This window comes from Sulfitobacter sp. SBS6, assembly GCF_048285585.1.
GTDB lineage: Bacteria > Pseudomonadota > Alphaproteobacteria > Rhodobacterales > Rhodobacteraceae > Sulfitobacter > Sulfitobacter pontiacus.
Genome location: NZ_JBLWBA010000006.1, coordinates 635836 through 800827 on the forward strand (window position 1 = coordinate 635836; position 164992 = coordinate 800827).

At 59.6% G+C, this 164992-nt stretch carries 163 protein-coding genes, 2 tRNA genes, 1 other RNA gene, 1 pseudogene and 2 riboswitches; of the genes and pseudogenes, 76 read left to right on the plus strand and 91 right to left on the minus strand.

Annotated elements, in window-relative coordinates:
* From ACNQ62_RS12100 to rpsL, 4 genes are all read right to left on the minus strand, one after another.
* The coding region (locus tag ACNQ62_RS12100; RefSeq protein WP_418094947.1) for a GTP-binding protein at positions 1-525 on the minus strand (525 nt) is incomplete at its 3' end.
* A gap of 104 nt (positions 526-629) precedes the next feature.
* Complete coding sequence (fusA, locus tag ACNQ62_RS12105) at positions 630-2756, minus strand: elongation factor G (protein ID WP_037941636.1); 2127 nt, start codon at positions 2754-2756, stop codon at positions 630-632.
* Positions 2757-2839: 83 nt separating this feature from the next.
* The gene (gene rpsG / locus ACNQ62_RS12110) at positions 2840-3310 is read right to left on the minus strand and encodes a 30S ribosomal protein S7 (protein WP_005849857.1); all 471 of its coding nucleotides are present in this window, start codon (positions 3308-3310) and stop codon (positions 2840-2842) included.
* Positions 3311-3486: 176 nt separating this feature from the next.
* A complete protein-coding gene (rpsL, locus tag ACNQ62_RS12115) occupies positions 3487-3858 on the minus strand; it encodes a 30S ribosomal protein S12 (RefSeq protein WP_005849863.1) in 372 nt (123 codons plus the stop codon).
* A 404-nt stretch (positions 3859-4262) separates the two neighbouring features.
* On the opposite strand from rpsL, the gene ACNQ62_RS12120 reads away from it, so the two are divergent.
* Positions 4263-5069, plus strand: a complete 807-nt coding sequence (locus ACNQ62_RS12120; RefSeq protein ID WP_418094948.1) for a putative rhamnosyl transferase — start codon at positions 4263-4265, stop codon at positions 5067-5069.
* Here the strand turns inward: ACNQ62_RS12120 and ACNQ62_RS12125 are convergent.
* The 12 genes from ACNQ62_RS12125 to ACNQ62_RS12180 all read right to left on the minus strand — a co-directional run bounded on the left by ACNQ62_RS12125 (position 5066) and on the right by ACNQ62_RS12180 (position 20732).
* Positions 5066-5944: a DMT family transporter gene (locus tag ACNQ62_RS12125; protein WP_064216395.1), complete on the minus strand. Its 879-nt coding sequence runs from the start codon at positions 5942-5944 to the stop codon at positions 5066-5068. The genes ACNQ62_RS12120 and ACNQ62_RS12125 overlap by 4 nt on opposite strands.
* Positions 5945-6111: 167 nt before the next feature.
* Positions 6112-10359, minus strand: a complete 4248-nt coding sequence (gene rpoC / locus ACNQ62_RS12130) for a DNA-directed RNA polymerase subunit beta' (RefSeq protein WP_005849869.1) — start codon at positions 10357-10359, stop codon at positions 6112-6114.
* A gap of 94 nt (positions 10360-10453) precedes the next feature.
* Positions 10454-14590 carry a DNA-directed RNA polymerase subunit beta gene (gene rpoB / locus ACNQ62_RS12135; RefSeq protein ID WP_005849870.1) on the minus strand — a complete coding sequence of 1379 codons (4137 nt, stop codon included), beginning with the start codon at positions 14588-14590 and terminating at the stop codon, positions 10454-10456.
* 284 nt (positions 14591-14874) lie between these two features.
* The gene (rplL, locus tag ACNQ62_RS12140; protein ID WP_005849872.1) at positions 14875-15246 is read right to left on the minus strand and encodes a 50S ribosomal protein L7/L12; all 372 of its coding nucleotides are present in this window, start codon (positions 15244-15246) and stop codon (positions 14875-14877) included.
* A 75-nt stretch (positions 15247-15321) separates the two neighbouring features.
* A complete protein-coding gene (gene rplJ, locus ACNQ62_RS12145) occupies positions 15322-15837 on the minus strand; it encodes a 50S ribosomal protein L10 (protein ID WP_037941629.1) in 516 nt (171 codons plus the stop codon).
* Positions 15838-16235: 398 nt separating this feature from the next.
* On the minus strand, positions 16236-16934 hold the full coding sequence (gene rplA, locus ACNQ62_RS12150) for a 50S ribosomal protein L1 (RefSeq protein ID WP_005849875.1): 699 nt from the start codon (positions 16932-16934) through the stop codon (positions 16236-16238).
* Position 16935: 1 nt separating this feature from the next.
* A complete protein-coding gene (rplK, locus tag ACNQ62_RS12155) occupies positions 16936-17361 on the minus strand; it encodes a 50S ribosomal protein L11 (protein ID WP_005849876.1) in 426 nt (141 codons plus the stop codon).
* Between the two features lie 159 nt (positions 17362-17520).
* The gene (gene nusG, locus ACNQ62_RS12160; protein WP_005849878.1) at positions 17521-18054 is read right to left on the minus strand and encodes a transcription termination/antitermination protein NusG; all 534 of its coding nucleotides are present in this window, start codon (positions 18052-18054) and stop codon (positions 17521-17523) included.
* A 205-nt stretch (positions 18055-18259) separates the two neighbouring features.
* Positions 18260-18457, minus strand: coding sequence for a preprotein translocase subunit SecE (secE, locus tag ACNQ62_RS12165; protein WP_005849880.1), 198 nt, complete (start codon positions 18455-18457; stop codon positions 18260-18262).
* A 130-nt stretch (positions 18458-18587) separates the two neighbouring features.
* Positions 18588-18663, minus strand: a tRNA-Trp gene (locus ACNQ62_RS12170).
* Between the two features lie 161 nt (positions 18664-18824).
* Positions 18825-20000, minus strand: coding sequence for an elongation factor Tu (gene tuf, locus ACNQ62_RS12175; RefSeq protein ID WP_005849852.1), 1176 nt, complete (start codon positions 19998-20000; stop codon positions 18825-18827).
* Positions 20001-20132: 132 nt separating this feature from the next.
* Positions 20133-20732, minus strand: coding sequence for a hypothetical protein (locus ACNQ62_RS12180; protein ID WP_235208576.1), 600 nt, complete (start codon positions 20730-20732; stop codon positions 20133-20135).
* A gap of 127 nt (positions 20733-20859) precedes the next feature.
* On the opposite strand from ACNQ62_RS12180, the gene ACNQ62_RS12185 reads away from it, so the two are divergent.
* A complete protein-coding gene (locus ACNQ62_RS12185; RefSeq protein WP_418094949.1) occupies positions 20860-22209 on the plus strand; it encodes a cytochrome P450 in 1350 nt (449 codons plus the stop codon).
* Here the strand turns inward: ACNQ62_RS12185 and ACNQ62_RS12190 are convergent.
* Genes ACNQ62_RS12190 through ACNQ62_RS12200 form a run of 3 tightly spaced genes read right to left on the minus strand, consistent with a single transcriptional unit; the run spans position 22206 to position 26940 of the window.
* Complete coding sequence (locus ACNQ62_RS12190; RefSeq protein ID WP_418094950.1) at positions 22206-23300, minus strand: M48 family metallopeptidase; 1095 nt, start codon at positions 23298-23300, stop codon at positions 22206-22208. The genes ACNQ62_RS12185 and ACNQ62_RS12190 overlap by 4 nt on opposite strands.
* A complete protein-coding gene (locus tag ACNQ62_RS12195) occupies positions 23297-24556 on the minus strand; it encodes a DUF898 family protein (protein WP_418094951.1) in 1260 nt (419 codons plus the stop codon). Before ACNQ62_RS12195 ends, ACNQ62_RS12190 begins: the two co-directional genes overlap by 4 nt.
* 56 nt (positions 24557-24612) lie before the next feature.
* Entirely contained in the window at positions 24613-26940 is a 2328-nt protein-coding gene (locus tag ACNQ62_RS12200) for a DNA topoisomerase IV subunit A (RefSeq protein WP_348655843.1), read from the minus strand.
* Positions 26941-27141: 201 nt separating this feature from the next.
* On the opposite strand from ACNQ62_RS12200, the gene ACNQ62_RS12205 reads away from it, so the two are divergent.
* The 6 genes from ACNQ62_RS12205 to ACNQ62_RS12230 all read left to right on the plus strand — a co-directional run bounded on the left by ACNQ62_RS12205 (position 27142) and on the right by ACNQ62_RS12230 (position 31321).
* Positions 27142-27795: an SH3 domain-containing protein gene (locus ACNQ62_RS12205; protein WP_289082767.1), complete on the plus strand. Its 654-nt coding sequence runs from the start codon at positions 27142-27144 to the stop codon at positions 27793-27795.
* A 30-nt stretch (positions 27796-27825) separates the two neighbouring features.
* On the plus strand, positions 27826-28653 hold the full coding sequence (locus ACNQ62_RS12210; protein ID WP_418094952.1) for an SDR family oxidoreductase: 828 nt from the start codon (positions 27826-27828) through the stop codon (positions 28651-28653).
* A gap of 58 nt (positions 28654-28711) precedes the next feature.
* Complete coding sequence (locus ACNQ62_RS12215; protein WP_037953908.1) at positions 28712-28918, plus strand: twin transmembrane helix small protein; 207 nt, start codon at positions 28712-28714, stop codon at positions 28916-28918.
* Positions 28918-29490 carry a cob(I)yrinic acid a,c-diamide adenosyltransferase gene (locus ACNQ62_RS12220; RefSeq protein ID WP_418094953.1) on the plus strand — a complete coding sequence of 191 codons (573 nt, stop codon included), beginning with the start codon at positions 28918-28920 and terminating at the stop codon, positions 29488-29490. Before ACNQ62_RS12215 ends, ACNQ62_RS12220 begins: the two co-directional genes overlap by 1 nt.
* A 146-nt stretch (positions 29491-29636) precedes the next feature.
* Complete coding sequence (locus tag ACNQ62_RS12225; RefSeq protein ID WP_005849900.1) at positions 29637-30395, plus strand: electron transfer flavoprotein subunit beta/FixA family protein; 759 nt, start codon at positions 29637-29639, stop codon at positions 30393-30395.
* Positions 30395-31321: an electron transfer flavoprotein subunit alpha/FixB family protein gene (locus ACNQ62_RS12230; RefSeq protein ID WP_005849902.1), complete on the plus strand. Its 927-nt coding sequence runs from the start codon at positions 30395-30397 to the stop codon at positions 31319-31321. Before ACNQ62_RS12225 ends, ACNQ62_RS12230 begins: the two co-directional genes overlap by 1 nt.
* A gap of 50 nt (positions 31322-31371) precedes the next feature.
* Here ACNQ62_RS12230 and ACNQ62_RS12235 read toward each other — a convergent pair whose 3' ends face one another.
* Complete coding sequence (locus tag ACNQ62_RS12235) at positions 31372-32196, minus strand: DUF6473 family protein (RefSeq protein ID WP_418094954.1); 825 nt, start codon at positions 32194-32196, stop codon at positions 31372-31374.
* 158 nt (positions 32197-32354) lie between these two features.
* Here ACNQ62_RS12235 and ACNQ62_RS12240 point away from each other — a divergent pair, with 158 nt between their 5' ends.
* Positions 32355-33230, plus strand: coding sequence for a 3-hydroxybutyryl-CoA dehydrogenase (locus ACNQ62_RS12240; RefSeq protein WP_005849905.1), 876 nt, complete (start codon positions 32355-32357; stop codon positions 33228-33230).
* 65 nt (positions 33231-33295) lie between these two features.
* Here ACNQ62_RS12240 and ACNQ62_RS12245 read toward each other — a convergent pair whose 3' ends face one another.
* The 7 genes from ACNQ62_RS12245 to ACNQ62_RS12275 are packed head-to-tail and all read right to left on the minus strand — an operon-like array spanning position 33296 to position 38660.
* A complete protein-coding gene (locus ACNQ62_RS12245) occupies positions 33296-34186 on the minus strand; it encodes a lysophospholipid acyltransferase family protein (RefSeq protein ID WP_005849907.1) in 891 nt (296 codons plus the stop codon).
* Between the two features lie 55 nt (positions 34187-34241).
* The gene (locus tag ACNQ62_RS12250) at positions 34242-34511 is read right to left on the minus strand and encodes an HPr family phosphocarrier protein (RefSeq protein ID WP_005849908.1); all 270 of its coding nucleotides are present in this window, start codon (positions 34509-34511) and stop codon (positions 34242-34244) included.
* A gap of 15 nt (positions 34512-34526) precedes the next feature.
* Positions 34527-34919 (minus strand): PTS sugar transporter subunit IIA, encoded by a 393-nt coding sequence (locus ACNQ62_RS12255; protein WP_005849910.1) that lies wholly within the window; start codon positions 34917-34919, stop codon positions 34527-34529.
* Entirely contained in the window at positions 34916-35809 is an 894-nt protein-coding gene (gene rapZ, locus ACNQ62_RS12260) for an RNase adapter RapZ (protein WP_289079796.1), read from the minus strand. The genes ACNQ62_RS12255 and rapZ overlap by 4 nt, the downstream gene beginning before the upstream one ends.
* Entirely contained in the window at positions 35802-36230 is a 429-nt protein-coding gene (locus tag ACNQ62_RS12265; protein WP_289079795.1) for an HPr kinase/phosphorylase, read from the minus strand. The genes rapZ and ACNQ62_RS12265 overlap by 8 nt, the downstream gene beginning before the upstream one ends.
* Positions 36231-36237: 7 nt before the next feature.
* Positions 36238-37917 carry a sensor N-terminal transmembrane domain-containing protein gene (locus ACNQ62_RS12270; RefSeq protein ID WP_418094955.1) on the minus strand — a complete coding sequence of 560 codons (1680 nt, stop codon included), beginning with the start codon at positions 37915-37917 and terminating at the stop codon, positions 36238-36240.
* A 41-nt stretch (positions 37918-37958) separates the two neighbouring features.
* Positions 37959-38660, minus strand: a complete 702-nt coding sequence (locus tag ACNQ62_RS12275) for a response regulator transcription factor (protein ID WP_005849917.1) — start codon at positions 38658-38660, stop codon at positions 37959-37961.
* Positions 38661-39024: 364 nt separating this feature from the next.
* Here ACNQ62_RS12275 and ACNQ62_RS12280 point away from each other — a divergent pair, with 364 nt between their 5' ends.
* A complete protein-coding gene (locus ACNQ62_RS12280; protein ID WP_418094956.1) occupies positions 39025-40623 on the plus strand; it encodes a phosphoenolpyruvate carboxykinase in 1599 nt (532 codons plus the stop codon).
* A 47-nt stretch (positions 40624-40670) separates the two neighbouring features.
* On the opposite strand, the gene ACNQ62_RS12285 is transcribed toward ACNQ62_RS12280, so the two are convergent.
* Both ACNQ62_RS12285 and ACNQ62_RS12290 read right to left on the minus strand, forming a co-directional pair.
* The gene (locus ACNQ62_RS12285; protein WP_418094957.1) at positions 40671-41387 is read right to left on the minus strand and encodes a hypothetical protein; all 717 of its coding nucleotides are present in this window, start codon (positions 41385-41387) and stop codon (positions 40671-40673) included.
* A gap of 78 nt (positions 41388-41465) precedes the next feature.
* Complete coding sequence (locus ACNQ62_RS12290) at positions 41466-42296, minus strand: helix-turn-helix domain-containing protein (protein ID WP_009825327.1); 831 nt, start codon at positions 42294-42296, stop codon at positions 41466-41468.
* Positions 42297-42516: 220 nt separating this feature from the next.
* Between ACNQ62_RS12290 and ACNQ62_RS12295 the strand changes: the two genes are divergently transcribed.
* Positions 42517-42876 carry a helix-turn-helix domain-containing protein gene (locus tag ACNQ62_RS12295; RefSeq protein ID WP_005849925.1) on the plus strand — a complete coding sequence of 120 codons (360 nt, stop codon included), beginning with the start codon at positions 42517-42519 and terminating at the stop codon, positions 42874-42876.
* Positions 42877-42879: 3 nt separating this feature from the next.
* Here ACNQ62_RS12295 and ACNQ62_RS12300 read toward each other — a convergent pair whose 3' ends face one another.
* Positions 42880-43647 (minus strand): sulfite exporter TauE/SafE family protein, encoded by a 768-nt coding sequence (locus ACNQ62_RS12300; RefSeq protein ID WP_037941329.1) that lies wholly within the window; start codon positions 43645-43647, stop codon positions 42880-42882.
* 146 nt (positions 43648-43793) lie between these two features.
* Here ACNQ62_RS12300 and ACNQ62_RS12305 point away from each other — a divergent pair, with 146 nt between their 5' ends.
* Both ACNQ62_RS12305 and ACNQ62_RS12310 read left to right on the plus strand, forming a co-directional pair.
* On the plus strand, positions 43794-45479 hold the full coding sequence (locus ACNQ62_RS12305; protein WP_418095015.1) for an acyl-CoA dehydrogenase family protein: 1686 nt from the start codon (positions 43794-43796) through the stop codon (positions 45477-45479).
* A 50-nt stretch (positions 45480-45529) separates the two neighbouring features.
* Complete coding sequence (locus ACNQ62_RS12310) at positions 45530-45925, plus strand: META domain-containing protein (RefSeq protein ID WP_418094958.1); 396 nt, start codon at positions 45530-45532, stop codon at positions 45923-45925.
* Here ACNQ62_RS12310 and recO read toward each other — a convergent pair.
* The 11 genes from recO to folK all read right to left on the minus strand — a co-directional run bounded on the left by recO (position 45897) and on the right by folK (position 54656).
* Entirely contained in the window at positions 45897-46634 is a 738-nt protein-coding gene (recO, locus tag ACNQ62_RS12315) for a DNA repair protein RecO (RefSeq protein WP_304950506.1), read from the minus strand. The two genes, ACNQ62_RS12310 and recO, sit on opposite strands and share 29 nt — an antisense overlap.
* On the minus strand, positions 46634-46963 hold the full coding sequence (locus ACNQ62_RS12320) for a DUF1491 family protein (protein ID WP_418094959.1): 330 nt from the start codon (positions 46961-46963) through the stop codon (positions 46634-46636). Before ACNQ62_RS12320 ends, recO begins: the two co-directional genes overlap by 1 nt.
* A gap of 60 nt (positions 46964-47023) precedes the next feature.
* Entirely contained in the window at positions 47024-47932 is a 909-nt protein-coding gene (era, locus tag ACNQ62_RS12325; protein ID WP_037966775.1) for a GTPase Era, read from the minus strand.
* Positions 47929-48615: a ribonuclease III gene (gene rnc / locus ACNQ62_RS12330; protein ID WP_418094960.1), complete on the minus strand. Its 687-nt coding sequence runs from the start codon at positions 48613-48615 to the stop codon at positions 47929-47931. Before rnc ends, era begins: the two co-directional genes overlap by 4 nt.
* Positions 48612-49448, minus strand: coding sequence for a signal peptidase I (lepB, locus tag ACNQ62_RS12335; RefSeq protein ID WP_005849934.1), 837 nt, complete (start codon positions 49446-49448; stop codon positions 48612-48614). Before lepB ends, rnc begins: the two co-directional genes overlap by 4 nt.
* A gap of 105 nt (positions 49449-49553) precedes the next feature.
* Positions 49554-49967: a holo-ACP synthase gene (acpS, locus tag ACNQ62_RS12340; RefSeq protein WP_005849935.1), complete on the minus strand. Its 414-nt coding sequence runs from the start codon at positions 49965-49967 to the stop codon at positions 49554-49556.
* A gap of 9 nt (positions 49968-49976) precedes the next feature.
* Positions 49977-50729, minus strand: coding sequence for a pyridoxine 5'-phosphate synthase (locus ACNQ62_RS12345; protein WP_037941285.1), 753 nt, complete (start codon positions 50727-50729; stop codon positions 49977-49979).
* On the minus strand, positions 50713-51408 hold the full coding sequence (locus ACNQ62_RS12350) for a DUF2062 domain-containing protein (protein WP_005849937.1): 696 nt from the start codon (positions 51406-51408) through the stop codon (positions 50713-50715). The genes ACNQ62_RS12345 and ACNQ62_RS12350 overlap by 17 nt, the downstream gene beginning before the upstream one ends.
* 34 nt (positions 51409-51442) lie before the next feature.
* A complete protein-coding gene (locus ACNQ62_RS12355) occupies positions 51443-53593 on the minus strand; it encodes a RelA/SpoT family protein (protein ID WP_009825337.1) in 2151 nt (716 codons plus the stop codon).
* A gap of 36 nt (positions 53594-53629) precedes the next feature.
* The gene (gene rpoZ, locus ACNQ62_RS12360; RefSeq protein ID WP_005849941.1) at positions 53630-53983 is read right to left on the minus strand and encodes a DNA-directed RNA polymerase subunit omega; all 354 of its coding nucleotides are present in this window, start codon (positions 53981-53983) and stop codon (positions 53630-53632) included.
* A gap of 70 nt (positions 53984-54053) precedes the next feature.
* Complete coding sequence (folK, locus tag ACNQ62_RS12365; RefSeq protein WP_418094961.1) at positions 54054-54656, minus strand: 2-amino-4-hydroxy-6-hydroxymethyldihydropteridine diphosphokinase; 603 nt, start codon at positions 54654-54656, stop codon at positions 54054-54056.
* Positions 54657-54784: 128 nt separating this feature from the next.
* On the opposite strand from folK, the gene ACNQ62_RS12370 reads away from it, so the two are divergent.
* The 5 genes from ACNQ62_RS12370 to ACNQ62_RS12390 all read left to right on the plus strand — a co-directional run bounded on the left by ACNQ62_RS12370 (position 54785) and on the right by ACNQ62_RS12390 (position 58019).
* Positions 54785-55330: an NYN domain-containing protein gene (locus tag ACNQ62_RS12370; RefSeq protein ID WP_005849944.1), complete on the plus strand. Its 546-nt coding sequence runs from the start codon at positions 54785-54787 to the stop codon at positions 55328-55330.
* A 144-nt stretch (positions 55331-55474) separates the two neighbouring features.
* The gene (ispH, locus tag ACNQ62_RS12375; RefSeq protein ID WP_005849946.1) at positions 55475-56425 is read left to right on the plus strand and encodes a 4-hydroxy-3-methylbut-2-enyl diphosphate reductase; all 951 of its coding nucleotides are present in this window, start codon (positions 55475-55477) and stop codon (positions 56423-56425) included.
* Positions 56422-56874: a DUF3429 domain-containing protein gene (locus ACNQ62_RS12380; protein ID WP_418094962.1), complete on the plus strand. Its 453-nt coding sequence runs from the start codon at positions 56422-56424 to the stop codon at positions 56872-56874. The genes ispH and ACNQ62_RS12380 overlap by 4 nt, the downstream gene beginning before the upstream one ends.
* A gap of 69 nt (positions 56875-56943) precedes the next feature.
* Entirely contained in the window at positions 56944-57399 is a 456-nt protein-coding gene (rnhA, locus tag ACNQ62_RS12385; protein WP_005849948.1) for a ribonuclease HI, read from the plus strand.
* Positions 57396-58019 carry a trimeric intracellular cation channel family protein gene (locus tag ACNQ62_RS12390; RefSeq protein WP_278375858.1) on the plus strand — a complete coding sequence of 208 codons (624 nt, stop codon included), beginning with the start codon at positions 57396-57398 and terminating at the stop codon, positions 58017-58019. The genes rnhA and ACNQ62_RS12390 overlap by 4 nt, the downstream gene beginning before the upstream one ends.
* A 2-nt stretch (positions 58020-58021) precedes the next feature.
* Here ACNQ62_RS12390 and ACNQ62_RS12395 read toward each other — a convergent pair whose 3' ends face one another.
* From ACNQ62_RS12395 to def (ACNQ62_RS12415), 5 genes are read right to left on the minus strand one after another with little or no spacing between them, the layout of a single operon-like run.
* On the minus strand, positions 58022-58261 hold the full coding sequence (locus tag ACNQ62_RS12395; RefSeq protein ID WP_005849950.1) for a hypothetical protein: 240 nt from the start codon (positions 58259-58261) through the stop codon (positions 58022-58024).
* A gap of 3 nt (positions 58262-58264) precedes the next feature.
* Positions 58265-59179 carry a methionyl-tRNA formyltransferase gene (gene fmt, locus ACNQ62_RS12400; RefSeq protein ID WP_418094963.1) on the minus strand — a complete coding sequence of 305 codons (915 nt, stop codon included), beginning with the start codon at positions 59177-59179 and terminating at the stop codon, positions 58265-58267.
* A gap of 30 nt (positions 59180-59209) precedes the next feature.
* Complete coding sequence (gene def / locus ACNQ62_RS12405; RefSeq protein ID WP_037941272.1) at positions 59210-59707, minus strand: peptide deformylase; 498 nt, start codon at positions 59705-59707, stop codon at positions 59210-59212.
* Complete coding sequence (gene def, locus ACNQ62_RS12410; protein WP_418094964.1) at positions 59704-60171, minus strand: peptide deformylase; 468 nt, start codon at positions 60169-60171, stop codon at positions 59704-59706. Before def (ACNQ62_RS12410) ends, def (ACNQ62_RS12405) begins: the two co-directional genes overlap by 4 nt.
* Positions 60168-60686, minus strand: coding sequence for a peptide deformylase (gene def / locus ACNQ62_RS12415; RefSeq protein ID WP_278375850.1), 519 nt, complete (start codon positions 60684-60686; stop codon positions 60168-60170). Before def (ACNQ62_RS12415) ends, def (ACNQ62_RS12410) begins: the two co-directional genes overlap by 4 nt.
* A gap of 99 nt (positions 60687-60785) precedes the next feature.
* On the opposite strand from def (ACNQ62_RS12415), the gene ACNQ62_RS12420 reads away from it, so the two are divergent.
* A complete protein-coding gene (locus ACNQ62_RS12420) occupies positions 60786-61955 on the plus strand; it encodes a MalY/PatB family protein (protein WP_418094965.1) in 1170 nt (389 codons plus the stop codon).
* Positions 61956-61957: 2 nt separating this feature from the next.
* Here the strand turns inward: ACNQ62_RS12420 and ACNQ62_RS12425 are convergent, their stop codons facing one another.
* Entirely contained in the window at positions 61958-62317 is a 360-nt protein-coding gene (locus ACNQ62_RS12425; protein ID WP_005849957.1) for a hypothetical protein, read from the minus strand.
* 174 nt (positions 62318-62491) lie between these two features.
* Here ACNQ62_RS12425 and ACNQ62_RS12430 point away from each other — a divergent pair, with 174 nt between their 5' ends.
* Positions 62492-63466, plus strand: a complete 975-nt coding sequence (locus tag ACNQ62_RS12430) for a glutathione S-transferase family protein (RefSeq protein ID WP_418094966.1) — start codon at positions 62492-62494, stop codon at positions 63464-63466.
* An 11-nt stretch (positions 63467-63477) separates the two neighbouring features.
* Here ACNQ62_RS12430 and smc read toward each other — a convergent pair whose 3' ends face one another.
* Both smc and ACNQ62_RS12440 read right to left on the minus strand, forming a co-directional pair.
* A complete protein-coding gene (gene smc / locus ACNQ62_RS12435; protein ID WP_418094967.1) occupies positions 63478-66933 on the minus strand; it encodes a chromosome segregation protein SMC in 3456 nt (1151 codons plus the stop codon).
* Positions 66934-67106: 173 nt separating this feature from the next.
* On the minus strand, positions 67107-67415 hold the full coding sequence (locus ACNQ62_RS12440) for a hypothetical protein (protein ID WP_418094968.1): 309 nt from the start codon (positions 67413-67415) through the stop codon (positions 67107-67109).
* A 125-nt stretch (positions 67416-67540) separates the two neighbouring features.
* On the opposite strand from ACNQ62_RS12440, the gene ACNQ62_RS12445 reads away from it, so the two are divergent.
* On the plus strand, positions 67541-68308 hold the full coding sequence (locus ACNQ62_RS12445; protein ID WP_064215896.1) for an FCD domain-containing protein: 768 nt from the start codon (positions 67541-67543) through the stop codon (positions 68306-68308).
* Positions 68309-68366: 58 nt separating this feature from the next.
* Here ACNQ62_RS12445 and ACNQ62_RS12450 read toward each other — a convergent pair whose 3' ends face one another.
* The 5 genes from ACNQ62_RS12450 to ACNQ62_RS12470 form a co-directional block, all read right to left on the minus strand.
* On the minus strand, positions 68367-68927 hold the full coding sequence (locus ACNQ62_RS12450; RefSeq protein WP_037941252.1) for a F0F1 ATP synthase subunit B: 561 nt from the start codon (positions 68925-68927) through the stop codon (positions 68367-68369).
* Positions 68928-68930: 3 nt separating this feature from the next.
* Positions 68931-69482: a F0F1 ATP synthase subunit B' gene (locus tag ACNQ62_RS12455; protein ID WP_005849969.1), complete on the minus strand. Its 552-nt coding sequence runs from the start codon at positions 69480-69482 to the stop codon at positions 68931-68933.
* 86 nt (positions 69483-69568) lie between these two features.
* Positions 69569-69805 (minus strand): F0F1 ATP synthase subunit C, encoded by a 237-nt coding sequence (locus ACNQ62_RS12460; protein ID WP_005849971.1) that lies wholly within the window; start codon positions 69803-69805, stop codon positions 69569-69571.
* A 61-nt stretch (positions 69806-69866) separates the two neighbouring features.
* Positions 69867-70625 (minus strand): F0F1 ATP synthase subunit A, encoded by a 759-nt coding sequence (locus ACNQ62_RS12465; RefSeq protein WP_237277710.1) that lies wholly within the window; start codon positions 70623-70625, stop codon positions 69867-69869.
* Between the two features lies 1 nt (position 70626).
* Positions 70627-70956, minus strand: a complete 330-nt coding sequence (locus tag ACNQ62_RS12470; protein WP_005849975.1) for an AtpZ/AtpI family protein — start codon at positions 70954-70956, stop codon at positions 70627-70629.
* A 251-nt stretch (positions 70957-71207) separates the two neighbouring features.
* Between ACNQ62_RS12470 and ACNQ62_RS12475 the strand changes: the two genes are divergently transcribed.
* Positions 71208-71588, plus strand: coding sequence for an ArsR/SmtB family transcription factor (locus ACNQ62_RS12475; protein WP_074637233.1), 381 nt, complete (start codon positions 71208-71210; stop codon positions 71586-71588).
* Between the two features lie 206 nt (positions 71589-71794).
* On the opposite strand, the gene ACNQ62_RS12480 is transcribed toward ACNQ62_RS12475, so the two are convergent.
* Both ACNQ62_RS12480 and ACNQ62_RS12485 read right to left on the minus strand, forming a co-directional pair.
* Positions 71795-72685, minus strand: coding sequence for a DMT family transporter (locus ACNQ62_RS12480; protein ID WP_074637235.1), 891 nt, complete (start codon positions 72683-72685; stop codon positions 71795-71797).
* Entirely contained in the window at positions 72685-73560 is an 876-nt protein-coding gene (locus ACNQ62_RS12485) for a LysR family transcriptional regulator (protein ID WP_005849981.1), read from the minus strand. Before ACNQ62_RS12485 ends, ACNQ62_RS12480 begins: the two co-directional genes overlap by 1 nt.
* 123 nt (positions 73561-73683) lie before the next feature.
* On the opposite strand from ACNQ62_RS12485, the gene ACNQ62_RS12490 reads away from it, so the two are divergent.
* From ACNQ62_RS12490 to ACNQ62_RS12545, 12 genes are all read left to right on the plus strand, one after another.
* Positions 73684-74265 (plus strand): FMN-dependent NADH-azoreductase, encoded by a 582-nt coding sequence (locus ACNQ62_RS12490; RefSeq protein WP_005849982.1) that lies wholly within the window; start codon positions 73684-73686, stop codon positions 74263-74265.
* Between the two features lie 202 nt (positions 74266-74467).
* Entirely contained in the window at positions 74468-75976 is a 1509-nt protein-coding gene (gene ffh, locus ACNQ62_RS12495) for a signal recognition particle protein (RefSeq protein WP_386175766.1), read from the plus strand.
* Between the two features lie 88 nt (positions 75977-76064).
* Entirely contained in the window at positions 76065-76361 is a 297-nt protein-coding gene (locus ACNQ62_RS12500; RefSeq protein ID WP_005849985.1) for a chorismate mutase, read from the plus strand.
* A gap of 46 nt (positions 76362-76407) precedes the next feature.
* Positions 76408-76794 (plus strand): 30S ribosomal protein S16, encoded by a 387-nt coding sequence (gene rpsP, locus ACNQ62_RS12505; protein WP_005849986.1) that lies wholly within the window; start codon positions 76408-76410, stop codon positions 76792-76794.
* A 181-nt stretch (positions 76795-76975) separates the two neighbouring features.
* Positions 76976-77125 (plus strand): hypothetical protein, encoded by a 150-nt coding sequence (locus ACNQ62_RS12510; RefSeq protein WP_005849987.1) that lies wholly within the window; start codon positions 76976-76978, stop codon positions 77123-77125.
* Positions 77122-77643: a ribosome maturation factor RimM gene (gene rimM, locus ACNQ62_RS12515; RefSeq protein ID WP_005849988.1), complete on the plus strand. Its 522-nt coding sequence runs from the start codon at positions 77122-77124 to the stop codon at positions 77641-77643. The genes ACNQ62_RS12510 and rimM overlap by 4 nt, the downstream gene beginning before the upstream one ends.
* Before the next feature lie 39 nt (positions 77644-77682).
* Positions 77683-78474: a tRNA (guanosine(37)-N1)-methyltransferase TrmD gene (gene trmD / locus ACNQ62_RS12520; RefSeq protein ID WP_037941238.1), complete on the plus strand. Its 792-nt coding sequence runs from the start codon at positions 77683-77685 to the stop codon at positions 78472-78474.
* Positions 78475-78493: 19 nt separating this feature from the next.
* Positions 78494-79453, plus strand: a complete 960-nt coding sequence (locus ACNQ62_RS12525) for a phosphoribosylaminoimidazolesuccinocarboxamide synthase (RefSeq protein WP_418094969.1) — start codon at positions 78494-78496, stop codon at positions 79451-79453.
* Positions 79454-79688: 235 nt separating this feature from the next.
* The gene (gene rplS / locus ACNQ62_RS12530; protein ID WP_005849991.1) at positions 79689-80072 is read left to right on the plus strand and encodes a 50S ribosomal protein L19; all 384 of its coding nucleotides are present in this window, start codon (positions 79689-79691) and stop codon (positions 80070-80072) included.
* 11 nt (positions 80073-80083) lie between these two features.
* Positions 80084-80305: a 50S ribosomal protein L31 gene (rpmE, locus tag ACNQ62_RS12535; RefSeq protein WP_005849993.1), complete on the plus strand. Its 222-nt coding sequence runs from the start codon at positions 80084-80086 to the stop codon at positions 80303-80305.
* Positions 80306-80510: 205 nt separating this feature from the next.
* On the plus strand, positions 80511-80828 hold the full coding sequence (locus ACNQ62_RS12540) for a hypothetical protein (RefSeq protein ID WP_418094970.1): 318 nt from the start codon (positions 80511-80513) through the stop codon (positions 80826-80828).
* Between the two features lie 155 nt (positions 80829-80983).
* Positions 80984-81793: a division plane positioning ATPase MipZ gene (locus ACNQ62_RS12545; RefSeq protein WP_005849997.1), complete on the plus strand. Its 810-nt coding sequence runs from the start codon at positions 80984-80986 to the stop codon at positions 81791-81793.
* Positions 81794-81840: 47 nt separating this feature from the next.
* Here the strand turns inward: ACNQ62_RS12545 and ACNQ62_RS12550 are convergent, their stop codons facing one another.
* Complete coding sequence (locus ACNQ62_RS12550; RefSeq protein ID WP_064215891.1) at positions 81841-82287, minus strand: MarR family winged helix-turn-helix transcriptional regulator; 447 nt, start codon at positions 82285-82287, stop codon at positions 81841-81843.
* Positions 82288-82386: 99 nt separating this feature from the next.
* On the opposite strand from ACNQ62_RS12550, the gene fahA reads away from it, so the two are divergent.
* Positions 82387-83640, plus strand: a complete 1254-nt coding sequence (fahA, locus tag ACNQ62_RS12555) for a fumarylacetoacetase (RefSeq protein WP_278424423.1) — start codon at positions 82387-82389, stop codon at positions 83638-83640.
* Positions 83641-83941: 301 nt separating this feature from the next.
* Complete coding sequence (locus ACNQ62_RS12560) at positions 83942-85609, plus strand: ABC transporter substrate-binding protein (RefSeq protein ID WP_418094971.1); 1668 nt, start codon at positions 83942-83944, stop codon at positions 85607-85609.
* A 77-nt stretch (positions 85610-85686) separates the two neighbouring features.
* Here the strand turns inward: ACNQ62_RS12560 and ACNQ62_RS12565 are convergent, their stop codons facing one another.
* The 5 genes from ACNQ62_RS12565 to hemE form a co-directional block, all read right to left on the minus strand.
* Positions 85687-87003, minus strand: a complete 1317-nt coding sequence (locus ACNQ62_RS12565) for a TRAP transporter large permease (protein WP_005850006.1) — start codon at positions 87001-87003, stop codon at positions 85687-85689.
* Position 87004: 1 nt separating this feature from the next.
* A complete protein-coding gene (locus tag ACNQ62_RS12570; protein ID WP_005850008.1) occupies positions 87005-87586 on the minus strand; it encodes a TRAP transporter small permease in 582 nt (193 codons plus the stop codon).
* A 95-nt stretch (positions 87587-87681) separates the two neighbouring features.
* A complete protein-coding gene (locus ACNQ62_RS12575; protein ID WP_037941222.1) occupies positions 87682-88716 on the minus strand; it encodes a TRAP transporter substrate-binding protein in 1035 nt (344 codons plus the stop codon).
* A gap of 214 nt (positions 88717-88930) precedes the next feature.
* Positions 88931-89007: transfer RNA gene (locus ACNQ62_RS12580), tRNA-Met, on the minus strand.
* A 62-nt stretch (positions 89008-89069) separates the two neighbouring features.
* Positions 89070-90119 carry a uroporphyrinogen decarboxylase gene (gene hemE / locus ACNQ62_RS12585; protein ID WP_005850013.1) on the minus strand — a complete coding sequence of 350 codons (1050 nt, stop codon included), beginning with the start codon at positions 90117-90119 and terminating at the stop codon, positions 89070-89072.
* A gap of 109 nt (positions 90120-90228) precedes the next feature.
* Here hemE and hemC point away from each other — a divergent pair, with 109 nt between their 5' ends.
* Complete coding sequence (hemC, locus tag ACNQ62_RS12590; protein ID WP_418094972.1) at positions 90229-91182, plus strand: hydroxymethylbilane synthase; 954 nt, start codon at positions 90229-90231, stop codon at positions 91180-91182.
* Positions 91183-91284: 102 nt separating this feature from the next.
* Positions 91285-91851: a fasciclin domain-containing protein gene (locus tag ACNQ62_RS12595; protein WP_037941218.1), complete on the plus strand. Its 567-nt coding sequence runs from the start codon at positions 91285-91287 to the stop codon at positions 91849-91851.
* Positions 91852-91958: 107 nt separating this feature from the next.
* Here the strand turns inward: ACNQ62_RS12595 and hemF are convergent, their stop codons facing one another.
* The 4 genes from hemF to clpS are packed head-to-tail and all read right to left on the minus strand — an operon-like array spanning position 91959 to position 95047.
* A complete protein-coding gene (gene hemF / locus ACNQ62_RS12600) occupies positions 91959-92852 on the minus strand; it encodes an oxygen-dependent coproporphyrinogen oxidase (RefSeq protein WP_184581405.1) in 894 nt (297 codons plus the stop codon).
* A 27-nt stretch (positions 92853-92879) separates the two neighbouring features.
* Positions 92880-93680: an SDR family NAD(P)-dependent oxidoreductase gene (locus ACNQ62_RS12605; RefSeq protein WP_005850022.1), complete on the minus strand. Its 801-nt coding sequence runs from the start codon at positions 93678-93680 to the stop codon at positions 92880-92882.
* 29 nt (positions 93681-93709) lie between these two features.
* Positions 93710-94702, minus strand: coding sequence for a class I SAM-dependent methyltransferase (locus ACNQ62_RS12610; RefSeq protein ID WP_005850024.1), 993 nt, complete (start codon positions 94700-94702; stop codon positions 93710-93712).
* A gap of 3 nt (positions 94703-94705) precedes the next feature.
* Positions 94706-95047 (minus strand): ATP-dependent Clp protease adapter ClpS, encoded by a 342-nt coding sequence (gene clpS / locus ACNQ62_RS12615; RefSeq protein ID WP_005850026.1) that lies wholly within the window; start codon positions 95045-95047, stop codon positions 94706-94708.
* Between the two features lie 90 nt (positions 95048-95137).
* On the opposite strand from clpS, the gene ACNQ62_RS12620 reads away from it, so the two are divergent.
* The gene (locus tag ACNQ62_RS12620) at positions 95138-95830 is read left to right on the plus strand and encodes an HAD family hydrolase (protein ID WP_132998173.1); all 693 of its coding nucleotides are present in this window, start codon (positions 95138-95140) and stop codon (positions 95828-95830) included.
* Between the two features lie 245 nt (positions 95831-96075).
* The gene (locus ACNQ62_RS12625) at positions 96076-97584 is read left to right on the plus strand and encodes a D-alanyl-D-alanine carboxypeptidase family protein (RefSeq protein WP_037941210.1); all 1509 of its coding nucleotides are present in this window, start codon (positions 96076-96078) and stop codon (positions 97582-97584) included.
* 11 nt (positions 97585-97595) lie between these two features.
* Here the strand turns inward: ACNQ62_RS12625 and ACNQ62_RS12630 are convergent, their stop codons facing one another.
* The 5 genes from ACNQ62_RS12630 to ACNQ62_RS12650 form a co-directional block, all read right to left on the minus strand.
* On the minus strand, positions 97596-99194 hold the full coding sequence (locus tag ACNQ62_RS12630) for an ABC transporter ATP-binding protein (RefSeq protein ID WP_418094973.1): 1599 nt from the start codon (positions 99192-99194) through the stop codon (positions 97596-97598).
* A complete protein-coding gene (locus tag ACNQ62_RS12635; protein WP_064215881.1) occupies positions 99191-100297 on the minus strand; it encodes an ABC transporter permease in 1107 nt (368 codons plus the stop codon). The genes ACNQ62_RS12630 and ACNQ62_RS12635 overlap by 4 nt, the downstream gene beginning before the upstream one ends.
* 5 nt (positions 100298-100302) lie before the next feature.
* Positions 100303-101391: a microcin C ABC transporter permease YejB gene (locus ACNQ62_RS12640; RefSeq protein ID WP_418094974.1), complete on the minus strand. Its 1089-nt coding sequence runs from the start codon at positions 101389-101391 to the stop codon at positions 100303-100305.
* 9 nt (positions 101392-101400) lie between these two features.
* The gene (locus ACNQ62_RS12645) at positions 101401-103350 is read right to left on the minus strand and encodes an extracellular solute-binding protein (RefSeq protein WP_418094975.1); all 1950 of its coding nucleotides are present in this window, start codon (positions 103348-103350) and stop codon (positions 101401-101403) included.
* 187 nt (positions 103351-103537) lie between these two features.
* Entirely contained in the window at positions 103538-104047 is a 510-nt protein-coding gene (locus tag ACNQ62_RS12650) for a c-type cytochrome (protein WP_005850037.1), read from the minus strand.
* Between the two features lie 132 nt (positions 104048-104179).
* Between ACNQ62_RS12650 and ACNQ62_RS12655 the strand changes: the two genes are divergently transcribed.
* On the plus strand, positions 104180-105028 hold the full coding sequence (locus ACNQ62_RS12655) for a prephenate dehydratase (protein ID WP_037941199.1): 849 nt from the start codon (positions 104180-104182) through the stop codon (positions 105026-105028).
* 23 nt (positions 105029-105051) lie between these two features.
* Here ACNQ62_RS12655 and ACNQ62_RS12660 read toward each other — a convergent pair whose 3' ends face one another.
* Together ACNQ62_RS12660 and nudC are read right to left on the minus strand one after the other, a co-directional pair.
* Entirely contained in the window at positions 105052-105519 is a 468-nt protein-coding gene (locus ACNQ62_RS12660) for an SRPBCC family protein (protein WP_005850040.1), read from the minus strand.
* Between the two features lie 36 nt (positions 105520-105555).
* Complete coding sequence (gene nudC, locus ACNQ62_RS12665; RefSeq protein ID WP_418094976.1) at positions 105556-106524, minus strand: NAD(+) diphosphatase; 969 nt, start codon at positions 106522-106524, stop codon at positions 105556-105558.
* Positions 106525-106672: 148 nt separating this feature from the next.
* Here nudC and ffs point away from each other — a divergent pair.
* An RNA gene (ffs, locus tag ACNQ62_RS12670) (signal recognition particle sRNA small type) lies at positions 106673-106770 on the plus strand.
* Between the two features lie 234 nt (positions 106771-107004).
* Here ffs and ACNQ62_RS12675 read toward each other — a convergent pair.
* Positions 107005-107850, minus strand: a complete 846-nt coding sequence (locus tag ACNQ62_RS12675; RefSeq protein WP_418094977.1) for a neutral zinc metallopeptidase — start codon at positions 107848-107850, stop codon at positions 107005-107007.
* A gap of 63 nt (positions 107851-107913) precedes the next feature.
* Here ACNQ62_RS12675 and ACNQ62_RS12680 point away from each other — a divergent pair, with 63 nt between their 5' ends.
* The 4 genes from ACNQ62_RS12680 (at position 107914) to recR (ending at position 111181) form a co-directional block, all read left to right on the plus strand.
* Entirely contained in the window at positions 107914-108276 is a 363-nt protein-coding gene (locus tag ACNQ62_RS12680; RefSeq protein ID WP_005850045.1) for a DUF202 domain-containing protein, read from the plus strand.
* A gap of 34 nt (positions 108277-108310) precedes the next feature.
* Positions 108311-110059, plus strand: a complete 1749-nt coding sequence (locus ACNQ62_RS12685) for a DNA polymerase III subunit gamma/tau (RefSeq protein WP_418094978.1) — start codon at positions 108311-108313, stop codon at positions 110057-110059.
* Positions 110060-110169: 110 nt separating this feature from the next.
* On the plus strand, positions 110170-110514 hold the full coding sequence (locus ACNQ62_RS12690; protein WP_005850050.1) for a YbaB/EbfC family nucleoid-associated protein: 345 nt from the start codon (positions 110170-110172) through the stop codon (positions 110512-110514).
* A gap of 73 nt (positions 110515-110587) precedes the next feature.
* Positions 110588-111181, plus strand: coding sequence for a recombination mediator RecR (gene recR / locus ACNQ62_RS12695; protein ID WP_418094979.1), 594 nt, complete (start codon positions 110588-110590; stop codon positions 111179-111181).
* Between the two features lie 12 nt (positions 111182-111193).
* On the opposite strand, the gene ACNQ62_RS12700 is transcribed toward recR, so the two are convergent.
* Genes ACNQ62_RS12700 through ACNQ62_RS12710 form a run of 3 tightly spaced genes read right to left on the minus strand, consistent with a single transcriptional unit; the run spans position 111194 to position 113414 of the window.
* Positions 111194-112141 carry a 3-hydroxyacyl-CoA dehydrogenase NAD-binding domain-containing protein gene (locus ACNQ62_RS12700; protein ID WP_418094980.1) on the minus strand — a complete coding sequence of 316 codons (948 nt, stop codon included), beginning with the start codon at positions 112139-112141 and terminating at the stop codon, positions 111194-111196.
* Positions 112134-112712: a histidine phosphatase family protein gene (locus ACNQ62_RS12705; protein WP_418094981.1), complete on the minus strand. Its 579-nt coding sequence runs from the start codon at positions 112710-112712 to the stop codon at positions 112134-112136. The genes ACNQ62_RS12700 and ACNQ62_RS12705 overlap by 8 nt, the downstream gene beginning before the upstream one ends.
* A gap of 30 nt (positions 112713-112742) precedes the next feature.
* Positions 112743-113414: a TetR/AcrR family transcriptional regulator gene (locus ACNQ62_RS12710; protein WP_005850058.1), complete on the minus strand. Its 672-nt coding sequence runs from the start codon at positions 113412-113414 to the stop codon at positions 112743-112745.
* A gap of 519 nt (positions 113415-113933) precedes the next feature.
* Here ACNQ62_RS12710 and ACNQ62_RS12715 point away from each other — a divergent pair.
* The 5 genes from ACNQ62_RS12715 (at position 113934) to ACNQ62_RS12735 (ending at position 121513) form a co-directional block, all read left to right on the plus strand.
* Positions 113934-116147 carry an NADP-dependent isocitrate dehydrogenase gene (locus tag ACNQ62_RS12715; RefSeq protein WP_418094982.1) on the plus strand — a complete coding sequence of 738 codons (2214 nt, stop codon included), beginning with the start codon at positions 113934-113936 and terminating at the stop codon, positions 116145-116147.
* Between the two features lie 216 nt (positions 116148-116363).
* Positions 116364-117848 carry a phosphomannomutase/phosphoglucomutase gene (locus ACNQ62_RS12720; RefSeq protein ID WP_418094983.1) on the plus strand — a complete coding sequence of 495 codons (1485 nt, stop codon included), beginning with the start codon at positions 116364-116366 and terminating at the stop codon, positions 117846-117848.
* Positions 117849-117939: 91 nt separating this feature from the next.
* Complete coding sequence (gene gmd, locus ACNQ62_RS12725; RefSeq protein ID WP_418094984.1) at positions 117940-119064, plus strand: GDP-mannose 4,6-dehydratase; 1125 nt, start codon at positions 117940-117942, stop codon at positions 119062-119064.
* A 4-nt stretch (positions 119065-119068) separates the two neighbouring features.
* Positions 119069-120037, plus strand: coding sequence for a GDP-L-fucose synthase (gene fcl, locus ACNQ62_RS12730; protein ID WP_418094985.1), 969 nt, complete (start codon positions 119069-119071; stop codon positions 120035-120037).
* A gap of 54 nt (positions 120038-120091) precedes the next feature.
* Positions 120092-121513 (plus strand): mannose-1-phosphate guanylyltransferase/mannose-6-phosphate isomerase, encoded by a 1422-nt coding sequence (locus ACNQ62_RS12735; protein ID WP_418094986.1) that lies wholly within the window; start codon positions 120092-120094, stop codon positions 121511-121513.
* Positions 121514-121588: 75 nt separating this feature from the next.
* Here the strand turns inward: ACNQ62_RS12735 and ACNQ62_RS12740 are convergent, their stop codons facing one another.
* Together ACNQ62_RS12740 and ACNQ62_RS12745 are read right to left on the minus strand one after the other, a co-directional pair.
* The gene (locus tag ACNQ62_RS12740; protein WP_009825393.1) at positions 121589-122134 is read right to left on the minus strand and encodes a biotin transporter BioY; all 546 of its coding nucleotides are present in this window, start codon (positions 122132-122134) and stop codon (positions 121589-121591) included.
* Positions 122135-122229: 95 nt separating this feature from the next.
* Positions 122230-123690, minus strand: a complete 1461-nt coding sequence (locus ACNQ62_RS12745) for a cobyric acid synthase (RefSeq protein WP_418094987.1) — start codon at positions 123688-123690, stop codon at positions 122230-122232.
* Between the two features lie 167 nt (positions 123691-123857).
* Positions 123858-124076, plus strand: a riboswitch (cobalamin riboswitch).
* A gap of 93 nt (positions 124077-124169) precedes the next feature.
* Between ACNQ62_RS12745 and ACNQ62_RS12750 the strand changes: the two genes are divergently transcribed.
* The 7 genes from ACNQ62_RS12750 to cobJ are packed head-to-tail and all read left to right on the plus strand — an operon-like array spanning position 124170 to position 132070.
* Positions 124170-124550: a DUF1636 family protein gene (locus ACNQ62_RS12750; protein WP_418094988.1), complete on the plus strand. Its 381-nt coding sequence runs from the start codon at positions 124170-124172 to the stop codon at positions 124548-124550.
* A complete protein-coding gene (gene cobW / locus ACNQ62_RS12755) occupies positions 124547-125581 on the plus strand; it encodes a cobalamin biosynthesis protein CobW (protein ID WP_009825395.1) in 1035 nt (344 codons plus the stop codon). The genes ACNQ62_RS12750 and cobW overlap by 4 nt, the downstream gene beginning before the upstream one ends.
* Before the next feature lie 6 nt (positions 125582-125587).
* The gene (cobN, locus tag ACNQ62_RS12760) at positions 125588-128848 is read left to right on the plus strand and encodes a cobaltochelatase subunit CobN (RefSeq protein WP_418094989.1); all 3261 of its coding nucleotides are present in this window, start codon (positions 125588-125590) and stop codon (positions 128846-128848) included.
* Entirely contained in the window at positions 128845-129987 is a 1143-nt protein-coding gene (gene cobG, locus ACNQ62_RS12765; RefSeq protein ID WP_418094990.1) for a precorrin-3B synthase, read from the plus strand. Before cobN ends, cobG begins: the two co-directional genes overlap by 4 nt.
* A complete protein-coding gene (locus ACNQ62_RS12770) occupies positions 129988-130617 on the plus strand; it encodes a precorrin-8X methylmutase (RefSeq protein ID WP_418094991.1) in 630 nt (209 codons plus the stop codon).
* A 2-nt stretch (positions 130618-130619) separates the two neighbouring features.
* Positions 130620-131336 (plus strand): precorrin-2 C(20)-methyltransferase, encoded by a 717-nt coding sequence (locus ACNQ62_RS12775; protein WP_005850083.1) that lies wholly within the window; start codon positions 130620-130622, stop codon positions 131334-131336.
* Positions 131333-132070: a precorrin-3B C(17)-methyltransferase gene (gene cobJ, locus ACNQ62_RS12780; RefSeq protein WP_340263480.1), complete on the plus strand. Its 738-nt coding sequence runs from the start codon at positions 131333-131335 to the stop codon at positions 132068-132070. Before ACNQ62_RS12775 ends, cobJ begins: the two co-directional genes overlap by 4 nt.
* On the opposite strand, the gene ACNQ62_RS12785 is transcribed toward cobJ, so the two are convergent.
* On the minus strand, positions 132046-132795 hold the full coding sequence (locus ACNQ62_RS12785; protein ID WP_418094992.1) for a cobalt-precorrin-6A reductase: 750 nt from the start codon (positions 132793-132795) through the stop codon (positions 132046-132048). The two genes, cobJ and ACNQ62_RS12785, sit on opposite strands and share 25 nt — an antisense overlap.
* Between ACNQ62_RS12785 and cbiE the strand changes: the two genes are divergently transcribed.
* From cbiE to cobF, 7 genes are all read left to right on the plus strand, one after another.
* The gene (gene cbiE, locus ACNQ62_RS12790) at positions 132794-133990 is read left to right on the plus strand and encodes a precorrin-6y C5,15-methyltransferase (decarboxylating) subunit CbiE (RefSeq protein WP_418094993.1); all 1197 of its coding nucleotides are present in this window, start codon (positions 132794-132796) and stop codon (positions 133988-133990) included. The genes ACNQ62_RS12785 and cbiE overlap by 2 nt on opposite strands.
* A complete protein-coding gene (locus ACNQ62_RS12795; protein WP_418094994.1) occupies positions 133987-134346 on the plus strand; it encodes a cobalamin biosynthesis protein in 360 nt (119 codons plus the stop codon). The genes cbiE and ACNQ62_RS12795 overlap by 4 nt, the downstream gene beginning before the upstream one ends.
* A complete protein-coding gene (gene cobM / locus ACNQ62_RS12800; RefSeq protein WP_418094995.1) occupies positions 134343-135128 on the plus strand; it encodes a precorrin-4 C(11)-methyltransferase in 786 nt (261 codons plus the stop codon). Before ACNQ62_RS12795 ends, cobM begins: the two co-directional genes overlap by 4 nt.
* Positions 135125-136450, plus strand: coding sequence for a cobyrinate a,c-diamide synthase (locus ACNQ62_RS12805; RefSeq protein WP_418094996.1), 1326 nt, complete (start codon positions 135125-135127; stop codon positions 136448-136450). Before cobM ends, ACNQ62_RS12805 begins: the two co-directional genes overlap by 4 nt.
* Positions 136447-137163, plus strand: a complete 717-nt coding sequence (gene cobA, locus ACNQ62_RS12810; protein ID WP_009825406.1) for a uroporphyrinogen-III C-methyltransferase — start codon at positions 136447-136449, stop codon at positions 137161-137163. The genes ACNQ62_RS12805 and cobA overlap by 4 nt, the downstream gene beginning before the upstream one ends.
* 26 nt (positions 137164-137189) lie before the next feature.
* Positions 137190-137406, plus strand: a riboswitch (cobalamin riboswitch).
* A 71-nt stretch (positions 137407-137477) separates the two neighbouring features.
* A complete protein-coding gene (locus ACNQ62_RS12815) occupies positions 137478-138161 on the plus strand; it encodes an energy-coupling factor ABC transporter permease (protein WP_009825407.1) in 684 nt (227 codons plus the stop codon).
* 61 nt (positions 138162-138222) lie between these two features.
* Positions 138223-138975, plus strand: coding sequence for a precorrin-6A synthase (deacetylating) (cobF, locus tag ACNQ62_RS12820; protein ID WP_278425170.1), 753 nt, complete (start codon positions 138223-138225; stop codon positions 138973-138975).
* Positions 138976-138984: 9 nt separating this feature from the next.
* Here the strand turns inward: cobF and cueR are convergent, their stop codons facing one another.
* Both cueR and ACNQ62_RS12830 read right to left on the minus strand, forming a co-directional pair.
* The gene (gene cueR / locus ACNQ62_RS12825; RefSeq protein ID WP_005850098.1) at positions 138985-139371 is read right to left on the minus strand and encodes a Cu(I)-responsive transcriptional regulator; all 387 of its coding nucleotides are present in this window, start codon (positions 139369-139371) and stop codon (positions 138985-138987) included.
* Positions 139372-139391: 20 nt separating this feature from the next.
* Entirely contained in the window at positions 139392-141848 is a 2457-nt protein-coding gene (locus tag ACNQ62_RS12830) for a heavy metal translocating P-type ATPase (protein ID WP_418094997.1), read from the minus strand.
* Positions 141849-142053: 205 nt separating this feature from the next.
* Between ACNQ62_RS12830 and ACNQ62_RS12835 the strand changes: the two genes are divergently transcribed.
* A complete protein-coding gene (locus tag ACNQ62_RS12835) occupies positions 142054-143007 on the plus strand; it encodes a NodZ family protein (RefSeq protein ID WP_418094998.1) in 954 nt (317 codons plus the stop codon).
* On the opposite strand, the gene ACNQ62_RS12840 is transcribed toward ACNQ62_RS12835, so the two are convergent.
* From ACNQ62_RS12840 to ACNQ62_RS12850, 3 genes are all read right to left on the minus strand, one after another.
* On the minus strand, positions 142998-143966 hold the full coding sequence (locus ACNQ62_RS12840; protein WP_418094999.1) for a glycosyltransferase family 2 protein: 969 nt from the start codon (positions 143964-143966) through the stop codon (positions 142998-143000). The genes ACNQ62_RS12835 and ACNQ62_RS12840 overlap by 10 nt on opposite strands.
* Positions 143960-144640, minus strand: coding sequence for a sugar transferase (locus tag ACNQ62_RS12845; protein ID WP_418095000.1), 681 nt, complete (start codon positions 144638-144640; stop codon positions 143960-143962). The genes ACNQ62_RS12840 and ACNQ62_RS12845 overlap by 7 nt, the downstream gene beginning before the upstream one ends.
* Positions 144641-144851: 211 nt before the next feature.
* Positions 144852-146114: a glycosyltransferase family 4 protein gene (locus tag ACNQ62_RS12850; RefSeq protein WP_418095001.1), complete on the minus strand. Its 1263-nt coding sequence runs from the start codon at positions 146112-146114 to the stop codon at positions 144852-144854.
* A gap of 191 nt (positions 146115-146305) precedes the next feature.
* Between ACNQ62_RS12850 and ACNQ62_RS12855 the strand changes: the two genes are divergently transcribed.
* Together ACNQ62_RS12855 and serA are read left to right on the plus strand one after the other, a co-directional pair.
* The gene (locus ACNQ62_RS12855; RefSeq protein ID WP_064215851.1) at positions 146306-147445 is read left to right on the plus strand and encodes a phosphoserine transaminase; all 1140 of its coding nucleotides are present in this window, start codon (positions 146306-146308) and stop codon (positions 147443-147445) included.
* A gap of 81 nt (positions 147446-147526) precedes the next feature.
* Complete coding sequence (gene serA / locus ACNQ62_RS12860) at positions 147527-149122, plus strand: phosphoglycerate dehydrogenase (protein ID WP_009825417.1); 1596 nt, start codon at positions 147527-147529, stop codon at positions 149120-149122.
* Between the two features lie 153 nt (positions 149123-149275).
* On the opposite strand, the gene tdh is transcribed toward serA, so the two are convergent.
* The 5 genes from tdh to ubiE all read right to left on the minus strand — a co-directional run bounded on the left by tdh (position 149276) and on the right by ubiE (position 154522).
* Positions 149276-150319 (minus strand): L-threonine 3-dehydrogenase, encoded by a 1044-nt coding sequence (gene tdh / locus ACNQ62_RS12865; protein WP_005850114.1) that lies wholly within the window; start codon positions 150317-150319, stop codon positions 149276-149278.
* Complete coding sequence (locus ACNQ62_RS12870; protein ID WP_418095002.1) at positions 150316-151503, minus strand: glycine C-acetyltransferase; 1188 nt, start codon at positions 151501-151503, stop codon at positions 150316-150318. The genes tdh and ACNQ62_RS12870 overlap by 4 nt, the downstream gene beginning before the upstream one ends.
* Positions 151504-151621: 118 nt before the next feature.
* Positions 151622-152188, minus strand: coding sequence for a helix-turn-helix domain-containing protein (locus tag ACNQ62_RS12875; RefSeq protein ID WP_009825419.1), 567 nt, complete (start codon positions 152186-152188; stop codon positions 151622-151624).
* Between the two features lie 45 nt (positions 152189-152233).
* Positions 152234-153766 (minus strand): 2-polyprenylphenol 6-hydroxylase, encoded by a 1533-nt coding sequence (gene ubiB, locus ACNQ62_RS12880; RefSeq protein ID WP_005850119.1) that lies wholly within the window; start codon positions 153764-153766, stop codon positions 152234-152236.
* A gap of 3 nt (positions 153767-153769) precedes the next feature.
* Entirely contained in the window at positions 153770-154522 is a 753-nt protein-coding gene (gene ubiE / locus ACNQ62_RS12885; protein WP_005850121.1) for a bifunctional demethylmenaquinone methyltransferase/2-methoxy-6-polyprenyl-1,4-benzoquinol methylase UbiE, read from the minus strand.
* Positions 154523-154611: 89 nt separating this feature from the next.
* On the opposite strand from ubiE, the gene mutM reads away from it, so the two are divergent.
* The 8 genes from mutM (at position 154612) to gyrB (ending at position 164128) form a co-directional block, all read left to right on the plus strand.
* On the plus strand, positions 154612-155463 hold the full coding sequence (gene mutM, locus ACNQ62_RS12890; RefSeq protein ID WP_132998343.1) for a bifunctional DNA-formamidopyrimidine glycosylase/DNA-(apurinic or apyrimidinic site) lyase: 852 nt from the start codon (positions 154612-154614) through the stop codon (positions 155461-155463).
* A gap of 64 nt (positions 155464-155527) precedes the next feature.
* Positions 155528-156304, plus strand: coding sequence for an enoyl-CoA hydratase (locus ACNQ62_RS12895; protein WP_005850125.1), 777 nt, complete (start codon positions 155528-155530; stop codon positions 156302-156304).
* A gap of 168 nt (positions 156305-156472) precedes the next feature.
* Positions 156473-156736 (plus strand): 30S ribosomal protein S20, encoded by a 264-nt coding sequence (gene rpsT / locus ACNQ62_RS12900; RefSeq protein ID WP_418095003.1) that lies wholly within the window; start codon positions 156473-156475, stop codon positions 156734-156736.
* A gap of 525 nt (positions 156737-157261) precedes the next feature.
* On the plus strand, positions 157262-158620 hold the full coding sequence (gene dnaA / locus ACNQ62_RS12905) for a chromosomal replication initiator protein DnaA (protein ID WP_005850129.1): 1359 nt from the start codon (positions 157262-157264) through the stop codon (positions 158618-158620).
* A gap of 135 nt (positions 158621-158755) precedes the next feature.
* On the plus strand, positions 158756-159874 hold the full coding sequence (gene dnaN / locus ACNQ62_RS12910) for a DNA polymerase III subunit beta (protein WP_418095004.1): 1119 nt from the start codon (positions 158756-158758) through the stop codon (positions 159872-159874).
* A 46-nt stretch (positions 159875-159920) separates the two neighbouring features.
* The gene (gene recF, locus ACNQ62_RS12915; protein WP_418095005.1) at positions 159921-161018 is read left to right on the plus strand and encodes a DNA replication/repair protein RecF; all 1098 of its coding nucleotides are present in this window, start codon (positions 159921-159923) and stop codon (positions 161016-161018) included.
* Positions 161015-161635 carry a LysE family translocator gene (locus ACNQ62_RS12920; protein ID WP_418095006.1) on the plus strand — a complete coding sequence of 207 codons (621 nt, stop codon included), beginning with the start codon at positions 161015-161017 and terminating at the stop codon, positions 161633-161635. Before recF ends, ACNQ62_RS12920 begins: the two co-directional genes overlap by 4 nt.
* A gap of 78 nt (positions 161636-161713) precedes the next feature.
* Positions 161714-164128, plus strand: a complete 2415-nt coding sequence (gene gyrB, locus ACNQ62_RS12925; protein ID WP_005850135.1) for a DNA topoisomerase (ATP-hydrolyzing) subunit B — start codon at positions 161714-161716, stop codon at positions 164126-164128.
* Positions 164129-164798: 670 nt separating this feature from the next.
* Here the strand turns inward: gyrB and ACNQ62_RS12930 are convergent.
* A pseudogene (locus ACNQ62_RS12930) lies at positions 164799-164912 on the minus strand (ATP-binding protein); the annotation flags it as partial.
* Positions 164913-164992 lie beyond the last annotated feature (80 nt).

A 164992-nucleotide genomic window follows, 5' to 3' on the forward strand; every position in this document is an offset into this window, starting at 1 on the left:
TTCCATCGCCGCCAGAGCGGAGCCTGGGATCACAGGGATGTCGTCGCCTGGGTAGTCGTAGGAAGACAGCAGTTCGCGGATTTCCATTTCAACCAGTTCCAGCAGTTCTTCATCGTCCACCTGGTCTACTTTGTTCATGTAGACAACCATGGCGGGGATGCCGACCTGACGGCCCAGCAGGATGTGCTCGCGGGTCTGTGGCATGGGGCCATCAGCAGCGTTCACAACCAGGATCGCGCCGTCCATCTGCGCCGCACCGGTGATCATGTTTTTCACATAGTCAGCGTGGCCTGGGCAGTCGACGTGGGCGTAGTGACGGCCTTCGGTCTCATACTCGACGTGTGCGGTCGAGATGGTGATGCCGCGTGCTTTTTCTTCGGGCGCGCCGTCAATCTGGTCATAGGCGCGGAAGTCGCCGAAGTACTTGGTGATCGCCGCGGTCAACGTGGTTTTGCCGTGGTCAACGTGACCAATGGTACCGATGTTAACGTGTGGTTTATTACGTTCAAACTTTGCCTTAGCCATGGTGGCCTCCTTGGTTTTCAAATTGGGCGGTGGGTTGAACACCCACCCTACGGTTTGGGTAGGGCGGGGTTATCCCCGCCGTCCCAGTTATTGCAACGCGCCAGTTACGCGAATTTCGCTTGGATCTCGTCAGAGATGTTCTGCGGAACAGGTTCGTAGTGCGAGAACTGCATGGTGAAGTTCGCACGACCCGACGACATCGAACGCAGCGTGTTGATGTAGCCGAACATGTTGGCCAGCGGCACCTGTGCGTCGATCGCGATTGCGTTCCCGCGTGTGTCCTGACCCTGAACCTGACCGCGACGCGATGTCAGATCGCCGATGATCCCGCCTGTGTAGTCCTCAGGGGTGATAACTTCGACTTTCATGATCGGTTCGAGCAGTTTCGCACCAGCTTTACGCATGCCTTCGCGCATACCCATACGGGCCGCGATTTCAAACGCAAGAACGCTGGAGTCAACGTCGTGGAATTTACCGTCGATCAGAGCAACCTTGAAGTCGATGACCGGGAAGCCCGCCAAAGGACCGGAGTCCATGACCGAGTTGATCCCTTTTTCGACGCCCGGGATGTATTCTTTCGGAACGGCACCACCAACAATGCGGCTTTCGAAGGAATAGCCTTCGCCTGGCTCGGTTGGCATCAGGATCATCTTCACCTCGGCGAACTGACCGGAACCACCGGACTGTTTCTTGTGGGTGTAGGTGATTTCTGCTTCGCGCGAGATGGTCTCGCGGTAGGCAACCTGAGGCGCACCGATGTTCGCTTCAACTTTGAATTCACGACGCAGACGGTCCACCAGAATGTCGAGGTGAAGTTCGCCCATGCCCTTCATGATGGTCTGACCGGATTCCAGATCCGTTTCAACGCGGAAGGAGGGGTCTTCTGCAGCCAGACGCGCCAGACCGGTGGACATCTTCTCTTGGTCAGCCTTGGTTTTAGGCTCAACCGCGATTTCGATAACCGGATCGGGGAAGGTCATTGTTTCAAGAACAACAGGGTCGTTGACGGCGCAAAGCGTGTCACCGGTTGTTGTGTCTTTCAGACCTGCCAGCGCGATGATGTCGCCCGCGAACGCTTCTTGAATTTCTTCACGATCGTTGGAGTGCATCATCATCATACGACCGACGCGCTCTTTCTTACCTTTGGTGGAGTTCAAGAGCGTGTCGCCCTTGTTCAGCACACCGGAGTAGATGCGGGTAAAGGTCAGCGAGCCAACAAAGGGGTCGTTCATGATTTTGAACGCCAGACCGGAGAAGGCCATGTCGTCATCCGCACGGCGTGGGATGTTACGTGTCTCTGTCTCGTCGCCTGGTTTGAAGCCCATGTAGTCAACAACGTCCATCGGGGATGGCAGATAGTCGATAACAGCGTTCAACAGAGGCTGAACACCTTTGTTTTTGAACGCGGAGCCGCAGAGTACGGGGATGAACTTGATCGCCAGTGTCCCTTTACGGATCAGACCGCGCAGGGTGTCGACGTCAGGCTCTGCGCCGTCCATCAGGTAGTTTTCCATGGCTTCGTCATCCATCTCGACCGCAGTCTCGATCAGATGCGCGCGCCATTCGTCGGCCAGGTCTTTCAACTCGGCACGGATTTCGCGTTGTTCCCAGCTCGCGCCAAGATCTTCACCGGCCCATACCCATTCTTTCATGGTAACCAGATCGATCATGCCTTCCAGCTCGGTTTCGGCACCGATCGGGATTTGGATCGGCGCAGGTGTCGCACCGGTACGGTCTTTGATCATCTTCACGCAGTTGAAGAAGTCAGCGCCGATTTTGTCCATTTTGTTGACGAAAACGATGCGTGGAACCTTGTAGCGGTCCGCTTGGCGCCAAACGGTTTCGGTCTGGGGCTCAACACCGGCGTTGGCGTCAAGAACAGCAACCGCGCCGTCAAGAACGGCCAGCGAGCGTTCAACTTCGATGGTGAAGTCAACGTGGCCAGGGGTGTCGATGATGTTCATCCGGTACTTGGTGTCGGATGTCGCGTCGGCTGTTGGCTCTTCCTGGCGCTGCCAGAAAGTGGTCGTCGCAGCGGAGGTAATTGTAATACCGCGTTCCTGCTCCTGCTCCATCCAGTCCATCGTGGCGGCACCGTCGTGCACTTCGCCGATGTTGTGGGACTTACCAGTGTAAAACAGGATCCGTTCGGAGCAGGTTGTTTTGCCTGCGTCGATGTGGGCCATGATGCCGAAATTGCGGTAGCGTGAGAGCGGATAGTCGCGTGCCATTGAGCTGCTTCCTCGAATATATCTGAAACGGATAAATCGCGCCCCGGGGTGGGACGCGACGGGAACGGCTTATGCCGCCCGAATTACCAGCGGTAGTGGCTGAACGCTTTGTTCGCGTCGGCCATCTTGTGGGTGTCTTCGCGCTTCTTAACAGCAGTACCGCGCGATTGAACAGCGTCCAGAAGCTCACCTGCAAGGCGCTCTTCCATGGTGTTCTCGTTGCGGGCGCGGGACGCTTTGATCAACCAGCGGATCGCCAGTGCTTCGCGACGCTCGGGGCGCACTTCGACAGGAACCTGATAGGTGGCACCACCAACGCGGCGCGAACGCACTTCGACGGACGGCTTGATGTTGTCCAGCGCTTCGTGGAAGACTTCGATGGGCGCGCGTTTGATTTTGTCTTCAACACGGTTCATCGCGTTGTAAACGATACGCTCCGCAACCGACTTTTTGCCGTCGATCATCAGGTTGTTCATGAATTTGGTGAGAACCAGATCACCGTACTTGGCGTCTGGCAGTACTTCGCGTTTTTCAGCGGCGTGACGACGTGACATTTAAAGCTCCTAATTGTCAGTTGCCGAGGCAGGTTTGGTCCAGTGCGTCTGGTGCATATTGCACCCCGATCGTCCGGCGCTCAGTCTTACTCGGCTCACTCCCTTACGGGAAAACATGGCGGGCGGCGGGATCCGGCATCGTGTATCTGCGATGCGCGATCCCATACCGACCCAAATTACTTTGGCTTCTTTGCACCATATTTGGAGCGACGCTGCTTACGGTCTTTAACGCCTTGCGTATCGAGAACACCGCGCAGGATGTGGTAGCGCACACCGGGAAGGTCTTTTACACGGCCGCCGCGGATCAGAACAACGGAGTGTTCTTGCAGGTTGTGCGATTCACCCGGGATGTAGCTGATGACTTCGAAACCGTTGGTCAGGCGTACTTTGGCAACCTTACGCATGGCCGAGTTCGGCTTCTTAGGTGTGGTGGTGTAAACACGTGTACAAACGCCGCGCTTTTGCGGGCATTCTTGCAGGTGCATGGATTTCGAACGTTTGATTTTAGGCTGGCGCGGTTTGCGGATCAGCTGTTGGATCGTTGGCATTCCGGTTTTATCCCCGTTTAGCTCACATAAGTGGTGCAGCGGGGCGGACCCCAGTGCGGTTTCAAATTCGGTCACTTCGCACGTCCACGAAGCCTATCTTTCGCCCTACACCACTGGCGCAAAGCAAAATCACCGCAGCGTTCCCGTACCGAGGAAAACGAAGCGGTGGGGTAACAGAGGATCGAGTCAGCAGTAGACCGGATCGTGACCACAGTAGATATGATGTCGGCAAAGCAGGGCGACCCCCGCATCCGAGATAAGGGGCGTATAGGCAGAGTCGTCCACGCTGTCAACAGCCCCCGCCCCCAAGCCGCCCACGGCACGCCAAACGGGTATTCCACCTTGCAAGACACCCCGGCTACCGCGCATATTTATGCCACATTACTCGGACAGGGCGGATCACGATGCAGGTACTTGGGCTATGCCGCTTTTCCTATCCGGCGCTTGGCGGGTTTCAGGTCGGGCATGACTCCACCGCTGATCGTATCGCCTACCTTTATGATCCCGCGCGGCTTGAGGAAAGGTTCCGCCTGTTCGAAACCGTCGCCCTGCCCTGCCTGAGGGCGCAAACAGACCCCGATTTCGAAATGATCGTGCTGGTCGGCGATCGCTTTCCCCCAGTCCATCTGGAACGGCTAAAGGCCTTGCTCGCCCCCCTACCCCAAGCGCGGATTGTGGTAGAGCCGCCACGCCCGCACCGCGAGGTGATGAAAGAGATTCTGAACAAGGCCCGTCACGCGCGCTCTGAACCCTGTGTGCAATTCCGCTTTGATGACGATGACGCGATTGCGGTCGATTTCGTGGCCAAGTTGCGTAAAGCTGTTGATGACGCCGCCCCGCTACTGGTCCAGCACAAATCCGTCGCGCTTGACTGGAACAAGGGCTACGTGGCCGAGTTCGGCGCGGATGATATCACGGCGACCCCGTCGTTCCGGCCGTTCTACACCGCGGCGTTGGCAATGTTCGTGAACGCGGGGTGTCCACTTACGATCATGAACTTTGCCCATGACAAGCTGCCCCGCTTCATGCCTGCGCTGAGCTTTCCCGACCCTGCAATGTATGTCCGCGGCCACAATGGATTTAACGATTCACGCCAAAAGAATGCACGGGCGGTCGACCTATCCCCACTCAGCCCCGAGGAAGAGATCCTGTTCAAGGACCGCTTTGCCATCGACATCGACACTGTGCGCCGCGTCTTTGCCAAAGGTTAAAGCGGCGGCAGCGGGCGGGTGGTGATGCGCTCACGGTAGAGCGTGAACAGCCCCGTCGCAGCGACGATAGATGCCCCAGCGAGCGTTGACGGCACCGGCCAGTCGCCGAACACCAACCACCCGAGAATAAGCGCCCAGATCAGCCCCGTATAGCGGAACGGCGCGATGAACGATACGTCGCCCACCCGCATCGTCTGCACGCTGAAATAATACCCCATCAGCACAAAGACCGCGGCCGCCGTAATGGCGACCCAATGCGCGGAAGAGACCGGAGCCCACGGCGTGGTGAACTGCGCGAAGGTCGAAAACCCCGTCACGGCCAGCACAGCGGCGAAGGTCACGGTCATCGACGGGACCTCTTTCGACAGACGGCGGGTGCTGAGGTCGCGCACGGTGACAAAGAACACCGCGATCAGCGCGTAGATCGACCAGATATTGAACCCGTCGGTGCCCGGTTTGACGATCAGCATCACGCCGAAGAACCCCACAAGGATCGCAGAGAAGCGCCGCCAGCCGACCTTTTCGCGATAGACCAGCGCCGCGCCCAAAGTCACCGTCAGCGGCAGGGATTGCAGAATGGCGCTGAGGTTCGCCAAGGGCATATTGAACAACGCGGTCACGAAGAAAAAGCTTGCCCCGACTTCGGCACCAGACCGGATTGCGACCAGTTTCCAATCGCGCCGGCTAAGACGCAGGTGCATCGGGCCGAGCCGCCCCCATAGCATCACGATCAACGAGATAGAGATCACACCGCGCAAGAACAGCAGCTGGAACAGAGGCACGGCCCCGCCCGTGGTTTTGGTCATCGTGTCGTTCAACACAAAGGCCGCCATAGAGCCCATCATGAAAAGTGCTCCGGCAAGGTTTGGCGACATCGGGTGGCTTTCAGTTTGTTAGGTTGGCTTATCATTGGCGCAAGCCGCGGTGGAAAACCAGCCCACCTGCGCAAAATTTCGACGCTATTTCATCCCCCTGCCCCACAACGAAAAACCCCCGCCGATCTCTCGGCGGGGGCTCTGTTAGCTAGCTATCAAGCCTAGGCTTAGCTGCGGCTTTCGTCGTCGCTGGGAACGTTGTCGAAGACATCGCCACCAACAACATCGTCGGCTGTAGGCTCTGGCGCGGCCAGACGTGCTGCGGCTTCGGCTTCTTCGCGACGGGCCTCGATGACCACGTTGTCACGATCTGTCGCAACCTTGCGCATCTGCTGCGTCGCACCACCGGTACCGGCTGGGATCAGACGGCCCACGATGACGTTCTCTTTCAGGCCAACCAGCTTGTCGCGCTTACCCTGAACCGATGCTTCGGTCAGAACGCGTGTGGTTTCCTGGAAGGACGCCGCCGAGATGAAGCTGCGGGTTTGCAGCGACGCCTTGGTGATCCCCAGCAGGATCGGTTCGCCCTGCGCAGGGCGCCCGCCTTTGGACAGCGCTTTGGCACAGGCCTGGTCGAATTCTTGCTTGTCGACGTGTTCGCCTTTCAACAGGGTGGTATCACCGCTGTCCTGGACTTCCCACTTCTGCAACATCTGACGCACGATCACTTCGATATGCTTATCGTTGATCTTAACGCCCTGCAGACGATAAACATCCTGCACTTCGTCGATCATGTAGTCAGCCAGCGCTTCGACACCCATAATCGCGAGGATGTCATGCGGCGCGGGGTTGCCGTCCATGATGTAGTCGCCCTTCTGGACAAAGTCACCTTCCGCAACGGGAATGTGCTTACCCTTAGGCACCATGTATTCGACCTTGTGATCCGGATCCTCGGACGACTCGATCGAGATACGACGCTTGTTTTTGTAGTCCTTACCGTAGCGGACGTACCCGTCGATCTCGGCGATGATCGCGTGGTCTTTGGGGCGACGTGCCTCAAAGAGTTCCGCAACACGTGGCAGACCACCGGTAATATCCTTGGTCTTGGCACCTTCACGCGGGATACGCGCAACGATGTCACCGGCCTTGATTTCAGTCTGGTCCTCAACGGACAGAATGGCATCAACGGACATGGGGTAGGTCACCGGGTTGCCCGCATCGTTGCGGACCGGCTCGCCATCGGCATCCACCAGAATGATTTCAGGCTTCAGCTCATTGCCTTTGGGTGCTGCACGCCAGTCGATCACGATCTTCTGTGTCATACCGGTTGCATCATCGGTTTCATCCTTGACCGCGATCCCCGACGTCAGGTCGACGAACTTGGTCATACCGGATTTCTCCGCGATGATCGGCAGCGTATAGGGGTCCCATTCGAACAGCTTGTCGCCGCGCAGGATCGACTGACCCTCCTTGACGAACAGCTTGGTCCCGTAGCCAACCTTGTGGCTGGCACGCTCGTCGCCGTTATCATCGACGATGGCAAGCTTCATGTTCCGGCCCATTACCATGATCTCGCCTGCGGCGTTCTCAAGGGTTTGAGCGTTCTCGAACACAACTTTACCGGACTGCGATGCCTCGAGGAAGGACTGCTGGCCACCCTGCGCAACACCACCAATGTGGAATGTACGCATGGTCAGCTGCGTGCCGGGTTCACCGATCGACTGAGCAGCGATAATGCCGACAGCTTCACCTTGGTTCACCAGCGTACCGCGTGCAAGGTCACGACCATAGCACATGGCGCAGACGCCCTCTTCGGCCTCACAGGTCAGCGGGCTGCGGATCCGTGCGGATTGAACAGCCGCTTCATCGATGATGTCAGCCAGACGTTCGTCGATCACAGTCTGCGCAGGTACCAACACTTCGTCGGTCCCGGGGCGCAGGATGTCATCGGCCGCAACGCGACCCAGCAGACGTTCCGCCAGCGAAGAGACAACCTCACCATCGTTCACAGCCGCTTCGGCCGTGATCGCGGTTTCGGTGCCACAGTCATGCATACGAACGATACAATCCTGTGCCACGTCCACCAGACGACGGGTCAGGTAACCCGAGTTCGCTGTTTTCAAAGCGGTATCCGACAGACCCTTACGGGCACCGTGGGTGGAGTTAAAGTACTCCAGAACGGTCAGACCTTCTTTAAAGTTCGAGATAATCGGAGTCTCGATGATGTCGCCGTTCGGCTTCGCCATCAGACCGCGCATCCCGCCCAGCTGTTTCATCTGTGTGACCGAGCCACGCGCACCGGAGTGCGCCATCATGTAGACCGAGTTCGGCTCCATCACCGCGCCGTCATCGTTGCGACGTTCGGCCGAAATGGCCCCCATCATCGCGTCGGTGACCTTGTCGTTACACTTGGACCAGGCATCGACGACTTTGTTGTACTTTTCACCCTGAGTGATCAGGCCGTCCATGTACTGCTGTTCAAAGTCTTTAACCTGCTCGCGCGTTTCGTCCACCAAGGTCCACTTGGTTTCGGGGATCAGCATGTCGTCCTTACCGAAGGAAATGCCGGCACGGAAAGCTTCACGGAAGCCCATAGTCATGATCTGGTCACAGAAGATAACGGATTCTTTCTGACCACAGTAGCGGTAGACCGTATCGATGACCTGCTGCACTTCTTTCTTACGCAGCAGACGGTTCACCAGATCGAACGGCGCTTTGGCGTTCAGCGGCAGCAACGCGCCAAGGCGGATACGGCCCGGCGTGGTATCGTAACGCTTCATCACTTCGTTGCCTTCGGCATCGATCTGTTTGATCCGCGCCTTGATCTTGGAGTGCAGGTGGATCGCACCGGCACCAAGCGCGTGCTCGACTTCCTCGACAGAGCCGAACACCATGCCTTCGCCCGGCATGCCTTCGCGTTCCAGGGTCGTGTAGTACAGACCCAAGATCATATCCTGCGACGGAACAATGATCGGCGCGCCGTTTGCAGGCGACAGAACGTTGTTCGTCGACATCATCAGGACGCGTGCTTCCAGCTGTGCTTCCAGCGAAAGTGGCACGTGCACAGCCATTTGGTCGCCGTCAAAGTCAGCGTTAAAGGCGGAACAGACCAGCGGGTGAAGCTGGATCGCTTTACCTTCGATCAGTACCGGTTCGAACGCCTGAATGCCCAAACGGTGCAAGGTAGGCGCACGGTTCAGCATGACGGGGTGTTCGCGGATCACTTCGTCGAGGATGTCCCACACTTCGGGACGCTCTTTTTCCACCAACTTCTTGGCTTGCTTCACAGTGGAAGACAGACCTTTGGCTTCAAGACGCGAGTAGATAAACGGCTTGAACAGCTCGAGCGCCATCTTCTTGGGCAGACCGCATTGGTGCAACTTCAGCTCGGGGCCGGTCACAATGACCGAACGACCGGAGAAGTCGACGCGCTTACCCAAAAGGTTCTGACGGAAGCGACCTTGCTTACCTTTCAGCATGTCGGACAGCGACTTCAGCGGGCGCTTGTTGGCACCAGTGATGACGCGGCCGCGACGGCCGTTGTCGAACAAGGCATCGACGGATTCCTGCAACATCCGCTTTTCGTTGCGGACGATGATGTCAGGTGCGCGCAGTTCGATCAGACGCTTCAAGCGGTTGTTCCGGTTGATCACGCGGCGATACAGGTCGTTCAGATCCGACGTCGCGAAACGGCCACCGTCCAGCGGCACCAGCGGGCGCAGCTCTGGCGGGATCACCGGAATGACGGTCATGATCATCCACTCGGGCCGGTTGCCGGACTCGAGGAAGGATTCAACGACTTTCAGACGCTTGATGATCTTCTTGGGCTTCAGTTCGCCGGTCGCCTCTTTCAGATCGGCACGCAGCTGGTCTGCTTCGGCTTCCAGATCGATGGCGGCCAGCATTTCGCGGATCGCTTCGGCACCGATATTGGCGGTGAACGCGTCCATGCCATAGGCATCCTGCGCGTCCATATACTCTTCCTCGGTCATCATCTGACCATAGGTGAGGTCCGTCAGACCGGGTTCGATCACAACGTAGTTTTCAAAGTAAAGAACACGTTCCAGATCGCGCAGGGTCATGTCCAGCATCAGGCCGATGCGCGATGGCAGCGACTTGAGGAACCAGATGTGCGCAACAGGCGACGCCAGCTCGATGTGGCCCATACGCTCGCGACGGACCTTTTGCAGCGTGACTTCAACACCACATTTCTCGCAGACAACGCCGCGATACTTCATGCGCTTATATTTACCGCACAGGCATTCGTAGTCTTTGATCGGGCCAAAGATACGCGCGCAGAACAGGCCGTCACGCTCTGGTTTGAACGTCCGGTAGTTGATGGTTTCTGGTTTCTTGATTTCACCGAACGACCACGACAGGATCCGCTCTGGCGATGCCAGAGAGACCTTGATTTCGTCGAACGTCTTCATCGGCGCGACGGGGTTGAACGGGTTGTTTGTCAGTTCCTGGTTCATCTTAAATCCTTAGATAAGTCTCGAAAGCGGAGGGAGAGAGGTGTTTCCTGCTTCAGGAAACGGTCCGGGGTTTATGAAAACCCCGGCGCGTGCCTCACTCGTCTTCCTCCGCATCCAGGAGTTCCATGTTCAGGCCAAGACCGCGTACCTCTTTCACAAGTACGTTGAACGATTCCGGAATACCGGCTTCGAAGTTGTCTTCGCCTTTGACGATGCTTTCATAGACCTTGGTCCGTCCGGCCACGTCATCCGATTTCACAGTCAGCATCTCCTGCAGGGTGTATGCAGCGCCGTAAGCTTCCAGAGCCCAGACCTCCATCTCACCGAAGCGCTGACCACCGAACTGCGCTTTACCGCCCAATGGCTGCTGGGTGACCAGCGAGTATGGACCAGTTGAACGCGCGTGGATTTTATCGTCCACAAGGTGGTGCAGTTTCAGCAGGTATTTCACGCCGACGGTCACCGGACGCGCAAACTGTTCGCCCGTGCGGCCGTCAAACAGAACCGACTGACCGGAGCTGTCGAAACCGGCCCGTGTCAGGCTGTCGTTCACATCCGCTTCCTTGGCACCATCGAAAACCGGCGTGGCGATTGGGACACCGCGCGCGACATTCTTGGCTGCGTCCAGCAATGTTTCCTCGTCCATACCCGAGATGCCTTCTTCGTAGACATCGTCGCCATAGGCGTGGTGCATCGCTTCGCGTACAGGTGTCAGATCGCCGGAACGTTTGTATTCCTGCAGCGCCTCGTCGATGTTGATGCCCAGGCCACGTGCGGCCCAACCCATGTGGGTTTCAAGGATCTGACCGACGTTCATACGCGACGGAACACCCAGCGGGTTCAAACAGAAGTCGACCGGCGTACCATCCGCGAGGAACGGCATGTCTTCCATCGGTACAACCTTGGAAATAACACCTTTGTTGCCGTGACGACCGGCCATCTTGTCGCCCGGTTGCAGCTTGCGCTTCACCGCGACGAAAACCTTGACCATCTTCATCACGCCCGGGGGCAGATCGTCACCACGACGGACTTTTTCGACTTTGTCCTCGAAACGTGCATCCAAGGTCCGTTTCTGGATCTCGTACTGCTCGTTCAGGGCCTCGACGATCTTGGCATCATCTTCGTCGGCCAAAGCCAACTGCCACCACTGACCGCGCGACAAGGATGCCAGCAGGTCTTCGGTGATTTCAGAGTTTGCCTTGACGCCTTTCGGGCCTTTGACAGCCGTCTTGCCGATGATCATCGACTGCAGACGCGCGTAGATGTTGCGGTCAAGAATGCCAAGTTCGTCGTCCCGGTCACGGGCCAGACGTTCGACTTCTTCACGTTCGATCTGCAGCGCACGTTCGTCTTTTTCAACGCCGTGACGGTTGAACACGCGGACTTCAACAACGGTACCGAAATCACCGGGCTTCACACGCAGCGACGTATCGCGCACGTCCGAGGCTTTCTCACCGAAGATGGCGCGCAGCAGTTTTTCCTCTGGCGTCATCGGGCTTTCGCCCTTGGGTGTGATCTTGCCGACGAGAATGTCACCGGGTTCAACATCCGCGCCGATGTACACGATGCCCGCCTCGTCGAGGTTGCGCAGCGCTTCTTCACCGACGTTCGGAATATCGCGTGTGATTTCCTCTGGCCCCAGCTTTGTATCACGGGCGGCGACTTCGAATTCCTCGATGTGGATCGAGGTAAACACGTCGTCACGCGATACACGTTCAGAGATCAGGATGGAGTCTTCGTAGTTGTAGCCGTTCCAGGGCATGAACGCGACGACCACGTTCTTACCAAGTGCCAGTTCACCCATATCGGTCGATGGACCGTCCGCGATAACCTGACCCTTTTGAACCGTCTCGCCCACTTTCACCAGCGGACGCTGGTTGATGCAGGTGTTCTGGTTCGAACGCTGGAACTTGCGCATGCGGTAGATGTCTACGCCCGCGTCGCCCAGTTCAAGGTCTTCGGTGGCGCGGATAACGATACGGCTGGCGTCGACTTGGTCGATGATACCACCGCGTTTCGCCATATAGGCAGCACCGGAATCCCGTGCGACGACTTCTTCGATACCTGTGCCGACCAGTGGTGCTTCGGCTTGAAGCAAAGGCACCGCCTGACGTTGCATGTTCGAGCCCATCAAGGCCCTGTTCGCATCGTCGTTTTCAAGGAACGGGATCAAGGACGCAGCGACCGAGACCAACTGTTTCGGCGAAACGTCGATCAGATCGACATTCTCGGAAGGCGACAGCGTGTAGTCACCGGATTTCCGCGTCGACACCAGATCGTTGACGAACTTCATGTTTTCATCAAGGTTCGCGTTCGCCTGCGCCACGGTGTGACGCATTTCTTCGGTCGCGGACATGTACTGCACGTCATCGGAAACAACACCGTTCGTTACTTTACGGTAGGGTGTTTCGATAAAGCCGTATTTGTTGACGCGGGCGAATGTTGCCAAAGAGTTGATCAGACCAATGTTCGGACCTTCGGGCGTTTCAATCGGACACATACGACCGTAGTGGGTTGCGTGAACGTCACGCACCTCAAAGCCGGCACGTTCGCGTGTCAGACCACCTGGCCCAAGCGCGGACAGACGACGCTTGTGCGTCACCTCGGACAGCGGGTTGGTTTGGTCCATGAACTGCGACAGCTGGCTGGAGCCGAAGAATTCACGTACCGCAGCAGCCGCTGGCTTCGCGTTGATCAGGTCTTGTGGCATGACAGTGTCGATCTCGACCGAGGACATACGTTCCTTGATCGCGCGCTCCATACGAAGCAGGCCGACGCGGTACTGGTTTTCCATCAGCTCACCAACGGAGCGTACACGACGGTTCCCAAGGTGGTCGATGTCGTCGATGTCGCCACGGCCGTCACGCAGATCAACCAGCGCCTTGATACAGGCAACGATGTCGTCACGGTCCAACGTGCGCTGCGTGTCTTCTTTGTCGAGCGCAAGACGCATGTTCATCTTCACGCGGCCAACTGCGGAAAGGTCATAGCGGTCCGCATCAAAGAACAGCGTGTCGAACAGGTTCGACGCGGCTTCGACTGTGGGCGGCTCGCCCGGGCGCATCACACGGTAGATGTCCATGAGCGCGGTGTCGCGGTTCATGTTCTTATCCGCCGCCATGGTGTTACGCATGTAGGGGCCGACGTTGATGTTGTCGATGTCGAGAAGTGGGATCTCGGTGATGCCCGCGTCGATCAGCTCTTTCGCTGTACCGCCGATGAGCGTGCCGTCTTTATCGTGCTCGAGCGTCAGCTCGTCGCCCGCTTCGACATAGATCGCGCCGGTTTCTTCGTTGATGATGTCACGCGCGGCGAATTTGCCAGCGATGTGACCGAAGGGCAGCAGCAGTTCTGTCACTTTGCCTTCGTCGATCAACTGCTTAACGGCACGAGGTGTAACCTTCTTGCCCTTCTCGAACAGGATCTCGCCTGTTGCGGCGTCAACCAGATCATACGATGGACGTGTGCCCCGCACACGGTCAGGGAAGAAAGGTGCAACCCAGCCTTCGCCGTCTTTCAGCGTATAGTTCACGGTGTTGTAATACGCGTTCATGATCGCTTCTTGGTCAAGGCCAAGCGCGTAGAGCAGCGTTGTTACAGGCAGCTTACGACGACGGTCGATGCGCGCGAACACGATGTCTTTGGCGTCGAATTCAAAGTCGAGCCACGACCCGCGGTATGGGATGATGCGGCAAGCAAACAGCAGCTTACCCGAAGAGTGGGTTTTGCCTTTGTCGTGGTCAAAGAAAACGCCGGGCGAACGGTGCATCTGGGATACGATAACACGCTCTGTACCGTTGACAACAAAGGTACCGTTTGGCGTCATTAGGGGCATGTCGCCCATGAACACGTCTTGTTCTTTGATGTCTTTTACCGATTTCGCACCGGTGTCTTCATCCACATCAAATACGATGAGGCGCAGCGTCACCTTCAAAGGCGCGCTGTAGGTCATGTCGCGTTGCTGACATTCCTCGACATCGTATTTGGGTTTTTCGAGCTCGTACTTGACGTATTCAAGCACCGACGTCTCGTTGAAGTCCTTGATCGGGAAAACCGACTGGAACACGCCTTGGATGCCGTCACCGTCTGTCGGTGTTTCCGCATCGCCGGAGCGCAGGAACAAATCATAAGAGGATTTTTGAACCTCGATCAGGTTCGGCATCTCCAGCACTTCGCGGATTTTGCCATAGTATTTACGTAGACGTTTCTGGCCAAGGAAGGTTTGCGCCATGTGTCTGTCACCTTTCGTATCTCTTGCCGAGCTCGCCATCACCGGGGCCGTGATGCGCGCCCATAAGAGCGGTAAATCCTGATCAATTCTTGAGGCACGTCCCACCGTACCTCTTCCGACCACTAGGACCTATCCAGAGAAGTATTTCGCTCGAAATACTTTTCAAAACAGATCAGGCTGGACAGGGAATTCCCCGTCCAGCCTTAATTTTTATGGGCTTGCCCAAAGCTTTACAAACTTCGGTCTGCTTTCATCAAGCAAAAACAGCACCCAGATCTAATGGCTTAGGCCAGTTCGATCTCTGCGCCAGCTGCTTCCAGCTTGGCTTTGATGTCTTCGGCTTCGGCTTTGTCGATGCCTTCTTTGATCTTGCCGCCAGCTTCAACCAGATCTTTGGCTTCTTTCAGGCCCAGACCGGTGATGCCGCGAACTTCTTTGATCACGTTGATTTTGGATGCGCCGGCGTTCTTCAGAACGACGTCGAATTCAGTTTTCTCTTCAGCAGCCGCGCCTGCATCGGCAGGGCCAGCCATCATCACTGCGCCGCCAGCTGCGGGCTCGATGCCATACTCGTCTTTGAGGATGGTTTTCAGTTCTTGTGCTTCCAGCAGTGTCAGACCAACGATGTCTTCTGCCAGTTTTTTCAGATCAGCCATGTTTAGCTCTTTCCGTTAACGATATGTGTGTTCCAACGCGAGTGTTCAACCCTGCGCCAGCTTGACGATATTGCTTTACGCAGCCGCCTTGTCCTCGATGGTGGACAAGATGGAAGCGATGTTGCTTGCAGGTGCGCCAATGGCCCCGGCGATGTTGGAAGCAGGTGCGCCCAGCATACCCGCGATGGTGGAGATAAGCTCCTCCCGCGAAGGCATCTTGGACACGGCTTCAACACCGGCGACATCCAGTGCGTTCTCACCCATTGCGCCGCCGAGAATGACAAACTTTTGATTCTCTTTAGCGAATTCCTGAGCGACCTTGGCAGCTGCCACGGGGTCTTCGGAATAGGTCAGAACGGTCATACCCGTCAGGAGATCTGCAATGCTTTCGCATGGCTTTCCGTCTAGGGCAATTTTGGCGAGCCTGTTTTTGGCAACACGCACGGCCCCGCCCGCAGCGCGAGCGCGCGCACGAAGGTCCTGCATATCAGCAACTGTCAGGCCGACGTAGTGGCTTACCACAACGACGCCAGAGCTTTCGAAGATTTGGCCGAGCTCTTCGACCAACTGTTCTTTCTGGGCTCTATCCACAGTTTCACTCCAAATCTGGGGGTTACCCCCCGGCTCAATTAAGTCCGCTTACGCGAACAGTCTTGGTCCATTTTACGGGAATAAGCCAAAATAGCCCCACGCTTACGCGAACGGTAATTCTTGCATCTCCCATCTCAGAAAGGAATTAAGGCTTGCGCCACCCTTCGTCTCGGACAGAAGACTCACCATGCGATGCATAGTGAATCGAGGGCTTCTTAGGGAATGCAGCGCGGAATGCCAAGGGGAAACTCGACTTTCTTGTGCCGAGTTTAGGCTAATCTGCTTCAAACGCCGTCAGACCGGGTTTCTCTGGCCGGTTTCCGCATAAAAAATCCCCGCATCGGATGACCAATGCGGGGATCTGATAGCAGGCGCAGGACTGCGCCTATCGCTGGACCTTACTCGGTTACAGCGTTGTCGACTTCTACAGTCACACCTGGGCCCATTGTGGAGCTCAGCGCGATCTTTTTCATGTAGGCACCCTTGGAGCCGGTAGGCTTGGCTTTGGACACAGCGCCAACAAAGGCACGTACGTTTTCAACCAGCTTGGCTTCGTCAAAGGACAGTTTACCGATGCCAGCATGCACAACGCCGCCTTTTTCAGCTTTGAACTGAACCTGACCGCCTTTAGCAGCTTCAACAGCTTCTTTGATGTCCATTGTAACTGTGCCGACTTTTGGGTTTGGCATCAGGTTACGTGGGCCGAGAACCTTACCAAGACGACCAACGATGGGCATCATGTCAGGTGTCGCGATGCAGCGATCAAAGTCGATCTTGCCGCCTTGGACAGCTTCCATCAGGTCTTCGGCGCCAACGATGTCGGCACCTGCTGCTTGTGCTTCGTCAGCCTTGGGGCCACGGGCGAATACAGCAACGCGAACGGATTTGCCGGTGCCGTTTGGCAGGCCGACAACACCACGAACCATTTGGTCGGCGTGACGCGGGTCAACACCAAGGTTCATCGCGATTTCGATGGTTTCGTCAAATTTCGCGGTTGCGTTGGCTTTGATCAGGGCGACTGCTTCTTCAACGGTCAGATCTTCTTTGCCTACGAATGCTTCGCGTGCGGCGCGGGTGCGTTTTCCGAGTTTTGCCATCTTACTTAACCTCGATGCCCATGGAGCGGGCAGAGCCCAGAATGATTTTCATCGCGGATTCGACATCCACAGCGCTCAGGTCGGCCATTTTGGCTTCTGCGATTTCGCGCAGTTGCTTGGTGGTCACGGTGCCGACGGTCTCGCGGCTTGGTGTTTTCGCGCCGGAGTTAACCTTGGCAGCTTTCTTCAGGTAGTAGGACGCAGGAGGCGTCTTGATGTCCATGGTGAAGGACTTGTCCTGATAGTAGCTGATCACGGTCGGGCAAGGGGCACCTGGCTCCATGTCCGCTGTCTTGGCGTTGAACGCCTTACAGAATTCCATGATGTTGATTCCGCGCTGACCCAATGCGGGGCCGACGGGTGGGGATGGGTTCGCTTGACCCGCTTTAACTTGCAACTTCATCGTACCGACGAGTTTCTTGGCCATTGGCCTTCTCCTTTTAATGTCGGTGAACTTTCGTTCACCCTATACAACCACATCGCGATGTGGCCGCTTGCTAGCGTGGTTCGGTTGGGCGGCGCGCCGCTGTCCCCTCCCACAAACGAACGGTGTTGCCACCGTATAGCGGGTCGCCCCGCCGATCGCTCAGACCTGTTTGTTGACCTGAGTGAATTCCAATTCGACCGGAGTTTCCCGGCCAAAGATCGACACAGACACCTTGAGGCGCTGGTTCTCGTCGTCGACCTCTTCGATCATACCGTCGAAGTCTTCGAACGGGCCGTCCGCCACTTTGACCTTCTCACCCACTTCGAAGTGGATCAGCGTGCGTGGTGCTTCTTCGCCCTCTTGGACGCGGCCTAGGATCGCGGTGACTTCGGCGTCACGCATCGGCATCGGACGGCCCTGTGGACCCAGGAAACCGGTGACGCGGTTGATCGAGTTGATCAGGTGATACCCGCGATCGGACATCTCCATATGAACCAGCACATAGCCGGGCATAAAGCGACGCTCTGTCGTGACTTTCTTGCCGCGCCGGACCTCGATCACCTCTTCGGTGGGGACCAGCACTTCGTCGATTTGGTCCTCAAGCTCTTGCTCGGCGACCGTGGTGCGGATTTGCTCGGCAATCTTCTTTTCGAAGTTCGACAAAACACTGACCGAATACCATCTTTTCGCCATCTGAACTTGGTCCCTGTCTTGTGATGCAGCAACGGCCACATCTAATTCTCGTAAAAACCAGCCTGTCGCAGCATGCCGGCGGTGAACAAAAAATCGGCGCGCAACACGAATCGCCGCACGCCCCTCTTGATCAGGTCTGCGGGATAGCCCGCAATCGCACATGTTTCAAGAGGGCCACGGCGTTTTAAGGTGCCGCGCCCCTGGATCAGCCGAAGGCGGCCAGGATGTACTGCAACCCGCCACGGATGAGGATATCGACAATCGCAAAGAACACCGCTGTCAACGCGGCAAGAATGAACACCATAACCGTGGTGAGCATGACCTCGCGACGGGTGGGCCAGACGACCTTGGATACTTCGGAACGCACTTGCTGGATGAACTGAAGCGGGTTGACTGTGGCCATGTCGGTTTTCCTGTATACGAACGATTGTGGGGATGTATCTGTCAAAAGCGCTGAATTCAAGGCTTCATATCAAGCTCGCCTACTGGCGAAGCTGGTACACCAAAGTGCGCGTTCTCACATGTGTTGAGATTGGCAGGGGCTGAGGGACTCGAACCCACGACCCTCGGTTTTGGAGACCGATGCTCTACCAACTGAGCTAAACCCCTATGCCGAGTGGTGAGGTAGTCGATATTCGCTGGGGGATCAAGGGCAGATAGACGCATTGCGCAGGAATAATGCCGCCCGCCCCCAAACCACGAAAAAGGCCGCCCCGATTGGGAGCGGCCTTCGTCTTGTTGCCGGTGCGCGGGGTAACCCGCGGGTTGGCTTACTCGGTTATTTTGGAAACCACGCCCGCGCCAACGGTACGACCGCCTTCGCGGATCGCGAAGCGCAGACCGTCTTCCATCGCGATGGGGGCGATCAGCTCCACGTCGAACTGCAGGTTGTCGCCAGGCATAACCATTTCAGTGCCTTCTGGCAGCTGAACGGTACCGGTGACGTCTGTGGTCCGGAAGTAGAACTGTGGACGGTAGTTCGCGAAGAACGGCGTGTGACGGCCACCCTCTTCCTTGGTGAGGATATAGGCTTCGGCGGTGAACTTGGTGTGCGGCTTAACCGAACCTGGCTTACACAGAACCTGACCACGCTCAACGCCTTCACGGTCGATACCGCGCAGCAGGGCGCCGATGTTGTCGCCAGCTTCCCCACGGTCCAGCAGTTTGCGGAACATTTCAACGCCGGTACATGTGGTTTTCTTGGTGTCGCGGATGCCAACGATTTCGATTTCGTCGCCAACGTTGATCACGCCACGCTCAACACGGCCGGTCACAACTGTACCACGACCGGAGATCGAGAAGACGTCTTCCACAGGCATCAGGAACGGCTGGTCAACAGCGCGCTCTGGTGTCGGGATGTAGTTGTCGACTTCTTCCATCAGCTTGCGGATGGAGTTCTCGCCGATGTTCTCGTCACGGCCTTCCATCGCCGCCAGAGCGGAACCGGGGATCACAGGGATGTCGTCGCCTGGGTAGTCGTAGGAAGACAGCAGTTCGCGGATTTCCATTTCAACCAGTTCCAGCAGCTCTTCATCGTCCACCTGGTCTACTTTGTTCATGTAGACAACCATGGCGGGAATGCCGACCTGACGGCCCAGCAGGATGTGCTCGCGGGTCTGTGGCATGGGGCCATCAGCTGCGTTCACAACCAGGATCGCGCCGTCCATCTGCGCCGCACCGGTGATCATGTTTTTCACATAGTCAGCGTGGCCTGGGCAGTCGACGTGGGCGTAGTGACGGCCTTCGGTCTCATACTCAACGTGTGCGGTCGAGATGGTGATGCCGCGTGCTTTTTCTTCGGGCGCGCCGTCAATCTGGTCATAGGCGCGGAAGTCGCCGAAGTACTTGGTGATCGCCGCGGTCAACGTGGTTTTGCCGTGGTCAACGTGACCAATGGTACCGATGTTAACGTGTGGTTTATTACGTTCAAACTTTGCCTTAGCCATGGAGCAGCCCTTTATATTAATGAGGGCCTGAACCCAGACCCAAACCTATCTGGCGGGCGATGTATTGGGTCTGGCGCATAAAATCAAGCACCTGTTCGCCTCACACCGCCGCAGAATTCATGTAAATGCGCACTAGTTCGCTGTTACCGCCGGCGCAGAGGGGATTTCAGCGCGCTCGATGACCGCGTCCGCCGGGCGTTCGAACCAGCCTTCGGCCTTATTTTGCTTGACCAAATAGGTCTCGATCGACTTTGCCGCATTCTGGCTGAGGTTCTTAAGCTGTTCTTCAGCAGTCTTGGTGTAGCCAGACCCCACGATAGGCCCCTGATCAAGGGATTCGAAAACGGTGATCTGGTGCGGTTCGTCCGTAAGCTTCTTACCCGCGGCATCGTCCCAAACGGTAAGGTTCAGGATCATGATCGACTTGGGCGCAAGCACAAGCGGAATACCAGGAGGCGCAAGAACATAGCCTTCGACACTGACGCCAAAGTGGTAATTGCGCGCGCCTTCATAGCGGTCAAAACGTTCGGCAATGGCGTCTTTTACAGCCGTCGTCAGCACCTCTTCACTGACTTCGCGGCTGATCGGCAGTTTCTGTACCTTCGGCGCGACAACGATGTTGTGGTATAGATTAAAGTCACCCAAAGGCACCGCCGGCTTGTCGAGGTCGGATGCCCCGTTACACGCAGAAAGGACCACGATACTGATCAAAGCTGATAAAATTCGAACCATTTCATGCCTCCTCGGCGCATTTGTGCCCTTTGCGATACCCTAAGGCTGAATAGGGTGCAACGTTTGCTAGAGTGGCACGCACGGGGTGGCGTGCTACCCTATATCCGTCTGATGAAGGATAATTGCCATGGATCGCCCCCTGCCCGCCCGCGTGGCCTTGGTTAACCAACCCCTAGGCCTGTTTCGCAGCCTCGCTATGGCGCGCCGTAATGTGCTTAGCATTATTCCTGAAATAGCTGTCAAACAGCCGATGGTCTCTGGCAAAATGGGCAAGCGTTGGCACATGGTTATGGACCCGACTGCCATCCGCGAGATGCTGTTGGATCGGGTTGACGACTACCCCAAATCCTTGGTGACAAAAAACCTTTTGCGCCCCGCGATCGGAGACTCCCTTTTCATTGCGGAGGGTGCGCATTGGCGCTGGCAACGCCGCGCGGTGGCACCGGCCTTTTCACACCGCAATATGCTGAACCTGTCGCCCATCATGACCGCAGCAGCGCAAAGGTCAGCCGACCGGATCGCCGCCGCTGGCCCGCGGGCCATCAATATGCTGAACGAGATGGTCACGTCGACATTCGACGTCATCTCGGATGTCACATTCTCGGGCGGCGATGGATTTGACCGCGACGCCGTGCACCGCGCCATTGACGACTATATTGCAGAAGCCGGGAAACTGAGCCTTTTCGATATTCTTGGCCTGCCAGACTGGCTTCCGCGCCCAGGACGGGCGATGTCGGGCCGTGCCCTTAAAGACATGAAACGCATTGCCGACGGCGCGATAGATGCGCGGGCCGAACGGGGGCCCAGCGATACGCCGGACCTGCTGGATCTTCTCCTTGACGGCACCGACCCCAAGACCAAACGTCAGATGAATACGGCCGAGCTACGGGACAATCTGTTAACCTTCATCGTCGCAGGGCATGAGACGACGGCCCTTACCCTGTCTTGGGCGCTCTATCTGATGGGCTTTGATCAGGCCGTGCAGCAAAAGGCCCGCGCCGAGGCGCAAACCGTGTTGCAGGGGCGCGCGGCGACGGGTGCAGACGTCGAAAACCTACCATACATCCGCCAAATTATCGACGAAACCCTGCGCCTGTACCCGCCAGCGGGGGTGATTTCACGCACGGCGCAAAGACGCGACACCTTATGCGGCAGGGAAATTCGGCCCGGCGATACTGTCATGGTGCCGATTTACGCGCTTGGCCGCCATCAGCAGCTTTGGGACCAGCCCGACGTTTTCGACCCCGACCGTTTCAAAGATCGCAAAGCGATCGACCGATACGCCTACCTGCCCTTTGGCGATGGCCCGCGTATCTGCATCGGCGCGTCCTTTGCGCAGCAAGAGGCGGTGATCATCCTTGCGACCTTGCTTTCGCGGTTTCGTTTCACACCGGTCGCCGGGAAAAGCCCTGAACCGGTTATGATCCTGACCCTTCGCCCCGAAGGCGGAGTATGGTTAACCGCAACACCTGCCTAGTCGCAAATCCGCCGCAGGTCGCCCCAGGCGTTCGCGTCGACAATAGCTGAGTATTCAGACTGCGCGCGCGCCGCATTTTGCGCTGCGGCGATGCGGTCATCGAATGATGGATGGCTCAGGAAATGGGCCATCAACGGATTCGCTTCGCCTTGGGTCTGGCGCATGCGCTCGAACATGGCCCCCATCGCTTTCGGAGACACGCCCGCAGTCGCCAGAAGTTTATGCCCGAACGCGTCTGCCTCTGTTTCAGCCTGCTGGGTATAGTTCGCGCTGATCAAACGCTCTGCCAGAAACAACACCACGGCACCGCCTGCGAAGTCACCGAACAAAAGCCCCAAAACGCCAATCGATCCGGCGGACCGCAACGCATGGCGTGTCGGGTCACGACTGACAACATGACCAATTTCATGCGCCAGCACAGCGGCGACCTCATCCGGGGACTGGGCTTGCTGGATCAGCCCGTCGAACAGCACGACAATCCCGCCGGGCAGCGCAAAAGCGTTAACCATCGGGTGGTCCAGCACCAGGACATTCAAATCCTGCACTGCCCCCTCGCCCGCGTTAAGCGCGGTGATCATGCTGGTGAGCGCCGCTTCGCCCGCCGAGGCGTCGCAAATGGCGAGGGGCTGCATGCCGGTTTCGTCCAAGACCCTGCGAATCTGGCCCAATGTCGCCTCACCCAAGGCGGCCTCTCCTGCTGGCGGGATGAAATTCGCCAAGCGGTCCGCCAAAAATGGCACCAGCACTGTAATCTGAAGCGCAACAGCCGCGACAGCTGCCATCGCCCAAGCGAACAACCTGCGTCGCCCTCGGGCCCGCGCAGGACGCCGGGCTGCAGGAAGATGTTGTAGCAGCGTCTTATCCGCAACGATAAGCCGCGCCACCGGATCTGTAACTGAGCGCAGGGTATAGTCTTTCCCACGCGACTGATCGGGCACCAACCGAATATCGCCAAGCCGCCAGAAGATAATATCTTCGCTATCCAGTCCAATCTGCAGATTATCGTTCGCAATATGCAGGCTTACATCTTCGGCGACCGGACAATCACCATCAAAATAGGCCGCCCCCATGCCGTTAAACCCGACGCTCATATCGCGGCTCCCAGGTCCAACGCCTCTGCAAACCCTTCGGCTTCGGCGAAGTCATCCCGCCCCGACTGGCTGATGCTTTGCAAACCGTCATACCGCGGAAGCGCACAGGTTTTGGCCATGTGACGCATTAACGGAAAGGTGACGAATGTGTTGTAGCAAACGTTCCACATCAAAAAGACCGAGAGGTAAAAAACCGCCAACACCACGATCGCCAAAGCCCGAGGGATCGGAAGCGTTTCAATGTCGATCCCCAAATCAAACCCCATAAAGGCGCTTGGTCCAATCACGACAAATGCCCCTAACACTAGCAAAATCACCCCCAGAACGAGGACCGAATATGCGATAAAGCTGCCGAAAACGTAGATGAACGCGATACGCGGTGCGCTTAGCCTCGACGTTATGGCGATACCATTCGCTGTCTTGTGGTTTGCCATTATTCTTTTCGAAACAAAGCGATAGTGCACTGCACCGTAGACCATGCCTAACAGGCTCACGGGGAAAAGGAGCAACCACCAAGCGCCTTGCATAGAAAATGCTGCGCCCTGCCCGTCAGCCAGCGTTTCGAGCATCTGCGAGGCGAAGCCCGACGTGTCGAAAGTCTGGGACGCGGCAGATATGTACGCGTAAGCCACACTACCAAGAAGCAGCAAGGTGAACAAAGCAAACGGAATCGCGGCACGATAGAGCATGCCCCAACGCCCCCCTTGATGCAGCTGTGCCGATCCGAAATAGGTGCGGTCCGTCGTGTATTTCTCAAGGTAGAAGGTCATACGTGGCCAAAGCAGCCCTAGCGAGAAAATGGTGACCAACCAATGCAGCATAGCGCGCCAGACATACCCCCATGCGCCTTTATCAAGGCCAAACCGCACCCCGCGCCATCGCGTCCGTCCCAAGACGTACCGTCGCGCACGATATCGGGCATAGAACCACAAAGGAACAACCCCGAATCCCGCTGCGAAGTACCCTAAGGTCGCGCTCGAAAACACCGAGAAGCTGACGAACATCAGAATCAGATTAATGATTCCGATGTAGAAGGTGAGGATCACAACGGCGATGAAGAAGCCCAATAGCTTTTCAATCGGATCGCCGACGTATTCCATCGGATGCCCGCCCGGCCGGATTGCGGACCAATACCATCGCCGCAAACGGGTCTTCATCCAGAACCGGTAGAACCCAAGCGTCATAATCGTGAGAAAACCGGTTTTGAACGCCAACCAAAAGAGCGCGCCGCGCCCCCCGACGAATTGAACCGACATCGCGGGTGCCGAACCACTGGGGTATGACAGCTCGGCGTCACTCACGTCGTTTGCGATCAACCGAAGCGGTTATCACGCGGGAACCCACGCGGTGCCATGCGCCCCGCTGTTGCGCGCTTGCCAGTCCATTCGGTCAGGTCAGCTTCGGTACGTGTCCGTCCCGCGGGATCCTGCCAGCTTAGCCCGTTCTCGCGGCTAAACGTGATCGCATCAGACATGCCCCCGTCTTTGTACTTTTGCAGCCGCACACCCTTGCCGCGTCCCATTTCGGGAAGCTCGTCCAAGCCGAACACCAAGACTTTGCGATTCTCACCCACAACGGCAACGGCATCCGCATCGCCGGTCACCGGCGCGCAAATCATTGCTTTCGCGTCGCCGCGCACGTTCAGCACCTGTTTACCGCTGCGTGTCTGCGCCAGAACATCATCCTCCGGCACGATAAATCCATCCCCGGCCGAGGAAGCCACCAATAGCTTGCGCCCCGCCTTGTGGATCAAAATATCGACAATTTGAACTTCGTTGGGCAGATCCACCATCAACCGCAATGGCTCCCCCATGCCGCGCCCGCCGGGCAAGGTCGATGCAGACACCGTGTAAAAGCGCCCGTTCGACCCGAAGACCAGCAGCCTGTCTGTTGTCTCTGCATGGAAAATAAAGCGGGGTCCGTCCCCATCTTTGAACTTCAACTCGCGGTTCAGATCGATATGTCCCGTCATCGCACGGATCCAGCCCATCTGCGAACAGACAACCGTAATCGGTTCGCGGTCGATCATCGCCTCCAGCGGGACTTCCTCGATCACGCCAGCTTCGGAGAAGCTCGTTCTACGACGACCGATGTTCTTACCGTCCAGCGACCAGTCCTTGCCGAACTGCTTTTTCGTCTCGCGCAGCTGGTCGATGATCGTATCCCATTGGGTACCTTCATTTTCCAGCAGATCTTCGAGGCCCGAGCGCTCCTCCATCAAGGCGGATTGCTCGCGCAGCAATTCGATTTCTTCCAAGCGGCGCAACGACCGTAGGCGCATGTTCAAAATCGCGTCGGCTTGAACTTCGGATAGCGAGTTTTCTGTGGAGGGCGCTGGCGGTACATAGCTCGCCTCGTCCATCGCGCGCACGTGATCCTTGCCCCAATCCTCGGCCATCAACGCCGATTTCGGGTCCTCGTCATAGCGAATGATATCAATCACGCGATCGAGGTTAAGAAACGCGACGATAAAACCTTCCAAGACCTCTAGGCGGTGGTCGATCTTCTCCATCCGGTGGGTCGAGCGCCGCTGAAGCACCTCGCGCCGGTGATCAAGAAATGCGCGCAGCACTTCCTTCATCGAACATACTTTAGGCGTCACCCCGTCGATCAAGACGTTCATGTTCAACGAGAATCGCACCTCAAGATCAGAGCTGCGATACAGCATCCCCATCAGGACCTCGGGATCAACGTTCTTGGAACGCGGCTCGATGATCAGGCGAATATCGTCGGCCGATTCGTCGCGTACATCGCCCAGAATCGGAATCTTCTTGGTCTGAATAAGCTCTGCGATCTTTTCGATCAGCTTGGATTTCTGCACCTGATAGGGAATTTCAGTGATGACAATTTGCCAAGCACCGCGCCCCAGATCCTCTGTTTCCCACCGACAGCGCAGACGGAAACCGCCCTTACCCGTACGATAGGCATTCGCAATGTTTTCAGGGGGTTCAACGATAATACCGCCGGTCGGAAAATCGGGACCGGGAACGTATTTAAGCAAGGTATCATCGCGGGCATCGGGCGTTTTGATCAGGTGGATACAGGCGTCCACCAGTTCCGAGATATTATGCGGCGGGATGTTGGTGGCCATGCCAACAGCAATACCCGACGACCCGTTTGCCAGAAGGTTCGGGAACTGCGCGGGCAGAACGGCAGGCTCGGTCAGTGTGCCGTCGTAATTCTCTCTAAAATCGACAGCATTTTCATTCAGGCCTTCCAGCATGGCCTCGGCCACGGCGGTCATGCGCGCTTCGGTATATCGGCTCGCAGCGGGGTTATCCCCATCGATGTTGCCAAAGTTCCCCTGCCCGTCAACCAACGGATAACGCACGTTAAAATCTTGCGCGAGACGCGCCATCGCATCGTAGATCGCAGCGTCGCCGTGCGGGTGATAGTTCCCCATCACGTCGCCAGAAATTTTCGCAGACTTCCGGAATCCCCCGGTGCTGTTAAGCCTCAGTTCACGCATCGCGAATAGAATCCGACGGTGAACGGGCTTTAACCCGTCGCGCGCATCGGGCAGCGCGCGGTGCATAATAGTAGACAGCGCATAGGTCAGATACCGATCGCCCAATGCACGGCGCAAAGGCTCTGACGAATTGCGAGAATCTGGATCGGCGGGGGTGGTTACATCTGACATCTTCATTGTTTAGCCAAGGCCGCGAGACGCGGCAAGCGACTGTTTGGGGCGCAGCGCCCCAGCACGGCGTGCGGTGTCTCTGTCATGCAACTTTGCAAACATATTGGAACGATTAGGCAGCATTTTATATTATACTTGATATTACAGCCTTGGGGAGACCTGCTGCGGGTCTAGGCTGTCTGCTATTTCGAGGAATGTGTGATGAAGCGGTTTATTTTGTTAACCTTCGGGTTTCTTGGTTGGGCATTCTACGAGATGAGCGGCGGGGCCGATTTTCAACCCGCGAGCGCTCGGATGGCTGCGAATGCAGACCAAATGCCAGCACAGGAGAACGAAATCACCGCTGAAACCTCAAACGAACCAGTCGAGACGGCAAAGGTCATCCCGGCGGTCGCGACGGCTCCGGTTGATACGACCCCGCCGGGTTTTGAAAGCACCGCGCAAGCTGATGATCCCGAACGCGTTTCTGTCACCCTCACCACCGCATTGAATACCGCGGACACCGGTGCTGCGACTGACGTATCGTATGTGCCTGTTGCCCAGAACATCGCGGCGAACGGGGCGGACACGCCCGCAATTATTCCCAGCCTGATCGTTCCGAACGACAGCGGTGCCGCGATCGTAGAAGCCCGTGCTGAAACGAACCTGAGCAGCGAAGCGGATATTCGTTCTGTATCCGGCAACCGTGTGAATGTCCGTGGTGGCCCGGGCACCGAGTTTCAGGTCGTGAGCAAGCTAGGTCGCGGCGATTCGGTCGAGATTATTCAGGATAACGGCGATGGATGGGTAAAGATGCGTCCCGTAGACGGCGGGCCAGAGGGCTGGATGGCCGATTTCCTGTTGTCGAACGGGTAAACTACTCAACAACTCCCGAGACAACTGTTCATGCAACAACGTACAATTTTAATTACCGGCTGCTCCTCCGGGATCGGCTACGCCGCTGCGCATGCATTGCGCGAACGCGGCTGGAGGGTTTTCGCCTCATGCCGCCAATCACGCGATTGCGAGAGGCTAGCCGCCGAAGGATTTGATGCGCCCCAGCTCGACTATACGGATGCCAGCAGCATTGCCGCTGCGGTGGATCATGTACTTGAGCAAACCGGTGGCACGCTCGATGCCCTTTATAATAACGGTGCCCATGCGACACCCGGTGCCGTCGAAGACCTTCCCACCGACGCGCTGCGCGAGATATTCGAAAGCAATTTCTTCGGCTGGCACGAGCTTACGCGCAAGATCATCCCTGTGATGCGGGCACAGGGTCACGGGCGCATTATTCAATGTTCGTCCGTCTTGGGATTTGTCACAATGCCGTGGCGTGGCGCTTACAATTCTACAAAATTCGCGCTGGAAGGCTTAACAGACACGCTTCGTATTGAGCTGCGCGACACCCCCATCCACGTGACCCTGATCGAGCCCGGGCCCATTACATCCAACATCCGCGCGAACTCTATCCCGCACTTCGAGCGTTGGATCGATTGGAAAAGCTCTGCCCGAAAGGCGCAATACGAAAGCGCGTTGTTAGACAGGCTATACACTGCGAGAGGACCCGACAGGTTCGAGCTTCCGCCACAAGCAGTCGTTGACAAGCTTGTCCATGCGCTGGAGGCCGACCGCCCACGGCCGCGGTATTATGTCACGACGCCGACGCGTATCTCGGGCATTTTAAAGCGTATTTTACCAACACGTGCCCTAGACTGGGTGCTCTCTCGATAAATTCGGGTTGCGCTACTGCATGACCCCGCTACATCTTTCAGCAACACAAAGGATGCTTATGTTCGCTGATCCGTTATATATCCTGACCGTCGTTGCCGTGATTGCGGTGGTTATCGTATTGATTTTTGGGCTTGGGGGCTTCGCTGGTGGCGGAGAATTCAATAAGCGCAATTCAAATAAACTTATGCGCATGCGCATCATCGCACAGTTCATCGCTGTCGTTCTCATCGTCATATATGTATACTTGCGAAAGGACGCTGGCTGATGGTTGTTCTTAATAAAATTTACACCCGTACCGGCGACAAAGGCGAAACCGCGTTGGGGAACGGGGACCGTGTGGCCAAACACGACCTCCGGGTCGAGGCATATGGCACATCCGACGAATTGAACTGTTTTGTTGGTGTCGCGCGGCTTGAAGCGAAAGGCGAAACCGACGCCTCGCTGTCGCGTATCCAGAACGACCTGTTCGACCTGGGCGCTGACCTGTGCCGCCCCGATATGGAAGCGGATGCAGACGCCGAATACCCGCCTCTGCGCCTCGCGGCGGAGCAGGTCGACAGGCTTGAACGTGAGATCGACGTGATGAACGCTGATCTGTCTCCGCTGAGAAGCTTTATTCTACCCGGCGGCACCGCACTTGCCGCGCATTTGCACGTGTGCCGGACAGTTGCTCGCCGCGCCGAACGGCTTGCGGTGCATTTGGCTGACAGGGATTCTATTAATCCGGCCGCCGTCAAATATCTGAACCGACTAAGCGATTGGTTTTTCGTCGCGGCGAGGGCTTCAAATAACGGCGGTAAGGACGATGTATTATGGGTGCCCGGGGCAAATCGCTAAGGCCGTCAGTCAGAAACGCCGCGTCGAAAGACAATAAATTACTATTTTTGACTGTTTTGCATTCGATTGCTTCGTTACACCGACGAAGAGTTCACATGATCGGGGCCGAACCGGCCCGGATCGTCAACTGAGGAGAGAGAACGCTCATGAAGGTACTGGTACCTGTAAAGCGCGTGATCGACTACAACGTGAAAGTACGCGTCAAAGCGGACGGCACGGGTGTTGATCTTGCCAACGTAAAGATGTCGATGAACCCGTTTGACGAGATTTCCGTCGAACAAGCGATCCGCATGAAAGAGGCCGGCCAGGTCGAAGAAGTTGTGGTCGTCTCTATCGGCGTAAAACAGGCGCAGGAAACACTGCGCACAGCGCTGGCAATGGGCGCGGACCGCGCGATTCTGATCGTGGCCGCCGACGATGTGCACAACGATATCGAGCCTTTGACCGTCGCCAAAATTCTGAAAGGCGTCGTCGAAGAAGAGAAGCCCGACCTTGTTCTTTGCGGCAAGCAGGCGATCGACAACGACATGAACGCCACTGGTCAGATGCTGTCCGCTCTGCTGGGGTGGTCGCAAGCGACCTTCGCCTCCAAAGTCGACATCGATGGCGACAGCGCTGTTGTGACACGTGAAGTCGACGGTGGTTTGCAGACTATTAAGGTTTCCATGCCTACAGTCGTGACTGTGGATCTTCGCCTGAACGAACCACGCTATGCGTCGTTACCGAACATCATGAAGGCAAAGAAAAAGCCTTTGGATGAGAAGACACCTGCCGATTATGGCGTCGAGGTTTCCAACCGGTTGGAAATCATCAAGACGGCTGAGCCAGCAGAACGTGCTGCGGGCATCAAGGTCGAGTCGGTCGATGAACTGGTTGCGAAACTTAAAGAAGCGGGGGCTGTGTAATGGCTGTTCTACTCCTTGCAGAAGTAACTGATGGCGAACTGGCACTTGACGCGACATCCAAAGCCGTTGCTGCGGCCAAGATGCTCGGCGATGTTACTGTTCTCTGCGCTGGTGGTTCCGCCGCTGCGGCGGGCGAAGCGGCTGCGAAAATCAACGGTGTTTCCAAAGTTCTGGTCGCCGAGGATGAGACCCTTGGCCACCGCCTCGCGGAATCCACGGCGGCGTTGATCGTATCGCTCGCCGGTGATTACGACCACATCACCGCGCCAGCGACCACAGACGCTAAAAACGTGATGCCACGTGTTGCTGCGTTGCTTGACGTCATGTTGCTGTCCGATGTGTCCGGTGTTGTCGACGCCGACACGTTCGAACGTCCCATCTATGCGGGCAACGCGATCCAGACGGTAAAATCCTCGGATGCGAAAAAGGTCATCACCTTCCGCACCACGACGTTTGACGCCGCGGGCGACGGTGGCTCTGCCTCTGTAGAGACGGTATCCGCTGCGGCCGATCCCGGCCTGTCTTCCTGGGTAGAAGACCACGTTGCAGAAAGCGATCGCCCCGAGCTGACATCGGCTGGCGTGGTTGTTTCCGGCGGCCGTGGCGTTGGCTCCGAAGAAGACTTCGCCTTGATCGAAAAGCTGGCTGACAAGCTGGGTGCCGCTGTTGGCGCTTCGCGCGCTGCCGTTGATTCGGGCTATGCTCCGAACGACTGGCAAGTTGGTCAGACCGGTAAGGTTGTCGCGCCCGAGCTTTATGTGGCGGTTGGCATCTCCGGTGCGATCCAGCACTTGGCCGGCATGAAAGACAGCAAGATCATCGTCGCCATCAACAAAGACGAGGAAGCGCCGATCTTCCAGGTCGCCGACTATGGTCTGGTGGCAGATCTGTTCGAAGCCGTTCCCGAGCTGATCGAGAAACTGTAAGCCTTTAAGGTTTTAGTGGATAAGGCCCGCAGTCACCTGCGGGCCTTTTTCTATTTCAGGTGTTCAATCGTCTGCGCGACCGCCTTCGCAATCTCTTGATGTGCCCGAACGCCGGGGAGCTGTAACGCCCGCTCTTTCTCTACTGCAGGGAACACCATCCCCGCCGTCCCCTCGGACATGGCCGCGTGTGACGGTGTCAGATATACCATCCCGGCCGCCAGCCGACTCACCTGAGAAACCATAGCTTTGGTCACGAACAGAGGCCCCGCGCGAGCCTGCGCCCCCATGTCCCGCGTGGGCTTCTCGGGACCAAGGTGAAGCAGCACGCATGGTCCCGCCATCCGGCCAAGCAGCAGGGTCATCCGTGCGATCCAAGCCTGTTGAAGCTCATGCACCACCATCGCGAACCGAGTGGGCGAGACTTGCTTGAGCGCTTCCAATAGGTGGCGTGTGAAATGAAACTCCGCAAAATCAACCTCGGGGTAGATGGAGCAAAGCAGTTTCGACGGTGCGATAAATCTGTCGTTTCGACGCGGGTGCACTGAGTAGTAACGATTCGACATGTTGTGTGCGCCCAACACTTGCACCACGGTCACATGCCCCCCGGCGGCAATTTTCATGACTTCGGCATCATGTAGAAACACATCCAGACCCGCATTTTGTAACCCGAAATTGATGCAAGGCACCCCGCTCGACAGTTCTACCAACGTAGGGAACGGAGTTTTGACGTAGCGGCCAAACGTCTGGGAGCCGCCAACAAAAACCACATAGGGCGCGGAAGTTCTCCGAAGAGGTCCGCGAAACAGTAGTTTCGACCTGCCATAGCGGCACAACGCGTAGTCCAACCGCCGCCTGCCATCATCCGTAGCGCCCATACCGTTCACCCTGTTCCACCGCTTTACGGACGCAGAATCGCCCTAAGTATTTTCGATTTCCTTAATGTTCGGATTTGAGAAAAGCTGTCGTGAATTCCGACCCTTGCGGCTGCTACCCCGCCCGCTTTATGCTGCGGCGAAACAAAAGGGGACAGCGCATGGATATCCAGACAATCGGCATCGTTGGCGCAGGCCAAATGGGCAACGGCATCGCCCATGTTATGGCTTTGGCGGGCTACGACGTGCTGTTGAACGATGTAAGCGCTGAAGCACTGCAAAAGGCGGTTGATACCATTACTGGCAACCTCGACCGTCAGGTTGGCCGCGGTAAGGTAACCGAAGCAGACCGTGACGCGACGCTCAAAAGAATCGTGACAACCCAAACACTTGCAGAGTTGGGCCAAAGCGACCTGGTGATCGAGGCGGCGACCGAACGCGAGACGGTCAAGCAAGCGATTTTCGAAGATCTGATCCCGCACCTCAAACCGACCACAATCCTGACGTCGAACACGTCGTCGATTTCGATTACAAGGCTCGCCAGCCGAACCGATCGCCCTGAAAAATTTATGGGGTTCCACTTCATGAACCCGGTGCCCGTGATGCAGCTGGTGGAGCTGATCCGCGGGATTGCGACGGATAAGGAAACTTTTGAGGCCTGCCGCGGCGTCGTTGATAAACTGGGCAAAACTGCGGCCTCTGCCGAAGACTTCCCAGCATTTATCGTAAATCGTATCTTGATGCCGATGATCAACGAGGCTGTCTATACACTCTATGAAGGTGTGGGCTCTGTCGAATCCATCGATAGTTCACTCAAGCTGGGGGCCAACCACCCGATGGGGCCGCTGGAGCTTGCAGATTTCATCGGTCTAGACACCTGCCTGGCGATTATGAACGTGTTGCATGACGGGCTGGCCGATACGAAATATCGTCCCTGCCCGCTGCTGACAAAATACGTTGAAGCGGGCTGGCTGGGGCGTAAATCTCAGCGGGGTTTCTATGACTATCGCGGCGATGTGCCTGTGCCCACGCGATAAAACTGCGGCGAGCAGCGGGGGCCAGCCCCCGCGCCCCCGGGATTTATCCCATTTGGAAGATAGCGTTAGTCTTTAAGAGCAAGTGTATGCGCCCGTAGCCACGCCATGAAACCGCGCGGGTCGTCCGCATGAGCGGCCATCTGCTCTGGCGAAAGCGGCGCGCCTACGATCGGGCCCTGCGGCTTGTCGCATGCGTGCACAATCTCGTGGAGCAGAAGCCCCTGCCGCAAGATGGGCGAGATTTTATTCGCAATTTGATAGGCTCTGCTATTTTGCCCTGGAAAGCGCATTGGCACCACTTGCGCGCCCGAGCGCCGGATCATTTTCGCGGTGAAAACGTTCCATTCCGCCTCGATAGCAGGGCCGAACATGGTATCCGAAGCCGCTACGACCCCTGATGGGAACAGCGCGACAACACCGCCATCCTTCAGATGCGCCATCGCTTTGGCGCGCATTTCGACACCTTTGCGCTGCGCATCAGGGTCATGGGGAAACGGCACGGGGATCATATAGCTGCCCGCGACCTCGTCGATAGAGGTCAACAAGGAGCGCGTCAGGATCCGATAATCAGGGCGTACCCGTCCGATCAGATCGGCGAAAATCATGCCATCGACCATCCCGTGCGGGTGGTTCGCAACAACGACCACTGGACCCGTTTTCGGAATTCGATCCAGCTGTTCCTGCGGGGTCGTCAGGTCGATACCCATCGTATCAAGTGCCGCGCGCCAAAAGCCCTGCCCTGTGGGCGCGCCCTGTTTCTCGAACTGTCGGATCAGGCGCAGAACCTTGAGCTTGCCGGTGAAAAGTTCGATAGCGCTGATGATCCCCGATTTGACAGGATGATCAAACGTGGATGCATAGGACAGGCTTCGGCGGTCATACTTCGTGAAGGTCACCGGTTCGCCGCTGCCATCGTTCAGCAGGGGCGCAGGGCCGGTTGGCGCATTCTCCGTCATGTGGTTAACCCTTTACGCATCACAGTGACCACCGGCCGCATTGCAAACACCGCCGTTACTGGCCTTCGCCGAACTTGTCAGCCACCAAGGCTGTCAACGCATCGGCCAATGCGTCCTGATCCGGGCCGGAGGTCTGTACATCAATCGTACACCCTTTGGACGCCGCGAGCATCAGCAGCCCCATAATGCTATCACCAGAGGCGGACATGCCGTCCTTGCTGACTTCGGCGCGCGCATCAAAAGCCTCGACGACCTCAACCAGCTTGGCGGAGGCGCGGGCATGCAGGCCTTTTTCGTTTACGATTTTCAATGAAACTTGGGTCATACAATAGGGGCCTTGCTATTCCGCACTAACATTCTGGCTATCAATATATTTTCTGCCGGCCGCCAGGGCCGCGCGCACCGCCTCGGGCACTTCTAGATCACGTGACTTTGCCAGCTTGATCAACATGGGAAGGTTTGCACCGTAAAGGATCCGACGGTTTTCAGGACGGCATGCAAGCAAACTGAGGTTCGACGGGGACCCACCGAAAAGGTCCGTTACGACGACAACACCATTGCCCGTATCCACGGCATCGGCTGCCTCGCAGATTTCCCGCTGCTTTTCGGTACGATCATGGTCTGCATGGATCGCAATAGCGCGCACGCCGTTTTGCGACCCAACAACATGTTCGATCGCAGCCAAATATTCTTTGGCCAATCCGCCGTGTGCAACAATCACAATACCAATCAACGCGATGTCTCTTCCCGTTTACTACGATCCAGTTCGCGGTGTCTGATGGACACCTGCCAGCCGTCGTTCGAAAGTTTGAACGCCAGATGTTCGGCCAAAGTTACGGAACGGTGTTGCCCCCCTGTGCAGCCAAACGCAAGAGAGATATGCGATTTACCTTCAGTCTTGCAGGCTGGCAGGATCAATTGACACAGAGAGTTTACCTGTGCGGCAAAGCTTTCGAACAGCGGGTCGGCATGCACGTAATCGGCGACCTCTTTTTGTGTGCCGTTCATACCACGCAGCGAGGGTTCCCAATAGGGATTGCGCAAAAACCGGCAGTCAAACACCATATCCGCACTGCGGGGCAAACCGCGCTTATACGAAAAAGACTGTACGGATACGCTGAGGTGATGCTCCCCATCAAGCGCGAACCAGCGCTCCACTTCCGCACGCAACTGGTGCACATTCAGCTCGGACGTGTCGATCAGGACATCCGCCAGCGCCAGCACCGGTTCAAGCAGCTCTTTCTCGCGCACGATCCCCTCGACAGGTGTAGCGGTGGCCGCCATGGGATGGCGCCGGCGTGTTTCGGAGAAGCGCCGAAGCAGGACGTTGGTCGCACAATCCAGATATAACAATTCAATATCTACATCGGGACGGGACCGCATGTCCGACATCAGTTCAATCACGCGATCGGTCGAAAAATCGCGGTTCCGCAAATCGACACCAAGAGCCATAGGACGCAGTTGATCCGGCGCTTCGAGCAAAGCGCGCAGCATCCGCATGGGAATATTGTCGATCGCTTCAAAGCCTGCATCCTCCAACACATTGAGCGTTGAAGATCGCCCTGCCCCCGCGGGGCCGGTCACCAGCACCATACGCCGGTTGGGTGTTACATCATCAGTCATCTGCTGTGTATTTCATCATCTTTGCCATCAAGTAAACAGAGGCAGCAAAATGAGGCCCGTCGCATCTTTTCAGGCATCGGATGTGGATGCCCATCACGTCTTGGTACGTGATTTCGGGAAGACGGTCGGGCTCATCTTGGTCAAGGTCTACGATAAGAAAGATCGGTATCGCACTGCGATGTTTCAAGGTCAGCAAGCCGACGCCGCGCGCCTCGATCAACCCTTTGATCGCGGCGGGTGGGTGCGCGATAACCTGGGCATCCTGAACGATCAAATCCGTGCGGTCATCGGCAACCAGCTCGGCCCCCATCGCAATCATCTGCAACGCCATCGCGGACTTGCCTTGACCCGAGCCCCCCCTGATCATCACGCCACGCCCATCAATCGCGACGGTGGTGGCGTGGATCGTGCTTTTGGTCATGGCCGGTTCAGGTGGGCAGGCCGACCACAAAGCGCGCGCCAAGGGGATCAGAGGAGATATCGGCGTCCGTGGGCCGGATATTTTCTGCCCAGATCACGCCGCCATGCGCTTCGACAATCTGCTTCGAGATCGCCAGCCCGAGGCCGGAGTTATTGCCAAAATGCTCTTCCGGGCGCTGCGAATAAAAACGTTTAAAGATCTTCGACAGAGCTTGCTCTGGAATGCCGGGCCCCGTGTCTTCGACGACCACAAGAACGCGATTTTCACGTTTACGTGCCCAGACCCGAATGGCATCGCCGTCTTCGCAGAACGAGACGGCATTGCTGATCAGATTCACAAAAACCTGTGCCAGGCGTGCTTCCAACCCGTGCACGATGATCGGCTGTTCGGGCAGATCGGTGATAAAATCGATGCCACGTTTGCGCGCATCTTCGCCAAGATACTGACCCAGATTGCTGATCATCATCAGCAGATCAAACGGCTCTTCCTCTTCCTTGACCAATTCGCTGTCCAGACGGGACGCGTTCGAAATATCACTCACCAAACGATCCAACCGGCGAACGTCATGATCGATGACATCCAGCAGTTTTTCGCGCTGGTCCTCACGCTTGATCAGACGCAGCGTGCCTACCGCAGAACGGAGCGACGCAAGCGGGTTCTTGATCTCATGCGCGACATCGGCGGCAAACTGTTCGTTTCCGTCAATGCGGTTGTATAATGCGGAAACCATCCCGCGCAGCGCCCCCGACAAGCGCCCTATTTCATCAGGACGCGCCGTCAAATCAGGGATCCGAATGCGGCCCGGGTTCATCTTACGCGCATCTTTATCACGCCCAAGCTCTGCCGCGGCAGCAAGATCGGACAACGGATTTGCGATGGTCGAGGCCAGCACGAGGCTCAACCCGATCGAAACCAGCGTCGCGATCACGAACATCTGGAGCACCCTCTCCCGTTCGCCGCGAACCAGTTTGTCAATTTCACCCGCGGCCGAGGTGACGGCGACAACCCCGACGGGCAATCCGTTCTGCACGATCGGCGTAGCAACGGAGAAAAGCGTGCCGCCAGTGCCGACAAGATCGTTCCGCACCTTGGTCCCGCCTACCAATGCCCCCGAGACCAACGGCTGCAACTGTTCCGCCAACGGAGCAGGATCTGCCGTGACGGCGCTTTCGAACGGTCGGGAGAGCAGCCCCCAAAGCCAGCTCAACCCATCGGAAATCAGCGCCGTGTCATCTTCGGCACCGACGTTATTTCGCGCGGCAGCACCCGCGTTCTGCGCAACAAGGCTTTCGGTAGAATCGAATACAAACACCTCGATCCCGCTGCGCAAATCAAGCCGGCCAAGGCTTGCATCCACATCTATCGCGTCGCTCAGGCTGTCAGGCGTACCCGCCGTTGCCAACTGCGCCTCGAAGACATCAGCGATCAGTTCAGCTTCCGAAACCAGTGACGCACCACGCTGCACGGCCAGGCTATCGCGAGAAGAGTTAAGATAAAGAATACCGGCGGCCAAAACATTCAACGCAATCAAGTTAAATGTGATGATCTTGCGCGTCAGCGGCGACGCACGCAGAGAGAACAGCCCCCGCCGCGCGCGTTTGCTGCGCAATTCATCTGTCGCGGTTTTGTCCGGAGCGACCCAATCGTCGCCCAATACAACATCACCGTCCCGATAAGGTGTGGTCATGTCTCGCACAAAATTCCTTTCGACAATGGCCATGGCTCAGGTCACTCTTCGTTGTATCTGTAGCCGATGCCATAGAGTGTTTCGATCGCGGAAAACTCGTCATCCGCAGTCCGCATTTTTTTGCGCAACCGTTTGATATGACTATCGATTGTGCGGTCGTCGACGTAAACTTGATCATCATATGCCACGTCCATCAACTGGTCACGCGACTTCACAAAGCCGGGGCGCTGTGCAAGCGCTTGCAGCAGCAGGAATTCTGTCACCGTCAGGGATACGTCCTTACCCTTCCAGCTGACTGCATGGCGCAACGGATCCATGCGCAAATCACCACGTTCGATCACTTTGGTTTCTTCGGTGTCGCCGACCTCGTTGGTTTCCACGGCATCCTGGCGGCGCAACAGCGCACGGATACGTTCAACCAAAAGCCGCTGACTAAAGGGTTTTTTCACGTAGTCATCAGCCCCCATCCGCAGGCCGAGCACCTCGTCAATCTCGTCATCTTTGGATGTCAGAAAGATCACGGGCATCGCGGTTTTCTGGCGAAGCCTTTGCAGCAAATCCATGCCATCCATGCGAGGCATCTTGATGTCCAACACCGCCATGTCGGGCAGTTTTTTGTTGAACGCATCCAACGCGGCCTGCCCGTCATTATATGTCTCGACTTCGAAACCTTCGGCTTCCAACGTCATTGAAACCGACGTCAGGATATTCCTGTCGTCATCCACCAATGCAATTTTAGACATTGCCTGTTCCTTTTATATGCTGCTCAACTGCCATAATATTTTTTCTTTCATTGATCATCAATTTACGCGGCCGAATCAATCGGAAACTGCGAATCGCTCCTCATCTTGGCCATAATCGCGCCACAATTTGCTAATGAATGGCTAAATTGCCGCACATACAGGGTGCAGACGCCACGTTACCCCATCGCACTTTACGTTCAATTAACGACAGTTTCCGCAAACAGTTACATGGTGGCGCTAACTGCGACTAACCTACCTGTTCATACTGTAAATCAACGTGCTAAGAGGCAGACACGACCCCTTGGGTCGAGCCATTTGTGCAAGAATTGGCACCTTTTCTCGGTGCAGCTACAGGAGACATCACATGACGTTAGGCCGCGTAAATCCGCAATTCCGCCTCGAAGACCAAGGCATAAGCGGGCTTGGTGATGTCTATTACAACATGATCGAACCCGCGTTGGTCGAAGCCGCGCTGAAACGGGAAGAGGGCACGTTAGGCAAGGGCGGCGCGTTTCTTGTGACGACGGGCAAATTCACCGGACGCTCCCCCAAGGATAAACATGTCGTAAAAACCGACAGCGTTGCCGATAAAATCTGGTGGGAAAACAACGCCGAGATGTCGCCTGAAGGCTTTGATGCGCTTCACAAGGACATGTTGGCGCATATGCAGGGGCGTGATTACTTCGTCCAGGATTTGGTCGGCGGGGCCGATCCGAAACACGCGATCAACGTGCGTATGGTGACCGAGCTGGCTTGGCACGGTCTGTTCATTCGCCACATGCTGCGCCGCCCCGAGCGCGACGCGCTGGATGATTTCATCGCGGACTTCACCGTGATCAACTGCCCGAGCTTTTCGGCTGATCCAGCTAAACACGATTGCCGCTCGGAAACCGTCATTGCGATGAACTTCGACAAGAAGATGATCTTGATCGGCGGCACAGAATACGCAGGTGAGAACAAGAAATCTGTATTCACCCTGCTGAACTACCTGTTGCCGGAAAAAGGGATCATGCCGATGCATTGCTCGGCCAACCATGCTACCGGCAATCCCGTTGATACCGCTGTATTCTTCGGTCTGTCAGGTACAGGAAAGACCACGCTATCCGCCGATCCGGGCCGCACATTGATTGGTGACGATGAACACGGCTGGTCAGATAACGGGACATTCAATTTCGAAGGTGGCTGCTACGCCAAGACGATCAACCTCAGCCGAGAGGCAGAGCCCGAGATTTACGCGACTACCGAAAAATTCGCCACCGTGATCGAGAACATGATCTTTGATGAAGACACCAAAGAGCTTGATTTCGACGATGACAGCCTCACCGCCAACATGCGTTGCGCTTACCCGCTTCACTACATTTCTAACGCCTCGGCAAAAGCGACGGGTGGGCACCCCAAGAATATCATCATGCTAACCTGTGATGCGTTCGGCGCTCTTCCCCCTATCGCGCGCTTGACCCCGGCTCAGGCCATGTACCACTTCCTGTCTGGCTTCACCTCCAAGGTTGCCGGTACCGAACGTGGCGTGACTGAACCCGAGCCTACATTCTCGACCTGCTTTGGTGCGCCCTTCATGCCGCGTCGCCCCGAGGTTTACGGGAACCTTCTCCGCGAGAAGATCGCGGCGCATGGCGCAACCTGCTGGTTGGTAAACACTGGCTGGACTGGAGGCGCTTATGGCACAGGCAGCCGCATGCCGATCAAAGCAACGCGCGCGCTGCTGACCGCAGCATTGGAAGGGGCGCTCGCGGGCGTAGAGTACCGCAAAGATCCAAACTTCGGCTTTGATGTTCCCGTGGCGGTTACGGGTGTTGCTGACATCCTGCTGGATCCACGCCGGACATGGGACAACCCTGAATCCTACGATCGTCAGGCTGACAAGCTGGTAAAGATGTTTGCAGAAAACTTCGAACAATACCTCCCTTATATTGATGACGACGTGAAAGCCGCCGCCATCGGCTAAAGCTTACCAGAGCCGCGCCAATGCGCGGCTCTTTTTCCATGCGCAGACTATGCCGCTTTCGAAGCTCGGTCCGAGAGCGGCATATCCAGAATAAAGCGCAAATCATCACGCCCCATATAGGCCATGAACCCCTCGACCGGCGCATCCATTCCGTTGATGAACCACCGCAACGTGCCTGGCTCCGTATGCATATAGCCGTGCCGCGCTGGAAAGCCCTTATACACGACCGAGTTGGTCATAAACGCGATGACATGGTCAGGATCCCAATGCTGCATCGCCTGCCAGAATGCATAGCGCCCCAGCACAGAAGATAGACCTGCGTTTCTGAACTCTCGCGGCGTTGTGCCCACCCAGAACTCCCCATGATAGCACACGTCGCCAGCGATGCGCTGCGCACCCGGCCCCGCCCGATACCGTGATCGAAGATAATCGATGTCAACGCCGGGCGGCGGAAACTCGACAAATGACCGACGAAGATATTCGGCTAGCTTGGCTCCTTTCAAATCCAGCATACGCATTGCCTGCGTATGCATAACATCGCCTTTGGCATTTCGGCCGACAATCCAAAAGGCATTGGTTTCGTTCAGGTCGTGCGTTTCAGGGTCAAACGGCAGCCCTAGCAAGTGATCCGGACGCGCGTCCTGCAATATCGTCTTATACTCAGCAAAATCATAACCGACCGTTAATGTGATCCCGGCCTCATGCAAAAGTGCGGAACTGCTGGCGATAAACCGTTCGCCGTCTTGAAAACTCAACAATGTCATACTGAACTCTCCTTTGATGCAAGCTGATCAAAGGGTAGCTTATTTATCGGGAATTTTCTTCGATTTTTAGGTAACCGGCTAGAAGCCGACGATTGCATCCTCGGGCATGCCAACCATCGCGTCTTGATCCAACCCTGAGATGGTGACGTGACGTGATCTATCTACCGCGGATATCAATGCAAAGCTTCCGTCAGGGAAACGGCTCGCCATCAAAAGTCGTTTATAGGCCAATGGGATAAGCTCGCCGCCTGCCGTGTTTCTCGGCATTTGCGTCACAACCTCGTCAAGGCGGACCCCGCCATTAGCCTGAACCTCCCGGAAGGGGAAATCCAGCATAGCCTCAAACTCGGGACCGCCCGGAAAATTGCCGAGAGGGCGGCCAATACTGCTGCGCGCGTTCTCCCAACCCCACCAACTTGTGTAGAATGATTCTTGCCCGACTTCGATACAGATCCAACCACTGGGTGAGTCGCGATACACTAGGACATATGGGCGAATTTGTTGAAAATTCTCATGTTCCAACCGGCCTTCGCTCTGCACCCAGGCCGAGAATGCCTCCTTGATCATTTCAGATTCACCATCCCAAATCTGGGTAAGTGGCCGTTGCTGTTGATAAAAATTCCATCCGTTGGGTGTTTCGTGGGACAGCCGTAAAAGCCCACCCGTGCTCCGCGTGTTGCCCTTGATCCAGACCTTGCCCCGCGCGAGAAACTCACGCGCTTCTGGCAAAGCCTCTTCACCACGCTGTGTTAATTTGTACCGGCGCTCATCAACCTCAAACATTGGAGCCCCCAAGAACTCCTCAATTTGGGCGATATGACGCCGAACCGTCTGCCGCGTACTTCCCAACAAGCGCACAGCTTGACTAAGGTTCAACGTGTCCGCGAGGACGGTAAAAGATCTAACCATTTCATATAGTAACGGAGGAATTCGGTCCGCGTCAAAATCAACTGGCTTTGGGCTGTCGACAGTGTTCATTCGTCACCAATGGTAAATTAATCATACATTAAGGCATTATTCATAATACACCCTTGGCCACTTTGTAACCACAAATTGAATAAATCTATCCAATTGAACGGAAAGAGTGATTTGGGGATGACTAATTCAACAACAACCGGAGGTAATTCATATGTCGCATCCAGTGGACATCCACGTCGGCAAAAAACTTAAACAGATCCGTACGCTGCGTCGGCTTTCCCAAACTGATGTGGCCAAGCGGTTAAACCTGTCGTTCCAGCAAATCCAGAAATACGAAATCGGGTCAAACCGGGTCGCGGCAAGCCGCCTGTTTGAACTGTCCCAGATTTTAGACGTAACGCCCGCGTATTTCTTTGAAGGTCTGCATGACAACACGAATGATGCGCCCAAAGCCGACCCGAGCATCGAGATTGTCAGCGCCTTGGCCGCAATAAACGACGACGCGCTTAAAACGCGTATTGTGACGTTTATCGAAGATGTGTCTGGGCTAACGGTCGCGCGTCAGGGCTAAGCCTTAACCAAACACGCCTCGGCGCACCAAGTTTGCGCCTGCAATCAATAGGATGACCAGCGTCGCTTTCTTAAAGGACGCTTGGTCAATCTTATCCATGACTTTGCTGCCAAGCCACATACCGGTGAGCGACGGCAAGATCATGACCGCAGAAAAGGGCACGGTTTCGGCGCGCAGCACGCCAGATCCGAAGTGCGAAAACAACAATAGCACCGCGCCGAGTCCGTAGATGACACCCTGAACCCGCATTTGGTCGTGCTTGGGCGTGCCCAATGCGGTCAGGTAGGCGACGGTAGGCGGCCCCCAAACGGCCGATACGCCACCGACCGCCCCGGCGAAGGCACCTATAAATGCTTCTAGTTTTGTAGATCGGTGCGACAGGGTGAAGCTACGCCCCGTCACCTGCCACAGCGCGAACAATGTGATCGGAACACCAATCACCAGCAGCATCGTATCGGCGGCGAGAAAACGCACGGTCTGCGCTGACAAGCTAAGCGCTATGCCGCCCGCAATCAGGAAAACCTTAAACATTTTGATGGAGTCCCAAGCCGCGGCCACCCCCTGCCGTAGTGCCTGAAACATATTGGTAATTACAGTCGGGAAGATCAGCCCGGCAAGGGCAAGCTCAGGCGACAAGAACATTGTCAGCCCTGAGATTAGCACCAGCGGCATCGCGAACCCCACGACGCCCTTAATGAATCCCGCCACAAGGCCAATTCCAAAGGCGAACGCCCATTCTGACGGCGTCAACAAACTGAAAAACATGTCCATACCGCACGTCATACCAAGATTGCGGCGGAGCGCACGCGAAATCCTCAGCGTAATTTTAAACCAAATTGACGCAGCAAAACGTATCTTTATTGTGCTGCACCTGCGAAAAGGTTATGCCGTGCTTAACCAAACAAGGGAGCTTACAGATGGCACATGATGGACAAGACGTGATTTCTGGCGCGAACATCGTGATCGATGACCTGCTCGCAACCACCAGATCGACGCTGGCCCCGGTAGACCGCCTTTTAGAAGCCGCTAAATCCGCGGTTCGTGCGACCGTTTCTCAAGACGGGAAAGTGTCGAATGCACTGGTCGAAGAAAACCAAACCGCCGCGCATGGTCTTGCGTGGCTTGCAACCTACGCTCAATCGCTTCACCAGATGCAGCTATGGGCAGAGAAGCTCGACGCAGATGGCACGTTTTCAGAAACAGAACAGCTGATCCATCAAATCGCATTCGGCGAATATCTGTGCCAGATTTCCGGCGGCATTCAGATGAACCAAGGGGAAATTCTGCGCTTGCACGATCTTGGCGTCCCTACCGAAGATCAGAACGCGTTTTCCGATGCCGGCATCACGACACTGCAGCAACGAGGCAATTCGCAAGCTGCACGCACGCGCCTTGTCGAACTCATGCAAGAGCAAAGCGCCAACATCACCGTCGGGCGGTCCGGCCTTGACGAAGAGCTGGAGATGATCCGCGAACAGTTCCGTCGTTACGCTGTTGAAAAAGTGGAACCATTTGCCCACGAATGGCACCTGAAGGACGAGCTGATCCCGATTGAAGTCATCAATGAATTGGCAGAAATGGGCGTTTTCGGCCTGACCATCCCAGAAGAATTCGGTGGCTTTGGGCTGTCCAAAGCCTCTATGTGCGTCGTCTCGGAAGAGCTGTCGCGCGGCTATATCGGCGTGGGCTCGCTCGGCACGCGGTCTGAAATCGCGGCCGAACTGATCATCGCAGGCGGGACGGACGCCCAAAAAGAAAAGTGGCTCCCGCGGATCGCAAGCGCCGAGACCTTGCCCACAGCCGTCTTCACCGAACCGAACACCGGCTCTGACCTTGGTTCTTTGCGCACGCGCGCGGTGAAAGATGGCGACGATTATAAGATAACGGGCAATAAAACCTGGATCACGCACGCGGCCCGGACCCATGTGATGACACTGCTAGCGCGCACGGATCCGCAGACGTCGAACTACAAGGGCCTGTCGATGTTCTTGGCCGAGAAAACGCCGGGCGACGACGCGAACCCTTTCCCTTCCGAAGGCATGACCGGCGGCGAGATCGAAGTGCTCGGCTATCGCGGCATGAAGGAATACGAGCTCGGTTTCGACGGCTTCCACGTCAAAGGTGAAAACCTGTTGGGCGGCGAAGAGGGCAAAGGTTTCAAACAGTTGATGGAAACCTTTGAAAGCGCGCGCATCCAGACAGCCGCGCGTGCCATCGGGGTCGCGCAATCCGCGCTCGACATTTCGATGCAATACGCAATTGATCGCAAGCAGTTCGGCAAGTCTCTCATCAACTTCCCTCGCGTGTCGTCCAAACTGGCGATGATGGCGGTCGAAATTATGATCGCCCGCCAGCTCACCTATTTCTCGGCGTTTGAAAAAGACGAAGGCCGGCGCTGTGATGTCGAAGCGGGCATGGCCAAACTGCTCGGCGCACGGGTCGCTTGGGCCGCAGCTGACAATGGCTTGCAGATCCATGGCGGCAACGGTTTTGCACTCGAATACAAAATCAGTCGTGTCCTATGCGACGCACGTATCCTCAACATTTTCGAAGGCGCGGCAGAGATTCAGGCGCAGGTCATCTCGCGCCGCTTGCTCGGATGAAGTTCGGGCAGCCTGACGCGTGAAATCGTCGGGCTGCCTATCCGGCCCCCATGATCAAGCTGACCTCCCTCTTTCTGGCCATAGCCCTGACAACCCAGTGCAGTCAGGACGAAACTCTGCGGGCGTATGGGGCCGCCGATCGCCTATGGCGCTTGCAAGAACTAAACGGGGTCCCGTTCTCAGCAAACACACAGATGTCCTTTCCAGAAAAAGAACAGGTTACCGTTCTAGGCCCCTGCAATCGGATGTCCGGCACGAACAAGCTGCCCTACCCCTGGTTTTCTTTCACGCTCAAATCATCCACCAAAAAGGCATGTCCTGATCTCAGCCAAGAAAACATCGTTATCGACGCGCTCAACAACGCCACCCTCGTCGAGATTCTGAATGACGTCATGATTCTGTCTAACACCGAGAACCTTAATATGGTGTTTCGCGCCGTCGACTAAATGCCTCGACGTAGCGCGCGCGCGCCTCGGGTAGGGGCTTGTCCCCTAGATCGCGCGCCAGATGCCGCTCTAGGAAATACCCCGTGGTTTTGAACGCCAGCGCAATATCCGCATCGCTCGCATCCCCTTCCCCACGTAAAACGGGCGACAATGGCAGCATTCTATCAACCCACTCCCCCGCCCCTTCTCGGGTCACAGCACGCCCCGTTTTCGGAGATACAAAGACCAGCCCGCTGGTCCGTCCGGTCACCGCACAGGCGCTCAGATCAAGCCCATAGCCAAGCTCCTCTAACAGGCTGATTTCCCATTGAAGATAGGCCAACGGCCACAGGTCCCCCTGCCCCAATAGATCCAGCAGCGCTTCAGTTCGGCGATATAATGGCGGATGCGCTTCGCGTTCGGGCAATGCAAAGGCAAGCAGCCCCGTCACCGCATTCAACCCCGCAAGGCTAAGCCGATCATGCATAGCCAATGCGGCGCGGCTGCGGACGGGCTCTACAGTAAACGCACCGATATGATCCTCAAGCCGCGCGCGCCATGCGATGTCTAACTGCGCGCCCGGTTGGAGAATTGGAGCAATCTTGCGACTGGTACCGCCGCGCACGATCCCGGCGTGGCGGCCGCGCTCGGGGGTGAACACCTCGATGATGGCCGATGTCTCACCATGGCGGCGCGCGCTTAGCAAAATGCCTTGATCGCGCCATTCCATCAGCTCAGCCCGTCCTCATGCAGCAGATGCCGACCCTGCCTGTCTTCCACCTCGATCACCCAGAGGTCTGGATCAAAGCTGCGCTGTCGGCTGATCGACGCATCAACCTCCTGCTCCTGTCCACTTGTCATTTCGACCCAGGTCCGCTCACCACTGATCAAATCGAAACTTTTCTGAAAAAGCTGTGCATTTCCATCGAGCGTTGCAAGCTTCACCAGAACAGCGCCGCCGGTGTCATCCCCATGCGCGACCACGTACGCAGGAATATCATAGACCCGCAGCCGCGCCAGATAGGCATCGACCCAGAACCGCGCGGTCAGCCGGGCCATGACAGCCCCGTCGTTCCAAATGGTGTAAAATCCTCCCCGAAGGGTCGGGCCGCACCAGATCTAGACATTGCCGTCTTTGAACTCCAACCCCATCTCAGAGTAGCGCTCCGCCTCGTCCAGCCAGTTCGGGCGCACTTTGACCTGCAAAAACAGATGCACTTTCCGCCCCAGAAACTCTTCAAGCTCCTCGCGAGAGGCTTTGCTGACCGCCTTGATCGTCTCGCCCTTGCTGCCAAGCACGATCCCCTTGTGACCGTCGCGCACCACATAGATCAACTGATCCACCCGGGCAGAGCCGTCTTTACGCTCTTCCCAGTTCTCCGTCTCGACCGTCAGCTGATAGGGCAGCTCCTGATGCAGACGCAGGGTCAGTTTCTCACGGGTCATTTCGGCGGCGATCATGCGCATAGGCAGATCGGCAATCTGATCTTCGGGATAGAGCCACGGCCCCTCGGGCAATTCGCCCGCCAGCCATTGGCGCAACGTATCCACACCATGCCCCCGCTCGGCCGAGATCATGAATGTTTCGGCAAAATCATAGCGGTCGTTCATCTCTTTGCTCAGCCCCAACAGGACCGGAGCTTCGACACGGTCGATCTTGTTGATCGCAAGCGCGACCTTGCGCCCCTGACCGATGTCAGCGAGGCCTTCCAGGATACGTTCGACCCCTTCGGTGATCCCACGGTTGGCCTCGATCAGCAGAATGACAACATCCGCATCGGCAGCGCCCCCCCAAGCCGCGGCCACCATGGCGCGGTCCAGACGGCGACGGGGCTGGAACAGACCGGGGGTGTCCACGAACACAAGCTGGCTTTCCCCTTCCATCGCGACCCCACGAATACGGGCGCGTGTGGTCTGCACCTTATGGGTCACGATCGACACTTTCGCGCCGACCATGCGGTTCAGCAACGTCGATTTGCCCGCGTTGGGCTCGCCGATCAGGGCGATAAATCCGGCGCGCGTGGTCATGAGGGTCTCTCCAATTGGGCCAAGAGCGTCTTGGCAGCGGCCTGTTCGGCCTGACGTTTCGATGGGGCTGACGCGACGGCGCTGGCCCCGTTTTCAATCCGGGCGGTGATGGTAAACACCGGGGCGTGGTCTGGCCCCTGCCGGTCGGTCTGAACATAGGCGGGGGGCGGCAAGCCGCGCGCTTGCGCCCATTCTTGCAGCGCGGTCTTGGCGTCGCGTGCGTCTTGCTTGACCTGCATCACACGGTCACCCCACAATCGCAGGATCAACGCTTTGGCCTCGTCAAATCCGCCATCCAGATAGACAGCCGCGATGATAGCCTCGATCGCATCCCCCAACAACGCCTGCTTGCGGCGGCCGCCAGACAACATCTCTGACCGGCCAAGCTTCAGCACAGCGCCCATGTCGATCTCGCGCGCGACCTCGGCGCAGGCTTCCTTGCGCACCAATGCGTTGAACCGCGGGGCCAGCTGCCCTTCGGTTGCGGCCGGATCAAGTTTCAGCAGCGCTTCGGCCATCACCAGCCCCAGAACGCGATCCCCCAGAAACTCGAGCCGCTGGTTGTCGTCACGATTGGCCGACGACATAGAGGCATGGGTCACCGCGCGGTTCAACAGCTCCGGCTTTCCAAAGTGGTACCCGATGCGGCCTTCAAAGGCCCGGAGATCAGCATTTAACTTCACTTGATCGCCTTAAAGAAACGATCGCTGCGCCATGTCCAGAAGAACAACATCGACCGACCGGCCGAGCTGAACATGATCCGGTCCGCGCGACCGATCAGGTTTTCATACGGCACGAAACCGACGCCACCGGCCTGCTGTGCCAGACGGCTATCGGCAGAGTTGTCGCGGTTGTCACCCATGAAAAAGTAATGCCCTTCTGGCACCGTGTAGACACCGGTATTGTCCGACGCCTGATTGCCAATGTTCAGGATCGCATGTTCGACCCCGTTAGGGAGCACTTCGATCTGGCGGGATTTTTCACATACACCACCGGCACCGACGGCACCGTTCTCGCAACGCGGACGCATACCCTGCGGGCCTTGACGGTCCATCACCTCTTCGAAGACACCATCGTCACGCAATTCGACCGCCGTGCCATTGATGCTGACCACACCGTCGGTGATCTGAACCTTGTCACCCGGCAAGCCGATCAGACGCTTGATGTAATCGCGACCAGACACGGGATGACGGAAGACCACCACATCGCCGCGCTCGGGCTCTGACCCGAACAAACGCGTGTTGTCGCCGTCAAACACACCGCAGACGTCTTTCGCGTCGACCTCAATGCCGAACCGCGGCATCATCACGCTGGGACAGGAGGCGTAGGAATAGCCATAGGCCATTTTGTTCACGAACAGGAAATCCCCGATCAACAACGTCTCTTTCATCGACCCCGAAGGGATCCAGAAAGGCTGGAAAAACAGGGTCCGAAAGACCCCTGCGATCAACAGCGCATAGACGATTGTTTTGATGGTTTCGACAAAGGCGTTGCCGGTTTTCTCTTTGGCGGCCATTTTGGCGCTCCTGTTCATGCGTTCGAGCGTTACATGCGGGTGCCATTGACGCAAGTCAAGCAACCCTGCCCCCGATCCATCGACCGAATGGGCTATGATCTGCCGTTAGGTCTGAATACCTGCCTTGGGGCGGGCTTCGATGACGACAAAGGCCTGCGCCCAAGGGTGATCATCTGTCAGCGTGACGTGAATGATCGCCTCGTGGCCGTCGGGTGTCATCTTGGCCAAACGCTCCGCCGCCCAGCCGGTGACCTCCATCACGGGCTGGCCGGTGCGCAGGTTGCTCACCGCCATGTCGCGCCAAGCGATCCCCATGCGCAGACCGGTGCCAAGCGCCTTTGAACATGCCTCTTTCGCGGCCCAGCGTTTGGCGTAGGTGCCCGCGACATCACGGCGACGTTCGGCCTTTAGCTGTTCGACCTCGGTGAACACGCGATTGCGGAAACGGTCGCCAAAGCGGTCCAGCGTGCCTTGAATCCGTTCGATATTCGCGAGGTCGGTGCCGATGCCCAAAATCATGCCGCGCCCTCAGCCCTTGCGGGCGTCATCCATCAGGCGGCGCATCTCGGCGATGGCGGGGCCGAGGCCCAAAAAGATCGCCTCGCCAATAAGGAAATGCCCGATGTTCAGCTCTTGCACCTCGGGGAAAGCTGCCACGGGGCTGACGGTATCATAGGTCAGGCCGTGGCCCGCGTGCACCTCAAGCCCCAGACTATGGGCGAATTTTGACATCTCTTCGAGCTTTTGCAGCTCCTTTTGCGCTTCCTCCCAATGTCCTTCGGCATAGGCGTCGCAATAGGCACCGGTGTGCAGTTCGATCACCTCTGCCCCGATGCGGTTCGCCGCCTCAATCTGGCGCTGATCGGCGGCGATGAAGATGCTGACGCGGCTGCCCGCTTCGCGCAGAGGAGCAATGAAATGCGCCAGCCGGTTTTCCTCGCGTGCGACTTCAAGCCCGCCTTCGGTTGTCCGCTCTTCGCGCTTTTCCGGCACGATGCAGACGGCATGGGGTTTGTGGCGTAGGGCGATGGCCTGCATCTCTTCCGTGGCGGCCATCTCGAAGTTGAGCGGCACGTTCAACACCTCTTGCAGCCCTTCGATATCCGCATCGGTAATGTGGCGTCGATCCTCGCGCAGGTGCGCGGTGATGCCATCAGCGCCTGCCTCTTGCGCGGCGCGGGCTGCGCGCAGCGGGTCCGGATAGGCACCGCCGCGCGCATTCCGCACAGTCGCCACATGGTCAATATTTACGCCCAGCCGAAGCTTACCTTGTGCCGCCATGGTCTTTCCCCTCCAGAGCCGCCTGCTCTGCCTTGCGTTTCGCCTCTGCCTTGGCCGAGGCTTTCTTTTTCAACAAATCGAACTTGGCCTTGATCGCGCCCTTGCGCCGCTTTTGATAGGCCCGCAGCAAGGGCACGGCCAGATAATAGGCGATCGTGGCACAGATCATGCCGGGCACGATCCCCCCGATCAGATACGGATAGAACACCTGATGCCAGAAGACCTCAAGCCCCGACCAATCCATGTCACGGCTGGTAAAGATCGCCACAAAGTTGGCCAACAAGTCGTGACCGGCGTCAAAGAATTTGCCCCCGAAGGACCGATGCTCCCCCGTTCGCATGTGGGACCCGAGAATCCAGTGTCCCATGGACAGCGATGACAGCCCGATAGGGACATAGGTCAGCGGGTTGCCAAAAAACGTCCCCATCAATGCGGCCAGCAGATTGCCCCGCATGACACGCGATACCAGCGCCGCCACGATAAAATGCATACCGTAGAAGGGCGTAAACGTGGTAAAAACACCGGCCCAGATGCCACGCGCAATGCGTTCGGGCGTGTCGGGCAAGCGGCGCATCCGGTGTTTGACATAGTGAAACGCCCGCGTCCAACCACCCCGAGGCCACATGAATTCAGCCATCGCGCGCACTGTCGGCTTTGGATCGCGGCGTTTGAAAATCAACAGTTCGTCCTTGGGTCAGTGCAGTCCGGGCGGATCATGCGTCTTTGGTACCTGCCTTGAACAAGTCGGGGTTCCGGTATCGGCTGATCTCGGCGACTTCGCTCTCGGCCTCCAACATCGGGATCAAAGAATGCAGATGCGCAATGTCTCGCAGTTCTACGTAGATCAACAACCGGTAAAAGTCAGGCTTGCGGTCCAAAAATTCCAGATCTGCGATATTGGCAGAGGATTGGCCAATGAGCGTACAAATACGCCCCAGCACGCCCGCCCCATTGCCGATGGTCAGATCCAGCGTCGCCCCATAGATCGCGGGATGTGGCCCGTCGTGCCAACGCAGATCCAGCCAGCGTTCGGGCTGGTCCTCGTAATGCGACAGACGCTCGCAATCGATGGTGTGGATTTTGACGCCCTGCCCGCGGAAGGTGATGCCGACAATGCGTTCCCCCGGCAGCGCCTGACAACAAGGCGACCGGTCAAAGGATTGCCCCGCTTCCAGCCCCACCACCGCGCGCTTGCGGTCGACATGTTCGCCGGGTTTGGGGCGCAGGTTGGGATAGACGGCCTGCACAACCTCTTGGCCCGTCAGTTCGGCAGAGCCAAGTTGCGCCAAAAGCTCCTCCGCGCTGGAGAGGCGCAAGTTGCGCGCCGCGGTGCGCAGCACTTTCTCCGTCGCCGATTTATTCATCTGCTCGAAGGCAGAGCGGGCAAGTTCGCGCCCGAGGCTGACAAAGCGCGCGCGATCCAGTTCACGCAGCGACCGACGGATCGCCGTCTTGGCCTTGCCCGTCGTTGCGATATCCAGCCATGTCGCCTGCGGTGTCTGACCTTGGGCGGTAATGATCTCGATCGACTGGCCGTTTTTCACCCGCGTCCACAAAGGCACGCGCATCCCGTCGATCTTGGCGCCCACGCAGGCAGACCCGATTCGCGTGTGGATCGCATAGGCGAAATCAATCGGCGTCGCCCCACGCGGCAGCTTGACCACCTCGCCCTTGGGGGTAAAGCAGAACACCTGATCGGCGTACATCTCAAGCTTGACCGCCTCGAGGAAATCCTCGTGATCCTCCTCTGAATCGAGCTGCTCTGTCAGTTGCGCGACCCATTTGACCGGATCAACAGCAAAGGGGTTCCGCGACCGTACGCCGTCACGATAGGACCAATGCGCCGCCACACCGGATTCAGCGACATCATGCATCTGCCGCGTTCTGATCTGCACCTCGACCCGTTTGCCGTCACGACCAGAGACGGTGGTATGGATAGACCGGTAACCGTTCGTCTTGGGCTGGCTGATATAATCCTTGAACCGGCCCGGCACGGCACGCCAGCGCCGATGGATAGTGCCAAGCGCGCGATAACATTCATCCTCCGAGGTGGTGATAACGCGGAAACCGTAAATATCCGATAAACGGGAAAAGGATTGCTGCTTTTCCTGCATCTTGCGCCAGATCGAATACGGTTTTTTCGCCCGCCCAAAGACTTCGGCCTCGATCCCGGCTTTCTCAAGCTCGTGCCGCATGTCACCGGTGATTCGCTGGATGACATCGCCCGTTTCGCGCTGAAGGGTGATAAAGCGCCGGATGATCGACTGCCGCCCTTCGGGGTTGAGCACGCGAAAGGCCAGATCCTCGAGCTCTTCGCGCATCCATTGCATGCCCATACGCCCCGCAAGAGGCGCATAGATATCCATCGTTTCACGAGCTTTCTGGATCTGCTTGTCAGGGCGCATCGACTTGATCGTGCGCATATTATGCAGCCGATCCGCCAACTTAACCAAAATAACCCGCAGATCTTTCGACATTGCCATGAACAGCTTGCGAAAGTTCTCGGCCTGTTTTGTCTCGTTGGAATTCAGTTGCAGGTTGGTCAGCTTGGTCACGCCATCGACCAGTTCAGCGACATCATGTCCGAACTTTTCATCGACGCTGCTATAGGACGCTTTCGTGTCCTCGATCGTGTCGTGCAGCAATGCGGTGATGATGGTCGCGTCATCCAGCTGCTGTTCGGTCAAAATGGCCGCGACAGAGACCGGATGCGTGAAATAGGGCTCTCCGGAATGGCGGAACTGGCCCTCGTGCATCTGCTGGCCATATTCATAGGCCAGCCTGATCTGATTTTCGTTCGTCTTAGGGTTATAGGCGCGCACAAGCGCGATAAGGTCGTCAGCCGTAATGTCGGCGGTATTCATACCTGTCCTGCCTATAAGCCCCGAAGGGCGCGGGCCTTAGCCCTGCCCTTGTGCCGCCATCAACTGCCGCAGCAGCATTTCTTCGGACATGCTGTCCTCTTCGGGCTTGTCTTGCTCAGCCCCCATAAGAAGCGCCATTGCGTCCTCTTCGGGTTCATCAACCTCGATCTGGTTCTGGTTGCTTTCGATCAGACGCTCGCGCAGCTCGTCGGCCGATTGGGTTTCATCCGCAATCTCGCGCAGGGACACGACAGGGTTTTTGTCGTTATCGCGATCAACAGTAACCGTAGAACCAGCCGCAATTTCACGCGCACGATGCGCGGCAAGCATGACAAGCTCGAACCGGTTTGGCACTTTATCTACACAATCTTCGACAGTGACGCGGGCCATGGGGATGCTCCAATCATGAATGCTGCAAGAAGCCGACTATTTAGAAGCCATCGGCGGAATTTACAAGGGCCTATTCCAGCGGCCATACCCCCTTTTTATCTGCCTCTGGCAGGTCATTCAACATCTCGCGAACGGTTTTGCCGATCAGGGGGTGACACCAGTCCGGCGCGATGTCCGCCAGCGGCACCAATACAAAGGCACGATCCTGAAGCCGTGGGTGCGGCAGGATCAGCTGGTCAGGCGCATTGACCATCTGCTGTTCAAGCGGAATCTCCCGCCAATCGGTCTGGGTCTGTACATTCGGCAACACCACATCCCCCATCGCGATTAGATCCAGATCGACCGTCCGAGGAGCCCAACGGCTTTGCCGCTCGCGCCCAAGCTCTGCTTCGACGGCATGAAGAATAGCTAAAACTTGATCCGGCTCACCCTCCACCCTTATACTAGCAGTTGTATTTACGAAATTCGGACCTGACCCCGTGGGAAACGCATAGGTTGAGTAAAACGGGCTAAGAGCGACAACCCGCACGCCCATACCAACCATAATATCAAGGGCCCGATGCAGAGTTTCCGCCGGCCCTCCCGCAACTGATGATTGATTGCTCCCGAGGGCGATCAGCGCGCACTTGCCGATTTCACCCCCCTTGGGGTCAGGGATGGCCAATGTCTTCACTTGCTGCCTCTCGAAAAAACCTTAGTTAGTATTGTATTCATAGTCGGAAACTAAATTTGAAACATTTCGTTTTATAGCGGCTCTACACGACGCAAATTTCCGAACGACGTGTATTAGGAAGGCACTTCATGTTCTACAAGGACGAACGGCTCGCTTTATTCATCGACGGCTCCAACCTTTATGCAGCGGCCAAGAACCTGGGTTTTGACATTGATTACAAGCTACTGCGGCAGGAGTTCATGCGCCGCGGCAAACTGCTGCGTGCCTTTTACTACACCGCTTTGCTGGAAAATGACGAATACTCTCCCATACGCCCGCTTGTCGACTGGCTGAACTATAACGGGTTCTCCATGGTGACCAAACCGGCGAAGGAATACACCGACAGCATGGGTCGCCGGAAGGTCAAGGGGAACATGGATATCGAGCTTGCGGTCGACGCGATGGAGCTTGCGCCACATCTTGACCACATCGTGATCTTCTCCGGTGACGGCGATTTCCGCCCGTTGGTCGAAAGCCTTCAACGCCAGGGCGTGCGCGTCTCTGTCGTCAGCACGATCCGCAGCCAACCGCCCATGATCTCGGACGAGCTGCGCCGCCAAGTGGACAACTTTATCGAACTCGAAGACCTGCGCGACGTTATTGGCCGGCCGCCACGTGAAACATCTGACGAATAACCCGCGCCTGCGCGCCTAAATCTCCGCATCCCTCATGCCCCCACGATAAGTGCGCGCGCATTTGAAGCATCAGACTGTGCCGCCGCTGGTCTGGACGATGCGCCGCGCAACCCTTACCTATGGCCCATGCCCAAGGAGAGTGTGATGACCAAACCGCCTTTGACCCTGTATCTTGCCGCGCCACGCGGGTTCTGTGCGGGCGTCGACCGTGCGATCAAGATCGTCGAAATGGCCATCGAGAAATGGGGCGCGCCGGTCTATGTGCGCCACGAGATCGTGCACAATAAATTCGTCGTCGACGGGCTGCGCGAACGGGGTGCGATCTTTGTCGAGGAACTGTCGGAATGCCCCGATGACCGGCCCGTGATCTTCTCGGCGCACGGCGTACCGAAAGCCGTCCCCGCCAAGGCCGAGGCTCGCAATATGGTCTATGTCGACGCGACCTGCCCGCTTGTCTCGAAGGTGCATATCGAGGCGCAACGCCACGCCGACGCCGGGCTGCAGATGATCATGATCGGCCACGCGGGCCACCCCGAAACCATTGGCACCATGGGGCAGCTCCCCCCGGGCGAGGTTTTGCTGGTTGAAACGCCCGCCGATGTCGAAACCGTCAAGGTGCGCGACCCGAGCAAGCTGGCCTATGTCACACAGACAACGTTAAGCGTTGATGACACAGCCGAGATTGTCGCCGCCCTGAACAAACGTTTCCCGCAGATCATCGGGCCGCACAAAGAAGACATCTGCTACGCCACGACCAACCGTCAAGAAGCGGTGAAGGCAATGGCGCCGAAGTGTGATGCGATGCTCGTTGTGGGTGCGCCAAACTCATCGAACTCCCGCCGTCTGGTCGAGGTCGGATCGCGTGCGGGCTGCGATTACGCCCAACTGGTGCAGCGCGCGACGGACATCGATTGGCGCAGCCTCGAGGGGATCAAAAGCATCGGGATCACCGCCGGTGCCTCGGCCCCCGAACAGCTTATCAACGAGGTCATTGACGCGTTCAAAGACCGCTACGATGTGACCACCGAAATGGTCGAAACCGCGGTAGAGAATGTGGAATTCAAAGTCCCCCGTGTGCTTCGGGTACCCGCATGACCGGCATCCCCCGCGCGCCGCTTTGGCTTAGCCTTGCCGGGCTGATTCCTTTTATCTGGGGGGCCTTGACCGGGCTGGTTGATCCCTTGGCGAACTGGGGCGCGGCGACGTTCGGCGGCCGTTTTGTCGGGCCATATATCCAACTGTTCTACGGCACGGTTATTCTTTCCTTCATGTCCGGCGTGCTATGGGGATTCGCAACCAAGACCAGCGGGGCGAAGGCGACGGCCGGCTATATCCTCGCCGTGATCCCGGCGCTTTGGGCGTTCTTCATGACAAGCGGCGGCCCCGTGGGTGCGGGGCTGAACCTGATGTTCGGTTTTGCGGGTCTACTGGTCCTTGATGCCGCCTTCTGGCACTGGCGTCTTGCGCCGCGCTGGTGGCTAAAGCTGCGCACGCTTCTGACCGCCGTCGTGCTGGCGTGTCTGGCTGTGGGCGTCTTTCTGTAGCAGCGAAACTTGCGGGCGGGGCGTAGATTAGGCTGGACGCCCCCACGCCAGACTGGATAAGGCAGCCCCATGACCAAGCTGATTGCATATACTGATGGTGCCTGTTCCGGCAATCCCGGCCCCGGTGGCTGGGGTGCCCTGATGCGGGCGATGGATGGCGACAAGATCGTTAAGGAGCGCGAGTTGAAAGGCGGCGAACCCGCCACCACCAACAACCGGATGGAGCTGATGGCCGCCATCAGCGCGCTCGAAGCGCTGGCCCGCCCGACCGAGATCACGATCGTCACCGACAGTAACTATGTCAAAAATGGCATCACCGGCTGGATCTACGGCTGGAAGAAAAACGGCTGGAAGAATGCCGCTAAAAAGCCCGTCAAAAACGCGGAGCTTTGGCAGCGGCTGGATGCGGCAAATGCGCGGCATCAGGTCACCTGGGAGTGGGTCAAAGGCCACGCTGGCCATCCCGAGAACGAGCGCGCCGATGAACTGGCGCGGGCGGGCATGGCCCCGTTCAAAACCAAATGAGCCTGATCACCCTGCTGGAATATGCCTCCGTTCTGGTCTTTGCGATTACGGGGGCGCTGGTCGCCAGCCGCGCCCAACTTGACCTTGTAGGCTTCGCCTTTATCGCCTGCCTCACGGCCTTGGGCGGCGGCACACTGCGCGACCTGTTGCTGGATCGAAACCCGATTTTCTGGATTGCGAACCCCACCCATCTCGCCGTGGGCGTCACTGCCGCAATGGTGGTTTTCTTTACCGCGCATCTCCTCGAAAGCCGCTATCGCGCGCTGCTATGGCTCGATTCCGTGGCGCTCGCCGTGGCGGTTGCTGCGGGTACGGGTGTGGCGATCTCGCTTGATCAATCCGCTGTCGTCGTGGTGCTGATGGGGATGATCACAGGCTGCATGGGCGGGTTGATGCGCGATGTTGTCGTGGGGGAAGTGCCGCTTGTTCTGCAACAGGGTGAACTTTATGTGACCGCCGCTTTCGCCGGTGCCGCAACCGCTGTCATCATCCGTAGCATTCTGAGCGATGATGCACTGGCGCTGTTTGCCGGTGCCTGTATGACGTGGATTTTGCGTGCCGGATCGCTGTATTTCGGATGGCACCTACCCGTGTACAAAAGCCGCCCGCCGCGGGTGTAACGTTACTTTCGACGCCAGTGAAACGGCACGATGATCAGCGCCCCGATAGAGGATGCGATGGCGTTCATACCGGCCGAATTAAACCCGAAGCCGAACATCAACCGCACGAAATAAAACAGAAAAGCGCCGCCCACGCAGATGATGATCGAGGCAAGATAGCCGTTGCGGGTAAAGCCTGACTTTTCGGCGAAAAAGCCGACAAGCCCCGCGATCACAACCGTGCCAATAAGCGTCGGAAGCATGATTTACCCTTTGCTTAGAACTGTGCCCGCAGCAATCTGCGCACCACGCTGGAACGTTTGCGCATCTTGCGCCGCTTTCCCCGCACGTTGCAAGCGGATCAGCTGAACCGCACCCTCCCCGCAACCGACGCGCAGAGTGTCATCCAGAACCTTGCCCGCTGCACCCTCGCCCTCGGCAAGCTTCGATGCCAGCACCTTCACCCGCGTGCCGTCCAGATCGAACCATGCTCCAGGAAACGGCGACAGCCCCCTGATTTGCCGGTCCACCTCTGTTGCGGGGCGCGACCAATCGATGCGCGCCTCGGCCTTGTCAATTTTACTGGCATAGGTCACGCCCTCTTCGGGCTGCGGTTCCGGTTGCAAGTCAGGCAGTTGCCGAAGTGCTTCCACGATCAAGTCGGCGCCCATGGCGCTTAGTCGGTCATGCAGTTCGATCGTCGTCTCGGTGGTGCGGATCGGCGTCGCGGCGCGCAACAGTACGGGCCCCGTGTCCAGCCCCGCCTCCATCTGCATGATACACACACCCGTTTCAACGTCGCCCGCCATGATCGCCCGATGGATCGGCGCGGCACCCCGCCATCGGGGCAACAAACTCGCGTGGATATTCAGACATCCGGATTTCGGCGAATCCAGAACGGCTTGGGGCAAAATCAAACCATAGGCCACAACAACAGCGACATCCGCGCCGAGCGCTGCAAACTCCGCCTGCGCCTCGGCGGTTTTCAACGAAACGGGGTGACGTACCAGCAATCCCAAAGCCTCTGCCCGTTGCTGAACCGGGCTGGGGCGGTCCTTTTTGCCTCGCCCTGCAGGGCGCGGAGGCTGGCAATAGACGGCGGCGATTTCGTGGCCGGCCAAGACCAACGCATCCAACACAGGCACTGAAAAATCAGGTGTTCCCATAAAGATAACACGCATCGAACACTTCCCTTCAAACCGTAGAGGCAATCAGCCCTTGTATTTGCGCGCCTTGCGCAGCAGCATATCACGACGCGTTTTACTCAGATTGTCGACAAACATTTTTCCGGCAAGATGGTCGATCTGATGCTGCACACTGGTCGCCTCCAACCCGACGAAATCGCGCGTCACTGTCGCGCCCTGCTCGTCAAGATACTGCACTTTCACACCGCGTGGACGTCGGATCTTGGCCGATATTCCGGGCAAATTCGGGCTCGCCTCTTCGTATTCATTCATGATCGCCGAAGCGTCGATGACGACCGGGTTTGCCAAACGGATCCGTTTATCCCGCGCTTGCGAGGCATCGACAACGGCGACCTGCAGCGACACCCCGATCTGTGGTGCGGCCAGCCCGACCCCCGGCATCGCGTCCATCGTGTCGATCATGTCGTCCCAGAGCGCACGAATTTCATCATTGATTTCTGCCACTTGGGCGGCGGGCGTCCGCAAACAGGCGTGCGGCCACGGAAGAATGCGACGAACGGTCATTGGCTTTGCTCCTGCGCGACACGGTCATAAATGACGATGCCATCAAGGTGGTCATATTCATGCTGCACGATCACGGCCTCTGCGCCGGTAAACTTTCGTTCGTGGGTGCCATCAGCATCCGTCCACCGCAACGTAACCTCTGTCGCGCGGGCAATATCCATCGGCACGCCGGGGATCGACAAACATCCCTCTTCGCCAATCGCGCGGGCGTCAGACAGGCTGACAATCTGCGGATTGATACAGGCGACAGGCGTCGGGGTGCCTTCCTTCCAGCCCGCATCGAAAACGAAAATACGCTCGGTCCGGCCAACCTGCGGGGCCGCCAACCCGCGACCGGGCGCGGCATACATCGTGTCGAACATGTCAGCGATCAGCTGGTCGATCTCGGGCGTGCGCGTGGCGACAGGCGCGCACACAGCTGTCAGCCGCGCGTCAGGCCAGGTCACGATGTCCAACACGCTCATCCGCGCGCCAGCTCGCGTTTCAGCTTGGTCATTTTGCGCGTGATCATCTGCCGTTTCATCGGTTTCAGATAATCGATAAAAAGCTTGCCATCCAGATGGTCGATCTCGTGCTGCACGCAGGTCGCCCATAGTTTGGTAAAGGTCTCGGTCTGCTCGTTCCCGTCGATATCGATCCAGCGCACGTCCACATCTGCGGGGCGCGTCACATCGGCAAACTGCTCGGGGATCGACAAACACCCTTCTTCATAGGTGTTCAGCGCGTCCGAGGCGGCGATAATCTCGGGGTTGAACATCACCAGCGGTCGCGGCGTCTCCCCTTCTTCCTTTACGCAATCCATGACGATCAAACGGTGCATCACCCCGATCTGGGGGGCCGCAAGACCGATCCCCGGCGCGTCATACATCGTGGCGAGCATATCATCAGCCAAGCTGCGCAACTCGTCCGTCATATCGGTCACGGGGGCGCATGGCTTTTTCAGCCGCGGGTCAGGGTGTAGTAAAATATTGCGTATCATTTGGTTGATTTAGGCCAACACCTGCGCCGCTGCAACCTCGGGGCTTGCGGTCTGGTCGATTAGGTTTAGCGTGTCGGCCAAATCTGACAGGAGAACCCCATGAGCTTTGACGAAATCATCGACCGGCGTGGCACCCATTGCGCGAAATGGGACAAGATGGAGCCGATCTACGGCGTCCCCGCGGATACGGGCATTGCCATGTGGGTTGCGGATATGGATTTCCGCCCGCCTCAGGTGGTGCAAACCGCGCTCCAAGATATGTTGGACCATGGCGTCTATGGCTACTTCGGCGATGACAGCAAATATCTGGGTGCCATCCAATGGTGGATGGAGCATCGACACGGCTGGAAAGTCGCGCCCGAGTGGATTTTCACCACGCATGGCTTGGTTAACGGAACCGCGATGTGCGTAGACGCCTTCACCAAGGCCGGGGACGGAGTTGTCCTGTTCACACCGGTTTACCACGCCTTTGCGCGTGTGATCTCCGCCGCAGGGCGGCAGGTGGTCGAATGCGAAATGGCGATAGAAGGCGGCAAGTATACGCTCGATTTCGATGCCTATGACGCGCAAATGACGGGCAACGAGACGATGCTGGTGTTCTGTTCCCCCCATAACCCGGGCGGGCGTGTTTGGTCCCGGTCAGAGTTGGAACAGGTCGCAGCCTTTGCCAAACGCCATGACCTTGTCCTCGTCTCGGACGAGATTCACCATGATCTGGTGATGCCTGGTCATACCCACATTCCAATGGCCCTGATCGATGGCGTGACCGATCGGTTGGTCATGATGACCGCGACAACCAAAACCTTTAACATTGCCGGTTCCCACTCCGGCAACGTGATCATCCCCGATCCGAAGCTCCGCGAAACCTTTGCGGCACGCATTGCAGCGATGGGGCTTTCGCCAAACTCCTTCGGTCTGTTTATGGCGACCGCAGCCTATTCGCCGGAAGGGGCCGCATGGGTTGATGATCTGGTCAGCTATCTGGACGGCAACCGGCAGATCTTTGACGCTGCGATAAAGGACATTCCCGGGCTGCAATCCATGTCGCTTCAATCAACCTACCTTGCTTGGGTCGATTTCAGCGGAACCGGAATGGACAGATCAGAGTTCACCCAACGGGTCGAAAACTCCGCTAGGATCGCTGCAAACCACGGGCCAACTTTTGGCAAGGGCGGGGAAAGCTTCCTGCGGTTCAACATCGCCACCCCGCGCGCCCGGGTAGAAGAAGCCTGCAACCGTCTGCGCGAGGCGTTCAAAGACCTGCAATAAAATCAATGCGGTGCGTCGACGGTGATCAAACCCGCCGGCGCATCTGCAGCCCGTTCGAAATCCAGCGCCGCAGATTTCGCGACACGGGTTGCGCGCTTGAAATCAAACAGCATTTCGCCGCCTTCTTGCTCTACCGCGACGATCAAACATTGAAACAGATGCGCCGCGCCATCGAATAAATCGACCCGACCGCGCAACTGCGGTGCCGTCTGCGCATCAAGCGAGAAGCCGGTGTCCCAATAACGCAGGACCTTATGTTCGACCCCGTCCGCGTGTACCCGCAAACGCGACGATTTTCGCAGGCTATCGACACGTGCGGCATCCAGCCCGGCCTGAATGTCTTTCGGCAATATGGCTTCCACAGCTTCCTCCCTCCAAAGGCTTCCAACATGAAGCGTGACGTGCTGGGATTCAAAATCAAGTGCGCCCCAAGAATTTATTCGACGTGCATCAACGCAGCCCCCCTGTGCGTCGCGTGCTATGGCCTTTCGCCCGTCTGAACTTACCTTGAACACAAACAAGTAAAGGAGTGGTGTATGGGACTGCTGATCGACGGAGAATGGCGCGATAAATGGTACGATACGGAGTCTACCGGAGGTAAGTTTGAACGCTCCACCTCCAAATTTCGCAACTGGGTCACAGCGGACGGCAGCGCGGGCCCGTCAGGAAAGTCAGGCTTTCAGGCACAATCAGGGCGGTATCACCTCTACGTCAGCTATGCCTGCCCTTGGGCACATCGCGCACTGATTTTCCGCGCGCTGAAAGACCTTACCGACCATATCAGCGTGTCGGTCGTACACCCCGATATGATGGAAGACGGCTGGACTTTCGCAACAGATTTCCAAGGCGCGACCGGAGACACCCTCTTTGGCAGTGACTTTTTGCGTGACATTTATATCAAAGCCGATCCAAATTTCACAGGCCGCGTCACGGTGCCTGTGCTTTGGGACAAGGCGCAGAACACGATCGTATCGAACGAATCGGCCGAGATCATTCGCATGTTCAACAGTGCGTTTAATGAAATCACCGGCAATACTGATGATTATAGGCCGACTGACCTGCGCGAACAAATCGCCGACATCAACGAACGCGTTTACGAGACCGTTAACAATGGCGTCTATAAAGCCGGGTTCGCGACGTCTCAAGATGCCTATGACGACGCGGTTCATCCGCTTTTTGACAGTCTGGCGTGGCTCGAGAGCATCCTCGAAAACAACCGTTTTCTCGCCGGCGACAAGTTGACCGAGGCCGACTGGCGGCTGTTCACGACCCTCGCGCGCTTTGACCTCGTGTATCACACCCATTTCAAGTGCAACCATAAGCGTCTGACCGATTACCCGAACCTTTGGGCCTATACGCGGCAACTCTATCAACACGCTGATATCGCCGAGACCGTGCATTTTGATCACATTGTTCGGCACTACCATTTCAGTCAGATCACGGTGAACCCGCATCAGATCATCCCGATTAACCCGACAGTCGATTTCACCGCCCCACATGGGTGCGATTAGGGACCCGGGCGTTAGGCCACCAGCGTTTCTGCCTTCTTCAAATCGACAGAGACCAGCTGGCTGACGCCCTGTTCCGCCATGGTGACGCCGAACAGCCGATCCATTCGCGCCATGGTGACAGCATGGTGCGTGATGATCAAAAAGCGCGTGTCAGTCTGTCGGCACATCTCGTCCAACAGGTCACAAAAGCGCGTCACATTCGCATCATCCAAAGGCGCGTCAACCTCGTCCAACACACAAATTGGCGCAGGGTTCGCAAGGAACACTGCAAAAATCAGCGCCATCGCGGTCAAGGTCTGTTCGCCCCCAGACAATAGGCTAAGCGTGCTAAGCTTTTTGCCCGGCGGCTGGCACATAATCTCCAACCCCGCCTCCAGAGGATCGTCCGATTCGACCATCACAAGATTGGCCTCACCACCGTTAAAAAGATGTTTAAACAGCATAGAGAAATTGCTGTTCACCTCTTCGAATGCGGTCAGCAAGCGTTCACGGCCTTCTTTATTCAGGCTCGCGATACCGCTGCGCAATGTCCGGATCGCCTCGGTCAAATCCGCCTTTTCGCCAACCAGAGTGTCGTGTTCCGCCTGAACCTCTTTCGCGTCTTCCTCGGCACGCAAGTTCACAGCACCCAAGGCTTCGCGCTGTCCCTTCAAACGGCTCAGCTGGTTTTCAAGAACCTCGACATCTGACATCTCATCTGCATTGATCTCAAGTGTCTCTGCCAGCGCTTCGGGGGTCGTGTCACGTTCTTCATCAATGCGCTCTGCGGCAAGGGCCACCGTTTCCTTCGCCGCATCCGCGCGCGCCTCTGCCCGCGCCCGCGCCTCGCGCGCCTCCGACGCCAAGCGCTCTGCGTCACGCTCAGCCAATGTCGTATCGCGCAAATCAGCTTCCCCGGTAGACAACTGTGCGCTGGCCGCCTGCTTGCGGGTCTCTGCCGCAGAAATTGCGCCCGTCAACTCTTCACGTTTCGCCGCGATTTCCCCGGGGGCAGAGCTCGCTTCGGTCAACTCTCTTTCGGACGCTTCTTTACGTTCAAGAAGCTCGGCGCTGCGTTTTCCCGCCGTGTCCAGGCGGTTCCGCCAGCCGCCCAACTCCTTGGCGACATCCTGGGCACGTCTCTCGCGCGCGGTGCCCTCGCGACGCAGTTCGTCCAGCGCAGAACGCCTCGTCATCATCGCAATGCGCGCGCCTTCAACGGTCTGTCGCAACATCTCCACATCGGCGCGGGCACTTGAGACGTCGTCAAGCGCCGCAAGCGCATTCTCTGCCTCCGTCACCAAACGTCGACCCTCGATCGCCTCTTCCTCGTGGCGGGCGACGGCCAACCCCAAACTGTCCAACCGGCTCTCCGCCAGGTTCCGATCCGCCTCAGCCCGGCTTAGGGCCCGTCCTGCATCCGCAACAGCACGGTCTGCATCGCGCCGCAGCGCCCGCGCATTTTTGTCTGCCTCTGCCTGAGCAAGCAGAAGCTTTTGCAATGTTTCATGTGCATCACGCGCAGCCTCTGCCCGTTGATTCGTTTGCTCTAACCCCTGCTTGAGTACCTCTAAACGGTTAATTTGTTGCAAACGAAGCGCGGCGGCCGAGGGCGCATCCTCCGCCCACGCCCGGAAACCATCCCACCGCCACAAATCGCCCTCTGGCGAAACGAGACGCTGGCCCGGCAGCAGCAGTGGTTGAAGCCGCGTGCCGTCGTCCGCGTCGACCAGACCAATCTGGCTCATCCGGCGGTTCAGAACATCAGGCACCGAGACATGCGCCGTCAGCGGGGTGATCCCCTCGGGTAGAGGCTGGACCGTTGAATAGGCAGGTAAATATGCCCACCCCGAGGGCCCGTCGGCCTCGACATCCGGGGCGCGCAGATCATCGGCCAGGGCAGCACCAAGCGCTTTTTCAAACCCGTGCTCGACCTGCAGGCGGTCCAGAATTTGACCACCCTCGGCAGTGTCACGCTCTACCAGCTTCGCCAGCGCGCCTGCTTCGGCGCGAATGGCGTTCAGCTCGCCCTCGGCCTCTGACCGCTCGGCACGGGCATCTGCCTCGCGACTTTGCGTGGCAGCGCGGTCGTCCTCTGCCTTTTGCAAGGCTTCCTCGGCAGCGACAGAGGCCGCATGCGCCTGTGTCTCTGCAGCTTGGGCGGCGCTGAAATCGGCGTTTGCCTTCTCGAGTGCGGCGGCACTCTGCGCGACGGCGGCACGCGCTTTATCCGCTTCCGCTTCCGATCGTTGAAGCGTCTTGCGGTGATCGTTCAGCAAACGTTCGGCAGAGCTGTGACGCGCGACCAAACGGGCGACATCCTCGGTCAGCTTTGACAGATCCGCTTCCTGTTTTTCGAGCACGCCGGCGGCTTCTTTCGCGCGCTCTGCCGCCTCCGCGACCGCAGCTTCATGGCCCTTGCCCGCATCCGATAGGTCACGTTCTTCCCGTTCCAACCGCGTGATCGTTTCTTCGGCGTCGCGGTTTAACTCACCTTCGCGGTCCAGATCACGGGTCAACTGCGCGATGCGTTTGGTCAAGGCGTCAATCGCGGCCCGAGCGCGGTTTTCCTGATCGCTCAAGGTATCGCGCTGTACACCGAGCCGCTGCACGATAGCGGCCGCGATCGCTTCTTCCTCACGCAGGGGCGGCAAAGCCTCTTCCGCTTTTTGCCGTGCTACAGTGGCCTGACGCACTGCTTTTTCCGCCTCGGCGGCGACGGCCATCTGGGTGCGCAGCGCTTCGGCCGTCGTTTGACGCGCATCCTCGGCCACGCGCCAGCGCCGATACAGCAGCACCCCTTCGGTCCGGCGCAGGGCATCCCCAATATCGCGATAACGCGCAGCCTGACGGGCCTGGCGCGCCAATTGCGAAAGCTGACCGGCAAGCTGTTCAACCACGTCGTCGACGCGCGCAAGGTTGGCTTCGGTACCATTCAGCTTCAATTCAGCCTCGTGACGGCGGGCATAAAGCCCCGAAATACCCGCGGCTTCTTCAAGGATGCGGCGCCGGTTCTTCGGTTTGGCGTTGATCAATTCCGAAATCTGGCCTTGGCGTACCAACGCTGGCGAATGGGCTCCCGTTGATGCGTCGGCAAACAGCATTTGCACATCGCGCGCGCGCACATCCTTTCCAGCCGCTTTATAGGCGCTACCGACATCACGGGTGATCCGCCGGATGATTTCGATGCTATCACCGTCGTTAAACCCAGCCGGCGCGAGACGTTCGGAGTTGTCGATATGCAACGCGACTTCGGCGAAGTTCTTGGCCGGACGAGAGGACGCGCCCGCGAAAATCACATCTTCCATACCGCCACCGCGCATAGCGGTCGGACGGTTTTCGCCCATCACCCAACGGAGCGCTTCAAGCAGGTTGGACTTGCCGCAACCATTCGGGCCAACAACGCCGGTTAGACCATCCGAGATGATCAGATCAGTGGGGTCTACAAAGCTTTTAAAGCCTGTCAGCCTGAGTTTGGAAAACCGCAATGTTCGTGCCCGCCTGATTCTTATGGATAGCCAGAATTGCGGATCATCGGGTTTAGAGTCAACGCGACCCCGCTAGGTAGAGCGGGAAGTAGCCACCTTATCCACAAGATATTGTTATTCTATGTCTGTTATCGCGTTTCCCTTTCGCTATGGTTGTTTGACGGTTCTACCCCTCATCCGCAGTCCAGCTTCCCGAAGGCAAGCGCTTGATCCCCCGCGACATGCGTGACCTCGCACCCGCTGACCTGCGCCATCGCCCGTGCCGCACGGTCGCGGATTGGGCCGAAGCGGGGGGCGTATTCCATATTGGTGCGTATCGCTTCCGCCTGATTGCCGTTAACGCGCACGTCAAAGTCAGAACCGTCCACCGTTATGGCGGTGGCAGGCAGGCCACTGAAATTCGCGCTCGGCATGTTGCAGCCCGTGACAAACACCATCACCAAGGCGCACAGCAAAACGGTAAGGAATCGCGTATCTCTCATCATGAGCCCATCTAACGCGCGGCACCCTAAGCGAGTGTTAATGCGGACCAACATTGTGCAGAAAACAATCGCGTTGCCGCCCCGCCCCTCCGGTCATATAATTTGACCAATCCAAGGAAACGCCGATGCCCTTTCAACCTATCGCCTCCGAAAAACTGTCAGCCGCTGTCGTAAGACAGGTAGAACAGTTAATCTTACGTGGCATTCTGCGGCCCGGCGAACGGCTACCCGCAGAGCGTGAGTTGGCAGAGCGTCTGGCCGTTTCGCGCCCCTCGCTTCGGGATGCTATTGCACAGCTTCAGGCCAGCGGATTGCTGACCGCAAAGCCCGGCGCGGGGGTCTATGTCGCCGATGTGCTCGGCAGCGCGTTCTCCCCTGCCCTGACAGAGCTTTTTGCACGTCACGACGAAGCCGTGTTCGACTATCTTTCGTTCCGCCGCGACATGGAGGGGCTGGCAGCCGAACGGGCCGCGCGGCTTGGTTCTGACACCGACCTTGGGGTCATTCAGGCAGTTTTCGACAAGATGGAAGCGGCGCACCAGAAGCGTAACGCAGATGACGAAGCGCAACTGGACGCGCAGTTTCATATGGCGATCACAGAGGCGAGCCATAACGTCGTCATGCTGCATATGATGCGGTCGATGTATGACTTGCTGCGTGGCGGCGTATTCTACAATCGCGAAGTCATGTTCAAACAGCGCACAACGCGCACCGCCCTGCTGGATCAGCACCGCGCCATCAACAACGCATTACAGGCACGTGATCCCGCCGCAGCACAAGCCGCAGTTGAGGCGCATCTGACCTATGTCGAGAACGCCCTGCGCGATCATCAAAAAGCCGAGCGTAATGAAGATGTCGCGCGACAACGTCTTCAACACGAGACAAACACCTAGCCCCACGTAAAAAGGCCCCGGTCAATACCGAGGCCTTTTAAAGTCAGTTCGTTAAAACTTAGTGAAGCTTTGTGTCGACTTCTGCAATTGCACTGTCGATCAATGCATTGCCTTCTGCGGCTGTCATCTTCTTGGCGATAACATCCTTGGCAGCAGCAATGGCCACAACAACAGCTTGATCGCGGACTTCTTTAACGGCAGCAGCCTGAGCGGAGTCGATCTGCTCTTCCGCGGCGGCCATACGGCGCGCGATGGATTTCTCCAGGTCGGCACGTGCCTGATCCGCGGCTTCGTTCGCTTCGGCCTTGGCCGATGTAACGATACGGTCCGCTTGCTCTTTCACTTCCTGCTGCTTGCGTTCGTAGCTGGCAAGAAGCGTCTGCGCTTCTTCACGCAGCGCACGGGCTTCGTCCAGTTCGGACTTGATGCCTTCGGCGCGGCTGTCGAGCATGCTGCCCATCATCTTTGGCACTTTGAAATAGATCAAAACACCGACGAAAAGCAGGAAAGCCAGCAGGACGATAAAGTCCGTATTGCGCAGCGAAAAGAACACGTCACCAGCTGCAAAAGCAGGGGAGGCGACCAGACCGGCGATGAGGGCTGAGAAGGTCAAACGCATGGCTTATCCTTTCATCCGGGCATCGACGGCCGCGGAAATTGTTTTCGCGTCAGCAGAGCCACCGACGGCGGCGACGATTGCCTCGGCTGTGTCTTTGGCGACAGCTTCAACGTTCTCCATCGCGGAGGCGCGGATTTCACTGATCGCTTTTTCGGACTCGGCAGATTTGGCGGCGATCTCGGCGTCTGCCTTGGCAATCGCCTTGTCCAGATCGGCCTGAATGTCGGCTTTCGCGGCGGCGATGATCTGCTGTGCTTCTGCACGGGCGTCGATCAAGGCTTTGTCGTAAGCGGCCTCTGCTTCCGTCGCTTTGACCTTCAGGTCTTCGGCGGCGGCGATGTCATTGGTGATGGTGCCCTGGCGCTCCGCCAGAACAGCGCCGATGCGTGGCAGGGCAACGCGCGACAGAATAAAGTAAATTGCGACCAGAGCGACGATAAGCCAGAAAATCTGGTTGCCGAACCAATCAATGCAAAGCTGTGGCATACCAATGGCGCTGCCAAATTCGTTGACACATGTGCCAGCGATTTCCCTAGTAATCGGTTCCGTCGCCATAGCGGGCTCCTGTCAAAGCGTGGAAGTCTTTCGGGCAGCGCGCCATAGCGCACTGCCCGAAGCGTAAGGACGTAGGTGTCTTAAGCTTAGACAGCGAACATCAGCAGCAGAGCGACGAGGAACGAGAAGATCCCCAGGGCTTCTGCAAAGGCGATGCCGATGAACAGAGTTGCTGTTTGACCAGCAGCAGCAGATGGGTTGCGCAGTGCGCCAGCCAGGTAGTTGCCTGCAACGTTGCCCACACCGATGGCTGCGCCACCCATGCCGAATGCTGTCAGACCTGCGCCAATGAATTGGCCCATTTGTGCGAGTTCGCCTTCCATGTCATTTCTCCTTACAATGGAATTTTGGTGATTGGTCAGGCGGGAATATCCCGCCTTGGTGTTAGTGGTGCGGGTGCAATGCGTCTTTCAGATAAACGCATGTGAGGATCGCGAAAACATATGCCTGGATGAAGGAAACCAACACCTCGAGACCATACATCGCCGTGATCGCAAGAACCGAGAAGGGGGCGATGGCAGCAAGTGCCGCGAAGCCCGCGAAAACCTTGATCACGGCGTGACCCGCCATCATGTTACCCGCAAGACGGATAGAGTGGCTGACCGGACGTACAAAGTACGAGATCAGCTCGATCAGGGCCAGAACCGGACGCAGTGCCAGGGGCGCGCTGCTGACCCAGAACAGGCTCAGGAACGATGCGCCGTTCTTGACGAAACCCAGAATGGTCACACCGAAGAACACGGCGAAGGCCATCACAGCGGTGACCGAAATATGCGATGTCGGGGTAAACGCCATCGGCAGCAGGCCCAGGAAGTTCGAGAAGACGATAAACATGAACAGGGTCATAATGTAGGGGAAGTATTTCACCCCTTCTTTACCGCAGATATCCTCGACCATCTTGTAGATGAAGCCATAGGCCAGCTCAGCGACCGACTGCATGCGCGACGGGATAACCGACCGTTTCGAGGTGCCCAGAACCAGCAGCGCAAAGATCGCCAGAACGGCAACGGCCATCCAGACTGTTGCGTTGGTGATTGTGTACCAGGATACAGCGCCGTCGCCAAAGAATGGCTTGACGATGAACTGATCCATCGGGTGAAAAGCCAAACCGCCTGTTTCTTCGCCGTGTGCTTCTGCCGCCATGTCAGGGCCCTTTTTCTTCATCGGCCACATCGGCCATCTTCTTTTCCTGGATTTCCTGCGCGGAGCGGAGCATCGTCTTCACCCCTGCCGCAAGGCCCAGCATTACAAACAGCACCATGAAAATCGGGAGCGTTCCTAAGAACCAATCCAACGAGTATCCGATGCCAAAACCGATCCCCAGACCGGCGCAAAGTTCGATCACCATCCGCCAGGCCAGCGATGCCTGGGAATAATGTTCATCCGCCCGGGGTTTTGGAGCCTGCGCCCGTTTGGCTGCTTCGATCTTTGCCTCAAGCTGCTTTAGCCGCTGCTGTTGGTCCGGATCGGTCACGCCAAAATCCCTGTTGGATGTGTTGCGCAGTAGCTACTTTCACACCGCTTCAGAGTCAACTCTGTTAGCCGACCACCCAAGGGACTGTAATCAAACGATTTTACGCTGAGCCGCAGTTCATATTCAGGTGCAAACTGCCCGCACCCCTTGCAAATTCACGCGACAATCATATTCAACCTTTTGGTTAAGCGTGGTTTCCGCTACCTCATAAGAACCGCCCCTACCCGCGCATCAAGGACATCCAGACAGCCGTGCCCCAACCGCCCGCCACACAGCTCGACGCGATTTTTGCCGCGCTCGCCGATCCGACGCGGCGCGCCATTCTGGCGATGCTTCTTGAGGATGATATGGCCGTCACAGACGTCGCCGACCCCTTCGGCATTTCGCTCGCTGCGATATCGAAACATCTGTCGGTGCTGGAACGTGCAGGTCTGATCGTGCAGGAAAAGCGCGGGCGGCTCAAATGGTGCAAGCTCGAGCCGGCAGCCCTAAAAGCCCCGTCCGTGTGGATGCAGGGCTTTGGTCAATATGACCCGATCAATCTTGATGATTTTGAAAGGTTTCTGGCCGCCGAAATACGCGAAACGTCAGGGGATGCGGCGCAGAATGATCCGGGGACGTTGGAAGAATAGATAAATATTGGCCCTCCTGCGACGAGGTTTTACACAGAAGGGCCAAACTTGATGTTATTAAATGACGCCGAACGCAAAGCGCAGGATCGCCAGAACAACAACAATCAAACCGATCAGATAAATAATGCTACGCATTAGAATAGTCCCTTTATAAACTTTATGTGATCTTAACGCTGGATATGTCGGATCGGTTCCCGCCCTTTTGATCAAACCGCTTTGGTATCGTCCCGCAACAGCAGATACAGCGCCACAATCGTCAGCCCCACGCCCCCGAAAACAAGCGGGCCGGGTGCGCCATTGCCCAATGCGACTTCCCACAGAATAACCCAGCTGGGCGTCAGATAGGTATAAGCCATCACCTTGGCCGACGGCAGCCGCAGGGACGCAAATTGCAGCAATACAAAAGTCGCGGCAGACGCAGCGATCGCGACGTAGAGGATGGTGATCCAGACAATCGCGGGCAGCGCGGTCCAATCCGTCCCCAGCACATCGCGCCAACCATAGATAAACAACAACACACCACCGGCGATCAGCGTGCCCAAGGTGAACACCACCGCCGGCTCTCCGCGGTTCAGCTTGCGCACCATCGGCGTATACAGCGCATGGCTTACGCAGCCGACGAAATACACCGCTTCGCCATACCCGAGCTCGAACCGCCGCAGCGCGGCCAGATCAGCGCGAAAAATCACCCAAAGCGCGCCGACCGCACCGATGGCCAGCGCCAGCGCCATCCGCCCTGTCGTCACCTGCCGCAACAAGAGCCACCCAAACCCCGCAGCAATCACGGGCGTCAACGTAAACACCGCCGCCGCACTGACGGGGCGCGCGGTCTTCAACCCCTCGAACATCAGCACGAAATAGACAGCGAAAAGCCCCCCAAGCACCAGATAGCGCCAGGGCGCGCGCGTGGCCCCTTTCGGCACACCTGTCGTCGCAGCGACCGCCACGGCAATCACCATGCCCGCGATCACGAACCGCGCCGCATTCAACGCCGTGGGCGAGATCAGATTGGCCGACAGCGACCCAAGCGAAAATGACCCCGCCACCAGCGCCGAAAATGCCAGCATCGCCAGATGCCCCTGCAGATCAGATCGCATCACAGCCCCGTCTTGACGGCTTTTTTCAGGTACGACAGCAAGGCCTGCACCTTTGGCGTGCGGTGCAGATCAACATGGGTGACCAGCCACAGCATCGAATCCCATTCCGGCAGATGCGGGTGCACCTCGACCAGATCGGGGTTGGCGCGCCCCTCGATCAGATCGACAAACCCGATCCCCGCCGCCTCCAGCACCGCAACGCGGAGCGCGTCTGCATGGAGACCGCGAAAGGAGATCGCATGTGCCGGCACCACCTCGCGCATCCATTTGAAGAAGGGCGCACGCATCTGCGCGTCGTCATGGCCGACAAACCGATGGTTGCCATACTCCTCGACCCCCGACGGCATCCCGAAGGCCGCGATATAGTCCTTATGCGCGAACAGCCCCATCTGGAACTGATAGAAAGGCTGCACCACATTGTCCGGCTGCTCGGGCACCTGCCCCGCGCGGATCGCGATATGCGCCTCGCCATACTCCAGCCGGAACAATCTCTCCCCGGTCAGAAAGCGCAGGGTCACATCGGGGTTTTCCCTCTGGAACGCGACCAACAAAGGGGTCATCCAGCTTGAAAGCTCCATCAGGGAGGTCACGACCAGCTCGCCCGACACCGCTTCGCCGCGCCCCTTGATGCGACTGGCAAGCTGGCTGAACTGGTCATCCGTGGCAGAGGCCACACGCAGCAGATCCTCGCCCGCCTCCGTCGTCTTGTAGCCGCGCGCGTGCCGTTGGAATAGCTTCACCGACAGCCGTCGTTCCAGCGCATCCACATGGCGGATCACCGTCGCATGATGAACGCCCAGAACCTCGGCCGCGCCACTGACCGTGCCCATGCGCGCCACCTGATAGGCCGTCTTGATTTCTTCCCAATTGTCCATTCTCGGCCCCTCGTCTGCCCGACTGTGCATTATTGAACACATCACCCGCAGTTTCGCCAGTTGCGTTCGTACGGGCAAGGATCATGTAGAGGGAAGAAAGTTAACACGAAAGGATATCCTCCCATGTCTATCTTGCGTATCGATTCCTCTGCCAACACCACCAGCTCTGTGACCCGCGGCCTCACCGACCGGATCATCGCGCAACTGGGCGACAATGATGTTACCGTCCGCGATCTGGCTCTCGAACCCCTGCCCCAGATCACCGAAACATGGGCCATCGCCCGCGCCACCCCCGAGACAGACCGCACGCCCGAGCAAAGCGAAGCGCTGGTTGAATCCGACAAGCTCGTCGCAGAGCTTCTGGCCGCCGACACAATCGTCATCGGCGCGCCCATCTATAACTTCAGCGTGCCCGCGTCGCTGAAGGCGTGGATCGATCTGGTCGCCCGTGTCGGCGTTACCTTCCGCTATACCGAAAACGGCCCCGAAGGTCTGGTCAAAGGCAAGCGCGTGATCGTGGCGATGGCCTCCGGTGGCGTGCCCGCCGGGTCCGAGGCGGACTTCAACACCGGCTACCTCAAGGCCGTTCTGGGCTTCATGGGCATGACCGACGTGACCATCGTGGCCGCCGACGCGCTGGCAACAGATGCCGAAGGCACCATCGCCCGCGCGAACGAAGCTGTGGATGCGCTCAAGGCAGCATAATCCTCGGGCGGCGCGGCGGGTTGACTCAGCCCCGCCGCTCGCCTAAACGATCCGCAAACTCCGGAAGCACCATGTCTTCCGGTCTCTGGCGCGGCCAGAGATCGCCCCCCACCAGCGTGTTACGCCCGTGGGGGCATTTGCGTATTCAACGCGGGCATCCTATCTGAGGGGCACCGCAACCGATCGAAGGGGGCCATGGCCCATGTTTGAGAATCTTTCCGAACGCCTCTCCGGCGTCTTTGACCGTCTCACCAAACAGGGTGCCCTCTCGGAAGAGGATGTGAAAACCGCCCTGCGCGAAGTCCGCGTCGCCCTGCTCGAGGCCGATGTTTCCCTGCCCGTCGCGCGTGATTTCGTCAAAGCGGTGCAGGACAAGGCCACCGGTCAGGCCGTCACCAAATCGATCACCCCCGGCCAGCAGGTCGTCAAGATCGTCCACGACGCGCTGATCGACACGCTGAAAGGCGAAGGCGAACCCGGCGCGCTGAAAATCGACAGCCCCCCCGCCCCGATCCTGATGGTCGGTCTGCAAGGCTCCGGTAAAACCACGACCACGGCCAAGCTCGCCAAACGTCTGAAAGACCGCGACGGCAAGCGCGTGCTGATGGCCTCGCTCGATGTGAACCGCCCTGCGGCGATGGAACAGCTGGCGATCCTCGGCGTGCAGATCGGCGTCGATACGCTGCCCATCGTCAAAGGCGAAAACCCCGTCCAGATTGCCAAACGCGCAAAGACGCAGGCATCGATGGGCGGCTACGACGTCTATATGCTCGACACCGCGGGCCGCCTCTCCATCGACGAAGAGCTGATGCGCCAGGTCGAAGCGGTGCGCGATGTCGCCAACCCCCGTGAAACCCTGCTGGTCGTCGATGGTCTCACCGGCCAGGACGCCGTGCAAACCGCCGAAAACTTCAACGACCGCATTGGCATCTCCGGCGTCGTGCTGACCCGCATGGACGGCGACGGCCGCGGCGGTGCTGCGCTGTCGATGCGCGCCGTCACCGGCAAACCCATCAAATTCGTCGGCCTGGGCGAAAAGATGGACGCGCTGGAAACCTTCGAACCCGACCGCATCGCGGGCCGTATCCTTGGCATGGGCGACATCGTCGCCCTGGTCGAGAAAGCGCAAGAAACCATCGAGGCTGAACAAGCCGAAAAGATGATGAAGCGCATGGCCAAAGGTCAGTTCAACATGAACGACCTGAAAATGCAGCTTGAACAGATGCTCAAGATGGGCGGCATGCAGGGCATGATGGGCATGATGCCCGGCATGGGCAAAATGGCCAAACAGGTCGAAGATGCGGGCTTTGATGACAAGATCCTCAAACGCCAGATCGCCCTGATCCAATCCATGACCAAGAAAGAGCGCGCCAACCCCGCCCTCCTGCAAGCCAGCCGCAAAAAGCGCATCGCCAAAGGCGCAGGTCTGGAAGTGTCCGAACTCAACAAGCTCATGAAAATGCACCGCCAGATGGGCGACATGATGAAAAAGATGGGCAAAATGGGCAAAGGCGGCATGCTCAAACAAGCCATGAAGGGCATGATGGGCAAAGGCGGCATGCCCGGTGGTATGGACCCGTCCCAGATGGACCCCAAAGCACTGGAAGCCGCGGCCAAACAGATGGGCGGCAAACTGCCTGGTGGTCTGGGCGGAATAGGCGGAGGTGCCGGCCTGCCCGGCGGCCTTTCCGGTTTCGGGAAAAAGAAATGATCCGCGCTTCATTTTGCCAGATAAACTCCTGCCGGAGGCGCCTGCCCGTGCAACGCGCCCTCCCCTTAGCCGTGAAAGGAGCCGCCGCATGACCGATCCTGTCACCCGCGCCGCCGAGGTTCTGAAAGAACACCGCGCCTCCATCGACCGTCTGGACGCGATCCTAGTCTATACTCTGGGCGAGCGGTTCAAACACACGCAGGCTGTGGGGAAACTCAAAGCCGAACACGACCTTCCCCCCTCTGATCCGGACCGCGAAGCGAACCAGATCAAGCGGCTCGAAGATTTGGCGAAAGAGGCTGACCTCGATCCCGAATTCGCCAAGAAGTTTCTGAACTTCATCATCGCTGAAGTCATTCAGCACCACAAACAACACCAATCATAGGTCCGGGCGCGTCCCTGACCCCAGTCTCAACTAAAGGAAACTACCTATGTCCATGAAAATTCGTCTCGCCCGTGGCGGTTCCAAAAAGCGCCCCTTCTACCGCATCGTTGCAGCGGACAGCCGCATGCCACGTGACGGCCGCTTCATTGAAAAGCTGGGCACCTACAACCCGCTGCTGGCAAAAGACAGCGAAGAGCGCGTGAAAATGGACGTCGAGCGCGTTCAATACTGGATCAGCCAGGGCGCGCAGCCAACCGACCGTGTTGCACGCATGCTGGAAGCCGCTGGCGTGAAAGAGAAAACCGAGCGGAACAACCCCAAGAAGGGTACCCCCGGCAAGAAAGCGCAAGAGCGCGTTGAAGAGAAAGCAGCCAAGGCCGCCGCTGCTGCCGAAGCCGCTGCTGCACCTGCAGAAGACGCCGCCGAAGAATAATCGGCACATCCCCCGGCGCGGTTCCTGCCGCGCCGGGGATTTCAGGTATATCCGACAGCCCGCATCTTTGCGCGTGCAGCCTGTCCGATGTACGTGGTACACGAAATGACACGTCCCGCCGCAGCGGCCCGCTCTCATCGGTCCCCTGCGCCCCGCCCCTGGACCAGATTGGAAGCTGACAATGTTTCGTCTTTTGCGCCTTCTTCTCATCCTCGGTATCGGTGTCGCCATCGGCATCTGGTTCGAACGCACCCTGATGAAATCGGAATGCCGCGCGGGCGAGGGTCAGTGGACCGGTACAATTTGCTTAAACTCGGAGCTTTTGCAGTGAGCGATAAAATTTCGGTGGGCGCGATCTCTGGCGCATATGGTGTCCGTGGGGAACTGCGGATCAAAAGCTACTGCGCGGTGCCCGAAGATATCGAAAGCTACAGCCCGCTCTCGAGCGAGGATGGCACGCGCAGCTTCAACCTCGCGCTGGTGCGTCCGGTCAAAAACGGCTTTGTCGCGCGCATCACCGATGTCACCTCTAAAGAAGAGGCCGACGCCCTGCGCGGCACCGTGCTGTTTGCGCAGCGCGACCAGCTGCCGTCGCTGCCCGACGATGAATTCTACCACACCGACCTGATCGGGCTAGAGGTCTATGACACCGGCGGCACGCTGATCGGCAAGGTCAAGACCGTCCAGAACCACGGCGCTGACGATCTGCTGGAAACGCAGCTTGCGGGCAGCGCGCAGACCGTGTTCCTGCCCTTTACCAAGGCGGCGGTGCCCACGGTCGATCTGGCCACAGGCCGCATCATCGCCGACCCGCCCGAGGGCATCCTGCCTGATGCAAAAGACGTCTAAGCCCGTACGAAAGGCCCGCATGACACAGTCCGCGATCACATGAGCACCCCTTCACGCTCCCACGGGCGGCAATCTGTCCGTCCGACGTTCAAGCCGCGCGAGCTGATGCAGGACACGCCCGATTACGCCGGCGTCTGGCGGGCCGAGATCGTGACCCTTTTCCCCGAACTGTTCCCCGGTGTGCTGGGGGCCAGCCTGACGGGCCGCGCCCTGCAAGAAGGCACATGGCAGCTTCGCACCCATGATCTGCGCGGCTACGGCGTAGGCAAACACCGAAATGTTGACGACACCCCCGCGGGCGGCGGCGCAGGTATGGTCATGCGCGCCGATGTCGTCGGCCCCGCGATCGAGGATGCGATGGCCGGTGCCGCCGGACGCTGGCCGATCCTTTATATGTCTCCGCGCGGGCGGCGATTTGATCAGGCGATGGCGCAGGATCTGGCCACCTGCTCCGGCGTGACCATCCTTTGTGGCCGTTTCGAAGGCGTCGACGAGCGGGTGATCGACCATTACGGCATCACCGAAGTCTCCCTTGGCGATTTTGTCATGACCGGCGGAGAGTTGGCCGCGCAAGCCATGATCGACGCCACCGTGCGGCTCTTGCCCGGTGTCTTGGGCAATGCCGACAGCGTGGTCGAGGAAAGCCATTCCTCTGGCCTGCTGGAACACCCGCAATACACCCGCCCCGCCGAATGGAAAGACCGCCCCATTCCGCCGGTTCTCATGTCCGGCAACCATGGCGAAATCGCCAAATGGCGGCAGGCCCAGTCAGAAACCCTGACAGAACAACGACGCCCCGACATGTGGGCGACATATACGTCCAAGAAGTGACCCCCACGGAAGGCAGACCATGACAGACCTGACCCGCACCCTTGATCACGCCCGCATTGATGAGCTGCCGAACCCCTATTTCGGCAAGGTGCGTGACTGCTATGACCTGCCCGACGACCGGCGCATCCTGATTTCCTCTGACCGTATTTCAGCCTTTGACCGTATCCTCACCTCCATCCCGTTCAAGGGTCAGGTGTTGACCCAGACCGCGCGGTTCTGGTTCGACAACACCTCCGACATCTGCCCCAACCACGTGCTCGACTACCCCGACCCCAATGTGGTGATCGGCAAGCATCTGACCATCCTGCCCGTAGAGATCGTCGTGCGCGGCTATCTTGCCGGCTCCACAGGGACATCGGTGCTGACGCTATACAAGAAAGGTGAACGGGAGATGTACGGCCACCGCTTCCCCGATGGCCTATGCGACAATCAGGCGCTGCCCGCGCCGATCATCACCCCCACCTCCAAGGAATTCGACGGCGGACACGATGCTCCGCTAACCGCCCAAGAGATCGTGGACCAAGGGCTGCTGACCCAGGCGCAATGGGACCAGATCAGCGACATCGCCCTGAAACTCTTTGCCCGCGGTCAGGAAATGGCGGCGAAAAACGGGCTGATCCTCGTGGACACAAAATATGAATTCGGCACTGATGCGCAGGGCAATATCCTGCTGGCCGATGAAATCCACACCCCCGACAGCTCGCGGTTCTGGCTCGCCGAAGGCTATGACGCCGCGCTGGAAAACGGCACACGCCCGCCGTCCTTCGACAAGGATGTGATCCGGTCTTGGGTCGATGCCCGCTGCGACCCCTATCACGATGACATCCCCGAAATCCCCGCCGACCTGATCGCCGCCGCCTCGCAAGTCTATATCGACGCGTTCGAGGCGATTACCGGCCAACGTTTCGTCCCCGATCTGGAGGGCGACACCGTGCTGGACCGCGTGCGGCACAATCTGCGCCCCTATTTCACCGGCTGAAAACATGCGCGTGTACGGGTGATACGCTCTTGATCTGAAGGGGCATCCCGCCTATACGACGCGCAAGTCTGGAATCGCGCACGTGCGCCTCCAGTCTTTTCTGCATCCGCAGATGACAAGCAAAGATGACCCTACCTTCGATGGGACGCCACGGCGGGCCCGCCAGACAGACCGAAGCTATTGGATCGCACAAAACTTCGTGGACTAACCGCGAGCATTCATAGGAGACGATCAGATGAACCTGATTGCACAGATCGAGGCGGAACAAATCGCCGAACTGGGGAAAGAAATCCCAGACTTCCGCGCCGGTGACACCATCCGCGTGGGCTTTAAAGTGACCGAAGGTACACGTACCCGCGTTCAGAACTACGAAGGCGTCTGCATTGCACGCAACAACGGCCACGGCATTGCCGGTTCGTTCACCGTGCGCAAGATTTCCTTTGGTGAAGGCGTAGAGCGCGTATTCCCGCTGCACTCCACCAACATCGAAAGCATCACCGTTGTCCGTCGTGGCCGTGTGCGTCGTGCGAAACTGTACTACCTGCGCTCGCGTCGTGGTAAGTCGGCACGTATCGTTGAAAACGTACACTACAAGCCAAAATCTGGCGCGAACGCGTAAGGAGAGCTGTCATGAAAGCCGATACACACCCCGATTACCACACCATCAACGTCAAAATGACAGATGGCACCGTTGTGGAAATGAAATCGACCTACGGCAAAGAAGGCGACCAACTGGCGCTGGATATTGACCCCTCTGTGCACCCTGCATGGAACGGCGGCACATCCCGCCTGATGGATACCGGCGGCCGCGTGTCCAAGTTCAAAAACAAATACGCAGGTCTGGGCTTCTAAACCCTTTCCATTGCGGAATTCAGAAATGGCGTGCCCTCGCGGGCGCGCCATTTTTCGTTTCACGACTGTGACTTAGCCCGAGGCGCGACATCGCGTCTTTGCCCAAGGGTCAGGTCACATTTTACGGAACAAAGCGGCGGCTGTTTAGGTTTTAGAAAGCAACTACGGCCCATAGTCTTCTCAGCCCTCCACGAAAGGTTCGCTGATGCCCGCTTTCCCGCTCTCTACCCCACCCCGACCGCCTCGCGGTGCCAACAGCAGCAAGGCCCCGCGCGCGCAGGCTGATCCCGCCCCCCTCCCGGCCGAGGATTTGACCGCAGCCCGTGATCTGGTCGCCCGTGGCAGCTATGCGCAGGCGCTGGTGCTTGCAGGCGCGCTGGAACGTCTGCACGGTCCTCATGATGCGCTGACCCAGATCGCCGCCGATTGCCGCGCCCATCTGGCTGTGCCCCAGGATACCGCCGTCGCGATCGACACCGGCGGCATGGGCGCGCACACCCCGCCGCTGCGCCAATCGGGCTAGCGGGCACTGCCCCTGCGCGGCGCGTTCCTGCGGGTGAATTTCGCAACAATAACCACAATCTAGAGCCACAAACGCTTTCAAAAGCGCCATCGCTGCCATATGGTTTTTCCCAATGTGACCCCGATAAAAACGGGGAGTGAAAGGGACAAAAGGCAATGGCGCATATCATCGTCGTCGGGAATGAAAAAGGCGGGGCGGGGAAATCCACCGTTTCGATGCATGTGGCGACAGCCCTTGCGCGGATGGGGCATAAGACCAGCGTGCTGGATCTGGATCTGCGCCAGCGCACCTTCGGGCGCTATGTCGACAACCGTAAATCCTTCCTCGCCAGTGCCGAGCTCGACCTCCCCTCGCCCGAGATGCACGAATTGCCAGAGATCGAGGCAAGCAGCCTGCAGCCCGGCGAAAACATCTACGACCATCGCCTCAGCGCCGCCGTGGCAGAGCTTGAACCGACGTCCGATTTCATCTTGATCGACTGCCCGGGGTCCCACACCCGTCTCAGCCAGGTGGCGCATTCGCTGGCCGACACGCTGATCACGCCGCTGAACGACAGCTTTATCGATTTCGACCTGCTGGCGCGCACCGACGCTATGGGCGACAAGATCACCGGCCCCTCCGTCTATTCCGAAATGGTCTGGAACGCGCGGCAGCTGCGGGCTCAGGCGGGCCTTGCCCCGATCGACTGGATCGTCGTGCGCAACCGCATGGGCGCGCAGCGCATGGTGAACAAGGACAAGATGGAACGCGCCATCGCCAACCTGAGCAAACGCATTGGGTTCCGTATTGCCCCCGGTTTTAACGAACGCGTCATCTTCCGCGAACTCTTCCCCCGTGGCCTGACCCTGCTCGACCTCAAGGATATCGGCGTCAAGCAGCTGAACATCTCGAATGTCGCGGCACGGCAAGAGCTGCGCGACCTGATGAAAGCGCTGGACCTACCCGGCGTCGACATCAACTTTTGAACCTGCGCGCGGGGGCATGTGCCCCCCCGTCGCCCTCCGGCCCGCCGTCAGCCCGCGCTGCCCTGTCCCGCCGCCAGCTTGACCAGCAACCGCTTCAGCGTCTCCCGCTCCGCCGCCGTTAAATCCGCAGTCAGACGCGCGTCATAGGCCTTTGCCACCTCGTAAAGATGCTCATAGGCCGCGCGACCCTGTGTCGTCAGGGACAGCATCTCGGTCCGTCGGTCGTGATCCCCGCGCAGCCGCGTCACAAATCGTCGCTCTGTCAGCTTTTGCACCGCACGGCTGATCTTGGTCTTATGCATATTCGCCCGCTGCCCGATATCGCTGGCCGTCATCTCGCCATAAAGCCCCAGATGAAACAGCACCCGCCACTCGGTCCGCAGCATCCCGTAGCGATCTTTATAGGTGCGCTGAAACGCCAGACTGCTCGCTTCCGCTGCCTGGTTTAGAAGGTAGGGCAGAAAATGGGTCAGCTCGAAATTCTGGTCTGGCATCAGGGCAATCGCTTGTTAGTTACACAAAGGACTATTACCAACGAAGCAGATTTTGCAAGGTAGCTTTCCCGCACCCGCAGCGACACGCAAGGAACACCGATGACATTGCTGACCTCTTGGGTTGAAAGCGCGAACAGCGCCGACACCGACTTCCCGCTCAACAACCTGCCGTACGGTGTGTTTTCCACCGACACGCTCGAACCGCGCTGTGGCGTGGCGATCGGGGATATGGTGCTCGACATGGCCGCGGTAGAGGCCGAAGACCTGATCTTGCTCCACTTCGATCCTGTCTTCGATGTGCCCTATTGGAATGACGTCATGGATCTGGGCCCCGACGCATGGGCCACCCTGCGCGACCGCCTGACCGACCTGCTGGCAACCGGCAGCCCCGACCAGGCCAAGGTCGCCCCGCATCTTGTCCCCATGGCTGACATCCGCCTGCACATGCCGATTGTCGTCTCGGAATACACCGATTTCTACGCGGGCCGGCATCATGCCACCAACGTCGGCACCATGTTTCGGGGCGCGGAAAACGCGCTGCCCCCGAACTGGCTGCATATGCCCATCGGCTATAACGGCCGCGCCTCGACCGTTGTGGTCTCCGGCACTGACATCCGGCGGCCCAACGGGCAAATCAAACCGGCGGACGCCGAGACCCCGTATTTCGGCCCCAGCCAGCGCCTTGATATCGAGCTCGAGATGGGGGCCATCGTCGGCACCTCCACCGATATGGGCGACACCCCCAGCGTGGCCGAAGCGGACGAGATGATCTTTGGCTATGTGCTGCTGAACGATTGGTCCGCGCGCGACATTCAGGCGTGGGAGTATCAACCGCTCGGGCCGTTTCAGGCCAAGGCCTTCGCCACCAGCATCTCTCCGTGGATCGTGACGAAAGCGGCGCTTGAGCCCTTCCGCGCCTCCACGCCCGAGCGCGAGGTTGATCTGCTGCCCTATCTGGCAGAGCCGAAACCGATGCTATATGACATTGACCTCTCCGTGATCATCCAGCCCGATGGCGGCGAACAACAGGTCATCGCGCGTACCAACTACAACACGATGTATTATTCCGCCCCGCAACAACTGGCGCATCACGCGGCGTCGGGCTGCGCGATGAACGCGGGCGATCTGCTCGGCTCCGGCACCATATCCGGCCCCGACAAAGATGCCCGCGGCAGCCTGCTCGAACTCAGCTGGGGCGGCGCGGAGCCGATCGCGCTGAACGATGGCACCACCCGCAGCTTTGTGCAGGACGGGGATACGATGATCCTGACCGGCCACGCCGCAGGCGACGGGTATCGCATCGGCTTCGGGGCCTGTGCCGGTACGATCCTGCCTGCGAAACCCACGCCATAACCGCGCTTCATTTTGCCAAATAAACTCCCGCCGGAGGCGCCCAACAGCGCGCCACCGATCGCGCGTCTGATCCTGAACCGGATCGGGCGCGCATTGCGTTTGGCGCAAACTCCGGTGACCGCCGCTGCTGTGGGTTGACGCACCGCCGCGCAATGCTTGAAACTCTGTGATACATGCTAGTTACATTTCTAGCCAATAAACGCAGCAAAGCTGCATCACCGCAAAGCATCCAGCGCCTGTGCTTGTGCTTCGTATCCGCCGCCCGAACCACAGGGGCAGCACCCGACCAGAGAGGAAGATCATGACGTTCTTAACCCGTACCGGCACCCCCTTACCCGCCGCCATCCACGCCTCTGCCGAAGCTGCCAAACGCGATCCGGTCAACCGACGCGAATTTCTGGCTCTCGCCAGCGCCTTTGGGGCCACGGCGACAACCGCCTATGCGATGATCGGCATGGCAGCGCCCGCACATGCGGCCGCGCATAAATCCGGCGGCACCGTACGGATGCAGATGGAGGTCCGCGCGTTGAAAGACCCGCGCACCTACGACTGGTCGCAGATCGCCAACATCACCCGCGGCTGGCTTGAATATCTCGCGATCTGGGAGAATGACGGCACATTCACCCCCGCATTGCTCGAAAGCTGGGAGATCAACGAAGACGCCACCGAATATGTGCTGAACGTGCGCAAAGGTGTCACGTGGAACGATGGCACGCCCTTCACCGCCAACGATGTGGCGCGCAACATCACGGGCTGGTGCGATAAATCGGTCGAGGGCAACTCGATGGCCGGGCGCTTTGCCACGCTGATCGACGAGGACTCCGGTCAGGCGATCGAAGGCGCGATCACCGTGGTGGATGACCATACGGTCAAGCTGTCGCTGCCCCGCCCCGACATCACCCTGATCCCCGGCATGGCCGATTATCCCGCGGCCATCGTCCCCGAAGGGTTTGATCCGGAAACCATGCTCGACAACCCTGTCGGCACCGGTGCCTACCTGCCCGAATCTCTCGAAGTCGGGATCAAGGCCGTGTTGGTCAAGAACCCCGACCACACGTGGTGGGGCACCGAGGTCTACGGCGGGCCCTATATCGACCGGCTGGAATACATCGACTACGGCACTGACCCTTCGGCCTTTGTCGCCGCCGCCGAAGCAGAAGAGATCGACGCCACCTATTCCATCGAGGGTGAATTCATCGACGTGTTCAGCACGCTGGACGGCTGGAACCAGAACGAAATCGCCACGGGTGCAACCATCGTGATCCGCCCCAACCAACTGGCCGAGGTGGACGGCAAGACACCCTATGCCGACGCGCGTGTCCGCCGGGCGCTGGCTATGGCGGTCGATAACGCCGTGCTGCTTGAACTGGGTTATGCCGGTCGCGGGCTGGTGGCCGAAAACCACCACGTCGGCCCGATGCACCCCGAATATGCCGAGCTCCCCCCGCGCGAGGCGGACCCCGAAGGTGCCCGCGCCCTGATGGAAGAAGCCGGCATGGCCGACTACGAGCATGAGCTGTTTTCCATCGACGACGCATGGCGCAAGGACACCACAGATGCGGTCGCCGCACAGTTGCGCGACGCTGGCATCAAGGTGAAACGCACGATCCTGCCGGGGTCGACCTTCTGGAACGACTGGACGAAATACCCCTTCTCCTCGACCAACTGGAACGCGCGTCCGCTGGGTGTGCAGATCTGGGCGCTGGCCTATCGCTCGGGCGAGGCATGGAACGAATTTGGCTGGTCCAACCCCGAATTCGACGCCCTCCTGACCGAGGCCCTGTCGGTCGCCGATGTCGAAAAACGTCGCGCTCTGATGGCCAAGGGCGAAGCGCTGATCCAGAACGAAGGCGTCACGATCCAGCCTTACTGGCGCTCGCTTTATAACCACACCCGCGAAGGGCTGGTCGGGGCCGGACACCACATCGGCTTTGAATACCACCCTGCGCGGATGGCCTGGACGTCGTAAACACCCGTTTGCCATTCCCGAAATGAAAGGGCCGCGTCAGACGCGGCCCTTTTTTCATGTCACATCGCTGTGCCCCGTCAGGGCAGCAGGAACAGCGTGATCGCAGGGAACATCACCAGAATGATCACCCGCACGATGTCGGAGCCGACAAAATACATCACGGCCTTATAGGTCTCTGTCATCGGGGTTTCACGGTCCATCGAGTTGATGATGAACAGGTTCATCCCCACCGGCGGCGTGATCAGACCGACCTCGACTACGATCAGCACAAGGATGCCGAACCAGATCGCCAGATGCTCTGTGCTCATCCCGAAATCCATCGCCGAGATGACGGGGAAAAAGATCGGCACCGTCAGCAGGATCATCGACAGGCTGTCCATCAGGCAGCCGAAAATGAGGTAGAAGACAAGGATCACGACCAGCACGAACCACGGGCTATAGCCCTGCCCCACGACCCAATCAGCCATGAATTGCGGCACGCCCGACAGGGCCAGAAAGCCGTTATAGAACCCTGCCCCCAGCACGATGAAAAAGATCATCCCCGTGGTTTTGGCCGTGCCCATCAGGCTTTCGCGCAAGACCGTCCAGTTCAGACTGCCCGCCAGCAACGCCGCCAGACCAGTGCCCGCAGCGCCCACAGCAGCGCCTTCGGTTGGGGTGAACCACCCCAGATAGATGCCGCCCACGACGACGAAAAAGATCACCAGCACCGGCCATGTATTCGCCAGCGCCTTGAAGCGGTCCCCCATGGGCACCGCAGGGCGCACGCCCGCGGATTTGGGGTTCAGACGCACGTAGATCGAGATCGTGATGACATAGCCGATGGCCGCCAGCACACCGGGCAGGAAGGCCGCCAGAAACAGCTTGGCGATATTCTGTTCTGTCAGGATCGCATAGATCACCAGAATGACCGACGGCGGGATCAGGATGCCCAATGTCCCCCCCGCGGCCAGTGTCGCGGTGGAAAACCCGCCGGAATAGCCATAGCGGCGCAGTTCGGGCAGCGCGACCTTCGACATGGTCGCCGCTGTCGCCAGCGAGCTGCCGCAGATCGCGCCAAAGCCCGCGCAGGCCCCCACGGCCGCCATCGCCACACCGCCGCGACGATGGCCCAGAAAGCTTTCTGCCGCTTTGAACAGGGCTTGGCTCATCCCCGATAGGGTCGCGAATTGGCCCATCAACAGGAACATGGGAATGATGCTCAGCGAATAGCTGGAAAACGTCGTGTAGGTCTCGGACTTGAGCTTTGACAGCAGCGGCGTGGGGTTGCCCCCCATCGCCAGATACCAGCCGCCAAACCCGCACAGCAGCATCGCCAGCCCGATAGGGGCGCGCAGAAAGATCATCAGCAGCAGCACCGGAAAGGACCAGAAGCCCAGTTCTAGGTTGGTCATCTTAATGTGCCCCTTGTTCGCTGGGAAGAATATCGGTGCCGCGGATCGCCTCTATCACGCGGATCACGGCGCAATAGACGGACACAACGCTGGCAATCACGCCGGACGCAAAGCTGGCGGCATAGGCCCACCACACCGGAAATTGCAGGAACAATGTCGTCTCGCCATTGCCAAGATAGCGTTGCATCCCCTCGTAGAGACGCCAGATGATCAGCACGATCACCGCGGCTAGAACGACTTCCCAAAAGGCCATGATCCAGCGGTTCACCCGCGCCGGCAGGAAAGAGGTAAATACATCCACCGTGGCATGGGCGCCATAATACTGGCAGATCGGCAGGAACGAGAAGATGGCGAAGGCAACCCCCGCCTCCAGCAATTCGTAATTGCCGTTGATCTCGCCGATGCCCATGTCAATCAACCCCTGTGACAGGCCGGTCAGCTTCTCCTGAAAGAAGGGGCTATGCAGCATCTTGTTGACCGTGCGCCCGATGATAGAGGCCGTGGTCATCAGCACCAGTGCCATCAGCACCAGCCCTCCGATCACGGCGGTAAAGCGGGCAAGAAAATATATCAGCCGACGCATGGTTCTCTCAATCTTGTCTAGGTATTTTGGGGTGTATCAAGCAATCAGGCCCGCGGCGCAGGGATGCACCGCGGGCCTGCTATCGTCGTCAGGAATTATTTGCCGTAGGCATCCATCAATTCACGCGCCTCATTGATCAGCGCCTGACCGTCGATGCCCTTGCTGTCCATATCGGCAATCCAGCTGTCATAGATCGGCTGCGACGCATCGCGCCAGACCTGGGTCTCTTCTTCGTTCAGCTCGACAATGTTGTTGCCCAGATCAACCGCGACCTGACGCGCAGGGCCATCGGCATCCGCCTGCGTGCCCCCCGCAAAGACCGAGAATTCCAGACCGGAGTTTTCATCCAGAACCTTCTTCAGCTCATCCGACAATCCATCATAGCGGTCTTTGTTCATCGCCAGCACGAAGGTCAGCGTATAAAGTGCGGCACCGTCAAATTCGGTGTGGTTCTTCACCAGTTCCGGCACTTTCAACGATGGCGTCACTTCCCACGGGATCGTGGTGCCGTCGATCACGCCCTTGGACAGACCTTCGGGAATCGCCGGAACCGGCATGCCCACTGGCGTCGCGCCGGTAATTTCCAGCAGCTGGTTCACCAGACGCGATCCGCCGCGAATCTTCAGACCCTGCATATCGTCGGGCGACCGCACCTCGGTGTTGGTGTGCAGCATGCCGGGGCCGTGAACCCATGTGCCCAGAATATGTACGTCCTTGAACTCGGTGTCTTTCATGTGCTTTTCGAACATCTGCCAATAGGCAGAGCTCGCCGCGCGGGCGTCGGTGACCATAAAGGGCAGCTCGAACACTTCGGTCGTGGGATAGCGGCCGGGGGTATAGCCCACCACCGTCCAGACGATATCGGCCACACCGTCAATCGCCTGGTCCATCAGCTCCGGTGGCTTCCCGCCAAGCTGCATGGAGGGGTAGCGTTCAATCTTGATCTTGTTGTCGCTGGCGGCTTCGACCTTATCGGCCCAGACATCCAGAATAAGTTTGGGCACATTGGCCTGTGGCGGCAGGAACTGGTGCATGCGCAGGGTGACCTCTTGCGCCATCGCGCCGGTCGCGCTCATGCCAACGGCAAGGGCCGCACCCGCGATCCCCATCAGGGTTCTTCTCATCATCATTCTAATCTCCCGTGTTCAGTCAAAACGGACCGCTCTGTTGCCGAGCAGTTCCGAGCCTTTAGCTGAGTGACACTCTGACACCAGCGACAGGGGATTATCAATCACCTCCGGTACAAGCAGATGAAAAACACGCAGCTCGGGAACACGACACACGACGGGCCATGCTGAACAACAGCTAACCTACAAAAGTCATATCTGTGCGGGGGGGGGGAGATGGTGGCGTTACCTGGATTTGAACCAGGGACCTAACGATTATGAGTCGTTCGCTCTAACCAACTGAGCTATAACGCCATCGGCGCTCCGAGTATGACAGGCTTCGGCCCCCGTCAAGAGCCAAAGCCAATCTTATTTGATTATTCGCCCTCGCGCACCGTATCAATCATGCGCTGCACGTTGTCAGGGTCGGCATCCGGCGTGATCCCGTGACCAAGGTTAAAGATATGCGGGCCCTTGGAAAAGGCTTTGACGATCTGGCGCGTCTCATCTACCAGCGCCTGCCCGCCGGTAACCATATGGGTCGATGCAAGGTTGCCCTGCACGCAACCGTCCACCTGCACATGTTTGGCCGCCCAATCCGCCGAGACGGAATTATCCAGCGCCACACAATCCACCCCCGTCGCCTTGGCGAACCCGATGTATTTATCGCCGGCCTCGCGCGGGAAACCGATGATCGGAATACCGGGATGGCGCTTCTTCAGCTCTTGCGTGATCTCGCGTGCAGGGGCCAGCGCGTATTTCTCGAAAGCATCGCCCGGCAGCGACCCCGCCCAGCTGTCAAAGATCTTCATCACCTCGGCACCTGCGTCAATTTGCGCAGACATATATTCGATGGTTGCCTTGGTAATCAGGTCCAACAGCTTCTCGAACAGGGCGTTATCCTGGGTGCGCAGCAGATGCGCAGGCCCCTGATCCTTGGTCCCCTGCCCCGCGATCATATAGGTCGCCACAGTCCAGGGCGCACCGGCAAAGCCGATCAACGTCGTCTCGCGCGGCAGTTCACCGGCAAGGTTGCGCACCGTCTGATAGATCGGGTTCAACGTCTCGTGGATATCGCCCACGGGCCGCAGCTGGTCAAAATCCGCCTGTGTGGTGACCGTGGACAGGCGCGGCCCTTCGCCGGTGACAAACCACAGATCAGCGCCAAGTGCCTGCGGTACAAGCAAAATATCCGCAAAGAGGATCGCCGCATCAAACCCGTAACGACGGATCGGCTGCAAGGTGACCTCGGTCGCCAGCTCGGGGTTGTAGCACAAAGACAGGAAATCCCCCGCCTGCGCCCGCGTCGCCTTATACTCGGGCAGATAGCGTCCGGCCTGCCGCATCATCCAGATCGGCGGCACCGGCAGCGTCTCTCCGGCCAATGAACGCAGAATGGTTTTGCTTTGCGTGTCGGTCTGCGGCATCGGGTATTCCTACTCTTCAATGGTTTTGTCTTAGGTCAAGATGTAGCGCCGCGATGTCAAGGCAATGGCACCGCTTGTCAGATCAAATCCACACCCCTAAAGAAGAGCCATGACTGTGAACCTGCCCACCCCCGAAAACCCCATGCGCATCGGCACCCGCGGCTCGCCACTGGCGATGGCCCAGGCCTGTGAAACCCGCGCCCGTCTGGCCGCCGCGTTTGAGATCCCACAGGCGGCGTTTGAAATCGTCGTGATCAAAGTCACCGGCGATGTCATTCAGGATCGCCCGCTCAAGGACATCGGCGGCAAGGGCCTGTTCACCCGCGAAATCGAAGAAGACCTGCTGGCGGGCAAAATCGACATCGCCGTGCATTCGATGAAAGACATGCCCACGATCCAGCCGGGGGGCCTGCTGCTTGATACCTACCTGCCGCGCGAAGACCCGCGCGACGCCTTTGTCGCGCCCACCCTCTCGGCGCTGGACCAACTGGCCGAAGGCGCGGTCGTCGGCACCTCCAGCCTGCGCCGCCGTGCGCAGCTGCTGCACCAGCGTCCCGACCTGCAGGTCGTCGAATTCCGCGGCAATGTGCAGACGCGGCTGAAAAAGCTCGCCGATGGTGTGGCCGAATGTACCTTCCTCGCCGTGGCCGGTCTGAACCGTTTGGGCATGCAACACGTCCCCGCCACGCCGATCGACGATACGCTGATGCTGCCCGCGGTCGCGCAAGGGGCCATTGGCATCGAACGCCGCGCCGGTGACCTTGATACCGAAGCCATGCTCGCCGCGATCCATGACACCCCCACGGGCCAACGTCTGGCCGCCGAACGCGCCTTTCTGCTCACGCTTGACGGATCCTGCGAGACACCGATCGCCGGGCTGGCCACGCTGGACGGCGACACGCTCCACCTGCGCGGCCAGGTCCTGCGCCCCGACGGGTCAGAGGCGATTGCCGGCGACCGCAGCGGCCCTATTGCGCAAGGCGGTCAGATGGGCGTCGATCTGGCGCAGGACCTGCTGGCCCAGGCAGGCCCCGGCTTCTTCGACTGGCACGTCAAAGGATAACATCCAAAATAAATTCGCGCTCTGTTTGAAACTAAGCGCAGCATGGCCCCGTTGCTTCGGCATGATCAACAAATGATCACGATATAAACCGAGGAGAACACCATGACTTTCGCTAAAAAGATGATGACCGCAACCGCAGCTCTGGCCCTGACTGCTGGTGCGGCTTTCGCCGACGAGATGAAGAACCCCATGGTCGGTGGTGCTGAAATGTTCGCCGACAAGAACATCGTTGAAAACGCCGTGAACTCTGCCGACCACACCACATTGGTTGCTGCTGTGAAAGCTGCCGGTCTGGTTGATACCCTCGCAGGCGAAGGCCCCTTCACCGTGTTCGCCCCCACCAACGCCGGTTTCGACCGTCTTGAGCCAGGCACCGTCGAAATGCTGGTCAAGCCAGAGAACAAAGAGCGTCTGACCGAAATCCTGACCTGCCACGTGGTCGGCAAGGCCGTGATGTCCGACGCGCTTCAGGGCATGATCAAGGACGACGGCGGTGAGCACCCCGTGCCGACACTGGGCGGCTGCACGCTGCAAGCCTCCTACGCCGATGATGGCCGCATGAAGCTGGTGGATGAAAACGGCAACGCGGCCTTCGTAGAGATCGCAGACGTCAAACAGTCCAACGGTGTGATCCACGTTATCAACGGCGTGATGCTGCCAAAGCAATAAGCTGATACCGGTTTAGACGAAAAGGCCCCCGACCTGCACGGTCGGGGGCCTTTTTCATTCCAAATGGCAGCTATCCCGGGGGAGCCCGCAGGGCGGGGGCTGGCCCCCTAGATCCACTTCGCCAAAGGCGGCAGGCTCATGAGAACCGCATTGGCGTCATGGCCGGTCTCCAGCCCGAATTTCGTACCGCGGTCATAGACAAGGTTATATTCCGCATAAAGCCCGCGATGCACCAACTGCGCTTCCTTGTCTGCCTCTGACCAGTCTTGCGTGATCCGCTTTTGCACCAGCGGCAGATAGGCGGGCAGGAAGGCGCGGCCGATATCCTGCGTCAGGGCAAAATCCGCCTCCCAATCGCCTGTCGCGTGATCATCCATAAAGATCCCGCCGACCCCGCGCGCGCGGTGACGGTGCGGGATATAGAAATATTCATCCGCCCAGGCCTTCAGCCGCGGGTACAGATCGCCGCCATGAGGGTCCAGATGCGCCTTTTGCACAGCGTGGAAATGCGCGGTGTCTTCGTCATATTCGATGCAGGGGTTCAGATCGGACCCGCCGCCGAACCAGCTGGCATGAGGCGTCCAGAACATGCGGGTGTTCATATGGACCGCCGGGGCATGGGGGTTCTGCATATGCGCGACCAGACTGATGCCCGACGCCCAGAACCGCGGGTCTTCGGCCATGCCGGGGATGCCCTTGCGCGCCGCCATCGCGACCTGCGCGCGCTCTCCCAGGGTGCCGAACACCGTAGAGACGTTGACGCCGACCTTTTCGAACACACGCCCGCCGCGCATCACGCTCATCAGACCGCCGCCCGCGTCACTGCCGTCGTCGCTGCTGCGTTTGGTCGGGGTCACCTCGAACGTGCCGGGCGCGGCATCAGACAGCGGGCCCTCGGCGTGGTCACGCTCCAGCGTCTCGAATGCCTCCACGATCTGGTCGCGCAGGCTGCGGAACCACTCAGCGGCGCGGGTCTTCTCCGCCTCGAAATCAACGGTCATGCGCAAAGCCTTTCGTTACTGCGTATTCTAGTGTGCCGGCGCGTCCACGGCGTCCAACAAGGACCGCCCCCCGTCCACGACGATCACTTCGCCTGTCAGGAAACTGGAGCTGTCGGCGGCAAGATACTGGATCGTGTCGGCCAGCTCTGACGGCGAAGCGATGCGCCCCAGAGGCGTGTGGTTGCGGATGTCGTCGCGCCACTCGCGGTTCTCGGCGCAGGACGCTTTCAGCGACCCGCTCATCACCGACCCGAAGGCCACGGCGTTCACCCGGATGCGATGCGGGGCCAGCGTCAGCGCCATCGACCGCGTCATCTGCTCAAGCGCTGCTGCCGCCATGGAATAGGCCATCAACTCGGGCCGCGTGTGCCGCGAGGTGGTCGAGCTGAGGTTGACGATGCTGCCCACGCTGCCGTCTTCCTTGCCCTCGGACTGTTTGATCATGCGTTTGGCGACCTGCTGCGTCAGCTGCATCGCGGTCATCACGTTTTCCTGCCACAGGGTTTCAACGCTGGTATCATCACTGTCCAGCGCATCCGTCGGCAGGAACTGCCGCGAAGCATTGACCAACACGTCGACCTCGTCAAAAGCGTCAATGGTGGCAGAGACGAGGTTCGCAATCGTCAGCCGTTGCCGCAGATCGCCCGCGAAAAAGCGGATATTGCCGTCGTCCTTGGCATCGCCCAGCTGTTCGACCAGCGCTTTCTCGTCGATGTCGGCACACATCACATTTGCGCCCTTGTCGGCGAATTGCCGGGCAATCGCCAAACCGATGCCGTTCGCGGCCCCGGTGACGATGACGCTTTTGCCAGAGATTGAGAATGACATAAATCGTTCCTTAATCAGGCGCGGCCCGCCTATCGGCGTTTGCGCAAAGGCCGTGCCGCGTGAAACAGTTTGAACCGCGCATCGCCGCCGATTTCCTCGACATGGGCGAAACGGGTTTTCAGCTCTGCCTCATAGGGCAGATGACGGTTCGCGACCATCCACAGCTTGCCTTGCGGCGACAGGATGCGTGCTGCCGTGGCAACAAACGCCTGCCCGATCTGCGGTTCAGCCGCGCGACCGATGTGGAAGGGCGGGTTCATGATCACGCTGTCCATGCGGTGGGGCGGCTCCCAGCTTGTGGCATCCTCCCATGCAAAGGACGCGCGATCATCGGTGACATTGCGGCGCGCACATTCCAGCGCCATATGTCCCGCTTCAACAAGATAAAGGTTCTTGATGTCAGGCCGTGTCAGCGCGTGGGCCGACAAAAAGCCCCAACCGGCCCCCAGATCGGCAACCTCGGACCCGAGCTTCTCGGGCAAGGCATCCACCAGCAGCGCCGAGGCCAGATCGACACCATCGGCGGAAAAGACCCCCGGCGCGGTCCAGAACCCGCCTTCGGTCAGCTCCGGCCCCTGACGCCAGTCGGAAAAGAACTCCGCCGCCGGTTCCGAGATCCAGAACATCTTGCCGTGAGCCTTCGAGATCGGGCCCTGCACGGTCACACGGTCGCGCATCTCGCGCAGGACACTATCGGCACCGTCGGTCTTTTGCCCGTCGATCACAACGATCCCGTCGCAGACCTCGCAGGCGGCGGCAATCACGGCGCGGGCTTCGGCCTTGGCGCGTGGCAGGCAGACGATACAGGCCGCATAGCGGTCCTTGATGGTGCGCACGACATCATAACCGCGCGCGGCCCATGCGTCATAATCCGGTTTGAAATCGTGGATAATCTGCACGCGGTCTTTGTCCAGACCTGGCAAATCACTGTCACGGGGGGGCTGAAAGACGGCAATCGTCCCTTCAGCTGGCAACTCAAGACCACCGCCGTCAAGCGCCAGTTGCAGACGTGCATCAATCACGTGTTATTCTTCTTTTTCCATGGTGCATTGCAGCGGATGCTGGTGACGCCGGGCGAAATCCATCACCTGCGCGACTTTGGTTTCCGCGATCTCGTGGCTGAACACGCCCACGACCGCCAGCCCTTTTTTATGCACGGTCAACATGATCTCGAAGGCTTGGGCATGGTTCAGCCCGAAAAAGCGTTCAAGCACGATCACCACAAATTCCATCGGGGTGAAATCGTCGTTCAACAGCATCACCTTGTACAAAGGCGGCCGCTTGGTCTTTGGTTTGGTCTTGGTCAACAGATCGGTTTCGTCGTCGTCCCGGTCTTTGCCCGCCATCATAAGATCATCAAGGCGCATTGCTGCTCCTGCCTGAGAAGTCGTTTCAAGTGAGTCGTGTAGGCGTCTATATAACCCTAAAGCAGAATTAGAAAAGAGGGCGCGCCAAAGATGGGCAATCCGCTAACGACCATCGGTTTTGATGCCGATGACACTTTATGGCACAACGAACGCTTCTTTGCTTTGACACAGGTCAAATTCGCGGAACTTCTTGCCGATTACACCGACCGCGACAGCCTGATGGACCGACTGCTTGAGGCAGAGCGGCGCAACATCCCCCACTACGGCTTTGGCATCAAAGGGTTCACCCTCTCGATGATCGAAACCGCGATAGAGATCACCGAGGGCCGCGTGCCGGCCGATGTCATCTCCGAACTGCTGGCGGCGGGGCGGGATATGCTGGCCCATCCGGTCGAACTGCTGCCCGATGTGCGCGAAACCCTCGAAACCCTGCAAGACGACTATCGGCTGGTGTTGGTGACCAAGGGCGATCTGCTGGATCAGGAACGCAAGCTCGCTGAATCCGGGCTGCGTGATATGTTCACCGCGATTGAAATCGTCTCGGACAAGACCCCGCAAACCTACCAGCGCATCTTTGATACCCACGGCGACGGCCCGGCCCGCGGCATGATGATCGGGAACTCCATGAAATCGGACGTGGTGCCGATGATCCACGCGGGCGGGCATGGCGTCTATATCCCCCACGGCGTCACCTGGGCGCTGGAGCACGCCCCCGCCCCGAGTGATTCGCCCCGCTTCCACCAGATCACGCGCCTGTCCGAAGTGGCAGAACTGCTGCCCTGATCGCCGCTGTATTCTCGCCTTACCTTCGCTGCGTTGTCGCCCAACTCTTGCCACATTCCCGCCACAATCGCCCCTATAGTGGCGGAGTTTTGGGCACACGCTAAATGTGCTGCGCGGAAATCGCCGCTTTTCCGGGCTGCACCACATCGAACGCCTTTATCGAAAACACGTCCTATGGTAACCTTACCTTAATAATAATGGTCAGTTGAAAAATCGACGGCCGAGGCAGAGCAAAGGCAGTTATGATGAGAGTGCGGCGTGTGCAGCCAGCCCGGTATGGGCTATTTATTCTTGCGGCTATATGGATCTTGCTGATCCTGCCGCTCAGCGCAATGGCGGCCCCCTATGCCGCCTATGTGATCGACGCCCGAACCGGCGAAGTGTTGCACTCCCGAAACGCGGATACCCGTCTGCACCCGGCCTCCCTCACCAAAATGATGACACTTTATATCGCATTCGAGGCGATTAAGCGTGGTGAGATCTCGCTCGACAGCAAGGTCAAGATCACCAGCCACGCGGCGTCCGAACCGCCCAGCAAATTGGGGCTGAAATCGGGCCAGACCATCGCCCTGCGCTACCTGATCCGCGCCGCGGCCGTCAAATCTGCCAATGACGCCGCCACCGCCATCGGGGAAGCCATCGAAGGGTCCGAAGCCAAGTTCGCCCGCCGCATGAACCGCACCGCCAAGGCGCTTGGCATGACCAACACCACCTTCAAGAACGCCCACGGCCTGACAGAATCCGGCCACATGTCGACCGCACATGACATGACCATCATGGGCCGCCACCTGCTGTATGATCACCCCGAATACTACAACCTGTTCTCGCGCATCACTGCCGATGCGGGCGTGCGCAAGGTCAGCCACACCAACCGTCGCTTCCTGTCGTCCTACAAAGGTGCCGACGGGATCAAGACCGGCTACACCCGCGCCGCTGGCTTCAACCTCACCGCCTCGGCCGAACGGGGCAATGAACGCATTATCGTGACCGTCTTCGGCGGCACCTCCACCAGCGCGCGGAACGCCAAAGTGGCCGAGCTGATGGATCTGGGCTTCCGCCGCGCCCCCTCCAGCGCACCGCTGAAAAAACCCTCCAAACCCGCTTACGCCGATGTCGAAGATACGCCCGTCGCGTCTGATGGGGCCGCAGGCAAGGTCATCCGCCTTGTGGGGGCCGTCACCACCTCCAAACGTCCCACATTGCGTCCGGGCCACCAGCCTCAGGTCGTGGTTGCCACCGCAGAGGTGCCCCAAGCGACTTCGCCGATCCTGAACTCGGACATCACCGCCGCGCTGAAAGAGGCGCAGAAAACCGCGCCGCCCGTCGTGGCAGAGGCCCCTGCTCCGACACCGGAACCCGCAGCAGAGGCGGAAACCCTGCTCGCCTCGGTCTCGGTCCGGCCCACGCTGCGCCCCTCGGCTGCCGCATCGCTGGTTGAAACCGCCGCGGTCAAACAGGTCACCCCCAAAGCGCCCCCCGCCCCCGAAGTCATCACCCGCGTGTCGACATCTGGTGGCCGTCACTGGGGCGTGAATGTGGGCCGCTATCCCAGCCGCTATGCCGCCGAGAAAGTGTTGCTGAAAACCGCATTGTCCGAAATCTCGACCCTCGACGGCAGCCTGCGCAAAGTCGTGCGTCGCCCGCAAGGGTTCGACGCCAACTTCCTTGGCATGACCCGCGAGACAGCCGATCTGGCCTGCCGCCGTCTGGTCGCCCGCAATGTGAACTGCTTTATGATCGGGCCAAGCTCTTAAGCTTGGCCTGCTCAGGTCGTCGCCTGTAGCAAGGTGCGCGTATAGTCGGACTGCGGATTGTCATACAGCGTATCGACATCGCCGTATTCGACCACATCCCCCCGCTTCATCACCATCACCTTATGCGACATCGCGCGCACGACCTTCAGGTCGTGGCTGATGAACAGATAGGCCAGCCCGTATTTGCGCTGCAGATTGCGCAGCAGGTCCACGATCTGCACCTGCACGGTCATATCCAGCGCCGAGGTCGGCTCGTCCAGCACCAGCAGCTTGGGCCGCAGCACCATCGCCCGCGCAATCGCGATCCGCTGACGTTGCCCGCCGGAAAATTCGTGCGGATAGCGGTCCATCGTGGCGGGATCCAAGCCGACCTCGATCATCACATCGCGTACCAATTCGCGCTGATTGCGGTCGGGGTCCACCTTATGCACGCTCAGCCCTTCGGCGATGATCTGCATACAGGTCATCCGCGGCGACAGGCTGCCGAACGGATCCTGAAACACGATCTGCATATCCTTGCGCAACCGCCGCAACTGCCGCGTGGACCAACTGCGCACGTCCTGCCCCATAAAGCTGATCCCCCCTTCAGAGGAGATCAAGCGCATGATTGCCAGTGCCAGCGTCGTCTTGCCCGACCCGGATTCACCCACGATACCAAGGGTTTCCCCCGCGCGCACCGACAGCGACGCGTCGTTTACCGCCTTCACGTGATCCACCGTCTTGCGCATGAACCCCTTCTGGATCGGGAACCAGACCTTCAGATGATCGGTGCTGGCGATCACGTCGGCATCGGGTGCAACCGGGTCCGGTCGGCCCGACGGCTCCGCCCCCAAAAGCTTGATCGTGTAGGGGTGCTGCGGGTTGTCAAAAATCTCGTGCGTGGGACCGTGTTCGACAATCTCGCCCTGTTTCATCACGCAGACGCGATCGGCAATGCGGCGCACGATTCCCAGATCATGGGTGATGAACAGCAGGCCCATGCCTTCGCTATCTTTCAGCTCTTTCAGCAGGTCCAATATCTGCGCCTGAATGGTCACGTCCAAGGCCGTGGTCGGCTCATCCGCGATCAGCACATCGGGCTTGTTGGCCAACGCCATCGCGATCATCACCCGTTGACGTTGCCCACCCGACAGCTGATGCGGGTAGGCACCCAACCGGCTTTCCGCATCCACGATCCCGACCTTGTCCAGCAGTTCAAGGATACGCGCCCGCGCCTCGGCCCCTGCCACGCCCTGATGCAGCGCCAGCGATTCCGCCAGCTGCTTTTCGATCGTATGCAGCGGGTTCAGCGAGGTCATCGGCTCTTGAAAGATAAAGCTGATGTCATTGCCACGCACCTTGCGCAGCAGCTTGTCGCTCGCCCCGACCATCTGCTGCCCGTCATACAGCACCGACCCCGACACCTCGGCACTGTCGCCCAACAGCGATACAGTGCTCAGCGCCGATACGGATTTACCCGAGCCGGACTCCCCCACCAGCGCCACGGTCTCCCCGCGTTGCACGGCAAAGCTCACGCCCTTGACCGCATGGGTCAACGCGCCTTCCTGACGGAAGGAGACGCGCAGGTCATCCACTTGCAGCACCGCGGCGTTCTGGGTCGAAGGCGTCATGAGAACGTCTTTCTCGGGTCAAAGGCGTCGCGGATCCCTTCAAAGATAAAGATCAGCAGCGACAGCATGATGGCAAAGGTGAAGAATGCGGTGAACGCCAGCCAGGGCGCTTGCAGGTTCTGCTTGGCTTGCAACGTCAACTCGCCCAGGGACGGGGCCGACGACGGCAGGCCGAAGCCCAGAAAATCAAGGATCGCAAGCGTGCTGATCGTGCCGGTGATGATAAACGGCAGCATCGTCAGCATCGCGACCATCGCATTGGGCAGCATGTGGCGGAACATGATCGTCATATTTCCCACCCCAAGCGCGCGCGCCGCACGCACATATTCAAGGTTCCGCGCGCGCAGGAATTCGGCCCGCACCACACCCACCAGAGATGTCCAACTGAACAGCACCAGCAAGAACACCAGCAGCCAGAAACTGCGCCCCAGAATGGCAAACATGATGATGATCACATAAAGCGACGGGGTCGAGGTCCAGATCTCGATCACGCGCTGGAAGATCAGATCCGTCCAGCCGCCAAAGAACCCCTGCACCGCCCCCGCGATGATCCCGATCAACGATGCCGCGCCCGTCACAATCAGGGTAAAGATGATCGACAGCCGGAAGCCATGAATGACCCGCGCCAACACGTCGCGTTTGGTGCCATCGGTGCCCAGCAGGTTCTGCCCGTTCGGCGGCAGCGGGGCCGCGCCGGGCCGGTCCACGGCGGTGTCAAAGCTATAGGGGATGGGCGGCCAGATCGACCAGCCCGCCGCAATCGCCTCGCCCGCGACCTCGCCATCCTGCGCGTCCTCGATAATCCCCTCGGGGTCGTCCAGACAGTCGATCAACCCGCCCGAGGCGATCAGACATTGCACTTCGGGGTCGCGGTACACCGCTTCGGTCAGGAAATCGCCGCCGAACTCGGTCTCGGGGTAGAACTTGAAGATCGGCATGTAATAGTCGCCGCGATAGTTCACGAGAATCGGTTTGTCGTTGGCCACGAATTCGGCGAACAGCGAGATGCCAAACAGGATCGCGAAAATCCAAAGGCTCCAATAGGCGCGACGGTTACGGGTAAAGTTACGCCAGCGGCGTTGGTTCAGCGGGGATAGCGCCATCGGGTTCAGCCCTCGCGTTTTTCAAAGTCGATGCGCGGGTCGACGACCACATACATCAGGTCAGACAGGATACCGACCAGCAGACCGATAAGGCCGAAGATGAACAGCGTGCCGAAGACGATCGGATAATCCCGCGCGACCGCCGCCTCGAACCCCAGACGGCCCAGCCCATCAAGGCTAAAGATCGTCTCGATGATCAGCGAGCCGCCGAAGAACACGCCGATAAACACCGCCGGAAAGCCCGCGATCACGATCAGCATCGCGTTGCGGAAGACGTGGCCGTACAACACCTTACGCTCCGACAGCCCCTTGGCCCGCGCCGTGACGACATATTGCTTCTTGATCTCGTCGAGAAAGCTGTTCTTGGTCAGCAACGTCAGCGTCGCAAAGGCCGAGATGGTCGAGGCCAGCACCGGCAGCGTGATGTGCCAGAAGTAATCCGCGACCTTGCCCAAGGGGCTCAGCTGGTCAAAATTATCCGAGGTCAGCCCCCGCAGCGGGAATATCTGCCAGTAGGACCCGCCCGCGAACAGCACCAGCAGCAGGATCGCGAACAGAAAGCCCGGGATCGCATAGGCGGCGATAATCGCGCCCGATGTCCATGTATCAAAGGCCGTGCCATCCTTGACCGCCTTGCGGATGCCAAGGGGGATCGACACCAGATAGGCAATCAACGTGGACCACAGCCCCAGCGTGATGGACACCGGCAGCTTTTCCTTAATCAACTCGATCACGCTGATCGACCGGAAGTAGCTGTCGCCGAAATCGAACCGCATGTAGTTCCACAGCATGTTCACGAACCGCTCTACCGGCGGCTTGTCAAAGCCGAATTCTTTCTCAAGCTCTGCGATGAATTCGGGCGGCAGGCCCCGTGCGCCAACATAGTTTTCTGTGGTGCCTGCAATATCTGCATTGCCCGCGTCATTCCCCCCGCCCGAGAACCCTTCGAACACGTCACCGCCGCCTTGAATACGGGCGATTGCCTGCTCAACCGGGCCGCCGGGCACGAACTGCACCAGCGCAAAGTTGATCAGCATAATCCCAATCAAAGTGGGAATAATCAGCAATAGCCGTCGAAGAATATAAGCGCCCATATGCGGCGTTTACCTCAGCGCACCAGCGGCGCGCAAGGCCGCTGCTTTGTCAACGTTGTACCACCAGAAATCGAGATAGCCCAAGGCATAGGCAGGCTGGTTTTCGGGGTGTTCGTACTGGTCATAATACGCCGTCCAAAAGCTGTCGTTGTACCATGTCGGGATCATGAAGAACTCATAGCGCAAGGCACGGTCCAGCGCGATCAGGCTGGCGTCTTCCTCTTCCTTGGTTTGCGCCGCAAGGGACACCTCGATAATCGCGTCGATCATCGGGCTGGCCACACCTGCGGGGTTGAACACCGAATAGCTGGACGCCTCTGATCCGAAAAACTGGGCCAAGCCTGTGCCGGTGCCCAGAAACGTCGGATATTGATCGTAAATCAGATCGTAATCGCGATCCCGTTGGCGGGCCGTAAATTGCGAACTGTCGACTCTCTCAAGCACCGCATCGATGCCCATGTTCTGCAAATTCGACATAAAGTTTTCGACAATCGCAGACAGCGTGGGCGACCCGGCAGAATCCATCAAAAAGTTCAGGCGCAACGGCTGCCCGCTTGCGTCATAGCGTTTGCCATTTGTCCCCACGGCCCATCCAGCATCATCCAGCAGTTTCATCGCGCGGCGCAGGTTGCGCCGGTCCAACAGACGAGATGCATCCGAGCTATGCGGCATAACCGCATCTTCGGTCAGCATTTCAGGGGGGACCACATCGCCAAGCTGTTCAAGCAAGGCTAGCTCCATGCCCTGCGGCTTGCCGGTGGCCATCAAAGGCGTGTCTTGGATGAAAGACGCGCGCGGTTTGAACAGCCCGAATTGCAGCGATTCATTCGTCCATTCAAAGTTATAGCCCAAGGCAATCGCCTGACGGACGCGTTTGTCTTTCAACACATCGCGACCAAGGTTGAAGACAATGCCCGCGGGTGTGGGTGGCGCACCATCGGGGATCTCCTCCTTGACCACCTGACCAGCGGCGACTTTGGGGAAATCATAGGCCGACGCCCATTTCTTTGAACTGCCTTCGGCGCGGAAGGTGTATTCGCCTGCTTTAAACGCCTCGAACGCCGAATTTTCGTCACCGAAATATTCGACACGAATCGTATCGAAGTTATTGCGGCCCACGTTGAACGGCAGGTCAGCGCCCCAATAATCGGGGTTGCGTTTATAGACGATGCGCCGGTTCACATCGACGGTTTCGACCGTATAGGGGCCGGACCCCGGCGACGTCATCAAGCGGGATTCGTCCAGCCGCGCGCCGGTTTCGTCGAACCACTTCTTGGACCACGCAGGCACACCGCCCACTTGGCTGATCAGGCTGCGGCGCGAAATACCGGGGGTGAAATAGAATTTGACCGTGTAATCATCAATCGCTTCGACCTTGGGGATACGCTTGCGCACCGCATCGCCATAGGATTTCAGGCCCTGATCCAACAGCAGGTTATGGCTGAACACGATGTCATGCGCGGTGACCGGATCACCCGTCGAAAACCTGGCATCCTTGCGCATGTGGAACACCACCCAGTCTTTGCTTTCGGGATACTCAAGGCTTTCGCACAGCAGGCAATAGCTTTCGCCGTAAACATCCGCCGGGGCTTGCTCTCCGCCCACCCCTTCGCCCAGCAGGCTTTCGTACATAATGCTGCTCAACGCACCGCCACGACCCTTGCGCGAATAGGGGTTCATCGAATCAAACGTCCCGAGGGTAGAGATCGAAATCTCGCCGCCTTTGGGGGCGTCGGGGTTCACATAGTCGAAATGGGTGTAATCGGCGGGGTATTTCAGATCGCCGTAAAAGGAATAGCCATGCGCGGAGATAATCTTGTCACTGCCCTGCGCGGCGTCATCCTGCCCCCAAGCGGCACCGCCCAGCATCGCGGCCCCGAAAACAAGCAAGGCCGCGCCAGCGACGCGCAGCATGGGGGTTTGCGATTGTGTGTCAGCACGGGCATGGGTCCGGGGCATCGGGCGTATCCTTTATAACAACAGGCGATAGACAAGGGTCGTCGCGGCAGATCACTGCCGGATACACGCTAACGGCCCGACCGCCCAAGTTACAAGTTGCGAATATGTTACCTGACTGAAAACAGGGCACTTCACAGCAAAAGGCCGCCCACGAGGGGGCGGCCTTGCAATCGGAATATGGGGTGGATCAGTTGTCCAGGCTGTCGAGATAGGCGATCACATTCGCCCGGTCTTCGATCTTGGGCAGACCCGCGAAACCCATCGTGGTGCCTGGTGCGAAACCGGCAGGCTTGGTCAGGAAGGCGTTCAGGTTCTCGGGGGTCCATGTCTCTGCCACTTTCTCAAGCGCGCCGGAGTAGGACGCATACCCATCAGCGGAATCAACCGGACGCCCGACAACACCGTAGAGGTAGGGACCAACCGCATTCGCGCCATCTTCAACCTTGTGACAGGCCGAACATTTGCGGAAAACCTTTTCACCCTTGGCCGGATCAGCGGCCGCCATGATCTCGGCGAAATCGACTTCTTCAGCGGGCTCACCGCCACCAGAGGCGTCTGCCACTTCAATGACATAGCCTTGTTCGCCATGCGCTTCGGCATGATAAAGCTCTTCGCCCGCGAATTTGCCAAGCAGAAGGACAAGCCAAGCGCCAAACAGGCCGGCAGCGATTTTGGTAACGGTCATTGTATCGAACATGCGTGAAGGTCCATCGTTGGTATTCGGGCATCGTATTGCAGGCGTATCTATTGCTTTCCCTTCGTCGGGGCAAGGTGTAGTTACCGCGACCAAACGCCATAGTTGGCAACGGCTTGAAGAAGGATGCCCCTGATGACCAGTAAAACCGCGCCGCGCATCGCTTTTCAAGGTGCTTTGGGGGCCTATAGCCACGAAGCCTGCCTGCAAGCCCGCCCCGACATGATCCCCGTGCCCTGCATGACCTTCGAAGGGGTGATCCGCGCGGTGCGCGAAGGCCGCGCCGATCTGGCGATGCTGCCGGTCGAAAACTCGACCTACGGGCGGGTTGCGGACATCCACCGGCTGTTGCCGCAAAGCGGGCTGCGCATCATCGCGGAGGCCTTCGTGCGCGTGCGCATCAGCCTGATGGCCCACGACGGCGTGAAGCTCGAAGACATCAAACACGTGCGCGCGCATATGGTGCTGATCCCGCAGGCGCGCAGCTGGCTGGACGCCCATGGCATCACCTCAGAGGCAGCGGCAGACAGCGCAGGGGCTGCGGCGGATCTTGCGGTGTCGGAGGAACGCGATGTCGGCGTGCTCGCAAGCGAGGTCGCGGCGGATATTCACGGGCTCAAGGTGCTGGCCCGCGACATCGAGGATCTGGACCATAACACCACCCGCTTTTTGCTGATGTCGCCCGAGCTGGACCAGACCCGCCGTGCGGAAAACATGCTGACCACCTTTGTCTTTCAGGTGCGCAACATCCCGGCGGCGCTTTACAAGGCCATGGGCGGTTTCGCGACCAATGGCGTCAACATGACCAAGCTGGAAAGCTACATGGCGGGCGGGTCGTTCACGGCGACACAGTTCTATGCCGATATCGAAGGCCACCCCGAAGACCCCGCCGTCGCCCGCGCGCTGGAGGAGTTGGCGCATTTCACCAACTTCATCGATATTCTGGGCGTCTACCCCGCGCATCCCGACCGTCACGGCCAGTAAACGCGGTAACCACCGCAAACCCCTTAGCGGGGTTTGTGGTAGCGGTCTTCCATGTCCTTGGCATAGTCGCCGACACGTTTCTTGAACTTCTTGGTCAGCGAATTCTTGGCCAGCTTCAACGACTGCACCAGCAGACGGGCCGACAGGTTTTGCGGCTTGAGCTCTAGCGCGACCATGATGCGGGTGCGGCTGCGTGACAGGGCGACGAGATCAAAGCTCATGTCGCCGGTCAGCCCCTGCGAACGGGTGTTCAGCTTCATTTCGGTCGGGCGGTCAAAACGGTCCATCTCGACCTGAAGCTCGCGCCGTTTGCCGCGCATGTCAAAGGCAGCTTCCCACTGCATCCCCGGCCCCGCTTCTGCCAGCCGGTCCACGCGCTGCACCTCTGCGCCGCGGCGCATGGCGGCGCGTTCGAACTGGTCAAATTCGCACAGCATGTCGAATACCGCATCAATCGGCGCGTCGATGTCTTCTTTGGTGGAAAATTTCATGTTCTGCCTTGTTCGTCGTCTTTCCCGAAGGTTGCCTTAATCCAGCGTATCCGCAAGCCAGTTTTCCAGCAGGAAATGCGCAATCGCCCCCTTTCGGGCCGGTTTGATCTTGGGGTGTTGCCCGGTAAAGACATCCATCATGTCCTCTTTGGACACCCAAAGGGCCTCTTCGATCTCTTTGGGGTCGATGGTGATCTCATGGCTTGTCGCCTCTCCGGCGCAGCCGAACATGAGCGACGCGGGAAAGGGCCAAGGCTGGCTCGCAAGGTAGCTGACCTGACCGACCTGCACGCCCGCCTCTTCGAACACCTCGCGGCGCACGGCGGCTTCGAGCGTTTCACCCGGTTCGACAAACCCCGCCAAAAGCGAGAACATCCCCTCGGGCCAGCCCGGCGACCGCCCCATCAGGACAGAGTTGCCGTGGGTAATCAGCATGATCACAACAGGATCGGTGCGCGGAAAATGCGACGCGCGACACGCGGGGCAGTTGCGTTGCCAGCCTGCGTCATTCACCACGGTCTCAAAGCCGCAGCGGGCGCAGTAGCCGTGGTTTTCGTGCCACGCCAGAATGGCCTTGCCGGTCGCGGCGAGTTCGGCGTCACGCGGGCTGAGCCACGTCATCACGCGGCGCATTTCGACGAAAGCATAGTCGGGTGGCAACATCGGGTGGCGCTGTTCGCTTTGATCGACGAAAGACCCCAGCTGGCGCGGGTCGAAGTCATCGGGCATCCACGGCGACAGGTCATAGGCAAACCGCGCGGCCCCCTCTTCGCGCCCCAGCAAGATCGGAGCAGAGCCGGCATCCGCCAGAACGGGGTGATCCAGTGGTAAACGCACAACAGACGCGGGGCGCGCGGGGTCGATCAGGACCTTGCCCCGCCAGAACAGAATGGCGCGGGCGGCGTCATCGGCGCGCAATGCGGCCACGGCCTCCTTGTCGGCGCGAACCTCTCCGGCGCGGTCAAGCGCTGACCCTCCGAAAGTGACCGTCTCGGCGTGCTTCATGCGTATCCTCCCGTTTGCGTGCACCATGCCTATTGGCCAAACCGCGCGATGCCAAGGCTGCATGGCGCCGTGCCCGCTAAAAACGCCCGAGGGAAAAACGCCTTTGGGCCCGTCTTGCATCCCATCCGGCCCTATACTATATGGGCGGTGAGAGGTTGGTGCGGGCAGGTGCCTCGCCAACCCGGTCAGATCCGGAAGGAAGCAGCCGTAACGAGACCCACTTGGGTCGTTATCAGCCTCTCACCCCAGCGTATTTTGCGCAGCAAAATACGCGTCGCCCCGCAGGGTCATCCAAAGGATGGCCCGAGAGGGGCAGCCCCCGCCCCCAGATATTTCCGCAGTGCCTCAATGCCCCGCAGCGCCTCGATGCGTTTGGCTATCGGCATTTCGGCACAGCCACAGGCAACAGGTCAGGTTACCCATGGGTAACTTAACCTGTTGTTTATACTCATTATTTCTCCGTTATAGCACCGAACGCTGTTACAGCTGCTCTGCCGCGAATGTGTCGCATTGGCCGACCTGACCGCTATCGAACCCGCGCTGGAACCAGCTTGAGCGCTGCTCGGATGTGCCGTGGGTAAAGGTGTGCGGCTGGGGAACGCGACCGGCCTGACGTTGCAGGTGATCATCGCCGATCTTGCGTGCGGCGTTCAATGCCTCGTCCAGATCGCCCCGCTCCATCAGACCTTTGACGTTCTTGGCCCAGATCCCCGAAAAACAATCGGCCATAAGCTCGAGCCGCACGGTCAGGGCGTTCGCCTCGGCCGTAGAGGATTGACGGCGCAGCGCGTCAACCTTGGGCAGGATGCCCAGTTCGTTCTGGACGTGGTGGGCGACCTCGTGGGCAATCACATAGGCGGCGGCGAAATCCCCGCCTGCCCCCATGCGCTGCGCCAGAAGATCAAAGAATTGCGTGTCGATATAGGCCTTTTCATCCGCAGGGCAGTAAAACGGCCCCGTCGCGCCAGAGGCCCCGCCACAGGCACTTTGCGTGACGTTGGAAAAGACAACAAGCTTTGGCGGCACATATTCGCGACCCAACTGCTGTGGGAAAATCTCGCCCCAGACATCTTCGGTGGTGGCCAGCACCTGCGCGGTGAACTGCGTGGCCTGCGCGTCAGAGTCAGAGACCGGCGCGCCCTGCTGGGTTTGCGGCGCGGCGCCCCCGTTCAGCAAGGGCGATACGTCGATGCCGGTGAAATAGCCGATCGCCAGCACCGCCAAGACGCCGACGATCCCCAGACCGCCCGCACGCCCGGCACCGCCCCCGCGCCCGCCGCGGCGGACCTCAACGTTTTTGCTTCTTCTGATGCCGCGCAACCGCATAAATCTGTCCCCGTTATGTCAAATATTATTGTCAGCGTAACGCGCGACGCGCACAATAGTTCAATGAATAAAAGCAATGATCTGGCCGAGAACCGCACCGACTGGGCCGAAGACCGCACGATTTTGGCGAACGAGCGCACCTTTGCAGGGTGGATGCGCACGGGGATGGCGTCGCTTGCGGTGGCGATCGGGCTTAAGGCGGTGTTTGGGGATTTTGACCCGACCTGGGCCGCGAAAAGCGTGGCGACGATCTTTGTCGTCGCGGCGGTCTATATCTTCTGGGCGGCCCATGATGCGGCGACCAAGACGCTGGACCGGCTGAACGACCACCATGCGAATGCGCAACCCAATGCGCGGATGAAGACGCTGGCGGTGATTTTCAGCTTTGCCTCGGTTGCGGTTGGCGGCATCCTTTGGATGCTCTAGGTTCAGGGCTTCAATCGAATCTTGCAGGATCGTCATGACAGCACCCTCTGCCTATCGCGTATTGGCCCGCAAATACCGGCCTGAAACCTTTGCCGATCTGGTCGGGCAGGACGCGATGGTGCGCACGCTGAAAAACGCGTTCGAGGCGGATCGTATCGCGCAGGCGTTTATCATGACCGGCATCCGCGGGACCGGCAAAACCACCACGGCACGGATCATCGCCAAGGGGATGAACTGCATCGGGCCGGACGGCAATGGCGGGCCGACGACGGAACCTTGCGGGGTCTGCGAACATTGCGTCGCCATCATGGAGGGCCGCCACGTCGACGTGATGGAGATGGACGCCGCATCGAACACCGGCGTCGGCAATATCCGCGAGATTATCGACAGCGTGCATTACCGCGCGGCCTCGGCCCGGTACAAAGTCTATATCATCGATGAGGTGCACATGCTGTCGACAGGCGCGTTCAACGCGCTGCTGAAGACGCTTGAGGAACCGCCCGAGCACGTCAAATTCATCTTCGCCACGACCGAGATCCGCAAGGTGCCCGTGACCGTGCTGTCGCGCTGCCAACGCTTTGATTTGCGCCGGATCGAGCCCGAGGTGATGATCGCGCTGATGCGCAAGATCGCCACCGCCGAAGGGGCCGAGATTGCGGACGATGCGCTGGCGCTGATCACCCGTGCCGCCGAAGGGTCGGCGCGCGATGCCACGTCCTTGCTGGATCAGGCAATCAGCCACGGGGCGGGCGAAACGACGGCTGTGCAGGTGCGTGCGATGCTGGGGCTGGCGGATCGCGGGCGGGTGCTGGACCTGTTCGATATGATCCTGCGCGGCGATGCGGCTGGCGCGCTGGACGAGCTGGGCAACCAGTATTCCGACGGGGCCGACCCGATGGCCGTGCTGCGCGATCTGGCCGAGATCACCCATTGGGTATCGGTGGTCAAGATCACCCCCGATGCCGCCGAAGATCCCACCGTCTCGCCCGAGGAACGCAGCCGTGGCGTCACCATGGCGGAAACGCTGCCGATGCGCGTGCTGACCCGTCTGTGGCAGATGTTGCTGAAAGCGCTGGACGAGGTGGCAAGCGCGCCCAATGCGATGATGGCCGCCGAGATGGCCGTGATCCGCCTGACCCATGTCGCCGATCTGCCCAGCCCTGAAGAGCTTGCCCGCAAGCTGGCCAATACCACGCCCCCGCCCGCCCCGCCGAAGGGTCCGGGGGGCGGGGCCGCCGTGCCCGCCGGGGGTGGATCGACCAGCGCTATGGGCAGCCAGCAGATGTCGGGCGGGCCTGCGGGCGGCGCGACGATGGCGGCACTTGCGCCGGCGGTGGCGCAGGCTTTGGCGCAGTACCCGACGTTTGAACATGTGGTCGAGCTGATCCGCAGCAACCGCGACGTGAAGCTGTTGGTGGAGGTCGAGACCTCGGTCCGACTGGCGGCCTATCAACCGGGGCGGATCGAATTCACCCCCACCGACAGTGCCCCCCGCGATCTGGCGCAGCGTCTTGGCACGCGGCTGCAACTGTGGACCGGCAACCGCTGGGCCGTGACCATCGTGGGCGACAGCAGCGCCAAAACCATCGCCGAGGTCCGCGACGCCAAGGAAAACGCGCTGAAATCGCAAGCTGAGAACCACCCGTTGATGCAGGCCGTGATGGCGAGCTTTCCCGGGGCCAAGATCCTGTCGATCCGCACGCCCGAGAAAATCGCCGCCGCCGCCGTGTCCGAAGCGCTGCCCGAGGTCGAAGATGAATGGGACCCTTTCGAGGACGACTGACCCCGCCTGCCCCTGCTCTGCCCGCGACCTGTCCACGCCGGGGCACCCCTTGTCGGGGGGCGGCAAAGACCGCATATACATAAGCAAATAAAGCTACAGGAGACGACCACATGCTTAAAGGTTTGGGTGCCATGGGTGACATGGCCAAGATGATGAAGACGGCACAGCAGATGCAGGGCAAGATGGCGCAGCTGCAAGAAGACATGCATAATATCATCGTCGAAGGTGAATCCGGTGCCGGTCTGGTCAAGGCGACCTGCACTGCCAAGGGCGAGCTGAAGTCTCTGGATATCGATCCGTCGATCTTCAACGGCGACGAGAAAGAAGTCGTCGAGGACCTGATCCTCGCCGCGATCAAGGACGCGCAGACCAAAGCCACCGACCGCGCCCAATCCGAGATGAGCAAGCTGACCGAAGGCATGGGTCTGCCCGCGGATATGAAGCTGCCGTTCTGATCCTTCCAAATGGGGTTAAATCCTCGCCGAAGGCATTAAAACTCTTTCACACCAACGCCATGGGGGTCCACAGATGAGCAGCACACGCGACATTGATGCGCTCATCGACCTGATGACGCGGCTGCCCGGATTGGGGCCACGCTCGGCCCGCCGGGCGGTGCTGCATCTGATCCGCAAGCGCGCGCTGTTGCTGACGCCTTTGGCCGATATGATGCAGACCGTGGCGGCGACGGCGCGCGAATGCATCAACTGCGGCAATGTGGGGACCGCCGATATCTGCGACATCTGCACGTCGGAAAAACGCGCCAATGGCGAGATCTGCGTGGTCGAGGATGTTGCCGATCTGTGGGCGATGGAACGGTCGGGCGTGTTCAAGGGGCGTTATCATGTGCTGGGTGGCACGCTGTCGGCGCTGGATGCCATTGGCCCGCAGGAATTGCGCATCCCCCGGCTGCTGGACCGCGTGCGCGACGAGGCCGTGTCGGAGGTTATTCTGGCGCTGAACGCCACAATCGACGGGCAGACCACGGCGCATTACATCGCGGACCAGCTTGAGGGTCAGGTGCGGTTGACCTCTCTGGCCCAGGGTGTGCCGATCGGTGGGGAGCTTGATTACCTTGACGATGGGACGATCACCGCAGCGATGCGCGCGCGCAAATCCATCTAGGGCCGCGTGACCTCAGGCTTTCCGATCCGCCAGCCGTTTGCGCATCTGTGCAAGTGCGATCAGGGCGGCGTCGCGTTCGGCCTCTAGCTGGGCGATGCTGCGGCCTGCGGCCTCAACGTTCACCCCGTCGACCAGACGTGCGCAGGTATCGGCGTCGAGCGTAGGCGCGCCGAGATTATCCCAACGTTTCTGCTGGCTTGGCCCGAGATGGGCCAGATAGCCCGCCAGGCCCCCGGCGCCCCCGCCAAGGTGATAGGCCATATGCGCCCCCAGCACCGACCAGCGCAGCCCCGGTCCGTTGACCAGCGCCTGATCCACCGCGTCGACATCGGCGATGCCTTCGGCGACGATATGCACCGCCTCGCGCCAGAGCGCCGAGGACAGCCGGTTGGCGATATGCCCCACCGCATCTTTTTTCAGCCGCACCGGCGCAGAGCCGAGGCTGCGGTAGAACCCTTCGGCCCAGTCGAGCACCTGAGGATCGGGGCCGTAGACTTCGACCAGCGGCACCAGATGGGGCGGATTGAAGGGATGTGCGGTGATCAGCCTGTCGGGGTGCTGCATCCCCGGCACAAGATCCGACCACGGGTGCGCCGAAGTGCTGGAGGCGATGATCACATCCGGCGCGACGATAGCTTCGATCTGCGCGTAAAGCTGGTGTTTCAGCGGCACGTTCTCGGGCGCGTTTTCCTGGATCAGCACAACGTCTTGCAGGGCGTCGTGCAAACTCTCGTGGGTTGAAAGCGCGCCTTGGGGGGCTGCCCCTGCCGAGATTTCTTGCAGTTGCGCCAAGGGCCCCGCCACGCGGGCGGCGAAACCGTCGCGGGCACCTGTGTCAGGGTCCCACGCGCGGACGCTGTGGCCTGCGTGCTGGAACAGCGCGGCCCAGCTTGCGCCGATCAACCCGCAGCCGATGACGGCCACGGTGCAGGGGGGCATCATCGAGGTCGTATCAGTCAAACGACAGCACCGTTTCCTGCCCGTTTTCAAGCACATAGACGCAGCCCTGCCGGTTTGACAACTGGCCCAGCTCGGCGCGGCTCAACCCGCAGAGCGCGCCGCGCAAAAGCTGGCCGCTGAGCCCGTGAGCGACCACGACGGTGGGTTCGGTCAGCGTGTCGACAAAGGCATTCACCCGCGCCTGAAACACGTCAAAGCCTTCGCCACCGGGGGCGGCACAATAGAATTCCATATGCGGGCTTTGCGCCGTGATGCCTTCGGGCAGGTTCTTGAAGATATCGGCGCGCAGGTGGCCTTCCCAATCGCCGGCGAAAATCTCTTTCAGGCGGTCGTCGGTCTGGTAGTCCCGCCCGCCAAGAGCGATATCCGCGGTCTGGCGCGTGCGTTTAAGCGGCGACACGATGCAGGGCGGGTTATGCGCAAGGATCGGCGCCATCAGCTCGGCCTGCTGCTGCGCATGGACCCTGCCCCGTTCGGAGAGCACGGATTCGGTCTGGCCCTGCACCCTCCCTTCTGCGTTCCATTCGGTTTCACCGTGCCGCAGGAACCAGACTTTGGGATAGGATTTCATGACGTGGGGCCTTTTATCGCGTTGAGTTGCCTAGCACTTTGGCTCAAGCGCGCGCAGAACGCCACCCACACAAAAATCAAGCAAGAGCGGGCGATACACCATAGGGCTTTCGCGCCGATCACTTTGCGACAGGCCCGCAATGCGGATGCCGCTTGCGACGATGGACACCATCGAGGACACGGTCAGCGACAGCACCGCGGCAAGCTGTTCACGGTCGGCATCAGGACGCAGACGCGCCATTTCGTCAAGGTAGATAGAGGCGACGCGATCATAAAGCGGCCCTGCCTCGCGGTAATAGCGTTCGTCAGACATGATCCGCGCCACCAGCTGCGCATAGGCCCGCCATTGCGGATCCCCGCGCGAGGCGATTTCGAGATACGGGGTGACATAGGCATCGATCAGCGTTTCCAGCGTGAGCCGCTCTGTCGATTTGAGCGCATCGAGCCGCGCCATGCGCATGGCGTTGAGCGTTTCGACCCGCCGTTTCAGCACGGTCACGAAAAGCTCTTGTTTGGTGCCCCCGTGAAAGCCGACCACACCCAGCGTGACTTCGGCTTCGCGCGCGATCCGGCGGATGCTGACCGCATCAAAGCCAAGCTCGGCGAAGCACCGCTCTGCCGCGTCGAGCACGCGTTCGCGGGTGATCTCGCCGCGGGCGACGCGACCATCCTTGCTTGTGCCGTCTTCCTTTCGGTCCGTCATGACACCCCGGTCCCTCTGATCAGGCCATCAAGGTGCATGACCTGCGCGTTGCGCGGTCCGGCAGTGGTCACACATGCCCCGCGACTGTTATTATTGCGGCGCTTCAGCATTTTTTACAAACTTTATCAAAAATCAAAGTAAACCAGTTCGTTGCCTCGGGATTTGGGTGCGCTTAGCGACATCGGCTTTGGTTTGCGACCAAGAATTGCACCGAATCACCTGTTACCAGAGGGCACATCCCCCTGATGGTTGAACAAATAAGCAGCGTGACACGGTATGGGTTCATTGCCTGCACTTACCGCGTGTGTGAGCGTTAACGGCATCAACCCCGCTCGACCCATGGACAGCTGAGTGATTCGTTTTGCAATGCTGCGGGAGGCGCTATGTGATGTCTTGGGCATCGCCCTGCGCGTTTCGCCGCCGCTGGTCGCAGTTTCGCGGCCTTCGCGACGCGGGGGAGGTGGATATTTCAAACTAAGTGTACTATCGCATACCAAACTTCAGGAAAGGCTGGATACCATGGCTGAGACACAGACACCCGACATCATTTACACGCAGGTCGATGAGGCCCCCGAGCTGGCAAGCTATTCGCTGCTGCCGATCATCCGCAGCTTTGCCGATGCGGCGGGGGTTTCTGTGGGCACCCGTGATATCTCTTTGTCGGGGCGTATTCTGGCGGCCTTCCCCGACGCGCTGACCGAGGCGCAAAAACAGTCCGACGATCTGGCGATCCTGGGCGATCTGGTGAAAACGCCCGACGCCAATGTGATCAAGCTGCCGAATATCTCTGCCTCGGTGCCGCAGCTGGTGGCCGCGATCAAGGAATTGCAGGGTCAGGGCTATGCGCTGCCCGACTATCCCGAAGCGCCAAGCACCGACGCGGAAAAGAAAGCCCGCGCGGCCTATGACGCGATCAAGGGCTCTGCGGTGAACCCCGTTCTGCGCGAAGGCAATTCGGACCGACGCGCGGCCAATGCGGTCAAGAAATACGCGATGGCGAACCCCCATTCGATGGGCACATGGTCCAAGGACAGCAAAACCAAAGTATCGTCGATGTCGGGCGGTGATTTCTTCTCGAACGAGAAATCCCTGACGCTGACCGAGGCGCAGGCCGGCGCGGCCAAGATCGTGCATGTTGCCGCCGACGGGACCGAGACCGTGTTGAAGGATGGCGTTTCTTTCCCTGCGGGCACTGTGGTCGACACCACCTTCATGTCTGCCAAGGCGCTGGACAAATTCCTGGCCGAGCAGATCGAAGAGACCAAGAAAGACGGCACGCTGTTCTCGTTGCACATGAAAGCGACGATGATGAAAGTGTCGGACCCGATCATCTTTGGCCACGCTGTGCGGGAATATCTGAAGCCCGTCTTTGACACATACGGTGACGAACTGAAAGCGGCGGGTGTGAACCCGAACGCAGGCATCGGCGACATGATGGAGCGGATCAAGGACAATGCCGAGATCACCCAAGCCGTCAAAGACGCGATGGCGGAACGCCCGCCGATGTATATGGTGAATTCGGACAAAGGGATCACCAACCTGCACGTGCCATCCGACGTGATCATCGACGCGTCCATGCCCGCGCTGATCCGCGCTGGCGGCAAGGGCTGGGGCCCCGACAACAAGGAACACGACACCAACTGCGTGATCCCCGACAACTCATATGCTCCGGTCTATGAAGAAAGCATTAATTACTTCAAGGAAACCGGCGCGCTGGACCCGACGACCTCGGGCACAGTGCAGAACATCGGTTTGATGGCGCAAAAAGCCGAGGAATACGGGTCGCACCCCACCACGTTCGAGATCCCCGCGGATGGCACCGTTAAAATGATCGCCGCCAATGGCGACGTGATTTCCGAGCACAGCGTAGAGGCGAACGACATCTGGCGCGCGGCATCAGCCCGCAAGGCCCCGATCGAGGATTGGGTGCAGCTGGCCATCGACCGTCAGAAAGCCGAAGGCTGCGAGGCGATCTTCTGGCTGGACGAGAACCGCGCCCACGACGCAGAGTTGATCGCCTATGTGAAGCCGATCCTTGAAGCCAAGGGCGTGGCCGACAAGTTCCAGATCATGTCCCCCGCCAAGGCCACGCGCCAGACGCTTGAGACAATCCGCAAGGGCGAGAATTCGATCGCGATCACCGGCAACGTGCTGCGCGACTATCTGACCGACCTGTTCCCCATTCTGGAACTGGGCACCTCGGCCAAGATGTTGTCGATCGTCAAGCTGATGCAGGGCGGTGGCCTGTTTGAAACGGGTGCCGGCGGGTCTGCCCCCAAGCACGTGCAGCAGCTGGTTGAAGAAAACCACCTGCGGTGGGACAGCCTGGGCGAGTTCTGTGCGCTTGGGGAGAGCCTCAAGTTCCTCGCGGACCAGAAGGACAATGCCAAGGCCGCCGTCCTGGGCAAAGCCGTAGATGCCGCGACCCAAGGCATTCTGGACAACAACAAATCGCCATCGCGTAAAGTGGGCGAGCCGGACAACCGCGCCAGCCACTATTACTTTGCCCTTTACTGGGCGCAGGCGCTGGCCAGCCAGAGCGACGACGCCGCATTGGCCGAGCATTTCGCCCCCATCGCCGAAAAACTGGCGGCGAATGAGGACAAGATCATGGCCGAGCTGGCAGAGGTTCAGGGCAAGCCTGTCGATCTGGGCGGGTACTTCCATTCGGACCCCGCCAAAACCGAAGCGGTGATGCGCCCCTCGGCCACGTTGAACGCCATCATCGGCTAAGGCACCACAGCATCGCGACCTATCCGCCCCGTCCTTTTGCAAAAGGGCGGGGCGTTTTCTTTGGGAACCATTCGCAGGCACTGCCGGTTGTTTGACCGGCACCTTGCCGCCCCGTCGGCAACAAACCGTCCCGCGCCCTTGCTGTCAGTTGATCCCCGCACGCATTCCTTCTATCGAAGAGGGCAGTATTTTAACGCTGATAGATCAGGATATTTCATGACCAAGCCGTTGCCCAAAGTCACGCCGAACACATGGGAATTTCTGCGCGACCCCATGATCGCCCCCACCGGTTTTCGCGAATATGACGCGCGCTGGCAGTACCCCGAGGCGATCAACCTGCCGGGCATCACCGCGCTTGGCCTTGGTCTGGGCACGCAGATGCAACAGCGCGGGATCGAGCCCGTTATCGCTGTGGGCAATGATTACCGCGACTATTCCCTATCGATTAAAAATGCGCTGATTTTGGGCCTGATGCAGGCGGGTATTCACGTTAAGGATATCGGCCCCTGCCTGTCGCCCATGGCCTATTTCGCGCAATTCCATCTGGATGCGCCAGCGGTGGCGATGGTCACCGCCTCGCACAACCCCAATGGCTGGACCGGCGTGAAGATGGGCTTTGAACGCCCGCTGACACACGGCCCCGACGAGATGGCAGAGCTGCGCGATATCGTTCTGGAAGGGCGTGGCGAACAGCGCGAAGGCGGCAAGTATGAATTCGTCGATGGTGTCCGCGAAGCCTATCTGGATGATCTGGTGGGTGACTTCAACATGACCCGTAAGCTCAAGGTCGTCTGCGCCACGGGGAACGGCACCGCCGCCGCCTTTGCGCCCGAACTGTTCCGCCGTCTGGGGGTCGAGGTGGTCGATAGCCACAACACGCTGGATTACACGTTCCCGCATTACAACCCGAACCCCGAAGCGATGGAAATGCTGCATGATATGTCCGACAGCGTAAAAGCCTCGGGCGCGGATTTCGCGCTTGGGTTTGACGGCGACGGCGACCGCTGCGGCGTGGTGGATGACGAGGGCGAAGAGATTTTCGCCGACAAGATGGGCGTCATCATGGCGCGCGATCTGTCCGCGATTTACCCCAACAGCACCTTTGTCGCCGATGTGAAATCGACCGGGCTTTATGCCTCTGACCCTGTTTTGCAGGCCAATGGCGTTACGGCGGACTATTGGAAAACCGGCCACAGCCACATGAAACGGCGGGTCAAACAGTTGGGCGCGCTGGCGGGGTTCGAGAAGTCGGGCCACTATTTCCTGGCGGAACCCATCGGGCGTGGCTATGACTGCGGCATGCGCGTCGCGGTCGAGGTCTGCAAACTGATGGACCGCAATCCCGACATGAAGATGTCGGACCTGCGCCGCGCCCTGCCCCACACATATTCCACCCCCACCATGTCGCCCTATGCGTCGGACGAGGACAAATACGATATCCTCGACCGGATCGTCACCAAGTTGAAAGACGTGACCGAGTTGGGCGGCCGCCCCGTGAAAGAGGTCGTGGCCGTAAATGGCGCGCGGGTGATACTGGACAACGGCAGCTGGGGGCTGGTGCGCGCCTCTTCGAACACGCCGAACCTTGTGGTGGTCTGCGAAAGCTCTGAATCCGAGGAAGAATTGCGCGCGATCTTTGCCGATCTGGACGCGGTGATCCGGACAGAGCCGGAGGTTGGCGACTACGACCAAACCTTCTGATTGCATCAAGACTCGCCAGAATCCTCTAAGTTGAGTAAATACGGATGTGTCTGCCCCCTCGGGCAGGCACATTTTTCGTTTAGGGGCCCTGATGGTAAAACGCGCGCTGATCACCGGCATCACCGGTCAAGACGGGTCCTATCTGGCGGAGTTTTTGCTGGACAAAGGATACGAGGTGCACGGGATCAAGCGGCGGTCGTCATCTCTTAATACGCAGCGGATTGATCATATTTATCAAGACCCTCACGAGGATGACCCCGATCTGATCCTGCATTATGGCGATCTTACCGACAGTTCGAACCTGACGCGGATCATGCGCGAGGTGCAGCCGGACGAGGTCTATAACCTTGGCGCGCAAAGCCATGTCGCGGTCAGTTTCGAGACGCCCGAATATACGACAGAGGTGAACGCCAACGGGGCCCTGCGGTTGCTAGAGGCGATCCGGTTTCTGGGGTTGGAAAAAAAGACCCGCTTTTACCAAGCATCAACTTCTGAGCTGTATGGCTTGGTGCAAGAGACACCACAGACGGAGGAAACACCCTTTCACCCGCGCAGCCCCTATGCGGTTGCCAAGATGTACGCCTATTGGATCACAGTGAACTACCGCGAGGCCTATGGGATCTATGCCTGCAACGGCATCCTTTTTAACCACGAGAGCCCCCGCCGTGGCGAAACCTTTGTCACGCGCAAGATCACGCGCGGCTTGGCCAATATCGCGCAGGGGTTGGAGGGGTGTCTTTATATGGGCAATATCGACGCGCTGCGCGATTGGGGGCACGCCAAGGATTATGTGCGCATGCAGTGGATGATGCTACAGCAGGACGTGGCGGAGGATTTCGTGATCGCCACCGGCGTGCAGTATTCCGTGCGCCAATTTATCACGTGGTCGGCGGCAGAGCTGGGGATCAGCCTGCGGTTTGAAGGCACGGGCGTGGATGAATATGCTGTTGTCGATAGCGTCATTGGGGAGGATGCCCCCGCGGTCAGCCCCGGCGATGTGGTGATGCGCATTGATCCGCAGTATTTCCGCCCCGCCGAGGTGGAGACGCTGCTGGGGTCGCCCGCCAAGGCGAAGAAGAAACTCGGGTGGGAGCCGCAAATCACCGCGCAAGAGATGTGTGCAGAGATGGTGGCGAATGACCTCAAGGTCGCACGGCGGCATGCGTTGTTGAAAGAGCACGGGCTGGATCTGCCGATCCCGCTCGAGAACGGGTAGGCCCATGCGGAAGATCTATATCGCAGGGCATCGCGGCATGGTCGGCGGGGCGATCTTGCGGCAGTTGCAGGCGCGCAAGGATGCTGGGGAGGCGTTGGAACTGGTGACGCGGACCCGTGCAGAACTGGACCTGACCGATCAAGCGGTGGTGCGTGACTTTATGCGTTCTGAGGCGCCGGATGTGGTGATCCTCGCCGCGGCCAAGGTTGGCGGGATCATGGCGAACAACACATATCCCGCCGAGTTTATTTACGAAAACCTGATGATCGAATGCAACGTGATCCATCAGGCGTTTGCGGCGGGGGTTCAACAGCTGCTGCAACTGGGCAGCTCTTGCATCTATCCGCGTGACGCGGCGCAGCCGATGGCGGAAGAGGCCCTGCTGACTGGCCCGCTTGAGCCCACGAACGAGCCTTATGCGATCGCCAAGATCGCGGGCATTAAACTTTGCGAAAGTTATAACCGGCAATATGGCGTGGACTATCGCAGCGTGATGCCGACGAATCTCTATGGGCCGGGGGATAATTTTCATCCGCAGAACAGCCATGTCTTGCCCGCCCTGATCCGCCGTTTCCACGAGGCCACGCGCGACGGGGCGGCGGAGGTTGTGATTTGGGGCAGCGGCAAACCGATGCGGGAATTCCTGCATGTGGACGATATGGCGGAAGCGTCGCTATTTGTGCTCGACCTGCCGCGTGATGCCTACGCTGCGCAGACGCACCCGATGCAAAGCCATATCAACGTGGGCACGGGCTGCGACATCAGCATCGCGGCGCTGGCGCAGATGGTGGCGGAGGTGACGGGGTTCAAAGGGCGGCTGGTGTTCGACACGTCGAAGCCAGACGGGACGATGCGCAAGCTGATGGATGTCTCGCGTTTGGCGGATATGGGCTGGCGCGCGCGGATCGATCTGAAAGACGGGCTGCGGGAGACGTATGACTGGTTTTTGCGACAGGATCACCTGCGCAGCTAAATCTCTCGCATTTGATTAATCACTCGTTAGAATTTTTCGGATTAACTGCCTCTCATGATGCACGCTATTCTCCTTTGCGGCGGGTCGGGCACACGTCTTTGGCCCCTGTCGCGCAAATGCTACCCCAAACAGTTTGCCAAGCTGATGGGGGATGAAAGCCTGTTCCAGATTTCGGCTAAGCGTCTGACCGGCCCCGGTTTCGCCCCTCCGATTGTGGTGACGGGCGACCCGTTCCGGTTCATCGTGACCGAACAACTGGCGCAGGTAGAACGGGCGGCGCAGGCGATCCTGATTGAACCGGAGGGGCGCAATACCGCCCCTGCGATCCTTGCCGCGGCGCTGTATATTGCGCGCAGTGACGCGCAAGCGCTGATGCTGGTCGCGCCGTCGGATCATGTGATCCCCGACTGCGACGCTTTTGCCCAGACCGTGCAAGCCGCGGTGCCGCGCGCGCAGGCCGGTGATCTGGTGACCTTTGGCATCACGCCTACGCGGGCCGAAACGGGTTATGGCTATCTTGAGCTGGCCGAGGGGGCGAATGCGAGCGCTCAAACCCCGCAACCCCTTGCGCGCTTTGTCGAAAAGCCGGATCGCGCACAGGCGCAGGGGATGTTGCAGGCGGGGAATTTTCTGTGGAATGCCGGGATCTTCCTGTTCACCGCGCAGACGATAATTGCGGCCTATCAGACCCACGCGCCCGAGATGCTTCGCGCGGTGCGCGCATCGCTTGACGGGGCGACCTCTGATCTGGGGCTGACCCGTCTCGCACCCGAGGCTTGGGGGCAAGCCGATGATATCTCTATCGATTATGCTATCATGGAGAAGGCGGATAACCTCGCGGTGATGCCGTTCGCCGCCGGATGGTCCGATCTGGGCGGTTGGGATGCGGTCTGGCTGGAAAGCGGGCCTGACGCGGCGGGGAATGTCTGTTCGGACAATGCCACCGCGATTGACTGTGCGGGCACGCTGCTGCGATCGGAAACCGACGGGTTGCAGCTGGTCGGCATCGGGCTGGACAATATCATCGCCGTCGCCATGGGGGACGCGGTGCTGGTGGCGGATAAATCGCAAGCGCAGCGGGTGAAGGAAGCGGTTGATGCGCTTAAGCAACGGGATGCCAGCCAAGCGGTCCAACTGCCGCGCGATTACCGCCCGTGGGGCTGGTATGAAAGCCTTGTGATCGGCGGGCGGTTTCAGGTGAAACGCATCGTGGTGAACCCCGGTGCAGCCCTGAGCTTGCAAAGCCATCACCACCGGTCGGAACATTGGATCGTGGTCGAAGGCACCGCGAAAGTAACTGTGGACGACACCGTGAAACTGATCAGCGAGAACCAGTCAGTCTACATCCCGCTCGGGTCCGTGCACCGGATGGAGAACCCAGGAAAACTGCCCATGGTTCTGATCGAGGTGCAGACCGGCAGCTATTTTGGCGAAGATGATATTATCCGCTACGAGGATGTCTATGCGCGGGGGTAAGGCTTCGTCTGCCTTGGCAACGAAAAAAGCGCCCCCCTCTAGGGGCGCTTTCGCTGTTTCAGGCTTTGCGTCGGATCAGCTGCGCGACAGGACGCTGGCGGGGCGCGCTTTGGCCAGACCGCTGGTGATAAACCCTGCAAGCACTGCTTTGATCAGGTCGCCGGGAATGAACACGGTCACCAGCGCGGCGGATTCCAGCAGCGATTTATCCAGCGCGATCGACAGGCCGATGATCCCGAAGATATAAAGCACGACGATCCCGCCGATGACCGAAGCAACCGCCGCAACGATGGTCAGCGAGGGCCCGTACCATTTTTCGACGATCAGGCCGGTGACGAAAGCCGCCACGGGGAAGCCGATCAGGAAGCCCGAGGACGGCAGCATGAAGGCACCCAGCCCACCGTTGCCACCGGCCAGAAGCGGCAGCCCCAAAGCGACCAGCAGCAAGAAGAGCAGCACGGCCAGCGCGCCGCGTTTGGCCCCCAGCACGGTCCCGCAAAGCATGATGCCCAAGCTTTGCGCCGTGATTGGCACGCCGAAGCCAAGCGAGAATTTCGGGATCAACGCAAGTGCTGCAATCAGGGCAGCGAACAGCGCAACGAGGGTCAGGTTACGTTCCATAACAAAGGGTCCTTTGCGTAAATTTGACGGCATGTATCCCCGCGATCACAAAATTAAGCAAGCGTCGTGATCGTGACCAAAGGTCAGCGCGGGTGTTATGCAACCGGTGCGGCACAGGCCAGCAGGGCGGACACGTCCAGATGGGTTTCCATATGGTCGGCCAGCGCGTCGAGCGTATCTTCCACGGTCTGACTGTAGGAGGTCGGCCCGGCCCTCAGCCCCAGTTGCGCCAACCAGGCACTGCGGAAACTGTCGTTGGTAAAGAGCCCGTGCAGATAGGTGCCGGTGATCTTGCCATCGCGCGACCCTGCCCCGTCGGGGATGCCGTTGATATGCGCAAAGGGCGTGGCGCAATCGGCCCCCACCGTCTGTCCGATGTGGATTTCATAGCCGTCGATCTGCGTGCCCGTTGCGGCATGGTCGGCGGTGACGCGGGTCAGGGTCTTATCCGGGGCCATACGGGTTTCGACATCCAGCAGGCCCAGCCCCTCTTCGCGGCCCGCAGGTCCCTCGAAGCCCTGCGGATCCTCGATAAACCGGCCCAGCATCTGGTAGCCGCCGCAGATTCCCAGCACCGCGCCGCCGCGCCGCACATGGGCATAAAGGTCGATGTCCCAGCCTTGGGCGCGCAGGAAAGCCAGATCGCCGCGGGTGGATTTCGTGCCCGGCAGGATCACCAGATCGGCGTCGGCGGGCAACGGCGTGCCGGGAGGGACCATGGTCAGCCGCACCGAGGGCTCTGCCGCCAGCGGGTCGAGGTCGTCGAAGTTCGAGATGCGCGAGAGCATGGGGCAGACGATGTGGAACCCCCCGTCAGAGGGCGCGCGCGACAGGTCCACCGCGTCTTCGGCGGGCAGCAGGTGCGCGTTGGCAAACCACGGCAATGTGCCGAACCCCGTCCAGCCGGTGCGGCGTTCAATCTCGCGGTAGCCGTCGTCAAAAAGGCTGACATCGCCGCGGAACTTGTTGACCAGAAAGCCGGTGATCATCGCCGCGTCCTGCGGGTCCATCACCACTTGGGTGCCGACGATCTGGGCGATGACGCCACCACGGTTGATGTCTCCGGCCAATACAACGGGTACACCTGCGGCGCGAGCAAAGCCCATATTGGCAAGGTCGTTCTGGCGCAGGTTCACCTCTGCCGGGCTGCCGGCGCCTTCGACGATGATCAGATCGGCGCTTTGCCCGAGGATTCCGAAGCTTTGAAGCACGGGGGTCATCAGCCCTGCGCGGGCCTTGCTGAAGTCACGCGCTTGCAGGGTGCTATGGCGCTGCCCCTGCACGATCACCTGCGACCCGCTGTCGGTTTCGGGCTTCAGCAGGATGGGGTTCATATGCACCGACAGGGGCCGCCCGCAGGCAATCGCTTGCAGAGCTTGGGCGCGGCCGATCTCTCCGCCGTCCTCGGTGACGGCGGCGTTGTTCGACATGTTCTGCGGCTTGAACGGTGCGACGGAAAGCCCCCGACGCGTGGCCGCGCGGCACAGGCCCGCCACCAGCATGGATTTCCCCACATTCGATCCGGTGCCCTGGATCATGATGGCGCGGGTGGGCATGGCGGGACCTCGTGTTTTTTGTGCAGCCCTTGGTGTCAGCCTGCGGTGATCCCGTCAAGCATCCGCGGGTGCCCCCTGCGCATTGGTCGCCCGCGGGAAAATCGGCGCAAAGCGGGTTTGGCCCCTGCGTTATGACAGGCGCAGCTTGACAGGGGCGGGCAAATGACCAATGCAGGGCGTATGTTGGTTCCTGTCCCAGACAGGCGAAGAGGGAACGCGATACGCATTGATCCAGCCTTGGGTCAGCGCCAAGCGCAGCCGCCCCCGCGACCGTGACCGGAGAGAGCTTTCAACCACTGGCCCGCAGGCTGGGAAGGTGAAGGTTCGCAAGGCAAGCTGCCTTAGATCCGCAAGCCGGGAGACCTGCCAGCATAGTTTGTAACGGGCGAACGGGGTGTTTCGCGACTGGCCTAGAACGCTGTTCGCATGTCGTTCGCTGCTGGCGATCCCCCTTGGCCCATCGACGTATGAGGCAAGATATGACCACCACGGATCAACCGGTCACCGTCACCATCTGCACCACCTGTCGCGCAGGTCAGATCACCGCCGAGGACGCGCCGCGCCCTGGGCAACAGCTGTTTGACGCGCTGTCGGGGCATCTGCCCGACGGTGTGCACCTGCGCGGAGCCGAATGTCTGTCGGCCTGTTCGCGGGGCTGTTCGATGGTCCTGTCGGGTGGCCCGTCGCGCTGGACTTATGTGTACGGCGATCTCGACACGGACGCGCATTTGTCCGATATCGTGAAGGGCGTCACTGCCTATGGCCAGACCTCTGATGGCGTGGTGCCCTGGCGCGAACGCCCCGTGGTCTTCCGCAAACAATCCATCGCCCGCATTCCCCCACAGGAGCCTACCGAATGACCAACCTTACCAAAATTCCCGTTACCGTGATCACCGGCTTTCTGGGCGCTGGCAAAACCACCTTTATCCGTCACCTGATGGAGAACGCGGGCTCCAAGCGTCTGGCCGTGCTGGTCAATGAATTCGGCACCGCCGGTGTGGATGGCGACATCCTGAAATCCTGCGCGATTGACAATTGCCCCGCCGAGAACATCGTCGAGCTGGCAAACGGCTGTATCTGCTGCACCGTGGCCGATGACTTTATCCCCACCATCGAAGCGCTGATGGCCCTGCCTGAAACGCCTGATCATATCCTGATCGAGACGTCGGGGCTGGCGCTGCCCAAACCCTTGCTCAAGGCGTTTGACTGGCCAGCGATCCGGTCGCGCATCACCGTGGACGGCGTGATTACGCTTGCCGATGCCGAAGCCGTGGTCAGCGGGCAGTTCGCCCCCGATCTGGAGGCCGTGGCCGCGCAGCGCGATGCCGATGACAGTCTGGACCACGAAACGCCTTTGTCCGAAGTCTTTGAGGACCAGATCGCCTGCGCCGACATCGTGCTGCTGTCCAAGGCCGATCTGGCGGGCCCCGACGGCGTCGAGGCTGCGCGCAAGGTGATCGAGGCGCATGCGCCGCGCAAGCTGCCGATCATTCCGATGACCGAAGGCGTGATCGACCCGCGCGTTGTACTGGGTCTGGAAGCTGCCGCCGAAGATGACATCGACGCGCGCCCCAGCCACCACGACGGGCATGACGATCACGAACATGACGACTTTGAAAGCGTTGTGATCGACATGGGCGAAGTCGCCGATGTCGCCACGCTTGAGGCCGCCGTGTTGCGCTTGGCGCGCGAGCAGAAAATCCTGCGCGTCAAAGGCTATATCGCTGTTCAGGACAAACCGATGCGTCTGCTTGTGCAGGCCGTGGGCGAACGCGTGCGCAGCCAGTTCGACCGCCCTTGGGGGGACATGCCGCGCCGCAGCCAGCTGGTTGTGATCGCAGAGCATGATCACGTGAACGAAGCCGCGATCCGCGCGGTGCTGGAGGGCTAAGCCGCCATGCATGTCGTCTTTCGCGAAAGCCACGGACTGGACCAAAGCGATCTGCCCCAAGACCTGGGGCAGACGCCGGCGGATCTGGTGGTGCTGTCCTTTTCGGACAGTGATCTGGGGGCTTTCGCGGCAGGCTGGCATCGTGCGGAAGGGGGCTTGCCGTCGTTGCGGCTGGCCAATCTGGTCGCGCTGAAACATCCGTTGTCGGTCGATACCTATGCCGAACAGACCCTTGCGGGGGCCAAAGCGGTATTGGTGCGGCTGATCGGGGGCGAAAGCTATTGGCCTTACGGGCTTGCGACCTTGCAGGATATGGCGCGCAAACAGCAGATCGCACTGGCGGTGCTGCCTGCGGACGGCCAACCCGACCCACGGCTCGACGCGCTGTCGACGCTGCCGCATTCGACGTTAAGACGCTTGCAACATCTGTGCGATACGGGCGGGGCGGTGGCTGCGCAGGCGGCACTGGCGCAGCTGTCGCTGGCCGCAGGTCTTTACGCGGGGCCAGCCAAAGGGGCCAAGACCGTGCCGGAAGCGGGGTTCTACCGCCCCCACACTGGCGTGATCCCCGCGCCGGAACCATCTGACAAGCCGCGCGCGATTGTGACCTTCTACCGGTCCTATCTGACGGCTGCCGATACCGATCCTGTGGATGCGCTGATCACCGCGCTCGACGCGCGTGGCTTTGACGCCGTGGGGCTCTTCGCGCCCAGCCTCAAGGGAGACACCGCGCCGTGGATCGCGCAGCAGATCGCCCGGCTTGATCCGGCGGTGATCGTGAACGCCACCGCTTTCTCCGCCCAGCGCGGGCCGGATGAACCATCTGTTCTGGGCGCATCGGATTGCCCCGTGGTGCAGGTCGCCTTATCGACCGCGCGTCGGCGCGATTGGGCCGGATCAGAGCGCGGGTTGTCCCCCACCGATCTGGCGATGCATGTCGTCTTGCCCGAGGTCGATGGCCGTCTGTTTGGCGGTGTCGTCAGCTTTAAACAGCCCGGCAAACGGGACGAGGCGCTGCAATACAGCCGTTTCGCCCATCGCGCCGAAGCGAACCGCGTGGATTTCATCGCCGATCGCGTGCAGCGCTTGCACCAGCTACGGGTGCAGGGCAACGCGGCAAAGTCTGTGGGTGTGGTGCTGTCCACCTACCCCGGCAAAGACTGGAACATGGCCCATGCGCTGGGGCTGGATGCGCTGGCCTCCCTGCGGGAGATGACGGCCCAGCTGGCGGCGCAGGGCTATGACGTGGATGCGGGGGACTTTACCGATACGCAAACGGTTGCCAGCCGTCTTGGCACCGAAACGCTCCGCTGGCCGCTGGCAGAGTATGAGGCCGCGCTTGCAAAGCTGCCACAGGCGTTGCGCGAGGATCTGACCGAAAGCTGGGGCGCGCCGCAGGATGATCCGCTGTTTCACGACGGGGCGTTCTGTTTTCCGGCGCTGCGCAGTGGCAAGCTGCTGGTCGCCTTGCAACCCGAACGCGGGGCGCTGGCCGAACGGGATGATGACTATCACGACCTGAGCCGCACGCCGCGCCCGGGCTATGTCGCCTTCTATCTGTGGCTGCAACAGCAGGCGGATGCGATGGTGCATGTCGGGGCCCATGGCACGCTGGAATGGCTGCCCGGCAAATCCGTCGCCCTGTCTGACGCCTGCTGGCCCGAGGCGCTGATCGGCCCGATGCCGGTGATCTACCCCTTTATCGTCAATGACCCCGGTGAGGCCGCGCAGGCCAAACGCCGTATCGGGGCCGTGACCGTGGGCCATATGCCTCCCCCTTTGGTGACATCGAAACTGCCCGATGCATTCGGACGGTTGGAGCGACTGCTGGATGAATACTCCACCGCGGACGGGTTGGACCCTGCGCGGCGCGACCGGCTGATCGCGGACATCCGCACCGAGGCGCAGGGCCGCGGGGTGGAGCAGGACTTGGGCCTTGATGCCAGCGCCAGCGCGGCAGAGGCGTTGACCCGCATCGACCGCTTCGTCTGTGACATCAAGGAAACGCAATATGGCGACGGGCTGCATGTCTTTGGCGCAGGCGATCATGGGACGGGCGAGATCGACGGGCTGATCGCGGCGCTGTCTGCGCGGTTTGTGCCCCCCGGCCCGTCGGGGTCACCCTATCGCGGGCGCAGCGATGTGCGGCCCACGGGGCGCAACCTGTTTACCACCGATCCACGGGCCGTGCCCTCGCGTGCGGCCTATACCCAAGGGGTGAAGCTGGCCGAGGAATTGTTGCGCAAGCATTTGCAGGATCACGGCGACTGGCCCAAGGGGTTGGTCATGGACATGTGGGGCTCTGCCACCATCCGCACGGCGGGGGAAGAGTTTGCCATGGCGCTGCATCTGGCGGGCCTGTCCCCCCGCTGGGATGACGGCAGCGACCGTGTGAGCGGGTTCGACATTCTGCCGCTTGCGCTGTTGAACCGCCCGCGCATTGATGTGACCCTGCGGGTGTCGGGCCTGTTTCGCGATATGTTCCCCGGTCTGGCGCAGCTGTTCGAGGCGGCAATTGCCAAGCTGGCCGAGCGTCCCGAAACGGCTGCTGATAACCCCTATCTGGTGCAGACCCCGCGTGTCTTTGGCCCGCGTCCCGGCTCCTATGGCTTGGGGATCGGCACCGCGATGGACGACTATTCCGACGAGGCGCGCACAGCGGCGGGCGAGGCGTGGCTGGCTGCGTCGTCCTACGCGATCGACGCGCGCGGAGAGATCACCTATGCCCGCGACGCGCTTGAGACGCAGCTGACGCGGGCCGATAGTTTCGTGCACCTGCAAGACCTGCCCGAGACCGATCTGCTGATGGCAGAGGATTACGCCGCCCATGAAGCCGGCTTTGCCGCCGCGATGCAGCGTTTGGGCAAGGGCGGGGCTGCCGCGCTGTACCATCTGGATGCCACCCGCCCCGACCAGCCTCGTGCCCGCACCCTGACCGAGGAGCTCGCCCGTGTGGTGCGCGCCCGTGCCGCCAACCCCGATTGGGCCACTGGCATGATGGCGCATGGGTTCCGCGGTGCCGCCGAGATTGCCGCGACGCTGGATCACCTTGCCGCCTTTGCGCATCTGGCCGGCGTTGTGCCGGACCATCTGTTCGACGCCATGTTCGATGCGACACTGGGGCGCGATGATCTGGTCGACTTTATGCAGGACGCCAACCCGCAAGCGCTTGCTGCGTTGCGCGCGCGGTTTGATGCGCTGCACCGGGCGGGGCTTTGGACGTCGCGCCGCAACTCTGTCCTTGCCGAATTAGGCACCCCCGCATGAGCGCGCCGCAGGTCTTTGGCTGGTGCCCCGGTGCGCTGCGGCCGATGATGTCGGGCGACGGGCTGGTGGTGCGGCTGCGTGTGCCGATGGGGCGGCTGAGCCCTGACCAGATCCGCCGCGTTGCCACGCTGGCGCGCACCCATGGCAACGGGATGATCGACCTGTCGGCCCGCGCGAACCTGCAGCTGCGCGGGGTGACAACGGATAGCCATGCCGCATTGGTCGACGGGCTGCGCGAGATTGGCCTTGTCGATGCCGATCTGTCGGCAGAGGCGCGGCGCAATATCACCGTGACGCCGTTCTGGCAGGATGGGGACGACAGCCACCGCGTGGCACAAGCGCTGGCCCGTGCGCTCTCTAGCGAAGACGCGCCCGACCTGCCCAGCAAGTTCGGCTTTGCGATCGATTGCGGGGCGCGGCCTGTGCTGACGCGCACCTCCGCCGATATCCGGATCGAACGTAGTGCTGCTGGCCTGATCTGCCGGGCGGACGGGGCAGAGGTGGGCCAACTGGTATACGTCGAGACTGCCGCAGATGCCGCACTGACGCTGGCGCGCTGGTTTCTGGACACCGGTGGCGTGACCGACGGGCGGGGGCGCATGGCCGCGCATATCGCGACGAAGGGGGTTCCTGTTGGCTCTGATACCGCCCCCCTGCCCGCTGCGCCCGTCCCTGAGCCGGGTGTGACCCCGCAAGGCACACTTCTCGGGTTTGCCTTTGGCCAGACCACGGCGGAAAGCTTTGCGCAGCTGGCGGAGCTCGGCGCGCTGCGGCTGACCCCTTGGCGCATGGTGTTGATGGAAGGGGGCACCCCTTCGGCTCCGCTGCCCGATTTCATCACCGACGCCCGCGATCCGCGCCGCCGTGTGCAGGTCTGCACCGGTGCCCCCGGCTGCCGTCAGGCCCTGTCGGATACCCGCGATGCTGCTCGCGCCATTGCCGCGCATCTGTCGCCAGACAGCGACGACACGATCCATATCTCGGGCTGTGCCAAAGGCTGCGCCCATCCCGCCCCTGCCCCCGTCACGCTGACCGCCAGCTATGACGGGCATTTCACCCTTATCCGCCACGGGCGCGCAGGCGATCCGCCGCAAAGCGCGCCGCTGACAGTGACCCAAATTCAAGACAGGAGGCTTTGAGTGCCCCACACCTACGAGACCAACGGTGCCGCGATCTATCTGGAAAGCTTTGCCACCATCCGCGCCGAGGCCGATCTGGCGCGGTTCACCCCCGATGAAGAACGTGTCGCCGTTCGGATGATCCACGCCGCCGGTCTGGTCGGGCTGGAAAAGCACGTACAGTTTTCTGAAAACATGGCGCAGATTGCACGGGCGGCGCTGGCGGACGGCGCGCCGATCTTATGTGATGCGCATATGGTGTCCGAAGGGATCACCCGCACGCGCTTGCCCGCTGACAACCAGATCATCTGCACCCTGCGTGATCCCAAGGTGCCAGAGCTGGCGCAGCAGATGGGCAACACACGCTCTGCCGCGGCGCTTGAACTGTGGCGGCCACATCTGGCAGGGGCTTTGGTGGCGATCGGCAACGCGCCCACGGCGCTGTTCCACCTGCTCAATATGCTCGAAGATCCCGACTGTCCGCGCCCTGCGGCCATCATCGGCTGCCCCGTCGGCTTTGTCGGCGCGGCGGAATCGAAAGAGGCGCTGATGCAGGATTTGCCCGTGTCGTCGATGATCGTGCAGGGGCGTTTGGGCGGTTCGGCGATTACAGTGGCGGCGGTGAACGCGCTGGCCACGTGGAAGGAATAACGATGGGCAAGGTCATTTGCATCGGGCTTGGCCCCGGCGATCCCGAATTGATGAGCGTCAAGGCGCACCGTTTGCTGACCGGCGCGCAGCACGTCGCGTTTTTCCGCAAACCCGGACGGCGTGGGCAGGCCCGCACCATCGTGGACGGCATCATCGCCGAGACGGCGGTGGAACATGCGATGGAATACCCCGTCACGACAGAGATCCACTTCAGCGATCCCGAGTATAATCGTCTGCTGTCGGCCTTCTACGACGATTGGGCTGACCGTTTGACCGACCTTGCGCAGAGTGAAGATGTGATCGTGCTTTGTGAAGGGGATCCGTTCTTTTACGGGTCGTTCATGCATCTGCACAGCCGCCTTCAGGGCCGCGCCGAGGTCGAGATCGTGCCCGGCATCACCGGCATGTCGGGCTGCTGGACCGCGACAGGGCATCCGATCACCTGGGGCGATGATGTGCTGACCGTGCTCATGGCGACGCTGGACGAGGAAGAGCTGGCCACGCGGGCCGCCAATACCGATGCGCTAGTGGTGATGAAGATCGGGCGCAACCTCGATAAGTTGAAGCGCGCTTTGACCAAGGCGGGCCGCTTGCAAGACGCATGGCTGGTGGAGAAAGGCACGATGGCGGGGCAGACGGTGCAAAAGCTGACGGAAGTCCCGGCCGACGTGCCCTATTTCTCGATCGCGATCGTGCATGGTCAGGGACGGCGGCCATGACCGGCTGGGTGCGCGTTGTCGGCCTTGGCCCCGGGGACGAGGCGCTGGTCACGCCAGAGGTGCGCGCCACCGTGGACGAGGCGACCGATATTGTCGGCTACATCCCCTATGTGCGCCGGATTGCCCCGCGCGACGGGCTGACCCTGCATGAAAGCGACAACCGGGTAGAGCTAGACCGCGCCGCACATGCGCTTGAAATGGCGGCGGCGGGGCGGCGTGTGGTGGTGGTGTCTTCGGGCGATCCGGGGGTCTTTGCCATGGCCTCTGCCCTGTTCGAGGCGTTGGAGAAAGGCCCGAACGACTGGCTGGCAACCGATATTCGCGTCCTGCCCGGCATCACCGCGATGCTGGCGGCGGCGGCGCGGTTGGGGGCACCGCTGGGGCATGATTTCTGCGCGATCAACCTGTCGGACAATCTGAAACCCTGGTCGCTGATCGAAAAACGGCTGCGGCTGGCGGGGGAAGCGGGGTTTGCCATGGCGTTCTACAACCCGCGCTCGGCCTCGCGGCCGCATCAGTTCGCCACCGCGCTTGATATTCTGCGCGAGGCCTGCGGGCCGGAGACCTTGATCTCTTTCGCGCGCAACGTCAGCCACCCGGACGAGACATTGCGCACCGTCACACTGGCCGAAGCGACGCCAGAGATGGCCGATATGCGCACGGTCGTGATCGTCGGTAACGCCGATACCCGCCGCGTCGGGACACATATCTACACGCCACGGTCCGTCGTATGATCAAGCCACGCCAGGATATCGTCGAGCCGCGCAAATGTGGTGCGAGGGGGCACCGCGGGGCGCTGGATCATCAGCACGCGCAGCCCCAGTTCGCGCGCGGCGATAAGCTTGGCCTCGGCCCCCGTGCCGCCGGCGTTCTTGGCGATGATCAGCTTGGTCCCGTGGTCGCGCAGCAGGGCGATGTCTCCGGCCACGTCGAAGGGTCCGCGGGCGAGGGTCACGGTCGTATGCGGCAAGGGCAGCGGCGCGGCGGGCTGGTCCACCAGCCGCAGCAGATAATGGTGCTGCGGATGGTTGGCAAAGACGGACAGCGCCTGCTTGCCGATGGCCAGAAAGACCCGCGTCGACACCTGCGGCAGCGCGGCGGCGGCGGCTTCAATACTTGGCAGATGGGTCCAATTGTCGGCGGCAGTCTCGGCCCACGGGGCACGCTCAAAAGCGGCCAGCGGGATGCCTGCCTGCGTGCTGGCGGCATGGGCGTTACGGCTCATCTGTGCGGCGAAGGGATGGGTCGCGTCGATCACGCGGGTGATGTGGTTCTGCGCGATGAACGCCAGCAATCCGGCCACGCCGCCAAAGCCACCCACGCGGGTGGGCAGCGGCTGCGCCACGGGGGCCGCCGTGCGTCCGGCATAGCTGAACAGCGCATCATCGCCACGGTCGGCCAGCGCGCGCGCGAGGTTGGACGCCTCTGTCGTGCCGCCAAGAATGAGGGTGCGCGTCATGGCTGATCCTGTTGCTGCCTGGGTGACCCTGATTGGTCTGGGCGAAGATGGCCTTGGCGGGCTGACCGATGCAAGCCGAAAGGCGCTGGCAGAGGCCGACGTGATCTTTGGCGGGGCGCGGCATCTGGCGCTTTGTGACGCGGGCGCGCGGGGGCGGGAATGGCCGTTGCCGTTCAGCGTAGAGCCGGTGTTGGAACATCGCGGGCGTGCGGTGGTGGTGCTCGCCTCGGGTGATCCGTTCTGGCACGGCGTGGGCGGTACGCTGGCGCAGGTGCTGGACCCGTCGGAATGGCGCTGCTTTCCCGCGCCATCCTGCATGACGCTGGCGGCTGCGCGGCTTGGCTGGCGGTTGGAGGAGGTCACGACCCTTGGCCTGCATGCTGCCCCGTTCGAGGTGTTGTTGCCCCATCTGGCCGACGGTGCGCGGCTGATCTGCACGTTGCGCGATGGTGCGGCCCCTGCGACGCTGGCAGGCTATCTGACCGCGCAGGGTTTCGGCGCGTCCCGCCTGACGGTGATGGAGGCGCTTGGCGGTCCGCGTGAAATCGCGCGCGCGGCCGATGCTGCGACGTTTGACCTGAGCGACATTGCCGCCCCTGTGGTGGTGGCGATTGCGGTATCGGGGGGGGCTGGGATCAGCCACGCGCCTGGACGGCCCGAGGCGCTTTTTGCCCATGACAGCCAGATCACCAAATCACCCATGCGCGCGTTGACGCTGGCCGCGCTGGCCCCCCGCGCGGGGGAGCTGCTGTGGGATGTGGGGGGCGGGTCGGGCTCTGTCTCTGTTGAATGGTGTCTGGCCGCGCCGCAAGCGCAGTCCATCGCAATCGAGCCGCGCGAAAGCCGCTGCGATAACATCACCGAGAACGCCCGCCGTTTTGGTCTGGCGGGTCGGATGCGCTGCGTGCAGGGCACGGCCCCCGATGCGCTGGCCGATCTGCCCCTGCCCGCTGCGGTCTTTCTGGGGGGTGGCGCATCAGAGGATGTCTTGCAGGCGATCTGGCACAGGATCACGCCGGGCACGCGGCTGGTGGCGAATGCGGTGGCGCTTGAAACCCAAGCCTTGCTGATCCGCTGGCACGGGATGCACGGCGGACAATTGCTGCGGATCGACTTGGCGCAGGCGGCCCCGTTGGGGACCATGCAGGGCTGGCACCCCAGCCGCCCGCAACTGCAATGGAGCGTGACCCGATGATCGTCGCGGGCATAGGATTGCGCGCGGATGCGACCGAGGCGGATTTACACGCGGCCCTTGCGCTGACGCCGCGCAGGCCGGACACGCTCGCGACCCTCGCGATCAAGGTGACGCCGGCGCTACGGCGTTTTGCCGATGGTCTGGGATTGCCGCTGATCGAACTGTCGGAAGCCGATATCGCAGACATCCCGACGCGTACCGTGTCACCGCGCGTGCAGGCGCGGTTCGGGACTGGATCACTTGCCGAGGCCGCCGCATTGCGCGTTGCCGGTCGCGGTGCCAAATTGACGACCTTGCGTGTGACCAGCCCCAATGGCATGGCCACCGTAGCTATCGCGGAAGGAATTGCCCCATGACTGTTCACTTTATCGGCGCGGGCCCCGGTGCCCCTGATCTGCTGACCCTGCGAGGGCGCGACCTGATCGCCGCCTGCCATGTGTGTCTGTATGCCGGATCGCTGGTCCCGTCAGAGCTGCTGTCCTACTGCCCTGCGGATGCGAAGATCGTGAACACCGCGTCGCTGTCGCTGGACGAGATCATGGCAGAGATCAAGGCCGCCGATGATGCGGGGCAGGATGTGGCGCGGCTTCATTCGGGTGATCTGTCGGTCTGGTCCGCCATGGGCGAGCAGCTGCGCCGCTTGCGCGAGCTGGACATCGAGTATGACATTACCCCCGGCGTGCCCGCCTTTGCCGCTGCCGCCGCCGCTTTGGGGAACGAGCTGACGCTGCCCGGTGTGGCGCAGTCGCTTGTTCTCACGCGGACATCTGGGCGGGCCTCGGCCATGCCCGAGGGTGAAACGCTCGAGAATTTCGCCGCCACGGGTGCCACGCTGGCGATCCACCTGTCAGTGCATGTGCTGGATGATGTGGTCGCGCGGCTCACCCCTCATTACGGAGAGGACTGCCCCGTCGCCATCGTCTGGCGCGCCAGCTGGCCCGATCAACGGGTGGTGCGGGCGACCTTGGGCAGCGTGATCGACGCCACCGACGGCGAACGCGGGCGCACGGCGTTGATCCTTGTCGGCCGCGCGCTGACGGCAGAGGAGTTCCGCGAAAGCTGTCTGTACGCTGGCGATTACGACCGCCGTTTCCGCCCCGTCGGCACAGAGCCGCGCTTTCCCGAGGGAACAGAATGATGGAGACTACGCAACTGCCCAAGGGCCTGATGATCTCGGCCCCCGCGTCGGGCACGGGCAAGACCACCTTGATGCTGGGCCTGCTCAACGCGCTCAGCCGTCGCGGCGTCGACGTGCGCCCGTTCAAGAGCGGGCCGGATTACATCGACCCCGGCTTTCACCGCGCGGCTTCCGGGCGGTCGTCCTATAATATCGATAGCTGGGCCATGGGGGCGGGCGTGTTATGCAACCTGATCGGCACCGCGCATGGCGGCGATCTGGCCCTGATCGAAGGGTCAATGGGGCTGTTCGATGGTGTGGCGCAACCGGGGGAAACCTCGAACGGGGCGAGCGCCGATATCTCTGCTATGACGGGCTGGCCGGTGGTGTTGCTGCTGGATGTATCGGGTCAGGCGCAATCGGCTGCGGCCACCGCCCTTGGGTTCAAGACGATGCGCCCGGATGTGCATGTCGCGGGTGTGGTGCTGAACAAGGTCGCCAGCCCCCGTCACGAGGCCCTGCTGCGTCTGGGGATGGAGCAGGTCGGCATCCCCGTTCTGGGCGCGCTGCCCCGACAGGGATCGGTCACGCTGCCGGAACGCCACTTGGGTCTGGTGCAGGCCGAGGAGCAGCCCGAGCTGATGAAGCTGCTGGATGCGGCAGGTGATTTCATCGCGCAGCATATCGACCTTGATCTGTTCGTCTCTGCCGCCCAAGGGCGCAGTATTCCCGACGGGCCAGATGTGCTGCCCCCGCCCCCCGGTCAACGGATCGCTTTGGCCAAAGACGCCGCGTTTTCGTTCATCTATCCGCATTTGCTGGACCACTGGATCGCCGCGGGTGCGCAGGTGTTGCCCTTCTCGCCGCTGGCGGATGAGGCACCGGACGACAGCGCCGACATCTGCTGGTTGCCCGGCGGCTATCCCGAGCTGCATGCCGGACGCCTTGCCGCTGCCGCGCAGTTCCGCGACAGCCTGCAACAATTCGCCACGACGCGCCCGGTGCATGGGGAATGCGGGGGCTATATGGCGATGGGGGCCGGGTTGGTCGACAAGGAAGGCGTGCGGCATCAGATGGCGGGGCTGCTGGGGCTGGAAACCAGCTATGAGAAGCGCAAGATGCATCTGGGCTACCGGCTTGCCACGCTGAACGAACCCGGCCCCGGCTATGACGCGGGCGCGCGGTTGCGCGGGCATGAATTCCACTATTCTACCATCCTGTCGCAACCAGACACGCCGCTGGCGCGGGTGGTCGATGCCAATGGGGCCGAAGTGCCCGAGACAGGCTCGCGCCGCGGCCATGCGACGGGCACCTTCTTTCACCTGATCGCGGGGGCGTCATGAGCGGTTTTGTCTCTTTCGTCTCCTCCGGTCCGGGTGATCCCGAGCTGCTGACCGTGAAGGCGGTAAAGCGGTTGCAAGAGGCCGAAGTCGTGCTGTTCGACGATCTGTCGGCGGGTCCGATCCTTGAACATGTCTCGCCCGAGGCGGATCTGATCGGGGTGGGCAAACGCGCCGGACGGCTGTCTCCGAAGCAGGATCACGTGAGCCGCCTGCTGGTCGAACACGCATTGACCGGCGCGCGGGTGGTGCGGCTCAAAAGCGGGGACGCGGGCGTGTTTGGCCGGCTTGAAGAAGAGCTGACCGCGCTGAAAGCGGCAGGCGTCGCCTTCGAGATCATCCCCGGTGTGACGGCGGCGTCTTCGGCGGCGGCGGCGGCGATGATTCCGCTGACCCGGCGGCTGACCGCGCGGCGGGTGCAATTCATCACCGGCCACGGCGAATCGGGGGCCTTGCCCGAAGATCTGAACATGGCGGCGCTGGCCGATCCTACGGCGACCACGGTCGTCTACATGGGACGCCGCACTTTTGCTGGTTTCGCCGCGCGGCTGATCGAGGCGGGCTTGCCCCCCTCGACCCCTGCCCTGCTGGCAGAGGCGGTATCGACCCCCGATCAAAAGCTGAGCCGCCACACGGTTGAAAGCCTTGCCCATCTGCCGCTGGATCCCGCAACGTCAGCGCCTGCGCTGATCCTTTACGGGCCGTTGACCGAATAGATGACTTGACAAAACCGGCCCGAAAATGACCACCTATTCCGGACGGTTCCCCGTGCGCCTTCGGGCAATCGGGGTGAAAAGGGAATACGGTGCGGTGCCAAAGCTAAGGTGCCAAATCCGGAACTGCCCCCGCACCTGTAAGTGAAGAGCAACCCGCATTGCCACTGGGCCAGACCGCCTGGGAAGGCGCGGCACGCATGGACGCACAAAGTCAGGAGACCTGCCGTCATGGGGATGATCCCCGATCCAACTGGCTGCCCCCCGGGGCGGCTTTCACATTATGCCGTCGGGGAAGACGGTAAGGAGACCTGAATATGCATATCGAACCCGAAGTCGTGACCGGCGCCAAGCTGGTCCTGTCCTATGGCACCGCCGCCGGTGCTGCGGCCTATACCGCGAAAACCGCAATGGACTCTGTCCGTGAGAAAGGCGTCGTGCCTTTTGCGGGCGGGGCCATGGTGGCCACCGCGCTGACCTTTGTCTTTTTTCAGGTCTTCCCGCATTTCCCCGTGGGCGTGAGCGAAGTGCACCTGATACTCGGGTCGACCCTGTTCCTGCTGTTCGGCGTGGCCCCTGCGGCTGCGGGTCTTGCGCTTGGTCTGCTGGCGCAGGGCGTGTTCTTTGCCCCCATCGACCTGCCGCAATACACGATGAACGTCACCACGCTGCTGGTGCCTTTGTTCATGGTCTCGGCGCTGGCCAAACGCATCATCGCGCCCAACACCGCCTATGTTGATCTGACCTATGTTCAAGCGCTCAAGCTGTCGACCGCGTTTCAGGCGGGCGTTGTGGGCTGGGTCGCCTTCTGGGCCATCTACGGTCAGGGCTTTGCCGCCAGCAACATCGCCGCTGTGGCCAGCTTTGGCGGGGCCTATATGATGGTCATCCTGATCGAGCCTCTGGTGGATCTGGCCGTGCTCGCCGCCGCGAAAACCCTGCGCGATTTCGCGGGCAGCGCGCTGTTCACCAAACGTCTGACACAGACTGCCGCTGAATAATCCAAGACCCGACGCGGCCCCCTGCTCTGCGGGCCGCGTCACCCCCTGCCGGAGCCTCAAGATGTTTACGCTTTCACTGATCGGCATCGGGTCCGGCAATCCCAAACACCTGACATTACAAGCCATCGACGCGCTGAATGCCTGCGATGTGATCCTGATCCCGTCCAAGGGCGCGGGCAAGGATGATCTGGCTGGCCTGCGGCACGAGATTTGCGCCCAGGTGCTGCGGTCGGACGGGCCTGAAATTCACGAATTCACCCTGCCCAAACGCGACGCCGCCAACCCTGATTATCACGCGGGCGTCCACGATTGGCATGATGCCATTGCACAGGTCTGGCTGGCCGAGATGCAGCGCACCCTGCCCCAAGGCGGCCGTGTCGGTTTCCTCGTCTGGGGGGATCCATCGCTGTATGACAGCACCCTGCGCATTGCGGAGCGGTTGCAAAAGGCCGTCACACTCACCGTCGATGTCGTGCCGGGGATTACCTCGCTTCAGGTACTGACGGCGGGCCATGCGATCCCGCTGAACACCATCGGTAATCCCGTCACGATCACCACCGGTCGGCAGCTGCGCGATCATGGCTGGCCGCAGGGTGTGGATACGATTGCCGTCATGCTGGACGGCACCTGCGCCTTCGAGGTGTTGCGGCAGCACAGCGACATACACATCTGGTGGACCGCCTATGCCGGCATGCCGAACGAGCGTCGCATCGCAGGCCCGCTGGATCAGGTCTGCGACCGCATCATCGCCACACGGGCAGAGGCACGCGCCGCCCATGGCTGGATCATGGATATCTACCTGCTGCGCCGGTAGAAACGCGCACTACAGCTTTTCAAGCCGTTGCAAAATCGGGCAATCGGGGCGGTCATCGCCAGCGCATTCATGCACCAGATGGGTCAAGGTCTGACGAATATCTTGCAGGTCCGCGATCTTGCTTTCGATCTGCGCCAGATGTTGCTGGGCGATGGCACGGACATCGGCGCTGGCGCGATCCTGATCATCCCAAAGCGCCAGCAGGTCGCGGCAATTCTCGATCGTGAAGCCCAAGGCCCGCGCACGGCCCAGAAACGTCAGCTTATGCACGTCGCTGTCGCAAAAGCTGCGATACCCGTTGGTGTCACGCGCGGGCGTGATCAGACCGATGTCTTCGTAGTAGCGGATGGTCTTGGCAGGCAGACCTGCGCTTTTCGACACGTCACCGATGTTCATGGACGTCTCCTTTCGTTGAATTAGGCGGTTGCTGCGGCGGCGATCCACCGCAGGCGCAGGGCGTTGAACAGGACAAAGACGCTCGACAACGCCATGGCGGCGGCGGCAAGCACGGGCGACAGCAGCACGCCGAACAGCGGATAGAGCACACCGGCTGCAACGGGGATCAGCAGCGCGTTATAGCCAAAGGCCCAGAAGAGGTTCTGCCGGATATTGCGCATGGTGTGCTGGCTGATGTGCAGGGCGTTCACCACCCCTTGCAAATCGCCCGACATCAGCACCACGTCGGCCGCTTCGATAGCGACATCCGTTCCGGTACCGATGGCGATACCCACGTCGACCCCCGCCAGCGCGGGCGCATCATTGATCCCGTCCCCGACAAAGGCGACCTTGTGGCCCGCCTGTTGCAGGTCCTCCAGCGCGGCGACCTTGCCGTCGGGCAGCACTTCGGCGACCACGGTATCGATCCCCAAACGGTCGGCAATCGCCTGCGCCGTGGCCTTGTTGTCACCGGTGATCATGGCGATTTTCAGCCCCGCTTCGTGCAGTGCCTCCAACGCTTGGGGCGTCGTTTCCTTGATCGGGTCGGCGACGCCGATCATCGCGACAAGCGCCCCATCCACGGCGGCGAAAAGCGGTGTCTTGCCCTCTGCCCCCCATGCTGCCGACCGCCCCTCTGCCGCGGCGAGAGAGACCCCTTCGGCCTGCATGAAACGGTCCGCCCCGACAAGCACGCGATGCCTTTCGACTTCGGCGCGTACACCGTGGCCGGTTTGCGAGGCAAAAGAGGTTACCGCTGCCAGCGACAGCCCCTGTGTTTCGGCATGGCGCAGGATGGCGCTGGCAATCGGATGCTCTGACTGCGCCTCGACCGACGCAACGAGCCGCAACGCATCGGCCTGCGACCAGCCGTTGAAGACATCCAGATCCGTCACCTCGGGCCGCCCGGCGGTCAGCGTGCCGGTTTTATCAAGCGCGATGGTATCGACCTCGGCCAAGACCTGCAGCGCGTCCCCCTTGCGGAACAGCACGCCCATCTCGGCCCCTCGCCCTGTGCCCACCATGATAGAGGTCGGCGTGGCCAGCCCCATCGCACAGGGGCAGGCGATGATCAGCACCGCGACGCTTGCCACCAGAGCGTGCCCCAAGGACGGCTGCGGCCCGAACGCCAGCCAGACAAGGAAGGTGGCCGCGGCAATCGCCATGACGACGGGCACGAACCACATGGTGATGCGGTTAACCATATCCTGCACCGGCAGCTTGGCGCCTTGGGCGTCCTCGACCATGCGCACGATCTGCGACAGGGTCGTGTCCGCGCCCACATGGGTCGCGCGGTAGACCAGCGCGCCGGTGCCATTCACCGTCCCCCCGACCACACGCGTGTCGGGCAGTTTTTCGACGGGCACGGGTTCGCCGGTGATCATGCTTTCATCGACATAGGAACTGCCACGTGTCACGGTCCCGTCGACCGCGATCTTTTCACCGGGGCGCGCATGGATCAGATCGCCGACGGTGATCGCGTCGATCGCAACCTCTGACACGTTACCGTCCCGCTCTACCCGCGCGGTTTTGGGGCGCAGCCCGACCAGCTTGCGGATCGCTTGCCCGGTCTGGCCCTTGGCCCGCGCCTCTAGCGTGCGCCCCAGCAGGATCAGCGTGACGATCATCGCGGCGGCTTCGAAATAGACCGCTTGCGCACCGGCGGGCAGCAACTGTGGCAAGAACAGCGCCACGGTGGAAAAGCCCCATGCCGCCGTGGCCCCCAGAAACACCAGAGAGTTCATGTCAGGCGTGCGTTTCAACAGCGCTGGCACGCCGGTGACAAAAAAGCGCCGCCCGGGCCATGCCAGAACGATGGTGGTCAGTACGAACTGGATCGACCAGCTCAGCTGCTGCCCCAGCGTCGACATCACCCAATGGTGGAACGCGGGGATCATATGGCCGCCCATCTCGAGCACAAACACCGGCAGGGTCAGCGCCGCGGCGAGCAGCGTCATACGTTTAAGATGCGCGGCTTCTTCAACCTTGCGGTCCGGCGCGGGGGAAGATGCGGTGTCCGTCACAGGGGTGGCGGGGTAGCCCGCGGCTTGCGCAGCCTGCACAATGGCGGCATCCGGCTCTGCGGTAAGCGACTGCACCACGGCCTCTTCCCGGGCGAGGTTGACGCTGACATCGACCACACCCGGCACGGCCGCCAAGGCGCGTTCGACCCGCCCGACGCAGGACGCACAGGACATGTTTTCAATGGTATAGCGCCGCGTTTGCACGGTGGCGGGATAGCCTGCGGTCGCAAGTGCGGCGACGGCGTCCTTGGGGTCGAAACCCGATGCCACCTGCAGCGACGCCGTTTCCGAGGCGAGGTTCACGCGGGCGTCCTGCACACCCTCCACGCGTCCAAGCGCGGTCTCGACCCGCCCCACGCAAGAGGCGCAATTCATACCGCCAATGCCAAAATTTATCGCAACTACATCGCCCATCAGCTGTCTCCTTGGGGTGTCTTGCCCCTCAGATAGGGCTTCCAGTTAATGGAAGGTCAAGCGGTGATATGGATTTTATTCGACTTCGCTGCAGATTCCGGTGTCTGCCACAGGCCGGTTAAGACTTTGGAAAGACATCCGCGCGATGGTGAGCGTCAAACGATAAGCGGAGGGTGTGTATCGACGGATGCAGTCAAGAACACTGGTGATCAAAGGAAAAGGCGGATTGGGCAACCGCATCCTGTCTGCGATCTCGGGTCTGGTTTACGCCGACCTATCCGGCCGCAAGCCAGTGATCGACTGGCGCGACGGCAGCTATGCGCCGCTTGGCGAAAACGCTTATCCGCTGCTGTTCCAGTCTCCGATCGGGGACGAAGCGATTGGGGGTGCCACAATGGATGACGGGGCCGATGTTTGCCCCGCGATCTGGGCTGGCAATCTGAACCGCCAGCCCCAAGACATGATCGACACCTATATGCCGCGGTCACACTCAAACCCCTGGGGTTATCGGCGGCTTTGCGTGGACCTCAAGCGGGTGGACCAGTCTCAGGCGGTGGCGATCTATTGGTCTTACCTGCCAAAGCTGGGCCGCATGCGACAACACCTGCGCCGGGATGCACGCTTTGCCAAACGGGGGGAGCGCGAGGTTTTCGCCGATTATCTTGGCCGCTATTTTACCCCCAACGCACGGGTCCGCCATGCGCTATCGCACATGCGCCCCACGGCAAAACTGCCAAGCATCGGGGTTCATATCAGGTTCACCGATCGAAAAATCCCACTCCGCCCGGTGCTAAAGACCCTGGAGCAGCTAAAGGCCCGCCATCCGACCGCGACCATCTTTCTTGCGACGGACAATGCCGAGATCGAGGATCGTTTGAAGCGTGCGTTCGACAAGGTCATGACCCATCCCAAGCGGCTAGGCCCTGCCGGCGCGCGTTTGCATGGGCCGGATACAACATGCAAACCGCTGCAAGAGGCGGAAAATGCCCTGATCGACATGTGGCAATTGTCGCGTTGTGATCACCTGATCTATTCCCGCCGCTCGACCTTCTCTGTCACCTCTGGCTACTTGGGACGTTTTGCCCCTGCGCGTATCCACGATGTCGAACGGTATTCTCCGACGCTTTGGGCGAAGGAAATGTTGCAACGCTATGCTTGATCATACCCCCGCAACCATGTTTTGCGGGCGGCCCAGACCGCCGCCCAATGCGCCGCCCGCGCCCGTCTTTGCGCATCGCGCGAAGCCACGACCGGCCGCGTGGCCAAATACCGAAGCGCCGACCAAAGCCACATCAGAAAGACCCCCGCCCCCTGTTGCCAAGCCGGCCAGTGATCGCGGACCAATGAAGCGCGCGACGTCATCACCGCGATCGCCTTTACCTCTGTCACCGTGGTAGAGGCCCCGACATGATGCACAATCTGCGCCTTCGGCGTGATCAGCGGCTGATACCCTAAGTGAATCGCGCGCAGGCAAAGATCGGCATCCTCGCCATACATGAAATATTTCTCCGAAAAGCCGCCCAGTTGATGCCACAAGGAACGGTCGATCAACAGAAAACACCCCACAACGATATCGACAGGGCGCACAGAATCCCGCGGCCAGCGCCCGTAGGCTTCGGGGTTAAACACCGCGCTGCGCGGGAAAGCTGTGCTGAGCCCGATCGCTTTGAACAACAGGCTGGCCACAGTGGGCCGCGCCCAACAAGACGCTATGTTAAGCGACCCGTCAGCAAAAATGGTGCGCCCACCCCATATCCCCGCCTGCGGATTTTCGCGCGCAAAGGCGATGAGTTGATCGACCGCATCGGTATGAAGCTCGGTATCAGGGTTCAGCAACAGTAAATAATCGGAACAACAATGCTGCGCGGCAAGATTATTCGCGCGCGCGAAGCCCAAATTCTGCGCCGAGCGGACCAGCCGGACCTGCGGAAACGCCGCAGCTATCGCGTCTGCCGAACCGTCAGAGGAGGCGTTATCCCAAACAATACACTCAAATTGAGTCAACTGCGTGTGTTCATACAGCGTTTCAATCGCCCTAAGCGTCAATTCCCGCGTGTTGTAGCTGACGATCACGACACTCAGGGCAGGCCCGCGATCAATCGTCGCCAGCTTCAGCACCCCGTCGCCCGCAATACGACACCCACGGTTGCCCTTAGTATGCGCAAATCCTCGGACAGTGACAGGGCGCTGAAGTAGTGCGTGTCGAACTCTGCGCGCTCTGAAAACCTTGCTCTGTTCCGGGATGAAACCTGCCAGTTCCCACTGATCCCCGGCCGCATTCTTTCGTAGTGGTCACCCTGATAAAGCCCCCTTTGAGACACCAACATGGGTCGGGGCCCGACGAGACTCATCTCTCCTCTCAGCACGTTAACGAACTGGGGTAGTTCATCCAGTGACGTGCAGCGCAAGAACCGGCCCACCGTTGTGACACGGGGATCGTGACGCAGCTTCTGGTTTTGTCGCCATTCATCCCTGGCCTTTGGATTTTGTGCTAAATAGTCTCTTAACGAGTGCGGATCATGGGGATGCATTGTTCGCAGCTTCCAAATCTTGAAGACCCGCCCATCTTTACCGACGCGTTCCTGGGTGAAGAACGGAGACTGCCCAGTTGCTGCCACAAGACAGGCAAGAAGGCAGATCACGAGAACCACGATCGGTGCAGATAAAATGCAAAAGACGATGTCAAAACAGCGCTTGCCATATAGACGATAAAGCTCCCGATGCAGATCGCTTCGCCGCAGGGTGTTCACGCGTGGATGGGCTTGGCGTTTAAAGACATTTGTATGATGCACCGGAAACTCCTTCTTCGGCTCAGGCCCGGGGAAAGGTCGATGCTTCAATGGTTATGGGGACAGGCTTACTACGGGGTTAAGGAAAAACATCCAATTTGAATGACTGTGTAGAAAAGCCGTTCATCATGACGTGTTCCAAACGCGAAGACGGCGATAAACCCGTTCCACTGCATGATGTAATTTACGGTAAACTATGGTTTGCGCCGGCCACTCAGCGCAGGCGCTTGTCACAAAGCCGCGTATATGCCGCCAAGAGATGCGGTTCAGACGAAGACCATGCCAGCGCATTCACGACCCTCTCGCGCCCGGCCTTCCCCATCGCCGCTCTTAATGACGGGTCGTCGATGAGCTGTTTAATGCAATCGGCAAATCGAATCGGATCATTTGAAGCCGCGTAGAGGGAGGCCGTTTCGGCGGTGCGCCGACCTTCGGTCAGGTCGAACTGAACGACCGGTTTGCCCAGCGCCATGTATTCAACCACCTTGTTCATTGATGATATGTCGTTCATCGCATTGCAGGGATCTGGCGCAAGACCAACATCTATCGTGTTCAAGGCGTCCACCAAAGCGCGGCCATAAAGTGCGCCGGTGAACGTAAAGTAACCCGTCAGCCCAAGGTCATCGACCTGACGTTTCATGTCAGGCAATGAGGGACCAAAGCCGATAGTCAAAAAGTGGATATCGCGCGTGCCCGAGGTCACAAGGTGATGCGCCGCGGAAAGCAACAGATCCATTCCCTCCTGCTGTCCGATCACGCCGACATACCCAAGCAGCGTCTCTCCCTCGCGCCGGTATCTCTGCGACCCTGGCCCGAGCGTAAAATCCGTCAGGTTCGGAGCGGAGCGCACAACGAATATGTCGTCGTGGCATTTGCCGCCCCGTGTCATCGCGATTTCGCGAAAGCTTTCATTCGGGGATATCACCACCGATGCAGCACGGTAGCTGAGCAATTCACACTTTCGCATGACGTGGTAACCTACGCCTTGTTTGTTAAACTTGGCCACAAAAAGTTCTGGGCAGACATCGTGCTGGTCATACACATAAGAAACGCCCTTGCGTCGGTACCACATGGCAAGAAGGCAGATCAGATCAGGTGGATTGCACCCGTGGATCGCCTGAAAAGGATTTTGCCGCCAAATACGCCGCGCAAGCCGAAACCAATGCCAGATTGCGCTAGCATATTCCCTTGCATATGAAACCGCGCCGCCCCCCGTTTCAGGAGCAGCGGGGTACCGGTAGATATCCACGCCTTCGCGCCGTTCAAATGGCGCAACCCATCCCTGACCCGTGGGCGAAATGATAGAGACTTGGTAGCCTGCGCGGACCAACGTCGTCGCTTCCAGCCAGACCCGGCGATCGAGCGGCACGGGTAGGTTTTCAACCACGATCAAGATATGACGCACGGGCGGTTCGGGCATAGGTCCTTCAACATCAGAATCAGATTGGCGTCCGTTCTGCCAGCCACGGGTGAACATGAAGTTAATTCCGAAGCGCCGTCGCCTAAGTTGTCTCCAATAGGAAACATCACCGCTCGGTTCAGCCAATTACCCGGTATTTGCATCAATCTTGCTTGATTTGGGGGCTTGCCGCGCCCTTTCGCCCCGCGTATTCCAGCACGTGGGACACCCTTCCCCAACGAAGGGCGCTTATCTGAAAGGGTAGCTACATGGCTATTACGACACCGACCTCGCGGCCCACGAATCCGCGTTTTTCCTCTGGCCCGTGTGCCAAACCCCCCGTTTATGACCTGACCAAGCTTGCGAGCGCGCCTTTGGGGCGTAGCCACCGCGCGGCACCGGGCAAAGCGAAATTGCTTGAAGCAATTGAAACCACCCGCGAAATTCTGGGCGTGCCTGCTGACTATAAGATCGGCATCGTTCCGGCGTCTGACACTGGCGCTTATGAAATGGCGATGTGGTCGTTGCTGGGCGAACGCCCTGCGGAAATGGTCGCATGGGAATCCTTCGGCGCAGGCTGGGTGACCGACGCCGTGAAACAGCTCAAGATCGAGCACACGGTACATACCGCGGATTATGGTCAAATTGTCGACATGTCGGCGTTGAACTACGACAACGACGTGTGCTTCACTTGGAACGGGACAACCTCTGGCGTGCGCGTCCCAACGGGCGATGTTATCCCTGCCGACCGCAAGGGGCTGACCCTATGCGATGCGACATCGGCTGCCTTCGCTATGGATCTGCCGTGGGACAAACTGGATGTGACGACATTCAGCTGGCAGAAAGTTCTGGGCGGCGAAGCAGCACACGGCATGCTGATCCTCAGCCCTCGTGCCGTCGAGCGGCTTGAAAACTATACGCCTGCTTGGCCCCTGCCCAAGATCTTCCGCCTGACCAAAGGTGGCAAGCTGATCGACGGGATTTTCAAGGGCGAGACGATCAACACCCCTTCGATGCTTTGCGTTGAAGATTACCTGCTGGCGCTTGATTGGGCAAAATCCGTCGGCGGCCTGCAAGGTCTGATCGCGCGCGCCGATGCGAATACGGCAGCGATCACGGATTTTGTGGACACGCATGACTGGATCGAATTCCTTGCGGTTGATCCGGCGACACGGTCGAACACATCGGTCTGCCTGAAATTCAATGACGACCGTATCGCAGACGGCGCAGCCTTCGCAAAAGCTGTCGCGAAACGTCTCGCGGACGAGGATGTCGCATTGGACATCGGCGCCTACCGCGATGCCCCTGCCGGTCTGCGGATCTGGTGCGGCGGCACCGTCGAAACCTCTGACATCCAGGCCATGCTGCCTTGGTTGGAATGGGCTTTCGAAGCCGAGATCAACGCTTAATTTCGGGTTCCCCGCTTGGCGATCACGCCAGGCGGGTGGCTAACCCACGCCCCCCTTCTATTCAAAAAAGGAGCGCCAATCATGGCCCCCAAAGTGCTTATTTCCGACAAACTCTCGGACGCCGCCGTTCAAATCTTCAAAGACCGCGGCATTGACGTCGACTTCCAACCCGATCTTGGCAAAGACAAGGACAAGCTTGCCGCTGTGATCGGCGATTACGACGGGCTCGCCATCCGGTCCGCGACGAAAGTGACCGAAAAGATCCTCGCCAATGCGACCAACCTCAAGGTGATCGCCCGCGCCGGTATCGGCACCGATAACATCGACAAGGATGCGGCCTCGAAAAAGGGTGTCATCGTCATGAACACCCCCTTCGGCAACATGATCACCACGGCAGAACACGCGATTGCGATGATGTTCGCTGTTGCCCGCCAAATCCCCGAGGCATCGGCCTCCACCCATGCCGGCAAATGGGAAAAGTCCAAATTCATGGGGGTCGAGCTTACGGGCAAGACCCTTGGCGTAATCGGTGCCGGTAACATTGGCGGCATCGTCTGCGATCGCGCCCGCGGGCTGAAGATGAAAGTCGCGGCCTATGACCCCTTCCTGAGCGAGGAAAAAGCCAAGAAGATGGGTGTCGAGAAAGTCGAGCTGGACGATCTGTTGGCGCGCGCAGACTTCATCACGTTGCACGTGCCTTACACGGATCAAACCGCAAATATCCTGTCCAAGGAAGCCTTGGCGAAAACCAAAAAAGGTGTGCGGATCATCAACTGTGCCCGCGGCGGTCTGGTCGACGAAGAAGCATTGGCCGAAGCGCTGAAATCCGGCCATGTCGCTGGCGCAGCCTTCGACGTGTTCAAGGAAGAGCCCGCGACCGAAAACCCGCTGTTCGGCCTCCCCAACGTCGTCTGCACCCCCCACCTTGGGGCCGCCACGACTGAAGCACAGGAAAACGTGGCACTTCAGGTCGCTGAACAGATGTCCGACTACCTGCTGACCGGTGCCGTCACAAACGCCCTGAACATGCCGTCCGTCACCGCCGAAGAGGCAAAGGTCATGGGCCCGTGGATCACTTTGGCGGGTCACCTTGGGGCCTTCATTGGCCAGATGACGGATGAAGCCGTGAAGGCGATCAACATCCTTTACGACGGTCAGGTGTCCGAGATGAACCTGAACGCGCTGAACTGCGCGGTCGTGGCGGGCATCATGAAACGTGCCAACCCCGATGTGAACATGGTCAGCGCCCCCGTTGTTGCGCGCGAAAAAGGCATCCAGATCAGCACCACCAATCAGGACAAATCCGGTGTCTTCGACGGCTATGTGAAAGTGACCGTTGTCACCGAGAAACGTGAACGGTCGATCGCGGGCACCGTGTTCTCGGATGGCAAACCACGCTTCATCCAGATCAAAGGCATCAATATCGAAGCCGAAGTTGGTGCGCATATGCTTTACACCACCAATAACGACGTGCCCGGCATCATCGGGACGCTGGGTCAGACCCTGGGTGCGAACGACGTGAACATCGCGAACTTCACCCTCGGCCGGTCCACCGCCAAAGGGGAGGCGATTGCCTTGCTCTATATTGACGGCCCACTGCCCGAGAAAGCGCTAAAAGACCTGCGTGATACAGGTCTGTTCAAACAGGTCAAAGAGCTCGAATTCGAAGTCGCCTAAGACCCACAGCGCAACAAAGAAATGCAAAGCGCCCCCATCACCGGGGGCGCTTTTGTTTTGCCTGCTTCCAATTGGCCTAAATCCCGGGGGAGCAGCCAAAGGCTGCGGGGGCAGCGCCCCTACAGGCTCACCCCTACCGCTGCCCCCGACGCATCACGCGCCGGTCCAGTCCAGCACCACTTTGCCAGAGGCCCCCGATTTCATCGTCGCAAACCCCGTCTGGAAGTCGTCGACGTCAAATCGATGGGTGATGATCTCACTCACGTCCAAGCCGTTTTCCAGCATGGCGATCATCTTGTACCACGTCTCGAAGATCTCGCGGCCATAGACCCCTTTGACGGTGATCGCCTTGAACACGATGCGCGACCAATCGACGGGCGATTTGCCCGGCGGGATGCCTAGCATCGCGATCCGCCCGCCCATGGTCATTGCCTCTACCATCTGATCCAGCGCGACCTGATTGCCCGACATCTCCATCCCGACGTCGAAGCCCTGTTTCATCTTCAGCCGCGCGATGACATCGGCAAGGTCTTCGTGACGCACGTCGACGGGGACGACATCGGCGACCTTGGCGGCGAGCTCTAGCCGGGCGGGGTTCACATCCGTGATCACCACATGACGAGCGCCGACGTGGCGGGCGACCGCTGCGGCCATGATACCGATGGGGCCTGCACCGGTGATCAGCACATCTTCCCCCACCAGATCAAAGCTCAGCGCGGTGTGTACCGCATTACCAAGCGGGTCGAGGATCGCTCCGATATCGTCCGAGATCGTGTCGGGCAGCGGGACGACGTTGAACGCGGGCAGCCGCAGATATTGCGCGAAGGCACCTTGTTCATTCACGCCGATACCACGCGTGGCGGGATCAAGGTGGAACTTGCCGGACCGCGACTGGCGCGAGGTTTTTCCGATCAGATGCCCCTCGCCCGAGCAGCGCTGCCCGATGGTCAGATCCGTGACATTGCGGCCCAGTTCCACAATCTCACCAGCAAATTCATGGCCGGTGATCAGCGGGACAGGCACGGTATTCTGCGCCCATTCATCCCAGTTCCAGATGTGGATATCCGTGCCACAAATGCCGGTTTTGTTGATCTTGATCAGCACGTCATCCGGCCCGATTTCCGGCACTGGCGCGCGGGTCATCCACAGCCCCTCGCGGGGCTCGGACTTACATAGCGCCTTCATTTCGTTGCTCATGACAGAACCCCACAGGCTTTGCCCGCCACCTTGAAGGCTTCGAGCGCACGGTCGAGCTCATCGCGGGTCAGCGCGGCATTCATCTGGGTTCGGATGCGGGCCTGACCGCGAGGCACAACGGGAAAGAAGAAGCCGCTGACATAGACGCCTTCTTCGAACAGGCGCGCTGCCATATCCTGCGCCAACTGCGCCTCGCCCAGCATTACGGGGATGATCGGATGTTCGCCGGGCAGCAGGTCAAAGCCGAGATCGGTCAGCCCCTCGCGCCAGTATTTCGCATTCTCGAACAGTTGCGTGCGACGATCATCCCCTTGTTCGACCAGTTCAAGCGCCTTGATCCCGGCCATGACAATCGACGGCGGCAGTGAATTCGAGAAGAGATAGGGCCGCGCGCGTTGGCGCAGCAGGTCGATCACGGGCTGCGGCCCTGCGATATAGCCGCCGATGGCCCCGCCAAGCGCCTTGCCCAAGGTGCCTGTCAGGATATCCACATCGACCCCGAAGTGCGCTGGCGTGCCCTCCCCCTTCGGACCCATAAAGCCTGTCGCGTGGCAGTCGTCGACCATCACCAGCGCTTCGTATTTCTCGGCCAGTTTGGTGATCTCTGGCAGTCTCGCCAGATAGCCGTCCATGCTGAACACACCGTCGGTTGCGATCATGATAAACCGCGCGCCTTCCTCGCGGGCGAGCTTGAGCTGCCCTTCAAGGTCGTCCATGTCCGAGTTGGCATAGCGGTAGCGTTTGGCTTTGCACAGGCGGATGCCGTCGATGATCGAGGCGTGGTTCAGACTGTCCGAGACGATGGCGTCCTCTGGCCCGAACAGGGGCTCGAACAGCCCGCCGTTGGCGTCGAAGCAAGCCGCGAAGAGGATGGAATCATCCTTCCCGAGGAAGGCCGCCAGCTTTTGTTCCAGCTCGCGGTGGATGTCCTGTGTGCCACAGATAAAACGGACAGAGGCCATGCCGAACCCCTTGGGGTCCATCGCGTCACGGGCAGCGGCGATGAGATCGGGGTGGTCTGCCAACCCCAGGTAGTTGTTTGCGCAAAGATTAATCACCTGACGCCCGCCCACCGTGATCTCACCGGATTGGGGCGAGGTGATCATGCGCTCTTGCTTCATCATACCGTCCGCGGCGATGCCGGACAGGGTGGCGTTGACGTGATCTAGGTAGGCTTGGGTCATGATAGAACTCCTTTTCTCAGGCAAGTTCTATCATACTGGAAGAGATTCCGAAATAGAGGAAATCCCTTATAGCGGATTTTTTCCTATATCGTGGATATCACCTCATAGCCCAGAGCGGTCAGGCGTCCTGTACGACCAGAAAAGCCCGCACAGGGCCATCTGTCGCAGCGATCCGGTGCGGGACATCTGCGGGATAACGTGCCGTGTCGCCAGCGTGGACAGTGCCGACGGCATCGCCGCTCCGCAGCTCTACCGTGCCTTGCGACACGGTCAGATGCTCGCGCGCGCCGCGGGTATGGGGCTGGCTGTCCAGCATGCCGCCTGCGTCGATCAACAGTTCGTAAACCTCGTGTTTGCCTGCCTCTTCGGGGGGCGACAGGATGCGGATGCGGCAGCCGGAGCCGAGATTGTTGATCGTCGGCACCTCGGCCGCGCGCAAAACCTCGATCTGCGCGGGCGTTGGCGCGCTGTCCAGAAGGCCCGCGAAATCCACCTGTAGCGCACGGGTCAGGTTCCACAGGGTGGCGATGGTGGGGCTGCTTTCACCGCGTTCGATCTGGCTGACCATGGACCGCGACACGCCCGAAAGTTTGGCCACCGCATCAAGGCTCAGGCCCTGAGCGGTGCGCGCGGCCTTCAGGCGGGCGGGAAGTTGCGTCAGTATAGCGTCTGGATTATCCGTCATGCCGGATAGATGGGCCGCAGGGTGCCCCGCTGTCAATGGCAGGCGCTAGCTGAGCGCCTGCAAAATCGCGATAATCCCCGTCGCCGTCCCTGCCCCGACAATCGCGGAAAGAATGATCCACCGGCGGAATGCAGGACGTTGTGGCGGCGTTTCGTCTTGCTGCCGGATCAACGCGTTTTCGACAAGCGCAGGCAAACGCGGGCCAAAACGGGCGAGAACCATCGCGGTCTTGCTCAGATCCTTGATCACGGCACGGGGGCCGATGGACTTAGAGATGTAGTCCGTCACGATCGGGTTCGACACTTCCCAGATGTTGATATGCGGGTTAAGCGAACGGGCGACGCCTTCGACGACGACCATGGTGCGCTGTAGCAAGATCAGCTCTGTCCGTGTTTCCATGCCGAAACGTTCCGTGACCTCGAACAGGTAGGTCAGCAGCCGCGCCATCGAAATGCGGGTCGCGTCCATGCCAAAGATAGGCTCCCCCACGGCGCGCAGGGCGCGGGCGAATTCGTCAACATCCTTGTCGGCAGGCACGTAGCCCGCCTCGAAATGCACCTCTGCCACCCGTTTGTAATCCTTGCGGATAAAGCCGAACAGGATCTCGGCATATACGCGGCGGGTGTATTCATCGATGTGGCCCATAATGCCGAAATCATAGGCGATAATATCGCCGTTCGGCGCGACCTTGAGGTTGCCCTGATGCATATCCGCGTGGAAATACCCGTCGCGCAGCGCGTGATTCAGGAACAGTTGCAACACGCGGTCGCCAAGCGCCACACGGTCATGGCCCGCAGCATCAATCGCGGCGTTGTCGCCCATCGGGACGCCATCTGCCCAGCCCAGGGTCATGACGCGGCGGGCAGAATATTCCCATTTGATCGCAGGCAGTTGGAAGCCGGCATCGCCCTTGGTGTTCGCCGCAAATTCCGACGCAGCGGAGGATTCGAGCCGCAGATCCAGCTCGCCCCGCACCACACCATCGAAATGTTCGATCACCTCCATCGGGCGCAGGCGGCGCGATCCGGGCGAGAAAAGTTCGACCATTCGCGCGGCAAGATAGAAGGCATCGACATCCTTGCGAAAGGCTTTCTCGATCCCCGGACGCAGCACTTTCACAGCGACGTCTTCCTGCGTTTCGGCGATGGTGGCGCGGTGCACCTGCGCGATAGAGGCAGCGGCGACGGGCGCGCTAAAATCAGAGAATATCGCATCGACCGGCAGGCCGAGCTCTTTTTCGACTTCTGCCTTGGCCTGTTCGATGGAAAACGGCGGCAGCTTGTCTTGCAGCACGCGCAGTTGCACGGCCAGCTCGTCGCCCACAACATCGGGGCGGGTAGAGAGCACCTGACCGAACTTGATATAGGCAGGGCCAAGCGCGGTGAGTGCACGGGTCGCGGGCGGCATGGACGGATCACCGGCATAGCCCAGAAACTTGAACGGTTTGCCAAGCGCCTTGGCGACAAAGCGCAACGCGGGCGTTGCATCAAAGGCGTCCAGCACGACATTCATCGCGCCGGTCCGCTCCAAAGTTGCACCGGTGCGGATCAACCGCCAGATATTATGAGGTCCGCGCATGGGTTAAATCTTCCAACCAGAATGAAGCGCCGCGATCCCCAGCGACAGGTTCCGGTATTTCGCCTGCCCGAAGCCCGCGGTGCGCAGCATGCCGAGGAAGGTTTCCTGATCAGGGAAGTTTCGGATCGATTCCACGAGGTACTGATAGCTGTCGCGGTCGTTCGCGATCATCTGCCCCATGCGGGGGATGACGTTAAAGCTATAAAGATCATAGGCTTTCTGCATCATCGGGTTGGGCAGCTGGCTGAATTCAAGCACCATGAGACGCCCGCCGGGACGCAGCACGCGGTAGGCTTCGTTCAGCGCTTCTTGGGGGCGGGTGACGTTCCGGATGCCAAAGCTGATGGTATAGACGTCAAAGGTATTATCCTCGAACGGCAGCGCCATGGCGTCGCCGACGACCCAATCAAGGCTATCGGCCATCGCTGCGGCCTCTGCCCGTTTGCGCCCTTCGACCAGCATCGGTTCGGTCAGATCCAGCACGGTGGCGTGGCCCGATCCGGCACGGCCCAGAAACTTGAACGACACATCGCCGGTCCCCCCGGCGACATCCAGCAGCTTTTGACCGGCGCGCGGTGCCAGCCAATCCATCATCGCCTCTTTCCAGACGCGGTGGATGCCGACGCTCATCACATCGTTCATGATGTCGTATTTGCTGGCCACAGAGTTGAAGACACCCTGCACGCGCCCGGCCTTGTCGCTTTCGGCTACGGTTTCAAATCCGAAATGAGTGGTTTTGTCGCTGTCGTTTGTCATGGGGTCTTGTAGTCCTTTGATCTGCACCTTTGTTATAGGGCGCGAGGGGGCAGGTACAATGCGCCCCTTTTGTCACAGGGGAAACAACCATGCCTGAGTTGCCAGAGGTCGAAACAGTACGTCGCGGTCTATCCCCCGTGATGGAGGGTGAGGTGATCGCCCGCGCCGAGGTAAATCGCCCCGATCTGCGCTGGCCTTTCCCCCCAGATATGGCGGCACGGCTGACAGGACAACGGGTGACCCAGCTGCGACGGCGGTCAAAATATATCCTCGCCGATCTGTCGTCGGGGGAATCGCTGCTGGTGCATCTGGGGATGTCGGGGCGGATGCTGATCTCGGGCGATCCATTGGGGCAGTTCGTGCATGACCACCCCGCCCCCGAAAAACACGACCATGTGGTGTTTCATATGGGCAACGGTGCGCGGGTGACCTTTAACGACCCGCGCCGCTTTGGCGCGATGGACTTGTTGGACACTGCCAGCGCTGACAGCCACAAGTTGCTGTCGTCGATCGGGCCGGAGCCGTTGGGCAATGACTTTAACGAAGACCATCTGATTGCCGCGCTCAAGGGAAAGAATACCCCGATCAAGACCGCGCTGCTGGACCAGCGGATCGTGGCGGGGCTGGGAAATATCTATGTCTGCGAAACCCTTTACCGTGCGGGCATCCACCCCGCGCGCAAGGCGGGGCGGATCGCGGCGAAACGGGTGGGCGGCTTGGTCCCGATCATCCGCGATGTGCTGAACGAAGCGATCACCGCAGGCGGGTCCACCTTACGCGATTTCAAACGCGCGGACGGTGAATTGGGCTATTTCCAGCACAGCTTTGACGTGTACGGCCGCGAGGCAGAACCCTGCCGCAGTGAAGGCTGCACCCATCAGATTGCACGAATCGTCCAGTCGGGGCGGTCTTCCTTCTACTGCCCGCAATGCCAAAGATAACTTGAAACACCCCACCCCCGTGGTATGCACATCTTTCAAAGCGTAACAAACGAGAGCATTCTTGATGGCTTATGAAACGATCACGGTCGACGTCGACAACCACATCGCGCTTGTCACGCTGAACCGTCCCGATGCGATGAACGCACTGAATGACCAGCTGATGACCGAGCTGGCCGATGCGTTGAAATCGGCTCAGGAAAACGAAAAAGTCCGCTGCATCGTGATCACCGGCTCGGAAAAGGCTTTTGCCGCCGGTGCCGATATCGCCATGATGCGCGACAAAAGCTTCGTCGATGTCTTTGCCGGTGACCTCTTCACCCCCGAGACAGACCAGATCATGCGCGTGCGCAAACCCATCATTGCTGCTGTGTCGGGCTATGCCCTTGGCGGCGGCTGCGAACTGGCGATGATGTGTGACTTTATCATCTGTTCCGAAAGCGCCAAATTCGGGCAGCCTGAAATCAACCTTGGTGTTGTCGCAGGTATTGGCGGCACGCAGCGCCTGACCCGCGCCATCGGCAAATCCAAAGCGATGGACATGAACCTGACCGGCCGCTTCATGGATGCCGCCGAGGCAGAGCGTGCGGGCCTTGTATCGCGCGTCGTCCCCGTCAAGAAACTGATGGAAGAAGCCATGGCCGCCGCCGCCAAGATCGCCGAGAAATCGATGATCTCGACCATGGTGGTAAAGGAAGCCGTGAACCGGTCGTTCGAAGTACCCCTGCGCGAGGGCCTGCTGTTTGAGCGTCGTATTTTCCATTCGCTGTTCGCGACAGAAGACCAGAAAGAAGGCATGTCTGCCTTCCTTGAAAAGCGCGAAGCGCAGTTCCGGGACAAGTAAATGGCTTTGCGGGTTTGCATTGCGTGTCGGGTTGGACTATAGGCAGCCCTAATACATGCGCGTGCAGCCCGCTCTGGCTAGAATCACCTTATCGGATATCGGTTCCGGTCGTTGGGTTTGTGTCGCGTATTTGCAATTTGAACATACCCAAGATGAAGGCTGATCCTCATGGCAAACACACCTCAGGCTAAAAAACGCGCCCGCCAGAACGAAGCACGTTTCCAAATCAACAAAGCACGTCGTTCGCGCATCCGTACCTTCCTGCGCAAAGTCGAAGAAGCCATCGCATCCGGCGACAAAGAAGCAGCAACTGCCGCTCTGCGCGCCGCTCAGCCCGAGCTGATGCGCGGTGTGGCAAAAGGCGTTTTCCACAAGAACACAGCCTCGCGCAAAATGTCGCGTCTGGCGTCGCGGGTCAAAGCACTGGGCTAAGCCCAGTTGACCTAACGTCATCTTTTGCAACTTAAAAGCACCGCTTCGGCGGTGCTTTTTTTGTTTCTGTAGCACTCGCATCACGGGAATGAGATTCTTTTGCACCAATCTCTGAGTCAAGTTTGAAGATGTGTTGTATCAGTCCAACCGAGATTGCTAACACTATCAAACGCGATTCACTTCGCTTGGGGGGACAGGCCCGAACGGTTCGAGATATTTGCTAGAATATCGAACATCCGCCGGGGAAATTTGGATGGTCTTGCTAGGGGCCACCTGACGTCTGCAGATGCTGCTGCCAGCACATTTGCCCTGTCTTTTTAAAAACGACGAACGGTGTGTTCGGCAGCGACGTTTGGCGATTTGCTTCGCCAACGCACGCGTCAGGCATGCCTTATGTAAAAATGTCCGAAGGACGGCGGGCCGGTTCTCTGTGTGGGACCGGGTAAACGGTCTGTTGTCTTTTGACTGGGTAAAATAGCGTTTCAGTATGTGCTGAAGCGATCAAAGAATGGGACGGCAGGGCGCATGATGCAGGCAGAATGGACGACAATTCGGGACCGGCTTTTAAAGACGGTTGGACAGAACAACTTTACTACCTGGATTGACCCGCTGACTGTTGGCCCCATCGAAGACGGCATTTGCACGTTGTTCGTACCGACCAATTTCTTTGGCAACTATGTCAGCCAGAACTTCGCCGATCTGCTGCTGCACGAAATGCAGTCCGAAGACATCAGCATCAGCCGTCTGAAATTCGCGGTCGCCCCACAGGACAAACCCGCCGCCATTGATCCTGCCCCAGCCCGCCCCAAGCCCGCCGCCGCAGCCCAGCCTGCGAACAGCCAGATCAACGCCGCCCCGCTTGACGCTCGCTTTAGCTTTGACAACTTTGTTGTCGGCAAACCCAACGAACTGGCCCACGCCGCCGCACGTCGCGTTGCCGAAGGTGGCCCCGTCACCTTCAACCCGTTGTTTCTTTATGGTGGTGTCGGCTTGGGCAAAACCCACTTGATGCACGCCATCGCGCAAGAGCTTCAGGTCCGCAAACCCGAACTGAACGTGCTGTATCTGTCGGCTGAACAATTCATGTATCGCTTCGTGCAAGCGCTGCGTGATCGCAAGATGATGGACTTCAAGGAAATCTTCCGCTCGGTCGACGTGCTGATGGTGGACGATGTTCAGTTCATCGCGGGCAAGGACAGCACGCAAGAAGAATTCTTTCACACGTTCAACGCCCTCGTGGATCAGAACAAACAGATCATCATTTCCGCAGACCGCGCCCCGGGCGAGATCAAGGATCTTGAGGATCGCGTAAAATCGCGTCTGCAATGCGGTCTGGTCGTTGACCTGCATCCGACCGACTACGAACTGCGTCTTGGCATTCTGCAAAACAAGGTGGAAGCGCAGCGCAAGAACTACCCCGGTCTTGAGGTCGAAGCTGGCGTGCTCGAGTTTCTGGCGCATCGCATCACCACCAACGTCCGCGTGCTGGAAGGCGCGTTGACCCGTCTGTTCGCCTTTGCGTCGCTTGTCGGCCGCGAGATCAACATGGACCTGACGCAGGATTGTCTGGCCGACGTGCTGCGCGCCTCTGAACGCAAAGTCAGCGTCGAAGAGATCCAGCGCAAAGTGTCCGAGCATTACAACATCCGCCTCAGCGACATGGTCGGCCCCAAGCGTCTGCGCAGCTATGCCCGCCCGCGTCAGGTCGCCATGTATCTGTGCAAGAAAATGACCAGCCGTTCGTTGCCCGAAATTGGCCGCCGTTTTGGCGGGCGCGACCACACGACCGTAATGCACGGCGTGAAACGTATCGAAGAGCTCAAGCAGAACGACGGTCAGATCGCCGAAGATCTGGAACTGCTGCGCCGCTCTCTCGAGGCTTAAGAGCACCAGCTTGCACAGAAGACACGCGAAGGCCTTGACGGGCCTTCGTTTCGTGCTGAAAAGTCAACAAAACTCTTGTGAATACATTGGTATCGGGTAGTTTGCCCTCCCGGACTGCCGGAATGGAGATGGCATATGAAATTCAGCATTGAACGCGCCGCGCTGCTTAAGGCCGTATCACAGGCCCAATCCGTGGTAGAGCGCCGCAATACCATCCCAATCCTCGCCAACGTGCTGATCGAGGCCGAAGGCTCTGACGCGTCGTTCCGCGCGACCGATCTGGATATCGAAGTGGTCGACAAGGCCGCGGCGCAGGTCGAACGTGCCGGTGCGACAACGGTTTCCGCGACCACATTGCATGAAATCGTGCGCAAGCTGCCTGATGGCGCATTGATCAGTCTGACCGCCGACAGCGCCGCGGGGCGTCTGACGGTCGAAGCAGGCCGCTCCAACTTCTCGCTCGCGACATTGCCGCGCGAAGATTTCCCCGTCATGGCGACTTCTGAATACCAGTCGAACTTCAAGGCCCCTGCCCCCATGCTGCGCCGTCTGTTCGACAAATCCAAATTCGCCATCTCGACCGAAGAAACACGGTACTATCTGAACGGCGTTTACATGCATATTTCGGACAGCGAAGGCAGCAAGGTACTGCGCTGCGTTGCCACCGATGGCCACCGTCTGGCCCGCATCGACGCGCCCATGCCCGAGGGTGCCGCCGAAATGCCCGGCGTGATCGTGCCCCGCAAAACCGTGGGCGAGCTGCGCAAGCTGCTGGACGACGACGATATGGAAATCGCCGTTTCCGTGTCCGAGACCAAAATCCGCTTTGCCACACCGGACATCACGCTGACCTCCAAGGTCATCGACGGGACGTTCCCCGACTACACCCGCGTGATCCCGCAGGGCAACACCCGCAAGATGGAAGTCGACGCCAGCGATTTCGCCCGCGCCGTGGACCGTGTTGCGACCGTAAGCTCCGAACGGTCCCGCGCCGTCAAGCTGCAACTGGACGAAGATCGTCTGGTGCTGTCCGTCAACGCGCCTGACAGCGGTGCCGCCGAGGAAGAACTGGTCGTCGCCTATGCCGACGAACGGCTGGAGATCGGGTTTAACGCGAAATACCTGCTTGAGATCGCAAGCCAGGTGGATCGTGAAAACGCCGTGTTCCTGTTCAACTCCTCCGGTGATCCGACGTTGATGCGCGAAGGCAATGACATGTCTGCGGTCTATGTCGTTATGCCGATGCGTGTGTGACGCTGACAGGCTACGTCGAACATCTTAACGCATTCATACCAATCGTATGAGCGGGCTTTACCTCTCCCAGCTGACGCTGTCGCATTTTCGCTCGCATAAACGTGCGGTGATCGATTGCGACACGCGGCCTGTGTCTATTTTCGGGCCCAATGGCGCGGGAAAGACCAATATTCTGGAAGCCGTGTCTTTGTTGTCCCCCGGCCGCGGCCTGCGCCGGTCAAGCGCGTCGGATATGACGCGCCGGCCAGAGGCGCTTGGCTGGAAGATCACCGCACATCTGCACAGTCTGGGCCAGATCCACGAGGTCGAGATCTGGTCAGAGGCGGGGGCCGCGCGGCAAGTTCGGATTGACGGCAAGGCGACGGCGCAGACCGGATTAGGGCGCATTGCGCGGGTGCTGTGGCTGATCCCGTCGATGGACCGTCTGTGGATCGAAGGCGCCGAAGGTCGCCGCCGTTTTCTTGACCGCATGACGCTCAGCTTTCTGCCTGACCATGCAGATCAGTCGCTTGCCTATGAAAAGGCCATGCGCGAACGCAACCGCCTGCTGAAGGATATGGTGCGCGAACCGTCGTGGTATGTCGCGCTGGAACAGCAAATGGCCGAGGCCGGAAGCGCGATCCACGCCAACCGTGTTGCCGCCTTGCAAGCCATCACCGAGGCGCAGGCGCAGGCCGAGACCGCCTTTCCCACCGCGACGCTTGATCTGATCTGCGACATGCCCACCACCGCCGAGGGGTTGCGTCAGGCGCTCGCCGACAACCGGATGCGCGATCTGTCAGCGGGACGGACCCTGATCGGACCGCATCGCGCCGATCTTGAAGGGGTCTATGCCGCCAAGGACGTACCCGCGCGTGATTGTTCAACCGGAGAGCAGAAGGCCCTGCTGGTGTCGCTGATCCTTGCGAACGCCCGCGCATTGGCCGCTGATTTCGGCGCACCGCCTCTGCTGTTGCTGGACGAGGTCGCTGCCCATCTGGACGCCAACCGCCGCGCCGCGCTCTATGACGAACTGTGCGCCCTTGGTGCCCAAGCCTGGATGACCGGCACCGGAGAAGAGCTGTTCGACACGCTCGGCCCCCGCGCCCAACGGCTTGAGGTGACAGAGACCCTCGGCCTTTCAACTGCAAGGATGCTTCCATGACCATCGCCCTGCCCGATCTGCTGCTGTACTGCGGCGCGCTCGTGATCCTGTTTCTGACCCCGGGTCCTGTATGGCTTGCCATCATGGCACGCGCGCTGTCGGGCGGGTTTGGCGCGGCATGGCCGCTCGCCCTTGGGGTGGCGATCGGTGATATGCTCTGGCCGCTGGTGGCGGTGCTTGGCATCAGCTGGATCCTGTCGGTGTTTGATATGTTCATGCTGGGCATGCGCTGGATCGCCTGTGCCGTGTTCCTGATCATGGGCGTGTTGCTGATCCGCCATGCCGACGCCAAGATCGACCGTGACAACCGTCTGACCCGCCCCGGCGCATGGGCCGGTTTCGGTGCCGGGTTGCTGGCCATTCTGGGCAACCCAAAGGCCGTTCTGTTCTATCTCGGTGTGCTGCCCGGCTTCTTTGATCTGCGCCATGTCACCGCATTGGACGTCGGCGCGATCATCGCCGCATCCGTCGCGATCCCGCTGTTCGGGAACCTTGCCATCGCCGCTTTAGTGGGCAAATTGCGCGGCCTGATGACCGACCCGGCGACCCTGAAACGCATCAACATCGTGGCCGGTGCGCTGCTGATCTGCGTAGGTTTGCTCATCCCCTTCGTCTAACGCAAAATCTTGTGTCAGGCGCGTGACAATCGTGGCGGAAAACACTATAAATTGGGTAACAAAAGAAGGTTTCCCAATATGTCCGACACCGATCAGCTCCCCGAGGAATATGGCGCAGATTCCATTAAGGTTCTCAAAGGCTTAGAAGCGGTTCGCAAACGTCCGGGCATGTATATCGGTGACACCGATGACGGGTCGGGTCTGCACCACATGGTCTATGAGGTCGTGGACAACGGTATTGACGAGGCGCTGGCCGGTCATGCGGATGCGGTGAACGTCACAATTCACGATGACAGCTCTGTTTCGGTCAGTGACAACGGGCGCGGTATTCCCGTCGGTATCCACCAGGAAGAAGGCGTTTCCGCCGCCGAGGTCATCATGACCCAGTTGCACGCGGGCGGTAAGTTCGACAGCAACTCGTACAAGGTATCCGGCGGTCTGCACGGCGTGGGCGTTTCGGTTGTGAACGCGCTGTCCGATTGGCTGGAACTGCGCATCTGGCGCGAAGGCAAGGAACATGTTGCGCGCTTTGAAGGCGGTTTCACCACCAAACACCTAGAGGTCGTGGGCCCCACCGAACGTACCGGCACCGAAGTCCGGTTCATGGCCTCGACCGAGACATTTTCGAACCTCGACTATAGCTTCGAGACGCTGGAAAAACGTCTGCGCGAACTGGCGTTCCTGAACTCCGGCGTGCGCATCATCCTGACTGATGAACGCCCTGCCGAACCTCTGCGGACCGAGCTTTTCTATGAAGGCGGCGTGAAGGAATTCGTGAAATACCTCGACCGGTCGAAAACCTCTGTCATGCCCGAACCGATTTTCATTTCGGGCGAGAAAGACGATATCGGCGTCGAAGTCGCGATGTGGTGGAACGACAGCTACCATGAAAATGTGCTGCCCTTTACCAACAACATCCCGCAGCGTGACGGCGGCACCCACACCGCGGGCTTCCGCGGGGCGCTGACGCGGACAATCAATAACTACGCGCAATCCTCGGGTATCGCGAAGAAGGAAAAAGTATCCTTCACCGGGGATGACGCCCGCGAAGGCCTGACCTGCGTGCTGTCGGTCAAGGTGCCGGACCCCAAGTTCAGCTCTCAGACCAAGGACAAGCTTGTCAGCTCCGAAGTGCGCCCCGCCGTCGAAGGTTTGGTGAACGAAAAGCTGGCCGAATGGTTTGAAGAAAACCCGCAGATCGCAAAGATCGTCGTCGGCAAGATCATCGAAGCCGCCCACGCCCGCGAAGCAGCGCGCAAGGCCCGCGACCTGACCCGCCGCAAGACCGCGATGGACGTGAACTTCCTTGCGGGCAAGCTCAAGGATTGCTCCGAAAAAGACCCGTCCAAAACCGAAGTCTTTCTGGTGGAGGGTGACTCCGCCGGTGGCTCTGCGCAAACGGGCCGTGACCGCCAGACACAGGCGATCTTGCCCCTGAAAGGTAAGATCCTGAACGTCGAACGCGCCCGGTTTGACCGGATGCTGGGCAGTCAGGAAATCGGTAACCTTGTTATGGCGCTCGGCACCGGAATTGGCCGCGATGAATTCAACATCGATAAACTGCGCTACCACAAGATCGTCATCATGACCGATGCGGACGTTGACGGCGCGCACATCCGTACGCTTTTGCTCACGTTCTTCTACCGTCAGATGCCGCAGCTGATCGAGAACGGCCATCTCTATATCGCGCAGCCGCCCTTGTACAAAGTGTCGCGTGGCAAGTCCGAGGTCTACCTCAAGGATCAGGCCGCGATGGAGGACTACCTGATCCAGCAAGGCATTGAAGGCGCTATGCTAAAACAGGGCAATGGCGAGGAAATCACCGGTCAGGATCTGGCCCGCGTCGTCGATCTGGCCCGCCAGATGCGTCGTGTTCTCGAAGCTTTCCCGACCCATTACCCCCGCCATATTCTGGAACAGGCCGCCATCGCCGGTGCCTTTGTGCCGGGCGCGGTTGATGCTGATCTGCAAGGCGTGGCCGACAAGGTCGCAGAGCGTCTGAACCTGATCGCATTGGAATGGGAGCGTGGCTGGCAAGGCCGCATCACCCAAGACCACGGCGTCCGCCTCGCCCGCATCCTGCGCGGCGTGGAAGAGGTGCGCACCCTCGACGGCCGTATGCTGCGGTCGGGCGAGGCCAAACGCTCGGGCGGGTTCACAGAGCATCTGCAAGACGTCTACGGCACGCCCGCCAAACTGGTGCGCAAAGACCGTAGCCAGCTGATCCACGGCCCCATGGACCTGCTTGAAGCGATCCTTGCCGAAGGTGAAAAAGGCCTGTCCCTGCAACGCTACAAAGGTCTGGGCGAAATGAACCCCGATCAGCTGTGGGAAACCACGCTCGACCCCGACGCCCGTACGCTGTTGCAGGTTAAGGTCGCGGATATGGCCGAAGCAGACGACCTGTTCACCAAGCTGATGGGCGACGTCGTAGAACCCCGCCGCGAATTCATCCAGCAAAACGCGCTGAGCGTAGAGAACCTGGATTTTTAAGCGTTTGTATGGAAGCGGATAAAATTGCGTGGCGCGCATAAGTTTGCGCGTCGCGGATGCAGTCAAGCAATATGATATCATTTTAATTCAATAACTTATTTGATTCATTCAAATACGGAAGGCCTATAGGATCGCGCTAGGCTTGCCGCCTCCCCCTTCAAATCCGAGTGAACATTCCAACTAGCCTTCAATCACTCCATGCTCATTGCCCATGACATTGGACTGGACCCTTTCGCACCGCCCCAATCAGCTCCGCGTTTTATGTTTACAACTACATTCGCTTAGGACAGGCGGCCGCTTACGGCCCTAAACTGCCACTCGTTGTTGGACTGATCATTGCTAGGCTGTTGCTTCCTCAAACCAGCCATCGGTGGCATCGTGCAGCATAATTTGGCAGGATGAGGTCAGCAGTGCCGGCAAACGTTGCTTTGCAAGACGGTCACTATGGCCCTTGGCAGAACTTAGCTGCAAGCCACCTGCAGGGACTGAACCAATAGCCATGTGACCTGCGAAGGTCGAGCCTTACGCTCGGCCAGCAGCATCCGCACGTTGAGTGCTTCGGTCGCTTACCTAAAACCTTAAACACACAAAAGCATGAAAAATTGCTACACCAGTGTTGATAATGAATATTCATTACCTAAATTGACCACGGCCCGCGGTGAGGATGATAATCGAAAGCGGGCGATCCCTGCTCATGCAGGTCCTGCACGGCCTGAGCCATGCCCGGCATCTTCAGGCTGCGCATCATAATGACGATGGCAGCGCCGGCGGGATCATGACGCATGACGTGTTCCTTCCGTGGTGCGTAGCCCGTCATATCGTGCGACATTGGCCTCGGGCTCCTTATTCAAAGAAAGGGCCGCA

Bases quoted from the DNA above. Each gene is read 5' to 3' on its own strand.
- ACNQ62_RS12195 (WP_418094951.1), bottom strand. From the start codon at position 24,556: ATGTCGGTTCAATTCGTCGGGGGGCGCGGCGCGCTCTTTTGGTTGGCG.
- secE (WP_005849880.1), bottom strand. From the start codon at position 18,457: ATGGCCACAGTCAACCCGCTTCAGTTCATCCAGCAAGTGCGTTCCGAA.
- rpsP (WP_005849986.1), top strand. From the start codon at position 76,408: ATGTCCATGAAAATTCGTCTCGCCCGTGGCGGTTCCAAAAAGCGCCCC.
- nusG (WP_005849878.1), bottom strand. From the start codon at position 18,054: ATGGCGAAAAGATGGTATTCGGTCAGTGTTTTGTCGAACTTCGAAAAG.
- ACNQ62_RS12220 (WP_418094953.1), top strand. From the start codon at position 28,918: ATGGTTGTTCTTAATAAAATTTACACCCGTACCGGCGACAAAGGCGAA.
- ACNQ62_RS12685 (WP_418094978.1), top strand. From the start codon at position 108,311: ATGACAGCACCCTCTGCCTATCGCGTATTGGCCCGCAAATACCGGCCT.
- ACNQ62_RS12120 (WP_418094948.1), top strand. From the start codon at position 4,263: ATGCAGGTACTTGGGCTATGCCGCTTTTCCTATCCGGCGCTTGGCGGG.
- ACNQ62_RS12290 (WP_009825327.1), bottom strand. From the start codon at position 42,296: ATGGTTAGATCTTTTACCGTCCTCGCGGACACGTTGAACCTTAGTCAA.
- ACNQ62_RS12305 (WP_418095015.1), top strand. From the start codon at position 43,794: ATGGCACATGATGGACAAGACGTGATTTCTGGCGCGAACATCGTGATC.
- rplA (WP_005849875.1), bottom strand. From the start codon at position 16,934: ATGGCAAAACTCGGAAAACGCACCCGCGCCGCACGCGAAGCATTCGTA.
- ACNQ62_RS12190 (WP_418094950.1), bottom strand. From the start codon at position 23,300: ATGAGCGTCGGGTTTAACGGCATGGGGGCGGCCTATTTTGATGGTGAT.
- ACNQ62_RS12485 (WP_005849981.1), bottom strand. From the start codon at position 73,560: ATGGACAATTGGGAAGAAATCAAGACGGCCTATCAGGTGGCGCGCATG.
- fusA (WP_037941636.1), bottom strand. From the start codon at position 2,756: ATGGCACGCGACTATCCGCTCTCACGCTACCGCAATTTCGGCATCATG.
- ACNQ62_RS12245 (WP_005849907.1), bottom strand. From the start codon at position 34,186: ATGACGGAGAATGCGCCAACCGGCCCTGCGCCCCTGCTGAACGATGGC.
- ACNQ62_RS12850 (WP_418095001.1), bottom strand. From the start codon at position 146,114: ATGTTCACCCGTGGCTGGCAGAACGGACGCCAATCTGATTCTGATGTT.
- ffh (WP_386175766.1), top strand. From the start codon at position 74,468: ATGTTTGAGAATCTTTCCGAACGCCTCTCCGGCGTCTTTGACCGTCTC.
- ACNQ62_RS12550 (WP_064215891.1), bottom strand. From the start codon at position 82,287: ATGCCAGACCAGAATTTCGAGCTGACCCATTTTCTGCCCTACCTTCTA.
- ACNQ62_RS12635 (WP_064215881.1), bottom strand. From the start codon at position 100,297: ATGGCGCTATCCCCGCTGAACCAACGCCGCTGGCGTAACTTTACCCGT.
- fahA (WP_278424423.1), top strand. From the start codon at position 82,387: ATGACATTGCTGACCTCTTGGGTTGAAAGCGCGAACAGCGCCGACACC.
- ispH (WP_005849946.1), top strand. From the start codon at position 55,475: ATGACCAAACCGCCTTTGACCCTGTATCTTGCCGCGCCACGCGGGTTC.
- cobA (WP_009825406.1), top strand. From the start codon at position 136,447: ATGAGCGGTTTTGTCTCTTTCGTCTCCTCCGGTCCGGGTGATCCCGAG.
- gmd (WP_418094984.1), top strand. From the start codon at position 117,940: ATGGTAAAACGCGCGCTGATCACCGGCATCACCGGTCAAGACGGGTCC.
- ACNQ62_RS12655 (WP_037941199.1), top strand. From the start codon at position 104,180: ATGACCAGTAAAACCGCGCCGCGCATCGCTTTTCAAGGTGCTTTGGGG.
- ACNQ62_RS12510 (WP_005849987.1), top strand. From the start codon at position 76,976: ATGTTTCGTCTTTTGCGCCTTCTTCTCATCCTCGGTATCGGTGTCGCC.
- ACNQ62_RS12310 (WP_418094958.1), top strand. From the start codon at position 45,530: ATGATCAAGCTGACCTCCCTCTTTCTGGCCATAGCCCTGACAACCCAG.
- ACNQ62_RS12715 (WP_418094982.1), top strand. From the start codon at position 113,934: ATGGCTGAGACACAGACACCCGACATCATTTACACGCAGGTCGATGAG.
- fmt (WP_418094963.1), bottom strand. From the start codon at position 59,179: ATGCGTGTTATCTTTATGGGAACACCTGATTTTTCAGTGCCTGTGTTG.
- ACNQ62_RS12830 (WP_418094997.1), bottom strand. From the start codon at position 141,848: ATGGGCGATGTAGTTGCGATAAATTTTGGCATTGGCGGTATGAATTGC.
- rplS (WP_005849991.1), top strand. From the start codon at position 79,689: ATGAACCTGATTGCACAGATCGAGGCGGAACAAATCGCCGAACTGGGG.
- cobF (WP_278425170.1), top strand. From the start codon at position 138,223: ATGTTTACGCTTTCACTGATCGGCATCGGGTCCGGCAATCCCAAACAC.
- ACNQ62_RS12225 (WP_005849900.1), top strand. From the start codon at position 29,637: ATGAAGGTACTGGTACCTGTAAAGCGCGTGATCGACTACAACGTGAAA.
- cobG (WP_418094990.1), top strand. From the start codon at position 128,845: ATGAGCGCGCCGCAGGTCTTTGGCTGGTGCCCCGGTGCGCTGCGGCCG.
- ACNQ62_RS12735 (WP_418094986.1), top strand. From the start codon at position 120,092: ATGATGCACGCTATTCTCCTTTGCGGCGGGTCGGGCACACGTCTTTGG.
- recF (WP_418095005.1), top strand. From the start codon at position 159,921: ATGAGCGGGCTTTACCTCTCCCAGCTGACGCTGTCGCATTTTCGCTCG.
- ACNQ62_RS12295 (WP_005849925.1), top strand. From the start codon at position 42,517: ATGTCGCATCCAGTGGACATCCACGTCGGCAAAAAACTTAAACAGATC.
- cobJ (WP_340263480.1), top strand. From the start codon at position 131,333: ATGACCGGCTGGGTGCGCGTTGTCGGCCTTGGCCCCGGGGACGAGGCG.
- ACNQ62_RS12570 (WP_005850008.1), bottom strand. From the start codon at position 87,586: ATGCGTCGGCTGATATATTTTCTTGCCCGCTTTACCGCCGTGATCGGA.
- recO (WP_304950506.1), bottom strand. From the start codon at position 46,634: ATGGAATGGCGCGATCAAGGCATTTTGCTAAGCGCGCGCCGCCATGGT.
- serA (WP_009825417.1), top strand. From the start codon at position 147,527: ATGGCCCCCAAAGTGCTTATTTCCGACAAACTCTCGGACGCCGCCGTT.
- ACNQ62_RS12645 (WP_418094975.1), bottom strand. From the start codon at position 103,350: ATGCCCCGGACCCATGCCCGTGCTGACACACAATCGCAAACCCCCATG.
- ubiB (WP_005850119.1), bottom strand. From the start codon at position 153,766: ATGCGCGGACCTCATAATATCTGGCGGTTGATCCGCACCGGTGCAACT.
- era (WP_037966775.1), bottom strand. From the start codon at position 47,932: ATGACCACGCGCGCCGGATTTATCGCCCTGATCGGCGAGCCCAACGCG.
- ACNQ62_RS12775 (WP_005850083.1), top strand. From the start codon at position 130,620: ATGGGCAAGGTCATTTGCATCGGGCTTGGCCCCGGCGATCCCGAATTG.
- fcl (WP_418094985.1), top strand. From the start codon at position 119,069: ATGCGGAAGATCTATATCGCAGGGCATCGCGGCATGGTCGGCGGGGCG.
- ACNQ62_RS12815 (WP_009825407.1), top strand. From the start codon at position 137,478: ATGCATATCGAACCCGAAGTCGTGACCGGCGCCAAGCTGGTCCTGTCC.
- ACNQ62_RS12395 (WP_005849950.1), bottom strand. From the start codon at position 58,261: ATGCTTCCGACGCTTATTGGCACGGTTGTGATCGCGGGGCTTGTCGGC.
- tdh (WP_005850114.1), bottom strand. From the start codon at position 150,319: ATGAGCAACGAAATGAAGGCGCTATGTAAGTCCGAGCCCCGCGAGGGG.
- ACNQ62_RS12660 (WP_005850040.1), bottom strand. From the start codon at position 105,519: ATGAAATTTTCCACCAAAGAAGACATCGACGCGCCGATTGATGCGGTA.
- ACNQ62_RS12595 (WP_037941218.1), top strand. From the start codon at position 91,285: ATGACTTTCGCTAAAAAGATGATGACCGCAACCGCAGCTCTGGCCCTG.
- ACNQ62_RS12240 (WP_005849905.1), top strand. From the start codon at position 32,355: ATGGATATCCAGACAATCGGCATCGTTGGCGCAGGCCAAATGGGCAAC.
- ACNQ62_RS12805 (WP_418094996.1), top strand. From the start codon at position 135,125: ATGATGGAGACTACGCAACTGCCCAAGGGCCTGATGATCTCGGCCCCC.
- ACNQ62_RS12420 (WP_418094965.1), top strand. From the start codon at position 60,786: ATGAGCTTTGACGAAATCATCGACCGGCGTGGCACCCATTGCGCGAAA.
- ACNQ62_RS12740 (WP_009825393.1), bottom strand. From the start codon at position 122,134: ATGGAACGTAACCTGACCCTCGTTGCGCTGTTCGCTGCCCTGATTGCA.
- rpsG (WP_005849857.1), bottom strand. From the start codon at position 3,310: ATGTCACGTCGTCACGCCGCTGAAAAACGCGAAGTACTGCCAGACGCC.
- dnaN (WP_418095004.1), top strand. From the start codon at position 158,756: ATGAAATTCAGCATTGAACGCGCCGCGCTGCTTAAGGCCGTATCACAG.
- trmD (WP_037941238.1), top strand. From the start codon at position 77,683: ATGAGCACCCCTTCACGCTCCCACGGGCGGCAATCTGTCCGTCCGACG.
- ACNQ62_RS12465 (WP_237277710.1), bottom strand. From the start codon at position 70,625: ATGGCGGCAGAAGCACACGGCGAAGAAACAGGCGGTTTGGCTTTTCAC.
- def (WP_037941272.1), bottom strand. From the start codon at position 59,707: ATGACCGTTCGTCGCATTCTTCCGTGGCCGCACGCCTGTTTGCGGACG.
- cobN (WP_418094989.1), top strand. From the start codon at position 125,588: ATGCATGTCGTCTTTCGCGAAAGCCACGGACTGGACCAAAGCGATCTG.
- ACNQ62_RS12560 (WP_418094971.1), top strand. From the start codon at position 83,942: ATGACGTTCTTAACCCGTACCGGCACCCCCTTACCCGCCGCCATCCAC.
- ACNQ62_RS12640 (WP_418094974.1), bottom strand. From the start codon at position 101,391: ATGGGCGCTTATATTCTTCGACGGCTATTGCTGATTATTCCCACTTTG.
- hemC (WP_418094972.1), top strand. From the start codon at position 90,229: ATGACTGTGAACCTGCCCACCCCCGAAAACCCCATGCGCATCGGCACC.
- ACNQ62_RS12275 (WP_005849917.1), bottom strand. From the start codon at position 38,660: ATGTCTAAAATTGCATTGGTGGATGACGACAGGAATATCCTGACGTCG.
- rplK (WP_005849876.1), bottom strand. From the start codon at position 17,361: ATGGCCAAGAAACTCGTCGGTACGATGAAGTTGCAAGTTAAAGCGGGT.
- ACNQ62_RS12280 (WP_418094956.1), top strand. From the start codon at position 39,025: ATGACGTTAGGCCGCGTAAATCCGCAATTCCGCCTCGAAGACCAAGGC.
- cobM (WP_418094995.1), top strand. From the start codon at position 134,343: ATGACTGTTCACTTTATCGGCGCGGGCCCCGGTGCCCCTGATCTGCTG.
- ACNQ62_RS12370 (WP_005849944.1), top strand. From the start codon at position 54,785: ATGTTCTACAAGGACGAACGGCTCGCTTTATTCATCGACGGCTCCAAC.
- ACNQ62_RS12525 (WP_418094969.1), top strand. From the start codon at position 78,494: ATGACAGACCTGACCCGCACCCTTGATCACGCCCGCATTGATGAGCTG.
- def (WP_418094964.1), bottom strand. From the start codon at position 60,171: ATGAGCGTGTTGGACATCGTGACCTGGCCTGACGCGCGGCTGACAGCT.
- rnhA (WP_005849948.1), top strand. From the start codon at position 56,944: ATGACCAAGCTGATTGCATATACTGATGGTGCCTGTTCCGGCAATCCC.
- ACNQ62_RS12605 (WP_005850022.1), bottom strand. From the start codon at position 93,680: ATGTCATTCTCAATCTCTGGCAAAAGCGTCATCGTCACCGGGGCCGCG.
- ACNQ62_RS12300 (WP_037941329.1), bottom strand. From the start codon at position 43,647: ATGGACATGTTTTTCAGTTTGTTGACGCCGTCAGAATGGGCGTTCGCC.
- rapZ (WP_289079796.1), bottom strand. From the start codon at position 35,809: ATGACTGATGATGTAACACCCAACCGGCGTATGGTGCTGGTGACCGGC.
- ACNQ62_RS12710 (WP_005850058.1), bottom strand. From the start codon at position 113,414: ATGACGGACCGAAAGGAAGACGGCACAAGCAAGGATGGTCGCGTCGCC.
- ACNQ62_RS12445 (WP_064215896.1), top strand. From the start codon at position 67,541: ATGCCCTTTCAACCTATCGCCTCCGAAAAACTGTCAGCCGCTGTCGTA.
- ACNQ62_RS12750 (WP_418094988.1), top strand. From the start codon at position 124,170: ATGACCACCACGGATCAACCGGTCACCGTCACCATCTGCACCACCTGT.
- ACNQ62_RS12500 (WP_005849985.1), top strand. From the start codon at position 76,065: ATGACCGATCCTGTCACCCGCGCCGCCGAGGTTCTGAAAGAACACCGC.
- ACNQ62_RS12320 (WP_418094959.1), bottom strand. From the start codon at position 46,963: ATGGCCCGGCTGACCGCGCGGTTCTGGGTCGATGCCTATCTGGCGCGG.
- ACNQ62_RS12540 (WP_418094970.1), top strand. From the start codon at position 80,511: ATGCCCGCTTTCCCGCTCTCTACCCCACCCCGACCGCCTCGCGGTGCC.
- ACNQ62_RS12270 (WP_418094955.1), bottom strand. From the start codon at position 37,917: ATGACCACACCTTATCGGGACGGTGATGTTGTATTGGGCGACGATTGG.
- dnaA (WP_005850129.1), top strand. From the start codon at position 157,262: ATGATGCAGGCAGAATGGACGACAATTCGGGACCGGCTTTTAAAGACG.
- cobW (WP_009825395.1), top strand. From the start codon at position 124,547: ATGACCAACCTTACCAAAATTCCCGTTACCGTGATCACCGGCTTTCTG.
- ACNQ62_RS12460 (WP_005849971.1), bottom strand. From the start codon at position 69,805: ATGGAAGGCGAACTCGCACAAATGGGCCAATTCATTGGCGCAGGTCTG.
- ACNQ62_RS12180 (WP_235208576.1), bottom strand. From the start codon at position 20,732: ATGGTTCGAATTTTATCAGCTTTGATCAGTATCGTGGTCCTTTCTGCG.
- cbiE (WP_418094993.1), top strand. From the start codon at position 132,794: ATGGCTGATCCTGTTGCTGCCTGGGTGACCCTGATTGGTCTGGGCGAA.
- tuf (WP_005849852.1), bottom strand. From the start codon at position 20,000: ATGGCTAAGGCAAAGTTTGAACGTAATAAACCACACGTTAACATCGGT.
- lepB (WP_005849934.1), bottom strand. From the start codon at position 49,448: ATGGCCGCCAAAGAGAAAACCGGCAACGCCTTTGTCGAAACCATCAAA.
- ACNQ62_RS12620 (WP_132998173.1), top strand. From the start codon at position 95,138: ATGGGCAATCCGCTAACGACCATCGGTTTTGATGCCGATGACACTTTA.
- ACNQ62_RS12200 (WP_348655843.1), bottom strand. From the start codon at position 26,940: ATGTCAGATGTAACCACCCCCGCCGATCCAGATTCTCGCAATTCGTCA.
- rpsL (WP_005849863.1), bottom strand. From the start codon at position 3,858: ATGCCAACGATCCAACAGCTGATCCGCAAACCGCGCCAGCCTAAAATC.
- ACNQ62_RS12440 (WP_418094968.1), bottom strand. From the start codon at position 67,415: ATGAGAGATACGCGATTCCTTACCGTTTTGCTGTGCGCCTTGGTGATG.
- ACNQ62_RS12745 (WP_418094987.1), bottom strand. From the start codon at position 123,690: ATGCCCACCCGCGCCATCATGATCCAGGGCACCGGATCGAATGTGGGG.
- ACNQ62_RS12285 (WP_418094957.1), bottom strand. From the start codon at position 41,387: ATGACATTGTTGAGTTTTCAAGACGGCGAACGGTTTATCGCCAGCAGT.
- ACNQ62_RS12355 (WP_009825337.1), bottom strand. From the start codon at position 53,593: ATGAATACCGCCGACATTACGGCTGACGACCTTATCGCGCTTGTGCGC.
- cueR (WP_005850098.1), bottom strand. From the start codon at position 139,371: ATGAACATCGGTGACGTGTCGAAAAGCGCAGGTCTGCCTGCCAAGACC.
- rpoZ (WP_005849941.1), bottom strand. From the start codon at position 53,983: ATGGCCCGCGTCACTGTCGAAGATTGTGTAGATAAAGTGCCAAACCGG.
- ACNQ62_RS12575 (WP_037941222.1), bottom strand. From the start codon at position 88,716: ATGATGATGAGAAGAACCCTGATGGGGATCGCGGGTGCGGCCCTTGCC.
- def (WP_278375850.1), bottom strand. From the start codon at position 60,686: ATGATACGCAATATTTTACTACACCCTGACCCGCGGCTGAAAAAGCCA.
- ACNQ62_RS12895 (WP_005850125.1), top strand. From the start codon at position 155,528: ATGGCTTATGAAACGATCACGGTCGACGTCGACAACCACATCGCGCTT.
- nudC (WP_418094976.1), bottom strand. From the start codon at position 106,524: ATGAAGCACGCCGAGACGGTCACTTTCGGAGGGTCAGCGCTTGACCGC.
- ACNQ62_RS12345 (WP_037941285.1), bottom strand. From the start codon at position 50,729: ATGGCGGCACAAGGTAAGCTTCGGCTGGGCGTAAATATTGACCATGTG.
- ACNQ62_RS12705 (WP_418094981.1), bottom strand. From the start codon at position 112,712: ATGAAATCCTATCCCAAAGTCTGGTTCCTGCGGCACGGTGAAACCGAA.
- rpmE (WP_005849993.1), top strand. From the start codon at position 80,084: ATGAAAGCCGATACACACCCCGATTACCACACCATCAACGTCAAAATG.
- ACNQ62_RS12920 (WP_418095006.1), top strand. From the start codon at position 161,015: ATGACCATCGCCCTGCCCGATCTGCTGCTGTACTGCGGCGCGCTCGTG.
- rpoC (WP_005849869.1), bottom strand. From the start codon at position 10,359: ATGAACCAGGAACTGACAAACAACCCGTTCAACCCCGTCGCGCCGATG.
- ACNQ62_RS12650 (WP_005850037.1), bottom strand. From the start codon at position 104,047: ATGTTCGATACAATGACCGTTACCAAAATCGCTGCCGGCCTGTTTGGC.
- ubiE (WP_005850121.1), bottom strand. From the start codon at position 154,522: ATGACAAACGACAGCGACAAAACCACTCATTTCGGATTTGAAACCGTA.
- rpsT (WP_418095003.1), top strand. From the start codon at position 156,473: ATGGCAAACACACCTCAGGCTAAAAAACGCGCCCGCCAGAACGAAGCA.
- ACNQ62_RS12545 (WP_005849997.1), top strand. From the start codon at position 80,984: ATGGCGCATATCATCGTCGTCGGGAATGAAAAAGGCGGGGCGGGGAAA.
- ACNQ62_RS12480 (WP_074637235.1), bottom strand. From the start codon at position 72,685: ATGCGATCTGATCTGCAGGGGCATCTGGCGATGCTGGCATTTTCGGCG.
- ACNQ62_RS12185 (WP_418094949.1), top strand. From the start codon at position 20,860: ATGGATCGCCCCCTGCCCGCCCGCGTGGCCTTGGTTAACCAACCCCTA.
- ACNQ62_RS12680 (WP_005850045.1), top strand. From the start codon at position 107,914: ATGAATAAAAGCAATGATCTGGCCGAGAACCGCACCGACTGGGCCGAA.
- gyrB (WP_005850135.1), top strand. From the start codon at position 161,714: ATGTCCGACACCGATCAGCTCCCCGAGGAATATGGCGCAGATTCCATT.
- acpS (WP_005849935.1), bottom strand. From the start codon at position 49,967: ATGATTTTGGGCATCGGCACCGACCTCGCGAATATCGAACGGATTCAA.
- hemE (WP_005850013.1), bottom strand. From the start codon at position 90,119: ATGCCGCAGACCGACACGCAAAGCAAAACCATTCTGCGTTCATTGGCC.
- ACNQ62_RS12450 (WP_037941252.1), bottom strand. From the start codon at position 68,927: ATGCGTTTGACCTTCTCAGCCCTCATCGCCGGTCTGGTCGCCTCCCCT.
- ACNQ62_RS12210 (WP_418094952.1), top strand. From the start codon at position 27,826: ATGCAACAACGTACAATTTTAATTACCGGCTGCTCCTCCGGGATCGGC.
- hemF (WP_184581405.1), bottom strand. From the start codon at position 92,852: ATGACCGTTGATTTCGAGGCGGAGAAGACCCGCGCCGCTGAGTGGTTC.
- ACNQ62_RS12565 (WP_005850006.1), bottom strand. From the start codon at position 87,003: ATGACCAACCTAGAACTGGGCTTCTGGTCCTTTCCGGTGCTGCTGCTG.
- ACNQ62_RS12625 (WP_037941210.1), top strand. From the start codon at position 96,076: ATGAGAGTGCGGCGTGTGCAGCCAGCCCGGTATGGGCTATTTATTCTT.
- ACNQ62_RS12390 (WP_278375858.1), top strand. From the start codon at position 57,396: ATGAGCCTGATCACCCTGCTGGAATATGCCTCCGTTCTGGTCTTTGCG.
- ACNQ62_RS12675 (WP_418094977.1), bottom strand. From the start codon at position 107,850: ATGCGGTTGCGCGGCATCAGAAGAAGCAAAAACGTTGAGGTCCGCCGC.
- ACNQ62_RS12235 (WP_418094954.1), bottom strand. From the start codon at position 32,196: ATGGGCGCTACGGATGATGGCAGGCGGCGGTTGGACTACGCGTTGTGC.
- clpS (WP_005850026.1), bottom strand. From the start codon at position 95,047: ATGCGCCTTGATGATCTTATGATGGCGGGCAAAGACCGGGACGACGAC.
- ACNQ62_RS12630 (WP_418094973.1), bottom strand. From the start codon at position 99,194: ATGACGCCTTCGACCCAGAACGCCGCGGTGCTGCAAGTGGATGACCTG.
- rplL (WP_005849872.1), bottom strand. From the start codon at position 15,246: ATGGCTGATCTGAAAAAACTGGCAGAAGACATCGTTGGTCTGACACTG.
- ACNQ62_RS12215 (WP_037953908.1), top strand. From the start codon at position 28,712: ATGTTCGCTGATCCGTTATATATCCTGACCGTCGTTGCCGTGATTGCG.
- ACNQ62_RS12265 (WP_289079795.1), bottom strand. From the start codon at position 36,230: ATGACCAAAAGCACGATCCACGCCACCACCGTCGCGATTGATGGGCGT.
- ACNQ62_RS12855 (WP_064215851.1), top strand. From the start codon at position 146,306: ATGGCTATTACGACACCGACCTCGCGGCCCACGAATCCGCGTTTTTCC.
- ACNQ62_RS12720 (WP_418094983.1), top strand. From the start codon at position 116,364: ATGACCAAGCCGTTGCCCAAAGTCACGCCGAACACATGGGAATTTCTG.
- ACNQ62_RS12875 (WP_009825419.1), bottom strand. From the start codon at position 152,188: ATGACGGATAATCCAGACGCTATACTGACGCAACTTCCCGCCCGCCTG.
- ACNQ62_RS12430 (WP_418094966.1), top strand. From the start codon at position 62,492: ATGGGACTGCTGATCGACGGAGAATGGCGCGATAAATGGTACGATACG.
- ACNQ62_RS12205 (WP_289082767.1), top strand. From the start codon at position 27,142: ATGAAGCGGTTTATTTTGTTAACCTTCGGGTTTCTTGGTTGGGCATTC.
- ACNQ62_RS12490 (WP_005849982.1), top strand. From the start codon at position 73,684: ATGTCTATCTTGCGTATCGATTCCTCTGCCAACACCACCAGCTCTGTG.
- ACNQ62_RS12230 (WP_005849902.1), top strand. From the start codon at position 30,395: ATGGCTGTTCTACTCCTTGCAGAAGTAACTGATGGCGAACTGGCACTT.
- ACNQ62_RS12455 (WP_005849969.1), bottom strand. From the start codon at position 69,482: ATGGCGACGGAACCGATTACTAGGGAAATCGCTGGCACATGTGTCAAC.
- mutM (WP_132998343.1), top strand. From the start codon at position 154,612: ATGCCTGAGTTGCCAGAGGTCGAAACAGTACGTCGCGGTCTATCCCCC.
- ACNQ62_RS12250 (WP_005849908.1), bottom strand. From the start codon at position 34,511: ATGACCCAAGTTTCATTGAAAATCGTAAACGAAAAAGGCCTGCATGCC.
- recR (WP_418094979.1), top strand. From the start codon at position 110,588: ATGAGCAGCACACGCGACATTGATGCGCTCATCGACCTGATGACGCGG.
- ACNQ62_RS12870 (WP_418095002.1), bottom strand. From the start codon at position 151,503: ATGACCCAAGCCTACCTAGATCACGTCAACGCCACCCTGTCCGGCATC.
- ACNQ62_RS12785 (WP_418094992.1), bottom strand. From the start codon at position 132,795: ATGACGCGCACCCTCATTCTTGGCGGCACGACAGAGGCGTCCAACCTC.
- ACNQ62_RS12690 (WP_005850050.1), top strand. From the start codon at position 110,170: ATGCTTAAAGGTTTGGGTGCCATGGGTGACATGGCCAAGATGATGAAG.
- rpoB (WP_005849870.1), bottom strand. From the start codon at position 14,590: ATGGCGCAAACCTTCCTTGGCCAGAAACGTCTACGTAAATACTATGGC.
- ACNQ62_RS12125 (WP_064216395.1), bottom strand. From the start codon at position 5,944: ATGTCGCCAAACCTTGCCGGAGCACTTTTCATGATGGGCTCTATGGCG.
- ACNQ62_RS12380 (WP_418094962.1), top strand. From the start codon at position 56,422: ATGACCGGCATCCCCCGCGCGCCGCTTTGGCTTAGCCTTGCCGGGCTG.
- ACNQ62_RS12795 (WP_418094994.1), top strand. From the start codon at position 133,987: ATGATCGTCGCGGGCATAGGATTGCGCGCGGATGCGACCGAGGCGGAT.